At 28.8% G+C, this 230686-nt stretch carries 216 protein-coding genes, 1 other RNA gene, 2 riboswitches and 1 other annotated feature (1 of these 220 running past the window's edge); of the genes, 109 read left to right on the forward strand and 108 right to left on the reverse strand.

Features of this window, described 5'->3' with window-relative positions:
- Positions 1-47 precede the first annotated feature (47 nt).
- The gene (locus BUA48_RS02755) at positions 48-1826 is read left to right on the forward strand and encodes an aminopeptidase P family protein (RefSeq protein WP_072829830.1); all 1779 of its coding nucleotides are present in this window, start codon (positions 48-50) and stop codon (positions 1824-1826) included.
- 220 nt (positions 1827-2046) lie between these two features.
- Here BUA48_RS02755 and BUA48_RS02760 read toward each other — a convergent pair whose 3' ends face one another.
- On the reverse strand, positions 2047-4428 hold the full coding sequence (locus BUA48_RS02760; RefSeq protein WP_178138935.1) for an ATP-binding protein: 2382 nt from the start codon (positions 4426-4428) through the stop codon (positions 2047-2049).
- A 385-nt stretch (positions 4429-4813) separates the two neighbouring features.
- Here BUA48_RS02760 and BUA48_RS02765 point away from each other — a divergent pair, with 385 nt between their 5' ends.
- From BUA48_RS02765 to BUA48_RS02805, 9 genes are all read left to right on the forward strand, one after another.
- Entirely contained in the window at positions 4814-5509 is a 696-nt protein-coding gene (locus tag BUA48_RS02765; protein WP_072829833.1) for a response regulator transcription factor, read from the forward strand.
- 16 nt (positions 5510-5525) lie between these two features.
- On the forward strand, positions 5526-6944 hold the full coding sequence (locus BUA48_RS02770; RefSeq protein ID WP_072829835.1) for a sensor histidine kinase: 1419 nt from the start codon (positions 5526-5528) through the stop codon (positions 6942-6944).
- Positions 6945-6946: 2 nt separating this feature from the next.
- On the forward strand, positions 6947-8515 hold the full coding sequence (locus BUA48_RS02775) for a hypothetical protein (protein ID WP_072829836.1): 1569 nt from the start codon (positions 6947-6949) through the stop codon (positions 8513-8515).
- A gap of 659 nt (positions 8516-9174) precedes the next feature.
- On the forward strand, positions 9175-10101 hold the full coding sequence (pyrB, locus tag BUA48_RS02780; protein ID WP_072829838.1) for an aspartate carbamoyltransferase: 927 nt from the start codon (positions 9175-9177) through the stop codon (positions 10099-10101).
- The gene (locus BUA48_RS02785) at positions 10101-10529 is read left to right on the forward strand and encodes an aspartate carbamoyltransferase regulatory subunit (protein ID WP_072829840.1); all 429 of its coding nucleotides are present in this window, start codon (positions 10101-10103) and stop codon (positions 10527-10529) included. Before pyrB ends, BUA48_RS02785 begins: the two co-directional genes overlap by 1 nt.
- Positions 10530-10604: 75 nt before the next feature.
- A complete protein-coding gene (locus tag BUA48_RS02790) occupies positions 10605-11792 on the forward strand; it encodes a dihydroorotase (RefSeq protein WP_072829842.1) in 1188 nt (395 codons plus the stop codon).
- 80 nt (positions 11793-11872) lie between these two features.
- Entirely contained in the window at positions 11873-12739 is an 867-nt protein-coding gene (gene pyrF, locus BUA48_RS02795; protein WP_072829844.1) for an orotidine-5'-phosphate decarboxylase, read from the forward strand.
- Positions 12740-12819: 80 nt separating this feature from the next.
- A complete protein-coding gene (locus BUA48_RS02800; RefSeq protein WP_072829846.1) occupies positions 12820-13548 on the forward strand; it encodes a dihydroorotate dehydrogenase electron transfer subunit in 729 nt (242 codons plus the stop codon).
- Positions 13548-14444 (forward strand): dihydroorotate dehydrogenase, encoded by an 897-nt coding sequence (locus BUA48_RS02805; RefSeq protein ID WP_072829848.1) that lies wholly within the window; start codon positions 13548-13550, stop codon positions 14442-14444. Before BUA48_RS02800 ends, BUA48_RS02805 begins: the two co-directional genes overlap by 1 nt.
- A 187-nt stretch (positions 14445-14631) precedes the next feature.
- Here BUA48_RS02805 and pflA read toward each other — a convergent pair whose 3' ends face one another.
- Together pflA and pflB are read right to left on the reverse strand one after the other, a co-directional pair.
- Positions 14632-15357, reverse strand: coding sequence for a pyruvate formate-lyase-activating protein (gene pflA, locus BUA48_RS02810; protein ID WP_072829850.1), 726 nt, complete (start codon positions 15355-15357; stop codon positions 14632-14634).
- Positions 15358-15461: 104 nt separating this feature from the next.
- Positions 15462-17708 (reverse strand): formate C-acetyltransferase, encoded by a 2247-nt coding sequence (gene pflB, locus BUA48_RS02815; protein WP_072829852.1) that lies wholly within the window; start codon positions 17706-17708, stop codon positions 15462-15464.
- 635 nt (positions 17709-18343) lie between these two features.
- Here pflB and BUA48_RS02820 point away from each other — a divergent pair.
- The 10 genes from BUA48_RS02820 to BUA48_RS02865 all read left to right on the forward strand — a co-directional run bounded on the left by BUA48_RS02820 (position 18344) and on the right by BUA48_RS02865 (position 29045).
- Complete coding sequence (locus tag BUA48_RS02820) at positions 18344-19171, forward strand: hypothetical protein (RefSeq protein ID WP_072829854.1); 828 nt, start codon at positions 18344-18346, stop codon at positions 19169-19171.
- A gap of 231 nt (positions 19172-19402) precedes the next feature.
- Complete coding sequence (tig, locus tag BUA48_RS02825) at positions 19403-20695, forward strand: trigger factor (RefSeq protein WP_072829856.1); 1293 nt, start codon at positions 19403-19405, stop codon at positions 20693-20695.
- Between the two features lie 131 nt (positions 20696-20826).
- Positions 20827-21411 (forward strand): ATP-dependent Clp endopeptidase proteolytic subunit ClpP, encoded by a 585-nt coding sequence (gene clpP, locus BUA48_RS02830; RefSeq protein WP_072829858.1) that lies wholly within the window; start codon positions 20827-20829, stop codon positions 21409-21411.
- 18 nt (positions 21412-21429) lie between these two features.
- A complete protein-coding gene (gene clpX / locus BUA48_RS02835) occupies positions 21430-22719 on the forward strand; it encodes an ATP-dependent Clp protease ATP-binding subunit ClpX (protein WP_072829860.1) in 1290 nt (429 codons plus the stop codon).
- A gap of 173 nt (positions 22720-22892) precedes the next feature.
- Complete coding sequence (lon, locus tag BUA48_RS02840) at positions 22893-25229, forward strand: endopeptidase La (RefSeq protein ID WP_072829862.1); 2337 nt, start codon at positions 22893-22895, stop codon at positions 25227-25229.
- Positions 25219-25812, forward strand: coding sequence for a ribosome biogenesis GTP-binding protein YihA/YsxC (gene yihA / locus BUA48_RS02845; protein WP_072829864.1), 594 nt, complete (start codon positions 25219-25221; stop codon positions 25810-25812). Before lon ends, yihA begins: the two co-directional genes overlap by 11 nt.
- Positions 25813-26192: 380 nt before the next feature.
- A complete protein-coding gene (locus BUA48_RS15480; protein WP_072829866.1) occupies positions 26193-26795 on the forward strand; it encodes a hypothetical protein in 603 nt (200 codons plus the stop codon).
- A gap of 86 nt (positions 26796-26881) precedes the next feature.
- A complete protein-coding gene (locus BUA48_RS15485) occupies positions 26882-27280 on the forward strand; it encodes a hypothetical protein (protein ID WP_178138936.1) in 399 nt (132 codons plus the stop codon).
- A 51-nt stretch (positions 27281-27331) separates the two neighbouring features.
- Positions 27332-27637 carry a hypothetical protein gene (locus BUA48_RS02860; RefSeq protein ID WP_072829870.1) on the forward strand — a complete coding sequence of 102 codons (306 nt, stop codon included), beginning with the start codon at positions 27332-27334 and terminating at the stop codon, positions 27635-27637.
- A 64-nt stretch (positions 27638-27701) separates the two neighbouring features.
- Positions 27702-29045, forward strand: coding sequence for a hypothetical protein (locus BUA48_RS02865; RefSeq protein ID WP_072829872.1), 1344 nt, complete (start codon positions 27702-27704; stop codon positions 29043-29045).
- Positions 29046-29085: 40 nt separating this feature from the next.
- On the opposite strand, the gene BUA48_RS02870 is transcribed toward BUA48_RS02865, so the two are convergent.
- The gene (locus tag BUA48_RS02870; protein ID WP_072829874.1) at positions 29086-30024 is read right to left on the reverse strand and encodes a hypothetical protein; all 939 of its coding nucleotides are present in this window, start codon (positions 30022-30024) and stop codon (positions 29086-29088) included.
- A 383-nt stretch (positions 30025-30407) separates the two neighbouring features.
- Positions 30408-30833: a transcriptional regulator PerR gene (gene perR, locus BUA48_RS02875; protein ID WP_072829876.1), complete on the reverse strand. Its 426-nt coding sequence runs from the start codon at positions 30831-30833 to the stop codon at positions 30408-30410.
- A gap of 400 nt (positions 30834-31233) precedes the next feature.
- On the opposite strand from perR, the gene BUA48_RS02880 reads away from it, so the two are divergent.
- From BUA48_RS02880 to BUA48_RS02905, 6 genes are all read left to right on the forward strand, one after another.
- Positions 31234-31893: a site-2 protease family protein gene (locus tag BUA48_RS02880; RefSeq protein ID WP_072829878.1), complete on the forward strand. Its 660-nt coding sequence runs from the start codon at positions 31234-31236 to the stop codon at positions 31891-31893.
- Between the two features lie 319 nt (positions 31894-32212).
- On the forward strand, positions 32213-33280 hold the full coding sequence (gene cobT, locus BUA48_RS02885) for a nicotinate-nucleotide--dimethylbenzimidazole phosphoribosyltransferase (RefSeq protein ID WP_072829880.1): 1068 nt from the start codon (positions 32213-32215) through the stop codon (positions 33278-33280).
- Between the two features lie 142 nt (positions 33281-33422).
- A complete protein-coding gene (cobC, locus tag BUA48_RS02890; RefSeq protein WP_072829882.1) occupies positions 33423-34013 on the forward strand; it encodes an alpha-ribazole phosphatase in 591 nt (196 codons plus the stop codon).
- A 41-nt stretch (positions 34014-34054) separates the two neighbouring features.
- Positions 34055-34603: a bifunctional adenosylcobinamide kinase/adenosylcobinamide-phosphate guanylyltransferase gene (gene cobU, locus BUA48_RS02895; protein WP_072829884.1), complete on the forward strand. Its 549-nt coding sequence runs from the start codon at positions 34055-34057 to the stop codon at positions 34601-34603.
- A gap of 9 nt (positions 34604-34612) precedes the next feature.
- Positions 34613-35365 (forward strand): adenosylcobinamide-GDP ribazoletransferase, encoded by a 753-nt coding sequence (gene cobS, locus BUA48_RS02900; protein WP_072829886.1) that lies wholly within the window; start codon positions 34613-34615, stop codon positions 35363-35365.
- Positions 35366-35396: 31 nt separating this feature from the next.
- Positions 35397-35615 carry a DUF1450 domain-containing protein gene (locus tag BUA48_RS02905; protein WP_072829888.1) on the forward strand — a complete coding sequence of 73 codons (219 nt, stop codon included), beginning with the start codon at positions 35397-35399 and terminating at the stop codon, positions 35613-35615.
- Positions 35616-35670: 55 nt separating this feature from the next.
- Here BUA48_RS02905 and BUA48_RS02910 read toward each other — a convergent pair whose 3' ends face one another.
- Both BUA48_RS02910 and BUA48_RS02915 read right to left on the reverse strand, forming a co-directional pair.
- The gene (locus BUA48_RS02910; RefSeq protein ID WP_072829890.1) at positions 35671-35841 is read right to left on the reverse strand and encodes a DUF362 domain-containing protein; all 171 of its coding nucleotides are present in this window, start codon (positions 35839-35841) and stop codon (positions 35671-35673) included.
- A 116-nt stretch (positions 35842-35957) separates the two neighbouring features.
- Entirely contained in the window at positions 35958-36131 is a 174-nt protein-coding gene (locus tag BUA48_RS02915) for a DUF362 domain-containing protein (RefSeq protein ID WP_072829892.1), read from the reverse strand.
- Positions 36132-36617: 486 nt separating this feature from the next.
- Here BUA48_RS02915 and ymfI point away from each other — a divergent pair, with 486 nt between their 5' ends.
- On the forward strand, positions 36618-37358 hold the full coding sequence (ymfI, locus tag BUA48_RS02920) for an elongation factor P 5-aminopentanone reductase (protein ID WP_072829894.1): 741 nt from the start codon (positions 36618-36620) through the stop codon (positions 37356-37358).
- Between the two features lie 103 nt (positions 37359-37461).
- Positions 37462-37779, forward strand: a complete 318-nt coding sequence (locus tag BUA48_RS02925; protein WP_072829896.1) for a hypothetical protein — start codon at positions 37462-37464, stop codon at positions 37777-37779.
- A 24-nt stretch (positions 37780-37803) separates the two neighbouring features.
- Here BUA48_RS02925 and BUA48_RS02930 read toward each other — a convergent pair whose 3' ends face one another.
- A complete protein-coding gene (locus tag BUA48_RS02930; protein WP_072829898.1) occupies positions 37804-39168 on the reverse strand; it encodes an aminotransferase class V-fold PLP-dependent enzyme in 1365 nt (454 codons plus the stop codon).
- A gap of 490 nt (positions 39169-39658) precedes the next feature.
- Here BUA48_RS02930 and BUA48_RS15880 point away from each other — a divergent pair, with 490 nt between their 5' ends.
- The 17 genes from BUA48_RS15880 (at position 39659) to BUA48_RS03010 (ending at position 55009) form a co-directional block, all read left to right on the forward strand.
- Positions 39659-39790 (forward strand): hypothetical protein, encoded by a 132-nt coding sequence (locus BUA48_RS15880; RefSeq protein WP_278336832.1) that lies wholly within the window; start codon positions 39659-39661, stop codon positions 39788-39790.
- A 323-nt stretch (positions 39791-40113) separates the two neighbouring features.
- Positions 40114-40599, forward strand: coding sequence for a TspO/MBR family protein (locus BUA48_RS02935; RefSeq protein WP_072829900.1), 486 nt, complete (start codon positions 40114-40116; stop codon positions 40597-40599).
- A 341-nt stretch (positions 40600-40940) separates the two neighbouring features.
- The gene (locus tag BUA48_RS02940) at positions 40941-41165 is read left to right on the forward strand and encodes a hypothetical protein (RefSeq protein WP_072829902.1); all 225 of its coding nucleotides are present in this window, start codon (positions 40941-40943) and stop codon (positions 41163-41165) included.
- Between the two features lie 180 nt (positions 41166-41345).
- Entirely contained in the window at positions 41346-41753 is a 408-nt protein-coding gene (locus BUA48_RS02945; RefSeq protein ID WP_072829904.1) for a DUF6762 family protein, read from the forward strand.
- Between the two features lie 98 nt (positions 41754-41851).
- Positions 41852-42157, forward strand: coding sequence for a DUF1292 domain-containing protein (locus BUA48_RS02950; protein ID WP_072829906.1), 306 nt, complete (start codon positions 41852-41854; stop codon positions 42155-42157).
- 198 nt (positions 42158-42355) lie between these two features.
- A complete protein-coding gene (locus BUA48_RS02955) occupies positions 42356-43516 on the forward strand; it encodes an amidohydrolase (protein WP_479723197.1) in 1161 nt (386 codons plus the stop codon).
- A 90-nt stretch (positions 43517-43606) separates the two neighbouring features.
- A complete protein-coding gene (locus BUA48_RS02960; protein WP_072829910.1) occupies positions 43607-43846 on the forward strand; it encodes a DUF1292 domain-containing protein in 240 nt (79 codons plus the stop codon).
- Positions 43847-44309: 463 nt separating this feature from the next.
- Positions 44310-45629: an electron transport complex subunit RsxC gene (gene rsxC / locus BUA48_RS02965; protein WP_072829912.1), complete on the forward strand. Its 1320-nt coding sequence runs from the start codon at positions 44310-44312 to the stop codon at positions 45627-45629.
- A gap of 18 nt (positions 45630-45647) precedes the next feature.
- A complete protein-coding gene (locus BUA48_RS02970; protein ID WP_072829914.1) occupies positions 45648-46580 on the forward strand; it encodes an RnfABCDGE type electron transport complex subunit D in 933 nt (310 codons plus the stop codon).
- The gene (locus BUA48_RS02975) at positions 46581-47150 is read left to right on the forward strand and encodes an RnfABCDGE type electron transport complex subunit G (RefSeq protein WP_072829915.1); all 570 of its coding nucleotides are present in this window, start codon (positions 46581-46583) and stop codon (positions 47148-47150) included. It abuts the gene before it with no gap.
- Position 47151: 1 nt separating this feature from the next.
- Positions 47152-47763, forward strand: coding sequence for an RnfABCDGE type electron transport complex subunit E (locus BUA48_RS02980; RefSeq protein WP_072829917.1), 612 nt, complete (start codon positions 47152-47154; stop codon positions 47761-47763).
- A gap of 17 nt (positions 47764-47780) precedes the next feature.
- Entirely contained in the window at positions 47781-48362 is a 582-nt protein-coding gene (gene rsxA / locus BUA48_RS02985) for an electron transport complex subunit RsxA (protein ID WP_072829919.1), read from the forward strand.
- A gap of 16 nt (positions 48363-48378) precedes the next feature.
- Positions 48379-49248: an RnfABCDGE type electron transport complex subunit B gene (gene rnfB, locus BUA48_RS02990; RefSeq protein ID WP_072829921.1), complete on the forward strand. Its 870-nt coding sequence runs from the start codon at positions 48379-48381 to the stop codon at positions 49246-49248.
- Between the two features lie 162 nt (positions 49249-49410).
- Complete coding sequence (locus BUA48_RS02995; protein WP_072829923.1) at positions 49411-49809, forward strand: SoxR reducing system RseC family protein; 399 nt, start codon at positions 49411-49413, stop codon at positions 49807-49809.
- 214 nt (positions 49810-50023) lie between these two features.
- Positions 50024-51880: a hypothetical protein gene (locus BUA48_RS03000; protein WP_072829925.1), complete on the forward strand. Its 1857-nt coding sequence runs from the start codon at positions 50024-50026 to the stop codon at positions 51878-51880.
- 100 nt (positions 51881-51980) lie between these two features.
- Positions 51981-52215 (forward strand) — a binding site (T-box leader).
- A gap of 99 nt (positions 52216-52314) precedes the next feature.
- Entirely contained in the window at positions 52315-54006 is a 1692-nt protein-coding gene (gene argS, locus BUA48_RS03005) for an arginine--tRNA ligase (protein ID WP_072829927.1), read from the forward strand.
- A 205-nt stretch (positions 54007-54211) separates the two neighbouring features.
- The gene (locus BUA48_RS03010; RefSeq protein WP_072829929.1) at positions 54212-55009 is read left to right on the forward strand and encodes a ribonuclease H-like domain-containing protein; all 798 of its coding nucleotides are present in this window, start codon (positions 54212-54214) and stop codon (positions 55007-55009) included.
- Positions 55010-55261: 252 nt separating this feature from the next.
- Here BUA48_RS03010 and BUA48_RS03015 read toward each other — a convergent pair whose 3' ends face one another.
- From BUA48_RS03015 to BUA48_RS03025, 3 genes are read right to left on the reverse strand one after another with little or no spacing between them, the layout of a single operon-like run.
- Complete coding sequence (locus tag BUA48_RS03015; RefSeq protein ID WP_072829931.1) at positions 55262-55453, reverse strand: FeoB-associated Cys-rich membrane protein; 192 nt, start codon at positions 55451-55453, stop codon at positions 55262-55264.
- A gap of 29 nt (positions 55454-55482) precedes the next feature.
- A complete protein-coding gene (feoB, locus tag BUA48_RS03020) occupies positions 55483-57243 on the reverse strand; it encodes a ferrous iron transport protein B (RefSeq protein ID WP_072829933.1) in 1761 nt (586 codons plus the stop codon).
- The gene (locus tag BUA48_RS03025; protein WP_072829935.1) at positions 57218-57478 is read right to left on the reverse strand and encodes a FeoA family protein; all 261 of its coding nucleotides are present in this window, start codon (positions 57476-57478) and stop codon (positions 57218-57220) included. Before BUA48_RS03025 ends, feoB begins: the two co-directional genes overlap by 26 nt.
- A 180-nt stretch (positions 57479-57658) precedes the next feature.
- Here BUA48_RS03025 and BUA48_RS03030 point away from each other — a divergent pair, with 180 nt between their 5' ends.
- From BUA48_RS03030 to BUA48_RS03140, 23 genes are all read left to right on the forward strand, one after another.
- Entirely contained in the window at positions 57659-58432 is a 774-nt protein-coding gene (locus tag BUA48_RS03030) for a ribonuclease H-like domain-containing protein (protein ID WP_072829937.1), read from the forward strand.
- A gap of 464 nt (positions 58433-58896) precedes the next feature.
- Positions 58897-60591, forward strand: a complete 1695-nt coding sequence (locus BUA48_RS03035) for a GspE/PulE family protein (RefSeq protein ID WP_072829939.1) — start codon at positions 58897-58899, stop codon at positions 60589-60591.
- Between the two features lie 2 nt (positions 60592-60593).
- On the forward strand, positions 60594-61658 hold the full coding sequence (locus BUA48_RS03040) for a type IV pilus twitching motility protein PilT (RefSeq protein ID WP_072829941.1): 1065 nt from the start codon (positions 60594-60596) through the stop codon (positions 61656-61658).
- A gap of 5 nt (positions 61659-61663) precedes the next feature.
- The gene (locus BUA48_RS03045) at positions 61664-62863 is read left to right on the forward strand and encodes a type II secretion system F family protein (protein WP_072829943.1); all 1200 of its coding nucleotides are present in this window, start codon (positions 61664-61666) and stop codon (positions 62861-62863) included.
- 66 nt (positions 62864-62929) lie between these two features.
- Entirely contained in the window at positions 62930-63391 is a 462-nt protein-coding gene (locus BUA48_RS03050) for a type II secretion system protein (protein ID WP_072829944.1), read from the forward strand.
- Between the two features lie 41 nt (positions 63392-63432).
- Positions 63433-63846 carry a type II secretion system protein gene (locus BUA48_RS03055; protein ID WP_072829946.1) on the forward strand — a complete coding sequence of 138 codons (414 nt, stop codon included), beginning with the start codon at positions 63433-63435 and terminating at the stop codon, positions 63844-63846.
- Positions 63847-63888: 42 nt separating this feature from the next.
- Positions 63889-64296: a type IV pilin protein gene (locus tag BUA48_RS15885; RefSeq protein ID WP_072829948.1), complete on the forward strand. Its 408-nt coding sequence runs from the start codon at positions 63889-63891 to the stop codon at positions 64294-64296.
- A gap of 187 nt (positions 64297-64483) precedes the next feature.
- Positions 64484-64915, forward strand: a complete 432-nt coding sequence (locus BUA48_RS03065; RefSeq protein WP_072829950.1) for a type II secretion system protein — start codon at positions 64484-64486, stop codon at positions 64913-64915.
- A gap of 20 nt (positions 64916-64935) precedes the next feature.
- Positions 64936-65352, forward strand: coding sequence for a type II secretion system protein (locus BUA48_RS15890; protein ID WP_072829952.1), 417 nt, complete (start codon positions 64936-64938; stop codon positions 65350-65352).
- 121 nt (positions 65353-65473) lie between these two features.
- Entirely contained in the window at positions 65474-65815 is a 342-nt protein-coding gene (locus tag BUA48_RS03075) for a type II secretion system protein (protein WP_072829954.1), read from the forward strand.
- 34 nt (positions 65816-65849) lie between these two features.
- Positions 65850-66410 (forward strand): PulJ/GspJ family protein, encoded by a 561-nt coding sequence (locus tag BUA48_RS03080; protein ID WP_072829955.1) that lies wholly within the window; start codon positions 65850-65852, stop codon positions 66408-66410.
- 17 nt (positions 66411-66427) lie between these two features.
- Positions 66428-67438, forward strand: a complete 1011-nt coding sequence (gene pilM, locus BUA48_RS03085) for a pilus assembly protein PilM (protein ID WP_072829957.1) — start codon at positions 66428-66430, stop codon at positions 67436-67438.
- A gap of 2 nt (positions 67439-67440) precedes the next feature.
- The gene (locus BUA48_RS03090) at positions 67441-68004 is read left to right on the forward strand and encodes a PilN domain-containing protein (RefSeq protein ID WP_072829959.1); all 564 of its coding nucleotides are present in this window, start codon (positions 67441-67443) and stop codon (positions 68002-68004) included.
- 12 nt (positions 68005-68016) lie between these two features.
- Positions 68017-69207 (forward strand): hypothetical protein, encoded by a 1191-nt coding sequence (locus BUA48_RS03095; RefSeq protein WP_072829961.1) that lies wholly within the window; start codon positions 68017-68019, stop codon positions 69205-69207.
- 102 nt (positions 69208-69309) lie between these two features.
- Complete coding sequence (locus BUA48_RS03100; RefSeq protein WP_072829963.1) at positions 69310-70500, forward strand: type II secretion system protein; 1191 nt, start codon at positions 69310-69312, stop codon at positions 70498-70500.
- An 11-nt stretch (positions 70501-70511) separates the two neighbouring features.
- On the forward strand, positions 70512-72404 hold the full coding sequence (locus BUA48_RS03105) for a hypothetical protein (RefSeq protein ID WP_072829965.1): 1893 nt from the start codon (positions 70512-70514) through the stop codon (positions 72402-72404).
- A 9-nt stretch (positions 72405-72413) separates the two neighbouring features.
- Positions 72414-73160 (forward strand): prepilin peptidase, encoded by a 747-nt coding sequence (locus BUA48_RS03110; RefSeq protein ID WP_072829968.1) that lies wholly within the window; start codon positions 72414-72416, stop codon positions 73158-73160.
- A 150-nt stretch (positions 73161-73310) separates the two neighbouring features.
- Positions 73311-73664, forward strand: a complete 354-nt coding sequence (locus BUA48_RS03115) for a hypothetical protein (RefSeq protein ID WP_072829970.1) — start codon at positions 73311-73313, stop codon at positions 73662-73664.
- A 154-nt stretch (positions 73665-73818) separates the two neighbouring features.
- Positions 73819-75618: a glycerophosphodiester phosphodiesterase gene (locus tag BUA48_RS03120; RefSeq protein WP_072829972.1), complete on the forward strand. Its 1800-nt coding sequence runs from the start codon at positions 73819-73821 to the stop codon at positions 75616-75618.
- A 97-nt stretch (positions 75619-75715) separates the two neighbouring features.
- Positions 75716-76603, forward strand: coding sequence for an MBL fold metallo-hydrolase (locus tag BUA48_RS03125; RefSeq protein WP_072829974.1), 888 nt, complete (start codon positions 75716-75718; stop codon positions 76601-76603).
- Positions 76604-76748: 145 nt separating this feature from the next.
- Positions 76749-77921 carry a VIT domain-containing protein gene (locus BUA48_RS03130; RefSeq protein WP_072829976.1) on the forward strand — a complete coding sequence of 391 codons (1173 nt, stop codon included), beginning with the start codon at positions 76749-76751 and terminating at the stop codon, positions 77919-77921.
- A gap of 346 nt (positions 77922-78267) precedes the next feature.
- Positions 78268-78810, forward strand: a complete 543-nt coding sequence (locus BUA48_RS03135) for a SprT-like domain-containing protein (RefSeq protein ID WP_072829978.1) — start codon at positions 78268-78270, stop codon at positions 78808-78810.
- Between the two features lie 177 nt (positions 78811-78987).
- Positions 78988-79179, forward strand: a complete 192-nt coding sequence (locus BUA48_RS03140; protein ID WP_072829980.1) for a hypothetical protein — start codon at positions 78988-78990, stop codon at positions 79177-79179.
- A 39-nt stretch (positions 79180-79218) separates the two neighbouring features.
- Here BUA48_RS03140 and BUA48_RS03145 read toward each other — a convergent pair whose 3' ends face one another.
- Positions 79219-80490: a D-alanyl-D-alanine carboxypeptidase family protein gene (locus tag BUA48_RS03145; RefSeq protein WP_072829982.1), complete on the reverse strand. Its 1272-nt coding sequence runs from the start codon at positions 80488-80490 to the stop codon at positions 79219-79221.
- 220 nt (positions 80491-80710) lie between these two features.
- Between BUA48_RS03145 and BUA48_RS03150 the strand changes: the two genes are divergently transcribed.
- On the forward strand, positions 80711-80923 hold the full coding sequence (locus BUA48_RS03150) for a hypothetical protein (RefSeq protein ID WP_072829984.1): 213 nt from the start codon (positions 80711-80713) through the stop codon (positions 80921-80923).
- A 44-nt stretch (positions 80924-80967) separates the two neighbouring features.
- On the opposite strand, the gene BUA48_RS03155 is transcribed toward BUA48_RS03150, so the two are convergent.
- Positions 80968-81288, reverse strand: a complete 321-nt coding sequence (locus BUA48_RS03155) for a hypothetical protein (protein ID WP_072829986.1) — start codon at positions 81286-81288, stop codon at positions 80968-80970.
- 4 nt (positions 81289-81292) lie between these two features.
- Positions 81293-82765, reverse strand: a complete 1473-nt coding sequence (locus BUA48_RS03160) for a nicotinate phosphoribosyltransferase (RefSeq protein ID WP_072829988.1) — start codon at positions 82763-82765, stop codon at positions 81293-81295.
- Between the two features lie 189 nt (positions 82766-82954).
- On the opposite strand from BUA48_RS03160, the gene BUA48_RS03165 reads away from it, so the two are divergent.
- From BUA48_RS03165 to BUA48_RS15895, 4 genes are all read left to right on the forward strand, one after another.
- Positions 82955-84967, forward strand: a complete 2013-nt coding sequence (locus BUA48_RS03165) for an ATP-dependent helicase (RefSeq protein ID WP_072829990.1) — start codon at positions 82955-82957, stop codon at positions 84965-84967.
- A 326-nt stretch (positions 84968-85293) separates the two neighbouring features.
- On the forward strand, positions 85294-85599 hold the full coding sequence (locus tag BUA48_RS03170; RefSeq protein WP_072829992.1) for a hypothetical protein: 306 nt from the start codon (positions 85294-85296) through the stop codon (positions 85597-85599).
- Positions 85600-85706: 107 nt separating this feature from the next.
- Entirely contained in the window at positions 85707-86162 is a 456-nt protein-coding gene (locus BUA48_RS03175) for a hypothetical protein (RefSeq protein ID WP_072829994.1), read from the forward strand.
- A gap of 144 nt (positions 86163-86306) precedes the next feature.
- Complete coding sequence (locus BUA48_RS15895; protein ID WP_072829996.1) at positions 86307-87206, forward strand: glycoside hydrolase family 73 protein; 900 nt, start codon at positions 86307-86309, stop codon at positions 87204-87206.
- 197 nt (positions 87207-87403) lie between these two features.
- On the opposite strand, the gene BUA48_RS03185 is transcribed toward BUA48_RS15895, so the two are convergent.
- Positions 87404-88444, reverse strand: a complete 1041-nt coding sequence (locus BUA48_RS03185) for an FAD:protein FMN transferase (RefSeq protein ID WP_072829998.1) — start codon at positions 88442-88444, stop codon at positions 87404-87406.
- 141 nt (positions 88445-88585) lie between these two features.
- On the opposite strand from BUA48_RS03185, the gene BUA48_RS03190 reads away from it, so the two are divergent.
- The 9 genes from BUA48_RS03190 (at position 88586) to BUA48_RS03230 (ending at position 97850) form a co-directional block, all read left to right on the forward strand.
- Complete coding sequence (locus BUA48_RS03190; RefSeq protein ID WP_072830000.1) at positions 88586-88966, forward strand: NusG domain II-containing protein; 381 nt, start codon at positions 88586-88588, stop codon at positions 88964-88966.
- Positions 88967-88987: 21 nt separating this feature from the next.
- Positions 88988-89518: a Gx transporter family protein gene (locus tag BUA48_RS03195; protein WP_072830002.1), complete on the forward strand. Its 531-nt coding sequence runs from the start codon at positions 88988-88990 to the stop codon at positions 89516-89518.
- 2 nt (positions 89519-89520) lie between these two features.
- Positions 89521-89859, forward strand: coding sequence for an FMN-binding protein (locus tag BUA48_RS03200; RefSeq protein WP_072830004.1), 339 nt, complete (start codon positions 89521-89523; stop codon positions 89857-89859).
- Positions 89860-90033: 174 nt separating this feature from the next.
- Positions 90034-90852: a hypothetical protein gene (locus BUA48_RS03205; RefSeq protein WP_072830006.1), complete on the forward strand. Its 819-nt coding sequence runs from the start codon at positions 90034-90036 to the stop codon at positions 90850-90852.
- 87 nt (positions 90853-90939) lie between these two features.
- On the forward strand, positions 90940-91911 hold the full coding sequence (locus BUA48_RS03210) for a TIM barrel protein (RefSeq protein ID WP_072830007.1): 972 nt from the start codon (positions 90940-90942) through the stop codon (positions 91909-91911).
- Between the two features lie 134 nt (positions 91912-92045).
- On the forward strand, positions 92046-93239 hold the full coding sequence (locus tag BUA48_RS03215) for a pyridoxal phosphate-dependent aminotransferase (protein ID WP_072830008.1): 1194 nt from the start codon (positions 92046-92048) through the stop codon (positions 93237-93239).
- A gap of 426 nt (positions 93240-93665) precedes the next feature.
- Complete coding sequence (locus BUA48_RS03220) at positions 93666-94655, forward strand: tyrosine-type recombinase/integrase (RefSeq protein ID WP_072830009.1); 990 nt, start codon at positions 93666-93668, stop codon at positions 94653-94655.
- Between the two features lie 1290 nt (positions 94656-95945).
- The gene (locus BUA48_RS03225) at positions 95946-96806 is read left to right on the forward strand and encodes a hypothetical protein (RefSeq protein WP_072830010.1); all 861 of its coding nucleotides are present in this window, start codon (positions 95946-95948) and stop codon (positions 96804-96806) included.
- A 24-nt stretch (positions 96807-96830) separates the two neighbouring features.
- Positions 96831-97850: an NADH:flavin oxidoreductase gene (locus BUA48_RS03230; RefSeq protein WP_072830012.1), complete on the forward strand. Its 1020-nt coding sequence runs from the start codon at positions 96831-96833 to the stop codon at positions 97848-97850.
- A gap of 118 nt (positions 97851-97968) precedes the next feature.
- Here BUA48_RS03230 and gltS read toward each other — a convergent pair whose 3' ends face one another.
- The gene (gene gltS, locus BUA48_RS03235; RefSeq protein WP_072830013.1) at positions 97969-99162 is read right to left on the reverse strand and encodes a sodium/glutamate symporter; all 1194 of its coding nucleotides are present in this window, start codon (positions 99160-99162) and stop codon (positions 97969-97971) included.
- A 347-nt stretch (positions 99163-99509) separates the two neighbouring features.
- On the opposite strand from gltS, the gene BUA48_RS03240 reads away from it, so the two are divergent.
- The 4 genes from BUA48_RS03240 to BUA48_RS03255 all read left to right on the forward strand — a co-directional run bounded on the left by BUA48_RS03240 (position 99510) and on the right by BUA48_RS03255 (position 104583).
- The gene (locus tag BUA48_RS03240) at positions 99510-100742 is read left to right on the forward strand and encodes a BaiN/RdsA family NAD(P)/FAD-dependent oxidoreductase (RefSeq protein WP_072830015.1); all 1233 of its coding nucleotides are present in this window, start codon (positions 99510-99512) and stop codon (positions 100740-100742) included.
- 240 nt (positions 100743-100982) lie between these two features.
- Positions 100983-101636 (forward strand): (d)CMP kinase, encoded by a 654-nt coding sequence (gene cmk / locus BUA48_RS03245; protein ID WP_072830017.1) that lies wholly within the window; start codon positions 100983-100985, stop codon positions 101634-101636.
- A 14-nt stretch (positions 101637-101650) separates the two neighbouring features.
- The gene (locus BUA48_RS03250; protein ID WP_072830019.1) at positions 101651-103585 is read left to right on the forward strand and encodes a bifunctional 4-hydroxy-3-methylbut-2-enyl diphosphate reductase/30S ribosomal protein S1; all 1935 of its coding nucleotides are present in this window, start codon (positions 101651-101653) and stop codon (positions 103583-103585) included.
- Positions 103586-103713: 128 nt separating this feature from the next.
- Positions 103714-104583 (forward strand): GNAT family N-acetyltransferase, encoded by an 870-nt coding sequence (locus BUA48_RS03255; RefSeq protein WP_072830021.1) that lies wholly within the window; start codon positions 103714-103716, stop codon positions 104581-104583.
- A gap of 31 nt (positions 104584-104614) precedes the next feature.
- Here BUA48_RS03255 and BUA48_RS03260 read toward each other — a convergent pair whose 3' ends face one another.
- The 3 genes from BUA48_RS03260 to BUA48_RS03265 form a co-directional block, all read right to left on the reverse strand.
- Positions 104615-105805 (reverse strand): pyridoxal phosphate-dependent aminotransferase, encoded by a 1191-nt coding sequence (locus BUA48_RS03260; RefSeq protein ID WP_072830022.1) that lies wholly within the window; start codon positions 105803-105805, stop codon positions 104615-104617.
- Between the two features lie 41 nt (positions 105806-105846).
- Positions 105847-106005, reverse strand: coding sequence for a hypothetical protein (locus tag BUA48_RS15490; RefSeq protein ID WP_178138937.1), 159 nt, complete (start codon positions 106003-106005; stop codon positions 105847-105849).
- Positions 106006-106119: 114 nt separating this feature from the next.
- A complete protein-coding gene (locus BUA48_RS03265; RefSeq protein WP_072830024.1) occupies positions 106120-107301 on the reverse strand; it encodes an aminotransferase-like domain-containing protein in 1182 nt (393 codons plus the stop codon).
- A 619-nt stretch (positions 107302-107920) separates the two neighbouring features.
- Between BUA48_RS03265 and miaB the strand changes: the two genes are divergently transcribed.
- The 6 genes from miaB to BUA48_RS03295 all read left to right on the forward strand — a co-directional run bounded on the left by miaB (position 107921) and on the right by BUA48_RS03295 (position 116625).
- Complete coding sequence (gene miaB / locus BUA48_RS03270; protein ID WP_072830026.1) at positions 107921-109264, forward strand: tRNA (N6-isopentenyl adenosine(37)-C2)-methylthiotransferase MiaB; 1344 nt, start codon at positions 107921-107923, stop codon at positions 109262-109264.
- A gap of 20 nt (positions 109265-109284) precedes the next feature.
- On the forward strand, positions 109285-112035 hold the full coding sequence (gene mutS, locus BUA48_RS03275) for a DNA mismatch repair protein MutS (protein ID WP_072830027.1): 2751 nt from the start codon (positions 109285-109287) through the stop codon (positions 112033-112035).
- A gap of 16 nt (positions 112036-112051) precedes the next feature.
- Positions 112052-113998 (forward strand): DNA mismatch repair endonuclease MutL, encoded by a 1947-nt coding sequence (gene mutL / locus BUA48_RS03280; RefSeq protein ID WP_072830029.1) that lies wholly within the window; start codon positions 112052-112054, stop codon positions 113996-113998.
- Between the two features lie 24 nt (positions 113999-114022).
- Complete coding sequence (miaA, locus tag BUA48_RS03285; protein ID WP_072830030.1) at positions 114023-114958, forward strand: tRNA (adenosine(37)-N6)-dimethylallyltransferase MiaA; 936 nt, start codon at positions 114023-114025, stop codon at positions 114956-114958.
- A gap of 84 nt (positions 114959-115042) precedes the next feature.
- On the forward strand, positions 115043-115282 hold the full coding sequence (gene hfq, locus BUA48_RS03290) for an RNA chaperone Hfq (RefSeq protein WP_072830032.1): 240 nt from the start codon (positions 115043-115045) through the stop codon (positions 115280-115282).
- A gap of 62 nt (positions 115283-115344) precedes the next feature.
- The gene (locus BUA48_RS03295) at positions 115345-116625 is read left to right on the forward strand and encodes a methionine gamma-lyase family protein (RefSeq protein WP_072830034.1); all 1281 of its coding nucleotides are present in this window, start codon (positions 115345-115347) and stop codon (positions 116623-116625) included.
- Between the two features lie 69 nt (positions 116626-116694).
- On the opposite strand, the gene lexA is transcribed toward BUA48_RS03295, so the two are convergent.
- Positions 116695-117312 (reverse strand): transcriptional repressor LexA, encoded by a 618-nt coding sequence (lexA, locus tag BUA48_RS03300; protein ID WP_072830036.1) that lies wholly within the window; start codon positions 117310-117312, stop codon positions 116695-116697.
- Between the two features lie 358 nt (positions 117313-117670).
- Here lexA and BUA48_RS03305 point away from each other — a divergent pair, with 358 nt between their 5' ends.
- A complete protein-coding gene (locus tag BUA48_RS03305; RefSeq protein ID WP_084666027.1) occupies positions 117671-118198 on the forward strand; it encodes a hypothetical protein in 528 nt (175 codons plus the stop codon).
- Between the two features lie 67 nt (positions 118199-118265).
- Here the strand turns inward: BUA48_RS03305 and BUA48_RS03310 are convergent, their stop codons facing one another.
- The 5 genes from BUA48_RS03310 to purB all read right to left on the reverse strand — a co-directional run bounded on the left by BUA48_RS03310 (position 118266) and on the right by purB (position 126337).
- Positions 118266-119252 (reverse strand): tyrosine recombinase XerC, encoded by a 987-nt coding sequence (locus tag BUA48_RS03310; RefSeq protein WP_072830038.1) that lies wholly within the window; start codon positions 119250-119252, stop codon positions 118266-118268.
- A gap of 470 nt (positions 119253-119722) precedes the next feature.
- On the reverse strand, positions 119723-121693 hold the full coding sequence (locus tag BUA48_RS03315; protein WP_072830040.1) for an elongation factor G: 1971 nt from the start codon (positions 121691-121693) through the stop codon (positions 119723-119725).
- A 31-nt stretch (positions 121694-121724) separates the two neighbouring features.
- Positions 121725-122666, reverse strand: a complete 942-nt coding sequence (locus BUA48_RS03320; protein WP_072830042.1) for an aldo/keto reductase — start codon at positions 122664-122666, stop codon at positions 121725-121727.
- 217 nt (positions 122667-122883) lie between these two features.
- Positions 122884-124236, reverse strand: coding sequence for a sodium-dependent transporter (locus BUA48_RS03325; protein ID WP_072830044.1), 1353 nt, complete (start codon positions 124234-124236; stop codon positions 122884-122886).
- 670 nt (positions 124237-124906) lie between these two features.
- The gene (gene purB, locus BUA48_RS03330; RefSeq protein WP_072830046.1) at positions 124907-126337 is read right to left on the reverse strand and encodes an adenylosuccinate lyase; all 1431 of its coding nucleotides are present in this window, start codon (positions 126335-126337) and stop codon (positions 124907-124909) included.
- A gap of 207 nt (positions 126338-126544) precedes the next feature.
- On the opposite strand from purB, the gene BUA48_RS03335 reads away from it, so the two are divergent.
- Entirely contained in the window at positions 126545-126757 is a 213-nt protein-coding gene (locus BUA48_RS03335) for a DUF378 domain-containing protein (protein WP_072830048.1), read from the forward strand.
- Between the two features lie 58 nt (positions 126758-126815).
- Here BUA48_RS03335 and BUA48_RS15900 read toward each other — a convergent pair whose 3' ends face one another.
- Positions 126816-126941 (reverse strand): RCKP-type rubredoxin-like domain-containing protein, encoded by a 126-nt coding sequence (locus BUA48_RS15900; protein WP_072830050.1) that lies wholly within the window; start codon positions 126939-126941, stop codon positions 126816-126818.
- A gap of 146 nt (positions 126942-127087) precedes the next feature.
- Between BUA48_RS15900 and BUA48_RS03345 the strand changes: the two genes are divergently transcribed.
- Both BUA48_RS03345 and BUA48_RS03350 read left to right on the forward strand, forming a co-directional pair.
- Entirely contained in the window at positions 127088-127681 is a 594-nt protein-coding gene (locus tag BUA48_RS03345) for a 5-formyltetrahydrofolate cyclo-ligase (protein WP_072830052.1), read from the forward strand.
- A 117-nt stretch (positions 127682-127798) separates the two neighbouring features.
- Positions 127799-128236, forward strand: a complete 438-nt coding sequence (locus tag BUA48_RS03350; protein ID WP_072830054.1) for a CBS domain-containing protein — start codon at positions 127799-127801, stop codon at positions 128234-128236.
- A gap of 162 nt (positions 128237-128398) precedes the next feature.
- Here BUA48_RS03350 and pepF read toward each other — a convergent pair whose 3' ends face one another.
- The 5 genes from pepF to potA all read right to left on the reverse strand — a co-directional run bounded on the left by pepF (position 128399) and on the right by potA (position 134015).
- Entirely contained in the window at positions 128399-130213 is a 1815-nt protein-coding gene (pepF, locus tag BUA48_RS03355; protein ID WP_072830056.1) for an oligoendopeptidase F, read from the reverse strand.
- 122 nt (positions 130214-130335) lie between these two features.
- Positions 130336-131379: an ABC transporter substrate-binding protein gene (locus tag BUA48_RS03360; protein ID WP_072830058.1), complete on the reverse strand. Its 1044-nt coding sequence runs from the start codon at positions 131377-131379 to the stop codon at positions 130336-130338.
- Between the two features lies 1 nt (position 131380).
- Positions 131381-132160: an ABC transporter permease gene (locus BUA48_RS03365; protein WP_072830060.1), complete on the reverse strand. Its 780-nt coding sequence runs from the start codon at positions 132158-132160 to the stop codon at positions 131381-131383.
- Positions 132154-132969: an ABC transporter permease gene (locus BUA48_RS03370; RefSeq protein WP_072830062.1), complete on the reverse strand. Its 816-nt coding sequence runs from the start codon at positions 132967-132969 to the stop codon at positions 132154-132156. The genes BUA48_RS03365 and BUA48_RS03370 overlap by 7 nt, the downstream gene beginning before the upstream one ends.
- A 2-nt stretch (positions 132970-132971) precedes the next feature.
- A complete protein-coding gene (gene potA, locus BUA48_RS03375) occupies positions 132972-134015 on the reverse strand; it encodes a spermidine/putrescine ABC transporter ATP-binding protein (protein WP_072830064.1) in 1044 nt (347 codons plus the stop codon).
- A 391-nt stretch (positions 134016-134406) separates the two neighbouring features.
- Here potA and BUA48_RS03380 point away from each other — a divergent pair, with 391 nt between their 5' ends.
- Positions 134407-134898: a YajQ family cyclic di-GMP-binding protein gene (locus BUA48_RS03380; RefSeq protein ID WP_072830066.1), complete on the forward strand. Its 492-nt coding sequence runs from the start codon at positions 134407-134409 to the stop codon at positions 134896-134898.
- A 95-nt stretch (positions 134899-134993) separates the two neighbouring features.
- Here the strand turns inward: BUA48_RS03380 and BUA48_RS15495 are convergent, their stop codons facing one another.
- The 4 genes from BUA48_RS15495 to recJ form a co-directional block, all read right to left on the reverse strand.
- Positions 134994-135161 (reverse strand): hypothetical protein, encoded by a 168-nt coding sequence (locus BUA48_RS15495; protein WP_178138938.1) that lies wholly within the window; start codon positions 135159-135161, stop codon positions 134994-134996.
- A 270-nt stretch (positions 135162-135431) separates the two neighbouring features.
- Entirely contained in the window at positions 135432-136817 is a 1386-nt protein-coding gene (locus tag BUA48_RS03385) for an ADP-ribosylglycohydrolase family protein (protein ID WP_072830068.1), read from the reverse strand.
- Between the two features lie 74 nt (positions 136818-136891).
- Positions 136892-137548: a cysteine hydrolase family protein gene (locus BUA48_RS03390; protein ID WP_072830070.1), complete on the reverse strand. Its 657-nt coding sequence runs from the start codon at positions 137546-137548 to the stop codon at positions 136892-136894.
- A 79-nt stretch (positions 137549-137627) separates the two neighbouring features.
- Positions 137628-139394, reverse strand: a complete 1767-nt coding sequence (recJ, locus tag BUA48_RS03395) for a single-stranded-DNA-specific exonuclease RecJ (RefSeq protein WP_072830072.1) — start codon at positions 139392-139394, stop codon at positions 137628-137630.
- A 342-nt stretch (positions 139395-139736) separates the two neighbouring features.
- Here recJ and BUA48_RS03400 point away from each other — a divergent pair, with 342 nt between their 5' ends.
- Together BUA48_RS03400 and BUA48_RS03405 are read left to right on the forward strand one after the other, a co-directional pair.
- Positions 139737-140555, forward strand: coding sequence for a TIM barrel protein (locus tag BUA48_RS03400; RefSeq protein ID WP_072830074.1), 819 nt, complete (start codon positions 139737-139739; stop codon positions 140553-140555).
- A 382-nt stretch (positions 140556-140937) separates the two neighbouring features.
- Positions 140938-142911 (forward strand): GTP-binding protein, encoded by a 1974-nt coding sequence (locus BUA48_RS03405; protein ID WP_072830076.1) that lies wholly within the window; start codon positions 140938-140940, stop codon positions 142909-142911.
- A gap of 103 nt (positions 142912-143014) precedes the next feature.
- Here BUA48_RS03405 and BUA48_RS03410 read toward each other — a convergent pair whose 3' ends face one another.
- The 7 genes from BUA48_RS03410 to BUA48_RS03440 all read right to left on the reverse strand — a co-directional run bounded on the left by BUA48_RS03410 (position 143015) and on the right by BUA48_RS03440 (position 154170).
- Positions 143015-144298 (reverse strand): M16 family metallopeptidase, encoded by a 1284-nt coding sequence (locus BUA48_RS03410; RefSeq protein ID WP_072830078.1) that lies wholly within the window; start codon positions 144296-144298, stop codon positions 143015-143017.
- 78 nt (positions 144299-144376) lie between these two features.
- Positions 144377-147247, reverse strand: coding sequence for a DNA topoisomerase IV subunit A (locus BUA48_RS03415; protein WP_072830080.1), 2871 nt, complete (start codon positions 147245-147247; stop codon positions 144377-144379).
- Positions 147248-147263: 16 nt separating this feature from the next.
- Positions 147264-149216 (reverse strand): DNA gyrase/topoisomerase IV subunit B, encoded by a 1953-nt coding sequence (locus BUA48_RS03420; protein WP_072830082.1) that lies wholly within the window; start codon positions 149214-149216, stop codon positions 147264-147266.
- 67 nt (positions 149217-149283) lie between these two features.
- On the reverse strand, positions 149284-150303 hold the full coding sequence (gene mnmH / locus BUA48_RS03425; RefSeq protein WP_072830083.1) for a tRNA 2-selenouridine(34) synthase MnmH: 1020 nt from the start codon (positions 150301-150303) through the stop codon (positions 149284-149286).
- A gap of 168 nt (positions 150304-150471) precedes the next feature.
- Positions 150472-150846, reverse strand: coding sequence for a hypothetical protein (locus BUA48_RS03430; RefSeq protein ID WP_072830085.1), 375 nt, complete (start codon positions 150844-150846; stop codon positions 150472-150474).
- Between the two features lie 309 nt (positions 150847-151155).
- Complete coding sequence (glpK, locus tag BUA48_RS03435; protein WP_072830087.1) at positions 151156-152652, reverse strand: glycerol kinase GlpK; 1497 nt, start codon at positions 152650-152652, stop codon at positions 151156-151158.
- Between the two features lie 72 nt (positions 152653-152724).
- Positions 152725-154170, reverse strand: a complete 1446-nt coding sequence (locus BUA48_RS03440) for a UDP-N-acetylmuramoyl-L-alanyl-D-glutamate--2,6-diaminopimelate ligase (protein ID WP_072830089.1) — start codon at positions 154168-154170, stop codon at positions 152725-152727.
- A 209-nt stretch (positions 154171-154379) separates the two neighbouring features.
- On the opposite strand from BUA48_RS03440, the gene BUA48_RS15500 reads away from it, so the two are divergent.
- The 6 genes from BUA48_RS15500 (at position 154380) to BUA48_RS03465 (ending at position 158266) form a co-directional block, all read left to right on the forward strand.
- Complete coding sequence (locus tag BUA48_RS15500; protein ID WP_178138939.1) at positions 154380-154523, forward strand: hypothetical protein; 144 nt, start codon at positions 154380-154382, stop codon at positions 154521-154523.
- Positions 154524-154752: 229 nt separating this feature from the next.
- On the forward strand, positions 154753-155421 hold the full coding sequence (locus BUA48_RS03445; RefSeq protein ID WP_207647613.1) for a DUF969 domain-containing protein: 669 nt from the start codon (positions 154753-154755) through the stop codon (positions 155419-155421).
- Positions 155422-155438: 17 nt separating this feature from the next.
- On the forward strand, positions 155439-156368 hold the full coding sequence (locus BUA48_RS03450; protein WP_072830093.1) for a DUF979 domain-containing protein: 930 nt from the start codon (positions 155439-155441) through the stop codon (positions 156366-156368).
- Positions 156369-156434: 66 nt separating this feature from the next.
- Positions 156435-157076 carry a pyroglutamyl-peptidase I gene (pcp, locus tag BUA48_RS03455; protein ID WP_072830095.1) on the forward strand — a complete coding sequence of 214 codons (642 nt, stop codon included), beginning with the start codon at positions 156435-156437 and terminating at the stop codon, positions 157074-157076.
- Complete coding sequence (locus BUA48_RS03460) at positions 157070-157510, forward strand: gamma-glutamylcyclotransferase family protein (protein ID WP_072830097.1); 441 nt, start codon at positions 157070-157072, stop codon at positions 157508-157510. Before pcp ends, BUA48_RS03460 begins: the two co-directional genes overlap by 7 nt.
- 81 nt (positions 157511-157591) lie before the next feature.
- Positions 157592-158266, forward strand: a complete 675-nt coding sequence (locus BUA48_RS03465; protein WP_072830099.1) for a Crp/Fnr family transcriptional regulator — start codon at positions 157592-157594, stop codon at positions 158264-158266.
- Positions 158267-158355: 89 nt separating this feature from the next.
- Here BUA48_RS03465 and BUA48_RS03470 read toward each other — a convergent pair whose 3' ends face one another.
- From BUA48_RS03470 to BUA48_RS03520, 11 genes are all read right to left on the reverse strand, one after another.
- Complete coding sequence (locus BUA48_RS03470) at positions 158356-158850, reverse strand: flavin reductase family protein (protein WP_072830101.1); 495 nt, start codon at positions 158848-158850, stop codon at positions 158356-158358.
- A 31-nt stretch (positions 158851-158881) separates the two neighbouring features.
- Entirely contained in the window at positions 158882-159652 is a 771-nt protein-coding gene (locus BUA48_RS03475; protein ID WP_072830103.1) for a histidinol phosphate phosphatase, read from the reverse strand.
- Between the two features lie 159 nt (positions 159653-159811).
- Positions 159812-160879: an ornithine racemase Orr gene (gene orr, locus BUA48_RS03480; protein ID WP_072830105.1), complete on the reverse strand. Its 1068-nt coding sequence runs from the start codon at positions 160877-160879 to the stop codon at positions 159812-159814.
- Positions 160880-160929: 50 nt separating this feature from the next.
- Positions 160930-162258: a GlmL-related ornithine degradation protein gene (locus BUA48_RS03485; protein ID WP_072830107.1), complete on the reverse strand. Its 1329-nt coding sequence runs from the start codon at positions 162256-162258 to the stop codon at positions 160930-160932.
- A gap of 90 nt (positions 162259-162348) precedes the next feature.
- On the reverse strand, positions 162349-164526 hold the full coding sequence (oraE, locus tag BUA48_RS03490) for a D-ornithine 4,5-aminomutase subunit OraE (protein WP_072830109.1): 2178 nt from the start codon (positions 164524-164526) through the stop codon (positions 162349-162351).
- Positions 164520-164888, reverse strand: coding sequence for an ornithine aminomutase subunit alpha (locus tag BUA48_RS03495; RefSeq protein WP_072830112.1), 369 nt, complete (start codon positions 164886-164888; stop codon positions 164520-164522). The genes oraE and BUA48_RS03495 overlap by 7 nt, the downstream gene beginning before the upstream one ends.
- A gap of 25 nt (positions 164889-164913) precedes the next feature.
- The gene (gene ortB, locus BUA48_RS03500; RefSeq protein WP_072830114.1) at positions 164914-166320 is read right to left on the reverse strand and encodes a 2-amino-4-oxopentanoate thiolase subunit OrtB; all 1407 of its coding nucleotides are present in this window, start codon (positions 166318-166320) and stop codon (positions 164914-164916) included.
- Between the two features lie 27 nt (positions 166321-166347).
- On the reverse strand, positions 166348-166644 hold the full coding sequence (gene ortA / locus BUA48_RS03505; protein ID WP_072830116.1) for a 2-amino-4-oxopentanoate thiolase subunit OrtA: 297 nt from the start codon (positions 166642-166644) through the stop codon (positions 166348-166350).
- 50 nt (positions 166645-166694) lie between these two features.
- A complete protein-coding gene (gene ord / locus BUA48_RS03510; protein ID WP_072830119.1) occupies positions 166695-167741 on the reverse strand; it encodes a 2,4-diaminopentanoate dehydrogenase in 1047 nt (348 codons plus the stop codon).
- Positions 167742-167823: 82 nt separating this feature from the next.
- Complete coding sequence (locus tag BUA48_RS03515; RefSeq protein ID WP_072830121.1) at positions 167824-168798, reverse strand: hypothetical protein; 975 nt, start codon at positions 168796-168798, stop codon at positions 167824-167826.
- Between the two features lie 924 nt (positions 168799-169722).
- The gene (locus BUA48_RS03520; protein ID WP_072830123.1) at positions 169723-169923 is read right to left on the reverse strand and encodes a cold-shock protein; all 201 of its coding nucleotides are present in this window, start codon (positions 169921-169923) and stop codon (positions 169723-169725) included.
- A 393-nt stretch (positions 169924-170316) separates the two neighbouring features.
- Here BUA48_RS03520 and BUA48_RS03525 point away from each other — a divergent pair, with 393 nt between their 5' ends.
- Positions 170317-171219 (forward strand): FUSC family protein, encoded by a 903-nt coding sequence (locus BUA48_RS03525; protein WP_072830125.1) that lies wholly within the window; start codon positions 170317-170319, stop codon positions 171217-171219.
- Between the two features lie 60 nt (positions 171220-171279).
- On the opposite strand, the gene hemL is transcribed toward BUA48_RS03525, so the two are convergent.
- From hemL to BUA48_RS03645, 24 genes are all read right to left on the reverse strand, one after another.
- Positions 171280-172584, reverse strand: coding sequence for a glutamate-1-semialdehyde 2,1-aminomutase (hemL, locus tag BUA48_RS03530; protein ID WP_072830127.1), 1305 nt, complete (start codon positions 172582-172584; stop codon positions 171280-171282).
- 30 nt (positions 172585-172614) lie between these two features.
- Positions 172615-173589 (reverse strand): porphobilinogen synthase, encoded by a 975-nt coding sequence (gene hemB, locus BUA48_RS03535; RefSeq protein ID WP_072830130.1) that lies wholly within the window; start codon positions 173587-173589, stop codon positions 172615-172617.
- A 23-nt stretch (positions 173590-173612) separates the two neighbouring features.
- Complete coding sequence (gene cobA, locus BUA48_RS03540; protein WP_072830132.1) at positions 173613-175109, reverse strand: uroporphyrinogen-III C-methyltransferase; 1497 nt, start codon at positions 175107-175109, stop codon at positions 173613-173615.
- Positions 175109-176014: a hydroxymethylbilane synthase gene (hemC, locus tag BUA48_RS03545; protein WP_072830134.1), complete on the reverse strand. Its 906-nt coding sequence runs from the start codon at positions 176012-176014 to the stop codon at positions 175109-175111. Before hemC ends, cobA begins: the two co-directional genes overlap by 1 nt.
- A 15-nt stretch (positions 176015-176029) precedes the next feature.
- Positions 176030-176635: a precorrin-2 dehydrogenase/sirohydrochlorin ferrochelatase family protein gene (locus tag BUA48_RS03550; protein WP_072830136.1), complete on the reverse strand. Its 606-nt coding sequence runs from the start codon at positions 176633-176635 to the stop codon at positions 176030-176032.
- A gap of 12 nt (positions 176636-176647) precedes the next feature.
- Positions 176648-177883 (reverse strand): glutamyl-tRNA reductase, encoded by a 1236-nt coding sequence (gene hemA, locus BUA48_RS03555; protein ID WP_072830138.1) that lies wholly within the window; start codon positions 177881-177883, stop codon positions 176648-176650.
- Positions 177858-178682 carry an energy-coupling factor ABC transporter ATP-binding protein gene (locus tag BUA48_RS03560; protein ID WP_072830140.1) on the reverse strand — a complete coding sequence of 275 codons (825 nt, stop codon included), beginning with the start codon at positions 178680-178682 and terminating at the stop codon, positions 177858-177860. The genes hemA and BUA48_RS03560 overlap by 26 nt, the downstream gene beginning before the upstream one ends.
- Before the next feature lie 157 nt (positions 178683-178839).
- Positions 178840-179547 (reverse strand): cobalt ECF transporter T component CbiQ, encoded by a 708-nt coding sequence (cbiQ, locus tag BUA48_RS03565; protein ID WP_178138940.1) that lies wholly within the window; start codon positions 179545-179547, stop codon positions 178840-178842.
- Complete coding sequence (locus BUA48_RS03570) at positions 179504-179797, reverse strand: energy-coupling factor ABC transporter substrate-binding protein (protein WP_072830142.1); 294 nt, start codon at positions 179795-179797, stop codon at positions 179504-179506. The genes cbiQ and BUA48_RS03570 overlap by 44 nt, the downstream gene beginning before the upstream one ends.
- Positions 179781-180518, reverse strand: coding sequence for an energy-coupling factor ABC transporter permease (locus tag BUA48_RS03575; RefSeq protein WP_072830144.1), 738 nt, complete (start codon positions 180516-180518; stop codon positions 179781-179783). Before BUA48_RS03575 ends, BUA48_RS03570 begins: the two co-directional genes overlap by 17 nt.
- Before the next feature lie 247 nt (positions 180519-180765).
- Positions 180766-180938, reverse strand: a riboswitch (cobalamin riboswitch).
- 175 nt (positions 180939-181113) lie between these two features.
- On the reverse strand, positions 181114-181881 hold the full coding sequence (locus BUA48_RS03580; RefSeq protein WP_072830146.1) for a cobalt-precorrin-6A reductase: 768 nt from the start codon (positions 181879-181881) through the stop codon (positions 181114-181116).
- A gap of 9 nt (positions 181882-181890) precedes the next feature.
- Entirely contained in the window at positions 181891-182613 is a 723-nt protein-coding gene (gene cobJ, locus BUA48_RS03585) for a precorrin-3B C(17)-methyltransferase (RefSeq protein ID WP_072830148.1), read from the reverse strand.
- A gap of 2 nt (positions 182614-182615) precedes the next feature.
- A complete protein-coding gene (cbiG, locus tag BUA48_RS03590) occupies positions 182616-183620 on the reverse strand; it encodes a cobalt-precorrin 5A hydrolase (RefSeq protein WP_072830151.1) in 1005 nt (334 codons plus the stop codon).
- A gap of 2 nt (positions 183621-183622) precedes the next feature.
- Positions 183623-184372, reverse strand: coding sequence for a precorrin-4 C(11)-methyltransferase (gene cobM, locus BUA48_RS03595; protein WP_072830152.1), 750 nt, complete (start codon positions 184370-184372; stop codon positions 183623-183625).
- Positions 184373-184418: 46 nt separating this feature from the next.
- Entirely contained in the window at positions 184419-185084 is a 666-nt protein-coding gene (locus BUA48_RS03600) for a cobalt-factor II C(20)-methyltransferase (protein WP_072830154.1), read from the reverse strand.
- 1 nt (position 185085) lies between these two features.
- Positions 185086-185661: a precorrin-6Y C5,15-methyltransferase (decarboxylating) subunit CbiT gene (gene cbiT, locus BUA48_RS03605; RefSeq protein ID WP_072830156.1), complete on the reverse strand. Its 576-nt coding sequence runs from the start codon at positions 185659-185661 to the stop codon at positions 185086-185088.
- A gap of 54 nt (positions 185662-185715) precedes the next feature.
- Positions 185716-186327, reverse strand: a complete 612-nt coding sequence (cbiE, locus tag BUA48_RS03610; RefSeq protein ID WP_072830158.1) for a precorrin-6y C5,15-methyltransferase (decarboxylating) subunit CbiE — start codon at positions 186325-186327, stop codon at positions 185716-185718.
- An 8-nt stretch (positions 186328-186335) separates the two neighbouring features.
- The gene (gene cbiD / locus BUA48_RS03615; protein ID WP_072830160.1) at positions 186336-187436 is read right to left on the reverse strand and encodes a cobalt-precorrin-5B (C(1))-methyltransferase CbiD; all 1101 of its coding nucleotides are present in this window, start codon (positions 187434-187436) and stop codon (positions 186336-186338) included.
- Positions 187437-187466: 30 nt separating this feature from the next.
- Positions 187467-188093, reverse strand: a complete 627-nt coding sequence (locus tag BUA48_RS03620) for a precorrin-8X methylmutase (protein WP_072830162.1) — start codon at positions 188091-188093, stop codon at positions 187467-187469.
- A 186-nt stretch (positions 188094-188279) separates the two neighbouring features.
- Entirely contained in the window at positions 188280-189608 is a 1329-nt protein-coding gene (locus BUA48_RS03625) for a cobyrinic acid a,c-diamide synthase CobB (protein WP_072830164.1), read from the reverse strand.
- A 3-nt stretch (positions 189609-189611) separates the two neighbouring features.
- Positions 189612-190691 (reverse strand): pyridoxal phosphate-dependent aminotransferase, encoded by a 1080-nt coding sequence (locus BUA48_RS03630; protein ID WP_072830166.1) that lies wholly within the window; start codon positions 190689-190691, stop codon positions 189612-189614.
- Between the two features lie 155 nt (positions 190692-190846).
- A complete protein-coding gene (gene cbiB / locus BUA48_RS03635) occupies positions 190847-191809 on the reverse strand; it encodes an adenosylcobinamide-phosphate synthase CbiB (protein ID WP_143147656.1) in 963 nt (320 codons plus the stop codon).
- Between the two features lie 18 nt (positions 191810-191827).
- The gene (locus tag BUA48_RS03640) at positions 191828-193351 is read right to left on the reverse strand and encodes a cobyric acid synthase (protein WP_072830170.1); all 1524 of its coding nucleotides are present in this window, start codon (positions 193349-193351) and stop codon (positions 191828-191830) included.
- 27 nt (positions 193352-193378) lie between these two features.
- Complete coding sequence (locus BUA48_RS03645) at positions 193379-194221, reverse strand: sirohydrochlorin cobaltochelatase (protein ID WP_072830172.1); 843 nt, start codon at positions 194219-194221, stop codon at positions 193379-193381.
- A 190-nt stretch (positions 194222-194411) separates the two neighbouring features.
- A riboswitch (cobalamin riboswitch) is annotated at positions 194412-194592 on the reverse strand.
- Positions 194593-194944: 352 nt separating this feature from the next.
- Here BUA48_RS03645 and BUA48_RS03650 point away from each other — a divergent pair.
- Positions 194945-195526, forward strand: coding sequence for a flavin reductase family protein (locus BUA48_RS03650; protein WP_072830174.1), 582 nt, complete (start codon positions 194945-194947; stop codon positions 195524-195526).
- Positions 195527-195650: 124 nt separating this feature from the next.
- On the opposite strand, the gene BUA48_RS03655 is transcribed toward BUA48_RS03650, so the two are convergent.
- The 4 genes from BUA48_RS03655 to glsA all read right to left on the reverse strand — a co-directional run bounded on the left by BUA48_RS03655 (position 195651) and on the right by glsA (position 200697).
- Positions 195651-196205 carry a lytic transglycosylase domain-containing protein gene (locus BUA48_RS03655; RefSeq protein ID WP_072830176.1) on the reverse strand — a complete coding sequence of 185 codons (555 nt, stop codon included), beginning with the start codon at positions 196203-196205 and terminating at the stop codon, positions 195651-195653.
- Between the two features lie 51 nt (positions 196206-196256).
- On the reverse strand, positions 196257-196874 hold the full coding sequence (gene coaE / locus BUA48_RS03660; RefSeq protein WP_242944287.1) for a dephospho-CoA kinase: 618 nt from the start codon (positions 196872-196874) through the stop codon (positions 196257-196259).
- The gene (gene polA, locus BUA48_RS03665) at positions 196861-199497 is read right to left on the reverse strand and encodes a DNA polymerase I (RefSeq protein WP_072830178.1); all 2637 of its coding nucleotides are present in this window, start codon (positions 199495-199497) and stop codon (positions 196861-196863) included. The genes coaE and polA overlap by 14 nt, the downstream gene beginning before the upstream one ends.
- Positions 199498-199779: 282 nt before the next feature.
- On the reverse strand, positions 199780-200697 hold the full coding sequence (gene glsA / locus BUA48_RS03670; protein ID WP_072830180.1) for a glutaminase A: 918 nt from the start codon (positions 200695-200697) through the stop codon (positions 199780-199782).
- A gap of 220 nt (positions 200698-200917) precedes the next feature.
- Between glsA and BUA48_RS03675 the strand changes: the two genes are divergently transcribed.
- Complete coding sequence (locus BUA48_RS03675; RefSeq protein WP_072830182.1) at positions 200918-201376, forward strand: DUF4883 family protein; 459 nt, start codon at positions 200918-200920, stop codon at positions 201374-201376.
- 138 nt (positions 201377-201514) lie between these two features.
- Here BUA48_RS03675 and BUA48_RS03680 read toward each other — a convergent pair whose 3' ends face one another.
- From BUA48_RS03680 to BUA48_RS03725, 10 genes are all read right to left on the reverse strand, one after another.
- Positions 201515-202720 (reverse strand): MFS transporter, encoded by a 1206-nt coding sequence (locus tag BUA48_RS03680; protein ID WP_072830184.1) that lies wholly within the window; start codon positions 202718-202720, stop codon positions 201515-201517.
- Between the two features lie 372 nt (positions 202721-203092).
- The gene (locus BUA48_RS03685; protein ID WP_341465232.1) at positions 203093-204157 is read right to left on the reverse strand and encodes a uroporphyrinogen decarboxylase family protein; all 1065 of its coding nucleotides are present in this window, start codon (positions 204155-204157) and stop codon (positions 203093-203095) included.
- A 27-nt stretch (positions 204158-204184) separates the two neighbouring features.
- Positions 204185-205477 carry a Na+/H+ antiporter NhaC family protein gene (locus tag BUA48_RS03690; RefSeq protein ID WP_072830186.1) on the reverse strand — a complete coding sequence of 431 codons (1293 nt, stop codon included), beginning with the start codon at positions 205475-205477 and terminating at the stop codon, positions 204185-204187.
- A 254-nt stretch (positions 205478-205731) separates the two neighbouring features.
- Positions 205732-206544, reverse strand: coding sequence for a 2-amino-4-hydroxy-6-hydroxymethyldihydropteridine diphosphokinase (gene folK / locus BUA48_RS03695; RefSeq protein WP_072830188.1), 813 nt, complete (start codon positions 206542-206544; stop codon positions 205732-205734).
- Between the two features lie 10 nt (positions 206545-206554).
- Positions 206555-207361, reverse strand: coding sequence for a dihydropteroate synthase (gene folP, locus BUA48_RS03700; protein WP_072830190.1), 807 nt, complete (start codon positions 207359-207361; stop codon positions 206555-206557).
- Between the two features lie 20 nt (positions 207362-207381).
- The gene (locus BUA48_RS03705) at positions 207382-207861 is read right to left on the reverse strand and encodes an HD domain-containing protein (protein WP_072830192.1); all 480 of its coding nucleotides are present in this window, start codon (positions 207859-207861) and stop codon (positions 207382-207384) included.
- A gap of 13 nt (positions 207862-207874) precedes the next feature.
- The gene (gene folE, locus BUA48_RS03710) at positions 207875-208429 is read right to left on the reverse strand and encodes a GTP cyclohydrolase I FolE (RefSeq protein ID WP_207647615.1); all 555 of its coding nucleotides are present in this window, start codon (positions 208427-208429) and stop codon (positions 207875-207877) included.
- Between the two features lie 49 nt (positions 208430-208478).
- Positions 208479-209258 carry an aminotransferase class IV gene (locus BUA48_RS03715; protein WP_084666032.1) on the reverse strand — a complete coding sequence of 260 codons (780 nt, stop codon included), beginning with the start codon at positions 209256-209258 and terminating at the stop codon, positions 208479-208481.
- A gap of 11 nt (positions 209259-209269) precedes the next feature.
- Positions 209270-210658 carry an aminodeoxychorismate synthase component I gene (gene pabB / locus BUA48_RS03720; protein ID WP_072830196.1) on the reverse strand — a complete coding sequence of 463 codons (1389 nt, stop codon included), beginning with the start codon at positions 210656-210658 and terminating at the stop codon, positions 209270-209272.
- A gap of 27 nt (positions 210659-210685) precedes the next feature.
- The gene (locus tag BUA48_RS03725; protein WP_072830199.1) at positions 210686-211285 is read right to left on the reverse strand and encodes an anthranilate synthase component II; all 600 of its coding nucleotides are present in this window, start codon (positions 211283-211285) and stop codon (positions 210686-210688) included.
- 243 nt (positions 211286-211528) lie between these two features.
- Between BUA48_RS03725 and BUA48_RS03730 the strand changes: the two genes are divergently transcribed.
- Positions 211529-212371, forward strand: a complete 843-nt coding sequence (locus BUA48_RS03730) for a PHP domain-containing protein (protein WP_072830201.1) — start codon at positions 211529-211531, stop codon at positions 212369-212371.
- A gap of 276 nt (positions 212372-212647) precedes the next feature.
- Here the strand turns inward: BUA48_RS03730 and BUA48_RS03735 are convergent, their stop codons facing one another.
- The 17 genes from BUA48_RS03735 to BUA48_RS03815 all read right to left on the reverse strand — a co-directional run.
- Positions 212648-214048, reverse strand: a complete 1401-nt coding sequence (locus BUA48_RS03735; protein WP_072830203.1) for an aminopeptidase — start codon at positions 214046-214048, stop codon at positions 212648-212650.
- 126 nt (positions 214049-214174) lie between these two features.
- A complete protein-coding gene (locus BUA48_RS03740; protein ID WP_072830205.1) occupies positions 214175-215113 on the reverse strand; it encodes a magnesium transporter CorA family protein in 939 nt (312 codons plus the stop codon).
- 799 nt (positions 215114-215912) lie between these two features.
- A non-coding RNA gene (ssrS, locus tag BUA48_RS03745) (6S RNA) lies at positions 215913-216123 on the reverse strand.
- A 70-nt stretch (positions 216124-216193) separates the two neighbouring features.
- Positions 216194-216592, reverse strand: coding sequence for a hypothetical protein (locus tag BUA48_RS03750; protein ID WP_084666034.1), 399 nt, complete (start codon positions 216590-216592; stop codon positions 216194-216196).
- A 621-nt stretch (positions 216593-217213) separates the two neighbouring features.
- A complete protein-coding gene (def, locus tag BUA48_RS03755; protein ID WP_072830207.1) occupies positions 217214-217699 on the reverse strand; it encodes a peptide deformylase in 486 nt (161 codons plus the stop codon).
- A gap of 184 nt (positions 217700-217883) precedes the next feature.
- Entirely contained in the window at positions 217884-218528 is a 645-nt protein-coding gene (locus tag BUA48_RS03760) for a V-type ATP synthase subunit D (protein WP_072830209.1), read from the reverse strand.
- 2 nt (positions 218529-218530) lie between these two features.
- Positions 218531-219916 (reverse strand): V-type ATP synthase subunit B, encoded by a 1386-nt coding sequence (locus tag BUA48_RS03765; protein ID WP_072830211.1) that lies wholly within the window; start codon positions 219914-219916, stop codon positions 218531-218533.
- The gene (locus BUA48_RS03770; RefSeq protein WP_072830213.1) at positions 219909-221681 is read right to left on the reverse strand and encodes a V-type ATP synthase subunit A; all 1773 of its coding nucleotides are present in this window, start codon (positions 221679-221681) and stop codon (positions 219909-219911) included. Before BUA48_RS03770 ends, BUA48_RS03765 begins: the two co-directional genes overlap by 8 nt.
- Positions 221682-221698: 17 nt before the next feature.
- Entirely contained in the window at positions 221699-222007 is a 309-nt protein-coding gene (locus BUA48_RS03775) for a V-type ATP synthase subunit F (RefSeq protein ID WP_072830566.1), read from the reverse strand.
- On the reverse strand, positions 222000-223001 hold the full coding sequence (locus tag BUA48_RS03780) for a V-type ATP synthase subunit C (protein WP_072830215.1): 1002 nt from the start codon (positions 222999-223001) through the stop codon (positions 222000-222002). The genes BUA48_RS03775 and BUA48_RS03780 overlap by 8 nt, the downstream gene beginning before the upstream one ends.
- A gap of 20 nt (positions 223002-223021) precedes the next feature.
- Positions 223022-223621, reverse strand: coding sequence for a V-type ATP synthase subunit E (locus tag BUA48_RS03785; RefSeq protein ID WP_072830217.1), 600 nt, complete (start codon positions 223619-223621; stop codon positions 223022-223024).
- Positions 223622-223658: 37 nt separating this feature from the next.
- Complete coding sequence (locus tag BUA48_RS03790) at positions 223659-224135, reverse strand: V-type ATP synthase subunit K (protein WP_072830219.1); 477 nt, start codon at positions 224133-224135, stop codon at positions 223659-223661.
- Between the two features lie 12 nt (positions 224136-224147).
- Complete coding sequence (locus BUA48_RS03795; RefSeq protein ID WP_072830221.1) at positions 224148-226121, reverse strand: V-type ATP synthase subunit I; 1974 nt, start codon at positions 226119-226121, stop codon at positions 224148-224150.
- Positions 226108-226434: an ATPase gene (locus BUA48_RS03800; protein WP_072830223.1), complete on the reverse strand. Its 327-nt coding sequence runs from the start codon at positions 226432-226434 to the stop codon at positions 226108-226110. Before BUA48_RS03800 ends, BUA48_RS03795 begins: the two co-directional genes overlap by 14 nt.
- A 362-nt stretch (positions 226435-226796) precedes the next feature.
- On the reverse strand, positions 226797-228473 hold the full coding sequence (locus BUA48_RS03805; protein WP_072830225.1) for a B12-binding domain-containing radical SAM protein: 1677 nt from the start codon (positions 228471-228473) through the stop codon (positions 226797-226799).
- Between the two features lie 190 nt (positions 228474-228663).
- Positions 228664-229377 (reverse strand): zinc dependent phospholipase C family protein, encoded by a 714-nt coding sequence (locus BUA48_RS03810; RefSeq protein WP_072830227.1) that lies wholly within the window; start codon positions 229375-229377, stop codon positions 228664-228666.
- Between the two features lie 138 nt (positions 229378-229515).
- A protein-coding gene (locus tag BUA48_RS03815) for a PQQ-dependent sugar dehydrogenase family protein (RefSeq protein ID WP_072830229.1) crosses the window boundary here: on the reverse strand, positions 229516-230686 show its 3' portion. Its footprint extends 20 nt past the window's final position; the window shows 1171 of its 1191 coding nt (coding positions 21-1191); its start codon lies off the right edge, out of view — the gene reads right to left on this strand; the stop codon is at positions 229516-229518.

The raw sequence follows: 230686 nt of genomic DNA on the forward strand, positions 1-230686 counted from the left end.
TAATTATTTAAAATAATAATTAAATTCTTTCGATTGGGGGAGTATTAATGAATATTAAAGAAAGAGTTCAAGCTCTTAGAAATGGCATGAAGAATAAAGGAATTTCTGCCTACATAATTCCAAGTGCAGATGCTCATCAAAGTGAGTATGTTGCAGGTTATTGGAAATGTAGAATGTGGATATCAGGATTTACTGGTTCAGCTGGCACAGTGGTAGTTACTGAAGAAAAAGCTGGTTTATGGACAGATGGAAGATATTTCATTCAAGCTGAAAAGCAATTAGAAGGTTCAGGTATAGAATTATTTAAAATGGGTCAACCAGGAGTTCCAACTATTAATGAATGGTTAAAAAAAGAATTAAAAGATGGTGAAGTAGTTGGTTTTGATGGAAGAGTTTATTCTGTAGATGGAGCTAGAGCTATAGAAAATTCTTTATCATCAAAGAATATAAAATTAGAAACTAAATTTGATTTAATAAATGATATTTGGACTGATAGACCAGGTACACCTACAGATCCAATATTTGTTCTTGATGTAAAATATGCAGGAAAATCAAGAGTTGAAAAAATAGAATTAGTAAGAGATGAAATGAAATCAAAAGGTGCAAATCATCACTTATTAACATCTTTAGATGACATTGCATGGTTATTAAATGTAAGAGGTAATGATGTTACTAGCACACCAGTTGTTATATCTTATGTTGTAGTATCAATGGATAAAACTTATTTCTTTGTTGATGAAAATAAGGTTTCAGCTGAAATAAGAGCAGAACTTCAAAAAGATGGCGTTGAAGTTAAAGCATATGAGGATATATATGAATTCTTAGGAAAATTAGCTAAGGGTGATAAGATATTATATGATGCTAATAAGACAAATGTAGGCTTAATTAATAGCTTAGATTCATCAGTAGGAACTGTTGAAGGTAACAATGTAACAACTATATTAAAAGCTGTTAAGAATGATGTTGAAATTGCTAACTTAAGAAACTGTCAAATTAAAGATGGTGTAGCAATGGTTAATTTCTTACATTGGTTAGATACTCATGTAGGAGAAGAAGAAATAACTGAAATTACAGCTGACGATAAATTAAGAGAATTTAGAGAGGCTCAAGCAGATTTTATATATCCAAGTTTCGGAAGTATAGCTGCATATAAGGAGCATGCTGCAATGATGCACTATTCAGCTACTCCAGAAGTTGCATATAAACTTGAAAAAGAAGGCTTGTTCTTATTAGATTCAGGCGGACAGTACTTAGATGGTACTACTGATATAACTAGAACTATGGTTTTAGGTCCAATTTCTGAAGAAATGAAAAGAGACTTTACTTTAGTTGCTAGAGCTCATATTGGTTTAGCTATGGGTAAATTCCTTTACGGAACAACAGGTACAGGAGTTGACATATTAGCTAGAAAGCCACTTTGGGAACAAGGTTTAGATTATAAATGTGGAACAGGTCATGGAGTAGGCTTCTTATTAGGAGTTCATGAAGGGCCACAAAGAATAAGTCAGGCTTTAAATGAATTTAAATTAGAAAATGGAATGGTTACAACTAATGAGCCAGGTATATATAAAGAGGGTAGACATGGAATAAGACTTGAAAACACTCTTTTAACAACTGACTACATGGAAACAGAATGTGGTAAGTTTATGCAATTTGAAACAATTTCTTACTGTCCAATTGACTTAGAAGGTATAGAGCCATCTATGTTAACTGAAGAGGAAAGAGCTTGGTTAAACAACTATCATGAAGATGTTTACAACAAGTTATCTCCATTCTTAAGTGAAGAAGTTAAAACTTGGTTAAAAGCTGAGACAAGAGCTATATAGTAACCACATAAAAGGGGACTGTTGCAATTAAGAATAAATAATATATCATATTGTATTTGTGAGAAATTTATAAGTACAATATAGGTTATATAATTTATTATTGCAGCAGTCCTTTATTTTAGTTTTTATAATAGCTTATCTTTGTGCTCTTATATTAATATAGTTCAATAACTATTATTTATTATAAAAAGCATTACTTCTAAATTTTAAAGGTATATTTTTAATTAATAAGGCTTCTATCAGCTGAATCATTTAAAATTTCATTATAATATTGAAGCTTAAAGGTTATTTTTTCCTTTAAATCATCTAATATAGGTATGCGAAGATTTGAAACATAGCTATCATCTAATAACAAAGTTAAAGCTTCCTCTAAGTTATTTACAGCATATATGCTAAATTTACCTTCCTCCACTGCTTGAAGTATTTTATCATTTAAGATTAAATTATCTACATTAGACTTTGGAATTACAACTCCTTGTTTTCCAGTAAGACCTAAGAGGTTACATATATCGAAATATCCTTCTATTTTGTCATTAACGCCACCTATAGGTTGAATTTCACCCTTTTGATTAATTGAACCAGTTATAGCAAACCCTTGATTAATAGGAATATTACTCAAGCTAGAAATTAAGCATATAAGCTCAGCACAAGAAGCACTATCTCCATCTATATGAGAGTAAAGTTGCTCAAAGGCTAATGAAGCATTAAAAGAAAGTGGTTGAGTTTGTCCTAACCAACTTCCAAGGTAGGAGCTTAAAATAAATACTCCTTTACTATGAATACTTCCACTTAAATTACTTTCTCTTTCTATATTCATAACTCCATTTTTACCTACATAGGTATTGGCTGTTATTCTATGCTGCTTTCCTATTACACAGTCGCCAAAGTCAGAAACGGAAAGTCCGTTGATTTCTCCGACTTTAAAACCCTCTATATTAGCTATATATTGTTTAGAACTATACATTTCAAGCACTTTTTTCTTGTATAATGAGTGCATATCACTGATTTCATTAAGAGCCATTAGAATATGCTCTTTACCTATAATTTCAGAACTGGAGTTTTGTGCAAAGTTATTTCCTAAATCTATTAAATCTAGAAGATGGCTAACAGATGCTGAAATATACTTTTTATTTTCAGCTAACCTAGAACCGTATTTTAAAAGTTCTATTATTGCATCCCTATTTAAATCTAGAAAGTTATTTTTTTTAATATAATTCGATAAATATCCTATTATTTCAGAGTTGGTTTCTAAATTATTAGGAACTTCGGAGTCGAATTCAGCTTTTATTTTAAATAACTTCATAAAATCTGAGTCATAATCTAAAAGTAAATTATAGAACATATCACTTCCTATAATAATTACCTTTAGCTTTAAGGGGATAGATTCAGGATTAAGTGAAATTAGTGGTAAAAAATCAAAGTTATTTTTTGAACTCTCTAAGGATATAGATTCAGACTTTAGACATCTTTTTAGTGCTTGCCAAGCCCCAGGTGAATTTAAAATTTGCTCAGCTTCTAAAATTAAATATCCTCCATTAGCCTTATGAATACTACCTGGCTTTATAAGTGAAAAATCCGTAATTAAATGAGTACCTGTATTTTCATATTCTATTCTACCTAATAAATTATATATATCCGGTGCATCTTCAAAGACTACTGGTGCCCCGTTACTAACTTTATTAGTTGATATTACACTTACTTCATACCTTTTTAAAAAGTTCTTTTCAAGTTTTTCAGCTAATTCTAAACTATCTTCTAAAAATAGGTCAATATTTTTAGTTAAATCCTTTTTAAGCATTTCTAGATAACTCAGTACTTCCTTGTCTTCTTCATATTTTAATAATAATATATTTAAGGATTTCTCTATTATCTTTTCTGTTATTAGACTATCTAGTTTATTTAACTCTTCTTCAATATTTTTTTCAATTACTCTAGTATCCTTAAGTACATCTAAAGAAATTAGTCTTAATTCACTTAAACCATCATTAATTATTTTTTTTTCAGATTTAGATAGTTTGTTATAATATTCAGCTGTCATTTCTTCTCCGTTTAATAATGGGGTAAAGACAAAAGCCTCATTTTCGGATTCGTGTATTGAAAAGTTCATTTTGTCGGCAGCTACGTAAAGTTTATCTGTACTTTCTATTAACAGTTCCTCATATTTTTTTAGTAGTTTATTCTTTTCTACTTCATAGCTGTCAGCGGAAAAATAGATTGGAACATTTTTTATTAAGGATTTAACTAATTTACTCATATCTCTCTTGAAGCTATGAGCTTTCCCAGTTGGTAAGCACAGCGCTATAGGATTAGTTTCATCTTCAAAGTTATAAACATAACACCAATCTAAAGGAGCTTCTTGAGTTTTGGCAAAGTCTTTTATTTTATTTATTATATAGCTGGTTTTACCAGTACCACTTTCACCAGAAATAAAAATATTATATTCTTTTTTATTTAATTTTAATCCTAAGTCTATTGAATTTTGAGCTGTTTTTTGGTTTATGATACGTGTGTAAGCTGTTATATCTTTAGTAGTTTCAAATGATGGAATATTGCTAGTATCAATTGTTAAATTTTTTAAGGGTAACTTTTTAATATTAATCAAGTTAGACCTCCTATTATCAATTATTGAAAATAACATCACATAAATATACTATGAAAGTTAATTGTAAAGTGATAAAGGAATATTTATTTCAAAGATTGTAAATATAAAAAATATGAATTTATTTTTATAATTTAATATATTAAAAACAATTAGAAAATATACAATGTTAATATTAAATTATAAAGTAGAAGATAAAGAGTTTATACTTATTCCATGTAATAAAATATATCTATTAGAATAGAAGAAAATATGAAGATGTATGTTTAATATTGTAAAGATATATACTAAACTAACATAAAGGGGATTAAATTTAAATTAATTGTAACTCTAGAAAGTAATTAATTTGTAGTATAATATACATAATAAGATAGGTTAGGTGATAATTATGTGCAAAATATTAATAGTTGAAGATGAAAGTAGTATAAGAAGTTTTTTAAAAGTAAGTTTAAAAAGTAATAAATTTGACGTAATAGAGGCAGAGGATGGTCTTAAGGGCTTAGAACTTGCAAGAATTGAAAAACCTCAGATTGCAGTTTTAGATGTAATGATGCCTAATATGGATGGGTTTCAGTTATGTAAAAAACTAAGAGAAGAGTTTCCGGATATAGGAATAATAATGCTTACAGCAAGAGGACAAGATATAGATAAAATTTCTGGATTAGAATCTGGGGCAGATGATTATGTGGTGAAACCTTTTAATCCAGCTGAATTGATTTTAAGAGTTAAAGCTATATTAAGGAGAATGGAAAGTAATGCTAAAGAAGTTGATGCTAATATAATAGAAAGCTATCCATTTAAAATAGATAATTACTCACAAAAGGCTTATAAGAATGATGAGATATTAGATCTTACACCAAAAGAATATTTATTAATAAAACTTTTAATGGAGAACCCAGGAAAAGCTTTTAGTAGAGAGGAGCTTTTAAACTTAGTATGGGGATGGAACTTTTTTGGTGAATCTAAGATAGTTGATGTAAATATTAGAAGACTCAGAACAAAAATTGAAGAAACAGCCTCAAGACCTGAATTTATAGAGACAGTTTGGGGCACAGGATATAGATGGAATGAAAGAGAAGTGTAGTGTTGGTGAATAAAATATGAAAAGCATAAAAAAGCGACTTTTTAAAAATTTTCTATTTATAATAATATCAACGGTGTTGATTTTAGAAGTTATTTTAATAACCTTTGTAAGATCCTATTATTGTAGTAATATGGAGGAGTTCTTAAAAGGACAAATAAAAACTTCAGCGGATTTTTATAACAAGTATTTTTCAAATTCATCCTTAGAGGAGAATGTACTTAATAATGTGGATGCATTTTGGAAACAAAGCAAAACACAAGTTCAGATTATAGATTTAGATGGAAAAGTAATTATGGACTCTATAGGATATATACATACAACACCTTTGAATAGTCCAGATTATATGAAAGCTAAAAAGGGCGATTTTGGAAGTTGGACTGGAAAAGTTACCTATGATAACAAATCGGTTATGGCTGTTTCATATCCATTAAAAAGTAATGATGAGATTGTTGGAGTCATAAGGTTTATTAGCTCTCTTAATAAAGTTAATAAGCAGTTGTTATTGGTTTTTATTAGTTTTTCTTTAGTGGGATTAGTAGTTAGTTGTATTTCTGTTATAGTTAGCTTGTTTTTATCAAGAAGTATAATATCCCCTATAGAAGAGTTAACTAATGATGCAGAAAAGATAGCTAAAGGTGATTTTAATATTAAAAGTCGTAAGTATTCTGAAGATGAGATAGGAGAATTGGCAGAGACTTTTAATTATATGTGCGAAGAAATTCTTAATAGAGATAGATTGAAAAATGATTTTATATCTTCGGTTTCTCATGAGTTACGAACACCTTTAACTGCTATTAAGGGATGGGCAAATATTTTAAACACAACTGAGGGGATAGATAAAGAAACAACAAAAGAGGGCTTAGGTGTAATAGAAAAGGAAAGTGATAGACTTACCTATATGGTTGAGGAACTTTTAGATTTTTCTAAGTTTGTATCTGGAAGAATAACATTGAGAATCGAAAGTCTTTCTTTAGAGGAATTTGCTTATTATATTGATAGCTTTATGAGTCCACGTGCTATAAGAGATAAAATTAACTTTAAGGTTAATTGTGAAAAGGATTTACCTTTGATCAATGTGGATAAAGATAGAATGAAACAAGTAGTTATGAATTTATTAGATAATGCTTTTAAATTTACAGAAAAAAATGGAGAAGTACAATTAAATATCTTTATGCAAAATAAGGAAATAGTACTTTCTGTTAAGGATACAGGTATGGGGATATCAAAAGAAGAGATTCCTAGAGTTAAGGAGAAATTTTACAAAGGAAAAAGCAGTAAATCACAAAATGGTATAGGATTGTCAATATGTGATGAAATTATTAAGTTACATGGTGGTACCTTAGAAATAGAAAGTGTTTTAAATGAAGGAACCACAATATATGTTCGTTTGCCAGTAATGAAAAGTAGTTATAAAAATAAAGAATTAGGAGAGTAGTTATGAAAAAAAGATTTTTTTTACTTATAAGTTTAATTATATTTACTTCATTACTACTACAAGGTTGTTTAGGTAATTATAATGAAATAGATGGAGATGGTAAAGGAAAAACATCTATTTTATCTACGGAAAGTGTAGTGTCACCTGAAAATAAAATACTTCCAATACAAGGAACGTGGGAATTTAAGGATTACTTAACTCTTACAGAGCCAACTGTTTCTAGTAATACAAAGGGTGAAAGTGTATATGATGTAATTGGGAAAAAAGCTGTTTTTTCAAAGGAATACGTATATATAGATAAAGAAGTATGTAATTCTCCTCAGTATAAGATTAAAAGTGTGGATACTAATAAGTATTTATACTACAACATGAAAAAGACAAAACAAGAGGTGAATATAACTTCCCAATATGTAGATGTAATATCTATTTCTTCTAAAGAAAACTATTTTTACGATGTCATAAGAGTAGATGATACAAATATTTTAATTAAAGTAAATGGTACCTTGTATTATTTACAAAAAATTTCTGATGAATTTGAAGAATACAGCTATGGAAGTCTTGAAGATACGAAAAGAAACTCTATAAGTTCAAATCCTATATATCTTACATCGGGAGTTATACTTGGATTTAAATTTAAAGAGGATAACTCTTCAAGAGAGGGATACTCCTATGGAAGTATGTGGCTTCCCTTTTTCAATGGGGAATTCCAGCAAGGAATTTTAATTCCCAAGCTAATAGTACCACGAATGTATGGATTTCAGGTTATTGATTTTGTAGACAATGTAAATGATAATGAACCCAATCAACATCTATATGTAAAAAATATGGATGGAATTAATTACGGTAATTATGCAAATTTAAAAGAGGAAGATTACAGTAAATATATTGGGAAAGAAGATGAAGTTACGGAAATAAACTTTATTGGAAATGATTATATAGCCTTACAAAATGTTGATAGAACTACCAATGAAATAATTAATTATGAGGTTAAAAGTTTAGATGATTTAAGTATGCCAATAGATATAGCTAATATCTTTGGAGTCAAAGGAAAAAGTCAATTTGCTGCTATGGCAAAGGATGAAGTCATGAGGAGTAAAAATAATATAGAAGGATTATTTTTTGATCCTAATAATTATACAATGAAAAGAAGCAATGGACATTGGCAACTTGAAGGTAGAGTTGATATTATGAATGCTGAGGAAGGGATGAGTTCTCAAGTTTTCAATTTGAATTTAGATCCAGAGGATACATTAGTTAATTATGATGAACTTTATATTCCCTGGAGTAAAATTAAAGATACTGTACCTAATGCTGTTGATGCATTTATTACTCCAAGTAAGAATGTTGCGCTTATTTTAACTAAGGATAGTATACAGGTTCATAAAATAAATAATAGAATTTTAAATAGCGAAGAAGTAGATATTATCGAAACACCATCAAGTATTATAAAAATACCAGAAGGTACTTCAGTTATAATGGCAGAATGGGCACAAGGAGAAGAGTATGTGAAAAGATGGCATAGCGTTTTGGAGCAATTTAAGAAGCGAGAAATACTACCAGAAAACAAATAAAATTTAATTAATAATGAAGAGAGTATTATTTTCACAAAATTAAATTCATATAGGAATTTGTTAAAAAGCTAACATAAATAAAACTGAGTAAAAGTCAAAAAATAAAAAAGATTGGTGGAGAAACCAATCTTTTTTAATAAACTTTAATTTAATTCAAAATAAAGCTTATATGCACCTATATTATTTCACTAAAATAATAATAAGGGAAAAATATAGCACATAATAAATAATGTGTGGTGACTATATTATAACAAATAAAAATGATTTTTACAATGATTTATAAGGAATAAGTGATAATAATTAATCTAAAATATGGTTAATTAATCTAGATTACTGAAAGGTTACAAAAGTATTTTAAAATATTTAATGAAAAAATATATTGACTTAATATCTGTCATATAGTAATATGTATACAAATAAATATTGAAGTTACCTTTAAATTAGATACGAGAGATCTAAAAGGGAGATGGTAATAAGATGATTTTAAGTAGCATCTTATTAAATGTGAAATTTAAAATCTATATAGTATAAAATCTATAGGTTTTAACTATCATGATTAGACTAGAAATTTAAGTCTTCCTTTTTAGAAAGGAAGACTTTTTTATTTATAAAATCACCTTTAAATATAGTACAGAGAGACTAATAAGGAGGAATTCATTATGCTAAAAGGTAGACACTTAATTGACCCAATGGATTTTACAACAGAGGAATTAAATGAGATTTTGGAATGTGCAGAGGATATAATCGATGATCCTAAGTCTTATTCAGAGGTTTGCAAAGGAAAAATACTAGCAACTTTATTTTATGAGCCAAGTACAAGAACAAGACTTAGTTTTGAAGCAGCTATGTTAAGACTAGGGGGAACAGTTCTAGGATTTTCAGAAGCTAAATCTAGTTCAGCTGCAAAAGGAGAAAGTGTAGCAGATACAATTAGAACAGTTGAATGCTACGCAGATATTGCAGCTATGAGACATCCAAAAGAAGGAGCACCTAAGGTAGCATCAATGTACTCAACAATGCCTGTAATTAATGCAGGAGATGGTGGACATCAACATCCAACTCAAACATTAACAGACTTATTAACAATAAGTAAATTGAAAGGAAAACTTTCAGGATTAACAATAGGAGTATGTGGAGACTTAAAATTCGGTAGAACAGTACATTCTTTAATAAAAGCAATGTCAAGATATGAAGGCAATAAATTTGTATTAATATCACCTAATGAGTTAAAAGTTCCAGAATATATAAAGGAAGAAATTTTAAAGAAAAATAACATTGAATTTAAAGAAGTTGAAAGATTAGAAGATGTTATAGGAGAATTAGACATTCTTTATATGACTAGAGTACAAAGAGAAAGATTTTTCAATGAAGATGACTATATAAGATTAAAAGATAGCTATATATTAGATGCTAAGAAAATGGAAGATGCTAAAGCGGATGCTATAGTATTACATCCATTACCAAGAGTAAATGAGATATCTACGGAGATTGATAATGATCCAAGAGCAGCTTACTTCAGACAAGCGAAATTTGGAATGTTTGTTAGAATGGCTCTTATGGTTAAACTTTTGGGGGTGGAAAAATAATGATGGAAATAAAAAGCATAAAAAAAGGTATAGTTATAGACCACATAAAAGCAGGTTTAGGTATAAAAATATTTAATTATTTAGGACTTGATAAAGCTAAGTATTCAGTAGCACTAATTATGAATGCTTGCAGTGATAAAAACGAAAGAAAAGATATTATTAAAATTGAGAATGAAATAGATCTAGATTTTACAGTTTTAGGATTTATTGACCCAAGTATTACTATAAACATAATTGAGGATGAAAAGGTTAAAGAAAAGATTTCTTTAAACTTACCTAAAAAAATAGAAAATGTTATACATTGTAATAATCCTAGATGCATTACATCTATAGAACAGGAAATAGTTCATAGATTTTACTTAGTGGATGGAGATAGCAGTACTTATAGATGTGAGTATTGTGACGAATCTTACAAACCTACAGTGTAGTTTGAAAATCGACCATCAGTTTATACTGGTGGTCGTGTTATAGAATAGGATAGGTATGAATACGAGGTGGAATTTATGGAACTTTTAATAAAACAAGTTAGAATAGTTGACTCATCTCAAGATTTCTTTGGTGATGTTTACATTAAGGATGGAATAATAGAAGAATTAGGGCAAAACCTAACTAAGGACTGTGAAATATTAAATGGAAAGAGTAAAGTTCTAATGCCTTCATTTATAGATTTACATTGTCATTTCAGAGAGCCAGGATTTACTCATAAAGAAGATTTAGAAACAGGTAGTAAGGCAGCAGTTAAGGGTGGTTATACAGTAGTTAACCTTATGGGAAACACTAAGCCAGTTGCTAGCAATATGGACGTTATAAATTACGTGAATAATAAAGCTAAGGCAATAGGATTAATAGAAGTTAATCAAGTAGCAACTATTACAGATGGATTAAAGGGTGACAATATAGAACATTTAAAAAATATAGATTCTTCGGTTAAATTTATATCTGATGATGGTCTTGGGGTAAATAATAGCAGAGTAATGATGGAAGCTATGTTTTATGCTAAAAAACAAAACTTAACTGTTATGTCTCATGCGGAATCAAAGGAATTTTCTAATGTAGATATGAGACTTGCTGAGAATATGATGACTTGGAGAGATGTTCATTTATGTGAATATACAGGATGCTCTCTACATATGGCACATGTAAGTACTAAAGAAGCAATGCAGTACATAATCGAGGGCAAGAAGAAGGGGTTAAAATTAACCTGTGAAGTAATGCCACATCACTTAGCTTTAACTGAAGAGGAATCTCAATATAGAGTTAATCCTCCTATAAGAAAACGAGATGATGTAGAGTTTTTAATTAAAGCTATACAAGATGGATACGTTGATGCAATTGCAACAGATCATGCACCTCACACAGAAGAGGATAAAAAGAATGGGGCACCAGGTATATCAGGAATAGAGACAAGCTTTTCTGTAAGTTATACAAAGTTAGTTAAAGATGGACACATAAGTCTTAATAAACTTTCACAACTTATGTCAGAAAAACCAGCGAAAATTATGGGTTTAAATAAGGGACAATTAAAAATCGGGTATTATGCGGATATGGTTTTAGTTGATTTAGAGAAAGAATTTATTGTAGATAGTAGTAAATTTGAATCCAAGGGTAAGAATACACCTTTTCAAGGTAAATTAGTATTTGGGGAAATACTAAGAACCTTTAAAGAAGGAAAGGAAGTTTATTGTAAATAATATAGGCACAATTTATTTGCAATTATTAATTAGAAAGTAATAAGAATGTAGTAAGAAAGTAAATTTGGAGGTATAGCATAATGATAATTGATAAGCTTTACAGCACTATTGAGGCAAAAGGACATGTATGTTTAGGATTGGATACGGATATAACTTATATACCAAAGTGGTTTTTAGAAAAATATCCAGAAATAGATGAAGCTTTATTCCAATTCAACAAGGCTATTATAGATGAAACCTTAGATGCGGTTGCTTGTTATAAGGTTCAAATAGCATATTACGAAGCTTATGGATTAAAAGGATTAAATGCTTACCATAAAACTTTAAGATATATTAAAGAAGTAGGAGCCTTATCAATAGCGGATATTAAAAGGGGTGACATTTCTAAAACAGCAGAAATGTATGCAAAGGGTCATTTTGAAGGGGACTTTGAATGTGATTTTGTAACTTTAAATCCTTATATGGGCTTAGATAGTATAGAACCATACTTAGATTATGTTAAAAATAAAGAAAAGGGAATGTTTGTATTAGTTAGAACTTCAAATCCAGGAGCACAGGATCTTGAATATGTAGAGTTAAAAGATGATAGAAGAGTATATGATTTAATTGGAGAAAAAATTCAAAATCTTGGATTAAACTACATGGGAGAGTGTGGTTATAGCTCAATTGGAGGAGTTGTAGGGTGCACTAATGTTAATGAAGGTGCTCTTATGAGAGAAGAGTTAAATAAAATGTTCTTCTTAATTCCTGGATATGGTGCTCAAGGAGGAGCAGCCAAGGATGTAGCTGTTTATCTTAAAAACGGAAATGGAGGAGTTGTAAACTCTTCAAGAGGTATTTTGCTTGCATATAAGAAAGTTGAAGGTGGAGAATTAAACTTTGCTAAATATGCTAGAGAAGCAGCTATTATTATGAGGGATGACATATTAAAGGCAATAGAAAAGTAAAATTGCATTATGTGATTTCAAACAGCTATACAATGGGGTATAGCTGTTTAATTAAGAAAACCTTGAGGAGGAATTAAGCTATGATTTGTTCAGTAGAAAGAGTTATAGAAAATATAGAAGTTAGTGAATCCATATATAAACTTTCTATAGAGGGAGAGTTTGAGGGTAAACCGGGACAGTTTTATATGTTAAAGTTACTAAGTGGAGAGACATTACTACCGAGACCTATAAGTATTCACGATAATGATAAGGAGAAAATAACTTTCTTATATCATGTGGCAGGAAAAGGCACAAAGGAAATTAGTAAGTTGAAGCTTGGAGATGAGATTCAAGTAATGGGTCCTCTTGGTAATGGATTTAACCTTAAAGATATAAAAGGACGAGTGGCGCTAATAGCTGGAGGAATAGGAATTGCTCCTATGCAATACTTAGCTAAAGAAATTAAGGATTCACAAATAGATTTTTATGCTGGATTTAGAGATGTTCCATATTCTTTAGATGAGATTGAAAAGCATTGTAATGCTTTATATATTGCAACAGAAAGTGGAAATGTAGGATATAAGGGATATGTTATAGATATTTTAGAACCAGAAAAATATGATGTTGTGGTTTGTTGTGGACCTAAGATCATGATGGATAAGGTTGTGGAAATGTGTAGAGAGAAAAATACTAAATTATATGTTTCTATGGAAAATAGAATGGCTTGTGGAATAGGTGCATGTCTTGGTTGTACCTGTAAAACAGTTGATGGAAATAAAACAACTTGTAAGACAGGGCCAGTATTTTTAGGTGAGGAGTTGGTATTATAATGATGAAGGTTAATATTTGTGGAGTAGAATTAAAAAATCCAGTAATAACAGCTTCAGGAACTTTTGGTTTTGGAGAAGAGTACTCTCAACTTTTTGATGTATCTAAATTAGGTGGAATAAGCACTAAAGGTCTTACTATAAATAAAAAAGAAGGTAATGATGGAATTAGAGTTTATGAAACTAAAGGTGGTATGTTAAATAGTGTAGGTCTTCAAAATCCTGGAGTGGATAACTTCATTGAATCTTATTTGCCTAAAATGAGAAAAATGGATACCGCAATTATAGCTAATCTTGGTGGAGCCACTTTAGAAGATTATTTAAGAGGTATAGAGAAGTTAAATAATACAGATGTTGACATAATAGAATTAAATATATCTTGTCCTAATGTAAAATGTGGTGGAATGGCTTTTGGAATCAAATCAGATGTAGCTCATAGCATAGTATCTGAGGTGAAAAGCATATGTAAAAAGCCCCTTATGGTGAAATTATCTCCTAATGCAGAGGATATAGTAGATATGGCAGTTAGTTGTGTGGATGCAGGAGCGGATTCTATATCTTTAGTTAATACATTTAAGGGAATGGCTGTAGATATAAGATCAAGAAAGCCTGTATTTAATAATGTATCTGCAGGATATTCAGGACCAGCTATTAAGCCTATAGCTTTAAGAATGGTGTATGAAGTTTGTAAGAATGTTAATGTACCAGTTGTAGGAATGGGTGGTATTACAACTTGGGAAGATACTATAGAGTTCATTATGGCAGGTTCTACTGCTATACAAGTTGGAACGGCAAATTTCATTAAACCTGATATATCACTTGATATAATAAATGGAATTGAAAGGTTTATGATAAAAGAAGGAATAAAGGATTTAAGTGAAATAAGAGGAATTCTATAATTAATAAGATTAAGCAATAAGGTTTTCATGTTTTAGATAAAGGTTTATGAAACATAAATATATAAGTAAATAGTGACTTAGAACTGTTCAAGATAGAATTATTAATCTGAATGTAAGTGTTGATATAAAAAAATAAGAAGCTATAATAAATACTTTATTATAGCTTCTTATTTTTTTATCTTTATTTTTATAAAATACCTGTTTCTTTACGAATTAAATCTTGTAATTCAAAACAACGATTTTTATCCATAGGTTTTATATTCGATAATCTATAAGGAATACCTAAACTTTCATATTTGTGAGCACCTATATTGTGATAAGGAAGTAATTCTATTTTATCTACATTAGGTATTTCTTTTTTAATTATTTTAGCTAATTTAAGTATGTGTTCTTCAGAGTCGGTGATTCCAGGAACTACTACATGTCTTACCCATACTCTTGAGTTTGATCTTCTAAGGGCATCTAAAAATAAATTTATACCCTTCGTATCCTTACCGGTTAATTCTTTGTAGCTTTTACTATCTTCTTGCTTTATATCTAATAAAACAAGGTCTGTATACTTTAATATCTCATCATAATTACCTTCTCCATAGCCAGCAGTATCTATTGTCGTATGTATTCCAGCTTCTTTACAAAGCTTTAAGCATTCTAATAGAAATTCTGGTTGTATAAGAGGATCTCCACCAGAGAATGTAACGCCGCCACCTGATTTGTCAAAATAAGATTTAAAACGTTTAATTTTATTTACAACTTCTTCCGGGGTAACTTCTTTACCACCACATGTACTCCAAGTATCAGGGTTATGGCAATAAGAACATCTTAAATGACAACCTTGTATAAAAACAATACTTCTTATACCTGGTCCATCAACTAATCCCATACTTTCAATTGAATGTATTCTACCTTTAGTCACTAATATCACTCCATATCAAGTACAAGTATAATAGCTTATAATGCACTGTGCACCATAAGCTATTAATACCTATATCTTAGTCTTAATTAAATCAATAACTTGAATTACATACTTTCATGGAAAGTTCTGCTTAAGACTTCAAGTTGTTGTTCTCTAGTTAATCTATTAAAGTTAACAGCGTAACCAGAAATTCTTATAGTTAAAGTAGGATATTTTTCTGGATTTTCCATAGCATCTAATAAAGTTTCTCTATTAAATACATTTACATTAAGATGGAATGCACTTTGAGCAAAATAACCATCTAATATAGAAACTAAGTTGTTAATTCTAGTTTCTTCATCCTTACCTAAAGCATCAGGAACGATGGAGAATGTATTTGATACACCGTCTTGACAGTAGTTTCTGTAAGGTATTTTAGCAACTGAGTTTAGAGAAGCTAAAGCACCATTTTCATCTCTACCATGCATTGGGTTAGCTCCTGGAGAAAGCGGCTCACCAACTTTTCTTCCATCAGGAGTAGAACCAGTTTTCTTACCATATACAACGTTAGATGTAATAGTTAAAGCTGATAAAGTATGCTCAGCATCTCTGTAAGTTGGGTATTTCTTAAGCTCATCAGAGAATTGTTTTACTATTTCAACTGCTATATCATCAACTCTGTCATCGTCGTTTCCGTATTTAGGGAACTCACCCTCTATTTTAAAGTCTACTGTTATACCATCTTCATTTCTTACAGGCATAACCTTTGCAAATTTAATAGCACTTAATGAGTCAGCAACAACTGATAAACCAGCTATTCCAAAGGCCATAAATCTCTTTATGTTTGTATCATGTAAAGACATTTGACCAGCTTCATAAGCATATTTGTCATGCATGTAATGGATAGTATTCATAGTATCTACATATAATTCTGCAATATACTCTAATACTTTATTATAGTTTTCTTTAACTTTATTATAATCTAAAACTTCATCTTTAATTGGAGCGATTCCAGGAACGACTTCAATTAAATTACCTTTCTTATCTTTTTTCTTCTCGTCAACTCCGCCGTTAATAGCATATAACAATGCTTTAGCAAGGTTAGCTCTTGCACCAAAGAATTGCATTCTCTTACCAATTTCCATAGCAGATACACAACAAGCGATTCCATAATCGTCCCCATATATAGGTCTCATTATATCGTCGTTCTCATATTGGATAGAGTCAGTTAAAATAGACATTTTAGCACAGTACTTTTTGAAGTTTTCAGGTAACTTTTCAGACCATAAAACTGTCATGTTTGGTTCTGGTGCTGGGTTTAAGTTAGTTAAAGTGTGTAAGAATCTGAAAGAAGTCTTAGTAACTAATGATTTACCGTTAGTTCCAACACCACCTATAGATTCAGTTACCCAAGTTGGATCTCCAGCAAACAATTCATTGTAGTCAGGAGTTCTTAGGTGTCTTGATAATCTTAACTTAATTACAAATTGATCTATAATTTCTTGAGCTTCAGCCTCAGTAATTACACCAGCTTTTAAATCTCTTTCAATGTAACAGTCAATGAATGTAGTAGTTCTACCAAGTGACATTGCTGCTCCGTTATTTTCCTTTATAGCTGCTAAATATCCAAAGTATAAGAATTGAACTGCTTCTTGAGCATTTTTAGCAGGCATAGAAATATCGAAACCATAAGAAGCTGCCATATTTTTGATTTGTTGCATAGCTCTTATTTGTTCGCTTACTTCTTCTTTTAATCTAATAGTTTCCTCTAAAGAACTTGTTTTTATATGTTTTAAATCATTTTTCTTTTCTTTTATTAAGAAATCCATTCCGTATAAAGCTATTCTTCTGTAGTCGCCTATTATTCTTCCTCTACCATAAGCATCTGGAAGACCAGTTAATAAACCAACTGTTCTAGCTTTTCTTGTAGCATCACTATAAGCATCAAAAACACCTTGGTTGTGCGTTTTTCTATATTTATTAAAATATTTAGTAATATCTTCATTTAATTTAAAGCCATAAGCTTCTAAAGATTGTTCGACCATTCTGAAACCACCAAATGGATTAACAATTCTTTTTAATGGAGCATCAGTTTGTAAACCCACAATAGTTTCATTTTCTTTATCAATATATCCAGGAGCGAAGTTATCTATACCAGAAACTTCGTTAACTTCTACATCTATGATTCCTTTTTTTATTTCCTCAATAATTAATTCATGCGCCTTTTCCCAAACCATAGTAGTTTTAGCAGTTTTACCAACTAAGAAACTATCATCACCTTCATATGAAGAATAGTTTTTTTGAATAAAGTCTCTTACGTCGATATGGTTTTGCCAATATTCGCCTTTGAATCCTTCCCATTGTTTAAACATGTAAATCATCCTCCTAAATTTATAGAGATACTAAAAAATTAAATCGAAACCACAATTTAACTAAGTTAGTAAGACTACTTAAATCTTTAATTAAATGTATTGAAAGTTTATATAAATGTAAAATGAAATATTAGGTCAATATTTCTTACAAACAGATTATACACCATTATGGTATGTTTGTTAATATGTTTTTGATTAAAAAAAAAGTGAGTCGAAACAAATGAAATATATAACTATAAAAAAATCATTTTTCTGAAAAATGAAAAGAAAAAATCCTTTCTGTGAAATTTAATAACTCATTTAAAACTGTAGAATTAAGAAACTTTTTGTAGGAATTAATGGTCCATTTTGGAAAAGGTTAAGAATAACTTATAATGAATTTGTTCAAAAAAAGTGAAAAAATTTTTTTCTTAGGGAGGTAAATTAACATATTTTTAAAAGAATTTATAAATTTGATAAATATGAATGAATAAGTTTTTAAAGGAAAACAAAAAATAACTACTAAAAAAAATAATATGATATATAATAGTAATGAATTGTTATAAACATCGTATAATATTATGTAATATTTATATCTATAATATTATAATTTTTAAGTAGTAAAATTGTTAATAGAAGAACATAGGAGGCCTAATATGGGTAAACCAAGTATATTTAGCAAAAACTATAACAAACAAGTTAAAAGACGTAGAAAAGTAAGATTTGTTTCTATAGGGGTTATCGCTGTGTGTATAGGAACTGGGGCTTTATACTTATCTGATAATATGTTTATATTTGAAGTTGCGAAGGAAAAGGTAATAAGTGTTTTAAAGCTAAATAAAGATAGCAACAAGGAAATTGATGATATAGAAGCTCAAGAAGAAGTACAAAAGGTAGATAATACCGAGGAAGAAACTTTGGCAAAAGAGGAAAAACCAGAATCAAAGGTTCAAAGGAGTCAGGGGGTTGATTTAGGAAGTAATATTACAGCTAATATTATTTTATCTGATGAGAGTTCAAAAACAACCATAATTGATGTTGAGAAAAATCCTAATCTTGAATTTAATATCTCAGATAAGAAGGATGCAGTTGTGATTTTAAATAAAGAAACACAAGATATGTTTCTTTGGACTTTAGATGGTAAACTTGAGGATATAACTAAAAAAGAGTTTATTGATACTGAAAATAATAAATATCCAAAGGCTAAGCAATTAAGTTTAAATCCTAATTTAGTTTGGGCTGCTAAACCAACATTTATAAGTGAAAATAAGATTTTATACTTAAGTAAATTACCATGGTTTGATGCTAATCATAAGTTGTTTGTTTGGACTTATGATATAAGCAAAAAAACTCATGCTTTAGCATTAGATAAGAGGCTTCAAGGGGATAACATAAAGGTTATAGAAAGTAATGGGGAAAAGGTTAAATTAGAGATAGATGGGCAAGCAATTTCTATTACCTTAGATGGTAGAGTAATACCTTAATAAATAAATTATGTAAAAAATAATATTTTTATATATGAAAACCCTGAATTATATGATACAATTTTACTGAATAATTTATAAAAAACAGTAGTGCAGTTATTTTACGTAATAGATACACTAAATATTTGTTTATACCAAAAGATAAATTGTATATTATTGTATATATAAAACCATTATGGTATAATGGGCTAGTTAAAATATGCATTTACTTTTAATTAGGAGGACTGGACAATGAACGTTAAAGTTGAAAAAAAAGAAAATAATATGATAAAGTTAGAAGTAACAGTACCAGCTGAACAGTTTACTGAAGCTATAAAAAAGGCTTATTCTAAAGAGGCTAAGAAATTTAATATACCTGGATTTAGAAAAGGAAAAGCACCTATGCATTTAATAGAAAAAATGTATGGAGAAGGGGTATTCTTTGAAGATGCTATAAATATTTGTTGTGATGCAACATATCCACAAGCTATTAAAGAAAATGATATCAAAGTAATTGATTACCCACAAATAGATATTGTTGAAATTGGAAAAGGAAAAGACTTAGTTTACACAGCTGAAGTTGCTGTTGAACCAGAAGTTGAGTTAGGTGAGTACAAAGGTGTAGAAGTAACTAAACCTGTATACACTGTAACAGATGAAGAAGTTGAAGAAAGAGTTAAAGCTGTTGTAGCTAACAATGCTAAAGTTGAAGAAAAAACTGAAGGCACTGTAGAAAATGGTGATATAGCAGTTATAGATTTTAAAGGATATGTAGATGAGGTAGCTTTCGAAGGTGGCGAAGCAACTAATTTTGATTTAGAAATTGGTTCAGGATCATTCATAGATACTTTTGAAGAGCAATTAGTTGGTGCAAAAGTTGGAGAAGAAAGAGAAGTTAATGTAGTATTCCCAGCAGAGTATGGAAGAGAAGAATTAAATGGTAAAAAGGCCAAGTTTGATGTTAAAATCAATGCTATAAAAGTTAAAGAAATGCCAGAAGTAAACGATGAGTTTGTTAAAACAGTTTCAGAATTTGAAACAGTAGCAGATTACAAAAACAACATTAAAGCTGAGTTAGAAGAAACTAACACTAAAAAAGCAGAAAGAGAATTAGAAGAAGCTGTAATCGATAAGACTTGTGAAAATGCTAAGGTTGAAATACCAGAAGTAATGATTACAAGAGAAACAGATTCAATGATCAAAGATTTAGAAATGAAATTAAAGTATCAAGGATTAGACCTAGATACATACTATAAATATACAAACAATACTGAAGAAAAAGTAAGAGAGTACATGAAAGAAACTGCTTCTAAGAGAGTATTAACTGATTTAGTTTTAAATAAAATAGCTACAGTTGAGAACATAGAAGTTTCTTCAGAAGAAGTTTTAGAAAAAGCTAAAGAATATGCTAAGCAATATGGTGGAGAAGATTTAGAAAAAACAGCTCAAGCTCTTGTTCAAATGCAAGGCGCTATGATTTCTGCAGATTTAAGAATTCAAAAAGTTGTTAACTTCTTAGTTGAAAATAGCAAAGTTTTAGCATAATATGTGATATATAAATTGCCAGAGTTACTCTGGCAATTTTTCAAATTATAAATTTTAAGTTAATATGTATATAATTTCATGAATATGTTCATAAATTTAAATACATGTTGATTATAAAAGGAGGTAGTGTTATGAGTTTAGTACCTATGGTCATTGAACAAACAGGTAGAGGGGAAAGATCTTATGACATATATTCTAGATTATTAAAGGATAGAATTATATTCTTAGGAGAACAAGTTACAGATGTAAGTGCAAATCTTATTGTGGCACAATTATTATTTTTAGAAGCAGAGGATCCAGATAAAGACATTTATTTATATATAAATAGTCCTGGAGGATCAATAACAGCTGGTATGGCTATTTATGATACTATGCAATATATCAAGCCTGATGTAAGCACAATCTGTATAGGAATGGCTGCATCTATGGGATCATTTTTATTAACAGCAGGAGCTAAGGGTAAGAGATTTGCTTTACCAAATAGTGAAATAATGATACATCAACCACTTGGAGGATTCCAAGGGCAAGCAACGGATATAGATATTCATGCTAAAAGAATTCTTAAAATTAAAGATGAGTTAAATCAGATTTTAAGTGAGAGAACAGGCCAAACTTTAGAAAAAATAAAAAATGATGTAGAAAGAGACTATTTCATGAGTGCCAAAGAAGCACAAGAGTATGGATTAATTGATGAAGTAATCACTAAAAAGAAGTAATCTTTAGCGAGGTATAATATGTCTAAATACGATGACAAGAAACAATTAAAATGTTCTTTCTGTGGAAAGAGCCAAGAGCAGGTAAAAAGACTTATTGCAGGTCCAGGAGTTTATATCTGTGATGAGTGTATAGAACTTTGCTCTGAGATAATTACGGATGAATTTGAAGAAGCTTCAGAAATGACTTTTGATTCATTACCAAAGCCATCAGAAATAAAAATGTATTTAGACCAATATGTAGTTGGTCAAGATGAGGCTAAAAAGTCATTAGCTGTAGCTGTATACAATCATTACAAAAGAATAAACTCAAAAGTTAAAGTTGATGATATAGAACTTCAAAAAAGTAATATATTATTACTTGGACCAACTGGTTCAGGTAAAACATTATTAGCTCAAACTTTAGCAAAACTACTAAATGTACCTTTTGCAATTGCTGATGCTACAACTTTAACAGAAGCAGGATATGTAGGTGAAGATGTAGAAAATATCTTATTAAAACTTATACAAAATGCTGATTATGATGTAGAAAGAGCTGAAAAAGGTATAATTTATATTGATGAAATTGATAAAATATCAAGAAAATCTGAAAACCCATCAATTACTAGGGATGTATCTGGAGAAGGAGTACAACAAGCGCTTCTTAAAATTCTTGAAGGGACTGTGGCTTCAGTGCCTCCACAAGGCGGAAGAAAACATCCTCATCAAGAGTTCATTCAATTAAATACTGCTAATATATTATTTATTTGTGGTGGAGCCTTCGATGGTATTGATAAGATAATTGAAAAAAGAACAAGACTTAGTTCTATGGGATTTGGAGCAGAAGTTCAATCAAAAACTAAGAAAGATATAGGGGAAACACTAAAGGGAATAATGCCTGGTGATTTATTGAAATTTGGATTAATTCCAGAATTTGTTGGTAGATTACCTATGGTTGTTACATTAGAGTCTTTAGATGAAGAAGCTTTAATTAGCATATTAACTGAACCTAAGAATTCTTTAGTTAAGCAATATAAAAAGCTTTTTGAAATGGATAATGTAGAATTAGAATTTTCAGAAGGAGCTCTTAAATCAATAGCTAAAGAAGCTATAAAGAGAAATACTGGTGCTAGAGGATTAAGAGCAATCATAGAGGATTCTATGAAAGAAATCATGTTTGAAGTTCCTTCAAGTAGTGATTCTATAGAAAAAGTAATAGTTAATGAAGATATAATTAAAACTAAAAAGCCAGAGTTGATTTTGACTAATGGAGATAAGGTATTTGAATTACCAGAAGAAACTAAAAAGTTAGATGACTCTGAAAGTGCTTAAACATAAAGCCATCGATTAAAAATCGATGGCTTTATCTTTTTTCATTTCACGTTGAAAAGTATTGAGTTTATAGGTATAATATATTGAGTTAAGCTTTTTAATTATTTAACTATATAAATTGAAATAAGAAATATATTTTTTATATAAATTTTACAGGAACGGGGGGAAGTTAAGTGGAAAAAGAAATAATGCAAGTAGCAATGATTCCACTAAGAGGTATAACTATATTTCCTAATATGGTAATGCATTTTGATGTCGGAAGAGAAAAGTCAATAGCAGCTTTAGAAAAAGCGATGATTAATAACCAAGAAATCTTTCTAGCATCTCAAAAAAAAGCTAGTGAGGATGAACCAAGTGAAGAAGGAATCTTAAGAATTGGGACTGTATCTAAAATCAAACAAATTCTAAAGTTACCTGGTGATAGTGTAAGAGTACTAGTTGAAGGTATTTACAGGGCTGAGATAGTTAATTACATTTCTATAGATCCTCATTTTGAAGTTGAAATAGCAGAGTTAGTTGAAGACTTTGAAGAAAAATCAGAAGAAGAGTTAATAGAGATAGAAGCTCTAGCAAGGACTGCAAGAGAATGCTTTGAAGATTATATTAAGTTATCAGCAATTGGCAATACAGAGGCTTTATTTGATATAGATGATATAGAAGATATACATCAATTAGTAGACACTATAAGCTCTTATTTAATATTAAAACAAAGCGTTTTACAAGAAATAATACAAACTAAAGACAGCAAAGACAGATTAGAGACTTTAATAAATGTTGTTTTAAAAGAAAATGAGATTTTAAAAGTAGAAAAAAGAATTGGTACAAAAGTAAAAAGTAAAATAGATAAATCTCAAAAAGAGTATTTCTTAAGAGAGCAAATGAAAGTAATAAAAGAAGAGCTTGGTGAGGATGATAAGGAAGAGAGAGAGTATGAAGAAAAGATTCATAAAGCTAAACTTCCAACTGAGGTAAAGGAAAAAGCACTATATGAGCTTAGTAGACTTGTTGATGCGGGTAATTATTCTTCAGAAAGTTCTATAATAAAAACTTACTTAGATTGGATTTTATCTTTACCTTGGAATAAAATAACCAAGGATAATTTGGATATAAAGAATGTAAGAACTATATTAGATGAAGAGCATTACGGTTTAAAGGATGTAAAGCAAAGAATAATTGAATATCTAGCTGTAAAACAAATGAGTAGAGGACTAAAGGGACCTATATTATGTCTTGTTGGCCCTCCAGGAGTGGGTAAAACTTCTATAGCTAAATCCATAGCTAAGGCATTAAATAAAAACTTTGTAAGAATGTCTTTGGGTGGAGTTAGAGATGAGTCAGAAATAAGGGGTCATAGAAAAACATACTTAGGGGCTATACCTGGTAGAATTATATACGGTATGAAGCAGGCTAAATCTAAAAATCCATTATTCTTATTAGATGAAATAGATAAGTTAAGTGCTGATTTTAGAGGTAATCCAGCTGATGCCTTGCTTGAAGTTTTAGATCCAGAGCAAAATACAACTTTTAGAGATCACTATTTAGAGTTAGATTTTGATCTTTCTAAGGTTATGTTTATTACTACAGCTAACTCATTAGACACTATACCTAGACCTTTATTAGATAGAATGGAAATAATAGAAGTTTCAGGATATACAACAGAAGAGAAGTTAAATATAGCTAAGATGTATTTAATTCCTAAGAAAATGAAAGAATATAATATAAAAGAAGGGCAAATAAATATATCTGACAAGGTTATAACTACTCTAATTGAAGGATATACAAGAGAGTCAGGAGTAAGAAACCTAGAAAGAAAAATAGCTTCATTATTTAGTAAAGCTATAACTGAAATGTTAGAAAAGGATAAAAAAAGCCTTAATATAAATGTTAATATGGTTAAAAAATACATGGGAGATGAGATATTTACTTATGACCATGTTGATAAAACTGATAAGTTAGGAGTTGTAACTGGTCTTGCATGGACTGCATATGGTGGAGATACTTTACCAGTAGAGGCATCTGTAATGGATGGAACAGGTAAACTTGTACTTACTGGACAATTAGGTGATGTTATGCAAGAATCAGCGAAAACAGCTTATAGTTTAGTAAGAAGCAATATGAAGAAATTTGGTATTAAAGAGGAGTTTTATAAAACTAAGGACATTCATATCCATGTACCTGAAGGTGCAGTACCTAAGGATGGACCTTCAGCAGGTATAACTATGACTACAGCAATGGTTTCCGCTTTATCTAATAGAGTTGTGAAACATAATGTAGCTATGACAGGAGAAATAACTTTAACTGGAAGAGTGCTTCCTATAGGTGGTTTGAAAGAAAAATCCTTAGCTGCATATAGAGCAGGAGTAGATACTATAATTATTTCTAAAGCTAACGAAAAGGATTTAAAGAAAATACCTAACTCAGTAAAAAGTAAAATAAATTACATAATTACTAATACAATAGATGAAGTATTAGATAATGCGTTAATTGGAGAGATGAAAAATGATAATTAAACAATCTGAATTTATATGTTCAGCAGTAACGCCAAAGCAATATCCAGAGGAGGAGAGATTTGAAGTTGCCTTCGTTGGTAGGTCTAATGTAGGAAAATCTTCTTTAATAAATACAGTAACTAATAGAAGAAAGTTAGTTAAGGTTAGTGGTACTCCGGGAAAAACAAGACTTATAAACTTCTTTTTAATTAATAATGAATATAATTTTGTTGATTTACCTGGTTATGGCTATGCAAAGGTTTCTAAAAGTGAGCAATTAAAGTGGGGTAAGATGATTGAAGATTATCTTGTAAATAGACCTCAATTAAGAAAGGTTATATTATTAGTTGACTCTAGACATAAACCAACGGCTGATGATGTAATGATGAATGATTGGATAAAGCATTATGGTAAAGAAGTTATAGTAGTAGCTACTAAAATTGATAAATTAAAAAGAAATGAAATAAATAAAAACTTAAAATTAATTTCAGAAACTTTAAAATTAGATAAAGAAACTAAGATATATCAGTTTTCTTCTTTAAAGAAGCAAGGAGTAGAACAGCTTTTAGAAGAAATTTTTAAAGACTATGATTTAGTAGAGTAAGGCTCTAAAGCACTGAAAATACTAAGATTTAAAGAGAATTTAAAATAAAATATATAATTATTAAAAGACATTTTCAAAAAAAGGAAATGTCTTTTTTTATTTTTAGTGTCAAATTTATACAGTAGGAATAGTATATAGTATAAGCTTAATAAAAAAGCTTTAAAACAAAAGATAGTTTCAATAACACTAGAAAAATTCTTGCCTAACTTTAATCAATTAGGTTCATTAGTAACTTCAAGAATTAACTTTATTATAAGTTATTCAAAGAGTAAAAAAAATAGAACAAGTTTTTAAGAAAAATTTACGAAAGATATAAAATGAAGCCTGAAAGAATGGAAGTTACAAAAGAATATTAAAATTTTAAAAAGGAGGCAAGCTTGATGGATATAAATAGTCTTTTAAGCAGCTTCATGGGCTCCAATGGAGGTTCAGCTGGAGGACTTAACGTTACTGATATTATTAGCAAATGCTGTAATAGTGGTGGCGGCGGCGGAAATGGCTTTGGAGGTTTTGGAGGCATAGGATTTTTATTTCTTATACTAATATTATTCTTGTTTGGATTTGGTGCAACAGGATTTAATAATATGGGAAATAACGCTAACAATAACAACAATAATAATAACAATAGTTGTAATAATGCATGCTGTAATCCTTGCTGCAATCCATGTGCCACTCAATGCTGTAACCCATGTTGTAACCCATGTGAAGGATGCTGCTCAAGCAAAAAACGTAAACAATGTAGAAAGGCTTACGAAAGATACTGTAAGGCTCTATGTGAAACCCAATGTTGTTGCACACCATATATGAACCAATGTGCATGTCCTACTTCCTCAGGAAGTAGCAATAACAATCCAATGAGTAATGGATTTGGAAATAATGGATTCATATGGATCTTAATTATCTTCTTCTTATTCTTCTTTATGGGAAGAGGCGGAAATGGCAACCAATGTTGTACTCAAACAACTGAAGAGGTAGCTAACTAAAGAGCTAACTAATGTTTAATAACTAAATCTAAAGATAAAATTTACTAGATTAATAGTAACAATTTTCCAATTAAAGGGAGGGATTTATGATGTCAAGATGTTGTGGTTGTAATTTTATGCCAGCTTATGCTGTTAACAGTTGTGGTTCAAAGAAAAAGGATAAGCATGCTCAAGAACCTATGTATTTAATTCCTTGTAATTCTCAATGTGGTGGAAATACTAAGGGAACAGGGTTCTGTGGATTAAATAACGGATTTACTTGGTTAATAATTCTTATATTAGTAATTCTTCAATTCGGAAGAAAAGATGAATGTTGTTCAAATGAATATGAAGACTTATGTAACTGCCAACCAACAAGCTGTAAGAAGAATTGTAATAAAGGATTCGGGTTTCAAAATGGATTATTATTTATAATCGTATTATTCTTCTTATGCGGTGGAGGTAACTTCTTCGGCGGAAACAATAATGGATGTGGATGTTGTTAATAACGATTAAAGATGTAAAGTTGTGTATCTAAGTTAAGGGAGGAATTTAATATGTTAGGATGTTGTATGAATCAATGTAACCCATGTGGTATTCAATGTGTAGAGGCTACACCAGCTTGTATAATGCCAATGCAAGAATGTTGTTGTAATAATGGTTGCAATAATAATAGAGGATTATTAAGTTCTGGTGGCGGATTAGCTGCATTAATTATATTAATATTAGTAATATTACAATTTAGCGGAAAAAAAACTGAATGTTGCCCAGAAAAAGAAACTAAATGTTGTTCTGATGGAATAAATCAAAGCATATTATTTATAATAGTACTATTCTTTTTATCTTGTGGGTACTTCTGTTAATAGAAATTAGGGGGCCTTTGGCCTCCTTTTCTATAATTAGAAATTAATAATTAGGGGGAATACCATGTCAAAGCATAAACATAGAAAAAGAGAAGAAAGGCGACAAAATGAAGAAAATTTAAATCAATACAATCAAGGACAAAATAATCCAAACCAATACATGCAGAACGGTATGAATTATAATCAAGCTAATAATAATCCCATAAATCCATTAATAGCTGCTATTGGACAAAGCTTATTTGGAAATTCTATGGGTGGAAATGCTTCTAATAATATAAATGGTAATGGAATGCAAGGTAATAACCAAGTAAATACTAATGGAATGCAAAATAATGCAATGCCTAATGGTAATCAATCTGGAAATAATAACTTTGCTAATAATAACTCAATGAATAATAATCCTTTATCAACATTATTTCAAGGAGCAATGAACAATCCTATATTTCAACTTTTATCAAACATAGATTTAAATCTATTGTACAAGTTGTTTTTAGGAGGAAATGCAAATAATTTAACCAACAACAATAATAATACTAATGCTAATAATACTAGTAGTAGCAATATGAATCCTTTTAGCACAGAGACTTCAAGTACTCAAAATGATGGCTTTTCAGAAACACAAGAGGAACCAGTAGAAGTATTTGATTCTAGTGATTCATCTAATCAAGCTTCTAATACAGGATTTAGTAGTAATATGTTAGGTCAAACCTTATCAGAATTATTAAAAAACCTTGATGAAAGAGGTGTGGACGAATTAGTAAAGAGCGTAGATGAAGATAAAGTGAATATAATAATGAAAGGATTAGGATTTGATCAAAACTCTCCTAATACAAGAGTAGAGCAGCATACTTATACGGATGAGAATAACGGAGTATTTATAAAAACTGCTACCATAAGTGGTATGGCTACTTATAGTGATAATAGTAGAGTTAGTATAAATAATAATAATTATTTTGCTACTGATATAATTGAATTAATTCAAGATATTATGGATCCTAAAAACATGCTTTTATTAGATGAGGTAATGAAAGTGAGAAATAGGATATTAGGAAAAAATCAAGAAACCATAATAAATGAAGAATTAATAAATGAAGTTGAATTTAGTGAAAAAAATGAAGATGTTAAAGAAGAAAAGGATACTTTAGAAAGCACAATAATTCCTGAAGAAACCTTAGGCCAAGAGGAAAGTGGGTCCATGGAAATATTAGAGCCATTAAAGGAAGTTCATGAAGAGACTATAGAAGATTCCATAATAAAAGAGAGTCTTGAAAGAGAGTTAGAGGATATCACAGAAAATCATATTGAAGAGGATATTTTAGATCCTTTTGCAATTGAGGAAGTTGCACAATGTGAAAAGGAAGAAGAGAATAAAGAGGTTTTAAGTGAAAACCCAGTTATAATAGAATAGTACAAAATGGCTGACTTCTATATGAAGAACAGCCATTTTTTTATTTTGAATATAATGAAGAGATATTTTCAATTCCTAAAGAAGTAATCCTATATTCATAAGGAGAATCTTTCTTATCTTCTGTATTTTTATCAATATTACTAACAACAACTGTTACTGTAAAGTTTTTATTTTCTCCTTCAGGATTTACTCCTTTAAAATTCAACTTCCATTTTACCTCTTGAATGGCTCTCTTATCATCAGAACTTATATCAAATAATGCTGCATCTTGAAATTTGTATATAAAGTTATTCCAACGCAAAGAGTCCAAAAGTTTTAATGTATCTTCACTTATACTAGATGTAAAAAGATTATTACATATAGTATAGTCAGAGTAAGGTAGTGTTTCAATATAAGATATTAAATTACTCACCGTAAATTTACCCATAAAATCTTCTTTATGATTAAGATTAAACTCCCTAAGGGTATTAGAGTTAACAATGTAGTTTTTAAAGTATATTTCTCCATTGTAGAAATTACCTATTAATAACTTAGGTGATTGATTATTAGTTGTATCTATAAAGCCTAAAATATTATCCTTAGAAGAAGATAAGTTAACTAACTCATTTTTACTGTATTTAAATATACTTTGAATAGGGGCATCTTTATAAGTGCCTTGAATGAAGATTTCAGGTATATTATCTCTAGTTACGTCTTTTAAGGTCACTCTTAAAGGCCAATAGTTTTTATATTCTCCAATAGGACCATCTTTGCATAATAAACTTAGTTCTTTTTCTTTAATTTTAGCTCTTACATCATAGGTACCATCCTCTTTAACCTGGATAATGAGAGTATCTTTAATTCCATCTCTATTTAAATCTACAGAAATTTCCTCCGCTGTTTTAGAAGATGAATCCTGTGCGAATGTTAAATAACCTAATGTAGTAAAGCTCAATATAAAAATAAATAAAAAAACAAAGAAATTTTTCTTAAAATTCATCACTACACCTCCTTCTATAAGTATTCCAAAAACATAAAAAAAAATGTACTAAGTATATGTGATAAAGTATTTTTTTAATAAATTTTATAAAAAAGAATGAAAGGCGGTGTTGACCTTAAGCTCATAGAAAACAAAGAACAAGGAGAAAAGGGAGATACATAAAATTCAAGTAAGATACAAAGACTATAATTTAAATAAAATTATTTAGGTGATAAGCATGATAAAAAAAATAAGGATAATAAAAAAACTAAATAAAGTAAGCAATATTTTAATAAATATATTATTTTTTATGCAAATATGGGTTTTTGTAAAAAGTTTCATTACCATAATCAATAATATTAGAAAAAGCAAATAAAAAAAAGTAAGATTTTACTCTTACTTTTTTATATATCCTTTTCCTTTGAGTAGCAGTCTTCACATATACCATAAAAGTATACTTGACTTGAAAGGATTTTATATTTAGTTTGTTCTTCTGCTTTAGCATGAAGATCTCCTAAAACATTACCTTCTACATCATCAACTCTATTACATACAGAGCATTTTATATGAGAATGTGCATGTGTACTTCCATCGTACCTAAAATTTCCTTCGCCTACATTTAGCTCTTGTATTAGCCCAACTTCAGAAAGAGTTTTTAAAGCTTTATATACAGTAGCTAAACTCATAGTAGGATAGTCTTCTTGTAATGCATTATAAATAGCCTCAGCTGAAGGATGCTCTTTAGTAGACCTTAAATATTTATAAACTGCTATACGTTGCGGGGTTAATTTTAAGTGTTTCTCTTTAAAAATAGAAGTTATATTATTCACTTTTTCACCACCTAATATGTTAAAATTTTATATGTTGTTATTTTAAAATTAATTTTATTATATAATAAAAGTTATTGATTGTCAAAATAAAAAATTTCTTTTAAAAGGATAATTTCTGGAAAATCATATAATTAAATTTTAAAAACATGAATAAATTTCCTAGTTTTTTAAAAATATAGTATATAAGTAAGCTTAAATAAGGATATGAATGAAAAAACATTTAGTAGAGGTTCAATTTACATAATATTTATAATGAAAATTTTATATATCATGTTATAATATTTAAAATAGCACTTATGTGTAAATATATTTCTTTTCTTAATTAAAATTAAGAGCCACATTAATGTTACATATATTATTGAAACAGAATATAAATTTATTTAAGAGGGGTTTTTAAATTATGAAACTATATTTAGTCAATTTTTTAATTAAAATTCCAGCCTTGATGATAGCTATGACATGTCATGGATATGCTCAGGCTTATATGGCTGATAAACTAGGTGATAAGACACCAAAATTTGAAGGAAGATTAAGTTTAAATCCTTTTGCACATATAGATATATTAGGATTTATAATGTTTTTGGCTGTAGGTTTTGGATGGTCAAAGTCAGTTAATATATCAGGTAGAAATTTCAAGAATTTCAGAAAGGATGACTTGAAGGTAAGTATCATTGGACCGTTATCTAATTTAATTTTAGCTTTTTTATGTTCAATAATTTTAGCGATTTTATTTGTTTTAGTAAAAGGCGATGTTATGATACTCAACATATTACAAGCTATAATAACTCAAACATTAATATTTAACGTTTTGTTTGGGGTTTTAAACTTACTACCATTACCTGGTTTTGATGGATTTCGTATATTAACAGATTTATTTCCAAGAAAAACATATAAGTTACAGAATATAGCTTCAAAGTATTCAATATATATACTTATAGCTGTTATTGTACCTTTTTTACCTGGTGGATACTCTGTAATATCATTTTTAATATCCAAACCTACTAATGCTATTATAGCTTTACTAAATAAGTTTATATTTTTTATTGTAGGTATATTTTAAATAATTCTTTTAAAGTTAATTAAAGAGCTGTTGTACTAAGAAATTAATATATAATATTACAAAATTAAACCTTTTAATTATTGTAATATTGTATATGTTATTTCTGATGCAACAGCTCCTTGTTATTTTAAGGAAGTAAATAAAAGTAATATTAGAAGTCAATGTTCGGAAATATCAATATAAAACCTTGAAAATATATATAAAATTAAAAGTAAGTTCGTAAAAATATGGATTTTATAGTGAAAATATTATATTATATAATAAGAAAATATAATTACAATAAAATAGCTACTAAAAAGAAATTGAAAGAAGGTATAATATGAGAATATTAAAAGAAGCTTTAGAATCTATAAAACCAGCTTATGAAGATAAAGTGGTAGATTCATGGAAAAGACTTGATAGCCTTACAAAACCAATAGCCAGTCTTGGAGAATTAGAGTGCATTGCAGCTAAAATGGCTGGAATTACTGGGAATATATTAAATGAAACGGAAAAGAAAAATATAATTATAATGTGTGCAGATAATGGAGTTGTAGAAGAAGGGGTTAGTAGCTGTCCACAGAAATTAACGCACATAGTTAGTAATAACTTTACAAGAGGAATAACAGCGGTTAATGCTTTATCAAGGGTAGCTAAAGCAGATTTAACAGTTGTAGATATAGGTATAGTTACTGATATAGATAATCCTAAAATTATAAATAAAAAGTTTAGATATAGTACTGATAATATGGTTAAAGGTCCAGCTATGAGTAGAGAAGATGTTATTAAGGCTATTGAAATTGGTATAGAAATAGTAGACAAGCTAGTTGAAGAAGGTGTAGATATTTTAGGTACTGGAGAAATGGGAATAGGGAATACCACTACTAGTGCTGCTATAATAAGTGTTCTTTCAGGAATAGATGTTGAACTTGTTACAGGTAAAGGTGCAGCTTTAACTGATAATCAATTTGAAAACAAAAAAAGAGTAATAAAAAAAGCTATTGAAGTAAATAATCCTGACAAAAATGATGTTATTGATGTTATGGCTAAACTTGGTGGACTTGATATTGCTGGATTATGCGGATGCTTTATAGGCGCTGCTAAAAATAGAGTACCTATATTAATAGACGGTATAATTTCATCAACTGCTGCCTTATGTGCATATAAACTTCATAAAGATGTTAAAGACTTTATGTTTCCATCACATTTATCAGCAGAACCAGGTGCTGTATATGTAATGAAAGAGTTAGGATTAAATCCTATGTTAAATTTGAGATTTAGATGTGGTGAAGGCACAGGATGTGCTGTTGGATTCCAAATAGTTGATACAGCCTTATATATGATGAGAACCATGGGAACCTTTGACGATGCAGGGATAGTTACTGATTATTTGATTGAAATGAGATAATATGCACAATACATGGTGGGAATGATAATTTATTTAAATTACATTCCTATTTCTTTTTCAAAATAGAAATTACATATATAAAATTAAATAAGCTTGAAATGTGTTATAATATTATAGAACTGTTTAAGGTATGAGGTGTAGAATGAGGATATATATAGTAAGACATGGGCAAACTTTACATAATAAAAAATCTTGCTATTATGGAGATTTAGATTTTGGGTTAACAGATTTAGGAAAAAGGCAAGCTATATCTATAGGAAGTATGCTTAAAGAAGTTAACTTTGATAAAGTTTATGTAAGTGAAAGAAAACGAGCTTATAATACGGCTGAATTAATAACTAATAATAATTATTTCATTATAGATCCAAGGTTAAATGAACGTAGCTTTGGAGAATTTGAAGGTCTTACATATAAAGAAATAGAAGAGAGATATCCAAAGGAACACAAACTTTGGATAGAAGATTGGCTTAACTTTGCTCCGAAAAATGGAGAGAGTTACATAACCATGAGTAACAGGGTGTTTAGATTTATGGATGAATTATTAAATGAGAGTGAAGTAGAAAATATTTTATTGGTTACTCACTCAGGAGTTATGAGAGCTTTATATTGTTATGTAATGAATAAAAACATAGATTTATTTTGGAAATTTAGCTGTGAAAATGGTGATTTATCTATATTAAAATATGAGCATGGAAACTTATTTATTGAGTCTATTGAGCATTGTAGACTTTGATATAGATTTATTTAAAATATATTTTTAGCAGGAGAAAAGATATGAACAAAATAGTGTTAGTTACAGGTGGAAGCAGAAGTGGAAAAAGTGAGTATGCAGAGAGCTTGTTAGAAAGTTATGATGATGTGTTATATATAGCAACCTCTATTATAACTGATGAGGAAATGAAGGAAAGAGTTGCTAGACATAGAGAAAGTAGAAATCAAAGATGGGATACCTTTGAGGGATATAAGAACTTAGATTTAGCTATTGAGAAGAGTTCATGTAGATGTGTTATGTTAGATTGTATTACGGTCATGACAACTAATTTAATGTTTGATAGGGAAATAGATTACGATAATTTACAAAGAGAAGAATTTGATATAATACTAAATAATATAAAAAATGAGATAAGTAAGTTAATAACTGCTTGTAAAAATTCTAATAAGTTTCTTGTAATGGTTACTAATGAGGTTGGGTATGGATTAGTACCAGAGTATAAGCTAGGAAGAATTTTTAGAGATATGGCAGGTTATATAAATCAATATATAGCAAGTTTATGTACTGATGTATACTTAGTTTCTTGTGGTATACCATTAAAATTAAAGTAGGAGTTTAACATGAAAGATTTTTTTAATAATTTATTACTATTTTTTCAATTTTTTACTAGAATACCTATAAAAATCAATTTAAAGTGTGACAAAGAAAACTTTAGAAGAGGATCAATATTCTTCCCTATAATAGGATTATTTATAGGGGGTATACAATATGGTGTATATAAATTAAGTATACATCCCTTCGGTGGAATGATAACTGCAGCACTTATGATGCTTGTACCTATTATTATTACTGGAGGATTACATGTAGATGGACTTGGAGATACCTGTGATGGATTTTTCTCCTTTAAAGGGGATAAGGACAAAATAATAGAAATAATGAAGGATAGCAGAGTGGGAACATATTCTTCAATAGCTACTGTAGCTGATATGTTATTAAAGTTTTCAGCTATTTTTACACTTATAACTTTAGGAGTTCCACAGGCTGTAATTATAGCTCCTATAATATCTAGATTAGGAGTGGTTTTTATTGCTTTTATAGGTAAAAATGCTAAGGAAACAGGTTCAGGTAACATATTTATAGGGAATATAAGTGCTATAGCAATGTTTCTTGTTTTAGTAATTGCCTCTGCACTTACTATAGCAATAGTTGGAGTTACAGATGTAATAATAATTATACCAAGTATACTTATTGCAACATTTTTATTTAATTTATTTTGTAACTCTAAAATCGGTGGACAGACAGGGGATACCCTTGGAGCTAATAATGAAATAATGGAGATTTTAACATTGTTAATTCTTATTGCAGTGAGTTAAAACTTTTATAGAAAGTAGAGAGGATTTTTGTATGAAGATAAGTTTTTGTAATTATAATGAAGCGGTAGAAAAATTATACGATAGATTAAAAGAAAACTATCCAGAATTAGAACTAACTAAAAATAAATGCATAGGTGCATGTGATAAATGTGGATGCGAACCTATGGTAAGAGTTGATGGAACATTAGTTACTGATAAAGATTGCGAAGTGCTTTACAATAAGATAATTAATATGGTTATTAATAAATAAAAATACAAATAAAAAATGCCAGCTAAATGCTGGCACTTTTTTTGTTATGTTAAAATTACTCTTCTACTGGAGCACCAACTGGACAAACGTTTGCACAGTTTCCGCAAGAAATGCAAGCATCTGCATCTATAACGTATAGTGAATCTCCTTCGCTTATACAGCTAACTGGACATTCAGTAGCACAAGCTCCGCAACTAACACATGTATCAAGAATTTTGTAAGCCATTCAAAAACACCTCCTCCAAAAACATCAAATATATAGTATCATAATTGTGTAAATAAATAAAGGTTTATTATAATTATTTCTAAAAAATATAAATTATAATTTATGAATGACTATAATTAAAGATCCTTTTTAGGGGCATCTACTGGACAAATTTTTGAACATGCAGCACAGTCTATACAAAGTATAGGATCGATTCTATAAAGAGAATCTGTTGGCGTAATAGCGCTTGTAGGACATCCACTTTCGCAGTTTCCACAGCCTATACAAAAATCAGTTATAATATATGACATAATTAATCCTCATTTTCTAATTAATTAAATTTTTTTGTAGGTCATAAATATTTAGGGAAGAGATAACCCTAAAAAGAAAATAATAAATACACTTTAAAGAGTTATCTCATATTGGTAGTTATTAACTATATATTTAAAAAGACGGGCCCATCTTATTTAGCTATTAACCATCCATATGATTATTATAGGTAGATTTTTAATTTATATTCATATTTTTCAATATATTTTATGATATAATTTTATTTGCTTAAGATTTGCTTTATAAGCTTATGTAAAAGTAGTAAAAGTCTATATTTATGATTATTTATTAAAGAATTAAAGTTATAGAGTGAATATTGTAAATCTTCTATGTTAAAATAAATTATGTGAAACAAAATATATAATTTATAAAACTTGATTTTATAAGTAAAATAAAACTATTTTCAGTTGTGAAAATTTTTAAGAACATATTAATTATAAATTTTAAATAGAAAGAGTGGTAAAATTATGATTTTGAGTGGTAAAGTAGCTTTGGTAACTGGAGCTTCTAGGGGAATAGGTAAGGGTATTGCTTTAGAACTTGCTAAAGAAGGAGCCTTTGTAATAATAAATTATAAAAACAATGATGAAGCCGCCAAAGAAGTAATGAAAGAAATAAATAAATATGGTGCTATGGGGGCAATGATGAAATGGGATGTCTCAAGTTTTGAGGAGACAAACAATAATATAAATCATATAATCGAGAAGTATGGGAAAATTGATATATTAATAAATAATGCAGGAATAAGTAAGATAGGCTTATTTATAGATTCTACTGAAGGTCAGTGGGATGAACTAATGAATACTAATTTGAAGTCTGTGTTTAATACAAGTAATATAGTGGTAAAGGAAATGCTTTCTAAAGGAAAAGGAACTATAGTTAATATTTCTTCCATTTGGGGTAATGTAGGTGCTTCCTGTGAAGTTATATATTCTGCATCAAAGGGAGCAATTAACTCCTTTACAAAGGCTTTAGCTAAGGAATTAGCACCAAATGGTATAAGAGTTAATGCTATAGCCCCAGGAGTTATAAATACAGAAATGAATGCGCAATTTAGTGAGGAGGAAAAAACTCAATTGGAAGAAGAAATTCCTTTGATGAGATTTGGAGAAGCTCATGAAATTGGAAAAACTGTTGTATTTTTATGCAGTGATTCAGCTAGCTATATAACAGGGCAAGTTATTACTGTAGATGGTGCATATTTATAAATTAACTGTTACAAAGTTAATATAATTGTAATAACAGTTCTTTTAGCTTTATGATATAATTATGTTCTAAATAATAATTTATTTCTAACGAGGATGTGGAAAGATGAATTTTTTTACTGGTTTATTTAAAGAAAAGGGAATACTAAATAGTATATTGACAGTTGCAGTTATACTAGTATTAATGTATCTAGGCATATTCGTATTTAAATTTTTAATTATAGCTGCAATTGCCGGAGTAGCAATTTATTATTTACATAAAGGATATAAATACTTAAAAAATAAATTTACACAACATAAATTTGATACTAATGATTTCTCTAGAGAAGAAATGAAAATAGAAGAAAGCAATATAATTGAAAATTTCTTTGAGGATAATACCAAGGTTATTGATGTAGAATATGAAGAAATAAAGAAAAAGTAGTAATGTTACTACTTTTTCTTTATTCTAAATAGGGAAAAAAGAGAAATCATCATTTTTATATAGACGCAAATAATAATCCTTGTGTCTTACAATAGTATTTAGTGCAATAACTAAGGCGTCTATTTCTTCTAAGCTATTGTATAAACCAAAGCTCAATCTAACCATTCCTGGTTTTTCTCCGCCATTATGCTCTATTTCATAAAGAACTTCCTCTGGAGATAAATCAAGGATTTTTGTTACATATGGATGTGCACAGAAACAGCCATCTCTAGTTGAAATTCCAAATTCATAGGATAAAATTTTTGAGGTCATACTATGAGACATTCCTTTTATATTAAAAGGAATAATAGATATATGATTTTTAGTGTCATTAGGATCTATATAAATCTCTATATCAGGGATGTTTTTTATCCTTGTTAGAGTGTAATTTGTTAATATCTCTTCCCATTGAGAAATTTTATCCATTCCCAATCGCTCTAAGGTTTTTATTGAAGTGGATAAAGCTACAACACCCATTATATTAGGGGAGCCTGCTTCGTCTCTTTCAGGAGCTTCTGCCCATTTTACATATTTGTGACTAACAAAGTCTATAGTACCACCACCCTTGTAATCAGGAGCAACAGAATTAAAGAAGTCCTTAGGACCTACTAAAACACCTGTGCCAAAAGGTGCGTACATCTTATGAGCTGAAAAAACTACAAAATCAATATCCTCCATAGGGCTTGAGCCTTGCATTGAAAAGCTGCAATGAGGAACTAATTGAGCTCCATCAACAAGAATTTTAGTATTATATTCATGTGCAAGTGAAGCTATATAATGAATAGGATTGGTATAACCAGTTACATTAGATGCACCAGTTACAGCTACCAAGGCGACCCTATCATTATATTCTATAAGCTTTTCTTTTAAGTCCTCCAAAGAAAGTCTGTAGTTATCATCGACTTTAACATATTTTACCTCGAATTTATCTCTCCAAGGTAGATCATCAGAGTGATGTTCCATAAAAGTGCTAAGAATTATATTTCTCTTAGGATTATATTTAGAGTTGTAGGCATAAAGATTATTGCAAAGTTTATTTATCGCGTCTGTAGTGTTGTTGCCGTAAATAACTGTACTTCCTTCTTTTGCATTTAAGAACTCTAAGACAACCTTCCTACCATCTTCATAAAGATAAGTGGAAAATTGTGATTTGTATCCCATTCCCCTATGAGATGAGGAATATAATGATGCAAACTTATTGATAGAATTTAACACAGACACAAAAGGAGGAGTTGTAGCAGCGTTATCAAAATTAATAGCGGTAACTTCTTTACCGTTTTTTAAGGGAATCTTAGTGTCTATCCCTACAATTAATTTTTTATAATTTTTGCCCATACTACTAGTATTCATAAAATACCTCCTGTTTTGTAATTTGCATATAGGAGTAATACTTTAATATTCTTAATAATTAATATATGATTTTATATATTATAGGTGATATTAATTGACAAAATATATATAAATAATTTATAATTCAGTATTAATGTAAAAATAGTAATTAAATACAAGTATATTATTAAAAAATAAAATTGATAAAATTTAAAACTAACCCACCATAAGAAGTTTTAAAATTATGATAACTTTCTTAATACAATAGTATTAACTATGAATTATGCATTGGATGTAAGTATAAAAATATAAGTATAAATATAGGGAAAACATGATGAATACTTAGGTTTAATAAGTAATTATCATATATTGACAAAAAATATTATAAAGTTTTAACACAATAAGGCATTTTCTAATATACTGATATTATCAAGATATAATTTATATTTTGATATTAGACTTATCTTTATGTTATGTTTTTAAATCGTTTGATTTAAAAGGAGGTTATTTTATGGCTACTAATTGTGGAAACAACTGTTGTGGAAGTAATGGAAACAACGGATCTTATAATGATGAATATATGTGGTTCTTCCTTATAATTATAATAATATTCTTCTGGGGCTTCGGTGGCTGGGGCTGGTAGAATAATTTATAGGAATAACATTTTTGCTAGTAGAGATTTCTACTAGCTCTTTTTTATAGAAAAAATAAATATAAATTGCATTAACTAAACGTCATTCATATTTTATAGGATAAAAAATTTAATATGCAACAAATTACCATGATGTCGCTTTAATATTGCAAAGTATATATAAATTTATACTTAAATATATTTTTATTCAAAGGTTATAGTAAGGAAAATATTTAATATAGAAAACCAATAAAATCAAAAGAATAAAATATAAAACAAGAATTAATTGTGAAATTTAAACATAAATTTTAAATATATAGAAGGAGGTGAAAAATATGGAGTCAAAAAATAAAAATAACATATTTTATTTTTTACTAATGATGATTATTACATTAGGTGGAGCTTATTTATCATATAAGTTTACAGGAGATATGTCCATATACTCTAATACAATAACTCAGCCTAAATTTGTACCACCTGCCATAGTTTTTAAGATAGTATGGCCTATTTTATATGTACTTATGGCAGTAGCTTCATATAGGATACTAGTAGCGTATAAAAATGGAGATGCATCAAAATATCCTTTAATATTATATTTTATCCAGCTTGCATTAAATCTTATATGGCCACTAATATTCTTTAAGTTAAGATTGGTTGCTATAGCTGCAATAGAATTATTATTGCTGTTAGTTATTGTAATTTTAATGACTATAGAGTTTTTTAAAGTGGATAAAGTATCAGGATTCTTAGTTATACCATATGTATTATGGCTGATCTTTGCCTTGGTTTTAAACTTTGCATTGTTTTGGGTAAATTCATAAAATAATTAACCACAGTGTTTATAAAAAATATAGCCACTGTGGTTTTTGTTTATAAAGTTTGATTTTAAACATTGAAGTATATTAAAATAATTTTTATTTTCTTATAATTCGTAGAGTTCAAAAATAATACATAAAACACATATCTACAAAATAAAATGTCTTAATACATAGTTTTTTATAAAAAGCTATTCTTTAAAATACTAAGATGTAAAAAAATAGAGAATTAATTAAATTGGTAAAAATATACAAATAATATATAATATAAATTAGTTGAACTTATTAATGCATTAATAAGTTAGCTTTAATATACATAAATTCAAAGATAATATGGGGCGAATATTATGAAGAAAATGTGGGAAGATTTTAAAGAGGAAAAAGTCAATTTTATAACAAAGATAATAATTATTTTTGCTTTAATTTTTACGTGTATTCTTTTTTTAGAAAGTAGATTAAGTGTAATTAATATTTTTCTTGCTATTTTAGGAATTATGGCACTGGTTTTAAGGGGATATAAGTATATAAATACTATAATGATTATCATGATATTTATAACTTTCCTAAGATAGCTTTTCATAATAAGTTTATATTAATAGGTCCATGAGAGTAGACAAAGATAAGTGTTAAAGATATAATCATCTATATAATAGAGGATTGAGTTTTAAAGGAATTATAATAAGATAAAATTAATAGAAGTTAATTTCTAAATATTTATTTAAAACAAATCAAGAAAAGAAGAGGAGTATTATATGGAAAACGAATTAATCGTTCTTATAGAAAAAGAAGATAAAACAAATAATTTTTTAAGGGAAGTTACAAGCTTTGCTTTGGATAAAGGTAACTTAGTACATTCTCTTTATATGGTAAAAGAAAATGATAAATATATTGTGCACATGCTTTTAACTACAGATAGAGATGTTGAAGAATGGGAATTTGAAGCAATATATGACTATTATGAAGATGAGAATTTAAAGGATACTGTTAGTACTATAGAGGATGCAGATGATTATTTTAATCCTACATGGCATATAACATTACCTTATAATGATGATAGAGTTGAAATGGAAATTTTATTAGATAATATTTTAAATACTCACTTTGAGACTTTAGAAAATACTTATGAGCTAATAAAAGAAAATAAAGAAGATTATATTTAAAGTTACCTTACTTTAAAATAAAAAAATATTATATTCCTTCATAAAAGTGTAATATAAAGTATATAATGTATTATGTAATATTACACATGGAGGATTTGATGGAAAATTCTAATTTAATGCAATTCAAAGATGATAAGGGAAACTTAATAGAAATGGAATTAGTTTATATAGTTCCTTGGAAGAACAAAGAATATGCCTTATTATCTCCAAAGGATGACAAAGAAGAAGCATTTGTGTATAGAGTTGAATACAAAGATAATAACAGAATGTACTATCCAGTATATGATGACAAAGAGGTGCAGGGAGTAATTAAACAATATGAGAGGTTTTTAGAAATTCAAAACAACCCTCAATTTAACGCCTTTGCACAAGAGATGTTAAAGGTTCTTGGTAATAAGAATTAATGTTACTTATTCATAATTAAAAGTTTAAAAGGCTCACTTATTAAGAATTATCTTATAATGTTATCATTCCCTCTTTATAAGGGAGGTAAGCACATTGTATAAAGTTCATAATAAGAGGGCCTTTTTCTTATTGACTAATAATTTTTTTGGTAATAATATGTATTTAAGCTTAATTTTAAGTGGGGGAGGTAAAGTATGATTTTAATAAAGAATGCTAAGATTAATACAATTAGCAATGGAATCATTGATGATGGATATATACTTATTGATAATGGCAAAATCAAAGAAGTAGGAGAAAAAATAAACTTACTATATAATTCAGAGATAGATGTTATTGACTGTAATGGAAAATTAGTTACTCCAGGCTTAATAGAAGCTCATTGTCACTTAGGTTTATATGGGGATACATCTTCTTTAGAGAATAATGATTATAATGAATCAAGTGAAGTTATAACACCAGAAGTTAGTGCAATAGACTCAATTAACCCATTTTCAAGTTCAATAGAAGAAGCTAGAAAATCAGGTGTAACTACAGTTGCAGCAGGACCAGGAAGTGCTAATGTAATAGGCGGACAGTTTGTTGCTTTTAAAACCTATGGTAAGAGAATAGATAATATGATAATAAAGGCACCCGTAGCTATGAAAGCTGCCTTAGGAGAAAATCCTAAACGTTCCCATGGGGGTAAAGGAAGATCACCATTGACTAGAATGGGATCCGCAGCTTTAATGAGAGAAGCATTATTTAAAGCAAAAGAATACTTAAGCAAAAAAGAGTTGGCAGGTGATGATATATCAAAAAAACCTGCTTTTAATATGAAACATGAAGCTTTAATACCTGTATTAAAGGGTGAAATTCCTATGAAAATACATGCACATAGAGCAGATGATATCTTTACAGCCATAAGAATAGCTAAGGAGTTTAACTTAAGTATAACCTTAGATCATTGTACTGATGGAGCATTAATAGCAGAAGAAATTAAAGAAGAGGGTTTAAATGCTATTGTAGGACCTAGTTTTACACATAAAACAAAGTTAGAATTAGCTAATAAAAGTTTTGAAACAGCAAAAATCTTAAGTGAAGCAGGGATAAAAATAGCTATAACTACAGATAGCCCCGTTGTCCCAATAGAATACTTACAACTTATGGCTATTTTAGCAGTTAAAGAAGGTCTTAGTAAAGAAGAAGCCTTGAGAAGTATAACTCTAAATGCTGCGGAAATTCTTAATATTAATAATAGAGTAGGAAGTATTGAAGTTGGAAAAGATGCTGATATTGTAATTTGGAGTGGAGATATCTTTGATGCTTTATCTAAGGTTAAATATACAATCATAAATGGAGAAGTGGTATATAAATCATAAAAAATTTAATAAATTTTAGAAAAATAAGAATATTTTCTTGAAATTTGCACAATATAGATTTATAAAATTTATGATTGTGAGGTATTTGTTATGAGTGAAGCATTTATGGTTGTTGAAAATGGAAAAGGTGAACAAGTAGAACTAGAACTTGTGGATAGACTAAATATAGATAGCAAAGAATATGTTATCTTATCACAAATGAACTCTGATGACGCTTTTGCCTATAGAATTGATGAAAAAAACGGCAAAAGAAAATATTCTTCTATAGGTGCAGGAGCAGAATTCAAAAAAGTCTTTGATGCATATGTTCAAAAACATGAAAATGATTAAAAAAAGTTTATAGGATTTATAAAGCCATCATATAGTATTTATGATGGCTTTATACATTTTAAAATACTTTGTATAATAATTAACTAAATGGAAATAAAAATGTTAAAATATTATGAACAATTGTTAGAATACTGCAATTTTGCAATTCGAAAAATTTATAATTTCATTTTATTCCTAGCAATAATCACTTGAAATATAGGTGAAGTAAATCTTTGTACCTATAGAAATACTTTAGATAGTGGGTAATCACACTATAAGTTAATATTATATTAAAAATAATGAAGGCAATTCTGTAAAATTCAAATTGTTTATATTTTGACAATATTCGATGAACATTGAACTATTGGGCTTAGTAAGTTATAATGATATATATAAATTCATTAATAATTATCTTAGAAGTTTATAGAAATTTTAAAAAAGTTTATATTTACTTTAAAGTGATTTAATAGAATGGAGGATTAATATGGAATTGTTAACTTTTAAAAGGGGAATTCATCCACCTCACGGCAAACACTTTACTGAAAATAAAGAAGTAGAAGTATATATGCCCAAGGGGGATCTAGTATTTCCAATGTCACAACATATTGGTGCACCATGTGAGCCGATTGTAAAGAAGGGAGATAGAGTACTTGTAGGTCAAAAGATTGGACAAACTACTTCTTTTGTATGCAGTCCTATACATTCGAGTGTATCGGGTACGGTTAAAAATGTGGTAGCAATGCCTCATTCAAATGGTACTAATGTTTTGAGTGTTATTATTGAAAATGATGGTTTATATGAAAGCGTAGACAATCAACCGGTTAAAGACTACACAAAATTAACTAAGGCTGAGTTAGTTGAAATCATTAAGGAATGCGGTATTGTAGGTTTAGGGGGAGCATGTTTCCCGACTCATATAAAACTTACTCCTCCAGAGGATAAGAAAATTGATTATATAATAATTAATGCAGCTGAATGTGAACCATACTTAACTTGCGATTATAGACTTATGTTAGAAAGTACAGATGAGATAGTTGAAGGACTTAAAATATTAAGCAGTATGTTTAAAGGTGTTAAAATTGTAGTTGGAATAGAAAATAACAAGCCACAAGCAATTAAAACATTAAAAGATGCACTTAAGGGTGTAAATGGAGTAGAGGTTGCACCATTAAAAACTAAGTATCCTCAAGGTGCTGAAAAACAATTAATTTATGCAGTAACTAAAAGAGAAGTTGAAACAGGAAAGTTACCAGCAGATGCAGGGTGTATTGTTCAGAACATAGGAACTGTATACGCTATAAAACGTGCTGTTGTTGATGGAGAGGTTTTAACTGAAAGAATAGTAACTGTTACAGGTGAAGGAATAAATAATCCTAAAAACTTAAAGGTTAAGTTCGGTACTTCAGTTATGGAGTTAATTGAAGAATGTGGTGGCATAAAGGGTGAAGCAGAAAAGGTTATCTCTGGTGGACCTATGATGGGAACTACACTATTTGATTTAAGTGTACCAGTTATAAAGGGTACTTCAGGAATATTAATCTTAGGAAAAAATGAAGGAAAGTCTTACTCAGAATCTAATTGTATTAGATGTGGAAGATGTTTAGATGCATGTCCAATGTATTTAAATCCTACAAAATTAAACTCTCAAGTAATAAGAGGAGATTATGAAGGCTTTGAAGAAAACAATGGATTAAGCTGTATTGAATGTGGATGTTGTTCTTTTGTATGTCCAGCAAGAAGAAAGTTAACACAAACTTGTCGACAGGGTAAGAGAACAGTTATGAATAATAAAAGAAAAAAGTAGTAGGGGTGAAATGCAGAAATGAATAGATTTTTAAAAGTTTCATCATCTCCTCATATAAATTCTAAAGAATCAACGAATACAATTATGAGAGATGTTTTAATTGCACTTGTACCAGCAGCTGGTGTAGCACTTTATATATTTGGAATCAGAGCTTTTTGGCTACTGCTTACATGTATAGGCTCATCAGTATTAGCAGAATTTTTATTTACTAAGATAACTAAAAGACAAACTTCTATTATGGATTTAAGTGCGGCAGTAACAGGAATATTATTAGCATTTAACCTTCCAGTTACAACTCCAGTTTGGGTTGCAGCAGTAGGAAGTGCTTTTGCTATAATTATAGTTAAATGTATATTTGGTGGAGTTGGACAAAACATAGTAAACCCAGCTTTAGCAGCTAGAGCATTTCTTCTTGCAGCATATCCAGAGCATATGACTGGATGGGTTTTAGATGGAATGAGTACAGCAACTCCACTTGGAATGTTAAAGTCAGGTGTATCAGCTGATTTACCGTCATTAATGGATGTATTCTTAGGTAATGTAGGTGGATGTATTGGTGAGGTTTCAGTTTTAGCATTATTAATTGGTGCAGCTTATTTATTATATAGAAGAATAATTTCATGGCATATTCCAGTTACGTATATAGCTACAGTAGCTGTTATTACTTTCTTATTTGGAAGATCAGCTTTTAATGTGGAACAAGTTGTTTATGAATTATGTGCAGGAGGATTAATGCTAGGTGCATTCTTCATGGCGACGGATTATACTACTTCTCCAATGACTAAAAAGGGACAAGTGATATTTGGAATCGGATGTGGTGTTATAACTGCTGTTATTCGTCTATTTGGTGGATATGCAGAGGGTGTTTCTTACTCAATCTTAATAATGAACTTATTAGTTCCTATGATTGATAAATATACAAAAAATCGTGTATTTGGGGAGGCGAAGTAGGTGAAAGAGAATTTTAAGTTAGGCGGAATATTACTTATTATAGCTACAGTTGCATCATTGCTTTTATCTTGTACCTATGAGCTTACAAAGGACACAATAGCAGCTCAAAGTAATGCAGCTAAAACTGAAGCTATGAAGGCTATACTACCAGAGGCGGATAAATTTGAAACTCTTGCTTTAGATGTATCTAATTATGCTGGAGTAGGTGCTGTAGATAAGGGATTAAGTGATGGCAATGAAGTTGGCTATGTTATTGAAAGTTCAGCAAAGGGATACGGTGGAGAATTAAAGCTTGTAGTTGCTGTATCTTTAGAAGGAAAAATTTCAGGAATAAAAGTATTAGAGCACTCAGAAACACCAGGATTAGGTGCAAAGTGTGAAGAACCTGAATTTACTGATAGATATAAAGAAAAATTAGCTACAGCTCCATTAACTTTAGTTAGTGGATCACCATCAAGTGATAGTGAAATACAATCAATTTCAGGTGTTACTATAACATCTACAGCAGTTATAGATGCTGTAAATAAAGCAATTGATATTTACAATAATGAATTGAAAGGAGGACAATAAAGTGAGTAATTTAGGTGAAAGATTAAAGGTTGGTATTATTTTAGAAAACCCAGTCTTTGTTCAAGTACTTGCTATGTGTCCAGTCCTAGGAGTAACTAGCAGTGTTAATAATGCCATTGGTATGGGACTTGCAACAACAGCTGTTTTAATAGGATCTAATGCTGTAATATCTTTACTTAGAAAAGTTATTCCAGATAAAATCAGAATACCAGCATATATAGTTGTAATAGCAAGTTTTGTTACTTTAATTAAGTTCTTATTACAAGGATATTTACCAGAACTATATAAATCTCTTGGATTATTTATTCCACTTATAGTTGTTAACTGTATAATTCTAGGAAGAGCTGAAGCTTATGCTTCTAAAAATAATGTTATTAACTCTATATTTGATGCGATTGGTATGGGATTAGGATTTACTTTTGCATTAAGTGTATTAGCTTCTTTTAGAGAATTATTAGGTGCAGGAACAATCTTAGGGTTCCAAATTATGCCTAGCTTCTATGAGCCAGCTATAATTATGACAATGGCACCAGGCGGATTTATAACTCTTGGATTAATACTTGCAGGTATTAACCAATACAAAATTTCTAAAAGCAAAAAAGCTAATAAATAATAGAGGGGTGAAATGAAGTGGAGCAATTATTTACTATATTTATAAGTGCCTTACTTGTTAATAACTTTGTATTATCAAAGTTTTTAGGTATTTGTTCTTTTTTAGGAGTTTCTAAAAAAACAGAAACTGCAAAGGGTATGGGTATGGCGGTTACCTTCGTTATGCTTTTAGCTTCTGTAATTACTTTTGTTCTTAACAAATATATATTAATAAATTTACACATGGAGTATTTATCAATTTTAGCATTTGTACTTGTAATTGCAGCATTAGTTCAATTTGTTGAAATTGTAATAAAGAAAACTAACCCTGGTTTATATAGATCACTAGGAATTTTCTTACCACTTATAACTACAAACTGTGCTGTTTTAGGTATGGTTAATATAAATGCTGATATGGGATATACATTTATCCAAGCAATAGTTAATGCTTTAGGTGCAGCTTTAGGATATACTTTAGCAATAGTTATCTTAGCAGGACTTAGAGAAAGAATGGAAGAAAACACTGGAATGCCAGAAGCTTTTAAAGGTCTTCCAATATCACTTGTTACAGCAGGAATAATGTCAATAGCATTCCTTGGCTTTACTGGACTTGTTGGTTAAATTAGGAGGTAATTAAATGGAATTTACTAGTATACTTTATCCAGTGTTAGTCTTTGCAGGCTTAGGTTTGCTTTTAGGTTTAATACTAGGATATGCTAACGATAAATTTAAGGTAGAAGTAGATGAAAGAATACCACAGGTTAGAGAAGCACTTCCAGGTGCTAACTGTGGTGGATGTGGATATGCTGGATGTGATGCATATGCAGAGGCTGTTGTTCAAGGTTTAGCAAAACCTAATTTATGTACCCCAGGTGGAGACGCTTCTTCATCTAAGATAGGTGAGATTATGGGTCTTAAAGTAGAAGCTGGTGAAGCTAAAGTCGCTTATGTTAGATGTAAAGGTACTTGTGAAGTTGCTAAGGAAAAGTACGATTATGAAGGTATAAAAGATTGTAACCAGGCTATGGTTGTACCAGGTACTGGAGCAAAATCTTGTACTTATGGATGTTTAGGATTAGGTTCATGTATAAAAGTTTGCAACTTTGGTGCTTTAGAAATAAAGGATGGAGTTGCAGTTGTAAATAAAGAGAAATGTGTTGCTTGTGGTGCTTGTGTTGGTGCATGTCCAAAAGGACTAATTGATATAGTACCTAAAAAAGCTTTAGTATTAGTTCAATGTAATTCTAAGGCTAAGGGAAAAGAAGTAATGGATGCATGTTCTGTAGGATGTGTTTCATGTTCTCTTTGTGTTAAATCTTGTCCTAAAGATGCTATAGAGATGGTTAATAACTTACCAGTAATAGATTATAGTAAGTGTGTTAACTGTGGAATATGTGCTAATAAATGTCCTAAACATTCTATTCAAAATAATAGAGTGGTTGTTAAGAAAAATTTAGAAGCTAAGAAAATTGATAATGAAGAAAATACACAAAGTAGTAATAAATAAACCTTTGTAATAAATTTAAAAGGAATTCTTGTTTATTATTTTTAAAAAGTGTAAAATTATAATAAAAGGTCTAGAGTTTCTAGATCTTTTATTAATTATAAGAGTAATTACTTAATTTTAAAGTAATCAATGGTTACTTTGGAGTGTTAAGGAGGCTATTCTATGAAGGAAAGTGGCAGAGTAAAAGCTATAAAAGGTAATCAAGCCATGGTAGCTTTTATTAAAAAAAGTGGCTGTGGAGGCAATTGTGGAAGTTGTGGAGGAGGGTGTCCTAAGGATACACTTATATTAGAAATTGAAAATACACAGGATGCTAAAGTAGGTGACGAGGTAACAGTTGAATTAAGTAACAAACATTTCTCGAAAATGCTTGTTTGGGCTTATGTTATACCTGGTCTTATGCTGTTTTTAGGTTTAATAGGAACTTATATTATAAGTAAAAATGAACTTATAGCTCTTATAGTTGGAGTAACGCTAATGGTTCTTAGTTATGTTATAATAGGAAAGTTTAATAATAAAGATGAAAAAGAGTACGATTTTAAAATGATCAATAAAAAGTAGAATATTTTTTTACTATAAAGATAAAAGGAGTGTCTTCCATCATTCCTTTTATCTTTTTTTAAATTAATTGAAAGTTTATTAAAAATACATAAAAGTTTACTTATACTTAAATTTTTATAGTATATAGTGTGGTAAAATCTTAGTATGAAATAAGATTATAATTAATATTAGTACATAAATTTAATCCCTTTATAATTTATGCGGAGGTGAGTCTATGACGTTAAAATTTACCATTTTTAATGAGTCTATAGAAATAGATGAAAAAAAAGATAGGTATAATTCCTTAAGAAAAGATTTTGATGAATTTTCTTATATGCAAAGTGAGAAATTTACTGATATCTTTAGAGAATCATACTATAATATAGATGTTTTAAGTAAGAATGGGTTAAATGATGGGTTTAAATTAATTATTGAAGGAATAGACAAGGCATTATCAATTCTGGTAGATAATAATATATTAGATATAGATAGAAAAAGATTTTTTTCAAACTACTATGGGAAATATTACTCATATGATGAGGACTTTCACAAAATAAACAATAGATATCTTTCCATAATAATTCCTGAAAAAAACTTATTAGACTATAATGAAAGATGTAAAAATGTAAGGTTACAATGGAAGGAAAAAGGTTTTCCTATAGATGGATCAGTAATTGATGTAACTAAGGAAAATAATATGACTATGGCATCTAGTCTCACTCATATTAGTTACAAGTTCAAAGGTAAAACCTTTAGCGGTATAGGTAACTTTATAGAAAAGAGTAAACTATTAAATGATAATGAAACTTTAGAGGTTTTAAAAACATCAGTATATAATAATTGTTATAACATACATAAGGCTTTGATTGACTGCTTTGAAGATAATGGATTAAACATATACGATAAATACATAGGCGAAGATATTATAAACTCCGTAGAAGCATTATTTAATAATTTAACTATAGGAGTAATTCCACAAGAGAAGGTACAAGAAAATATAATTAAGATTATAAAAGGTAACCCTTATGAATTAAGATATTATAAGTTTATTATATATAATTTGGGTGATGAGTATAATGAGTTAGATAAATTAGCTGATTATTATGGGGTATTTGGCTTAGGTGATTTTAAGCTATCTCTTTTAAAAGATAAGTTCAATAAATTAGATTTAAGTACAGAGGAAAGCACTATACAGGGCAAAGAGCTTTTGACTACGTATATGCAAAAGTTAGGTATTGGAACACAAAACCCTTATTATTTTAAAATTGAAGAAAGATTAAAGGAACTAGACTTAATTAAAAGAACAGTTGAGGATATAGAGTTTCCTACAAGAGAAATGGCCTCTCTTGCAAGAGAGGATAAATCTAAAATAGAAGAAGTGCTAAAGAATATAAATAGCGACAGTGAAGAGGAGATTTTACAGGCCCTTGATAATATAAAAAGATTGGATTTAAAAACTATATTAAAAATTAAGTATATAGACCTATTAAATCAAAAATTAAAAACAATAATAGAAAAAGCTGATTTCTTATATCTTAATACTAAATTTGATTGCAAAAGCTTATATAGTGAGGAAGAAGTTGTTAAGGCATTAGAGGAACTAAGGAATACTGACTTAAGAACTAAGGAGGCTTTAGCTTTAAAGGAAAGAGATCTTATTACTAGATTAACTCAAATAATAGAAGGCAATGATATTTTAAAAATGGAAAATATAATAAATTCATATTTGTTTTTTAATATGAGCGATATACAAAATGCTGTAGATGAATTATCAGCAATGAATATAAGAAGTTATCATTTGAAAAGAGAAAAAATAGAATATCTTTTAGATAACGCCAGATTCATTATAAATAATCATTTGAATTTATTAGACAAGGCAAAAAAATATGATATAAAGCTGAAAGAAAAGAAAAATGGAAAGTCTTTGCCAAAGGATAATGGATTTATGGGCTCTATTAGAAAGGTCTTTGGAGATACCATAAATAAGGTTAATGAAATTTTATCAGAAGAGGACAAAAGGGCATGGGAGTTTATAACTAACAACGGAGAAAAAACAATTGAAGAAGTTTATGCTAGAATTCTGGAAAGGTAAATATCTTTCACGGAAAAGTACAGAATCTTAAGCGAGAGAAGTTCTTCTTGACAAAAAATATGATTTTAAATATAATATATAAGATAATAATATAAGGTCTTAAAATTCTATGATTAGGAAAAGTATTCTTAAAAATTAATTTTAGCGAGTAAAAGAGGGTGGGAGTTTTACATTAATTTAAGAAGAAAATAGAGCCTATGAGAAGCTATGTGAAAAGAGGTAAAACTCGTAGTAACATATGCCGCAATAAATGCGTTAAAATATTTGAGAGGATAGGTAAAATCGAAATTTTACTTATCAATTAGAGTGGTACCGCGGATATATCCGTCTCTATATGTAACAGTATAGAGACGGATTTTTTATTTTAGTCAAAAATTAAGTTTCTTAAATAAATTTTTATAAAACTATTCACTAAATGAAAGGAATGAAGAAGAATGAATTATAAATCTTTAATTGCACAAAATATACAAAAGCATATAGATATGGATGCATCACAAATTGAAAAGTTAATAGAAATACCACCTCAACCAGAGATGGGAGACTTTGCATTTCCATGTTTTCAACTTTCTAAGGTTTTAAGAAAAGCTCCTCAAATGATAGCTTCTGAGTTAGTAGAAAAGTTAGATAAAGAGGGATTTGAAAGCATTACAGTATCAGGACCATATGTTAACTTCTTTGTAGATAAATCAGTTCTTTGTAAAAATGTAATTGAGAAGGTTTTAGAAGAAGGAGATAACTATGGTAGTTCATCAGTTGGGCAAGGTGAAGTAATAACTATGGATTATTCATCTCCTAATATAGCTAAACCTTTTCATGTTGGACATCTTTTTACAACTGTTTTAGGAAATTCATTATATAAAACTTATATATCTCAAGGATATAAGCCAGTTGCCATAAATCACTTAGGGGATTGGGGAACACAATTTGGAAAACTTATATCAGCATTTAAAAGATGGGGAGATGAAGAAGCACTTGAAAAGGAACCTATAAAGGAAATGCTTAGAATTTATGTTAAGTTCCATGACGAAGCAGAAAAAAATCCTGAATTAGAAGATGAAGGTAGAGAATACTTTAAAAATCTTGAAGAGGGAAGAGAAGAAGAAGTTATGTTCTGGAATAAGTTCAAAGATTGTGGACTTAGTGACTTCCAAAAGGTATATGACATGTTAGATGTTAAGTTTGACTCATATGCTGGTGAAAGCTTCTATAATGATAAAACGGATGCAATAATAGCAGAAGTAGATGAAAAAGGAATATTAGTAGATAGTAACGGTGCTAAGGTAGTAATGTTAGATGAATATAACATGCCACCATGCATAGTTGAAAAAGCTGATGGAGCTACTATATATGCTACACGTGATTTAGCAGCAGCTAAGTACAGAAAAGACACTTATGACTTTAAAAAGAGTTTATATATAGTAGGAAAGGATCAAGCATTACACTTTAAACAAGTATTTACTACTTTAAAGTTAATGGGTTATGATTGGGCTGATAACTGCATACACGTACCATTTGGTATAGTTAAATTTGCTGATAAGAAGTTATCAACAAGAAAAGGAGATGTTGTATTCTTAGAAGACGTTTTAAATGAATCTGTATCTAAAACCCTAGATATAATAAACGAAAAGAATCCAACACTTGAAAATAAAGAAGATGTAGCTAAGAAAATAGGTATAGGAGCTATAGTGTTCACTTATCTTAAGAACCATAGAGAAAGAGACATTGTCTTTGATTGGAAAGAGATGTTAAGCTTTGAAGGAGAAACAGCTCCATATGTTCAATACACTTATGCACGTGGTAAGAGTATACTAAGAAAGTTTGGAGCAATTGAAGGAGAAGTAGATTACAGTAAATTAAATTCTAAAGAAGAATTTGAGCTTATAAAACTTCTTTCAAACTTCAATGATGCTGCTTTAGCTGCTTTAGATAAATCAGAGCCATGCATGATTTCAAGATATGTATTAGATGTAGCAAAAGCCTTTAATAAATTTTATAACAATCACAGTATTGCTGCAACAGAGGATTCTGCACAAAAGAATGCAAGACTTAAGATGGTTGAGGCAACTTGCCAAGTAATAAAAAATGCATTATACCTACTAGGATTAGAAGTAGTAGAAAAAATGTAGTTAAAAAAGTTATAATCTCTTATCCTTATAATAAGGGATTATAACTTTTATACCTAAATTAGTTACTTAAGCCACAATATATTCGATTATACATAATAATTATTATAGCTTCATGTCTTTATAAAGAAATATAAAAAAGTTATATTAAAATTTCATAAATTATTGTATAATTAAAGTTAGTGACCTATTAGTTTGGAGGAAAGTTATGTATAGTAGAGAGTATAAAAATGAATTGTTACTACCAAAGGAAGTCTTTGATAGATACAATATGAAAGAAATAGCTTTCTTTGATATAGAAACAACAGGCTTTAATAAGACAAGTGATATAATAATGTTAATATCTTTAGGTTATTATATTGATGAAAAAACCTTTGTTACTAAGCAGTATTATGCTGAGTATATCGAAGATGAGGAAGAGATAGTAAAAGAATTCTTAGAGGACTTAAAAGAATTCAATACTTGGTGTACATATAATGGAATAGCTTTTGATGAGCCTTATGTAATTAAGAAACAACAAAAGTATTGCATAGAAGGTAAAATACCAGAGCAGCATATTGACTTATACAGATTAATAAAACCTTATTATACTCAATTTGGTATGGAAAGATGTAATTTAAAAACTGTAGAAAAGTATTTAGGAATAGAAAGAAAGGATCAAATTGATGGTGGTTTAAGTGCTCAATTATATAAACAATATTTATATAATAATAATGAAGATATAAGAGACGTTATAATGCTTCATAATTATGAAGATGTTTTAAACTTACCAATACTATTTAAATTATTATATACTATTGAAACTGATCCTAAAATAAAAAAAGAGCCAAAAATAACACCTAATCAACTTAAATACATTCAAGTTTTAAGTGAGAAAAATAATCTTAATTTAAAATCAGATCTTAAGAATATAACAAAGAAAGCTGCGGCTAAAGCCATTGACAGTATTCTTAAAGGTAATACAGATTCTGCTAATATAGATTTTATAATTAAAGATACATACTAAAACGTAAATTCAGCTTTAAAGATTTCTTGAACATCCAAGAATTTTTTAAAGCTGAATTTATTTTATATAATTTGTAATTAAATCTACATCATCGTGATTTATCACATGGAAAATTTTTCATCCTATAAAATATGAGTGAAGTTTATTTAATGCAAAATATATATAGTTATAAAATTATTAAGCTTCTAAGATAATAAAGGACTGTATAATAATGAATTTACACTTCCTTATTATACAGTCCTAATTACTTATCTATTTATTTTGTTTATTTGGAGTTTCATCTTTATCTTTAATAGACTTGCTATTAATAAAATCACATCCATGACAGCTAGTAGAACAGTTTCCACCACAACTACATCCGCCACTCTTTGTTCTTTTAATACTCTTGTATATTATTAAAGCAACCAAAATTAATATTAAGCCTAAAACTATAAATTCAAACATATTATCACTTCCTTAAATGTTATATCAAATTAGAATATTAAAGATCCTATTTGATATATAGCAAAGGATATAATCCATGCTAAAGTAAATTGATATACTACAGAAAAAGTAGCCATCTTATTTCCAAATTCCTTTTTCATAGTACTTATTACGGATACACATGGAGTATACAATAAAGTAAACACTAAGAAACTTATAGCACTAAGGGTAGTAAAGTGTTGTAAAAGAGCTTGTTCAAGATTAGCTCCATATATAACCCCCATAGTTCCTATAACAACCTCCTTAGCCATTAATCCAGAAAGTATAGAAACTGAGTTCTGCCATGTTCCAAATCCAAGTGGAACAAAAATAGGATTAATAAACTTACCAATGTAAGATAGAAAACTGTCATTCATATCAACCATTCCAGTAAAGTTAAAGTTAGAAAGGAACCACATAATAACTGAAAGAGCAAATATTACAGTACCAGCTTTCTTTATGAATCCTTTTCCTTTTTCCCAAGTATGAAGAGCTAAATTTTTCAGAGAAGGTAACTTATACTCTGGAAGCTCTATTAAAAATGGTTCTTCATCCTTTTTGAATATGGTTTTCTTAAATAATATCCCCATAATAAATGCAAGGATAATTCCTAATAGATATAAAGAGAAAACTACAGTTGTTTCTTTGCCAGGGAAGAATGCAGAAGCAAATAAGGCGTAAACTGGTAATCTAGCATTACAAGACATTAAAGGAACTAATAATGCAGTAAGTTTTCTATCCTTTTCGCTTTCTAGAGTTCTAGCTGACATAATAGCAGGAACAGAACATCCGAAACCAACTATTAAAGGAATAAAGGCTTTACCTGAAAGACCCATTTTTCTCATTATTCTATCTGTAATTAAAGCGGTTCTTGCCATATATCCACTATCTTCTAAGAAAGATATACCTAAGAACAACGCCATAATAATAGGAACGAATACAATAACAGCACCTACACCAGCAACAATACCATCAACAAGAAGAGAAGAGAACCAAGGACTGGTACTACTTAAATCCTCATGTAAAAATGGTACAAGTTTTTCATCTACTAAAGAACCAAGTAAATCAGATAAAGGTTGTCCTACCCATGAAAAAGTAAATTTAAAAATTAAAAATAATATCAATAAAAATAAGGGTATAGAAATAAACTTATTTAGTACAATTTTATCTAATTTATCACTAATAGATTCTTTCTTTATAGGTTTTACTCTAGAAATTGATTTTTCTAATACACCTTCAATATAAGAGTAGGTATCTTTCTCATCTGTAAAAAATTTTATTTTCGGTTTAGGGTAATTGTAATCTCTCTTTAGTAAAGATTTTAGTTCTTCTAATCCATCTTTCTTAGAGGCAGTAATTGGAACTACGGTTACCCCAAGTTCATAAGCTAAATTATCGTAATCTATTTCTATTCCTTTTTCCTTAGCAACATCAATCATATTTAAAATTAAAACTATTGGTTTATTAAATTCCTTAAGTTGAGTTGTAAGGTAGAGGTTTCTTTCCAAATTAGATGCATCCACAATATTTAAAATAACAGAAACCTCTTCATTAGCTAGGAATTCCTTAGAGACCTTTTCCTCATTAGAATAAGTATCCATGGCATAAATTCCAGGCAAGTCCACAATTTTAATATCCTTTGTAAAGTAACCTTCTTTTTTATCTACAGTAACCCCAGCCCAGTTTCCAACATGTTGCTTAGATCCAGTAAGTGAATTAAAAAGTGTAGTTTTACCAACATTAGGATTACCTATTAACGCAGCAATCTTCATGATTTTTCTCCTTAACTTTTGTTATATTTATATTTTTAGCATCTTTTTTCCTAAGAGCTAAATTAAAACCTCTAATATTTAATATTAAAGGATCTCCAAAGGGAGCACAGCCTTTAACTTCTACTTCAGTGCCTTCTATACATCCTAAAGCTAAAAGTCTTTTGGCTAAATTTTTATTTCCTATAATAGTATCTATATAAGCAAAATCGCCTATTTTTAAATCGCAAATGGTCACCAATATCACCTCGTAATGAAAATTATTATCAATTATAATATTATAATATCAATTTCATAGGATTTTGTCAATAAAATAAAGAAATTTTACATTTAGTATGTTAAAATAATTAAGAAGAAGTTACTAAGAAATTATTAAAGTTAATATGATATAAATTAAATATTAGGGAAGAGTGATATTTTGATAATAGTTGAAAAAGAAATTAAGATAGAAGAAATTTGTGAAGAATTTGTATTAGAGATAAAAGAAAATAAAGACATATATAAGGAAGCTATATTTTTTGATTTAGAACATTATGTTTTTAAAAAGCCTATTTGCGTAGGAGTTTTTGGTGCGGCAATTTATGATGAAGGAAAGAATAGTGTTTTATTAACTCAGTATATGATTGAAAATTCTAAAGATGCAAAGGAAATCTTAAAACTGAGTAGAGAGTACTTTAGAACAATGAAAAATGAGAAAAATAAGAAGTATCTAGTTAGCTTTTCAGGAAACAATGATTATATAGTTATAAATCATTTATATCAAAAGTATAAAATCAATTATGATATAAGAAAAGAATTTATTGATGTAGATCTTCAGAAGATCTTTGAAGAAGCAACCACAAAATGTATTGGACTTAAAAATTTAGAAAAAATTTTTAAAATAGATAGGTGTGGAAAATTAATTAGTGGTTCGAATTTAGCTAAAATTTTTTCGAAAATCAACAAAGATTCTGATTATATAAATAGAATGCCTGAGGATAAGAAAAATAACATACTTATCTACAATGAAGGGGATGTCATTAATCTATTTTTCATATATGTAACTTGGAATAAATATGTTACTAAAGAAGTTATAAAAGAAATGGAAGAAGAAAGAAAAAAAGAAATTGCTCAAAGAGAACAGTTCCTAAAGGAAGAAAAACAAAAGAAAATAGAAAGACTTAAAGAAGAGACTACTAAATTAAAACTTTAGTAGTTTACTAAGGTTTGGCATGAATATGTTAGAGCTAAAATTATTATTCAGAGGTGATTACACACCAATAAAAATTGAATATGCAGTATTTTTCATAATATTTAGTATTAAGTTAATCATAAATAGTTACTAGTTAATTTAGATTAAATGTAGAAAAATGTAGAACTATTCCAAGATTATTTTTAGGATTATAAAAAATATTCAAAAATGTCAAAAAACGATAAATCTTTATATTAGGAAAAGAGTTATAAATGTTAATTTTTTTTATAGTATAATATTGCAATAAAAATAAAAATAAGTTAGTATAATAAGTGATTGAAGGTTGAAGGTTAAACTATATAAACAAGGAAAAGATTGATAATATGTCATAATATTACTCTTGACGAAATGAGTAATATTATGACATATTATCAAAAATAAACAAAAACCTTGAATCTGATGTCAAACTACAAAGAGGTGACAGAATGTTAGGATGGGGAAACAACCAAAAGAAAAGATTGGGAGATATGCTTTTAGCTGCTAAGGTTATAAGTGAAGAACAATTAAAGGACGTTTTAAATTTACAAAAATCTCAAGGGAAAAAGATAGGGGAGTTATTAATTTCTCAAAATTACATAACAGAAGAGGAGTTAGCTACTTTTTTATCAAAACAACTTAACATTGAATTGGTATCCTTGAGAGATATAAAAATTGATGATGAATGCTTACAAATTGTTTCAAAGGAAATTGCAGAAAAGTATAAGATAATGCCCTTTGAGATATCACAAAATAAATTAAGTGTAGCAATGAGTGACCCGCTTAATATTATGGCTATTGATGATTTGAGAATTATAACTAGAAAAAGAATAATTCCATTTATTGATACCTTAAGTGAAATTGATAAGTCAATTAAAAAGTACTATAGTAAGCAAGACAATGTTCAAACTTTACATGAGATAGAAGAAGAATTAAAAATAGATTATACTAAAAGCAAAGAAGAAGATTTAGTTTTAGATGATATTGAAAATGCACCAACGGTAAAGCTTGCTAATTCTATATTAGTACAAGCTATAGATAATAAGGCAAGTGACATACACGTAGAACCATTTGAGGATTATGTTGCAATAAGGTATAGAGTTGATGGTGTTCTTTATGAAAATATGAAAATACCTAAGAGTGTTTACCAGGCCTTAAGCACAAGGTTTAAAATCACAGCAGGAATAGATATTGCAGAAAAGAGAATACCTCAGGATGGAAGAATAGAAATGCAACTTAACGGCATTGATTATGATTTCCGTGTAAATACTCTTCCTACAATATACGGAGAAAAGATAGTAATAAGAATTCTAGACAAAAGAGGTTCTTTATTAAGTATTGATAGCTTAGGGTTTAACGATAAAGATTTAGAAGAAATAAGAAATATATTAGCTGTTCCTAATGGTGTTATTCTTGTTACAGGACCTACAGGAAGCGGTAAAACTACAACCTTATATTCTTTCTTAAAAGAAGTAAACACAGAAGATAAAAATATAGTTACTATTGAAGATCCAGTAGAATATACACTTGACAGAATTAATCAGGTTCAAGTAAATTCAAAAGCTGGATTATCTTTTGCAGCTGGACTTAGAAGTATCTTAAGACAAGACCCTGATATTATAATGATTGGGGAGATAAGAGATGAGGAAACAGCTCAAATTGCAATAAGAGCTTCAATAACGGGACACATAGTATTTTCTACTATCCATACTAATGATGCACCAAGTACTATTACTAGACTTTTAGATATGGGGATAAAATCTTATTTAGCAGCAGATGCACTTTCGGGGATCATAGCTCAAAGACTTATAAAAAAGTTATGTCCGCATTGCAAAGAGGCTTATTTGTCTAGTGAAAAGGAAAATAAAATCTTAAATCTTGAAGAATCGCAAACCATTTATAAAAGCAATGGTTGTAACAAGTGTAATGGATTAGGTTATAGTGGTAGACGAGCTGTACATGAGATAGTAAGAATAAATGGACCTTTAAAAAAGGTTATTGAGAAAAATGGAACTATGGATGATATAAGAGAAGCAGCTATTGAGTCAGGAATGACTTCTTTATATGAAAACTGTAGAAATCTTGTATTAAAGGGTGAGATTTCAGTTCATGAATTATTAAGAACGGTAGAGGTTGAGGGGTAATAATGGAAAGATTAAAAAGAATAATGGAGCAGGCTAAAAAAGTGACGGCTACAGATATTCACTTAATAGTTAATTCTAAACCTATAATTAGAATTACTAAAAAACTTGTTCCAATAGAAGAAGAGGAAATACTTCAAGAAAAAGATATTGAGGATATATTACATGCTTACATGGATGAAAAGCATAAAATGACACTTAATAAAAAGGGTGAAGTGGATTTCTCATTTACTGTGGAGGGACTTGGAAGATTTAGAGCAAATGCTTTTAAGCAACAGGGTAATTTATCCTTAGCTTTAAGAAGAATAGAAGAAAATATACCAGACTTTGATGATTTAAAACTTCCAGAAATCATAAGGAGTTTTTCAAAGTTAAATAAAGGACTAGTACTTGTTACTGGAGTTACAGGAAGTGGTAAATCAACTACTTTAGCTAGTTTAATAAATATAATAAATAAGGAAAGATATGAACACATTATAACAATTGAGGACCCTATTGAGTATGTTCATAAGCACAAAAACTGTAGAATAAACCAAAGGGAAATAGGAAATGACACTGAAGACTTTGGAACAGCTTTAAGAGCTGCTTTAAGACAAGACCCTGATATTATTCTACTAGGAGAAATGAGAGATAGGGAGACAATTCAAACAGCATTGATGGCAGCTGAAACAGGACATCTAGTATTTTCAACACTTCATACCATGGGGTCAGCTGAAACAATAGATAGAATAATTGACGCATTCCCATTAGAACATAAAGACCAGGTAAGAAGTCAATTGGCAGCTACTTTAAAAGGAGTAGTTTCTCAAGAACTTATTGCAGGTAAGGATGGTAAATCCTTAAAGGTTGCTACAGAGGTAATGGTTACCAATGGAGCAGTACAAAACTTAATAAGAGAAGGAAAAACTCATCAAATAACAAGTGTAATACAAACAAGTGCTAACTTAGGTATGCATAGTATGGATAGTTCCTTAGCTAGACTTACAAGAGAAGGTCATATTTCTGTAAACGAAGCTTATTTAAGAGCACAGGATAAGAAGATATTAGAGAGAATGCTGTTAGAGAGGTGATGTTAATGGCTATATATAAGTATGTAGCAAAAAATATATCCGGAGAAGAAATAAGTGGTATAGAAACGGTTGGTAGTTTAGAAGAATTAAAAGGTACCTTAGGAAACAAGGGATACTTCTTAGTATCTGCTAAAGAAGAAGGTAAAAGTGTAACTATAAGTATAGGTAAAAAAATGAAGTTAAGAGATTTTACATTGTTTTGCAGACAATACGCAGTAATCTTAACTTCAGGCTTAACTGTTTTAGATGGACTTAACTTAATCGTACAACAGACAACAAATAAATATTTTAAGCAAGTATTATCAGAGGTTTATGAAAAAATATTAAAGGGAAATGCGTTGGCAGTTAGTTTCGCAGAACATCCAGATGTTTTTCCAGAATTCTTTGTAGATATGATACAAGTGGGAGAAGCAACAGGACGCCTAGATTCTGTACTAATGGAACTTGCTGAATATTATGAAAGAGAATTTAAAATGACAAGTAAAGTAAAGAAAGCTGTTACTTACCCAATTATAGTTGTGGTAGTAGCTTTATTAGTAATAACTCTACTTATGGTAGTTGTATTACCAAGCTTTAATAAGATATTAGTGGATATGGGTGCAACATTACCACCTTTAACTGTAGGAGTTATGGCAATAAGTACCTTTATGCAAAAGAATATTTTAATAATACTAGTTGTCGCAATTGCGATAATCTTTGGAATTAGATACTATATTAACACAGAAGGTGGAAGAGTAAAGTTTGATAACTTAAAATTAAAAGCACCGATATTCGGAAGCTTCTTCCTAAAGGTTGTAACTGCTAGATTTTCTAGAAGTATGTCTATATTACTTAGCAGTGGTATTCCCATAACAAGAGCAATGGAAATTATAACTGAAGTAATGGGGAACAAAATTGTAGAAGAAAAATTTAGAAAGTGTTCATCAGAAATTCAAGAAGGAAAGAGCATAGCTACCTCCATAGAAAAGATGGCTGTTTTCCCTCCAATGCTTAATCAAATGATATATGTAGGAGAAAACACTGGAGAAATGGACTCCATGCTAGGTAAAACAGCAGATTTCTTTGATGATGATGTTGAGATAGCCTTAGAGCAAATGATAGCTTTAATAGAACCAGCACTTATAATTTCATTAGCTGTAATAGTTGGAACAATAATACTTGCAGTAATGCTTCCAATGTTAAGCATAATGGAGAGCATAGCTTAGGTTATAAACATTTAATAGAGTATTAAATGTTTCATAATAAATAAATATAATAAGGGGGAACTTACAATGAAAAAGGTTTCAAGAACTAGTAAGAAAGGTTTTACATTAGTTGAGTTACTAGTAGTAATAGGTATCATTGGACTTTTAGCAGCAATAATATTACCAAAATTCACTGGTTATACAGGAAAAGCAATAATGAAAGATGCCGTATCACAAGCTAGAACAACTTATACGGAGATTTCAGCATTTTATGCAGAAAACGGTGCATATCCTACAGCATATACAGCTAATGATGCAACAAAAAAAGCGATAAATAGTGTTATTAGTACTGTAAAAGATAATGCAAATAACTACAAAATAGCAACTAGCGCTTCTAGTGATGATAATTATTTAGTGTATTATCATCAGGATACTGCTTCAGCAAATGCTAAAGCTGGAGATTTTGATTTTTATCTTGTAAAAGGTAAAAAGGTTTATAAAGTTGAGTATCGTGAGGGTAAACTAACAGAAGGATCAATACCTTCTTAATAAGTTGCATATATAGTTTGTTAATTTTAAGGAGGTTTAATATGAAAAAGGTTTCAAAAAGTAGTAAAAAAGGTTTTACACTAGTTGAGCTACTAGTAGTAATAGGTATCATTGGACTTTTAGCAGCAATAATATTACCAAAGTTTACAGGTTACACTGAAAAAGCAATAATGAAAGATGCAGTATCTCAAGCTAGAACTGTTTATACTCAAGCTTCAGCATACTATGCAGAAAAGGGTGCGTATCCTGCTAGTAGTACTGACTTAGAGACAGAGGCAAAAAAGGCTTTAACTGATGTTACTTTTAATGCAAATCCAGCAACAGATGGTTCATTTATAACAGTATATCCTAATAATAGTACTACTGGAGACTTTACTTTTGTATTAAGAAAAGGTGGAAAAAACTATACAGTAGAATATAAAAATGGTGCTCCTCAAGAAAAAGGGGTATCATAATCTTAAAGATAATAAAAATGAATTTCAAGGGGGAACTTAACAATGAAAAAAGTTTCAAGAACTAGCAAAAAAGGTTTTACGCTAGTAGAATTACTAGTGGTAATTGGTATAATTGGGCTTTTAGCAGCAATAATTTTACCTAAATTCACTGGCTACACTCAAAAGGCAATACAAAAAGAAGCAACAACACAAGCAAGAACAATATACACATACCTATCATCACACTATGCAGAAAAGGGTTCTTATCCATCAGCTGCAGCTTCAGGTGGTAGTAATGACGGTTTAATAGCTGCTGCTGGGGTAACTGCAAAAACTGATGATACTCTTCATGTAACAGCTTATAATGATGCTACAGGTGAATTTACATTTACATTGGGGAGAGGTGGCAAGACTTATCAAGTAGCTTACGATGCTAATGGTAAATTAACTGAAACTCCACCAGCATCATAAAAGATATTAATTAAATAACACATTTAACAATCCCCTAGGGTTAATTCTTTAGGGGATTTATTTAAAATAGTAGCTATAAAATGAAAATAATAATAGAAGATAGTTTTATGTATAGTTAAAAATAATAGATTTTCTTAGTTAATTATTACGATAAAGTTTAAATGACGATAAAGTAGGAGTGGACATAATGAGAAGAAATCATAAGAAGGGTTTTACCTTAGTTGAATTACTAGTTGTAATAGGCATAATAGGAATATTAGCAGCTATGGTACTACCTAAATTTACAGGGTATGTTGATAAGGCAAAGGAAAAACAAGCATTATCTGTTTTAAGATCGATACATACAGAAATGGTAGCATACTATGCAGAAAATGGAGACTATATACCTTCAAAAGACTTTAATGGAGTTAATGATGCAAGCAAGGTACTAAAAAAACTAGGTATTAAAGGAGAATTAACTTACCAAGAATTTACTGGTGATGACTCTAACTCACCACATGATTCACAATATTATTTAGATAAGTTTTGGTATTATGATGAAGACAATAGGGCTTTTGGATTTTGGAACAATAAGTATCATAAGCAAAATCTAGAAACAAATGGATGGGAAGAGATCTAAATACTATAGGAGAAGCTTAAATGAATAAAAAGAAAAAAGGGTTTACTTTGATAGAATTACTATCAGTAATAGGTATAATAGGAATACTAGCAGCAATGATATTACCTAGAATTACAGGATATACAGATAAAGCAATGGAAAAGCAAGCACTTTCTAATGCTAAAATAATATATACAGAAATGATGTCTTATTATGCAGAGAATGGGGCTTATATGACTTGTGAGTATTTTACTGGTGAAGGTGTTGGAGAGGAAGAAAATAAAAGTCAATTTTTACATGACATAGGATTAGAAGGATTTGTATGTTACCAAGGACATATTGGAGATGAATATCCTTGTGATGGTAACTGTGATCCTGGTAAGTTTAAATATGATAATAAGAACTCAATAGATGTATTGTTTGATGGAACAACTTTTAAGGTAATAAATAAAAAGTAATAGGATACTTACTAAATAAGTTAATATTAAAAAGACTAGAGATACTTTAATAATAAATAATATTCTTAACTTCAATATGCACAAAGTTATTTTAGTAATATGATTTTGGGAAGGATAGAAAATGAAGCATAAAGGTTTTACTTTAGTAGAAATGGTAGTTGTACTAGGAATACTAGGAATACTTTTAAGTATTGGTGTTCCAGGTTTTGTACAAAGTGTTGATCGTTCTAGAGAAATGGAAAGAGCTAAACATGAAGAGATGATTAATATGGGCATAAGACAGTATTATGCTATAGAATTAAAATATCCTATATATGGGAGTGAATCTCCAGAGGAATTGAAAGATAAATTAACTAAATTAAGAACTTTACATTATATAGACTTGGAAGATAATATTTATACCTATAGATTAGACACTGAAGCAGGAAAAAGTCCTCCTATAATAAAAGTTAATTTCAAATAAATCACAGCATTTAACGAAAAGGGGGGACTATAATATGAAAAAAGTATATAAAAGTAAAAAAGGAATAACCTTAGTAGAGCTATTAGTTGCTATAGGGATATTTGGTATAGTTATGGTTATAACTGGATCAATAATTAATTATAGCAGTAAATTTTATGTTAAGTCTAATCAAAATCTTAAGGGAGCAAGTGAAGCTCGTATTGGAATGTCATATGTAATTAATAGATTAAGAGAATATGAAACTTTAGATGCTGTTGAAATAAGTAATGGTAATGGAAATGAATATGGGACTATAACATTTTCTAAGAAGGATGCAACTACATCTAATATGATGCCTTTATCAATAATAGAGTTTGAAGATGGTAAGCTTATTGAAAAGCAATATAATAATGGTGTTCTTTCAAGTGAATCATCAACTATAGCATATTTATCACACTTTTCAATAGCAAAGGTCTTAAGGGATGAGAGTGATCTTAATAGTTGGGATAAAAGGACTGTTAAAATAACAATAAAATATAAGGATAGTTCATCAACTGATCAAGTTATAAGTACTGTTTTAAATAGAAAATGTAAAATAAACGTTAAAACATCATAGTGAAGGGGAGATAAAATGTGGCTAATACAATTTTAGGAATAGATATTGGATCAAGGAACCTACATTTTTGTCTTGTAAAACAAGGTAAGGAATTTGAGGTTATAGGAAGTGTAAGTGTAGATTCGCCTAATGGTGGAATAGAGCTTGGAGAGTTATTAGATATTCGTAGTATAGGGGAAAAAATAAATGAAGTTATAAGTAAGGAGAAAATAAAAGCTAAGGAAATGGCTATTTGTATTAATTCACCTGAAGTTGTAATTAGAGAATTTAGCTTACCTTCTAATGTAAAAGATAGTGAATTGCTCAATGCTTTAGAATTTGAAGTTAGTAAGTCCTTTAAGGGAATTACTAATACCCATGACTTAAGTTTTAAAATATATGAAAGAAATCAGAATTTTGTTGAGGGCGTTGTTTGCTTATGTCCTAAAGAGTTAGTTAAGGGATATATTGAAATGGCAAGTAATCTTAAAATACCACTTAAGTATTTAGATGTTTCTCCAAACTGTATTGCTAAGGCATACAAAGAAATAGTATTGCCTGTTAATTATAGTAAAACTTTAGCTATAGTTGATATTGGAAGTAATTCTACAACAGTAAATATTATTTCTAAGGGAAGATTAAAAATGAGTAGAACCCTTGCACAAGGAGGAGCGTATTTAGACAAGCTTATGTCCATGTCCTTTAATATGTCCTTAGAAGAGGCGGAAAAGATAAAGGAAAATAGTTTGAGTTCCTTTATAGAAGGTCATGATGAATGTGCTTTGCATTTAAAGATGGCCTATGATTCTATCGAAGAAGAAATTATTAATACCTTGAACTATTATATGAAATCATCACCTAAGAATACAGAGGTAGAGAAAATTTATTTAATAGGTGGTGGAAGTTTAGTTTTAGGACTAGAGGCAAGGTTTACAGAGGCATTTAACAAAGAAACCACTATTTTAGAGGTTACAGATACTACAAGTAAGTACATCTCTAACTTAAATAGCATAATACCAGCTTTAGGTGCAGCTATAAGGGAGGAGTAAACATGAGAGATATAAACTTTATTAAAAATTATACCAGCGTAGTAGAAAAATCACAGAAAAAATCTGGAGCACCTAGGTATAATACAATTTGTACAGCAATCATTTGTATATTTATAATTTCTATAATTGCTCTTACATTGCTTTTAGAGTTTAAAGCTAAAAACTTAAATGAAAATTTAGCTCAATTAGAAAATGATATAGCTGGTTTAAATGAAGTTGTTGTTGTAAAGAAAACTATTGTGGATTTAGAAAAGGACGTAGCTATAAAGACATCTGTCTTAGATTCTGCATCATTAAATGGTATGATTAATACTGAAATTTTAACTTCCATAACTGCTTCTATGCCTAAGGATGTTAAAATTAAATCCTATACAGGCAATGCTTCAGGAGAGTTAACTTTAGTTGGTACAAGCAAAAAAAGAGAAGATATAGCATATTTTGTTTATAATCTCGAGGAAATAGGAATTTTTGAAAATACAAATTTAAGTAATATCACAGCAGAAAATGAAGATAAGCCAGCAGATTTAAAATATAATTTTAATATAACTTTAAAGGTGAAAAAATAGGAGGGTAATAAGGTGGCAGTAAAGGGTGAAAAAAGTAAAGAAAAAATAAAAAAACAAAGTCGTTCCTTAACTAGAAGTGAAATAACCTTAATTACCGCATTTATAGTTTTAGGTGGACTATATTTAAGTGATAGGTATGTCTTTGCTCCTAAAAAAGAGGAGATAAGCAAAGTTCAAGAAACACTTGAAATAAGAACTCAGCACTATAATGCTCTTTTAGCTGATTACAATAAAATGGATGAGTTAAAAAGAAGAATTGAAGACTTGAAAAATAGATTACTTAATATGAAAATGCAATTAAAATCCTATATTTCTCAAGAGGATATAGTTTTGAATTTGGATAAGTTATCAAAGGATTGTAAAATTACCTTAAGTAATATAAGCTTAAGCACGATACAGTCACTGTCATTAAATGAATTTAATGCAAAGGATAATAAACCAATAGAATCTGAAGAAAATAAAAGTGAGGCTCCAATACCAGAAACAACAACTAAACAAAGTGATATTTCTAAAGAAGATATGGTACTTACTAAGGCAGTTCAACTAAATTTTGAAGGTTCAGTTAAGAATGTCTATGATTTTCTATCACAACTTGAAAAGAAGATGGATAAGATTCATATAACTGATATTAGTTTAACAGAAACAATTAAGAAAAATGAAAAGAGATTATCAGGAAGTATAACAGTTGCATACTTAGCTTATGCTGGAAAAGATGATAAAGAAAAATACACTTTAGAGGTTCCTCATTCTGAAGCAAAACCAAACTTATTCTATGAAGAGGGATGGGGTAATGATAATATAAATACGGATACTTATTACTCTAACTTTGTATTAAACTTACCATCAGATAAAAATGACATTGTTACCTTTGGTAAAACTTATAGTGAAGCTTCAAAAATATTTACTGAAAGTAATGGATTAGCAATAGATGCTAATTTTAAAATAGAAAATGTAAATGGTAAATATAAATGCTATTATAGCTTAGATAAAATTAACACTACTTTAACTGAATCCTTAGTATTAAAGGATGATAAGATAATTTTATTAGTTAAATCTCATAAGGCTAATGAAAATACAACTAAGATAAACTTAAATATTCAAAATTCAACTGATAAAAAAGTAGAAGTTAAAATAGTTGATGATGATCCGAAAAATCCTTTAATTACTGTAAAAGATAGAAAAGGTGAAATTACTGTAAAGTAAAATTAAACATTACACTTGCTAAGGTAGGGTGTTAATTAGTAAGTGTAATATCTGTTTTTTATAATAATATTTGTTAAAACACTTATTAAGGATGTGGATATTATGAAAACAAAAAAGAAAGGATTTACTTTGTTAGAAGTTATATTTGCGGTGGCTATTTTAGGCATGGTAATAGTAATGATATATCCATCGATGGCTTCTAGCTTTGACTTATTTCGTAGAGCTAAAGATATTGATGCAGTAAATAACTTTGCTACAAACAGTTTGGAAACATTTAAAAAGGACCCTGTAGAGTTTTGGAAAAAAGTAGGGTATACAGAAGTAGCACAGGGAGCTTATGATAAAAATAATGTTGATGTAACACAATCTAAACAAGAGATTTATTATTATAAATATGGTTATGGAGATAAAGCAGATAATAAGTTCTTATACTTTGATAATGCTTTTAAGCCTTTAAGTGAAGCTGAAAAGGATAAGGCTATTTATAAGATGAAGGTATGGGGAACTAAGAAGAGTTTTTCTAAAATTACTAGCAATTTGTTACCAGAAAAAAATGCAGTTATTTCTACTCTTAACTTAAGTGAACAGTATAATTATTTTGAGGCATATAAATTACTTAATCCAGGACAGTATAATAAACCTTATGATTTAGGTATAGTACGTGGAAAAGATGCAAAGTGGGTTGAAAGTTTTTTATTTCAGACCGATACTGTTGATTCTCAGAGTAATATGAAAGAACCTAGTAATACTGGAATTGTACCGTCAGATAAAACTTATAAAAAGTTGACTGATAACTATTCAAAAAATAATAGTGGTTTCGATCATCAATATTATAATACAATGAGAAATGAAGGATATGAATGGTTTATGCATAGATTTTTCAGAGCCAGTTATCTTAATAATGTAGTTGGATTTCCTAAAATACAAGCAAATAATTTTGATTATAAACTTGATAGTAAGGATGAGCCAATTAATATTATAATGAATGTTAATAATATTAACTTAAATAAGCAAGTTCAACTAGATTTTAGAAATAAGTTAGATAATCCAATAGAGTTATTTATGATATATGATGCTAAAAGTTTTAATGTTTCAGGTGGTCAATCAATTATTGATTTAATGATGGAGAATATAAAGTTAAATGTTTTGGATAATGATGTTAATCTAACTTTTTTAAGTAATGAAGCTACTTTAAAAAATGAGCATGAATTATTTCTAGAGTTATACAGAATAGATAAAAAGACAAATAAAGAAAAAAAATATGATACGTTTAAAGTTAAGGCTTTAGTTTAGGAGGTGAAATTATGAAAAGTACATATAGAAAGAATAAAAATGGTTCTGCTATTTTAAGTACCTTATTAATTTCACTAATAGTAACCTCTTTAGTTGTTACTATCATAACTCTTTCTTTGAAAAATCTACAGATGTCTTCTAAAAATATGAAGAGTAATCAAAAGTTTTATGATGTGGATGAACGTACGCAAGAAGTGCTAACTACTCTTGAAAATACCTTAGCCGATTGTGATAAAAAGGTTATAAATTATATATCTGCTGGAAAGTATAAAAGTGAAACACTAGATCCAAATGATGAGATGAATACGCTTTTAGTTAATAAAGATAATCATAAAATGGTATATAAAAAATGGAAAAATGAAATAAGTAACCTTAATACTACAGATCTAGACTATGATGAAAAGTTAGCAGCTTATATAGACGGAGTTCATGAAAGATTATGGGGAAGCGCTATTGAAAACTCCTTGAATAAGTTAAAAGATGAGTTAAATACTAACTATAATTATCAAGTTCATTTAGATACAACTATTAAGAAAAGTTATAAAGATGCAGTTGATTTTAACAACTGGGAACTATCTTCATTATCAAATGCTCAAATAGTTACTTCTCTAAAGGTATATAATGTATCAGGATATAAAACACATGAAAGTATGCCGGAAGGCACTAGGTATTTTAGCTGTGAATTGATACCTGAAAAAGCAGAATATGATAGCGCAAAAAGAAAGTATGTGAAAAATAATGGAGTAAAGGCAAATCCTATATGGACTAATGCTATTACTACTAATAAAAGCATAGAGATTGAAAATTCTAAAGTACAAATAGAAGGAGATGTTGTTGTTAATAATTCTAGTAATAATTCCATGGAGATATCAAAAAGTACTATGAATATTACAGGTAACTTAATGGTAGGTTCAAATATTAGTTTGGAAGAGTCTAATATAAATATCTTTAGAAATACAAGTACTTTGAAATTTAAACCTCATTTATTTGAAACAAGAACTTATAGTGATTTAAATGGCATAGTTGTTTCCAATATACCTATTTATCAGTGTATTGAAGGAAATCAATTCAGTGCGGCTATAGATAATGGATCTAAACCCTCACCAGAGACAGCTATACTTTTTGATGATTCTAAAGGTGGAAATTTATATTTTCAAAATTTAATTGGTGATTATAAAAGCGATATAAATGTTTATGGAAACTCAACTTCTTGGGGCTCTGTGAATTCAAATTACCTTAGTTACAGGGGCTCAAATGGGGGAAACTACGTTAGTTTAAATAATAATATAACTAATAATATTATTTATTTTAAAAATAATATTTATCCTAATATGACTACTCAAGGATTAAGTTTAACTAAAAAAAGACTAACTGAACAGTTGGAGTATTATAAAAATATCATTAAGAGAAAAACCACCACATTAGGTTTTGATACTGGTGGAAAAGATATATTTGAATACTATATGGATCAATCAAAAATAAACTCAGTTTCTTCGCATGAGCTATCATCAAATTTAAATATAAATAACCCTGGAATAGTTAAATATTCCGGTACATTAGATTTATCAGGTAAAAATTTACATGGAATAATTTACAGTCCTACAGACCTGAAAATAATAGGTAATGGTGGTAGCTTTTCTGGAGCTATAATTTGTAATGGTAGTATTGAAATTGAAGATACAAAAGATGTTACTATAAATTATGATGAATCAGTTATCGAAAAAATAATTATAAATAATCGAGAATACTTCGATTCTATCTTCAAACAAGGACAAAAAGGTAAAATACTACCTATTGAGGGTATACCTAATGAAATAATAAAAAATGTTATAAATCCAGAGGCAAGGGTTTGTATTAAAAGAGAAGGATTTAAGATTAACTCTTGGTCACAAAAGGTTAAGTAGGTGAGATAATTGAGTATATTTGTGTTTGTTTTTGGTTTATTAATTGGTAGCTTTTTAAATGTGTGTATTTACAGAATACCTAAGGAGGAGTCTATTGCTTACCCTCCTTCTCATTGTACTTCTTGTAATAATAGAATAAAGAGTTATGATTTAATACCAGTTATAAGTTGGATTTTATTAAAGGGAAAGTGCAGACATTGTAAAGAAAAAATATCTGTACGTTATACTTTAGTAGAGTTATTTACGGGAGTAATTTACTTGTCTCTTTTTCTTAAATATGGTTTAACTTTAGAGTTTTTAAAGTTTATAATATTGAGTAGCTTTTTAATAGTTATCGGTTTAATTGATTACGATACTACAGATGTTTATACTGTAACTACTTGGGTTCCAATAATAATAGGTGCTTTATTTATAGGATATAAAGCTTATGTAGGACAAGATTACCTGACTTATATATATGGATTTTTAGCTTGTGGTGGTATAATTGCTTTAATTATACTTCTTACAAAAGGTATGGGATGGGGAGATGCTGAAATTTGTGCTCTTGGAGGCATATTTCTAGGTCTTTCTAATGGTTTGCTTATGATGCTATTATCCTTTGTAATAGGGGGAACTGTTGGTGCATATCTTTTAGCTACTAAGAAAAAGAGTAGAAAAGATTATATTCCCTTTGGACCATATATAGCGATGGCTGCTATTATTGTGTCACTATTTGGTAGTTATATTTTAGAGTGGTATATGAAAACTTTTTTATAGCATTATAATTAACTCCAGTATTATTTGCATATATGCATTTAATGCCGGAGTTATTATTTGTGAAATCTCTTTTCATAATATGTATTTTTATAGTCTAACTGGTTAAACTAAGCTTATATTTAAGTAAGATTTTAAGTTGGAGGAGTACATATGAATATAAAAGAAACTTTACTTAGTAAGTTTATGGAGAGATGGCATTTAGCTCACTGTAAGGGAAGAAACGACTTTATTTTAAAGAATGGTATAATTAAGCCGATTATAATATTTACCTTAACATTTTTATTATATATTTGTATTAGATATGACAATATATTCAATACTGTAATTTATGATGATTCTATTTATGCACAATACGCATTAATTACCTTAGGTATAGCAGTTTTAGGATATATTTTTAGCTATAATTTTTGGAGCATAAATAATAGACTATATTTAAAGTTAAATCTTAAAAAGATTATGGAACGTAGAATGGAGTTTCAAAGCTTAAAGCATGGAGATGAATAACAAATAAAGCTATCTTTTTCTTTATAGAAAGAAGGTAGCTTTATTTGTTATTAGAAAATATTATGTAAAAGTTAAGATTTTTTTCAAAGAAAATGTTGTATACTAATAAGTAAATATAATACGTAAAGTAAAGTTTTAAGGTGGATGATTAATTTTGAGAAATTTAAAAGAAACTTCAGTTTTTAAATTGGTACTAGAATCTTACAAGGTTTTAAAGGAAACTTTTGTAGCTAATTTACATTTTGAGTTAATATATAAGGCTATAACTTTAGCATTATTTATTCCTATAATATCTATAATATTTAATAAGATAGTTTCTTTAGCAGGTATTGAGAATATAACTAATTATGCTTTGATAAGATTTATTTTTAGTAAATATGGGTTTTTAAGCTTTATTATATTAGTTCCTATGGCAATAATTTTGATTTACATAGAGTTCTCAGTTTTGATTATTATTGCTTATTATGGCTCTAATCATGAGAAGATAAGGGTAAGGGATGCTTTTTTGAAATCAATTACAAATATGCCTTCTTTAACGATATATGGGATACTGACTATGGGAATGTATTTACTTATATTATTTCCTATATTTAGTTCAGGATTTGGTTCTTCACTACTACCAAGTTTAGAAATACCTAATTTTATTTCTGCAGAACTATTTAAAACTTTAGGTGGGGGAGCATTATATATATGTATTTTATGTTTTGTAGTTTATCTTAATATAAAGTGGATATTTGCATTGCCTATATTAGTTTTAGAAGAAAAGAAAAATTTTTTAGAAGCTATTAAGAAAAGCTCAAAAATTGCAAAGCACAATTATTTTTATATTTTAGGAACATTTTTAGTGGGCTTTATATTTTTTATAGTAGTTATAGTAGCTTCTGTAGTGTTGATTTCTATAATTGGAGTTATAGCTGTGAAGTTATTACCTAATAGTTCAGAATTTTGGGCGCAGTTTGAAAATTTCTTTAGCGTAGTTATAGCCTTTTTCATATATTTAGCTACTTTTATTATGGCTCCTATTTATATAACTATTGTTGTTAAGATATATCTAAAAAGAGAAAGTGATAGTGTGACAATATATTTAGATAATATAAATACTAAAACTTTAAAAAGTGAGGAAAATATTAAATTTATTAAAAAGAATAAATTAAGTCTAATCAACTTTTTTTTAATTGTCATATGTTTGCTTTATTTAGTTGGAAAGGTTGCAATACTATCACCTAGCTTTGGGTATATGACCACAATAGCTCATAGAGGAGATACTAATTTTGGTGTTGAAAATACTATTGATTCAATTTATGGAGCAATTAAAAGTAAAGCTGATTATGCAGAAATTGATTTAGTAGAAACTAAGGATAATAAGATAGTTGTACTTCATGATAGTAATTTAAAACGATTAGCTGGACTTAATAAAAATGTTTGGGATCTAACTTTAGAAGAGCTTAAGGAACTTACTTTAAGTCAAAATGGGTTTGAAGGGAAAATTTCTACCTTGGATGAGGTGCTTAAGTATTCCTATGATAAAATTAATTTATTAATAGAAATTAAGCTTACAGGAAAAGAGAGTACTAATTTTATTGATAATGTTATTGATACTATTAAAAAGAATAATTTTACGGAGAAATGTTTAATTCAATCCTTAGATTACGATGTTATTCAAGAGGTTAAAGAAAAAGCAAAGGATATAAAGGTTGGATATGTAATCTTTGCTAAAGTAACTGATATAACTTCACTAAAGGCTGATTTTTTAGTTATGGAAGAGTCCATTGTAAATGAAAAAACAGTAGCTTTATGTAGGATTTTAAATAAGCCACTGTATGTATGGACCGTAAATAAAGAATCTTCAATGAAAAATTTTTATATGATGGGTGTAGATGGACTTATAACTGATTATCCAAGTCAAGTTATAAATGTAGTAGAAGAACTTAAAAATAACCAGGATAACTTCTAAGTTTAGTAATAATTTAAAGAACCTTTACAAGTTAATAGTTTAAATTTTAGTTAAATAGAGGTAAAATTATATTATACAGAGATTTAGGAGTGGTTTAATGGAGTATCAAAAGATTAATGGAAATACAAATGTTATTCTTGGGCCTACCAATATAGGTGTCTATACATTTAAAAATAAAAATTGTATACTAATAGATACAGGTACTGGTAAAAGTTTTGCCAAAAGAATTGATTTATTATTAGAAGAAAGGGATTTAAAACCTAAATATATTATAAATACCCATCATCATGAAGATCATACTGGGGGAAATGGGTATTTTTTAGAAAAGTATCCTGGGGTAATTATAAACACATCAAGTGCTTGTAAGGTTTTTGTGGAGAATCCTATGTTAGCACCTATACTTCTTTATGGCGCTAATCCTGTGAGAGCATTGGTACATAAGGGCTTAAGTACAGAGATTCATAGAGTATTAGAAGAGGAAATCGAAAAGTTCAATGATGAGAAGTTTAAAATAATAAAATTAAATGGTCATTGTCCAGGGCAAATAGCTATAGTTACTCCTGACAAGGTATGTTTCTTAGGTGATAGTATTTTTAGTAAAGAAACTATAGAAAAGTATAAAATACCCTATTTGTTTGACATTGCAGAAAGTATAGAAAGCTTAAAGTTAATAAAAACTATAGATGCTGATTATTTTGTAATTAGCCATTGTAACTATATTATAAGTAAAGAAGAAATTAAGGAACTAGTAGATTTAAACCTTAATAATATAGAAACATTTAGAAATCAAATTTTAGAAATTTTAGATTCACCTACTACTAGGGAAGAAATTTTAGAGAATTTATCTTTGTTTAATGGCTTTGATATGGGATTTAAACAGTATCATTTAAATAATAGCACCATAGGTTCATTTTTGACTTATTTACATAATGACAAGCTTATAGATTATTATGTGGAGAATGGAAAACTGTATTATTATAGATAGCTTTTATATAAGGCTTTAGAGTATTTTTTCATAGGAAAGGGTAAATTATATGTAGAATTAAAAGGCAACAACAAGTAAATTATGTATAGAATATAAAAAAAATTAATTAATATAAATATATATATATTAAAGTTGGAGGGATTCTATGAATGGTTATGGTTTACACGGAAAAGAAGGAAGTAGAAATGGAATAGTTTTAAATGAAGTTAAGATTACGGGGAATGTATGTGGTGAATATGCTGAATTTAGTATTCATCAGAGTTACAGTAATGATGGAGAAGAAAATATAAATGGATTTTTCGCTTTTCCAGTTCCTGAGGATTCTGTACTTTCTGGAATTGAAATTGATTTAGGTGGAAGACATATTGTAGGAAAGGTTGAGGATAAGGCTGAGGCTCTAAAATTATGTGAGCATGGTGAAAAAAATAATGAAGAAGTTTTTGTAATAGAAGACATCTTGAATAAAGGATATAGAATTGGCTTAGGTGAAATTCTTCCAGGTGAAAATTTAAGTATCTCTGTATCATATATCGAAGAATTAGCTTATAGCAAAGGAAATCTAAGACTTGTAGTGCCAGCTTTAACTAAAATTGAGCAAGAAGAGTTATGTGATGCTTCTATGAATATATTAATAGAAACTTTAAATTACTCAGATTTTATCTCAAAAACTCATAAAATAAATATTGAAAGAGAAGATAATCTTGCAAAAATAACTTTATCCGAGGATAAAATTAATATAAATGATGAATTTGTTTTAAATATAATAGAAGAAGAAGACTCTGAAATATCTGGAGTTATCTTTGAGAATTCAAAGGATGACACTTCTCTTATTTATTTAAGACTAATACCTGAAACAGAAGTACCTAAAGCTTTAATAGAAGATTTAAATATTGACTGGGGTAAAATGCAATTAGAAAAGACTTATCCTAGAACAATTGAATATATGTATGGTAACGAACCTTTTACGGTTTTTGCAAAAATAAAAGGTGAAGTTGAACCTACCATTAGAGTAAGTGGTTTTATTGAAGAGAAGAGATTCCAAAGAATGGTTACCTTAGGGAACTTCTCTTTAGCTGAAAATGAACTTTTATTACAAAAGGTTTGGTATAAAAAGAGAATTGATTCTTTAGAAAAAAGGTTTATGAATCAAGAAGAATCTATAAGGGAATCTATGAGGAAGAAGATTAAATCTATATCTAAAGAGACAGGAATTCTTAGCACAGAAACTTCATTGGTATTATATGAAGAATTTGAAGAACCAGTTCTTGGCGGCGTTATAAAAAGAATTTTACCTATAAAGTATATAAACAAAGATTAATTAATTTAAGACATCTGCTATAATAGTAGATGTCTTTTGAATTAATAATTATAAATTCTAGCTAATGTTCTACATTTCTAATAATCTTTGTATTGATTCCACAATGAGTGTTATATCTAAGCATAATGAAGATTATTTATTAGAACATATAGAGCGGCTAGCATTACATAGAGAAAAAGATTTAGTATATAGCTTTAAGCTTAATATAGTTTTTTTAGAAAGTAATTTCATGATGACTAAATCAGATACAAAATAAATTAATGTAAAAAACTATAGAAATATATTATATGTAAGAGGGTATTGGTATATAAAAACATTAAAATTACCATAGAAGAAGGGGTTAAGGATGGATAAGAATTTTTTAGAAGTGATAAATTATAGTGAAGAAGAGATTCTAATGTATAGAAATATTTTGAAAGATAAGTTTAAGGAAAAATCCTTAAATATTAATGATAATTATTTTAATAATATTGTTCCTTTAGATCTTAAGATACTTTTTAAATTATATGATGAAGTTTTCTTCAAAAGCTTTTGTGTGAATAATAATATTTCTCCTAATTTTTCAGTATCAAAAAAGTTAAGCAAAGTAGCAGGTAAAACAATATATATGAAGACTAAAGAGGGCCCTCTCATAAAAGAAGAATATGAAATCCGAATTGGGCTTAGGTTTTTCTTGAATTTCAAAGAGAAAAATGCCGAAAGTAGAGTATGTGGGGTTATAGTTCAGGATTCACTAGAGGCACTATTATATGTTTTTGAACATGAGCTATGTCATTTATTAGAGTTTTATATCTATAAGTCTTCTAATTGTAAGAGGAAAAGATTCCAAGAGATATCAAGAAAGCTTTTCAATCATAAAGGAATATATCATGAGTTAAAGGTCAGCTAGTTAAAAAACTTTAAGTTTAAAAGTATCTATAGGAGTCTATAATATTAATAAAGGAAGTTGCTTCTAATCTTTCTTTAAAATAAATTTTATAAGATAAAACTTATAAATTCACTATATTTTTATAGCAAGTTATTATATAGCAGAGTTAATTTTATTATATTATAAAGAGGTGTCATTATGAGTAAAAGTGTTAAATCTAATTTGCATTGTGCCTGTAATAGTCTCATACAAACAAAAGGTTATCTGCAAAGTGCTTTAAAGTCTATGGATAATGGCAAAAACAAAATTAGGGTAGAAGAATCCTTAAAAGCCTTAGACTCTATTATTAAGCAATGTGAAATAACGGAAGATATAATGCAGATAAAATAAAAATAGTGTCTTGAAATATATATTTCAAGACACTATTTTTTAATAACGATATTTTCTATTTCTTCTACTTCTATTTTTTATTTTTACAATAATAATAAATAGAATGAAAGCTACTAGTGCAACTCCTAGTATTAATGCAATAAATACAATTATGTTATCTTTGATTATATCCATTTTAGATAAACTACTATATAAATCATATTCTTTTACATAATCACCTTGAGTAACTTTTAATTTTCCTATAGGAGAATTTTCTTTAATGCTCCAAGGATTTAAGTTTTCAAGATTAACTTCTTGATTGTATTCAATATCTGTATTAAATAGCTTTACATCTTCTTTTAAAGATACAGGCACTTGCATAACTTTAGTAGGTCCTATAAAAGGTATTACTTTATAAGAAACCTCTTCAGTTTTTATAACAGAATCCTTATTTAACACATTTTTTTCTTGAGCAGAGTAACTATAATTCATAAGTTTTGTCATATCTTCAAAGTACTCTAAGTCCTCATCAGTACTTCCCTTAGAATTCATTACAACTCCTACTAACTTTCTGTTATCTTTTTCATATGCCGCTGCTAAACATTTACCAGCTTTAGCAGTGTAACCTGTTTTACCGCCTATGCATCCATCAGTGCCAATTAGCTTGTTTCTATTTTTAAGTAATGCAGAATTACCATTTAAGAAACTAATTTCACTTTCTTTTTTGCTCATAGATTCTTTTACCCAAGGATTTGAATAAGCAGCTTTTACTAATTTAGCAATGTCTGCAGCAGTAGAATAATGTTCATCTGTGTTATCATCTAAACCATTAGGTGTAACAAAGTTAGAACTATTCATGTTCAATTCTTTTGCTTTTTTATTCATTAATTTAGCAAACTCCTCTGGGGATCCACCAACGTTATCAGCTATCATGTAAGCTATATCGTTACCTGAATATAATAAAAGAGCATCCATAGCGTCCTCTGCAGTGATTTCGTCACCTACATTAACAGGATGTACGTTTAAACCATAAGAAAATGGAGGTTGGCTCTTAGCATTTTGAGTATACTTAAGAAGATCTCCTTTTTGCTTGTTTTCTGCAAGTAATAAAGCTGTTAAAAGCTTTGTTATTGATGCAGGATATGCTTTTGAATCCATGTTTTTACTGTAGATAATCTCATTAGTTTCTAAGTCAATACTAAGTGCTGATTTAGCATATAAATCAGGAGGAGTAATACTTGTATTATCCTCTGCTAAGACTCTGAAAGGTATCAAAGAAACAGTAAAAATCAAAATTAAAGTAGCCAAAATAGACTTTTTAAATTTTTTCACTTTTATACCACTCCCAATTATTTAATGAACAGTTTCTAGTATATCATTATACATATTTTATAACAAGTAATATCTGATTATTATACAAAAAGTAAAAAGAAAATTTAGTTGTTTCTATACTAATATGTAAAAAATATAAAAAATAAGTAAAAAAATCTTTAAAAATTGCTAAAAATAGGGTATAATGTTTTTAGAATACAGAAAAGGTGGGTGTCATATCATGTCCAAATGTCCATTTTTATCTACCGCTGAAGAATACGTTCAATGTTTTGTGGATTGTGAATTCTATAATTATTCTGATAATGAAGGAGTATGCCCCTTTACTCAAATAAAAAGTTCTGCAAAATGTAATGATCCTGACTTAGAGAAATATGATCTATTAGCAACAGATAAGGATTCGTTTTTTAACTTGAAATACAATAATGTGAAATAATTTAAGGGGGGTAATTTATACCTCCCTTAAATAGTACTTATATACTAATGTTTGCAACACTTACCTGAACATTTTTTCTTTGATTCATTCCATGGAGTAGCTTTAATCATAAAGTTAAAATCTTTAAATAATATAATTACTTCTTTTATTTCTTCTGAAAATGAATGGTTATATAGTATCTTTAGATTTTCAACTGTATCTTCTATTAAACCTTCATTATCAACATCAAAAACCAATTCAATTTTTGTGCCACAGCATTTATTTAAATGTTTTAATTTAAGATGAGTATACTCTGGATTCTTTTTTAAAATATCTAAAAGTTCTTTATAAGCGCTTTCTGAAATCTTAATTTTAGGTTTATTCATTGTATTACTCCTCGTTATCAAGAGTATCTGCAAATTCAGTAAGCATTGATTCTTTTAAGTTCCAAAGCTTTTTAGATAAATCAACATAATATGTATGTGGGTTTTCTAACCTACGTACTTCAGGCCATAAAGTTGCTAATTGCTCCTTGCAGTAATCTCGTATTTCTAAAGTCGATGGATTTTCGTAAACTAACTCTCCCTTTACAAATATAGGAGATAATAGAGGCTTTACATAAAATCTATGAAGCTTTTTACGTTTCCATGTATAAACAGGGTTAAATATTGTTAAGCTTTTATTTTCATCCACTATTTCGTCACCTAAGGCAATTAAATCTGCAATAGCTTTATGTGAATTCTTATCAAAAATTCTATATACTTGTTTAAAGCCTGGGTTAGTTATTTTTTCTGCATTTTCACTTATCTTAATTTTAGGAATTATTTTACCTTCATTTTCTACAGCAACTAATTTATATACTCCTCCAAATACAGGCTCAGATCTTGCAGTTATAAGTCTTTCACCAACTCCAAAACTATCTATTTTAGCACCATTATCAAGAACGCTTTTTATTATATATTCATCTAAAGAGTTAGAAATAGTTATTTTAACATCCTCATATCCAGCATCATCTAGCATCTTTCTAACTTTTTTACTTAAATAAGTTATATCTCCACTATCTATTCTTACACCTTTAGGTCTTATATTAAGTGGTTTTAATACTTCATTAAATACCTTAATGGCATTTGGTATACCTGATTTTAATACGTTATACGTATCAACTAAAAGTATGCAATTTTCAGGATAGGTTTTAGCCCATGCCTTAAAAGCATCATATTCAGTATCATATAGTTGTACCCAGCTATGAGCCATTGTACCAACTGCAGGTATATTAAAAACTTCAGCTGATAAAGTACAAGCTGTTGCAGTACATCCACCTATGATAGCTGCTCTTGCTCCATAGATGGCTCCATCATATCCTTGGGCACGTCTAGAGCCTAATTCGATTACAGGTTTATCTTTAGCTGCTGTGCAAATTCTACTAGCTTTTGTAGCAATAAGAGTTTGATGATTTATTGTAAGTAAAATCATAGTTTCGATAAATTGTGCTTGAATTGCTGGCCCTTTAACAATAACTAATGGTTCTCCTGGAAAAACAGGTGTGCCTTCAGGAACAGCCCAAATATCACAACTGAATTTGAAATTTTTCAAATAATCTAAGAATTCCTCTGAAAACATATTTTGTGCTCTTAAATACTCTATGTCTTCTTCGAAAAACTTTAGATTAGTTATATATTCTATCATTTGTTCTACACCAGACATTATACAATAGCCACCGCCATCAGGAATTCGTCTAAAGAACATGTCGAAATAAACAGTTTTATTTCCAACCTCATTATCTAAATAACCATTTGCCATAGTCAGTTCGTAGAAGTCAACTAACATGGTCAAATTTCTATCGTTTTTTATATTAAAAGTCATAAATATCTCCTCTGAATTTTATTTATAAATATACTCTTACTCAGATTAATTTTAATACTATGTGTCAAAGATTACAATACGTTTTAATTATATAATAAAATTTATAAGATGAATTGCTTAAAATTTGTTATAATAGTACAGTATTTGCAAGAACTTAATTTTTAAACCTAAGGAAAGAGGGATGTAAATTTGTTAAATTTTAATAGTTTAGATAAATATCAAGTAGAAGCTGTAAAAACTAATTTAAGAAATGTATTAGTTGTAGCAGCACCTGGTTCAGGTAAAACAACTACCATAATAAATAGAATAATTTTTCTTATAAAAGAAAAAAATGTATGTGCAAGTAATATAATAGTAATAACCTTTACCAAGGCTGCTGCTGAGAATATGAAAAGAAGGTTTACTAGAGCTACTAATGGAGAAATTCGCCCTCCTTTTTTTGGAACTTTTCATGGACTATTTTATAAAATTTTAAAGCGATATATAAATTTTCAAATAGTAGAATCCATGATTTCATATAGAATAATAAAGAATCAATTAGCTTCATATTTTGATGAGGTTTCAGATGAAAAGATAAAGGAGATACTTAATTGTATTTCTATTTTTAAAACAAGTGATATAGAGTTAGAAGCCTTTAACCCTGAAATAGATAAGGAGATATTTATATCTTGTTACAATACTTACGAGGAATTTAAAAAAGAACATAATCTCTTTGATTTTGATGATTTACAGATAAAATGTAAGGAGCTTTTCATTAAACATCCAGAAATTTTAAATGGCTATAGAAGTATGTTCAAGTACATCTTAGTTGATGAGTTTCAAGATTCTGATATGATGCAAATAAATATACTTAAGCTTTTAAATAAAAATAACAGTATATTTGCAGTTGGTGATGAGGATCAATGTATCTATGGATTTAGAGGCTCTAGACCTGATTGTATGGTTGATTTTGAAAAGCACTTTGTGGATGGTAAAAAGATATATTTATCTAATAATTACAGATGCCCATTAAATATTGTAAATGCCTCTATTAATTTAATTAAATACAATTCAATGAGGAATAGTAAAGAAATAAATGCAGTTAAAAATGTGGTTAATCCAATAAAGGTTGTAAATTCTATAAATGAGGGTATACAAGCAAGAGAGATAATAAAAGTAATAAATGATAATAGAAACAATTATGGCTTTAAGTTTTCTGACTTTGCTATTTTATATAGAACTAATTTAGAAAGTAGAAGTTTAATTGATCAATTTATAAAAAATAAAATACCTTTTAGGCTTATGGATAAAGAGTATAACTTTTTTGAACACTTTATATGTAAAGATATTATATCTTATTTAAAGTTAAGTATCGATGAAAGTGATAAAGAATCTTTTCTTAGAATTATAAATAGACCCTTTAGATACTTTGGAAAGACCATGCTTAATAAGCTTAAAAATGATGTTGTTAAAAGAAGCTGCTTTGAAGCACTTAAAGAAAATGAGGATCTTCATCCTTATCAGCTTATAAATATAGATAAAATAAGAAAGGATATTATAAATTTAAATAAGATGTCTTTATCTTCTGCCATAGAACATATTTTAAGTGATTTAGGATATTATGACTATGTAAGGGAATATGCAATAAAGTACAAATTAAATTTACAGGATTTAATTGATATTATAGATGAATTTAAAAGCTCAGCTCAAGATTATAAAACCATAATAACCTTTTTAGCTCATATAGAGGAGTATTCTAATGAAATAGAAAACAGTAAAAAAAGTACTATTTTCATGGATGCAGTTATCTTAAGTACAATTCATGGGGTAAAGGGTATGGAATATAAGAATGTATTCATAATTAATTGCAACGAGGATTATTTGCCTCATAGTAGTAGTGTTGATACAAACTTAGAAGAAGAAAGAAGATTGTTTTATGTTGGAATAACAAGAGCAGAGGTGAATTTATGCTTATGCATCTCTCAAAATATAAAGGGAACTAAGAGAGAAACTTCAAGATTTATTAAGGAGTTAGGGTTAAACTTAAAGGCTATGGATAAGCAATTTTTAAAGTTAAATGATAAGCTTAGTCATAAAAGTTTTGGTGAAGGCAATGTAACTTCATTAGATGATGATATTGTAGAAGTTCAATTTCCTGATGGATTAAAAAGAAAATTTGATATTTCAGTAAGCTTCAATAATGATTTACTAAGGAAGTTGTAGGATATATTCTGCATACTAGTGATATATTATTATTTATAGATTAAATGTCTTTTATGATTTTATAATTAGAATAAAAGGATATAACTCCTAATTATCTAAATAAACTTTTATTTTAATCTAGATATTATGAATTGCAATCATTGAAATATACATTAAATATATTATGTTTTTCAGTGTAAAATGGTCATTATATGATATATATGTTTATTAAAACATGGTATATCATATACAAAATAGAGTTATATATAAGTATATTTATAGTTATATTTGACATATTAAGCTAATATGTTATACTAATTTTGGGTTGATTTTTGGAGGTGATGATTATGATATCTTTTAAAACAGTTTGGGATGATGTTCAGAATATAGTAAATAATAATGAAGAGTTAGATATAGATATAATTGAGAAATATGATGGTGGCTTTGTTATAAAACATCATGATGACACTACCTTTATAAATAAACAAGATTTTGTTGGAGTGTGGTGCAGAATTCAATGTGATGATGAAGTTTGCGTTGGATTACATGAACTTGGATCTAAGGACGAAGTAAAAGAACATTATGTTTGTAAAATTTTAAAACATTTACCTTACATTGAAGAATCTCTAGGCATATTAAGAATATCTCAATAGATTATTAAACTATAGATTAAAGTAAGTCTATAGTTTTTTTATTTTTTTAATAAATAAACACGAATTTACTACTTTATTAATAATATAATAATAAGGTGGTGAATTAGGTGAATAGTGACTATTATGAAAGCTGCTTTCAAAATGAATTCATAGAGGAATGTAAAAAGCAGATAGATGAAACCGACTTAAAACTTGCTGATATTGAAATCTTAGGATCTGTTGTAATAATTATGGGTTATTTGCTACTTATCATTGCTTCCAAGTTGGATAAAATGAAAATTAAAAATAAAAACTTTAAGTGCAACTTTAACATGGGCCCCGCTAAAGTAACATATATGGCATTTGTTATAGCTTTTTTAGGAATAGTTATTCTTTCTTATGTTGCCTCAAAACGAAGATCTCAAATGGTTTTAAAAAGAAATGTTGGTTTAACACAGGAGAACTTAAAACCATATGATGAAATAAGTGGTGCTTATTTTATAAGTATATTAGCATACTTTATTAGAGTTATAGGTGCAAATGGCTTATTTAAAACTGAGTCTAATGAAGAAGTATTAGTATAATGTATACAGAATTACGAAAAACTTTAAAGTGAGTAGAAGGTATTTTATTGCTACTTACTTTAAAGTTAATAATATTTTAAGAGATTTATATATATAATTATATAATATATATGGTATATTATATTAAAATGGGGAGGTGAATATATGTGGAAAAAAATTATTGCTTTGTTTAGTGCTATTATCATAATAGGAGTTGGGGTATATTTTACATCATATTATTATAATAAGTATGAGGAAGTTAATCTACAAGGATTAGATTATAGAAATTATTTAAATCTTTGTGATAAGGTTTCCGATGATAAAGTTCAACTAAATTGGATTTATGTAGCAGCTATAAACGTTGCAGAAAATGATAATAGTTTCTTAGGAATAAGTAACGAAAAGATTCAGGAAACTGCTGAGAAGTTTATCGATAAGTCTAGTGATAAATGGAAGGTTTTAAGTTTTAATGAAGTAGTCGAAAATCTTAACCTAAGCAACAAAATCAAAAAAAGAGTATTTAGATATCTATCTGGAATAGAAAATCATGCTTCTTTAGAAAATAATTCTATTTTAAATGATGAGCAAAAGAGCTTTATTAAAAAAATTGAACAAGGTGCGTGTGAAAATTACGAAAAGTATGGAATACTTCCATCTATCACCATGGCTCAAGCTATATTAGAGTCTGACTGGGGCAAATCTAATTTAGCTACAAAAGCTAATAATCTCTTTGGAATCAAAGCAGAGAAAAATTATACTGGTGAAACTGTAACTTTTGAAACTACTGAGTTTTATAATGAAGCTATTCAAGATAAATTTAGAAAATATGATAATGTTAATTTATCTATAGAAGATCATGCTAAGTTTTTAAGAGAAAATGAAAGATATACATATCATGGAGTTTTTGATGCTAATACATATATTAGTCAAGCTAAAGCTTTAGAGAATGCGGGCTATAGTACTGCACAGGATGCATCAGGGCAAAAAATATATGCTAAGACTTTAATAGATGTAATTAGATCTTATAATTTACAATTAGTTGATAGCGAGATATTGAATAAATAATAATAAAGACTACCTATTCTTGGTAGTCTTTATTATTGTAAATTAATGATTTCATAAGTATAAGTTTTAATATATAGCTTTTACACTGATATTATTTATACATAATTTAATATATAGTAGACTTTAAATATAGAAGGGTTATAAAAGTTTTATTAAATATATCTTTAAAGTATATAAAATAAATATTAATAAACCTTTTAATTCTCTATAGTAAAACTATTATCTAGTAATTTGAAGTTTTCTTTTATGCCATTTGATAAATATATCTTATTATCCTTAGTTATAAATATAGCCTCGGCGTCTTTGCGCTTATTTATAAAATCTAAGCCTTCATGCAATCCTAAAGAGAAAACTGTAGTTGATAAAGCATCGCCTAAAATTGATTCATCTGTTATTATTGTTACCCCTGCAATTTCATTATCATAAGGATAACCTGTTTTAGGATTTAGTATATGATGATATTTTTTTCCGTTTTCTTCTACATATCTTTCATAAATTCCAGAAGTTACAATGGACTTATTTTCTACCTTAACAGATCCTACAGCATCACCTCTACCTTCAAAGGGATTTTGTATACCTATATTCCACTCTGTATTATTAGTGTTTTTCCCAAGAGTAAAAACATTTCCGCCTAAATTTATTATTGCATTTTTTACTCCATTTTCTTTAAGAACCTTTGCTACTTCATCTGCAGCATAGCCCTTTGCTATACCTCCTAAATCAACCATCATTCCCTCATTTTCAAGTTTTGCAGTTTTGTTTTTTTCATCTAAGGTTAATTTAGAATAGTCTATTAAAGGTAAAGTTTCTTTTAGTTCATCTTCTGAAGGAACCTTTGCTTCTGGAGTGCCTATATTCCATAACTTTGACAAAGGACCTATTGTTATATCAAAATGCCCATTTGAAATATCACCAAACTCTTTACCCATTTTTAGAACTTTAAAGGTATCATCTGATACTTTTAATGGTTCTTTACCTGAAAGTTCATATAGTTTATATATATCACTTTCTTTAATATTTAAGCTCATCTTATTCTCAATATCTTTAATTTTATCAAAACCTTTATCTAATATAGATTCATCTGACTTATTATATATTTTAATAGAACAAATTGTACCTAACATAAAATCAGTTCGTTCTATAGGTTTCTTAGTTTTTTTAGTACAACCTACAAGATTAAAAAGTAAAACTAAAAGTAAAACACAACTTGTAAATTTTATAAAAAATTTATTTTTCATTAGCTATCCTCCTAGAATATAATGTTGATTTTATAGAAAAATATAATTATACTTAATTAAGTGTATCATTTTAATATTTTTACTACAAGAATAAATAAAAATATAATAAATTATAAAACATAAAAAAGTTGGTGCTCAAAGATGAAAAAATGGGATTACATTATCATAACATTAGTACTTATAGTTTCTGGTATTGGATTTATGATTACCAATAGTATTCAAAATAAAACTTATAAGGAGAAATATATCGAAATAACTTTAAATGGAAAACTTATAAAGACAATAGATATAACTGATCCTAATTATAAATTGGACTTTGAGGTTAAGGATGAAAGTCATTTAAATACCTTTAAAGTTGAAAATGGAGGAGTATCTATAGTACATGCAAATTGCTCTGATGAAGTTTGTGTAAAATCAGGGTTTATAGATAAAGTTGGACAAACCCTAGTTTGTCTCCCTCATAAATTAATCGTTGAAATTAAAGGTATAGAAGAAAGTCCCTTAGATGATATATCTAAATAAGATTTAAAAGTAGGTGTAATAATGAGTTCAGTTAAAAAAAATACTTTTATAGCTTTATTAGTAGCTCAAGCCTTGGTATTATATATGGTAGAGATGCTCATTCCCGTGCCTTTCATAGCACCAGGAGCTAAGTTAGGTCTTTCCAATATCATTACTGTTGTTGCAATATGTATTTTAGGGTTTAAAGATACATTAAAAGTTGTGCTTTTAAGAGTATTACTATCTACTTTTTTTGGTGGAACCTTATCAAGTTTATTATATAGTTTAAGCGGAGGACTTCTCAGTTTAATTGCTATGACTTTAATGTATAAACTAGGAGAGGATAAGATAAGCTTAATTGGAGTGAGTATAATTGGTGCTATTTTTCATAATATAGGCCAAATTATTGTATCAATTTTAGTTATAAGTAACGTTAAAATTGCTTTATATTTACCTATATTATTAGTTCTTAGTTTAGGAACAGGAATCTTCAATGGAATAACATCTAGTTTTTTACTTAAACATCTAAGAAAGATAAACTTTCAAAGCAAATTTAAGAAGTGGGGGGGATAATTATGAAGAAAAAATTAGCATATTGCTTAGGTTTTTTATTAATATCAATTTCATTGACAGCCTGTAGATCTTCCAAATATAAGGATGGAAGTTATGTAGGAACAGGAAAAGGTTATAATGGAGATATAAAAGTTAATGTAACTGTAAGCGCTGGCAAGATATCTTCTATAGAAATTAAGGAAAATAAAGAAAGCAAATCGATTCTACAAGATGTAATCAATGAACTTATCCCTAATGTAATAAGTGAGGGGTCTACAGATGTAGATGTTATCTCTGGTGCTACAGGATCTAGTAATGGAGTGATTGAAGCTGTAAATAATGCTTTAAATGATGCAAAATAGTATGAAAATTTATAATTAGTAAAGCATTTTTAGCTATTATGTCCATATCTTGAAGTAAATTTATAAAAAGTTAATCACAATTTAGTTGAAATATATATTATTTTGTTTTAAAATTATATTGTATAACGAAAAAAATGTTAACTTATGATGAATTAAGAAAGTGATGTGATGTTTATGGATAAGAATAAGTTTTCAAAATTGGATAAAGCAAAAGATGTTCGAAATGATGAAGAGGCACAAAAATACATAAAAGAAATGAGAAAAATGGATCAAATCAATGAGAAAAAAGGTAATAAAGCATTGCTTGTTTCCTTAGTTTCTGTTTTGGTTTTTGCAGTTGGTATTGGTATATATGTTTATACTGAATCTCCAAATGAAGCAAGTGCTGATAAGGGTACAGCAACTGTAATAGACAAATCTTCAGGAGATAAAAAAGATGAGTCTACTGCTAAAAAAGATAATAGTTCCGAAGAACAAAAAGAAAACACAGAGGAAAAAGTAGAAAAAGAAAATTCTACACCAGAAAAACCACAAGATAATAAAAATGAACTTTATAAGCTTTATGAGTATGCAGAGTCTGAGGAAAACAGACAAGCATCTTTAGATAAGGCAATTGAATTAAACCAAGGATCATCAGCTGGGGTATCAGCTATAATGATATCACAAATATTAAGAAATAATGGCTATAGTGTACCAGAAGATACTTATAGTACAAAGGACTTACGTGATTATTTAAGAAATAATGGATTTACTGAAGAAAGTGATTTAAGTAAGTTAAAACCAGGGGATATATGTTTTACTAAGGATATGGATCAAATAGATGATACACCTTCTCATGTATATATATTTATGGGCTGGAAAGAAGAAGGTAAAACAGCATATGCTCAAGTTGTAGATTCACATGTAGCTGACTATGGCGCTACATTACATGAAAGAAATATTGATGAAACTGTAGATGGTAAAGATAAAATCCATTACTTCTTTACTAAGTAAAACGAAAACCTATTTTCTTTAAGAGAAAATAGGTTTTATTTTTACATTTTGACTTAAGAGAAATATATAATAAAGGAATGATTGAAGATGCTTAAACTAATTAACTTAACAAATCATGAGTATGATACATCACGTTTTAATAAGAATGGTAATATACTTAAGGATTATTTAAAAAACTTAAATTTAGATGGTATAGAATTACTGCATTGTAGTCCTTGGATAGAAGGGGAAATTCATGAGTCTCAGGTTATAGGAGTTCATCTTAGTTTTTACCCATTTTGGGTTGATTTTTGGAAAGAAGATAAAGACGCTTTAATAAAGGACTTTGATAATGAAGATAACATAAGAAAATTTTATGGTTCTTTAGATAAAAATATTATAATAGAGCAATATAAACGAGAATTAGAGTTTACAAGAGAAGTAAAAGCTGAATATATGGTTTTTCATGTTAGTCATGTAAATATCGATGAAAGTTATTATTATAAATTTAAATATAGTAATGAAGAAATTATTGATGCTGCTATAAGTCTTATTAACGAGGTTTTTGTAGATGATCCTAATAAGCATAATCCCAAATTACTTTTTGAAAATTTATGGTGGCCAGGACTAAATTTTTTAGAGAAAAATCAACTAAAAAGACTTTATGAAGCAGTAAATTATTCTAATAGAGGATTTATTTTTGATACCTCTCACTTAATAAATACTAATGCTAATTTAAAAAGCGAAGAAGAGGCTATAGATTACTGTATTGAAAAAATAGATGCTTTGGGAGAATATAAAAAGTATATTTATGGTATACATTTTAACTTTTATCTTTCAGGAGAATATGTAAAAAATGTACTTAAAAATGGGTATGATATTGAATCTACTTTTGAAGAAAGGTATTATAATGTATACTCTCATATATCTAAGATTGATAATCATAAAAACTTTACATTAAAAAAAGCAAAAAAAATTGTAGATATAATAAATCCTCAGTATATAGTTTATGAATTATCTGGAAAAAATTTAGAGTGCTTAACAGAAATGATAAAAAAGCATAATTATATTCTTGAGTAAGTTAATAAATTGTTTTTATAATTGGCTATAAATGTTTACTTTAAAATTAATAAATGATATTATGATTTTAAACGTTAAATTACTATAGTGCTTTGTAGAATGCAAAACTATATAAAAAATTCGGGGGTCAAAAGATGATATATTCTAAAAAAGCTGAAAAAATTTCTGCATCATTAACTTTAGCTATAACAGCAAAGGCTAAAAAAATGAAAGCGGAGGGAATTGATGTAATAGGTTTTGGTGCCGGAGAACCAGACTTTGACACGCCTTGCAACATTCAAGATGCTGCCATTGAAGCAATTAAATCTGGTAAAACTAGATATACTGCCGCTTCTGGTATAGCAGAGTTAAAAGAGGCTATAATTAAAAAATTACAAGAAGACAATAAATTAAATTACAAGCCATCACAAATTATTATTTCAACAGGTGCTAAGCAATGTTTAGCAAATGCTTTTCAAGCTATTTTAAATCCAGGAGATGAAGTGATTATAGCTAGTCCATATTGGGTTAGTTATCCTGAGTTAGTACAACTTGCTGATGGTGTACCAGTATTTGTTGAAACTAAAGAAGAAAATGAATTTAAGTATGATTTAAATGAATTAAAATCAACTATAAGTGAAAAAACTAAGGCTATACTTATAAATAGCCCTAATAACCCAACAGGAACTGTTTATAATGAGGAAGAATTAAGAGCTATTGCAGAAATTGCTAAGGAACATGACTTAGTAATAATTTCTGATGAAATATATGAAAAATTATTATATGGGGAAGTTGAACATACAAGTATCGCATCACTTTCAGAGGATGCTTATAATAGAACTATAGTTATCAATGGTATGTCTAAATCCTATGCTATGACTGGGTGGAGAATAGGCTATGCAGCTGCAAATGAAGAAATTACTAAGCTTATGTCTAATATTCAAAGTCATACTACATCAAATCCAAACTCTATTGCTCAATATGCTTCAGTAGAAGCTTTAGAGGGAAGTCAAGATGAAATTAAGGCTATGATAAAGGAATTTAAAAATAGAAGAGATTTTATGGTTGATAAAATTAATACTATTGAGTACTTATCTTGTGTTAAACCAAAGGGTGCTTTTTATGTTATGATTAATATTTCTAAACTTTTAGGTAAAGAATTAAAGGGTGAAAAAATTTCTGGTTCTTTAGATTTATCAAGAATCTTACTAGAAGAAGAAAAGGTAGCTGTTATCCCAGGAATAGCATTTGGAGTAGATGAATTTATAAGATTATCTTATGCTACATCTATGGAAAACATAAAAAATGGTCTTGATAGAATAGAAAGCTTTGTAAAAAAACTTAGCTAATATTATTAAACTAAATTTTATTTAATAAGAATTATATGAGGTTGATGCCTTTATAAGAATCCTATTGCATATTATATTAACTTTAGTATTATATGCAGTATTACTCTTATAGCGTCAACCTCTTTTTATATTGAAAAATCCTATTAAATAAGTTTATAAATACCTATTTTAATAAATTAAGAAGCTTCTTTAAAGCTTCTTTACTGTGGTACTGTAAAAATTAAAATTAATATACGGTTTTAAAATAAACTGAAGTAAAATAAAGAAACTATAGTTCTTTCATATATGATATACTTTTATATAAGTAAACTTAGTAAAATTAAACATTTAAATCATAAGATTAAGTTAGGTTAATTTCCTATTGCAATCTTAGAAATATAAAAAGATTCATTTGAAAGTGTTTATATACAGAAAGGACAAGATACCATGGATAATAAAGAAGTTGTTTTAGGAAGTAAATTTTATATAGATTCTATAAAACAACAAGGGCAAACTCATTTTATAAGACATTTTTTAAATTCTAAGAGAACTAAAAGTGAAAATACATCTAAGAGCTATGAAAAGGATATATTAGACTTTTTTAATGTAGAGAATGTTGAAGAAATATCCTTAGAAGATATAAGGAAGGTTAATATTTTTCATGCTGAATCATATATAATGTATTTAAAAGAACAGGGGTATTCCTCTGCAACAATAAATAGAAAGCTATCATCTTTGAGTTCTCTTTATGGGTGGTTACTTAAGTTTTCAAAAAACTATGAGGGTAGGGGAATTATATCTTTTAATCCTTTCAGTAGTTTAAAAGAAGAACGTCCTACCATAGTAAATAAAGAAACAGAGTTTTTAACTAAAGATGAAGTTATTAAGCTTTTAAATAGCATAGATACTGATTCTTTAATAGGACTTAGAAATAAAGCTATACTCTCCTTAGCCCTTACAACAGCATTAAGAAAATCGGAAATAATAAATATAAAAATAAAAGATATTAAAACTTATGGAGAATTTGATGTTGTTAATGTAATACGTAAAGGTGGGAAACAAGATATTGTAAAACTTCAGTCTAAAGTTAAGGAACTTATAGTGGAGTATATACATAGAAGTAATCGTGATTTATATGAAGATGAAGACTCATATTTGTTTTTAGGTCATTCTACAAATGGTTTAAATAATAAAAAGTTAAATCCTAATAGTTTGAACTTGATCATAGATAAGGTAACAAAGGAAGCTGGGATTAAGAAAAAGTTAAGGGTTCACTCAACAAGACATACAGCCATAACCATGGCAATTATGGAAGGTGCCTCTGCGGAAAAAATAAGAGATTTCGCAGCTCATAAAAACTTATCTACTACTAATAGATATATACACTCTGTAGACAAGCTTAAAAACAATGCTGGAGATTTAATTGATATTTTATAAGTATTGCTCCCTCTTTTTGTAGAAGTCTTTTAGTAACTTTATATAGGCCTATATATTAATAGAGTTCATTATCTTAACAAATCCTATGTAATTTGAAGAGTCAAATACTATTTAAAAGTTGTGGGTTAGTAATATACCTATATAATATATAATGTGAAGTAAGTATTATATATGTATGATGTTAATTAAGTAATATATAATATAATGATAAAAGACATAAGTTAGAGATATGTTACTCTTTTACTTATGTCTTTTTATATAAACAATCTTAGACTACTTTATTTAATATTTTAATAATTATTTTAACTACAATAAATACAAATACAGCTAAAATTGCTAAAGATAACAGTTTTCCTATAAGATACATTAAATACTTCAAGAAAATTAAGAAGAAGCAACTTACCGATAACAATAATAGTATATTTCCAAACTTTGAAGAAATATCATAGATGCTTTTACTATTATTAAAGAAATACTTATTAACTAGGTTTATTAAGCATTTACTCTTTCTTACTCCAATTAAATAATACAGAATCAAAAATATTACACCTAAAATTAGAAATGTCTTTAAAATTTTTCTCACCCCCTAATAAAGTTATGCTTTTAACCCTTATATACAATCTTATGTGCACTTTTATATCTTGTCTACATCTTAATTTTTGAAATATAAAGTTTAAATATCATATTATAATTATATTATATATTAATATAAGGTATTCTTTCAATTCTATGAACATTTCATATATACTATACACTCATACAAGTATATTGCTCCCTCTTTTTGATAGCCCTATATCTATGTTTTCTATTTAATTATTTTTCTTTATATATATCACTAGATATAATATGAGTTATATCTAGTGAATACATTTTATGTAAAAATATTTTATTACGCCGAGGAATATGTATACAAATAAATACATGATAAATACACTTGTATACATATAAGTTTACATATGTATACAAGGTATACGTATGTAAACTGAGCTTTTTATGGTGCATAAAGGTAGTTTTATACTTACTTAAAAATCACCTTAAATATACTATTTAGAGAGTATATTATTTAATCGAAGCTTTTATGTTAAGTTTTAAGAATTTTAGAGATGCCATTAATATAAATACAATAAAATAGCTTTCAAAATTCATGAGGATTTAGTTAATGATAGGATAGAAGAAATTTATATACAAAAAGAGTGAGAGCTACACATATTTGACGTTGGAAGTAGTTATCCTTGTAGTGTATAATTATCTTAAATGAGTTTATACAAATGTTAAGAGAGGATGATATAAATGGCGGATACTATTTTCAGTGTAAGGATAGACGAGGATACAAAAATAAAATTTGCAGAAACAGCTAAGGAATTAGGAATAAATAATAAAGATTTTATGGAGATATTGATAAGTAATTATGAGTTACATAAATCCACTAATGAGTCCAAGCTAGATATTCAAAGCGATGTTGGAGAACTACAGCATATAACAAAAAGAATGATGGATATATATGTAAATTTAGTTGAGAGAATGACTCTATCTGATAAAGAAAAGAATCAAATAGTTCAAAAGGCTTTAGCAGATAAAGATTCAGAAATAGAAAATTTAGTTAAAGCTTTAGAGTTGGAAAAAGCTACGAATAAAGAGCTTTCTAGCTTTATACTAGATCTTCAAAAGAATATAGAGGAGTTAAAAAAGAGAAATGAAAGTGTAGAGGAGCTGCAAGGGAACTTTAATTCATTTAAAACTATGCTTGAAGATAAGGTAGCTAACTTAAAAGAAGAGTTGAAAAATAAAACTGATGAACTACAAAATATAACTGAAATCAATAAAGAGCTTAGTAAGACTCTTGAAAACAAAGCACAATTAGAGGAGATATCAAATAACTACAAAGAAGAAAATTTATCTCTGAAGGATAAATTAAATAATATAAAGGCCACTTTCGAAAAGGAAATGTTTGATTTAAAACATAGCCATGAAAAAAATATGAGTTTTATGAAAGATAAATTGGAATTAGAAAAAACCAAAGAAATTTTAAGTTTAAAAGAAGAAAATTATGAAAAATTACAAAAGCAGCAAAGTGAATTTTCTAATAAGAATTTAGAGTTATTAAAGGAATTGCAAGAGCTTAAAGAGATTTTAAGCAAAGTAAAAGAGTAAAAAATAAGAGGGGGATTCTTTGACATGAAAAAATTATTCGATGTTACAAAAATAGGGGAAGCAACTATTAAAAATAGATTTATAAGATCTGCTACTTGGGAAGGAATGGCTGATGAAGAAGGTCATTTAACAAGTGAGTTAATAGATTTATATGAGAAACTTGCTAAAGGAGGAGTAGGTTTAATAATTTCTAGTTATGCAACTATATTTAAATACGATAAACCAAGTAAAAGAATGCTAGGCTTGTATGATGATAGTTTTATAAATGAGTATAAAGAATTAACGCATAAGGTTCATGAAAATAATTCTAAAATAATTGCACAACTTGTTTTAGGTAATGAATTTATAAGTAGTGAAAGCGATAAAAGCTATTACGGATTAGATGATTCTATAACTGAAAATGATATAAAGGAAATAAAAAATGCCTTTGTCCAAGCTGCTTTACGTTGCGAAAAAGCTGGGTTTGATGGTGTGCAAATTCATGGTGCACATGGATATTTTTTAAGCAGAACATTGAGCCCTATATATAACAAAATGAACAATGGTTACGGCGGTTCTTTAGATAATAGAGTTAAATTAATTGAAGAGGTATATAGCGACATGAGAAGTGCCTTAAAAGATGAATTTATAATATCTATTAAAATTAACTCTAATGATTTTGAAGAAGGAGGCGCTACATTCGAGGAATGTAAAAAGCTTTGCTTGAATTTAGATAAATTAGGCATAGATTTTATAGAGATTAGCGGAAATTCTAATAATGAATTAAAAGGTGAAGGAATTTATCTTGATTACGCAAAGGAAGTTGCTCAATCTATAACCACTCCAGTAGCCTTAGTTGGAGTTAATCGATCATTGGATTTTATGGAAGAAGTTATTAATTTAACTGATATACAATATATATCTATGTGCAGACCATTTATATGTGAATACGATATTGTAAATAAATTTGAAAATGGGATTAAAAGAAAAAGCAGATGTGTATCCTGTGGCAAGTGTGTTAACAATGGTAAGATTAATTGTATTTTAAATTTAAAAGATAATTAAGAAGATTAATGCAAGTGTGTAAATTTTAATAATTTGCTTAATTATCAGACAATAAGAGGTATAGAAATAATACTTGCTACTATTATCTATACCTCTTATAATTATATGTTTATAAATGTTACCTTATAAAGTTAACAAATATAGTTATCAAAATAGAGTTAGTAAAATCTATGAAGAATGCTCCGACTATAGGAAGAACAAAGAATGCCCTTGGTGCTGGACCATATTTCATTGTCATAGCTGACATATTTGCCATTCCATTTGGTGTAGCCCCCATTCCGAATCCACAAAACCCTGAAGCCATAACTGCCGCATCATAATCTTTACCACAGAATCTAAATGCAAGGAAGTATGCTATGGTTGCCATGATGATACATTGAACTACCAATATTATCAATATAGGTCCAGCAACTTCTTTTAACTCCCAAAGTCTTAAATCAATAAGTGCCATTGAAAGAAATACATTTAAACCTACATCACCTAACACACTAGTTGCTTCTTTGTTTATAGTTAAGGTTTTAGTTCCTTCTCCAACATTTAAAATTATAGCTGCGATTATCATAGCAGTAACATATGAAGGTAAAGTTAAACCTAAGCTAATAAAGAACTTTTCAAGTACAGAACCTAGTGCTATAGATATCATTATAATGGTGAACATCTTAAATATTTCTTCGAAATTAACTTTCTCTTTTGGTGTATCATCTACTACAACTTCTTTAAATTTAAGATCTTTTTTAGTCACCAAATTATTCTTATCAACTAGTCTTTTTCCTAAAGGACCACCCATTAAACTTCCTGAAACCAATCCAAAAGTAGCTGATGCCATAGCTATAGTTGTTGCACCAGCAAATCCATAGGATTTTTCAAATAATTCTCCAAAAGCCAAGCCTGTTGCATGCCCTCCTACCATGGTGATAGATCCACCAAGTAGCCCTAAAAGAGGGTCTTGACCGATTAACTTAGCAATAGCCATTCCAAAGATATCTTGGCATAACACTAATACCACTGATACTAAGAAGAATTTAAGAACTATGAGTCCTCCTTCTTTTATCAATTTTAGATTAGCAGATAAACCTATTGTAGTAAAGAATACTAACATAAATGGAGTTTTTAACGTTGCGTCTAAAGTTATTGTCATAATGTTGAATTGTCTTAGAAGTAAATTTAATACTGCAAAAACAATACCTCCAACTACTGGAGAAGGTATACAGAATTCATCTAGAACCTTTACTTTAGACTTAATAAATACCCCTAAATAATATACTACTACAGCTAATGCTACTGTTTGTAACATGTCTAATTTTAGTTCCATATTATCGCCCCTTTTCAAAATAGATTAAATAAATACTCAAAAAAATTATACAAATTCCCAAGCCAATTGTCAATATTTTGAGAATTGATAAATAAATTCTGATAATTCTTAAAATTGAATTATATTATTTTCAAAACGCCTTAGATGTTAAAGGTATATATACATACTTTAGCTATTAAGAATAGTTAAGATAATATTTCAAGTCTTGAATTATTTTAACCATATTTAGAATAAATATGCTTAAGTTAACATAAGTCTTATTTAAGAAAAGAGAAATATTTATATTGATTTAAAATTAATCTTATATTAAATTATATATTAGTAATTTAATATTAGGTGGTGTTTAAATGGGTAAAGTTATAGTCATTGGTGCAGGACCCGCAGGTATAATGAGCGCAATTGCAGCCAGTGAAAAAAATGAAGTTATATTAATTGAGAAAAACCCTAAATTAGGCAAAAAGTTATTTATTACAGGAAAAGGTAGATGTAATATAACTAATGCTAAAGACATAAGTGAATTTTTTGATTATATACCAACTAATCCGTATTTTTTATATAGTTCTTTATATACATATACAAATATTGATACAATTAATTTTTTTGAAGGCCAAGGTATAAAACTTAAAACAGAAAGAGGGGATAGAGTTTTTCCTCAATCTGATAAGTCTTCTGATATATTAAAAGGATTTGAAAAAGCAATTATTGAAAAAAACATAAAAGTTGTTTTAAACACTGAGTTTTTAGGTTTCGTAATGGATGAAAGTAATACAGCTATAAAAGCTATAAATACTTCAAATGGCAAGATGATTGCAGACCATTACATAATATGTACTGGTGGGGTTTCTTATCCACAAACAGGGTCTACAGGGGAAGCATTAAGATATTGCGAACACATAGGACATTCTATTAAGGAGTTAAAACCTTCTCTTATACCTTTAGTTTGTAAAGAGTCTTGGGCACCTGAATTACAAGGCTTATCTTTGAAAAATGTTGAACTTAAGATTATTAATGAAAAAAACAAAGTTTTCTATAAAAATTTTGGAGAGATGCTGTTTACACACTATGGAATTACAGGACCTTTAGTTTTAAGCGGAAGTAGTTTTGTTACTAAAAATCTAGAAAAAAACAAATTGTTTGCAGTAATAGATTTAAAACCTGCTTTGACAATTGAAGAATTAGATAAAAGAATTCAAAAGGATTTCTCAAAATTCATAAATAAAGCTTTTAAAAATTCTTTAAATGAACTATTACCTAACAAATTAATTGATGTAATTGTGAAACTATCACAAATAGATCCTGATAAAAAGGTTAATTTAATTACTAGGGACGAAAGAAAGAATTTAGTTAAACTACTTAAAGAATTAAAATTAAGCATAACTGGAGTTAGGCCTATAAGTGAAGCTATAGTAACTTCTGGAGGAATAGATACTAAGGAAATTGATCCATCCACAATGAATTCAAAGATGATAAGCAATTTATCCTTCGCAGGTGAAGTTATTGATGTGGATGCATTTACTGGAGGATTTAATATTCAAATAGCACTATCAACAGGATATTTAGCTGGAAAATCCATAAAATAATTAAAGTACATAGTAAGGTTTTAAAAAAATTAGGCATTAATTAAAAATTTGTATATAAAAATTGCTTAAAATACTATATAATCAAATATGTTCGTATAATATATTTGATATTTAACTCAATAATATCATATTATTTTACAAATTTGCATAATATGATTTAGTTATTAAGCATTAATTGTAGTATAATATATATATGCTTATAATTAATTATATAAAAGATATGGAAGGGCGGAATAGGTAGTGAAATTTAATGTAGCTATTGATGGACCAGCAGGAGCGGGTAAAAGTACAATCGCTAAGCAATTAGGTGAGATTTTTGACCTTATGTATGTTAATACAGGGGCAATGTATAGAGTTGTAACATTTAAAGCTTTAGAAAAAAACATATCTGAAACAGATATAGAGGGGCTAGTTACATTAATAGATTCTTTAGAAATGTATTTTGATGGAGAAAAGATATTTGTTAACGGTGAATTTTTCAACGATAAGATTAACACTCCATATATAAGTAACAATGTTTCTAAGTATGCAGCTGTTCAGATAGTACGAGAAAAATTGGTTAAACTTCAAAGGGATATAGCTAAAAAATATAATGTAATTATGGACGGAAGAGACATAGGTACAGTAGTATTGAAGGATGCTAAATACAAATTTTATTTAACAGCTAAAGCCGAAGCTAGAGCTAAAAGAAGATTTGATGAACTTATTAATAAGAACATAGATGTGGAGTATGACAATATTCTAAAAGATATAAAAGAAAGAGACTATAAGGATATGAATAGGGAACTAAATCCCTTGAAAAAAGCTGAAGATAGTATAGAAATTGATTCTACTGAATTAAACATTGAAGAAGTAATAGAATTGATGAGCAAATATATTAACAGCAATAAATAAAACAGGTGTAAAATATGAGTAAAATAATTTTATCTGAAAATGCAGGTTTTTGCTTTGGAGTACAACGTGCAGTTAATACTGCAGTAGATTCTCAAAAAAAAGTAAGACATAGTATATATACTTTAGGTCCTCTTATTCATAATACAGATGTTGTGAATTTTTTAAAGGATAATTCAATTTATCCTATAGAATTATCTGAAATTGATTCTTTAAATGAAAATGATTCAATTATAATTCGTTCACATGGAGTTGCACCTTTTGTAATAGATACATTAAGAGCTAAAAAATTAAATATAATTGATGCTACTTGTCCTTATGTAAGTAATATTCATAAAAAAGTACTAAAATATTATAATTTAGGTTATAGTATTGTTATAGTAGGCGATAAAAACCATCCTGAAGTTATAGGAATCAATGGTTGGTGTGATAATAAGGCTATAATAGCTGCTAATGGAAATGAAATTAACTTGGATGAAATTAAGGGCAAAAATTTATGTATAGTATCGCAAACCACAGAAAAGCAAATTAATTGGAATAGTGTTTTAACAATGGTGCAAAATAAGTGTAAGGAATTAGTTTCATTTAATACTATATGTAATGCAACAGAAGTAAGACAAAAATCAGCTAATGAATTATCTAAAGAGGTTGATTTTATGGTAGTATTAGGTGGTAAGAATAGTTCTAATACTACAAAGTTATTTGAAATATGTAAACAAAATTGTGAAAATACAATTCACGTAGAAAACGCAGGAGAAATACCTGATGATATAATAAAATTAAAAAAAGTATCTAATATTGGTGTAACAGCAGGTGCTTCAACACCAGATTGGATCATTGAGGAGGCAATTACTAAAATGAACTCAATAGAGAATAAGGGGATTAGTGAATTTGAACAATTAATGAATGAATATGATATGAATATTCATCCAGGAAAGATTGTAAAGGCAACTGTAGAGGTTGTAAATGATGAAGAAGCTTTAGTTAGTATAGTTGGATATAAAGGAAATGGTGTTTTACCATTAAAAGAATTAACTTCTGACCAAAATGCTAATATAAATGACTTAGTAAAAGTTGGCGATGAAGTTGAAGCTAAAGTAAAAAGAATAAATCATAATGATGATATGGTTTATTTATCAAAATTAGATATTCAAAAAGAATCAACTCTTAAAGAATTAAAAGATATTTTTGATGCTAAAACAAATATTGTTGTAAAGGTATCAAAGGCTATTAAAGGTGGAGTACTTTCAAATTATAAAGGAGTATCAATCTTTATACCAGCATCTCAATTAGATAATAAAAGAGTTGAGGATTTAGAAGTTTTCGTTGGAAAAGAATTCGAAGTTACATTAATTGAATTCAAAAAAGATAAGAGAGGCGCTAAAATAGTTGCTTCTAGAAGAGCTTTATTACCAGGTTCAGTACATAAAAGATCTGACGCTCCAAAAGCAGAAGCTCATTGGGATAGTATAGAGAAAAACACAATCTTAGAAGGTACTGTAAAAAGAATAACTGACTTTGGTGCTTTTGTAGAAGTGTGTGGCGTTGATGGATTATTACATTTATCTGAAATTTCATGGGATAAAATTTCTAAGGTTTCAGACGTTTTAGATGTGGATCAAAAAATCAAAGTATATGTTTTAGACGTAAATGAAGAAAGCAAAAAATTATCATTAAGTTTAAAAAGAGTAGAGGGAAATCCTTGGGATAGCATTGAGACAAAATATAATGTTGGAGATGTTGTAAAAGGAAAAGTTGTAAGATTCTCTGACTTTGGTGCTTTTGTAAAGCTTGAGCCAGGTGTTGACTCATTATTACACATTTCTAAAATAAGTAAAGATAGAATTGAAAAACCAAGTGATGTTCTTGAATTAGGTCAAGAAATCGAAGCTAAGGTTCTTGAAGTAAATAAAGATAATAAGAGAATTTCATTATCAATGAAAGATATGTAAAAAATAAAGTGTTGGTTATCCAACACTTTATTTTATATAAATAATAGAAATCATTGGTGTTTCAGTAATTTTATATTACCTTTAAGCATATTATTAAATACTATAAAATTTTTTAAGGGTAGGGTAAAATGTATAGTTTTAAAAAGAGTGCTATATTTGATTATAAATATATTAAATTCAATTTGCAAAAATCTATTTTAAGTAAGTATTTTGATGAGAAGTATTGCAACTTTACATTCATGCATATGTACTTATATAAGGATAATATAACCATAATACAAGATGATTCAGAAAATTACCTTGGTTTTATATGGACAAGTAGGTTTAATTTAGGCATTAATATAGAGGCTTTATATATGGAGGAAAGTGTAGATTTAAGCACATTACAATTTTGTATAACATCCTCTGTATTTAAAAATAAAAATGTATTTTTTTGTACAGAAGATAACTTAAGTATATTTAATAAGTTAGAGTTACTTGGATTTGTAGAAACTAAAAATATTATAGATATGAAAATTGATGACTTTGGTAACTTCCATATACCTGAAATTAAAATTCCTAAAGAAGTTACGATTAAACCTTTTAAGTTTAGGGAAGATGATGCTATAAGATGCACTTTGCAGAATGATATTTTTCAAGATATTAATAGAATACCTTTAACTATACAAGACATAATAAGTGAACAAAAATCCATATATTATTTAAGTAATGGGGGATTCTTTATTTTGTTTGAAGATACCTATATTGGTTATGGACAAATTATTAATGAGAACTATGATTATAGTATTGTGAACTTAGGAATAATTGATGAATTCAAAGGTAAGGGGTATGGTAAAATATTGACTACTTATCTTATGAGACATTGTCAAATGAATTATGATGATATAAATACCTTAAAATTAAAAGTTGACAAAAACAATTCTGTAGCTCGAAAATTATATAGTTCTTTAGGTTTTGAGGAGTTTGATAGTCAAATCATTTGGAAATTAAGAAATTAAAAGGGGATGCATAAAGCACCCCCTTTTAATTTTATAAATTTCTGTATTTTTCTAAAGCTATAGCTAAGATGTTCATTGCATCTTCAAGATCTTTAGTGTTTAAGCAGTAAGAAATTCTAATTTCATTCTTACCAAGACCTTCAGTTGCATAGAAACCTTCTGCTGGAGCTACCATTACTGTTTTATTATCTAATGAAAAATCAGTTAATAACCATTTAGCAAAATCTTCTCCAGATTCGATAGGAAGTTTAGCTACTACGTAGAAAGCTCCCTTAGGTTTTTCACATATTACTCCTGGCATTTCAGAAAGTTTTTTGTGTAAAATATTTCTTCTTTCTTCATACTCATTTAATACTTCATCAAAGTATGATTTTGGAGTATTAATTAAGTTAGCACAACCAACTTGCTCTATAGTTGGAACACATAATCTAGATTGAGCTAATTTCATTATTTCGTTCATTAGTACTTTATTTTTTGATGCAACTAAACCGATTCTAGCACCACAAGCGCTGTAACGTTTTGATACGCTATCAATTAAGATAACTCTATCTCTTATATCTTCAAGGAATAATGCTGAAGTATACTCTTCACCATCATATACAAACTCTCTATATACTTCGTCAGCAATTAGATATAAATCATGCTCTTTACAGATATCAGCAAGTAATCTAAGCTCTTCCTTAGTATATACAACACCTGTTGGATTACCAGGGTTTGATACCATAATAGCACGAGTTTTGTTAGTGATTTTGCTTGTTATTTCTTCTTTAGCAGGTAAGTGGAATCCATTTTCAGCTTTAGTTAAGAATGGAACAACATTTGTTCCAGCTACAGCTGAGAAACCATTATAGTTTGTATAGAATGGTTCTGGAATTATAACTTCATCTCCTGCATCGCATATAGCAAGCAAAGCAAACATTATAGCTTCTGATCCGCCGTTAGTGATGATAATTTCATCTTTATCAAAATCTATGTTCCACTCTTTGTAGTAAGTAATGAAACTGTCTATTAATGAATCTAATCCTGGTGATGTAGCATATTTTAATACCTTATCATCGTATTTTTTTACTGCTTCCATAAATGTCTCAGGAGTTTTAATATCTGGTTGTCCTATATTTAGGTGATAGATTTTTACCCCTCTTTTTTTAGCTTCTTCACCAAATGGTACTAATTTACGAATTGGTGAAAATTGCATTTCTTGAATTCTTTTTGATAATTGCATTTTTGTTCCCCCATTAGATTTATAATTCTTTGATTAACTAGTTAAATAAACACATTTTCAATCGGTACATATGTTGATTTAGCTTTTTTTTGGGGTTGAAAAGTATTGGCAGAACTAAAATATTGTCTGTCGCAAATACAATCATACCTTAATTTTTGCTTTTCATCATTTTGTTGAGATAGTTCTTTCGCATCATACATACACAACACCTCCTATTTGATGTATACCTTAAGTATTACCAAATAGAAAGTTTTTATGTTTTTTCCTTAGTTAATTTCAAATTCTTTAGTAATATTTATATTATAAAATTAGAATTAGTAATATTTTTTTAGAACCTTTCCTAATCTTTTAATACCTTCTCTTATTTTTTCTTCACTCATATTAGAGTAGTTTAATCTAAAATGTCTTGTGTCATTTCCATTTGGATAGAATGAGTTACCAGGTACAAAAGCTACATTTTCTTTTAAAGCTTCCATTCCAATCTCAACAGCATTTAAACCTTCTTTTAATTCTACCCAAGTAAATAGTCCACCTTCTGGGTAAGTATAAGTAACTTCCTCAGGAAAGTGTTTCTTCATTTCTTCAAGCATTATATCTCTACGATTTCTGTAAATATCTATAATTTTATTTACGTGCTCATCTAAACTATATTCAGCTAAGAATCTTGCAGTAGCAATTTGGTTTATACTTCCACATTGCAAGTCTTGTCCTTGTTTTAATTGAATATATCTTTGAAGTACATCTGTATCAGCACATACCCAACCAATTCTTAAACCTGGACAGAAAGTTTTTGAAAAAGTTCCTAAGTTAATAACATAACCTGATTTATCGAAACTTTTTATTGGAGGTAAACTTTCACCCTCAAATCTTAATTGGCCGTAAGGACTATCCTCAATAACAGGAATTTTATATTCCTCTGCTAATTCAGCAATTCTTTTTCTTCTCTCTAGATTCATCGTTATACCACTTGGATTTTGGAAATCCGGAATAGTATAAATCATCTTTATTTTTTGATTTTTCAAAGCTTTTTCAAGCTCTTCTACAATCATTCCATCTTTATCAGTTGGAATTTCAATAAATTTAGGAGAGAATAATTTAAATGCATTAATAGCTCCTAAATAACTAGGACTTTCACAAGCAATTACATCTCCTTCGTTTATAAAAATAGCTCCGGAAAACGCTAAACCTTGCTGAGATCCACTCGTAATCATGATGTTGTTTGGCTCACATTCAACACCACAAGATTTCATTATTTGCTTTGCTATTATTTCTCTTAAAGGAAGATATCCTTCAGTAGAGCTATACTGTAAAGCTGCTTGCCCTTGCTCCCTCAAAACTTCAACCATAACCTTTTCAAGTTTATCAGTTGGAAATAACTCAGGTGCAGGTAATCCTCCCGCAAAAGAAATGATTTCAGGCTGCTCAGTTAACTTAAGAAGTTCTCTGATTTCAGAAGCCTTAACATTTGACATCCTATTAGCATAATGTTGTTCCATTATACATTACCCCCATTTATGTATTTTCATAATATTATACATGCTGTTATCTGAAAATTTCTACAATAATACAATATAATATCTTTTCAAATTATATTATACATAAGTGCATACTTTATTTCAACAAAATTAAATAATGACTAATAGTATTCAATGACCCTAAACTTAAAAACTTTAAGTTTATAATCACAAGAATAAAATATTAACACAAAATTTTACTTTTTAATACTAAATTTTAATACTTAAAATATATTTTTCATCTAAAAATATAATACTATAAAATCATTGTATTATATTTTTGTTTATATATACCTAATTTGATTAAAAGAAGTATTAAATCCAAAAGATTTATTTGATTCAAAATAATAAACATTGGATATTTTTTTTGAAAAAAACTTTGCAAAAATATAAATAATATATATTAAATTCATTTAAAATTAATCACTATCAATTTAAAAAATTCAGATAAAAGAATTTAAAATAAAAGCTTTGTTTTATTTGCAATAATTTACTACGCAATAATGAGATGTTGTTATAAAAACTTAGTCCTTTTATTTGGTGTACAATATTTATATATGATATAATACTCTAGAAAATCAACTTAATGGAGGATTATTAAATGGAAATTAACTTAAAAGATAAAGATAAAAAAACTTTTTATATTTTAACTTATGGCTGTCAAATGAATGAAGAGGATTCAGAAAAACTTTCTGGAATGCTTAAGCTTAAAAATTATAAAAGAGTTTACGATAAAAATGAAGCAGATATAATTATATTTAATACTTGTTGTGTAAGAGAAAATGCAGAACAAAAGGTCTTTGGTAACCTTGGGGCTCTTAAAAAGCTTAAAAGTGAAAGACCAGAATTAGTAATTGCTGTTTGTGGATGTATGATGCAACAAGAAGGTATGAAGGAAGAAGTACATAAAAAGTTTCCTTTTGTAGATATAATTATAGGTACACATAACTCATATAAATTCCCAGAGTATCTTAATAGAGCTTTAGGGGGAGAGCGACCTATATTAGAAGTTTGGGACAAAGAGGGAGACATAGTTGAAAATTTACCAATTGATAGATTGAGTGATTTCAAAGCTTTTGTAACTATAATGTATGGTTGTAATAACTTCTGTACTTATTGTATAGTACCACATGTTAGAGGACGTGAAAGAAGTAGAAATCCTCAAGATATAGAAAATGAAATCAAAGAATTAGTTTCAAAGGGATATAAAGAGTTCACTCTTCTTGGTCAAAATGTAAACTCATATGGTAAAGGCTTAGAACCTGAGCTTAACTTTGCAGATTTACTTAGAAGAATTAATAAAATAGATGGTGTTGAAAGAATTAGATTCATGACTTCTCACCCTAAGGATTTATCAGATGACCTTATTAAAGCTATGACTGAATGTGATAAGGTTTGTGAACAATTTCATTTACCTGTGCAGTCAGGTTCATCAGAAATATTAAAGAAAATGAATAGACATTATGATAGAGAACAATACTTAAATGTAGTTAAAAAATTAAAAGCTGCTATTCCTAATATAGGATTAACTACAGATATAATAGTAGGTTTCCCAGGAGAAAGTGATGAAGATTTTGAAGAAACTTTATCTTTAGTAAAAGAAGTAGAGTTTGACTCAGCATTTACCTTCTTATACTCTAAGAGAAATGGAACTCCAGCAGCTAAACTTTTAATTCAAGTTCCTGAAGAGAAAAAACATGAGAGATTTGACAAATTAGTAGAAGAAATTAATAATATTTCTGCTAAAAAGAATAAGGAATATGATGGTAAAGTTGTTGAAGTTTTAGTTGAAGGCTTAAGTAAAAATGATGAAACTAAACTTACTGGTAGAACTAGAACTGGAAAATTAGTTAACTTCACTGGAAACAAAGAAAGTATAGGAAAGTTAGTTAATGTTAAAATAATAGAAGCTAAATCTTTCTCTTTACTTGGTGAAGAAGTTTAGGCTTTAAGGAGGTAGTTAATTTGGCTTTGACTCCTATGATGAAACAATATTTAGAAGTAAAAGAAACCTGTAAAGATGCAATTTTATTCTTTAGATTAGGTGACTTTTATGAGATGTTTTTTGAGGATGCTGAAGTAGCATCTAAAGAACTTGAGTTAGTGCTTACAGGCAGAGACTGTGGACTTGAAAATAGAGCTCCAATGTGTGGAATTCCCTTTCATTCAGCAGAAAACTATATAAGTAGGTTAGTAACTAAGGGTTTTAAAGTTGCTATATGTGAACAAGTTGAGGACCCGGCTTTTGCAAAGGGAATTGTTAAAAGAGATATAGTAAAAATATTAACTCCTGGAACATATATGGATGCCTCATTTTTAGATGAGTCTAAAAATAACTTCATAATGTGCATTTTCAAGGAGGATTCTAGTAATGTTGGTGGATTAAGTTTTGCTGATATATCTACAGGTGAATTTTATTCAACTAGCGGAATTCTTAAATGTGGAAATATCTTAGATGAGATAGCAAAATTTTCACCTAGTGAAATAATATACAATGAAACTTTAGAAGACAATTTATTAAATGAAATAAAAGAACGATATAATATTAGTTTAACTAAGTATTCTAATGAGTATTATAATGAAGAAGCTTTAGAGTCTGTTAAAATCCAATTTAAAAATTATGATAGCAACAGATATGATATGGAGCAATTACGTTCCATATCCTCACTTATAGCTTATTTAAAATATACTCAAAAGAACTCCTTATCTCACATAGATACTTTAGAAACTTATAATATTGTTGATTATTTAGTTATAGATACAAACTCGAGAATGAATTTGGAACTTACAGAAACCTTAAGAGATAAAAGTAAAAAAGGTTCGCTTCTAAGTGTATTAGATAAAACTAGCACTGCAATGGGTGCTAGACGCTTAAGAAAGTGGATAGAAGAGCCTTTAGTGGATAAAATACTTATAGAAGAAAGACAAAACTCTATTGAAGATTTAGTAAACAATTTATTTGTCCATGAAGAGTTAAAAGAAACTCTAAAGGATATTTATGATATAGAACGGTTAGTAGGAAAAATTAGCAGCAAAAGTGTTAATGCTAAAGAGTTAATGTCTTTAAAAAATTCCATTGGAAAAATTCCAAGTGTCAAGGAAGTAATTAAACCATTAACTTCTAGTTTTTATTCTAATATTTATAATAACTTAGATGACTTAAATGATATATATGAATTATTAAACAAAGCTTTAGATGATAATCCTTCTATTTCAGTTAAGGAAGGTAATATAATAAAAACTGGCTATAATGAAGAGGTTGATTCTCTAAGAGAAGCAAAGTCTAGTGGTAAACAATGGATTGCATCCTTAGAGCAAGAAGAAAAAGAACTTACAGGCATAAGATCACTTAAGATAGGATTTAACAAGGTATTTGGTTATTACTTAGAAGTTACTAAAAGCAATTTAAGCTTAGTACCTACAGAGAGATATATTAGAAAGCAAACCCTATCCAATGGCGAAAGATATATTACGCCTGAATTAAAGGAAGTTGAAGAAAAGGTTCTTGGTGCAGAAGAGAAGTTAATTACTTTAGAATATGAATTGTTTGCTAAATTAAGAGATACTATAGAAACTCATATTGAAAGAATGAAGAGTGTAGCTAAGGTAATCTCTGAAATAGATTCTTTAAGCTCTTTAGCAACGGTTGCTGTAGAAAACAATTATGTAAAACCTACTATTAATGAAGAGGGTATAATTGATATTAAAGATGGTAGACATCCCGTAGTTGAGAAGTTATTAAGTAAGAATACCTTTGTAGAAAATGATACTTATCTAAATACAGAGGAAGATCAATTACTTTTAATAACTGGTCCCAATATGGCTGGTAAATCAACATATATGCGTCAAGTTGCATTATTAACTTTAATGGCTCAAATGGGAAGTTTTATACCAGTAAGTAGTGCAAATATTGCTATATGTGATAGAATATTTACAAGAATAGGTGCTTCTGATGATCTAGCTTCTGGTAAAAGTACCTTTATGGTTGAAATGTGGGAAGTATCTAATATATTAAAAAATGCTACAAGTAAGAGTCTCATCTTATTAGATGAGGTTGGAAGAGGTACTAGTACTTATGATGGTTTAAGTATAGCATGGGCAGTAATAGAGTTTTTATGTTCTGATAATGGGATAAAAGCTAAAACTCTTTTTGCAACTCACTATCATGAGTTAATAAAGCTTGAGCAACAAATTAAAGGTATAAAAAACTACTCTGTAGCAGTTAAGGAAATAAATAACGAAATAGTGTTCTTAAGAAAGATTATTTGTGGTGGTACTGATGAATCTTATGGAATAGAGGTTGCTAAACTTGCAGGTATTCCAACTGAAGTTACTGATAGAGCAAAAGAAATACTTTCTATGCTTGAATCTGAAAATTCTAGTTCTGCTTCTGATAATAAGATTACTTCTGTACAATCAGTTAATAAAGTAGTTGTAGATAATTCAAAGGAAGTTGAACTTCTACAAGCTACTATAAAAGAATTAAAAGAAAAAATAAACAACTTAGAGTCTTTAAATAAAGAAGTTGCTATGGATATGTCTACGTCTAAAAAGACTAAATGTAAAAAGCAAGAAAATCCTATGCAAATGACTTTTGAGGATGTAGAAGGCAAGAATTTATTAAAAGATATTAAGGAGTTAGATATACTTTCAATGAATCCAATGGAGGGTTTTAATAAACTTTATGAGTTGGTAAATAAGGCTAAAAACCTATAATTGTAGGAGGTGGCTTTTGAAAAGAATTCAAAGATTAGATTTAAATACTACAAATAAAATTGCAGCAGGAGAGGTAGTAGAAAGACCTTATTCTGTAGTAAAAGAACTTGTAGAAAATAGTATAGACTCTGGGGCTACAAGTATAACTATTGAAATTGAAGAGGGTGGAGAAAAGTTAATTAGAATCACTGATAATGGATCAGGTATACACCCTGAGGATGTTACAATAGCTTTTGAAGCTCATGCAACAAGTAAAATTACTACTATAGAGGATATATATAAGATTTCCACTTTAGGATTTAGGGGGGAGGCATTACCTAGTATTGCTTCCGTATCTAAACTTAAAGTTTTAAGTAAAACAAAGGATTTTGATTATGGTATTGAAGCAGTAATAGAGTTTGGAAAGCTTTGTAGTTCAGTTGAAAAGGGTTGCAGTAACGGAACTGTTATAGAAGTACGGGATTTATTTTTTAATGTTCCTGCAAGAAAAAAATTTTTAAAAAGCTCCCAAAGAGAGGCTTCTATAATTTCAGATATAATAACTAGACTGGCATTGTCTTATCCTAATATATCTTTTACCTTTATAAATAATGGTAAAACTAACTTTACTACTTACGGAAATGATAATTTAAAAGATGCTATTAGAGTATTGTATGGTAAAGAGGTATTTAATAACATAATCGAATTTGAGGGATGTAATGATATAGTAACTATCTATGGCTTTGTAGGGAATGCTGAAATAAGCAGAGGTAGTAGAAACAGACAAAGTATATTTGTCAATAAAAGATATATTAAAAACAAACTCATTACAACAGCTGTGGAAAATGCCTTTAAGTCATTCTTAACAGTTAACAAGTTCCCATTCTTTGTAATATTCATTGACATTTATTCAGAATTAATAGATGTCAATGTACATCCTACAAAGTCGGAAATAAAGTTTCAAGATGAACGAAGCTTATTTAAAGTTATTTTTGATGCTGTTCATAAAGGAATAAGTGAGGACATAAAAAGTAAATATGCTGTAGAAGAGTCTTTACCTAATAGTGAACCTCAGTATTTCACAGAAAAATTTGAACAAAACTCATATTTTAATGCGTCATTAAATGAATCATTGCCTTTAGTTAAGGAGCAAATTGAAAATAAAAGCTTCACTCTTAAAGCTGATAATATATTAAATAAATCTACAATAGATAATATACATTCTGAAGATAAAATTTATGATGTGCCTATAGATTTGAAACCTAGCAATGAAAATAACAAGAATTTTGAAAGTTATTCAGCTATCAACTATGATTTGAGTAATGATTTTAAACCAAAAGAACGTGCTGTAGAATCTATAAAAGATGTAATGGAAACAAATGAATTAGTTAATCAAAGCCCTAAGTTTCCATCATTGAGAGTAATTGGTCAATTTAATAATACCTATATAATTGCTGAAGCTTTTAAAGAACTCTATTTAATTGATCAACATGCAGCTCATGAGAAAATTTTATTTGAAAAGTACAGAAAAGATTTCAAAAATAGTAAAGTTGTTTCGCAAATTCTTCTAACTCCTGTTATAATAGAATTAATAACTGATGATTATATATATTTTATAGAGAATTCAGATATTTTTAAAGAAGCAGGTTTTAAAATAGAAACCTTTGGATCTAATACAATTAGTATAAGAGAGGTTCCTTATATTTTAGGTAAACCAGATTGTAAGAACTTATTTATTGAAATATTGGATAATCTAAAGTCCTTAGGTTCTGGTAAAACAGAAGATGTTAAATTTAATAAAATAGCTAGTATATCCTGTAAGGCTGCAGTAAAAGCACATGATAAATTATCAGAAATTGAAATGAATCATATTTTAAATGAACTTAGGTTTATAGATGAACCTTTTACTTGCCCTCATGGAAGACCAACTATACTTAAATTTACTTTATATGATATTGAGAAAAAATTTAAAAGAATACAATAAATATTATTTAAAGAAAGGTATAATATGAAAAAGAATTTATTTATACTTGCAGGTCCGACAGCAGTTGGAAAAACTAAGATATCTATTGAATTAGCTAAAAGATTAAATGGCGAAATAATTTCTGCTGATTCAATGCAAATATATAAACATATGGATATAGGATCAGCTAAAATTAAAGAAAGTGAAAAAGAAGGAATTGAACATTTTCTTATAGATGAGGTAGACCCTAAAAATGAATTTAGTGTTTCTGAATTTCATGATAAAGCGGTAAAATATATAGATGATATCTACTCAAAAGGTAAGTTACCTATGATTGTTGGAGGTACAGGGTTATATATTAACTCTCTTATATTCAATTATAACTTTGCAGAAACTAATAAAGATGAAGAATATAGAAATTTTTTAGTAGAAGAAGCAGAGAATAAAGGAAAAGAATATGTACATGAACTTTTAAAAGAAGTTGATAAAACTTCCTATGAAAAACTTTTCCCTAATGATTTAAAAAGAGTAATTCGTGCTTTAGAAGTTTATAAAGTAACTGGTAAGACTATTCATGAGGTAAATGAAGAAATAGATGTCTTTGATATACCTTATAATATACACTATTATGTTTTAAATATGGATAGAGAAAAGCTTTATGAAAGAATTAACTTGCGTGTGGATCTTATGTTTAAGGAAGGGTTAATAGAAGAAGTAAAGACTTTGAAGAGTATGGGGTTGCATAAAGAAATGCAATCAATGAAGGGTATAGGATATAAAGAAATACTTCAATATTTAGATAATGAAATTACCCTAGAGGAAGCTGAATATTTAATTAAGAAGGGTAGTAGAAACTATGCTAAGAGGCAACTTACATGGTTTAGAAAAGATAAAAGGTCTACCTGGATAGATAAAGATAATTATATTTCTGATGAAGATATAGTTGATGTAATAGTAAAGGATTATACTTCTAAAATTTAAAGGTATTTTCATTATTTTAGAGGATTTATAAATTATATATAGAATAAATATAGTACTAACATATAGTACATGGAGGGCAAGATTATGAACAAATCAGCAAATAACTTACAAGACATTTTTTTAAACAATGCAAGAAAGAATAAAATCCCTGTAACTATTCACTTAGTAAATGGATTTCAAATTAAAGGTAATGTTACTGGTTTTGATAGTTTTACAGTTGTTCTAGACTCAGAAGGAAAGCAAATGATGTTGTATAAACATGCTATATCATCTATAACTCCTCAAAAGGCTATTTTATTTGTAGATAATAAATATAACAAGTAAAGAATAGGGATACCTATTCTTTACTCTTGTTTAATAGAGAATTATTTTAAAGGAGAAATAAGATGTTAGATATTACTAAAGAAATGTTAAATAAAAAGTATGGTATAACAGAGGACGCTATTGATTTATATAATAAAGCTATTGCAGATGTTCAACCTCAGTTTGATAAGCTTGATGAAATAAGAGAGTTTAATCAATTAAAGGTATTAAATGCTTTACAAGAAGAAAGAATAAGTGACATGCACTTTACTAACTCATCTGGATATGGGTATGGTGATGTAGGAAGAGATGCCTTAGATAAAGTATATGCAAGGGTTTTCAACTGTGAAAGTGCTTTAGTAAGACCTCACTTTGTAAATGGAACACATGCTATAGGTGCAGCACTATTTGGTAACTTAAGACCTGGAGATACTATGTTAAGTATTTGTGGTACACCTTATGACACTTTACATAATATAATAGGAATTAGCGGCAATGAGAACATAGGTTCTTTAGCTGAGTATGGCGTTAAATATAAACAAATAGATTTAGATGAAAATAATAAAGTTAATATTACTAAGGTTAAAGAAGAATTAGAGTGCGATAAGTCAATTAAACTAGTACATATACAACGTTCTACTGGATATGGTTGGAGAAAATCTTTATATGTTTCAGAAATAGGTGAAATTATTAAAGAGGTTAAAAAAGTTAGTCCAGAGGTTATCTGTTTTGTAGATAACTGCTATGGTGAACTTATAGAAACTATGGAGCCTACGGATGTTGGTGCTGACTTAATAGCAGGATCTTTAATTAAAAACATTGGTGGTGGAATAGCTCCAACAGGTGGTTATATAGCAGGTAAAGAAAAGTTTGTTGAACAAGCCTCTTATAGATTAACTATACCTGGAATAGGTGGAGAATGTGGGTCAACCTTTGGTGTTATGAGATCAATGTATCAAGGATTATTCTTAGCTCCTCATATTTCAATGGAGGCAGTAAAGGGTGCTATATTATGTGCTAGATTAATGGAGTTATGTGGATTTGAAGTTCTTCCAAAGTCTACGGATATGAGAAGTGACATAATTCAAGCTATTAAGTTTAATGATAAAGATAAACTTATTAACTTCTGTAAAGGGATTCAATATGGTTCACCAATTGATTCTTTTGTAGAGTGTGAGCCATGGGATATGCCAGGGTATAATGATCAAGTAATTATGGCTGCTGGTGCCTTTATTCAAGGTTCTTCAATTGAATTATCAGCAGATGCACCTATAAGAGAACCTTATATTGCATATCTTCAAGGTGGATTAACTTTTGATCATGCAAAAATAGGAATATTAATAGCTTTATCTAAAGTTTTATAATATACTTTGAGAATTTACCTATAAAAATAAGCTGTTACTAAAAGTATTAACTTTGTAACAGCCTATTTTTTAATATTTTCTATATATACCAGCTAATTTACCAAGAATACTACAATCTTCAACTATAATTGGATCCATTGATGAATTCTCAGGTTGTAATCTAATATGATCATTCTCTTTGAAAAATCTCTTTAAAGTAGCCTCGTTATCAACTAAAGCAACTACGATATCTCCATTAGAAGCTGCATTAACCTTTTCTATTATGGCTAAATCTCCATCTAATATACCGGCTTCAATCATACTTTCTCCAGATACCTTTAGCATAAATAACTCATTGTTACTTTTTACAAAATTAAGAGGAATAGAAAAGTATTCTTCTATATTTTCAACAGCTAAAATAGGTAATCCAGCAGTCACCTTACCGACTATAGGAATATCAACCATCTCTTTTTTTATAACAGAGTCCTTTAATAATTCAATTGCTCTAGGCTTCGCAGGATCTCTTCTTATATATCCAATTTTTTCTAATTTAGAAAGAATAGAGTGAACCGTTGAAGTAGAGGTTATATTTAAAGCCTTTCCAATTTCTCTAACTGAAGGCGGATACCCTTTAGCTTGTATTTGTTCTTTAATGAAGTTATAGACTTCTAAGTTTCTATTTACTTGTTTGCTATCTTCATTTTTCATTATGCTTCACCTCTCAATATAGGAATAATGTCATTATAGCATAACTTGAAATAAATAGCAAACTAATGTTCAATGTGATAATGCTCGCACTATCTAGAGTTAAGAGGGTTAAAATTTATAAATAAAGGCAATTATTATATAGTAACTCTAAAAAGTACTTATTTAAGATAATTTCATATATAAATTAAAAAACTTAAAATAATGAGTAGTTATAGAGCTAATAAATCTTATTTTTAAAGAGATATGATTTAATGATAGTATATCCTTATGTACTATTAAATTTATATTGAAAATCAAATAAAATTTTGTTATAATATAAAAGTTATACTACTATTAAATTTAAGAGGTGGTAATTAATATGAAAATGTGTGTATATAATAGTAAAAAACAATGTATTTCATGTGGTGAATGTGATATATGCGATTTGAATCGTGAAAAAAAATGCGATAATTGTGGAATATGTCTACAATTAGAAGGTATAGATATTAAAGCCGTAAAAATAGATGAATTGAATCAAAAACTGAACACAACTGATAATGTAAAAACACTTAAAGTAAAAGCTAAAAAAGATGCAATAAATAAAGCAAAAATTGAAAATCTTAATGCTAGTGAAGTTGAAGAAATAAAACCTCTTACAGATTCTGATCAATTAATTTCAGAGTTATTAGACTTGGAAAGCTATGACAATTATGAAGAAAGTTGTAGTTATGAAGAGGGGATAGATGATGATGTTTCCCTAGATGTTATGGATAATAATGATATGTGGGAATACATCGATGATGTAGATAACCTGTCAGAAATATTAGAGGATGACTTGTTAAGCAAAAACTATACAACAGAGGTTGCTCCAGGATTAATAGTATATAATTCTAGAAGTAGAGAGTAACATATAAAAAACCGCTAAAATAGTTAACTAACTAATTTTTAGCGGTTTTTTATATTGCATATTTAAATTACATATCTGCAAGAGGATTAGATAAAGAGGCTTCTCTTAAAGTCTCATCATCTACATGTGTATATATTTGAGTTGTTGATACGTTTTCATGACCTAAGATTTTCTGTAAGCTTCTTATGTCAACACCTCCATGTTTATACATTAAAGTTGCGGCAGTATGACGCAATTTATGTGGTGTGTACTTTGTAGTATCTAGACCGGCTTCATATATATGTTTTTTCACTAATCTTTCAACAGATCTTTGAGAAATACGCATATGTTTATTACTAATGAATAATGCATTTTTATCTTGAGAAAGAACCTTATCTTGTTCCTTTTCACGAATTATAAGATATTCATTAATTGCCCTAATGCAAGCACCATTTAAATATACGGTTCGTTCTTTATTACCTTTTCCTATAATAGATATAGTATCATCTTTAATCATATTAACATCTATACTGCATAACTCTGAAAGCCTTAATCCACAATTTAAGAAAAGGGTAATTATACATTTATCTCTTTCTTTATTTTTGCCATCTATAGATTTTAATAATTGCACACTTTCATCTAGATTTAAGTAGGTTGGATTTCTTTTGGCAATTTTAGGAGATTCCAATTCTTCAGCAGGATTTTTATCAATCTCTTTACTAACTTTAAACAGATATTTAAAGAAGGACTTTATGCATGCAATTTTTCGTGCACGGGCATAGACACTATTATCTCTATATAATTCTGTGTATCCAACAAAAGCAATAAGATCTTGTAACTTTAAGCTTCTTATTACATCTATATTAATATCCTTTACTGAAATTTCATCCCAGTTACTTAAGTATGCATCCGTCATTTTATATATTTTAATAAACTTTAAAAACATAGTTAAGTCATAAGTATATGCTTTTACTGTATTAATTGATTTACCTTTTATAGATAAAAGATAATTATTAAACTCATTTACAAATGAGGGAAGTAGGGGATCAAACATATTTTTATAATCATAATTCATATCCGTAATTAACTCCTATAAATTTACTATTAAATTAATTATACAACTAAATAGTAATAAATAAAGGCTAAAACTAATTGTAAATTTTAAAAACTCAAAAAAACTTGGGAAATAATTATATAAATTAAAATTTATAATTTTACATAAACCTTATAAAATATGCTATATATTATATAGAAATATAATATATTAGCTCTAAAAATCATATAAAAGCATAAACTATATGATTTTATATATAAGGAAAAGAAATAACAAATATAGATAATATTTAGATATGAAAGCAAAGTTATATATAGCTATATAATATGAGAAAATACAACTATTTTCTTTGAAAAAGAGAGAATATTAACGTCGTGAAATGTAAATTTCACGACGTTATATGCATTTTAAATCTATTTATTGGTATTAATATGACTTTTATCTTTTTAAGTTATCATATATAACTATATCACTTTCTTAAGTTCCATTAATTAATAAACCTTTTTCATTTTTCTATTTTCTCTTAGCAATGATATTGAATTATATAAGGCTTCATCCTTATATAATTTATTTTCTGGATTTTGTAAAATTTCCTCTTCGTTATGACAAACTTCGTATCTTGAAAAACTCAAAGCAATACTGGCTTTACTTGAAGTACTAGACATTAACTCTATTGGATAATTCATAGAAGTTTGAATAGGTACCTCTCCAGTTAGTTCAAATTTATGTTCATCCATTAATGGTTCATTAAAAGATCCCTTCATTCTAGTTATATCGGATATTATTTTGCCCATATAATCTATAGGTGCAATAATATTAAACTTATATAGCGGTTCTAATAAAATACATTTATTTTTTTCTAATCCCTGCTGTAATGCTCTTATAGTTGCTATTCTAAAATCTCCACCATGAGTATGTTCTAAATTATGAGAACCACCTATTAATTTAATATCCATATCTGTAATCATAGAGTTAATTAAAATACCATGCTTTACAGCATCCTCAATGTTCTTTTCAATAATATTTTGAAATTGAGAAGGTAAAATATCTAAACTTAAAGCAGAACTGTATTTTATTCCTGCTCCTCTTTCCAATGGAGAAATTTCAAGTTCAACTTCTCCATAGTGATTTTTAGGTTCATAATGACAAAAACCAGTGCTTTTTTCACTAATAGTTTCTAAAAAAGTTACTGTAGGAGATGCAAAATCTATATTAAGGTTAAATCTATTTTCTAAAACTTCTTTTAAAACATCCATATGAATTATTCCTCTAATATCAACTATTGCCTCTTTCATATTATTTACATACTGAGGGTTTAATGTTGGATCCTCTAGAGCTAGGATATTTAGAGACTCTAATAACTTATTATAACTATCTTCATCCTTACATATAATTTTCGAACTTAAAAATCCTCTATCATTGGGTAAAATATTATCAATTGAATTTTCTTTTAATAAATCTCCTATATGTGAATTTTTCAAGCCTGAAACTACACCTATGTCACCCTCTTCTAAAGATTCAAGAGTTATAAACTTTTGACCTATGTATTTTCTAATTGAATTTATTTTATTTTCTATATTGTTTTCTCCAAAATAAAAACTTTGTCTTGGTTTTAAAGATCCTTTTATAACTTTTACATAAGAAAGTAATCCCTCTGTTTTATCCTGACGAAGCTTATAAACTAAACTTACATTTTTCAAACTAGAGTTATTATGATCTATAGATTCTAATAGCTTTTTATTTTTCAAACTTTCCTTTGGATTAGGAAGAAAATCTGTAATACAATCTAATAAATTCTCAATTCCCTTCCCCTCTATAGCAGAACCTAAAACAACAGGATATATATAGCCAGCTTTACATTGAGCTTTAATTTCACTTTCTAATTCTTCTTTTAAGATATCCTCTCCATTTAAATACCTTTCTAAAAAAACTTCATTTTTCTGGCTAATTAACTCTATTAAATTTTCTAAATTTTCAGTACTAAAAGTGTTATCATTAATAAGAAGTATATCACTGCTTAAATTAGACTTAATATTTTCAAGGCTATATTCTATCTCTACTCCAGTTCTATCAATTTTATTTAATAAAATTACAGTAGGTATATTATTAAGTTTTAGTTCTCTCCACAAAGTTTCTGTATTGCCTTTTACACCCTCTAAAGCTGATATTATTAAAATAGCACCATCTATAGCAAGTAAACTTCTTTGAACCTCAGGATAAAAATCTATATGTCCTGGAGTATCTATTAAATTTATATGTGTATCTTTCCAAGTAAAATTTACTTCATCTGCATATATTGTAATTCCCCTTTTTCGTTCTAACTCGTTATAATCTGTTACAGCGTTTCCATTATCAACACTACCGAGACTTCTAATTTTACCTGATAAATATAACATCTGTTCTGTAGTAGTAGTCTTCCCTGCATCTACATGAGCGAAAATTCCTATATTTCGTAAATTCATTGATATACGTCCCTTCTTTTATAATAAAAATTTAAGGTAAATCTTTTCCTCTAGCTGCTATATAAAGATCATACCATTCTTCTCTTGTTAAATTAACCTCATTGGCGTATGAAGTATTCTTTATGTGATCCTCATTACCACTGCCTATTACAGGTCTTATATTAGAATAAGGTTTCATAAGCCATGATAACATAATTGATTCCACAGTAGTATTCTTTACATATGCCAGTTCTCTCAATAGCTTTTTAGTATTTAGTACCTCTTTGCTATCTTTTATAGTATTCATCTCTTTAATATATAATCCTTGTGCTAATGGACCATAAGCCTGTAGCTCTATATTATTCAATATACAATATTCAATTGTTCCATGTGGAAAGTTAACTTTTGAGGAATCATTAGTGTTTATTAAAATAGAACTTTCTAAAAAATCATTTTTATATAAACTCATTTCTAATTGATTAACCTTGATCTTTCTACCTATAAACTTTTCTAAAAACATTATTTGACTATAACTCATATTAGATACACCTATATCTTTAATCAATCCCTCATTAAACAAATAATCAATTGCACTTTTTAATTCTTCGGGATTAATAAGCAAATCCATTCGGTGAAGTAATAAAATATCCAAATAATTAGTTTTTAAATTTTCAACACTTTTTTTCACTTGCTTTATTATGTAATCATAAGAAAAATTATATTGACAGTTAGTTTTATTGCTCCATAAATCTATACCTACTTTAGATTGAATACATAAATTTTTTCTATCTAACTCTCTCTCCAACAAGTATTCACCAAAGACCTTTTCAGATTTTCCTAAATTATATATATCAGCAAAATCTAAAGTCTTTATTCCTATGCTTAAGGCAGCATCTAAGGCCTTAAAAGCTATTTTTCTATCATCTTTAGATATAGGTGTATTATCCCATTCCCCACCAATACCCATAGTACCGTATATAAACTTATTTTTCATAAATATCCCCTTTACTATTTTATATTTAGATAATTATACCATGCATAGTAATGTTAAATCATTAATAAATTATGTATATATCTATATAAATGTAATAGAGTAAAACAAATTAAGATTGTTTTACTCTATTACATTTATATTACTTACCCTTATTAAGTTTTAACTCATGTTCTATTCTTGTACCATAATCTATATCAAAATCCTCTTGAATCTTATTCTAAAATATACCTAGTGAATTTAATAATACGACTCCGATTAATACTGGTGCAACATATTTAATAATAAAAGAATATAAGAAACCTAATTTAAATTTGCGTAATTCACCATTAGTTATTTCATCAATAACATATCTTGTCTTCCAAATCCATCCTGCAAATATACATACTAGGATTCCCCCTATAGGTAATAATACATTGTTAGTTAAAGCATCTAAGAAATCAAATATACTTTTGTTCAGTATAGTTATATTACTAAGTGCACCAAAGGATAATGCACATGGTATAGATAATAAAAATACTACTACTGCTGAAGTAATGGTTGCTTTTTTTCTACTTATTTTAAATTTTTCACTTGCATAGGAAACAAATACCTCCATTAATGAAACCGTTGAAGTTATAGCCGCTATTAAAACAAGTGAAAAGAATAAAATTGCAAAGATATTACCAAAAGGCATTTCGTTAAATACTATAGGCAAGGTTTGAAATAGTAATGTTGTTCCACTTTGTGGATCTAGTCCATACGCAAAAACTGCTGGAAAAATAACTAAACCTGCCATTAAAGCAATTAATGTATCCGCTATTGTAACCTGAACTGCTAGTCCTGGTATGCTTTCTTTTTTTCCTATATAACTACCATAGGTAATTATTATACCCATACCTAAGCTTAAAGAATAAAAGGAGTGACCTAAGGCATCTAAAATAGCTTCACCGGTTAATAAAGAAAAATCAGGTTTAAATAAAAATTTTACTCCTTCAAAGGCACCTGGTAGACTTAAACTTCTTATCATTAATCCAAACAATAGTATTAATAAAATCGGCATTAAGATCTTACTAAACTTCTCTATTCCATTCTTTACTCCTAGAAATACTATTATGGATGTTATTATGATTATTATAAGTGAACCTAAAATAGGTTCTGTAGTACTTGATATAATTGAGGTAAAATATTCTCCTATGTTAGAGGATGTAATTGTAGATAAAGACCCACTTATTCCTCTAACTATATATGAAATTAGCCATCCAGCTATTACACTGTAAAATGACATTATTAAAAATGCCGTTGCTATACCAATTGTTCCTATAAATCCCCATTTCTTATTGCCTATTATATTATCAAAGCTACTTGAGGCATTAGCTTGTCCTTTTCGTCCTATTGCAAATTCTGTTACCATAACAGGTAAGCCAAGTATTAATACACATAGTAAATATACAATTAAGAAGGCAGCTCCTCCATGTTTTCCTGTAATGTATGGAAATCTCCATATGTTACCTAGTCCAATAGCTGATCCAGCTGCTACAGCTATAATCCCTAATTTGGACCCAAATCCTTCACGTTCTTTTAACTCTTTCATAGTAAATATCCTCCCTATTAAATATTTTTATAACTTCTATTTTACGAAGAATTCCATTCATTAGTTTAAATTGTTAAAGTGATATGTTTAAAAAAATTACAAATGAAATTTTATTCAACTAAACACATGTAAAATTCTTATTTAATGAATATTTATTCTTAAATTATTAATATAATACCCTTGTTTTTTATAATTGTAAAGAAAAAGTTTAAAAAATTTATAAAATTATATTTAATTTATTCAAAATAAATTTGTTATATACTACCGAAATATTAAGTCTATATTTAAAAATTATAGAAGGAAAAGCTATAATTAATGATTATTTAATTATAAATCTACACTTTATATAAGAATTTACTTTAAATTTTTTTAATATATCTTAATAAATCAACTCTATATTACATGATATTAAAAAATCTTTTTCAAAAACAAATATGAAGGCAATACTTCATATTTATACTATAATTCATATAAAAATTCATATTGGGATTTAACCTTGGTGGGAAAATAGCTAAATTTTCAATTAGATAAGAGAAGTAATTTCGTAAAACATATAATACTATTTATAATAGTAGCTCTTGCTATATTAAATAATCTATAAGATAGATATTAGATAATTTTCAATATAAAAAGCTGTGTAACAATAAAGTCACACAGCCTTCTTATATTTTTATACGTTTATATCAGCTTTTTCACCTAATAATTCTCTATTTTCTTCTAATACAGGTTTAACATACTCATTTACAAACTCTACAACTTGACCTGGAGCTCTTCCAGTGAATTTTTTAGGATCAATAATAGCTACTATCTCTTCTTTTGACATTTTGAATGAAGGATCTGCTATTATTCTATCTATTAAATCATTAGAAAGACCTTCTTCTTTAACACGTCTTGCAGCATCCATAGAGTGAACACGAACTCTTTCATGTAAATCTTGTCTATCTCCACCTCTTAATACAGCTTCCATTAATATATTTTCAGTTGCCATAAATGGTAGTTCATTATTTACATGTGCTTCAATTACTTTAGGATATACAACTAAGTTCTCTGCAACATTCATATATAAGTTTAGAACACCGTCTAATGCAAGGAATGCTTCAGCTACAGATATTCTTTTGTTTGCTGAGTCATCAAGTGTTCTTTCAAACCATTGAGTGGCAGCTGTTATTGCAGGGTTTAATGAGTTAACAATTATATATCTTGAAAGAGCACCTATTCTTTCAGATCTCATAGGATTTCTCTTATATGCCATAGCTGAAGATCCTATTTGATTTTTTTCAAAAGGTTCTTCTAATTCTTTCATGCTTTGTAATAATCTTAAATCATTACTAAACTTATAAGCACTTTGTGCTATTTCTGATAAAGTATTTAACACTATAGAATCAACTTTTCTTGAATAAGTTTGCCCTGTTACAGGATATGTATCCTTAAAGCCCATTTTTTCAGCAACAAGTTTATCCAATGTTTTAACCTTAACTTCATCGTCATTAAATAATTTCATAAAACTTGCTTGAGTTCCAGTAGTACCTTTTACTCCTCTAAGTTTTAAATTGTGAATTACAAAATCTAAATTTTCTATATCTAACATTAACTCTTCAATCCAAAGAGAAGCTCTTTTACCAACAGTAGTAAGTTGAGCTGGTTGATAGTGAGTAAATCCTAAACAAGGCATATCTTTATATTTTAAAGCAAAATTAGTTAAATAGTTTATTACATTTATAAGCTTTTTCTTTATAATAATTAATGCTTCTCTCATAACAATTAGGTCTGTATTATCCCCTACATAGCATGAAGTAGCTCCTAAATGTATTATTCCTTTTGCCTTAGGGCATTGTAATCCATATGCATGAACGTGACTCATTACATCATGTCTAATTTCTTTTTCTTTTTTTTCTGCTTCCTCAAAATTAACATCATCTTGATATAATTTTAATTCATTAATTTGCTCTTCTGTTATATGTAATCCAAGCTCTTTTTCGCTTTCAGCTAAAGCTATCCATAATTTTCTCCATGTTCTAAACTTCATATTGTCTGAAAAAATAAATGACATTTCCTTTGAAGCGTATCTAGTATTAAGTGGTGTATTATATATATCTCTCATATTGAACCTCCATACGTATATATTTAAATTTTCACTCGTTATAATTCATATTATAACATATAAAATAGCTAAATGTAACATTTTCGTTCGTAAATATTGTAATTTTCAAAAATTTAATCTTTTAAAGTTATAATTTATAATACTAAAAATATATTTTAATATAATTGTATTATTTTCACAAGAAAAATTCAAATAAGGAGGGATATTATGTATAAAATCAGTCTAATTGATAAAGTATCTTTTATATTAGTAATTTTAGGTGCATTAGTATGGTTAATCTTTGGAATTGCAAATGTGAACATAATTGAATCACTTTTAGGTTTTGCTCCTATACTACAAAGAGCAGTGTATATACTTGTGGGCTTATCTGGACTTAACATGATTTACTTTTTACTTAAAACTGGAGCTAGTAGTAAATAATATAAAAATAAGAGACTATCTATATATTTAGCATAGTCTCTTATTTTTATTTAAAATTTTATTTGCTTTCTTTAACTTCTTCTTTAATGAACTTATCCTTTGGAGCTTCACATTTAGGACATTTTGCTGGTCTGCATCTTCCTTCTTTAGTCTCTCCACAAACTGAACATTTCCATATTGCCATAATATCGACCTCCGTTTAAAATTTAAATATATAATATCATAAAGAATAAATATAATCAACTAATAATTAATATCTTCAATATAATTATTTGATTTTTTTTATAGATAGTATAAAATATAAGTGAATTATCTTTTAAGGAGTGTACAATGAAAGACTTTTTAAGAAAAGAATTAAGAGAAAAACGCCATAAATTATCTGTAAAAGAAGTAGCTAATAAGAGCTCTTACATAGAGATTCAACTAGATAAGATTATTAGTAAGCTAAATGTTAAAAATATTATGCTTTACTATAGTTTTAAAAATGAGGTCTCTACAGAGAAATACATAACTAAGTTACTTAATAGTGATTTTAATGTTATTTTACCTTATTCTCAAATATCTACAAAGGCCATAATTCCATATTTAATTAAAAACCTAAAAGAGGATCTTTCTAAAAGTTCCTTTGGTATACTAGAGCCTAATATTAATATCAATTCAGTATTTCCTATAGATAAAATAGAGGTAGTTGTTATTCCTGGTATAGCTTTCGATATCCAAGGAAATCGTATGGGTTTTGGAGCTGGGTTTTATGATAGGTTCTTAATTAAAAATGAAAATATGATAAAAATAGCAATTTGTTATGACTTTCAACTGTTAAATTCAATACCTAATGAACCACATGATGTTAAAATGGATATAATAATAACAGAGGAAAGAGTATTAATTTTAAACAATAATATAAAAACTTTACTAATTGATTAAGCTTTTGTAAAATAAATTTTCTTTATGTTTTTAGGTTAATATTAATGATATAATTATATCAAAGAGAAATATAGTTTTTAAATTTATATAATACATTAAATTAAAGGATGGGGAAATATGAATATTGCATTCTTTTTAACACCTAAGAAAGATGTTATACATCTAAAAAACAATACTACTATGCAGGAAGCTGTTAATACTATGTATAAATACAGATATACTGCTGTTCCAATTATAAACGAAAAAGGAAAATATGTTGGAACTTTAACTGAAGGGGATTTACTTTATAAACTAAAAAAAGATGAATCAGTATCCTTGAAGGATATGAGTAATATATTAGTAGAAGACATACCAAGATATCAAATAAACAGGCCAGTATCAATAAATTCTAATATTAAAAACCTTATTAATATAGCAAAATACCAAAACTTCGTGCCTGTAGTTGATGATAATAATACCTTTATAGGTATTATTAAAAGAAGTGATATAATTAAGTATTGTTATGATATAATAACTGTAAATGATAATGAACTAAAAGAAGCTATGACTATATAGACTTTTAAATTTTAGTTTTATTTTAAATAATATACCTATAAAACTTAACTTATTATAACTTTAAAGCCACTTTATTCAAATGAAATAAAGTGGCTTTAATTTATTTTATAAAGTTACAAACTACAGGATATTTAAAACATCCTGTAGTAGTATTTCTTATGATTATAATAATTCTTTTTCTAATAGATCTAATAAAGTATTAAATTTCTCTATTGTATCTTCGAGTGGTTTTGGTGAAGTCATATCAACCCCTGCTTTTCTTAAAAGTTCTATAGGCTTTTCAGTACAACCAGCTTTTAAAAAATCTAAGTATCTATCAACTGCATCTTGTCCTTCTTCAAGTATTAACTTAGCAAATGAGTTTCCAGCTGCAAATCCTGTAGTATATTGATATACATAGAAGTTAAGTCCATAGAAATGTAGAATTCTTGTCCATTCTAAGCCTATTCCTTCATCAACAATCATATCAGGACCAAAGTATTTAACGTTTAATCCATGATATATTTTACATATTTCTTCTGCAGATAAAGATTCACCTTTTTCTAATTTACTATGAGTTATTAACTCAAATTCAGCAAACATAGCTTGTCTAAATACAGTAGTTCTTATTCCTTCAAGTTCTTGATTTATTAATCTTAATCTTTTTTGCTTATCTGTTTCATTTTCGATTAAATCATGTATTAATAAGCATTCATTAGTAATTGATGCAACTTCTGCACAGAATAATGAGTAATCACTATATATATATGGTTGATTTTTTCTTGAATAATATGAGTGTACTGAGTGTCCCATTTCATGTGCAAACATAGATACATCATTTAAACCAAATCCATAGTTTAAAAGAACGTAAGGCATACTAGTATACGAACCCCATGAATAGTTTCCACCCTTTTTACCCTTAGTTTCTAAAACATCTACCCATCCACTTTCGATTCCCTTAGAGAATATGTCTAGGTATTCTTCACCTAATGGTCTTAACCCATGCTTAACCATTTTAACTGCATCTTCAAATTCTACACGTTCTGTAGAGTTATCTGAATTTTTAATCAATGGAACATATAAATCATATATATGCATTTCTTCTAAGCCTAATAATTTCTTCTTAAGAGAAACGTATCTATGTAGTGATTTTATGTTGTTATTTATAGTATCTATAACATTGTGGTACACTTGAACAGGTATATGATTTGGTTTAAGAGCATATTCTAATGCTGAATCATATTTACGTACCTTAGAATTAAATATAAAGTTCTTATTTCCAGCTATTAATGTTGCAGCAAAAGTATTTTTAAATTTACCATAAGTTCCAAATAAAGTTTCAAAAGCTGCTTTTCTAACAGAGGCATCTGATGATTTTAAAAATTGATTGTAGTTACCTTCTGTAAGTTCAACCATATTTCCCTTCTCATCTTTGATACATGGAAAGCTCATATCAGCATTAGCTAGCATACCAAAAATATTAGTTGGTGCATTTAAACAGTCACCTACAGCTGCTAAAATTGACTCCTCTTCCTTACTTAAAGTATGAGGTTTAGCTTCTAAAATTGTTTCAATATGTTTTTTATATAAAGCTAGTCCATCTTCTTCTTTTATTAATTCATCCAAATTAAAGTTCTCTATAGATAATAATTCTGGTACTAAGAAAGCTATATTGCTATAATATTCTGCAATATATGATTCCACTTTGCTTTTTATTATTTGTGCTTCAGCTTTAGTAGTATCCTCATCAGATTTCATGTTAGCATAAACAGATAACTTATCTAATAGAATTCCAACTTCACAATATCTATCAAAGAAATTTTTTAATTCCTTTGCACTATGAAGTTTCCCCTGAAAATCTTTCATTGTAGATGCCATATTTTTTAAATCTTCAAAATCTTTTTCCCAAGCCTCAAAGCTATTGTACATAACATCAAGTTTCCACTTATATTTTGAATCAACTTGGTCTCTAGTCTTTAATACATTTGTATCAGACATAATTAATCCCCCTTGTATATTAAATGTTTTTACATAATTTTATCATATATTGATTTATTTATCTATACATATTTCCTTTTATTATTGAATTAATAATAGCCATGAAATTCATGGCTATTATATTATTCTCCCATTATATCAGTCCAAATTTTGTCGTATTCTTTAACCCTCTCACCTAAATCTAAAAATATTTCACATCTATCAAGAACTGATTCCTCTGGATAAGCTGCTTTGTTGTTTTTCATGTCCTCATCTAATAATTCAAAGGCTTTTTTATTTGGAGTGGAATATCCTATATAGTCTACATTTCTTTTAGCTATATCAGGTCTATTCATAAAGTTTATAAATAGTTCAGCTTCTTTTTTATGTTTAGTCCCCTTAGGTATTACCATATTGTCAAACCAAACATTACTACCTTCCATTGGTACTACATAATCTAAATCTTCATTGTTTCCCATCATTATTATGGCATCACCAGACCATACAACTGCAATAGCAGCTTCTTCTTCTATTATCATATCCTTAACTTCATCCCCTACATAAGCTCTTACTAAGGGCTTTTGAATTACAAGTTGCTCCTTAGCTTCTTGTAATTTAGCAGAATCCTTTTCATTTAAAGAATATCCTAATTTTTTCAAGGCTACTCCTATAGAATCACGTTGGCTATTTAACATTAAGATTTGATCTTCATACTTACTATCCCATAAGTCACTCCAGTTAACAATTTCATCATCTATTAAGCTTTTATTGTAAACAACACCTACAGTTCCCCACATATATGGAATTGAATATTTGTTATGAGGATCAAAGTCTAAATCTTTAAATTTATCATCTATATATTCAAAGTTAGGAACGTTACTCATATCTATTTCTTCTAATAAGTCTTCATTTATCATTTTTACTATCATATATTCAGAGGGAATTGCTACATCATAAGCCCCTGGTGAATTTTTTAGCTTTACGTACATTTCCTCATTAGTAGCAAATTGTTCATATATAACTTTAATATCATATTCCTTTTCGAATTCGCTTATTACACTTTCATCTATATAGTCGCCCCAATTATACACAGTTATAGCAACTCTATCATCTTTACATGCTACTAAATTAAAGCTTATTAAGATAAGTACTATCAATGATAATATTTTACATAAAGTTTTCTTCAATTTATTTTTTTCCTCCTTCATTAGATGCTTTTCTATTTACAATTAATAAAATTATTATTACGGCTAAGAACATTAATGTTGAAAGTGCATTAATCTTTGGATTAATTCCTCGTCTCGCCATAGAAAAGATTGATATTGATAAATTAGTTACTCCTTGTCCTGTAGTAAAGAAGCTAATTACAAAATCATCTATAGAAAGTGAAAAAGCCATTAAAGCTCCAGCTATAATACCTGGTTTGATTTGAGGTATTATAACTCTTGTTAGAGCATAAAATGGTGTAGCACCTAAATCTAAAGCTGCCTCCATAGTGTTTTTAGGAAGCTGTTTTAATCTTGGTAACACCGATAAAACCACATATGGTGTACAAAAAGTTACATGTGCTAGTAACATAGATAAAAAACCTAATTGTAGTCCGATAAAATTAAATAAAATCATTAATCCTACTGCTGTAACTATATCAGCATTTAAAACAGGCAAGTAATTTAAGTTAATTAAAAGCTTTCTTTTAAATCCTTTCATGGAATGTATTCCAAAGGCTGCTAATGTACCTAAAACTGTAGATATAAAAGCAGAAAGAACTCCAACTAGTAAAGTATAATATAATGATTTCATTATGCTTGTATCTTTGAACAACTCTATATACCACTTCAGCGTAAAACCATTCCAATTGGCTCTAGATTTACTATCATTAAAAGAAAATACTATCAATACAATAATAGGAGCATATAAAAATAAAAATACTAAGAAAGCATATAATCTTTTTCCATATTTTTTTACCATAATCCCCTACCATCCTCTTTATCAGTCTTAGACATAAACGCCATGGAAATTAATATTACAACTATCATAATAATAGAAATAGCAGATCCAAAGTTCCAATCATCAGTTACTAAGAATTGTTGTTCAATTAAATTACCAACCAGCATGTATTGTCCTCCACCTAGTAATCTTGAAATAATGAAAGTTGTTACTGAAGGCATAAAAACCATAGTAATTCCAGACATTACTCCCGGCATACTCAATGGTAAAATTATTTTTGTAAATACCTTTTTACTACTTGCGCCTAAATCTTTTGCAGCTTCCATAATACTTTTATCCATTTTAATTAACACAGTGTATATTGGAAGAACCATAAAGGGTAAAAAGTTATATACCATACCAAGTAGTACTGCTCCATCTGTATATAGCATTGATAGCTTTTGTATGCCTATGGCAGCTAATAATTTATTTATAAATCCATTTTTACCTAATATCGCAAGCCAAGCATATGTTCTCAATAAAAAATTCATCCACATAGGTAATATAAATAGCGGAACAAGCAAATTTCTTTTTCTTTCACTTAATTCACTTAAAATCATAGCTAAAGGATAGCCAATCAATAAACATAATACTGTAGCTTGGAAGGCTAATTTTATAGATCTCATTAAAATTTTAAAATATACAGGTTCAAAAAATCTTTTATAATTTGAAAATGTAAAAACCATTTCCCCGCTTTCGGTAAAACTCAAAAATAATACTAAAAACATGGGAACTACTACAAAAATAGAACTCCAGATTATATAAGGAAGTGCAGCGGATCTTTTCTTCATTATTACTCACTTCCTTTTTTCATAATATGTATGTCATCAGGATATATATCTAATCCTATATTGGTTCCAATAGACACATTAGCAGTATTATGTAATAACCATATGTTTTCATTTTCTTGAACTATTATTTCATAATGAACACCCTTAAATGTTATATCTGTAACTTTTCCTGTTAACATGCCCTTATCTTCAGGTACTATTTTTATATCTTCAGGTCTAATAACAACTTCTATTTCTTCATTTATGTTAAAGCCTTTATCAACACATTCAAAATTTCTGCCACAAAAATTCACTAAATAATCCTTTATCATTATTCCATTAAGTATATTAGATTCTCCAATAAAATTTGCTACGAAAGAATTTATTGGTTCATTATATATATCTTCTGGTGCACCCATTTGTTGAATTTCTCCCTTGTCCATAACTACAACTGTATCGGACATAGAAAGTGCTTCTTCTTGATCATGGGTTACATAAATAAATGTAATACCTAATTTTTGTTGCATATGCTTTAGTTCAGTTTGCATTTCTTTTCTTAATTTTAAATCTAAAGCTCCTAAAGGTTCATCAAGAAGCAACACCTTAGGTTCATTTACTAAAGCTCTTGCAATTGCAACTCTTTGTTGCTGCCCACCACTTAAAGATGAGATCTGTCTTTTTTCAAATCCTTCAAGTGCAACAAGCTTAAGCATGTACTCTACTTTTTCCTTGATTATATCTTTAGGTAATTTCTTGATTTTCAATCCAAAGGCTATATTATCAAATACATTCATATGAGGAAATAAAGCATACTTCTGAAAGACAGTATTAATTTGTCTTTTATGTGGTGGAATATCTGATATATTTGTATTCTCAAATATTACTTCACCAGTATCAGCAGTTTCAAAGCCTGCAATTATTCTTAAAGTCGTGGTTTTCCCACATCCACTTGGACCTAATAGAGTTAAGAATTCATTTTTCTTAATCTCTAGATTAATATTTTTAAGAACATTGTTTCCCTCAAAGTTCTTTGAAATGTTTTTAATGCATATTATGTTTTCATGCAATTACATCACCCCTTAAATTTTTTGATATAAATTGTTTAAATATCTTGAAATTAATAGCAATTATTTAAACAAACTAATCATATTTTATAAAAAAATCACCCCTAATTCAATATTATTTCATATATTTAAGATGTAGAATTTAATAAAATTTTATTCTTTTATTTCTAAATATTATTTTTTATTAATAGTTATGCGTATATTTTACATTATTTACATTTTTCATATCTCTATTTTAATTAAAGTTTTTTATAAAAATTTAATTTCATTATGATAGTTTACTTTTTTATATATTTATCATAATAATTATTATGTAAACTAATTAGTTGATTATTCTTTACTCTTTTGATAATATATCTTTATAATTGAAATATTTAATTAATGAGGTGATTTTATGGCAAGTACATATTCATTTGATGTAGTTTCTCAAGTTGATATGCAAGAGGTTGACAATGCAATAAATCAATCTATGAAAGAGATTGGGAATAGATATGACTTTAAGGGCTGCAAAGCTGAAATAGAATTAAATGGCAGCGAAATAAAACTTCTAGCAGAGGATGATTATAAGTTAACTGCAATGAAGGAAGTTTTAAGCTCAAAACTATTTAAGAGAGGAATATCCCCTAAGGCTATTAGCTATGCTAAAAAGGAGGATGCTTCTTTAGGTACAGTTAGACAAAATGCTACTTTAGTAAATGGTCTTTCTAAGGATCAATGTAAAGTTGTAACTCAACTAATTAAGAATAGTAAATTAAAAGTTCAAGCTCAAATAAATGATGATAAAGTAAAAGTAACAAGTAAAGATAAAGATATTTTACAAGAATGCATTCAATTATTAAAAGCTGAGGATTTTGAATTCCCTATTCAATTTAACAATTACAGATAAAACAATTTAATGAATTCAAAACCTAAGAACTTTTAAATAAATAAAAACACTGATTTACATAAATCAGTGTTTTTATTTTAAATGGTTCATTTAGATTATTTATCAAATAATCCTCCGCCATTATTACTTCTTTTAGCTCCTCTAACTTCTCCTATAGATTTTATAGGTCTAGAGTTATCCTTTGTGCTTGCACTTTTAGCCTTTTTTTCTGCTATTATTTTTTTCATTAATTCTAAATTCTTTTCTACTGCTTTATCCTTCATTTAAAAACCTCTCTTTTTCTCATTGCTACCTTAACAATTTTAGAGTAATATTTTTATATTGTAAACTATTTTTATTTATATACATAAAATTATTTTTAACATATCTATATTACTAAAAAAATCTTCATTAACAAAGAGCCTTAAATATAACAACTTCATAATAAATCTTATTTTAATTTATGTATTAACTATAATAACATAATAAAAGGAGTATTGCTAATTAGCTCACATAAATATGTTAGCCTAACAATACTCCTAAAGCTTTATAGATTAAACTTCTCTAGTACACTTAACAGTCCAATCGCTAAGCTCTTTAATACTTAATCTTTCCATAGTTCTCATATAAGTAATTAAATCATCTCCTATTGGATCTATCCACTTCTCTTTATTTATACATTCTACACCCTTAGCTACAGCTACAATTGTTCCTATTTGTGCAGCATTACAGTCAACATCTTGTCCTTCCATAGATATGATAGTCATAGTCTTCTCAAAATCACCATTTCCATACCATAAAGCAATTACTTGAGCAGCTGCATTAGGATAAGCATGAATCCAATTGTATTCCTTTAATTTGTCTTCACAAATACTCCAAGGCTTTTCCCATGAATCGTGTTCTTTACATAAATCTAAAGCTAATTTAACTATGCTATAGTACTCACTATCCTTAGGCATTAAATCCACAGATTTTTCTACTATAGTTCTTAAATTCTCTTCTACATAAGCATAAGATGCCATTATAGCATTAAATACTTCACCTAATACTCCATTGTTATGATGAGATACAACTGCATCCTTCCAAGCAAGTTCTGCTGCTTTCTTTATGTTTCCTGGAGCTACCATACCGCAAATAACTCCTCTCATTTGCGCACCAATCCATTCTCTATATGGATTATTTAAATATCCACTCATTGGAGGATATATTCCAAGTTTTAAGTTTTTAAGTGCTATATCTTCTGCTGACCATCCACCTGGAATAAGTGCAACCCATTCCTCAGAAATATCAATAGATGTAACATCGTATCCTTTTTTCTCAAAAGCTTTTAAAAATGCTAGTTCATATGTAATATCATCATTATATGTATTAGGTTCCCTTACATAGCCTGTAATTGTACCGAATTTTTTAGTTATTTGTTCAGTAGTATATCCTTCAATAGCAGTACCTAAAGCTCCTGCAACAATTTGTCCTATCCAAGCTGCATAAGTTTTTTCTTCAAAATCTTTTGAATTAATATCGTATTTGTAATCATCATTAAAAGATACAGATTGTAAATATTCTGCAAATTCATTGTATTGCTTATACTTCCAATAAGGATGATCTTCTATTTTTTTAGCATTATTAATGGATGATAATAATTTAGTTGTTATTTTATATAAGTCATAAATTCTATCCTCATCAACTGCATTTATACCATCTTTAACAATAGCATCTGCTTCTGATGTATCATAACCCATATTATATACTGATTGTACTGCGCCTATTATAACTCTTTCTGGTGCAAAAGATCCTGGAACATTACTATTCCAAAGTAATCTTAATTTAGCATCCTCATCAGCACAAGTTTTTTTGTAACTGTCCCAAGTTTGCTCCTCCGCAGTTAAGATAACCGGTTCAGCATTTCTTCTAATGTCTAACTCAATCTCCCAAGCTTTCATATGTTTCTACCTCTCCACTGTTTTATTTTATAATAAATACCTTATATAAACATGTTACATAAGGCATTTAAATCTTAGTAAAGTATTTCTTTAACTACCTCAATGCCATTACTTATCATGCTACTTAAGAACATAACATTATGCAATTCCGCATTATGATGAGGCAATTCAAAAGTATCTACCATATTCATTGGTACAATAATTCTTGAATCAATGTTTTTTTCATTCATGTATGTTTTTAATGTTAAAACGTACTGATGTACACAAATATCTGTACATCCTCCAACAACTATGAAGTTTTTTATATTATTATTTTTTAGTATATCCATTGTATTCTGTGCTATAAATCCATTAGTAGACATTTTAGGAATTTCTTTTATTCCATAACCTTTAAGTTCTTCCACTAGATCGGACTCTGATGTATTTTCAATGCAGTGAGCAGGATATACTTTAAACTCAATATTATCACAACTATGACAATCTTTATATGCTATCATAGGAATATTTTTTTCATATCCAAACTGAACTAATTCCTTAATCTGTGGTATTACAGATTTTAGTCTTTCACTAGATAATGGACCTTCCTTAGTAAACCCATTTATAAGATCTATAATACAAATAGCTGTATTTTCCAAGTCTAAATTATTGATATTTAAGGACTCAGATTCTTTTAAATTATAATAATAATCCTTTAATTGATTTTTCCAATCCTCAAATAATTTGTCATCCATTTATCTACACCTCATAAAATTTTATTTAATTAAGATTATATACACTGTATTTTATACTGTCAAACTAAATTAGTTAATTTTATTGAGATATCCTATAATTACTTATAACTAACTGTATTTTCTTATTCCCCATATATTCATTAATTTCAGGAAAATATGTCAAATCTAAAAATACACTATTAGGTCTTCCATTAAGTAATTTATTATATTCATCTTCTCCATAATGACCTATAATTTCCTCTTCAAAGCTTTTAATATCGCCAAAGTAAACACCTTCAATAACAAGTCTTCCATCTGTTAACTTAAGCTTTAATACATTACTATTCTTACCTAAAATTCTTCCTTCTAAAACCTTTAATTTTTTAACTCCAAATAGTGGTTTAGAATTTCCTTTTCCATAGGGTTCTAATAAATAAATTCTATCTATTAACTCATAGTTTATACCTTTAATAGGTAATGCTAAATCAATTCTTATCTTTGGAGTTATATCTTCTGCAGTTAGTGAACATTCTGAATTCAATCTTTTTCTAAATTCATCTATATTCTCTACTGGTATAGACATACCTGCTGCCATGGGATGTCCACCAAATTTGCCAAGTAAATCTTTACATTTTAATAATTCCTCAAACATATTATATTCTTCTATAGATCGTCCAGAACCCTTAGCTCCTTCATGAGTTTTAGTTAAAACGATTGTTGGTAAATTATATTTTTCTCTTATCCTTCCCGCAACAATTCCTGCTATACTTTCATGAACACTTTCTAAGTACACAACTAATACCTTATCACTGCTCATATTTTCATTTTCAATTATAGATATAGCCTTTTCAAAACCTTCTTTAGTTAACTCTTGTCTTTCCTTATTTAGCTCATTTAACTTTTTAGCTAACTCCTTCGCCTTATTTTCATCCTCTGTTAATAATAGTTCTAAGGCCCAAAAGGCTTGTTCAAGTCTTCCTGAGGCATTAATGCTTGGACCCAAAACAAATCCTAAGGTATAAACAGTTATCTTTTTATCCTTAACTTCTGTTTCCTCAAATAATGCCTTTAACCCAATATTTTTAGTGTTATTAAGCAGTTCAAGCCCTGTTTTTACAATAATTCTATTTTCATCAATAAGGTCTACTACATCACATACCGTAGCTATAGCAACATATTGTAAAAGCTCTATAGTTTCTTCATTGCTTATATTGTATTGTTTATATAACTCTTCAATGAACTTATATACAACCCCTGCACCACACAAACTTTTAAAGCTATAATCACAATCACTCTGTTTAGGATTTATAACAGCCTTAGCCTTAGGAACTATAAACTTTCTCTCTCCATTCTCCTCTACGAAAGGAATATCGTGATGATCAGTTATGATAACAGATATCCCTAGTTCATTTGCTAAATCTACTTGATCAATTGCTGCAATTCCATTATCACAGGTAATTATTAAATCTACTTTATCTTCATGCGCTTTTCTTATTATGCTTTCATTAATTCCATATCCTTCTTTTATTCTATCTGGAATATGATAATTTACATTAGCTCCACATCTAGTTAAAGCCTTATATAATAAATATGAACTAATAACTCCATCTACATCATAATCACCAACAATTAATATACTTTTATTGCTATCAATATGATTTTTAATTAATAGTACACCCTTATTTAAATCTTTCATATGTAAAGCATTATTGAAATCACTCAAAGTAGCATTTATGAATTCATTTACCCTTTTATAGTCAACAATTCCCCTATTAACAAGAAGTCTCGCTGTAACAGGATCTACATGACAGCTTTTAACCATTTCATCATAATCAAATTTTATATTTTTTATAAGCCACTTTTCCATGCAACTCCTCCTCTTTCCCATTGTTTAATAATAACATAATTTATCTTTTATTTAATTGTTTTTTTATTATATAAGTTTTAATTAATATTCTAAATATGTATTAATCCTTGTATGTAGTCTATAATAAGTGCCATATATAAATAACTTAAAAATTATTTAAAAAGATAACTACTTAAAATAAGTCTTTATATCTAATATTAAAGGCATAATAACTTTAGTCAAGATTTAATTTAAAAATATAAATACTTAATAAAAAATATCAATTAATACTTTTTATTATTAAGCTTTTATAGTAAAATATATACTAAGGCTCAGAAATAAATGTAACAAGGAGTTGATTATATGGATACTTTATTATTTGGTATTTCAGGTCTTCCTATAGGCGATACCAATACAAAATATAATTATGCAACGGAAATTAAATACTTAAAATCTATAGGCTTAGATGCAATGGAATTTCCCTTTGTTCGTTCAGTAAATATTACAGATAAAAATAAAGATAATGTTTTAAAAGAAAAAATAGACAATGATTTTTACGTTTCAGCTCATGGCTCTTATTTTATTAACTTAAATGCTGATGAAGTTGAAAAACAAAAACAATCTTTAGAAAGAATATTAAAGGGAGCTGAGGCTCTTCAAAAGGTTGAGGGTAGAAGCCTTATATTTCACCCAGGTTTTTATCTAAAAGATTCTAAAGAAGAAACTTTAGAGACTATAAAGGAAAATTTACTGAGTTTACCTTACTTCGGTGTGGATTATAGATTAGAGACAACAGGAAAAGGCACTCAATTTGGTAGTTTAGAAGAACTAGTTTATTTATGTAAAGAGATACCTAGCTGTAAATTATGTATAGATTTTTCTCATATCCACGCACGTTATGGTGGATGTCTTAAAACCTATGAAGACTTTGCTAAAGTACTTAAGTATATAAAAGATAATTTAGGCATGGAGGCTCTTGAAGATTTACATATGCATGCTTCTGGTATTAATTATGGACCTAAGGGCGAAAAAAATCATTTACCTTTTGAAGAAAGTGATTTTAACTACAAAGCTTTTATGGAAGCTTTAAAGGATTATGGTGTTAAAGGATGTCTAATTTGCGAAAGTCCTTTACTTGAAAAAGACGCCTTATTACTTAAAAACTATTACAATACTCTTTAGTTTTGAAAATAGCTTTTCTACTAATACATTGAACTAAATAAACTCTTAGTTTTATTTACTAAGAGTTTATTTTATAACTATATGTTTTAGTATTAAAGCTATTTTTTATTTCCTGGAAAATATTTACTTATATTTTATTTTTTAATTTTCTATGCTTTTATAAGATAGATTTTATCTATAATTTTTCATAGAATTTAGTGTTAAATTTTGTGAATTTAGTTTAGCTCTAAGTTGAAATTTATATTATTAAATTGAAAATGCTATATAGTAAATATACTTATATTTTTATCATATTAATTATATTTTCCTTATTGTACTTATTTTTTACTTGAATCCATTGTATACTATAACTAATTTAATTACATTTTACGGGGTATTATCTATGGAAAACAAATTCAAAAGAAATATAGGTGTAGTAGCACATGTTGATGCTGGTAAAACTACCTTAACTGAACAATTAATTTATTTAAGTGGAATAAGTAGAGTTTTAGGAAGTGTAGATAAGGGCACAACTTACTCTGATACCTTAGATATAGAAAAACAACGTGGTATATCAGTAAAGTCCAGTGAAATTAACTTTACCTATGAGGATTACAATATTAATATAATTGATACTCCTGGGCATATAGATTTCATTGGGGAAGTTGAAAGATCTCTAAGCATATTAGATGGTTCTATTGTGGTACTTTCCTCCGTTGAAGGGGTTCAAGCTCAAAGTGAACTTTACTTTAAATCCTTAAGGAATTTAAACGTTCCTACAATATTCTTTATAAATAAGCTGGATAGACTAGGCGCTAATCCTAATAAGGTACTTAAGGATATTTCTAAAAATCTATCAAGTAAAGTAATTCCTTTACAAATTCTCATTGAAAATGAGAATAACTTTGAAGTTAAGAATATATTTTCTATAATAGATACTTTATATGATACTACTTATTACTCCTTTATCGAAGAAATACTAACGGTATTAAGTGAAAATAATGAATATATTATAGATGAATTTTTAAATGAAACTCTTACTAAAGAAGATTTACTTAAAGAACTAAAGCTTCAATGTAGTAAAGCTTTAGTTTACCCACTATATTATGGTGTAGCTTCTACTGGATACGGTGTTAGCTCACTACTTAAAGGAATTATTGATTTTCTTCCATGTCCTAGAGAATATGACACTAATGATTTATGTGCCTTAGTTTATAAGGTTACACATCATAAAACCTTAGGGCAGGAATCTCATATTAAATTATATAATGGAAATATAAGTGCCAAGGATGAGATTTTTAATACAACTAGGAATTGTACTGAGAAGATATCTTTTATTAAAAAAGCTGAAAACTTAAAAATAGTTGACGTTAAAAGTGCTAATTACGGAGATATTATAATAGCTTATGGACTTAATTCTAATGTCGGTGATGTTTTTGGTAATAAGGACCTTCTTACGAAGCAACTTACTATAGCTAATCCTATACTTAAGGTACAAGTTATACCTAAGGATTCTAAAGATTCCTCTAATTTAGTTAAAGCTCTAGGCATACTTCAAAAAGAGGATCCTCTTTTAAATATGGAATGGATAAAAGAAAAAGAAGAAATAAACATAAATATAATGGGGGAAATACAACTTGAAATTCTAAGCAGTATACTGAGTAAGAGATTTAATATAGATGTTACCTTCAGTGAAGCCTCTATAATATATAAAGAAACTTTAATTCAATCAGGTTTTGCCTTTGAGAGTTATACTATGCCTAAACCTTGTTGGGCAGTAGTTAAATTTTTAATTGAGCCATTACCAAAGGAAACTGGCATTATATTTGAAAGTAAAGTTAAAACTGAAAAAATAATGCTAAAATATCAAAGAGAAATTGAAGATAATATACCTAAGATCTTAAATCAAGGACTATATGGCTGGAATGTAACTGATATTAAAATAACCTTAATAGATGGAGAGCATCATATAATGCATTCTAGACCTGGAGATTTTGCAGCAGCTACTGCTATGGCATTAATGAAAGCTTTTTCAGAACTTGGTATGACTTTACTTGAACCTATTATAAAGCTTAAAATTTCAGCACCTGAATTCATTAGTGGTAAAATTATAAATGAAATAATACAAATGAGAGGTAGCTTTGATGAACCTATTATAGCTAATGATATAATAACTTTAAATGCTACGGTTCCTGCTTCAACCTCCTTAGACTTTCCACTAAAGCTTGGTATTTTATCCTCTGGTAAAGCAACTATAAGCTCTGAATTTTATGGCTATGAGAAGTGTGATATATCTCTTGGTAAATCCAGAGAATATATAGGAGTAAATCCAATAGATAGAGCTAAATATATACTATTTGTAAGAAATGCTTTATAAAGCTGTACTTCAATTTTTAAAAATAAAATACACTTTTTCTTAAATAAAGGTACCCAATAATAAATTCTTTATTGGGTACCTTACCTTATAAGTTTTAATTAATTTATACTTCTTTTCCACTTAAAATTTCTACAGTTGGATTTTGTAAAACCTTATGTATAACATCGTAAATATCCTTTGTGGTCAAGGAATTTAAATTCTCTTCCTCCATTAGTGGTGATATATAATTTTTTTCTATATATCCTTTTTCTTCTCTGATTCCGTACATAACTTCATAGTTTGCTGTATATACGCTTTCATAAATTGACTTTTCTAAACTTAAACTTCTTTTTAATTTAAAAGACTTTATTAATTTACATATTTTATCTTCAGTAAATATATCATCTCTATTTTTTACTTCTTCTATTTTTGAATTTATTAAATTTATTGCTTTTTCACATTTATCTTTAGATGTTCCCAAGGAAATTTTAAATATTTTTATTCCCTTTTCATTTTTTATACAACTACTTATATCATAAGCTAAACCATTTTTAGTTCGTATTTCATCATATAATAAACTACTTGTACCTTCTCCAAAAGCTAAATTAAATATTCTAAGTGCTTTAACTTCTTCCTTAGTAAGAGTATGTATTGGAAATGCATATTGTATTTTACATCCCTTTATACTACTATCCTCTTTTCTGAAAACTCCACAGTTATTGCCTTCATATATAAACTCTTCTTTATTTATAAGCTCCTTTTTCTTTAATACTTCATTATTCTTCGGCTTCCATAAAGAAAAATATTTTTTTATAAGCCCTAAAATTTCTTCAAACTCTAAAGAACTTACAACTGAAATAACAGCATTTTCAGGAGTATAATATTTTTTATAAAATTCATTTATATCTTCTATATTTATATTAGTTATACTTTCTTTATTTCCAATGATAAGATCTTTAAGTCTTCTACTATTAAAGGCACTTCTTAAAAGTTCATCCTCACAGTACTGATAAGGATCCTCTTTCCATTCTTGAAGTTCCTCCAAAATAACATCTATCTCTTCTTTAAAACCGTCCTTTGGAAATATAGGATTAATCAATAAATCGCTATATAATTCTATAGTTCTTTCAAAATCATCACTTAAGGTTGTACCATAGTAAACTGCATAGGGATAATTAGTCATAGCATTGTTAAATCCAAGTATTTCATCACATAAGATATTTATCTCTGCCTCTGTTCTATTCTTAGTTCCTTTATAAATCATATGTTCTACAACATGAGCTAATCCTATTTTAAAGTTTACTTCGGAATTAGCTCCAGCTTCTAAAGAAATAGCAATAGAGCTTAAACTTCCTTCTATTTTTTTATAAATAACTGTTAATCCATTATCTATAACCTGTTTTATCATAATCTCACCTCTTTAAAAATAAAGCTTCTCTCTTAATTATACTTAAGGAGAAGCTTTATTTATACTAATTTATTTTTATTATCTTATCTTTACCTCTTTAACATAGTCCTTAGAATCAAGACTCATTAAGTTTTTACCTTTTCCAGCTCTATTCTGTATTACAAGCTCCTTTAAGCACAATGTAGTTTCTTCATTGTTCTTACTATTTAATATAACTGACTTATTATCATCTTCTGCGCATATTATATTAGTAAATACTACTTCATCCTCTTCTTTTAAGCTTATTCCTATGATACCTTGAGCATTTTTACGCAATAGATTTAAAGAATCAATTTCAAATCTAATTACCATAGCTTTTTTAGTAATCATAATTAGTTCATTGTTTTCTAACTTATAAGTATGTATGCCTTGTAGCTTATCTCCATCCTTTAATTTTATTTCCCCAATTGAACCATATTTAATCTTACATTCATCTAAATTTATTCTTTTTATAATACCTTTTTCTGTGCATACAATTAAGTTTTCACTTTCATCTTCATGAGTGGTTTTGTGATAACTTAAAAGTTTTATAGCTTTGCCATTAAAGTTATCAATTACTTTACTTATATCCACACCATTTTCATCTATATTTTGTAATATAACTGCAGGTATAACATAAAACTTTCCTGTATCAGTAAAGAAAACCAAGTTAGAGTCTGTACTAGTAAAGGTTCCTAAGTTAGAGTTTCTACCCATGGTGTTTTTTAGTAGCCCCTTTGCACTTATACATACAGAGAATACTTTATATTCGTATTCTTCAACTATGTTCATTGAAAGTATTTCATCATTTTTACAAAGAGTAACAGCATCATATCCATGTAATCCCTTATCCTTATAAAGTTCTCTTGGCTGATCTATTGTAAAGTTTAATCCTTCTTTACTTTTCACTTCTATGAATGTAGAGCTTTTCTCTGTAGATTCAGTGGTTACACATATAACCTTCTCATTTTCACGCATTTTGAAAACATTAAATTTAGAACCCTTAACAAACTTATTAAAATCCACTCTTTTCATAGCACCCATATTGGTAAATAAGACAAATTCTTTTTTATCAATGAAATTATCTATACTTATAAAATGAACTATTGATTCTTTAGATAAATCTATACCCTTTACAATTGAATCAATTCTTTCACCCTTTTCTTTCCATTTAGTTTCAGGAATATCAATTCCTCTGCATAGAACAATATTTCCATCATCAGTAAAGAACATTAAATTAGCTCTAGTGTTACTTTGTATTAAGAACTTATTAAAATCTCCTTCTCTATACTCTATATCTTCAATATTAGTTGTAGATCTATTATAAGATTTAAGAGAAAGCCTCTTTATAAATCCTTCCTTAGACATAGTTAGCATAATATCCTCTTCTGGTATTAATTCTTCCACATCTATTTTAGCTTCCTTATCATCATATACTATGCGAGTCTTTCTTTCATTATTGTATTTTTCCTTTACTTCTAATAGCTCTTTGGTAATTACTTTTAATAACTCTTTTTCACTACCTAAGATCTTTTTTAGTTTTGCTATTAATTTTTCAAGTTCTTTATATTCCTTTTGAAAAACTTCTATTTCTAAACCTGTTAATCTATATAGCATTAACTCTAATATTGCTTCTGCTTGAATACCACTAAAATCAAATTCTTTAATTAAATTTTCAGCTGCATGTTTTTTAGATTTAGAAGCTCTTATTACCTTAATAACCTCATCCATTATTCCTATAGCTTTTATAAAACCTTCTACTACATGAAATCTTTTTTCTGCAATTTCTAATTCTCTTTTAGTTCTTCTTGTTACAACTTCCTTTTGATGTTCTAAATAATTATATAAAATAGCTTTTAATCCTAAGGTCTCTGGTTTACCATTAACTAAAGCTACCATATTGAAACTTAAATTGCATTGAAGCTCTGTTTTTTGGAATAAGTACTTTTCAACTTTTTCAACCATTTCTTTATTACAAGATTTTTTAAATTCAATTACAGCCCTTGTTCCATTTCTATCTGACTCATCTCTTATATCGGTTATGCACTCTAAAACCTTAGAATGTTTTTTATCACCTGTCATATTAGAAATGTTTTGAAGTATTTTAGCTTTATTTTTTCTATAAGGAAACTCATGAATTATAATTCCATATCTATCATTTTCTAATTTTTCTATAGATGTTTTTGATCTTAAGGTTACTTTTCCTTCACCAGTTTCATAAGCAGACTCAATTGCATTTTCACCTATAAGTATTCCACCTGTAGGCAAATCTGGTCCCTTAATATGCTGCATAAGTTCCTTAGTTGTTATATCTTTATTCTCAGATAAAGCCAAAACTCCATCTATGGTTTCTCCTAAATTATGAGGTGGTATATTAGTTGCTAATCCAACAGCTATACCAAAGGTTCCATTTACTAAAAGATTAGGATACCTAGCTGGTAAAACAGAGGGCTCTTTTTCTGAATCAGAATAGTTATCTACCATATCAACTACATTCTTATCAATATCTTTAAGCATTTCTAAAGCTATTGGAGATAATCTTGCTTCAGTATAACGCATGGCTGCCGCACTGTCTCCATCTACGCTTCCCCAGTTTCCGTGACCATCTATAAGTGGCATTCTTGTTGAGAAATTCTGAGCTAGTATTACCATAGCATCATATACGGAAGAATCCCCGTGAGGATGATACTTACCAAGTATATCTCCTACAATTCTTGCTGATTTATAGTAAGGCTTATCCGGAAAAGCTTTTAGCATATAGGATCCATATAAAATCCTTCTATGAACTGGTTTTAAACCATCCCTTACATCAGGTAATGCCCTGTCCTTAGCAACTTCAACTGCATAGGGTAAATAATTATCAGGCATCGCCTCTTCTAAGGATACTTTAATTATATTATTATCACTTGGAATATTAAATTTCTTAGCCATAACTCTTCACCCCTTTTTAAAATTCTGCGTATTTATATAAGTAATTTTTTCTTGGTTGTACTACATCACCCATTAAAAGTGAAACCATTTTTTCCGCTTTAGCTCCATCTTCTATGGTAACTTGATATAGCACTCTAGTCTCTGGATTTAAAGTTGTATCCCATAACTGCTCTGGATTCATCTCTCCTAATCCTTTAAATCTTTGAACTAAAGCTCCCTTGCCCACTTCTTTCTTAGCTTTTTCTAGTTCTGAGTCACTATAAGCATAAACTGTTTTAGGATTTTTTCCGCCTTCTCTATATACTTTATATAAAGGAGGTTGTGCTAAAAATAAATGTCCATTATTTATTAATTGTCTCATATATCTGTATATATATGTCATCCAAAGAGTTCTAATATGGTATCCATCTACGTCGGCATCACTCATTATTATTATTTTATGGTATTTGAGTTCATTTTCTTTATAATTGTCTAATATTCCTGTTCCAATGGCTGCATTAAATAGCTTTAATTCTTCGTTTGCAAGTACATTTTCTAAGTTTTGCTTTTCAGTATTTAAAATTTTACCCTTTGAAGGCATTATAGTTTGAAATCTTCTATCTCTTGCTTGCTTTGCACTACCACCAGCAGAATCTCCCTCAACTATAAATAGTTCAGCAAGTTCAGGTTCTTTTAAGGTACATACTGCAACCTTTCCTGCTAAAGGTGCTGTTCCTTTTCCTATTTTTTTCTTTTCTGCATCATTAATTTTCTTAACTCTTTCTCTTCTAGCTACGGCTAAAAGGGCATTATTTATTATCAATGTTGCTATTTCTTTATTATCTTCTATCCATTCATAAAATTTATTATAAGCTAATTCATTCATAACTGTATAAGCTTCGTTATTTCCAAGCTTTGTTTTAGTTTGTCCTTCAAAAATAGGATTGCTTATTTTCACTTTTAATATGGCTGTCATTCCTTCTCTAAGGTCATCACCCTCAAACTCTTTATCCTTATCTTTTATAAGATTAAGCTTTCTAGCCCATTCCTTAAAAGCCCTAGTCATACCCGTTTTAAAACCTGTTTCATGGGTACCAGCTTCAGTAGTAGGTATATTATTTACATAACTCGCTATATTTTCCGTGCTTGAATCCGTAAATTGTATACAGGCTTCTCCTGAAATCATAAGCCCGTTTAATTCTTTTTCACCTTCAAAACTAATAGGCTCCTTATGAAGAACTACTTTACTTTCATTTAGGTATTCAATAAAGTCTAAAAGACCTCTTTCAGAATGGTAGTATTTTTCTACTAGCTCAGTTCCTCTTTCATCCTTTAAAACTAAGGTAACTCCTTTATTTTGGAATGCTAGCTCTTGTAATCTTTCATCTATCAAATCATATTTAAATTCAGTTACACTGAAAATCCTACTGTCTGGTTTAAAGGTAACCTTAGTACCTGTGATTTTAGTCTTACCTATTACTTCAAGTTCCGTAACTGGAGTTCCTGGCATATCTCTATTCATTTCTTTATCAAAGGCATATTCAAATCTTTGTCTGTATATTTTACCACTTTGATAAACCTCTACTTCAACCCATTCTGATAAAGCATTAACTACAGCCGCTCCAACTCCATGTAAACCCCCTGAAGTTTTATAATTAGTGTTATTAAACTTTCCACCAGTATGTAATTCAGTGTATACCATTTGAACCCCTGATGTTTTTTTTATGGGGTGTATTCCAGTGGGTATACCTCTTCCATTATCTATTATAGTTACACTGTTATCTTTATTTAAAATTATCTCTGCCTTAGTTCCATATCCATTGGTAATTTCATCTATAGAGTTATCAAGAATCTCCCAAATACAATGGTGCAGACCCTTTGATGATGTTGACCCAATATACATTCCCGGTCTTATTCTTACGGGCTCTAACTTCTCTAGAGATGTCAGGTCCGTTACAGTATAGGATGTATTAATATCTGTTTCCTTCATATTTTCCTCCAATTCGCACTACATTATAAACAAAATGAACAGAAACAAATGTTCTGTCCATCTTATTTTATCTTGTTTCAAACCAATTTTCAATTTCTTTTGCAGTATTTTCTATGTTATCAACTTCAACTTTCAATCCATACTTATATTTATCAGAGGTATGAGTATACATTGGATCATAATATTTGATCATTAATTCCTTTGTAACTGTAAAGTAATCCTCTTCTTCTACAAGTTTTTTATATTCTTCTATTGTATCCTTGGAAATATACTTGTTAAGCTTATCAAGAGCAAAAATAATATCCTCTTTCGACGATTTATTTTTTGTATATTCATTTACTATTAAATCACATCTAAAATCTATAGATGCTCCTACAAATATATGTAATCCTTCTTTCATTTTTTTATGTATGTACTCTGGTATGAAAACATTTCCTATTCTTCTACTTTCAGCTTCCACAAAAACATAATTACTTTTAATTTTGCTTAATTTATTATACACATTAGAATCAAAGGCCTTTTGAGTTAAACAACTACCTAACCCAACACTTCCCAGAAGTGATCCTCTATGATTTGCACATCCTTCTAAATCTAAAACTGGATATCCATCTGCTTCTAGCTTTTTTAAAATCTCCGTTTTACCCACACCAGTATTTCCATGAAGTACAATATAAGTGAGATCTTCATTCAATTTTGGAAGTTCATCCATTATGTATTTTCTATAGCTTTTATATCCTCCTAAGAGTTTTCTACATCTTATTCCCATGGAAGATAGTGTACTGTTTAAAACTCCACTTCTCATTCCACCTCTTGCACAAAAGAAAATTATTCTATCATACTTTGCTTCTAATTCTAAAGCTTTATCATACAACTCTGGAAGCTTTTTAGATCCTATTTGTATTGCTAACTTTTTAGATTTTTCTACATCTTCTTTATATAAAGTTCCTACTACTTTTCTTTCTTCATTATCAAGTATAGGTATATTGATTGCACCTTCTATAGTAGATGCCTCAAATTCCTCTGGCGTCCTTACATCTACTAAAACATAGTTTCCATCTAAGTCCTTGTACTCAAGTGGTAAATACATTATTTTTCCTCCGTAAACTTTTTGCTGTAATGTATATATTGATTTCTTATATTAAAGTGAATTATTGTAACCATATTATACTTACAATAATTCACTTTAAAAACTCAAATTCTATTATATTACTACTCAATTAATTATTCAAGTTACCATATATTTATATACATTATATTATTTATAAAATTCTTTTAAATAAAACATACTTAATCTTGCCATATATCTTAAGCTATTTTCATCTATATTACTGTTAAATCCATTTTCTAAGATTTTAATTCTACTTAAGTTAATAATCTTATTTTCTAGCTCACCTTCATCTATAGTTTTGTTTTCGTCCATTACTTCCTTAGCACTTAACCATATTATACTTAATATTTTTTCCAAATTATCTTTGTTACATTCATCACTTGTAAGTGTACTAAAGCTACTTTGATTAAGTCCATAATAATCAGCTTCCTTAGACCCTCTAGATTCCATAACAACAAATAAATATCCCAAGCATACTATTGTTAATATAAGTATTGAATATTGAAGTATAGTTTCTCCCATGATTTCCTCCTAAAAAATAATACTATACTTATGATATATGCTAGTATTATCTTTTAGGTACAAATCTCTTTTTCTATAAATTATATTTATACTAGCTTATAATACTTCTTAAAATAAAAAATTCTCGGCTGAACGCCGAGATAAAATTTTATAAAGTATTAATAATCTAAGAGATTTAAAAGAGAAAATAAGATTATTACATTTATAAGTAAATTATAAATTTAATAAACCATTTCACAAGATTATTATACTATAGAGATATAAAACTGTAAATCAAAAGTTACAAATTATTTACTCATTAGATTTTATTTATTCTTCTTCCCAGGCCTTAGATCTGCTTACAGCCTTTAGCCATCCATTATATAACTTTTCTCTCTCTTCTTTACTCATCTTACTATTAAAATGTCTATCTATAGAATATATACTGCATATCTCATTTTTATCTTGCCAAAATCCCACAGCTAAACCTGCTAAAAAAGCAGCTCCTAAGGCAGTTGTTTCTATAATACCTGGTCTTTGCACATCTACATTTAAAATATCAGATTGAAATTGCATCAAGAAATTATTTGATACAGCTCCACCATCTACCTTTAATATCTTAACATCAATATCAGAGTCTTCTACCATAGCTTCTATTACATCTCTAGTTTGATATGCAATAGCCTCTAAAGTAGCTCTTACAATATGATTCCTATTTACTCCTCTTGTAAGTCCTACTATGGTTCCTCTTGCATACATATCCCAATATGGAGCCCCTAATCCTACAAATGCTGGCACTAAATATACTCCATTTGAATCTTTAACTTTAGTTGCAAAATATTCACTATCACTTGCATCATTGATTAATCTCATTTCATCTCTAAGCCATTGTACACAGGCTCCACCCATAAATATACTTCCTTCAAGTGCATATTGAATCTTTCCATTTATACCCCATGCAATTGTAGTAAGTAGACCATGTTTAGATTTTATAATATTCTCACCTGTATTCATTAACATGAAACATCCTGTACCATATGTATTTTTAATCATACCCTTATCAAAACAGCCTTGCCCGAACAAAGCAGCTTGTTGATCTCCCGCTATGCCAGCAATAGGAATTTGAGCACCTCCAAAGGTCTTTTCATCAGTATATCCATAAACTTCACTTGATTGTTTTACTTCTGGCAACATTGATAAAGGTATATCTAAGATTTTAAGTATTTTTTTGTCCCATTTTAACTCTCTTATATTAAATAACATAGTTCTAGAAGCATTACTATAATCTGTTACATGAACTTTACCACGAGTTAAATTCCATATAAGCCAAGTGTCAATGTTTCCACATAACAGCTCACCCTTATGAGCCTTTTCTCTTGCTCCCTCTACATTATCTAATATCCATTTTATTTTTGTAGCTGAAAAATAAGCATCAATTACAAGGCCTGTACTTTCTTGTATATACTCTGATAATCCTTGTTTTATAAGTTCCTCACAAATGTGTGAAGTTCTTCTGCATTGCCATACAATTGCATTATATATTGGCTTACCACTAGATTTCTCCCATACTACAACAGTTTCTCTTTGATTTGTAATTCCTATTGCAGCTACTTCCTCGGGACTTACTCCAGCTGTTTCAAGTACTTCCCTTGCTACTCCACTTTGAGTTCCCCATATTTCCATAGGATCATGTTCCACCCATCCAGCTTTAGGATATATTTGAGTAAATTCTTTTTGTGCTTTTCCTACAATTTCTCCCTTTTTATTAAAGATTATAGCTCTTGAACTAGTGGTTCCTTGATCAAAAGATAAAATATACTTCTTCATTGAAAAATCTCCCTAATTTATATAAACATTAATGGGGTATTCTAAGATAGAACACCCCCATTTTAATAACAATTAATATTCTTGTATAACTTCTACATCATCAAAGTGATGAGTTTCACCCATTATAATTTGATAGTTTTCATGTCCTTTTCCAGCTACAATTATAATGTCCTTTTCATCTGCCATATCCATTGCATAAAATATCGCTTTTTTTCTATCTACTATTTTAACATAATTATTTTTCTCTTTATGAATTCCAGCTTCAACATCCTTTAAAATTTCTTCTGGATCTTCATTCCTAGGATTATCAGAGGTTAAAACACAAAAATCTGAGTAATGAGAAACTATTTCAGCCATAATTGGTCTTTTAGTTTTATCCCTATTTCCACCGCAACCAAATACAGTTATAACCTTTCCTTCTGCAAACTCCTTAGCTGCTTTAATAACATTCTCTAAAGCATCTGGGGTATGTGCGTAGTCAACTATAGTGGTACATCCTTTTCTATTAGACACTAATTGAAATCTTCCCTTTACACCTTCAATTTTGCTTATACCTTCTATAATTTTATCTAAATCATATCCCAAGATATAACATGTAGAAATCGTAGCTAAGGCATTATATATGCTGAACTTACCTGGTATTTTTAAATATACGTCCTTTTTAATGTTATCTATTGTAATTTTAAAGTTAACACCCTTTGATGTTATTTTAATATCAGTAGCTCTACAATCTGCTTCTCTATCAATAGCGTAAGTAAAGTATGGATTTTCCATCTTAGAAGCTATTTCTCTACCAAATTCATCATCTATATTTAAAACTGCTTTTTTACACATAAAAAATAATTTCAACTTGGCATTTTTATAATTTTCCATAGTTTTATGATCATCTAAATGGTCCTGTGTTAAGTTTGTGAAAATAGCCACATCAAAATCACAACTATCTACTCTATGCATTTCTATTCCCATAGAAGAACATTCCATTATAACATCATCTGCATTATTATCCTTCATTATTTTAAACATGTGTTGAAGATCATTAGATTGAGGAGTAGTTAACTTAGTAAGACCAACTTCTATATCTTCATTACCTAATCTATTTCCTATAGTCCCAATTACCCCAACCTTATGATTTAAATTAGTTAATACCTCACTAATAAAATTAGATACAGATGTTTTACCATTAGTTCCTGTAATTCCAATTAAATTAAACTTTGATGAAGGGTTTTCATAAAAATTATTAGAAATAATAGGTAATGCAACCTTTGAGTCCTTAACCTTAATTACTGTTACATCCTTAAAGTTTTCCTCTATATCCTTTTCTACGATTATAACTTTAGCTCCATTTTCTATAGCTGAATTTATATAGTTATGCCCATCAGATTTTACACCTGATATACAAATAAAAATCGAATCTTCTGTTACAAGCTTTGAATTGTATTGAATATCTTTTATATTAGTCTCTAAACTTCCTTGTACTAGTGAGTACTCTAAGTTTTTTAAAATATCACTTAAAACCATATTAATTTCCTCCAAAATCACTAAGTATAAACTTACTATATATTACTATATCATAATAAGTAATGTGTTTAAATAGCATTACATTAATATATATACTCTTCTTATTAATATGTGAATTAATTTATAGAATTTCATTAATATTTTCCATGTATTAATTTATTTTAATGTAAGAAACTAATTCTATTAATATATTAAGGAGAGTGAGTATATTGTCAAAGAAAAAAAACAAAGTGAATGCTACTTTAAGTGGTGAATTAAAATCTGAAGTTATGGAATCTAAACAAAGCAAAAATGATATCAATGGTTATAAAGCAAAAGAACTTCAAGGATCAAGAATAAATATTCAACAATAATTTAGATGCGTACTATATTTTCATATATAGTACGTATACTTTCATCGCTATTATTTTTATAGATTTTTAAATATATGTATAAACATTCTTTTAAACCGCATTTTTTTCGACTATTTTTTTAAAAAATTCTATTTTTGTAGCCTAGGCTACAGAAAATTTTTAGAATAATCAATATAATTAAATAAAAATTACATGAAAATTACATGAAAGGACAAGGTGAAAATACATGATTAAATTAATTGGTATTTTAATTGTTATTTTAGGCTTCGCTTTTAAAATTGACACTATAGCTGTTGTGCTTGTATCAGGTATTGCAACGGGCTTAGTATCTGGGATTGGTTTTTCTGAATTATTAGATATTCTAGGAAAATCCTTTGTAGATACTAGATATATGACTATATTCTTATTAACTCTTCCTATAATAGGGATATGTGAAAGATATGGTTTAAAGGAAAGAGCTATAGAACTTATACGTTCTGCTGGTAAAATTACAGCTGGTAAAGTATGTGCTTTATACTTATTAATAAGAGAGGTTGCGGCAGCTTTCTCAGTAAAACTTGGTGGACACCCTCAGTTTATAAGACCACTTATTAATCCAATGGCACAAGGTGCTGCTGTTTCAGCTTATGGAGAAATTGATGAAGAGGATGAAGAACTTATTAAAGGTTATTCTGCTACCTCTGATAACTATGGTAACTTCTTTGGTCAAAACTTATTTATGGCAAGTTCAGGAGTACTATTAATAGTAGGTACTTTAGCTGAACAAGGTTATGATGTAACTCAAGTATCTGTTGCTAAAGCATCTATTCCTATAGCAATAGTAGCATTTATTTTAGCTTTTCTACAATATAAATTATTTGATATTAAGCTTGCTAAAAAATACAACAAAAAGAGTTAGATAAGGAGGAATAACACATGGATCTTAAACAAATTTCAGCCTTTTTATTACAGGCTTTTTATATACTAACAGGACTTTTAATGTTTTTAACAGCATTTATGATTTTAAAAGATAAAAAACATCCTACTAGACTAGGTTCTGCAGCATTTTGGTTAATCCTTGGCTTTATATTTGTAGCTGGTAATTATGTACCTTATAAGGTATCAGGAATATTATTACTTGCAATAGGTGCCTTAACCTTAACTAAACAAGTTAGAATCGGAAATTTAGTTGCTCCTGCTGAAAAATTCAGAAAAGAGCAAAGCGAAAAACTTGGAAATAAAATTTTTATTCCCTCAATACTTTTAGCAATTATAGCTTTAGCAATAGCTCAATTTACAAAATTAGATGGTAAAGTAGCAATAGGTATTTCTGCAGCAGGTGCTTTACTTGTGACTTTCATAATAACAAAGTCTCCATCTAAAAATCTAATTGATGATAGTAATAGAATGATGCAACAAATAGGACCTTCAAGTATATTACCTCAATTATTAGCAGCCTTAGGAACTGTATTTACTACAGCTGGTGTTGGTGAAGTTATATCTGGCGGTATCTCTACTATAATTCCTAGTGGTAACTTATTAGCTGGTGCTGCTGCTTATTGTATAGGAATGGCTATCTTTACAATGATTATGGGTAATGCTTTTGCTGCCTTTGCTGTAATTACTGCAGGTATCGGTGTTCCTTTTGTATTTGCACAAGGTGCTAATCCTGCCATAGCTGGTGCTTTAGCATTAACAGCTGGATTCTGTGGTACTTTATTAACTCCTATGGCTGCAAACTTTAACGTTGTTCCTGCAGCATTATTAGAAACTAAGAGTAAAAATAGAGTTATCATTGCTCAAGTACCATTTGCAATTATTTTATTAGTTATACATATTGCATTAATGTACTTCTGGGCATTTTAATATAAAAGTTAATTAAATATAAAATCTAACTTTTAAATTTCATGAATTATTGGGAGGTATTTTAAAATGAAAGTTTTAATAACTGGTTTTGATCCATTTGGAGGAGAGAAAATTAACCCAGCTTTAGAGGCTGTAAAAGCAATGAAAGACAATATCGCTGGTGCGGAAATTATAAAATTAGAAATACCAACTGTTTTTAGAAAATCAGTTGAAAAGATAAGTGCTGCTATTGAAGCACATAATCCTGATATAGTTATTTCTATTGGGCAAGCTGGTGGTAGATTTGATATTACCCCTGAAAGAGTTGCTATAAACATGGATGATGCACGCATAAAAGATAATGATGGTAAACAACCTATTGATGAAGTAATTGAAAATGATGGAGCTTCTGCTTATTTTTCTAACTTACCTATCAAAGCAATGGTTAAGCATATGAAGGAAAACGGAATACCTTCTTCAGTATCTAATACTGCTGGTACCTTTGTATGTAACCATGTAATGTATGGAATTTTATATATGGTAGATAAAAAGTATCCTAATATTAGAGGTGGATTTATTCATGTTCCATTTATACCATCTCAAGTTTTAGATAAGAAAAATACTCCTTCTATGTCTGTAAATGATATTACTAAAGGCTTAGAATTAGCTGTTGAAGCAGCTGTTTTAAATTCAAATGATATTAAAGAGGTAGGCGGTGCAGTTTGTTAAATAAAGATTTAAACAAAGAACGAAAGATTTTTGTTTATGGTAGTTTAATGGAAGGCTTCTTCAATTATAAAAAATATCTTGAAGGTAATATACTCTCTAAAGAAAAAGGAATCATAAAAGGTAAACTTTATGATATGCCTCTTAAGGGATATCCAGCAGTAATCAAGGGAACTGATGTTGTGCATGGAGAATTGTATGCTTTAAAAGACTTTAACAAAAACTTAGAGGCCTTAGACAAAATGGAAAATTATTTTAGTGAAGGTAATCATAATAATGAATATAATAGAATAGTTGTTTCTGTAACCTTAGAATCTGGAGAAAAGGAAGATGCTTATATGTATTTTTATAACCTAAAGGATTCTAATGACTTTGAAAACAATGCTATTTATGTTTCAAATGGAGACTGGAGAGAACATAAAAATAATTTATCTTAAAATAAAACTCTGATATAATTGAAATAAAGTAAGCAAAAACTTTGCTTACTTTATTTTAATTTTAAAATAGGAGATTTTAATATGTATAAAGATTTATTTGATGAAAAAAAGCAAATGGAAATGAGAGACTTCTTTTTAAATATTGCAGCACCTTTAGGAAAGACCAAAACTTATTTTAAGAACTGTGAAATAACTCTTCCCTCTTGCCCTTCCGTATGCATAGTTACAGAAGGAAAAGTACGTGTTTCTTTATATGGTGAAAAAGGATTAGATAAGTTATTACACTTCTTAATACCTGGAGAGATTTTTGGTGAATTAAATTATTTTGAAAATGTTGAACATAATATAATAGTTTTTGCTAAAGAAGATACAACTATATCTATAGTAAGTGAGGATATCTTAAATTCTTTATTAAAGGAGCATCCAGATTACTATAAATATTTTATTCATAGTATATCTAGAAAATACTTTTTATCTCTTTGCCATATATCAGACATTTTATTTCATAGCTCAATATCAAAGGTAGCTAATACTTTATATAGATTAACTTGTTTAAATTCCTCTTGTGATGAAGATAAACTTACTATACCTATTTCTCTTACTCATCAAGAGTTAGGCACCTTAGTAGGATGTTCTCGCATAACAGTTACTAGGATTTTAAACACTTTTAAAAAAGAGGGAATTATTTCTTCTCAAAATAAAACATTGATAATTCATGACTTAGAAAAACTAAAAGCTTATATTGAAAATGACTAATTTAAAATAGCTTATGTATATATATTAAAAATTAAAATAAAGAAATTAGCAAAATTAAAGTTTTGCTAATTTCTTTATTTTTTACATATCTATTTTAAGTAACAATCTACTATTTCACCAAAATATAATACATGGTAGTCATTATCACTATATTTACTTTCTTTTATCTCTTCATTTAAGAACTCACTACTCATTTCTTGCTTGTAAACTATTTTACATTCGTAATGTACTCCTTTAGCATCTATTATTGGAGTATCTACTTTATTAGAAGCTTTTAAACTTAAATTACACTCTTTAAACTTATCAATATCTCTTCCTGATTTAGTGCCACAAAAACCTAAGCTAGTTTTCATATCAGATTCTACTGGTATAGACACTGTAAAGTCCTTTGCTTTTTCAATTAAATCAAAGGTATATCTTGACTTTCTAACCATAACAGTAAAAGTAGGTCTATTCCATTGATAACCTATTTGTCCCCAACTTATTGTCATAGTATTTACTATATCACCACTCTTTACAGTTAAAAAGGCTCCTTGTGTATGAAGATTTTTCATAGCTAATTCTAAGTTTTCTATAAAATTCATTTTTTATCCTCTCCTAATTATATATTAAAATTTATTTCATATATTCCATATTACCATTTTTAAAGTACACTGGTTTTAAATCACAGAATTCTGCCATTTCAAAAGCTATATTAAAGTTTTTCCCTATACTTGCACTATTATGAGAATCAGAACCGATTGTAACGTATTTTCCACCTTGTTCCTTAAATGCCTTATATATTTTGGTTAAATTTTGTACTGCATTTTCATCTCCAAGTCTTCTTGTATTTATTTCCATAGCCTTTTCTTTTTTACTTATTATACTAAGTATTTCATCTATAGATTCTTTAAAATCTTCATAATAAATCTCTTTATCTTCACAGCTAGAATATCTGCTAATGTAATCTATATGTCCTAAACTATGAAAAAAGTCTCCTTCTTTTACACATTCCTTAATTGTATTTAAATACTCTAAGTAAGCCTCTTCCTTAGTCCTTCCTTCATAAAAAGATTTTTGTGACATATCTAGTCCATTAACAAAATGAACTGAACCTAAGATATAATCGAAATCAGCTTCTTTAGATATCTCTATATTCTTTTCTAGTGCATCACTTCTTAAACCTAATTCTATACCTAATAATAAGTTATCTCTACGTAATGAACCGTATTTATTAAAAAAGTCCTTAGTATCAAATATAAATTCACCTTTTATGGGAAAATTCACATCCATATGTTCAGTTATTATAAGTCCTAAGCTTAGCTTATTAGCTTGCTCTATAGCATCTTTTATATTCATTTTAGAGTCACTTGAAACCTCTGTATGTATATGCGAATCAAATATCATAGTACCCTCCTAGTAAACTTGAACTTTATTACTCAATATCAATTCTAACATTTTCCCATGAATTATTAAACCATTTGAATCTTTTATTGTACATACAAAGAAAAGCTAAGTTAAAATAATTACATCTAAAACAATTTTAACTTAGCTTTATTTTAAATTTTATTCTACTACGTACTTAATATCTATATATTCAGAGGTCATACTTTGCAGTAAAGCTCCATAATCCATATTAAATTCTATTGTATCACCTAATTTATAATTTTTATTACTTTTGCTTAAATTTAAAATAAGATGATCACTACTAGCACCTAACACTTCTATATCTTTATCCTTAGGAGAGATCCCTTCTACCCTTACGTCCTGTTTTCCTAAATTAACTATAGCTCTATTCATGATACCCTTATCTTCAAAACAAGGAATATTACCAAAGGCATCTCTTCCTATCTTACCCTTAGGCATAGAACTTTTGCTTTTTAATTCTATGACCTCTGCATTTAAAGTAAATACATCAGTAAAGCATCCCTTAATATCCTCACCAAAAGCAGTTTCCTTTCCAAGTAATAGAGATTCTCCTAACCTAAGATTATTTATACCTTTTATCATTGAATTATCAAAGACTTTATAAAGAGAACTTGAATTTCCACCTGAGACGATACTTAATGTAATTTTAAATTTTTCTTCTAGTTCACTTTTTATTTCTGTAAGTTTAGATAAATTCTCATTATCAGGTATAATTCCTCCATAACATGTTAGGTTAGTTCCTATTCCCTTTAGATTTATATTTTTCAGCTTTAAAACTTCTTCTACAACTGTTAAAATATCCTCTGGTAAAATTCCTTCCCTTAAATCACCTAAATCAATCATTAATATTATATTATGAACTATATTTTCTTTCTTAGCTTCATTATCTAATGCTTTAATTGTCTCAATTTCAGAATTTAAACTTATATCACAATTTAATACTACTTCCTTAGCTTCACTTAAACAAGGTATTCTTAAAAGAACTCTTTTACAATTCAAATCCCTTATTTTCTCCAAGTTTTTTATTCTAGAATCTGCTAAGGTATTTATTCCATTTTCAATCATTACGCTACAAATTTCTTTTCTAGCACAAAATACCTTTGTTACCCCAAATATCTCTATCCCCATTTTATTACAAAGCTCATTTACCACTTTAATATTATGTCCTAACTTTTTTAGATTAACTTTAACAAATGGATTCCCCATTGTTAATTCCCCCTTAATTTATGTTGTTGCTAATCTTATAAAAGCATCCCCTATTTTATACTTTTCATTAATAACTTAAGCGCAAATTCTTTATTTTCTTTAGAAAGTACGCCTGCACATGCCATTATATAATCTGTATCTATTAAAACTTCACTTTCCAAACTAGGCATCATCGATACTTCTTTTCCCTCATACCTTAAAGAACTTAATATTTCTCTTCCCTTTGGTAATCTTGATAAAGCACCTCCAGTTCCTATTATATATTTAACTTGAGATAAGTCTTTGCCATAAGCCACAAGTGAATTTTTACCTACAAATACCCTCTTTATATACCCACAATGCCTTGCCATTGCTATTTCCGCAGCCTTTTTACACAAGACTTCACTGCAATCTTTCTCTATATGCTTTTGTGGAATAGGAACTATGTTATTTCTTATAGTTCCAATATCATATTGCTTTAAATCCTTTAGGTTAAGAAGTTCAATTACATTTTTACTATTTATATATACTCCTAAGTCACCCTCTACAGTTCTCTTTGCTTTTGGCTCAGGATTAACTAAAATATTTAATATTTCAGCACTTCCTTCCGTTACAGAATGTATATCCGTTGTGGCTCCTCCTACATCTATAACTGCTAAATCTCCCAAAACTTCATATAGAACCTTAGTACTTTCCATAACTGCTCCAGGTGTTGGCATAATACTACCATTTACCATTTCTCTTATTTTATCCATTCCTGGTGCCTTCACTATATTCTTTTCAAATACTCTTTGAATTACTTCTCTAGCAGGTTCCACATTTAATTCATCCACCTTAGGGTAAACATTAGGAACAACATATAGTTCTTTATCCTTAAACATATTCTTAATTTCATTTACATTGGCTGTATTTCCACAATAAATGATTGGAATATCTATATCTGCATCTAATATAGCCTTTGCATTATATAAGGATGTTTCTCTTTCACCATAATCTATACCACCAGCTAGCATTATTAAGTTAGGTTTAATTTTTTTTATTTCTTCAAGGTCACTTTCTCTCATTTTTCCTGAAGTGATCATTTTTATTATTGCTCCTGCTCCTAAGGCAGCTTCCTTGCTTGCTTTTACAGTCATATCATGCACTAATCCATGTACAGTCATTTTTAATCCACCGGCTGCACTACTAGTAGCTAACATCCTATTCCATGTTAGTTTCTCTTCTATTTGAGACTCTATATCAGAAATAGCATTTTTAAGCCCTATTGTTACGTCTCCATCTAAGACAGTTGTAAAGCTTTTTCCTTGAGCTATTATATTTATACTTTCTGATACTACACTGAATGCAGTACACAAGGTGGTTGTACTTCCTATTTCTGCAACAATATAATCAACTCTCATATTTTACCTCCATATAGGATAAAAGGATATCTCACAATAACTTATTTTTTATAGGTTATTGCAAGAAATCCTTATTTATTTTTTATATACCTATTCTTTTTTCATCAACTCTTCAATAATAAAGGAAGCTACATTATTACCATGAGATCCTCTTCCAAACCCAGCATCCATTCCATGGTCTTTAGCAATTTCCTGTGATACTTGAGTTCCTCCACAAATAAGAATAATTTTATCTCTTATACCTTTTTCTATACAAAGATTATTTAACTTATCCATGTTTTTTGTATGAATATCATTATGTGTAATTATTGTACTTGCTAAAATAGCATCCGCTTCACTTTCAATTGCAGCATCTACTAACTTTTCAATAGGACATGATGTACCTAAATAAATATATTTTATTCCATACTTCTCAATACCACCATGCTTAATATCTATTATCTCTCTTAAACCAACTGAATGTTCATCTTCTCCTACAGTTGCGCAAACAACTTTTACTGGTCTCTTTTTCACATACTCTTTCATAAAGCTATCATCTAATAATTTTTGCTTTTCAGGTATTTTTAGTTCATCTTTATTTATAGAGAAATCTACCTTTCCCTTTATTTCAACTAAAGTACCCTCTGCAGCTTGAAGTATTTGTTTGTGTATAACTTCCACATCAGTTAAATTCATTTTTCTTCCTATTTCAATTGCTGCGGCTTCACTTACACCCTCTTCTTCAGGGATCATTAAAGTAACCGTTACATAGCCATCTTTTTTCCATTCTACCTCTGGCTTTATTGTATTATCTTCTTCAACTCTCTCCATTCTTCTATATACATTATCTTCTTCATCTAATTCATCTATATACTGTATTTTAGAATGGTCACATAAAGTACATTCATTTATAGCATCACATGGTTTACTGTAAAACTCTGGCACATTGTTATATCCAAAATGCGCACAAACTGGTGCAAAGTAATCCTCATCTCTTGATACCACACTACCAGCTGCTACACCCTTAGCACTTTCTCTTACTATTCCATCAGAATTTCTTGAAGGATATTCTCCTGAATCTACAAAGAACCCTTGTTCAACTGCATTAAAATACCCTCCTACCTCTATTATTTCCTCCATGAAAAGTACAGCCTTTTCTTTCAATTCTCTAATCTTATCTCTTAAATATCCCTCATCCTTAAGTTCAATCATATCCATTAATCCATCCATACCAATTAATGATTGTTTAGCTGTATTAATAGCATGAATATTATTGTAATGCCACGGAACATTTCTTCCTTCATCAGGAGTTATGGTACTTTGAATATCTGCTGAAGTAAGCTTAGATATTAATAAGTTAAGTACATGAGTAACTGTAGCTTCTCTTGTACAAGAGGTCATGTACTTCGTATTCATTTGCGCTCTCATTTTATAATCTTTGAAGATCTCTCTAAGCGCTACTGCATAAGGTAAATCTAACTTCATACAAGGAGCAGGTGTTGCAGAGGGTGGAACAGTACTTAATGCTATATTCTCTTTTTTCATTCCAACTAATTCAGAATATTTGCAATTTATAGCATGCTGAACCATTAATTCAGGCATTACAGCATATCCCTTCATAGCCGTTGCATTAGCATTATGTGCTCCATCTATTTGAAGAATATCAGCATGTGCCATTATTCTTTTAGCAACTGCAGCATCTACAAAACTTCTAACCATATTTATGTTTCTATAAAGAACATTGTATTGAGGATCTTGGTGAGCTCCATTAATTCCTTCTTCTGCAAACATAACTGCTACATCTGGTCCTGCAACCCCTGATACATAAGAGTGAAAGTTAATAGGTCTTCCAACTTCTTCTTCTATTAAATCCAAGGCTTTTCTTGTAGCTCTAACTTGTTTTCTTGTAATAGGTACTCCTCCAACTCCTTCTGGAGATCCCTCTATTAATCCATCAAAATGACTTTGTCCAGCTGTTCTAATAACCATTATGTGATCAGCTCCATGCCAAGCAGCCATTCTCATTCTTCTTATATCATCTTCAAATCTACCAGAAGCTATTTCTGACGTAATTACTGGTATTGGTTGAGGATCTATATTCCCAAAGCTAGGTGCAGCTGGTATTCCTTCACTTTGCCTTAAAGATTCAGAAATATCACAATAATCAAACTCACCTAATTTACCATTTTCTCTTTTTACTCTAAAAGTCCAACCTCTTCTTTTAGGCTCATAGTTTTCAAGATTTTCAAGTAACTCTTTTATATCTATTTTTTTATTTTTCTCTAGCATATAGACACCCCTTCGAAGCTCTTACTAACCTCTGGCCATCCTATGCCATTTGCTAATTCTCTACCAGCTTCCATATAATCTATAGATTTCATTTTTGCATAGGTAAGAACTACATTACCAAGTCCTTTACCTAAAAGATTCCATGTTTCCCCTTCCTTTGCTATATTGCTTGCTTCTATACTTGAAAAACCCATTCTTAATAAAACAGATCTTTCTATAGATAAAGAGGTATTGTTATAAGCTAATTCCACTAAGGGCTTTACTATTTCCTCTGTTAAACTCCAAAATCTCTCATAAAGCTCATCATCACTAAGACTTTTTAAATGCTCTCTTCTTTTTGCAAAATCTTCTTCCCTTTTCATAAAAATCTCCCCTTTTCCTATAGTTTTAAAGCTCTAAATCCCTTAAAATATTGTTTACTTCTTCTTTACTATATCTAGTTTCTTTACATAAAAAATCTATATCTATTTCCTCTAATTCTTGTACCTTAGAATTTCTCAATAAATTTTTTATTAAAGATTTTCTATATTTATTCAAATCCATTTCTTTATACCTTAAGGCCCATGGTCCTCTTGGTAGTATTATATTTTTTCCTGGAATCTCATCTAAAACATTTTCATTAATAAGTATTTCTATATTATTATTCTTAGCAAAACTCAACTGTGGCATTATATGTTTACCCGCACCTGTGTATTCAGTTTCTTGAACTACAATAACTTGATCATTTTCCATTTCCTGCGCCAAAGAAAATGCTGCAGCTAAGGATGTATTACCAGCCGGTCCTCTTTCTAAGCCCTCAATTTGAGCTAAAAGTTCTGTCATATAAAAAACTGAGCCTTGATTTACAGTTACGTACCTATCTAAATATCTTAAAGGTCTTGCAGCACTTCTAGGTACATCAGACCTATCTGGATTAGTCATAAAAGGTATTCCAAATCCTGTATGTCCTGTAGTAAAAGACTTTTTATTAAAATCACTATCTGAGGCCATATGTAGCCCACTTAAATCTACAGAGGCACCTATTATTTTACTATCTATTGCTCCAGCTTTTATAAGACCTCTTGCTGTACCTGTTACGTTACCACCACCTGCATGAGTCACAACCACTGCATCAGGATATCTTTCTAAGCTTTCTAAACATTGTTTCGCTATTTCATATCCTAAACTTTCAGTACCTGCTATGCCTAAGGGTGAATACAATGAAGCATTAAAATATCCTGTATCCTTTATAATTTTCAGAAAGACATAAAACAACTCTGGACCTACTGTTAATTGCACAACTTCCGCACCAAATGCTTCACACTTTCTAGCTTTTTCAATAATTTCAGGTTGTCCTACTTTTTGAGAATCATAACATTCTTGTACAATTATGCAGTCGAGTCCTCTCATAGCACTTTGAGAGGCTACAGCTGCCCCATAATTACCTGATGTTGCAGATACAACACCCTTATACCCTCTTTTTTTAGCTTCATATATTGAAATAGCTGCTCTTCTATCCTTAAAACTTCCTGAAGGATTACACTGCTCGTCCTTTATAAAAATTCTAGCCGCCTTTCCACTCTTTGAAACCTGTCTAGCAAGAGCAGTTAAGTTTTTTAGCTCTATTAATGGAGTATTCCCGACCCCTGTTTCCCTTTGGATATCTATTATATCTTTTATAGAGTAGCCAATATCACTCATCATAGTTTCATAATCAAAAGCTATATTTCCCTTTTCATATTTATTATAGTCAATACCAACTGATTGCAACATTAACTTACTTTTCTCTTGCATTAATTCATCATATTTGCTCAACTATTAATCTCCTCCTTAATGAACTCCTTACCTTTTATTATTCAAGCAGCACTTAGCTTGTTTTCCTATATAAGCAAGTTCCTCTACATAATCACCGAAACTATGAGTATAATTAGGCTTTTCCTTAACTACTTTACCTTTTTCTTTTCTTCCTATTATGGTCTCGATTTCCACTATGTCACCTAACTCACAATTTTCCAAAGTAAAACCTTTTACCCACATTTTAAGAGGAGTATTCTTAGTATCTTCTGGTATATTAGAAGCTCTATCTTCACATTTTAAAACTAAACTTTCTATCTCAACCCATGTACCTGCTTTAATCATTTAAGTCACATCCTTAAATTATTTTTACTATATTTTCAATTTGTAACTTATTATTTTATAAGTTCCCTTACATCACCTAATATAGCAACTGGTATAGGTAAATCTAACATTGTCTTCAATCCTGGTGTACTATTTATTACATGAGGTATCATATTTACACATATAGCATAAGTTCCAACGCCACCAGCTATTTCAGGAGTATTTTTCAAGTTTATTTCAGGAGTTCCCTTAATTGTTATATAATCTCCTGTACTTAAGTTTTCCATCTCAGGTCTAACCTGTTGAGGATGTTCCATTTCAACAAATAACTCTCCATTAACATAGCCATATCCCATTTGTTTACATCCTGCGACATATCCAGGTTTTACTGATACTAAAGGAGTAACTCTTTCCACATTAGCCATAATAGGTTCTTTAGTTTGAGCTATTTTATCAAACTTTAAATTGAAAGCCTCTTCAAACATTCCAAAGGATTGTATAAATCCTACATGTCCAGCTATACTATCATTTTCTACACCTTCAACAAACTCCTCCTTTGTAAGTCCAATTCCTTGTTCTTCCATAACGGCTTTTCCAAAACATGCTAAATCATTTACTCTTGAAACTCTTATATTCTCTACATCTTCACATACACCTGTTAATGCTAAAACTAAATAATCCATTACAAATCCTGGATTTATGCCAGTTCCTAATATTGAAACCCCATTTTTCTTAGCAATTATATCCATATCCTCACTTAATTCAGGATCCAATGCTTTTGGATAAGACATTTCTTCTGCAGTTGTGATTACATTTATACCTTTTTCTGCTGCAAATTTTATTTGAGGATAAACAGCCTTTGTAAAAGAAGCTGTTGCAATTAAAACTACATCTGCAGCCTTCTCCTTAATAACCTCCTCTGGATTATCTAAAATTACTACATCATTATTCTCTGTTCTTTCAACTTCTAATAATTCATATAACTTTTTACCTACTTTACTTGGGTCTAAATCAATAGCACCAACTATAGAAAAACCTCTTTTCTTACAAATCATCTTAGCCATTCCTTGTCCCATAAGTCCAAGTCCCCATAAAATAACCTTAACATTTTCCTTCATAACCTAATTCCCCCTATTCTTTACATTTATATTTAATAACTATTTAGAACTAATTTTTATAACTAGTTTTCTATAGTCTAAATCACAACATTAATACCCCTTTGCCTACCAAATCCTTATTTTTTATAATTATTCCTAATAAATCTAAATATATAATTCCTTCTAAATCTAACTTTATAGATAATACAGGCTCCTGACCTTCTTCTTTTCCCAAAATCATTCCCTGTGCTTTACTTTCTTTTTCAGTAATAAATTCATATACTCCTATATATCTAAATATCTTTTCATTTCCTTCAAAGAAGCTTATTTCATATAAAAAACCTGCACAATTACCCTCATTTATAGACATTAACTTCCCATCTCTAAAGGTATTAGATATTATAGGTGATAACTCTTCTCTTATGCTAAACTCCTTAGTTTTTTTATATAATTCACCATAAATTCTAAGTATCCTTCTTTTCATAATTGAATTTTCTATGAAGAATTTATCTATGTTATTTTCATAAAATTCCTCTTCAGTTATATTCAAAGCAAAAAAATTGGATAAATTACAACTTAAATGTTTAAGATCACAAATTACCTTTATATAATTCAATTGCTCTTCTTTTAAAACATATTTTATTAAATTTTCTATATTAAATAATGAGTTCTTTTTATGTATTGAAGTGCATAAAATAAATCTTTTTTCCCTTAAAGCTTCTACGTTCAACTTCTCATACAACTTCTTATGTGTTTCATATATATATTCATTGTCATTACTGATTAGCACTATATCTTTAGATTTGAAAAATTCTAACTTATCCTCTAAGTTTTCTCCATAGACATCTATATCTACCAAAATTAAGTCTATATCCTTTGTATTCTCAATTTCTTGAAACTCTCTATAGATAATACAATTAATATCATCTATTTCCTCCATACCCCTTTTAATTCTTTTTAAGTTGTAATCCACTATTGCTTCAACACTGTACTGTGTTTTACCCCTATTTTCTTTAAATAAATACTTTAATAATTCCTTTGTTGCCTCTCCTATGCCAACTATGAGAATTTTAACCATATTCAATTCTCCCCTATACCCTTTTTTATATAATATTTTTTTAAATCCTATTTATGATAAAAAAGAAGTTCTATAAATACTATGAATTTGTTAGCTTTTGTATATATATTCTTGCTAACAAATATTATTTTTTAATTTTATGCCTTTGTCTTAAGCTTTCGAAATAATAATAATTCCTTTTTATATCACACCAAGGAAAAAATATTCATTTATTAACATTTTTTGAATATATTTTTTCAGGAAATTTTCTATCAATTGAATTTTTTTAAATATATAATTTCAATTATAACTCATTTTTCATTTTTAGGAATATGCTTACAAAAATTTAACAATTTCTTTATAATTCTATAATGGCTTGTACTAAGGATATGAGGATTAAACCTATGAATAATTTTTTTTTATTTGATTATCTTAATTTGGAATATGAATAGAATTAAAATTATAAATTCATTTTAATTAAATATATATTTGATTAAAAGAAGAAAGTGTAATTATAATTTTTTCAAACTATATTAAATTTTTCTATTAAGTACTTTATGTAAGATATTTTATTTAGATGATTCTTGAAACATGAAATGTTTTTTATAAATAATTACTTGAAAATATAATTAAATTAATTGAAAAATAAAGCTTAACTAAATTGAAATTTATAGAAGGGTAATTATATATATTCTAATAAACTCTCTTACTTCCAATTATTAGATATAAGGGTCATTATAGAATAAATATAAATATAGAATGTTAATTAGAACTTATATATTACGGATTATAAAAGTATTTGTAATTGAAACTTTAAATGCAGTATAAAGAATTAATAGAGATGTATAGGTATAAAATATGCATAAAAAAGGAAAGACTGCTGATAAAATCAGCAGTCTAATCCTAAAGTTCGTAACTCTTATTGCTCATCTATATTAATAGTGATTATAATTTTACAACTTTAGCTGCTTGAGGTCCTCTTTCTCCAGTAACAACCTCAAATTCAACTTTTTGTCCTTCTTCTAAAGTTTTGAAACCTTCTGAAGTTATAGCTGAAAAATGTACGAATACGTCATCTTCACCTTCAACTGAAATAAATCCAAAACCTTTTTCAGCGTTAAACCATTTTACTATTCCTGTTTTCATATGAAAATCCTCCAAAATAAAAATTAAATAATGTTACAGATCTTGACCCTTTACTATAACTTATGTAAAGTATAATAAAACTTTTTATGTTTAGAAACTTACTTCTATATAACACTGAAAAATCTTTAGCTCTCTACATTTCTTATTATAATAAAGATAAACTACCTGTTCTTTACATACTATCATAGTACTTCATAAAAAGCAATATTATTTATGATAAAGTACTAATTAATTATCTACATTAGATATATTTCCACTATATCTGTAAATTATTCATCATTGCAATAAAAAATTTGTAATATTTTTTATTATATATTGCAATTACTAATAGTATATGATAAATATTTATTTATGATACAATAATTTTTACATAATTTAACGAAAGGATTATATATGAAAAAAATGATTTTTAAAAAAGTTGGTATGAGGAATGTTAAAACAGCTTTATCTGTTTCCCTTTGCGTACTTATAACAAATTTAATTGGGTTAGATTCTTCATCCATTTCAATAGCTTGTATTGCTGCGGTTATAACCATGGAAAGTACAATCTATAACTCCTATGTAGTAGGTAAAAACAGGCTCATAGGAACTATAATAGGATCTATAATAGGCCTTATAGTTTCATTAGTAGCTCCAAATAACATTATATTTATAGGCCTAGGCATTGTATGCATAATATACTTATGTGATCTATTAAATTATCAACGTTCTATTAGCATTGCTTGTGTGGTTTTTATAGTTATAACTGTGAGTCTGACTAATAAAAACCCTTTAATTTATAGTGTATCAAGAGTTATGGAGACATCTATAGGTATCATAGTTGCTGTTGGTGTAAATTTTTTCTTTTTTCCACCTAAAATATCTAAAAAAGTACATGACTCTTATTTAGAAATATTTACTTCTACAAAGGATTTGGTTTATGATAGGTTTACCTTAGATAATAAAGATGAGTTAATACAACTTTATTCTAAAATAATTGAACTAAATTTACTTTTAAGTAATTATGTAATAGAATATGGTAAAATCCAAGAAGATGCTTTAAAATCTTATCATGTTGCAGCTGATAGCTTTATGAAGATTTATAAGCATTTATACATAATTGAAGATTTAAAAAACGTTTGTAAAATGACTCCTGAGAATTATGAAGCCTTAAAGTTAGAGCTTATTGTACCTGTTGGTGAAGTAAGTTCTGATATTGAAATAGTGTATAATTTTCATATTGAAAAACTTATATTTCTTCTCTCAAATATAAATTTAACAGAGGAAACAATAAAAGAGCAACATGATAAAGAATAATCTTTCATATAAATAGTAAAAAATCACCTTATAAAAATAAGGTGATTTTTTAACGTCTTTTTATTTATTAAATGCAACTTTTAAAGCATTTTTAAATATCTCAACTGTTTTATCTATATCTTCATTAGTATGTGCAGCTGACAAGAATAATCCCTCAAATTGTGCTGGTGGGAATAATACTCCGTTTTTCAACATCTCTCTAAAGAATATTGCATACTTCTCAGTATCACATTTCATTACTTCACTAAAGTTTCTGAAGGTACCCTTTGCAAAGAATGTACATAACATAGCTTTAAATCTTATAACTGTTACCTCTACATCTAATTCTTCTATAACAGCATTCATAGCTTTTTCAAATTTAATAGCTTTTTCTTCTAAGTTGCTATATATTTCAGGATTATTTTTCAATATATTTAAGTTTCTTAATCCCATGTACATAGCTAGTGGATTTCCTGACAATGTACCTGCTTGATATACTGGTCCTAAAGGTGATACCATTTCCATAATTGCCTTCTTACCACCATATGCACCAACAGGTAATCCAGCTCCTATTATCTTACCAAAACATGTCATATCTGGTTCTATACCATATACTTCTTGTGCTCCGCCATAAGCAACTCTAAACCCTGTTATTACTTCATCAAATATTAATACTGCTCCAAACTCTTTAGTTATTTCTCTTAACCCTTGAAGGAAGTCCTTTTCCGCAGGAACAACTCCCATATTTCCTCCTACAGGTTCAACTATTACAGCTGCAATATCCTCTGGGTTTTCTTCAAATACTTTTCTAACTGAATCCATATCATTGTATGTGCATACTAATGTATCTTTTACTGTTCCCTCAGGTACTCCTGGGCTTGTCGGAACACCAAAAGTAATAGTTCCTGAACCTGATTTAACCAAAAGACTGTCAGCATGACCATGGTAACATCCTTCAAATTTTATTATTTTATTTCTTCCTGTATACCCTCTTGCAACTCTTAATGCACTCATAGTTGCCTCTGTACCAGAGTTAACCATTCTAACCATATCTATTGAAGGATATGATTCAACTATTAATTTAGCCATTTCAACTTCTATAGCTGTTGGAACACCATAACTTGTTCCTCTTGCAAGCACTTCTTCTATACCCTTAGAAACTTCTTCATTGCTATGTCCTAAAATAAGAGGTCCCCATGAGCAAATAAAATCTATATATTCATTTCCATCTACATCAAAAAGTCTTGATCCCTTAGCTCTTTCTACAAAAATAGGATTTAGCCCTACTGATTTAAAAGCTCTAACTGGACTATTAACCCCACCTGGAATATATTTTTGAGCTTCTACAAAAATTTCTTCCGATTTTTTGTTATTAAAGTTATCCATAATTCATCCTCCAAGTTTATACTCTTTTATTTATTTATTTTCTTTAAGCATTCTAGCAAGATCCTTAGCAAAGTAAGTTATTATTATATCTGCACCAGCTCTTTTAATTGAAATTAAACTTTCCATTATTGCAGATTCATTTAATAAACCTTGCTCTACAGCTAATTTAATCATAGAGTATTCCCCACTTACGTTGTAAGCTGCAATAGGAATATTATAAGTATCCTTTACTTTTCTTATAACATCTAAATATGCAAGGGCAGGTTTAACCATAACTATATCTGCACCTTCCTCGATATCTAACTCAACTTCTCTTACCCCTTCTAAGATATTTGCAGGGTCCATTTGATAAGTTTTTCTATCACCAAAGGCTGGAGCTGAGTCTGCTGCTTCTCTAAATGGTCCATAAAATGCTGATGCATACTTAGCACTGTATGCCATAATTGGAACTGTTACGAAACCAGACTTGTCTAAGGCTTCTCTCATTGCACCAATTCTTCCATCCATCATATCAGAAGGAGCTACCATATCAGCTCCAGCCTCAGCATGACTTACTGCTATTTTTGAAAGATACTCTAAAGTCTTATCATTATCAACATATCCTTCTTCTGTTAAAATACCACAATGTCCATGAGATGTATATTCACACATACATACATCAGTAACAACATATATCTCCTTAGAAACCTCTTTTATTTTTCTAATAGCCTTTTGAACTATTCCGTTTTCTGCATAGGCTTCTGAACCGCAACAATCCTTTTCATTAGGTATTCCAAATAATATTACTGATTTAACTCCTAATTCTACAAGTTCTTTTATTTCCTCTTCCAATCTATCTATAGAAAAGTGATAATTGCCCTTCATAGAACCTATTTCTCTTTTTATATTTTCACCTTCAACTATAAATAATGGATAAATAATATCATCCATAGAAATGTGTGTTTCTCTAATCATATCCCTTATAATTGAATTTGCTCTAAGTCTTCTTGGTCTTTTAGTTAACATTTTAATTCCTCCTAAAGAGTTTATTAGTTATTGCATAGCACATCTATTATACCATTAATTGTATACTCTTTTGCCTCTTTGTAAAGATTTAATCCATATTCTTCAATTGTTTTTGAAGTAATTGGCCCTATAGATATAAGTTTTATATCTTTTAATTTATCTAAATTTTCTTTTCCTAATATTTTAACTAAGTTCTTTACTGTTGATGAACTAGTAAAGGTTATATAATTAACTCTTTCCTCTTCTATAAGTTCAAGAAGCTCTTCTTTATTTCCTTCACCCATTACTGTTTCGTATAATTTAACTTCAGTAACTGCACAGTATTTATCAAGCTCAGTGACGATATAATCTCTAGCTTCTTTTGCTCTAGGGATTAGTATTTTATCTTCTTTCTTTAACATAGGAGCTAATTCTTCAACTAAAGCCTCTCCAACATACTTAGAAGGAATTATATCTGCAATTAATCCTCTTTCCTTTAGTTTTGCAGCTGTAGCAGAGCCAATTGCAACTATTTTAGCCTTAGCTAATTTTCTTAAGTCATAATTCATCTCATATAATTTATCTACAAATATGTTTACACCATTCTCACTTGTAAATGCAACATAATTGAAGTTCTCTAAATTATTTATAGCTTCTTCTAACTCATTATTAGGACTTATTTCCTCTATCTTTATAGTTGGAAATTCTATAGCATTTCCCCCTAAATCAAATATCTTTTCACTTAATTTGCTACTTTGACTTCTAGACCTTGTAACAACTATATTTTTACCGAACAAAGGCTTTTCTTCAAAGAAATTCAAACTTTCTCTTAAATTAACTACCCCCCCTATAACTATTAAGCTAGGTGATTGTATTTTTTCTGCCATAGCCTTTTCATATAAATTTTCTAGAGTACCTGTTACTACTCTTTGATAAGACCTTGCAGCCCAATTAATAATTGCTGCCGGTGTTTCCTTATCTTTGCCATTTATCATAAGATTGTTACATATCTTTTCAAGATTAGATACTCCCATTAAGAATACAAGAGTACCAGAAATTTTAGAAAGTACTTCCCAATCTAATTCTTTTTCTTCTTCCTTTAGATGTCCAGTTATTACATGAAAAGATGATGCGTAATCTCTATGAGTTATAGGAATCCCTGCATAACATAATCCACCTATAGCAGAAGTTATACCAGGAACCACTTCAAAGTCAATTCCTCTTTCTCTTAAATATTCTCCTTCTTCTCCACCTCTACCAAAAACGTAAGGATCTCCACCTTTTAATCTAGTAACTATCTTACCATTTTTAGCCTCTTCCGCAATAATTTCATTTATCTCATCTTGAGTTTTTGTATGGTATCTAGATTTTTTACCTACATAAATAAATTCACAACCTTCTTTAGCATCTTCTAATATTCTATCTGTTGCTAATCTATCATATACAATAATATCTGCTTCTTTTACGCATTGTAAGGCTTTTAAAGTTAATAATTTATAATCTCCTGGACCTGCTCCAACTAAATAAACTTTTCCCTTCATTACTTTTCCATCTCCTTTGCTATTATCTCTGCTAATTTATATCCTAATTCAGCTGCTTTTTCCTTAGTTCCTTCTATAGATTTTTTAATAAGAATTTCTCCGTCCTCAGTTCCATATAAACCTTCTAAGACTATCTTATCTTCTAATATTTCACAGTTAGCCCCAACTGGAATATGGCAACTTCCCTCTATTCCATCTAAGAAAGCTCTTTCAGCTTCTCTTTCTATTTCAGTTCTCTCATCTCTAATTGAACTTATTATTTCATTTATATCTTTTCTATCTTCTCTTATTTCTAAAGCTAAAATACCTTGAGCTGGAGCAGGTAATATTATATCTCTTGAAATATATTCAATTTTATTATTTATTTTAGACTTAAAATCAAGTCTTTGAATTCCCGCTGCCGCCAATATTACTCCATCTAAATTCTCATCTTTTATTTTTCTTATTCTAGTATCTATATTACCTCTTATAGGTACTATATTAAGATCTGGTCTATGTTTTAAAAGCTGATATTTTCTTCTTTTGCTTCCTGACCCAATAGTAGCTCCCTTAGGTAAGTCTTCTAAGCTATTATATCCTTCTTTAAGTACAATTACATCTCTATTGTCTTCTCTCATTGGAGAGTAGGAAAACATTAATCCCTCTGGTAGTTTAGAAGGCATATCTTTCATACTATGTACTGCTAAATCAATTTCTCCATTTAAAAGTTGCTCTTCAATCTCTTTAACAAAAAGTCCCTTATCTCCTATTTTGTCTAAGGCTACATTCTGAATTAAATCTCCCTTTGTCTTTATAATTTTAAGTTCAAATTCTAAATTTGGATTTTTCTCTTTTAGTTTATCAATTACCCAATTACTTTGGTATAAAGCTAATTTACTTCCCCTTGAACCTACAACTATTTTCATATAATACTCCTTTTATTATCTACTTAATAATTTTATTTTTAACTTTTTCAATTCTTCACTATTTAAGTCAACTAAAGAATTTAAAATTGATTTTTTTTCTACTTCATCACTATAATTTTCAAGTACTAAATCTCTACATTCTCCTAATAATTCAACATACTCTTCATAGGTCTTATCATAGGTCTTTTCTAAATCCTTTCTTATTTTTGCACATAAAGAAGGACTATTACCTAATGTAGAGATAGCAATATTTAAATCCCCTCTTTTTATGGTAGAAGGAACAATAAAACTAGACTTATTTATATTATCTACAATATTACAAAGTATATTTTTATCATGACATATTAATGATATACTTTCATTTAGTCTATAGTTGCTTGTGGCTGCTATTACTAAAAAAGCCTTATCTATATACTCACTTTTAAATTCATCCTTAATTATAGTTAACTTGCCTTCATGTAAATTTTCAATCTCATAAAAGCTCTCTAAAACCTCTAGTGATACAACCTTAACTACTGCCTCATATTCTAAAAACTTTTTAGCTTTTCTAAGCGATACTTTTCCACCGCCAATGATTACAACCTCTTTATTTTTCAAATCAACCATTAAAGGATAAAACATAAGTATTCCTCCTTAAAAGTTAAATAAATCTGTTATGGTTTCTATATATTTTTCAATTTCCCCTTCTTCCTTTGTCTCCTTAAGAGTAAATATTGGTTCTCTTATAAGACGCTTTAAAGAAGACTTAAGCATTTTTTCTATTATTTTTTGTTCCCTGCCATCTAACTCTAATTTTCTATTTATATAAGCCATTGTATCTTCTTCTATTTCTCTACATCTATCATTTAATGACTTAATTATAGGATCTATCTTTATTCCTTGTAGCCATTGTAAAAAAGTTTCTATATTATCTTCTATAATGTCCATGGCTCCATTACAAAGATCTATCCTTTTTTGATAGTTTTCATCAGATACCTTTTTCAAATCATCTATATCATAAATAGTTACTCCCTTAACCTCTGCAACTCTTCTGTCAATATCTCTAGGTAAAGCTAGATCCAATATAAATAACTCACTTTCCAATTGTGGCATCTTTTCATAAGCTATAACCGTATGTGGAGCTGCAGTTGCTGAAATTAATATATCAACTTTATTTAGGTACTCATATCTATTTTCATATTCAATTATCTTAGCATGTGGGTATTGATTAACCACACTTTTAAGCTTTCCATGTGTTCTATTTGTTATATAAACTTCACCTAACTCCTCTTCTTCTAGATAAGTAAGAGCTAAAGAGCTTATTTTTCCTGTTCCTATTATTAAAGCTTTTTTTCCTTTAAAGCTCCCTATATTTTCTTTTAAATATTTTATGCCTATATAACTAGTTGATAAGGGTATTTCTGATATTTTAAAATCGCTTTTTATACCCTTAGCTACTGTAACGGCCTCTCTAAATAATTTATTAAGAACCTTTCCACTACATCCTATCTCCATAGAAAATAATAAAGAGTCCTTTACCTGACCTAAAATTTGATCTTCTCCTAAAACTATGGAGTCTAACCCTGATGTAACAAAATATAAATGCCTAATGGCATCAATGTTCTCTTTTTCAAATAAATATTCTTCTATATCAGAGATATTAAAGAACTCACTATAAAACTCTCTAACTATAGGTATATATTTTCTTACATTCTTTGCAGCTATATAAATCTCACTTCTATTGCATGTAGATAATATTATAACTTCTTTTATTCCTCTATCTAATAAATAGTTACTTCCTTCTATTTTTCTAGCTTCTGTGAAAGAAACCTTTTCTCTAATATTTATAGGTGTTTTATTATGGTTAACCCCTATTACAGCTATCTCCATTTATATCCCTCCAATACTTATAAAGGTCTTCCTCCTTTGTAAACAAGGGAAAGTTCATATTTTTATGTATTTTTACAAGCCAAGGTTCTCTAAGACCAGCCTCTTCAAGTATATTTCCTTTTAAAAATACCTCTTTACTTTCACCTTCAGCAATTATCTCCCCTTTATTAATAACATATATATACTCACAAAGTTCATATATTGTATCCATATTATGGCTCGAAATTACTACTCTAACCCCTCTATTACTTAGCTCTTTTATTATATCCGTTACAGCCTCTGTCATATTGGGATCTAATCCTGCAGTAGGTTCATCAAAACAAATTAGTTCATAGCCCATAGCTAATATTCCAGCAATAGCAACTCTCTTTTTTTGACCATAACTTAAATTGTGAACTGGTTTTTTCTCAAACTCCTTTGCTCCTGCATCTATTAATGCCTTATCTACCCTAATCTTAACCTCAGATTCAGGTATATCTAAATTTCTTAGTCCAAAGGCAACATCATCATATACATTTGAATAAAATATTTGCTTATCTGGGTCCTGAAAAAGAATTCCTACTCTTCTTCTTAAATCATATAAAGTTTTTTTATCATATCTAATTTTTTTATCATCAACAAGAATATTACCTGTAGTTGGCTTTAAAATCCCAACTAAGGACTGAAAAAGCGTTGATTTTCCAGCACCATTAGCACCTACAACTCCTATTCTCATATATTTTTCGAAATCCATGTTAATATTTTTTAAGGCCATTGTTTCATCTTCATATACGTAAGTTAAATCTTTTACCTTTATCACTGTATCACCTTAATTCCATACATATTATTTTAAATATGGGCGCTGTTATATATAACATAATTAAATTATATAAAAACAACGCCCCCAATAAATTATTATATCATTTTAAAATTTAAATAACAGAATATCTACTATTAATTTACTATTAGTGTCCTTATTAAACATGAAATTTCCCCTGATATAATCTCGTATCTAATATAACAACTAAATCACTATATCTTTCCATGACTCTTACAAATAAACATTTAACTAAAATAGAAGTTGAATTGTAAGATTTCTTTATATCCTTATAACCAAACCTTAAATATTGCGCCATGTGAATCTCTCTATATTCTTCAATGAATATAAAGATAAATCTATATACAAGTACCACAACCTCAATAAAAATTTCTGGAAGCCTCATTAGCTTAAGTACTTCTACTATTTGATTCATAGGCATTGTTAGCACTATAAAATACATAGCACTTATAGAATTCATAGTTCTTAAGAATAACTTTAGTGAAGTTTCTACTCCTGTGTAGGTTATACCTATATTTACACTTCCTAAAGTAAAATAAGTAATGTACCCCTGTGTATCTGCCGAAAATGATATTATTAAGCTAACAATACTTATTAACAAAAATATCAAAGGTACACAAAGACTTTTAAAATATCTTTTTATAGTATTTTTTGAAACATAAATATTTATTACACTTATAATTAAAAACAATCCTATATTAAAAGCATAATTTGTAATACTTAAACTTAAAACAAATAAGAAAATTGCAAAACAAAATTTATATTGTGCTTTTATTTCTACTAATCTATTACTATAAGATAAATTATGATTTAGATACACTCTTCTTCTTTCCTTTTCTATATCCAAAATAATAAGCAAGTGCTCCTGTACCTATGGAAGCTTGAAGAGCAAATAATAAGCTTTCAACTTCTCCACTTGGTGGTTCCCATAAACTTTGAACCCATGGCTCATAATCTGGATTTATTTCAGTAATCAACTCTTCTGCTTGTCCATCTGCTCCTTCATAAGGCGCATTAGCATTAATAATAAATGGTAATACCGTTATTGCTATTGCAAGTACTATTAAAATTAAATTTGTTTTAGTTTTCTTGCTCATCACTTACTACCTCCTCTGGACCATTGTCTTTTAATAAATTAAATACAACAGTTGTTAATAGCCCTTCTGCAATTGCTAAAGGTACTTGAGTTACTGCAAATATAGTTAAAAACTTAAGTAGTGATGCAGTAATTCCCCCAACTGGATCTGGGTAAGCAAGTGCTAATTGAAAAGCTGTAACAGTGTAAGTAAGTAAATCACCTAAAGCTGCTGCAGTAAATACTGCTATTTTTTGAGTTCCTTTTTTCTTCATTAATAATTTATAAACAAAGTAAGAAACAAATGGTCCTACAACTGCCATAGAAAATACATTGGCACCTAAAGTAGTAAGCCCACCATGAGCTAATAATAATGCTTGAAATAACAATACTACAGTCCCTAAAACAGTCATAACTGTTGGTCCAAATAATATAGCTCCTAAACCAACACCTGTAGGATGTGATGAACTACCAGTAACTGAAGGTAGCTTAAGAGCTGATAAAACAAATACAAATGCTCCTGCCAATCCTACTAAAACTTTCTGTTTTGGGTCCTTTTTAAAGATTTTTCTTAATCTTACAAGTCCCACTATAAAAAATGGGGCAGATGCGCAAAACCATAAAATTACCCATTTAGGACTTAAAAATCCTTCCATAATATGCATAGCAAATACTGTGCTTGGTGCAATTAAAACTATTAATGCTAGGCTCATTATGATGCCTATTTTTTTAGAGTTTTTCATAACTCTCACTCCTTTAAAATTTTTTAGATAGTGATTTCTAAATTACTAGATATACTACTAAAAATTAAATACAAGGATTTTAGCTAGAGTGATACAAGCTTTCTAATTTGTGAGTAAGCATGAGTCTATAAAAATAAAACCCAACCTTTTAAGGTTGGGTTTATAATATCTAACTAATACTGCTTAAATTATACTTTAAAACTTATAAGCTATAGTATTAAATATAGAACTCTTCCCTCCGAAGGCTTACTACTCTTAGACTTAGGTAGGTCTCCTGACTCGAACTTCATCCTACTTCCCAACCTTCCCGAGTTATCAGTGGCTATCTGGGGTTCGTATTTTCTTACAGTAGCGGGGGCTGTAGAGGACTTACACCTCTTTCCCTTTTAATCATCATGAACCTAAATCCTTAATTATTTAATTTTAAGCATTTATATAATACCATATAAATCACGTAGTAGCAATATTAATTGCATAATATTGCTACTATAACTTTAAATATCCTAAATTTTATTGCTATACATATGATTTAATTTAAATCCATTAAAATATCTTAGTATCTTTAGCATTCATTCTAATCATAGTATATTCATGATTAATAAAATTTATTCCTAATAAACCTTATTAATTCCTCTGCATTTCCAAATTGATTAGGTTTTATTGAATTAACTCTATCTACTACAAATATTTTTATGTTACTATCTATAGCAGCTAAAATTTTCTCCTCTGTTCCCCCTTGAATCCCACTATCCTTAGTAAGAATAGCCTCTGCACTATGTTCCCTTATGAAGGCCTTATTAAGCTCATAGCTTATAGGTCCTTTCATAGCAACTATAGATTCTGGTTTAAGTCCTAGTTCATCTAATTCCTCCATAACCTTTAAAGTAGGAAGAACTCTATGAATTATAGGGTTGGGTAAATTCAAATCTAATATTCTTTTTATATTTCTACTTCCTGTTGTATTTAATATAGTTCCTCTTATTTTAGATAAATGTTTTCCTAATTCTTCATAACTTTCTACAGTTATTACATTAGGGTTATCTTTATACTTTTCTACTATAGAAGGTCTTTCATATCTAAAATACTCTATATTACATTCCTCACAGGCAGCAATTGCATTCTTAGTTACTTCTAAAGCATAAGGGTGAGAAGCATCTATTAAAATTTTTATTTCATTTTCTTTTATTTTTTCTTTTATTTTTTCTAAATCTAAGGGTGTAGTATTAAGTATTTTATACTTATATTCCTTTAATAGTTCTCCACCATAAGATGTAGCTGTTGTAATAAAGATATCCTCTGTAAACTCATTTAAAAGAGATAATAAGGTCTTTCCTTCTGAGGTTCCTAATATTAATCCTATCATAATCTAGCCCTATCTTACTTTATATCCTCTAGGAGTAATTATTCTATTATTCTCAGCGTAACTTTGACTATTTCCTATGATTACAATAGAAAACATATCAACTACATTTTCATCAAAATTATCTAAAGTAAAAATTCTAACCTCTTGACCATCTCTTAATGCATTTTTAACTACTCCTATTGGAGTTTTACCATCTCTATGCTTTTTAACTAATTCTAAGCATTCTCTTAAGTAATGAGGTCTTCCCATACTCTTAGGGTTATATAAAGATATAACAAAATCTCCTTCTGCTGCTAATTCAACTCTTTTTTTAATTAACTCATATGGAGTCATTAAATCACTTAAGCTTATATTACAGTTGTCATGCATTAAAGGAGCACCTAAAACTGATGCTGCTGCTGAAGATGCTGTTACACCTGGTATTATTTCTACATCTGCAGTATTTTCTAATTGTAGAATCAGCCCTGCCATTCCATATATACCTGCATCACCTGTACTAATTACTGAAACTGTTTTATTATCCTTAGTAAGCTCTATAGCCTTTCTACATCTTTCTTCTTCACCCTTCATTCCTGTTTTGAAGATTTCTTTTCCTTCTAATAAAGGTTCTACCATAGTTATATACTTTGTGTATCCAACTATAATATCACTTTCCTCAATTGCTTTCTTTGCCTTTATTGTTAAATGGTCTAATCCACCTGGTCCTATTCCTATTACATATAATTTACCCAAAATTATTTCTCCTCTCTTATACTAACTTCACCAATACTTAAGGTCATTCCCTCATGAGTTAGTTTTTCAATAAATAGTTTTGCTCCACTTAATTCAACTACAGGTTCACTTACAGCTCTTACACCTATAGTTTTTTCCACAAAGTCACTACCCTTATATTTATGATGAATAGTTCTTATTTCTTCAATTGTATATATCTTCATGGGCCAATTTAACTCTCTTGATAAATTCACAATGGCCTCTTCATTTTTCTTTATTTCTACTGTACATATTTGAGCTATAGATAATTTATTAATGTTATTTTCTTTCAAAACCTTCAATATAAAGTTTTTCATCTTTAAAGAGTCATAGTTTTTCTTGCATCCAACTCCAAGAATAATATCCCTTCGCATCAACTTAAGAACAGGAATATTATTATCTTCAAAATAACTTTCTTTATTTCCCACAATAACCATAGCTTCATAGCTTTCATTTTTTTTATATGCCACATAACCCTTAGGAACTTGAATTATATTTTTTTCATCTTTAAATGCAACTTTACCACCATTAACTAAAACTGCTGCTACATCCTTGCAAGTCTTCATATTTTCAATAACTAAGTCATTTTCTTTAGCTATCATATCTGGCGCTACAATTCCTAAATTGTCAGTTGCAGTAGTTATAATAGGCATAGCATTTAATTCTTTGCTTATTTGCATAGTTAATTCGTTTGCTCCACCTATATGACCACTTAATAAACTAATTACAAATTTCATACTATTATCAATTACTATAATAGCCGGATCTGTGGTTTTGCTTTTAACAAAGGAGGAAATAGCCCTTACAGCTATTCCTGTAGAACTAATAAATATTATAGCTTTATATTTATTAAAACATTTTTCAGTTACGCTCTTTATTCCAAATTGCTTTACCTCATCTTTGCTATAAAAATCAAAGTCTAAGATAGTTTTAAGTAATTGTGAAATTTTTTCTCCTTCATTAGTTACAGCAATTACTGCTATATCCATTTTTACTTTCCTTCTCTGAACATGTGAGTAAAAGTTTTATCATATAGTTTACTCTTTTCATAATCACAATCAATAAAGTCACCAACTAAAATTTGAGCACATTTAACTATTCCAGCTTCCTTTATTTTGTCAGCTATATCATCTAAAGTTCCATATATAACTCTTTGATCTTCCCATGTTGCTCTTTCAACTACAGCTATAGGTACATTTCTTCCATAACCTTTTCTTAATTTTGCTACTACCTTATCAATCATACTAATTGATAAGAATATAGCCATAGAAGCACCTATTTTAGCTAAGTTCTCTAAGTCTTCTGTTTCTGGAACTGGAGTTCTTCCTTCTACTCTAGTTAAAATTAAAGTTTGAGTAACACTTGGTAATGTAAATTCTTTTTTTATTGCAGCAGCTGCAGCTGTACATGAACTTACCCCTGGAATAACTTCATAGCCTATTTCCATTTTATCAAGTTCATCCATTTGCTCTTTAATAGCTCCATATATAGAAGGATCTCCTGTGTGAAGTCTTACTATATTCTTATTTTCTTTATGAGCCTTTTCCATAACTTCTAAAACGTCATCTAAAGACATTGATGCTGAGTTATGAATTTCTACTCCCTCTTTACAAAACTTCATGTGTTCACTACTTACTAAAGAACCCGCATATATAACAACATCTGCCTTGGCAAGTGTATCTCTACCTTTAACTGTTATTAAATCAACATCTCCTGGACCTGCACCTATAAAATAAACCATTTTTTATTCTCCTTTTACCTTTAGATTTTAATACTATAATCTTCTTCTAGTTTTTTCTAGCAATTATTAAACTCATATATTCTCTACTATTAATTATATCTTCTTTATTTCTAAGAACCTCTTGCCCTTCTCTTCCAGCTCTCTTAACATAAGTATAAGTATAACCTCTTTCTTCTAAGAAGTTAATTACTTCTTCTTCTACTTTATATACTTTCATTATAACTAAGAATTTTTCATCCTTTATTGAATCTAATCTAGTAGCTGGAGTTATTAATAAAGGCTCATCACCTATAACTAAGTGTTCTCCTGCAATTGATGCACAAGCACAAAATGAAGTTATTCCAGGTACTGTTTCTACCTCATAACCATGATCTTTTAAGTGATTTAAAAGATAAATATATGTACTATATACAAAAGGATCTCCAATAGTTAAGAAAGCTACATCTTTTCCACTACTTAAAAGTTCTTCAACTTCTTTATAAGCTTCATATATTTTAGCTTCTTGCTCTTCTCCACCCATTGGGAAGTGTTTAAATAAAACCTCTGTTTCATCTTTTATATATTCTTTTGCTGTATCATAAGCAATACTTTTACCATTAGCCATTGCTGTAGGTACCACAACGATATCTGCCTTTTCTAATACCTTAACAGCCTTTATAGTTAGTAATTCTGAATCTCCTGGGCCTACACCTATACCATATAATTTTCCCATTTTAGTCCTCCTCAATAGTTTTTTTACCACAAACGATAAAAATCGGATTTAATGCTATTAACATATAGCTCTGTCCTCTAGTTTTGCTAATTGAAACTTGAGTACATTGTATTTTATATCCTAAACTTTTTAATGTCTCCATAGCGGTATGAACATTGTTTAAAGTTATAAAATTTAAAACCATGGTTCCATTATTATTTAACTTATCATGACATAATTTTATAATTTCTTCTAATTCCCCACTACTTCCACCAATAAATATAGAATCAAAAGTGTCCTCTAAGGTAGCCAAAACAGCACCCCCAGAGCCTTCAATTACTTCAAGATTATTCGCATTAAATTTCTCTTTATTTAAATAAATTGTTTTTAATGCCTCCTCATCTTTTTCTATAGCTATAACTTTACCCTCTGTACAAATTTTAGCAGCTTGAATGCTTACTGATCCAGTTCCTGCACCAACGTCAAGCACCTTATGATTTTCTTCTAATTCCATTTTAGAAATACTAAGAATTCTTATTTCTTCCTTTGTCATAGGACAATCGCCTCTTAAAAATTCTTCGTCTTTTATATATTTCATGATATTCTCCTATTCAATAAATATTATTTCCTCTAAAAATACATAATTTAATATTTATTTTTTTATTATTACAACGGATAATTCATTAAATTCTTTATACTGCACATCTTCTAATTTACCACAGGTTATAATTTCATCTTCATAAGATAAATTTTCACCTACATAAATTGTAGCATCAATGCCCTCTTCAATTAACATCTTACAAAGAACATTAGCTTTGTATTTTTTATCCGTAAGCCAAAGTGTCATATCATTTTCTTTAACCTTAGATATAAATTCTCCTTCTCTCCCATGCATACTTCCTAAATATGCTCCTTGCCAAGGCAATGAAAGTTTTGAAGTCAAATATTGAAAAGAACTTATACCTGGAATAACTTCAATTTCAGACTCTGTATTATTTTTCACATAATTAGTTATTCCATAGTAACAAGGATCTCCTGATGCTAAAATTCCTATATTTAATTCTTTATTTTTATTTAATATATCAATGGTATCCTTAAGTGTATTTATTACAAGTTTTTGCCCCTCTATAAAGTCTATACTTTCAACTGCTCTTTTAAATCCTATAATTAAATCCACAGATTTTAAAATTTCAGTAGCCTTAGGTAAAATATAATCTTTATGTCCAGGTCCTAAACCCACAATAAAAATCTTTCCTTTATTCATAACTATACTTATTCACCTTTGCTTTCTTTTTTATTAAGGCTATTATATAATATACCCTCTTTCATAGAGTATAAAATCACTTCTGCATGCATTTCTTCTCTACTATAAAGATATATTCTATTTTTTATTTTTTCTCCTATACTGCCATAGATGTAACTATACTCCTTTGGAATAACCTTAATGGCACCCTCTGTTGTCTTTTCACTATATACCTTTTTAATAAGTTCTATAGGAGCACCCTCTAAGGCTAACTCAAGAGCTATAACCTCAAGTCTAACATCACAAACTCTACTGTGAGTTTGAAAACATCCCGCTGATATTTTACTCATTTTTCCTATATGTCCTACCATTAATACAGTTTTTATTCCATATTCTAAACAACAGTCTAAAGCAAATCCAACAAAGTTTGACATAGTAACTATTTTATCAGGATTTATATTAAGTTCCTTACATTGATCTTCTCCCATATTTCCAAAAACCAAAACCAAATCCTTATATCCTTTAGCAACCTTTTGTCGTATTTCAAGCTTTATGGAATCCTTTAAGGATTCTTCCGACATAGGAGTAACTATACCTGTGGTTCCAAGAATAGAAATACCTCCAACTATATTTAGTCTAGGATTAAAGGTTTTTTTAGCAGTTTCTTCTCCCTTTGGTACAAAGATTGTTACTTCAACACCCTTATGATCTGGCAATACTTCTTTCACTGAGTACTCTATCATCTTTCTAGGTACAGGATTTATAGCCGCTTCTCCCTTTGGTATGTATAAGCCTTCTCCCATTACTGTTCCAACGCCTTTACCACCCTTTAAAGTATATCCACACGCTTTCTTTTCTGCTCTAGCCCATATTTCTAAACCATGGGTAGCATCAGGGTCATCTCCGCCATCTTTAATTATGCAAACCTCAACATAGTCCTTTTCTTTTATAATCTTTTCTAAGGGCATAGTTAGTTCTATACTATTAGGAGTTGTAATAGTAATTTCAGCTAATTCAGCATCATTGTATAAAATGTCTACAGCCGCCTTAGCCGCACCCGCTGCACAAGAACCTGTAGTATATCCACATCTTAATTTCTTACCATCAACAGTTACATACATATCAAGCATTATTATCAACTCACATTCTTTAGATTTAAACTATGATCTATCTACTATCATATACATTAAGGCATTCACAATAGATGCTGCTACAGTACTTCCACCTTTTCTTCCTCTTACAGTTATCATAGGAATATCTAACTTTTCAATTTCTTCCTTTGATTCTGCAGCACCTACAAATCCTATTGGAGCTCCTAATATAAATTTTGCATTTGCTTTTCCTTCTTGAATTAGTTCTTTTAATCTAAATAAAGCTGTTGGAGCATTTCCAAAAACAAAGAACTCAACACCGTCTTCTACAGCTTTTTCAAGTCCTGCCATTGAACGAGTTATTCCTCTTTCCTTAGCTATTTGTGCAACTTCTGGTTCACTTACATAACATACAACCTTACATCCTAAGCTTTCTAATGCCTTTTTATTAATACCTGATAAAGCCATCTTAGTATCTGTATATATTGTAGTTCCCTTTTTTAGCACTTCTAAGGCTGCATCTATAGAACCTTCTCTTATATAAACTATATCTTTATACTCAAAGTCTGCTGTGGTATGAATAGTTCTTTTTATTATTGATAGTTCTCTTTCAGAGAAGTTATGTTCTCCCATTTCCTCTCCAATTATTTCAAAACTTCTTACTTCTATATCCATAGGTTTTTTTATATATTCCATATTAATTCTCCTTAATTCTCTCTTTTAAATTATATATTTTTTAATATTAAAACTTTATTTTCAAATCTCTTACTTATAATTTTCATCGTATTTGTATTACAATAAGTATCCTTTAACATATAAATATTTTTATAGATTAAAGATATTCAAATATAAATTTGAGATATTATTTAAAACTTATATTAATTACTTTAATAATTCATTTATAAACTCTAAGTTACCGAAGAAGTGAACATGAGCATATGCACCTAAGGTATTATTTTTAACATAGCCACATTGCCATGTCTTTAACTTACCCGTAAAGCTTTCTTTTCTCACTTCATATATTTTTTCTTCTTTTAAGTCAACATAAGATTTATGAAATTCATGACAGTTGATTTTTAACCCCAAAGGTAACAAATCATTTTCTTTATTTATTACTATTTTGGCATATCCAAAGTTCTGTAATTTAGTACTCATATATGTTGATCCCTCATAGAAAGAAACCAAGTCTTTTCTATGACAAGCTTCTTCATCTAAAGAATAAATTGCTTGTGTAAGATACATAAGCCCTCCACACTCTGCATATGCCTTTACTCCATTTTCAAGAGCTGAGAGTATACTTTCTCTCATGCTTATATTTTCCTTAAGTTCTTTCATAAAGACCTCTGGATATCCACCACCAAAGTATATAAAATCTAAATTCTTAGGTAGTTCCTTATCCATCATAGGACTGAAGTATATAACTTCTCCTATTTCTTCTAAAAGTTCTAAGTTCTCCTTATAATAAAAGCTAAATGCTTTATCATAAGTTACTCCTATTCTTAAGTTCTCTCTTTTTAAATGAAAGGTATCTTTATATTTTTTTGTTTCAACAAAACTTTCATATAATCTATCTAAGTCAACCTTTTCTTCTAAGAGTTTAGCACAAATTTCTATTTTTTCTTCTATATCTTTTATTTCACTACTTTGAACTAATCCTAAATGTCTACTTTCTAAGCTTAATCTATTATCAGTAGGAAGATATCCAAAAACAGGCATATTACAGTTAGTTTCTATAGCCTTTTTTAATAACATATAATAAGAAGGAGATATATTATTTAAAATAACTCCAGCTATATTAGCATTTTTATAATCTCTTATTCCGTTTATTTGTGCACACAAAGTTGCAACCTGTGCTTTAGGAGATAATACTAACACAGTTGGTAAGTTTAAAAGCTCTGCAATCTCATAAGTAGAACTCTCTTCTCCTATTCCTTTTCCATCATAAAACCCCATTACCCCTTCTACAATAGCAAGATCTCCTTTTCCCCTGGAAAAGCTAGCTTTAACACCTTCTTCTCCCATAAGATGAAGATCTAAATTTCTAGAAGTAGTGCCTGTTATCTTAGAATGGAATGCAGGGTCTATATAATCAGGACCTACCTTATATCCTTGAATCTTATAACCTCTATTTTTAAAGGCTTTCATAAGTCCAAGAGTAATGGTAGTTTTACCTCCCCCACTTGCATTAGATGATATTAATATTCCTTTCACAGACTACACCTCTCCTTCAATGCTCTTAAATATCTGTAAAACTTTTAAGTTAAGTTCTCTGTCCTTAATGGCTAATCTTATATATCTATTATTTAATCCTTCATAACTTCCACATTTTCTAACCAAAAGTCCTCTTTGTAAAGTAAGTTCATAAAGTTTTTCATCACTTAAATTTTTTAATTTACACAAAACAAAGTTTCCACTTGTCTCATAGACTTTTTCGAAAAGTTCTATTTTTTTAAGTTCTGCAAGGAAAAACTTTCTTTCTTCCTTAATCCATTTTATGGATTTATTTATATAATCACTATCGCGTAAAACTTCACTTACAGCAAATTCTGCAAAGGTATTTATATTCCACGGAAGTTGTTTTTTTCGTATTTCTTCTAAATATTTTTTATCACTACAAATTCCATAGCCAAATCTAATTCCTGGCATAGCATAAAACTTAGTAAGTGCTCTTATGATTACAAGACAACTATATTTTTCAGTATAATTAATTAAACTTTTACTCATATCTCCTATAAACTCAATAAAAGCTTCATCTATAATAACTCTTTTTTTATTATCATTACAGTAACTTAAAATCTCAATAAATTTATCCTTCTTTATTATCTCTCCATTAGGATTATTAGGATTTCCTATTACTATAGCATCAACTTCTTTTGTTTTATTCATGATATCTTCGTAATCATAATCAAGAGTATATCCTATATTTTCAATATAGGTTTCTCTTAAATAAGAATATATTATTCTGCAATTATTTTTTCTAGCACTACATTCATATTCACCAAAGGATGGTGCTATAATTAAAATGCTTTGCTCTTGTGAAATAGTAAGATCTATTATTTCTGCTGCACCATTTCCTAAAATAAAATATTCTTTATTTATATTATTGTAATTAGCTAAGTCTTCTTTAAGACTTCTATATTTAATATCCGGATACCTTGTTAAAGCATCCAGAGCTTTTAAAATATTTTCTTTAAATCCTTGTGGTACTCCCAATGGGTTTATGTTAGAGCTATAATCGATTAACTCCTTACCCTTTAAAATACCATCTGTATATACATCTCCACCATGTATCATTTACTTCATTCCTCTTTACCTTTTTATTTATAAAGACCTTACTCTTTTCTATTTGTACCTTTTTAGTACTGTTATCTTTTAATTTTATAAATTATAAAACTAAAAGATAACAGCTTAACTTTATATACCATATAAATCTTTTTAAAAATCTCTTATTACATAAATTTAAATATCAAAATATTTATAATAAAATAAATTAAAAATAATAAGCTTTCTGATGAATACATAAGCTTTATACACTGATTTATATGATGCATACTTAGTTCCTTTATGCTATCACCAATAGTAGGCTTATATATTACTTCACCAAAATACACATTAGTACCTCCTAATTGAACTCTCATTGCTCCAGCAGCTGCTCCCTCTGGATAAGCACAATTAGGACTTTTATGATTTCTTCTATCTCTAATCATAATTTTTATAGATTCAAAAATATTCCCTTTAACAATTGGTGCAGATAATGCAATAAGAATACCTGTTATCCTTGCAGGTATGTAATTAAAAACATCATCTACCTTAGCAGGAAAAAATCCTATATACTTATATTTTTCAGTTAAATATCCTAACATAGAATCCATAGTGTTAATACCTTTATACATCATAGCAAAAGGTGCTCCAAAAATCATAGCATAAAACAAAGGTGCAATTACTCCATCAGCTGCATTTTCAGCTATTGTTTCCACATCTGCTCTTATTATTTCATGTTCCGAAAGTTGAGTTGTATCTCTACCAACAATATAAGACAACTTTACTCTAGCATCTTCTATATCATTTTTTTCTAAAGAATAGTAAACTTTCTTACCTTCTTTAGCAAGACACTTACAAGCAAGCACCATCCATAGCATAAAAATATTTAAACAGTGGTGTACTATAGGTACCTTTCTAGTTAAGTACAAGATAATAAAGGGTATTATGTAAGATACAAAAGCAACTATTATAACGATTAGTCCACCAAAAGCCTTTAAGTTTTTCTCCTCTTTACATAATTTCCTGCCCTTTTTCTCTAAATAAGATATTAACTTTCCAATATATATAACTGGATGTGGAAACCCATAAGGGTCTCCAATAATCCAATCTATTATTACTGCTAAGAATATATCCAAGACATAAAAACTCATATTTATCATTCCCATATTTTATTTTTCTTTTTTACCCTTAATTCCTAAGGTCTTATATATTAACTCCATATCAATAGAGTTCCTAACTAAATCTGCTAACTTATCTAGTTCCTTTTCTCTTATATTTTCATAAGTACTAGATACTTTTTTGTCTATACCTTTTCTTTCTCTTAAAAGGTTAGCTACATACTCTCTAAACTCAACCCCATCAAAAACTCCATGTATATATGTACCAAATACATTTCCTTTTTTATTTATTGCTCCATCATTATAAAGAGTTGCTTCTTTGTTCTTTTCATAAATTTCAAACATAGGCTTAGCTTTTTCTCCATAAGTACAAGTACCCATATGAATTTCATAACCATAAACTTCCCCTTTGAAGCCTATGAAATTATTTAAGTCATTTACACTTGCAACTTTTCTTAAAGCCTTAGCTCTTGTTGTAATTTTTTTCTCTTCAAATACTGTTTCTATATCTAATAAATTCATTCCCTCTACTTCTTCAATAGAAGATTCTGTGAAGTAAGGATCTTTTAAAGATTTACCTAGCATTTGATATCCACCACATATACCCATTAACAATCCATTCTCTGCATATTCCTTAATAGCCTTTTCAATACCACTATTTCTTAAATACATAAGATCCTCAATTGTATTCTTACTACCTGGAATAATTAACATATCTGGTGTACCTAACTCCTCTAACTTAGTTACAAATCTTAAGGAAATATCCTCTTCTAAAGCTAAAGCATCAACATCTGTAAAGTTAGACATTCTAGGAAGTTTTATTACTACAACATCAATTTTATCTGTTATCTTAGTATTTAATTCAACAGCTCCATCCTCATCTTCTAAATCTAAAGTAAAGTGTGGCACTACTCCAGCACAAGGTATATGTATAATATCCTCTAGCATGTCAAGTCCTGGTTTTAATATCTCCACATCGCCTCTAAATTTATTGATTACAGTTCCTTTAACTCTTTGTTTTTCATCCTCTGATAAAAGCATCATTGTACCAGCTAAAGAAGCAAAAACTCCACCCTTATCAATATCTCCTATTAAAAATACAGGTGCATCAACTAACTCTGCCATTCCCATATTAACTATGTCTCTATCTCTTAAGTTAATTTCTGCGGGACTTCCTGCCCCCTCCATAACCACAATATCAAATTCTTCTTCAAGCTTTTCAAATTGCTCCTTAAGCATATCTCTAAACTGTAATTTCATATTATGATATTCCATAGCCGTAGAGTTTCCGTAAACCTCACCATTAACTATGATTTGACACTTTTTATCTCCTGTTGGTTTTAATAAAATAGGATTCATATAAGCTTCTGGCTCCCTGTTACATGCATAAGCCTGTAAAACCTGAGCTCTTCCCATCTCTTTACCATCCAAGGTGATATAAGAATTTAAAGACATATTCTGAGATTTAAATGGAACAACGGAATATCCATCCTGTGTTAGTATTCTACAAAGCGCAGTTACTAATATGCTCTTTCCAACTGATGATCCAGTGCCCTGAAACATTATTTTAGCCATATCTTCCACTCCTTAAAACATAAAAAATTACTTTCTTTTTTTCATTCCTTTTTTTGTTTTGCCTACATGGCAATACTTTCCTTCTATTATATCATGTAAATGTTCTATATATATGTCTTGAACCTCTGGGAATTCACCAATTCCTTTTAAAATAATATCTACATCAAATCCTAATTCACTTAATATTACTTTCCAAGAATCTTCTTCATCCCCTGCCATATCATGTTTAGCATGATCTCCAGCCACAAACATAAATGGCATTAAAGTTACTTTCTTATGATTGTTTTTATTTAAAAATTTAATTGCTCTATCTAAGGTTGGATAGCCTTCAACTGTAGCCATATAAACCTTATCATATCCCTCATCAACTAATACGCTTTCAAAGCAACTATATACTGAATTAGATGGATGCGCTGATCCATGTCCCATTAATACCACAGCTCTATCCTTAGGTATGTAATTATTCATAGCCTCTAATAGTATTGTGTAGTCATCTGGTATATCCTCTTCTTCACTTTTAAAGTATAATAAAGGTCTACCAATCTTAATAACCTTAAACTTATTTAAAAACTGATGGAAAGTTACTTTTTTTATGTAATCAAACTCCTCTCCAGGTATTAAGTGTAGCGGTTGAAGATATACTTCTTCGTATCCCTCATCTGCTAATTTATTTAAAGCTTCTTCTGGCGTATCAACGTATATACCGTAGTTTTCTTTTAATCTTTTAAGGATGATATGAGATGTATAGCACATTTTCACTTCATAACCTTCAAATTCCTTTTTTATTCTCGACTCTATGACATCAATAGTAGCTTTTCTAGTATCTTCATGAGTTGTTCCAAAACTTACAATCAATATTGCTTTTTTCATATTAAACTCCTCCTTATAGTAAAAAAAGACTTCCAAATATACATTTTGGAAGTCCTTCTATTAATAATACATCTATTTATATAATTCTTAATTTGATAATTTACCATAATTCCCTTGAGATTATTTTCCATATCAAATAATTATACATCTCAGATCTTATACTAATAGATTATCCTTCCCTCCGAGTGATAAATCTATTATACTTTAGGCAGGTCTCCTGACTTATGAATCTATCTCCCCTTACCCTTCCCATAAGCATGAACTTAAAGTGGATATGTAAGGTTTGTCCTCAATTACAGTAGCGGGGGCTGTTGTGGGTTTTCACCACATTCCCTTTTCACCAAATAGGAACCTAAAGTACAACGATATTAACTTTTCATTTTTTCTTATATTAATAGTCTATATTAGGTAAAAAAATTAGTCAATAAAAATTATTACTATTTTTATTTTCGGAATTTTAATTATATTCGTAAATAAACCTATAATAATAAATTTATTCTTTTCATAACAAGTATATATACTTAATATATACTAAATCTTACATATTATTCGCCTTAATACTTTTTTTATTCTTCTTATATAAATAATCTTTTATTTATATAAGTCATTGTAAAGTTTTCCTTTATATTTTATAATAAACCTTTATAAGGATGAAGTAAATAATATTTATTTATATTGCTTATATTTTTATTAATAATTGTAATAAAAGAAAGAGAGATATATATGGAAAAGCAAAATTTTAAAGGAAGTGTAATGTTAAATCCTGCTCCAGCAGTTTTAATTACTTCAAAAAATAAAGAAGATAAAGTCAATGTATTTACAGTTGCTTGGATAAGTACGGTGTGTACTAAACCTCCTGTAATTGCAGTAGGTATACGTCCTGAAAGACTTTCCTATGAGTACATAAAAGAAAGTAAAGAATGTGTTATTAATTTACCTTCTAAGGACATGGTTAAAGTTGTTGACTTCTGTGGAGTTCGCTCTGGTAGAAAACTAGATAAAATCAAACACTTTAACTTAGAACTTAACGAAGGAGTAAGCATTAAAACTCCATCTATTGAGAAATGTCCTATTGCAATGGAATGTAAGTTAAAATCAATAACTCCACTAGGAACTCATGATATGTTTTTATTTGAAGTTACAAACATTAAAGTTAATAATGATCTTATTGATGAAAAGGGTAAAATTCATTTTAATAAAGCAAACTTAATATGCTATTCTCATGGAGAGTACTTTGGAATTAATTCTAAAGCCTTAGGTTCTTTTGGATATTCTGTTCAAAAAAAATCTAAAGTAAAAAAATAAGATTTTACTTTATAAATAATTAATTAAAAGACCAACTTAAGTAGTTAACATAGTTTTATATTCTATATAAACTCTGCTTAACTACAAGTTGGTCTTTTAATATTTTAAACTTAATTTTAGTTATTTAGTACTCATAAAGCCTATTATAAATCTTATAATAAAATTTAACCTTCTTTACATAATCATCAGTTTCTTTAAATGGTATACTATGCAAATCTGTTCCGTTTCTTGAGTAATTAATATCCTTAAGCCATTTATTAACATTTCCTCTTCCACCATTGTATGATGCTAAAACCAGATCTAAATTCTCTCCGAATTCTCCTTCTAAGTTTTTAAGGTACCATGTTCCTAACTTTATATTTATCTCTGGATCATATAAGCTCTCATCATTGAATTCAGTAATACCCATTTGATCCACTATCCACTTAGCTGTTGGTGGAGTAACTTGCATTAAGCCCTTTGCATTTTGTCTTGATGTAGCATTGCTATCAAAATTACTTTCAGCTTTTATTACTGAAAGAATTAAGTATGGATCAACATCATACTCTTTTGCATATTTGCTTACTATTTCTCCGTAATTATCAGAAAACATTCTTCTTCCAATACTTTTATAACTTAAAGCAGCTATTATCACAATGATGATTAAAAATAATGCAAATCTTTTTAAAAATTTTTTCATTCTTCCCCCTTAATAACTTTTAAAGGGTAAGTTTAAATAATGTCACCCTTATTATGATTCAAAATAATTTAATTCCTTTAAAATAAGATTTATCTTATTTTTAGTTATTTGGAAGTTTTTATTATTATTTATTATAAAGTCAACTTTTTTTCTTTTCTCATTTAAAGACATTTGAGCTTCTATTCTCTTTAGTATTTCACCCTTTGTTAATTTATCTCTTTTTTTCACTCTTTTTATCTGCACTCTTTCCGGTATCCATACAAGAATGTTATAATCCATCTCTAAATGCAATCCTTGCTCAATTAAAGTTGGAGCATCTAATATACATAACTTACTATTATTCTTTTCATGTAATTGAAATTCAATATGTATCTCTTTCTTTATATAAGGAATCATTATATTTTCTAATCTAAGCTTTCTTTCCTCTGTTTTAAATACATAAGCTCCCAATTCTCGTCTTTTTAGTTCATTATGCTCATCAAAAAATTCTTTGCCAAAACACTCTTTTATTTCTTCCTTTATTTCTGGATATTTATCCATTATACCTCTTGAAATAGCATCTGCATCTATAATAGGAATTCCTAAAGACTTTAGATAATTAGAGATAGTACTCTTACCAGAGCCTATTCCTCCCGTTAATCCTATCTTTAACATTTTATTTTGCTTCATACCAGTTGTCTCCATAATTCAAGTCAACTTCTAAAGGAACACTAAGATTTATTGCATTTTCCATTTCTTCCTTTACAATTTTCTCAATTTCCTTAAGTTCTTCTTTATATACATTTAGTATAAGTTCGTCATGAACTTGAAGTATTAATGTAGATTTTAGATTATTGCTTTCAAGCTTTCTTGAAACATTAACCATAGCTACCTTAATAATATCTGCTGCACTTCCTTGAATTGGAGTGTTCATTGCAAGTCTTTCACCTAAAGCAACTACCATTTTTCTAGATGATGCAATCTCTGGTATAAATCTAATTCTATTAAGTATAGTTGTAACCTTTTGAGTTTCTCTAGCTTCATCTTTTACCTTATCTAGGTATTCCTTTATTTTAGGGTATCTTTCTAAATAAGTATCTATATATTCCTTAGCTTCCTTTTTAGTTATACCTAAATCTTTAGCTAAGCTAAAATCTCCTATACCATATACTATTCCAAAGTTAACAGCCTTAGCATTACTTCTCATGATAGATGTAACCTCTTCTACTGGTACTCTAAATACCTCTGAAGCAGTTTTTCTATGAATATCACTATGCTCTTTAAAAGCATTAATCATATTTTCATCTCCTGCAATATGTGCAAGAACTCTTAGTTCTATTTGAGAGTAATCCGCAGAAAGTAGTACACATTCTTCACTATCTGGTATAAATACTTTTCTAATTTCTCTTCCCATTTCATACTTTATAGGTATATTCTGAAGATTAGGTTCTGTACTTGAAAGTCTTCCAGTAGTAGTAACTGTTTGATTAAAACTAGAATGAATTTTTCCATCAATATCAATTACATTCTTAAGACCTTCTACATAAGTTGAATATATCTTAGTAAGTTGTCTATAGTATACTATCTTTTCTATGACAGGATGACTATCCATAAGTTGTTCTAATACCTCAGCATCAGTTGAGTAACCTGTTTTTGTTTTCTTTTTAGCTGGTAAATCTAATTTCTCAAACAAAATTTTTCCAAGTTGCTTTGGTGATTTTATATTAAATTTCTCTCCGCATAAATCGTAAATTTCATTTTCCATAGAAGCTATTTCAATACTGAATTTTTCACTAAGTTCCTGTAGCTTCTCCTTATTCACCTTTATACCTTGTTTCTCCATAATTGCAATTACTTTTATTAAAGGCATTTCTACTTCATACATAAGTTCATTCATATTCATTTCTGAAATTCTTTCCTTATAGTATGTGTAAAGCTCCTTTAAATAGAAGGCTTCTTTACTTCTATAATCTATGCTGCTTTCTTCTATATTATTATGTAATATACCCTCAATTAATGTTTTTAAAGAATATTCTTTTTTTCCTGGGTCTACTAAGTATGCAGCTATCTCAACATCAAATTTAATATCCTTAGGTCTAATTCCTAAGTTTATAAGCGAAGTATATATATGCTTTACATTATGAGAAATTAAACTTATATCTGTACTAGTAAAAAGTTCTCTAAGTAATACAATAACTTCTTCTTTGTTTTCATTTAAAAGTTCATTGATATTAATTACATAGTTATTTTCTTTATTGTTTATATATAGCTTATCTATAGAGGTTTTAGAGGTTATACTTCCATCTAATATATCACCTAAAAGATAAACTTCACCCTCTAAATCATTAACAACCTTTTTTAAGCTTATAACTGCTTTAACTTCTTCTATTCTAATCTCTAATTCATCATGTGCCTCAACTTGTTCAGTTGAGCTTACTTCATTTAGCTCTGGTATTTTATTCAATATATTTTTAAACTGTAATCTTAAAAATATCTCTCTTAAGCCATCAACATCTAGTTCACTTTTAGACTTTATCTCCTCTAAATTCAAATCAATTGGAGCATCTAAAATTATAGTGGCAAGTTTCTTGCTCATAATAGCTTGTTCTTTATATTCTGTAAGGTTCTCTTTTAATTTTTTTCCACTTACCTTATCTATATTATCTAAAAGATTTTCTATAGTTCCATATTCTTGTATTAATTTAAATGCTGTTTTTTCACCTATCCCCGGTACCCCTGGAATATTATCAGATGTATCTCCCATTAATCCTTTTACATCTATAAATTCATTAGGTGTAATATTAAATTCTTCTATGAATTTATTTTTATCATAAACTTGAACTTCAGTTAATCCTTTTTTAGTTAAAACTACTTTCACATTATCTGTAGCTAATTGTAATGCATCCCTATCTCCTGTAATTATGAAAGTTTCTATATCGTTTTTATCTGCAAATACAGAAAGTGTTCCTATTAAGTCATCACCTTCAAAACCTTCTTTTTCAAATATACTAATTGAAAATTTTCTTAAAATGTCCTTAGCTATTGGAAACTGTTCTGCTAACTCAGGTGGCATCTTTTTTCTACCAGCTTTATACTCTGTATATTCTGTATGCCTAAAAGTAGGACCTTTTTTATCAAAAGCTACCACTATATAATCAGGTTTATAATCCTCTTTTATTTTTATTAACATATTAGTAAATCCATAAAGAGCATTAGTATGTAACCCCTCTGAATTAGTAAGTAGTCTCATGGAAAAATACGCTCTATACAATAAACTATTCCCATCTAAAATAACTAATCTTTCTTTACTCAAATTTATCGCCTACCTTCTTCGCGTAACCTAAATACTTTATTAACTATTATTAACTTTTAATATGTACTTAAGATTACCTAACTTTAAACTTTAATTTAATAAAAGTCATAAATATAGTTTATCATTATTTTTATATGCTACACAATAGTATTATTCCGCTCTTGCTCATTAATACTCTCTATAATTTTCTAAAAGACTCTTTATTAATATATAATACCCAAAAAAGGTAATTCTGAATAACTCAAAATTACCTTTTTTAAAAATTTTCATTCAATTCTTTATTTAGAAAATACTTAAGTCAAACTCCTTAGATAAAGCTTCTAGAACTTTTAATCCCGCTATACTATTTCCATGGTCATCTAAAGAAGGTCCAAATACCCCAATTCCCATTCTTCTAGTAACAGCACCTAATATACCACCGCCAACTCCACTTTTAGATGGAATTCCAACATGAACTGCATATTTTCCTGAACCATCATACATACCACAAGTAACCATAATTGTTTTTATAATTCTTGATACTTCTCTTGATATTACTCTCTCATCATTCCACGGCATTACCCCTGCATTTGCAAGCACAGCACCTATTCTAGCTATATCTCTACATGTAACTTCTATAGAACAAACTCTAAAATATACATCTAGAACTTCTTCAACATCACCTTCTATTACTCCTGTGCTTTTCATAAAATATGCCAAGGCTCTATTTCTATCTCCTGTAGCTTTTTCTGATTTATATACCTCTTCATTGACACTGATAGTATCATTACCAGTTATCTTTTTCATGAATCTTAAAATTCTTTCAAACTTTTCTTCAGGACTATTTCCATTTATTAAAGAAACTATTGCAATAGCTCCTGAGTTTATCATTGGATTCAAAGGAATATTTCTATCATGGCCTTCTAAATTAGTTATAGAGTTAAAGGGTTGTTCCGTTGGTTCCATTCCAACCTTAGAAAAAACATAATCCTTACCATTATCACATATAGCTACCATCAAAGTTATAACCTTAGAAATACTTTGAATTGTAAACTTTGTTTTATAATCTCCTGCAAAAAACTCCTCACCATCTAAGGTTGTAACACAAATTCCTACTGCATCTCTATCACCCTTTGCAAGCTCTGGTATATATGATGCTACTTGTCCCTCTATTGTCCATTTTCTCGTATCTTTAATTATGTTATCTAATATTCTTTGCATATTAACTCACCCTTTTGTATTTAAAATTATACAATGTCTTTTATGTATATCCATACTTATTATATATACTTTTATGGTACTTTGTAAACAATCCAATTATTATTAATTTTTAAGCCTTATAAAAGTAATTATAACTCTTTTAAAGGATTTTTATAAAAGAAATCATAATAAATAGACTCCGCTCATATTTTAATATATACAATTATTTAGGAGTGATTTTATGAAAAAATTGATTTCACTTTTTATAATAATAGTTATGAGTATCTCTTTATTAGGTTGTAAGAGTACCTTTACTACAGAAAAACCCGGTAAAGACTATTATACTAAAAAGTTAATCTCTGATTTGTCTACATATGAAAACTGTCATAGCAATGCAGTATATATGAATTTTTACAAAGGAAAAAGGCTTGAAGTAGATGAACTATTGACAGCACGTAAATTTCTTAAGTATCTACAACCTGAAAACTTTATAGCTAAACCAGAGGATCTACCAGATATGCCTATGTATAAAATGTATTTTACCTTTGAAAATAGTAAATATGTTTTAAACATTTACAATCAAAAATATATATCAATTTATCCTTGGGACGGAGAATATGAAATGGATTTTATTGACATAAGTAATTGCTATACATCCTATAATTTATTTTCTTTATGTGAATATATTTTTGATAAATAACATCTTATATTAAAAAAGTAGTATATAAATATTTATTGATAAAATATTTATATACTACTTTAATACATTTTTAATACATCCTTCAAAGAATTAAACAAGAAAAATTTCTATTTAAAGTATTCCAAAATCTATTGTATCTTAACCTTCACAGGATGACTTCTTATTTGGCAAGCCTAAAGCTGCTATTACTGATGCAGTTAAATTTCCTACTATAGCAATAAAAAATACATATTTATAGGATGCTGACCACAATACCCCTATAGCTAATGGAATTATGAAACTTAAGGCATTAGCTACTGATGATAATAACCCTAAAATCAACACCCCATTACTATCTTCAAAACAATCAAAAAAGTATGCAAAGGAAATTGGTGCGAATATATCCTTTATCATGGTTAATACAATGCCAATAATAAAAAGTGTTACACTATTAGTAACCATAAAGATAGCTGCCGGAAGTATGTCAAAGGCTAAATCAAATACATATACCCACTTTCTTCCGAATTCATCAGATAAGCTTCCTATTATAAGCGCACAAATTGAATTAATTATAGTTATAGCCCCAAACATAGTCATTATATTAGATGTGGATATACCTAAGGATGTTCCTAAAAGCGGTACAAAGTTTAGGGTTGTAGCATAAGTAGTAGTAGCAATTTCTACAATTAAAAAAATCCAAAATCGTCTATCTTTCAAAATAGTATTTATTGAATTTCTATTTAACTTATCTTTGCAATGCTCCTCTTCATTTTCTTCTTTCATAAAACTTGTTTTTTTATAACTTCTAAAAATAAGTATACACGGTATAATAAACATAAAGCTAAATATTGTATAAAAAGAACCTATATTAAACTTACTAATATATACACTTCCTAAAAATAATCCTATAGATATAGCTCCAAATAAAAATAAATCTCTTAAAGCAAAAAATTTCCCTCTATTTTCTTCCGGTAAACTATAGTTAATAGAATTTCCAAAAGAAAAGTTGAAAATAGTTCTACCTAATACTATAATAATTAAAAACATAAATATAATAACTGAATTTTTCGAAGTTGCTCCTGTTAAAAAACCTCCTAAAAGACTTAAGACCATAGCAAACACCGCTATTTTATAAGGATTTATTTTTCTAGTTAAATATGCTACAAATGCAGGTAAAAATATATGAATTACATTTATAATAGATAAAAATATTCCATAGGATGATTCATTAAATCCCTTATATTCTAGTAATAAAGGAATTATTTTTTCAAAGGGTCCATTAACTATAAAAAAAGCAAAATAAATTAAATATACATTTAAGTATTTATAATTTATAACTTTTTTATAAGATTTTATAAAGTTCATGTTTCTCCTCCTTTTTAAAGCTATAAAATTCATTTTATTATATTGTATAAATTATATTTTGAAATTTTTTACCTTATATAGATTTTAGATATGTGTTTTATTTAATAATATTTTTTATTTACTATATTCTTAAATTCACTACATACTTACACACTTACTCTTTGAGTTATTAATAAAGTTTATATTTATTAACTTTAAAATAATTTTTTCTATGTCTTTTATCATATCATTTTTTATCATATAATGAAATATTTACATGTTTAATTTTGTATATAAAAAGCTTATACATGATATTTAATTCCTTAAATAATCATATATAAGCTTTATGCTTTATATTTACTTAATTAAATTGTACTAGCTGTACTTAAAATCTTAATATTGAATAGGATACTTACCATAAATTCTTGCAGCATCCATCATAGCCTTTATATTTTCTACTGGAGCACCTATTGGTATTTGGCACCCAGTACTTAATACAAATCCTTGTTTGCTATCATAAGCTTCCATTATACACTTTTTTGAAGCTTCCATTACATCCTGAGTAGTACCATTTCTCATAATATTCACAGGATCTACATTTCCAGCTATGCACACCTTTTCACCAAGTACTTTTTTAGCTTTTGATAAATCTTCCACATTATCTATACTAAAACTAGTTACCCCTGTTTCTAAAATACTTTCCCAAAGGTCTGCGCTTTTACCGCATATATGAATACTTGTACCCATTCCAGTTAACTCTCTCATTTTATCAACACATTTTTTCTGATATGGCATAGAAAATTCTTTATATTTTTTCAAACTAATCATACTTGTAGATGAGATTGGGTCAGACATTCCTAAGCCTACACCCATACTAGCAAATTGTTCAATTATCCTTAAATTAGTTTCAGTAACTACCTCTAAAAGAACATGTACCTTTTCTGGGTATTTTATCATACCCTTCATTAAATTCTCTGTACCTACAACCGCTGCTGCTGCACTTAATGGTCCAGCTATATCACTGCCTACTTCTACTAAATGTCCTATTCTCTTTATAACTTTTCCTAAGGCCTCAAAGGCTAAAGGCAATTTACCATCCTTAAGTGGATTAGCTGGAGATAAATTATCAGCCTCTCTAATGTCCTTTAATACCGGTTCTTCTAAATAGGAAATTCCATTTGTAGGATAAGCAATTTTACTTCCTAAAGCTTCAGCTACTCCTCTTAATGTAGTTCCAACTCCGACACTATCATGTCCTATTTTTTCAAATAAGAATACTTCAAGATCAGCAATTTTATCTGCTGAATGATAATATTCAGATGTTGTAACTCCCATAAGATTTGCCATAGTAACACCCATAGAAGGCATACATGGTATTCTGTCTATTTCTTCTCCCTTTGAAAATGCTTCCATTCTCTCTCTAGGAGTCATCTTATCCTTCATAATTTCGCAATTCACTGTAATCCCCTCCTAAATAATATGATTTTAGAATTTTTTAATAGCTATTGCTATTAATGTTATAGCCCCTAATAAATATGGATAAAATAAAAATTGCATTATTTGAAATGAACTTATACCTGCTAAACTAGAAGCCATTAAAAGTTGTGCACCATAAGGAATGATACCTTGGAAAACACATGAAAATATATCTAATATACTTGCAAGTTTTTTAGGTTCAATATTATACTCTTCTCCAACCTCTTTAGCTATAGGTCCGGTCATTACTATTGAAACTGTATTGTTAGCAGTACACATATCAACTATACTAACAAGTAAAGCTATACCTAATTTAGCACCACGCTCATCCTTAATTCTAGATTTTATTATACTTATTATGTATTCTATCCCTCCGTTGTCTTTAATGATTTCAACAGTACCTGCAACTAATATAGTTATTATAATAAGTTCTCCCATATTCAACATACCTGCAGATATGGAACCTACTAATCCCCATATATCAAAACTTCCTGTAAAAATTCCTATTAGACCTGAAACCAAAGTTCCACATGTTAAGACTATTAATACATTTAAACCTGATAAGGCCCCACCTAAAACTAAAATATAAGGAAGTATTTTTATTAAACTATAAGCATACTCGCCCTCTAAAGTAACTGTTCCTTTACCACCTAATATAAATAAAAGCATAATGCTTATTATAGCCGCTGGAAGTGCAAGTTTGAAGTTAACTTTAAATTTATCCTTCATTTCACTCCCTTGAGTTCTTGCCGCTGCAATAGTAGTATCAGAAATCATTGAAAGGTTGTCCCCGAACATAGAGCCTCCAACTACAGCTGCTACTATTAAAGCTACTGGAGCACCTAATTTTTCAGCAATAAGCACCGCTACTGGTGTTAAAGCTACCAAAGTTCCTATTGAAGTTCCTATTGAAGTTGATATGAAACATGCTATTATAAATATGCCAACTATCATTATATTGGGAGGAAGTACTGAAAGGCCTAGATTTACTGTAGATTCAACTGCGCCCATATCCTTTGCAACCTGTGCAAAGGAACCTGCTAAAATAAATATCATGCACATAAGTATTATGTCCATGTTACCAGCACCTTTACAAAATACTTGTAACTTTTCTTCTACATTTTTCTTTCTATTCATTGTTAAAGCAATTATAGTTGAGATTAAAAATGCCACACTTACAGGCATCTTATAAAAGTCCTTAGTAATTATAGAACTTGCCAAGTATACCACTAAAAAAGCTCCTAGAGGTATTAATGCCCAAGGATTTGCCTTAACCTTGCTTTTAATTTTTGTTTCTTCCATTTAATAAAATCTCCTTTAATAATAATTTCTTTTGTTTTAAAACAAAGTCTAGTAGATTAATCCATCTATATTGTAGTATTACTTTTATAGAAAATAAACACATATTTAAATACAGTATAAGAAAATATTTATCTATAGATTTTACATATAATATTTTATATTTTAAAATATGTTATTTAAAACCTTTTTACGCAAAAATAAAACCTATGACTAAATATCATAGGCTTACATATTTTTCAATATTTATTTTATTTCTAATGAACCTCTTTAAGAAGTTCAAATACCCTTTTTCTTAATATAGGATGAATTTCATAGGGTGCAATATCATTTAAAGGCTCTAAAACAAAAGCTCTCTCATGCATTCTTGGATGAGGTATAATTATTTCTTCATCACTACTTACTATATTATCATAAAGGATAACATCTAAATCTATAGTTCTAGGCCCCCATTTTATTATTCTTTCCCTTTTCAAGTTCTTTTCTACGCTTAGCAAAAACCTTACTAACTCAATTGGAGTGAGTAGAGTTTCAATCTCTATAGCACAGTTTAAAAAGTCATCTTGTTCAGTATATCCTACAGGTTCTGTTTCATAAAACTCTGATATCTTTTTAATTTTACAGTGGGAAGAAGAGTTAATAATTTCAAAAGCTTCTTCTATATTCTTTCTTTTATCACCCATATTAGCTCCAACAGCAACAAAAGCCTTATGTTTTTCTCTAAATATTTCTACTGCTACATAATCCACTGGTTTTAAAATTGGAGCCCATGGTTTTTTCAAAGTAACTTTTACTTTTTCTATAATTTCATAATTAACAAGTATATAATTTGCAACTTCCTCAGCAGCCTTTTCTATAAGATCAAAGCTTTTGCTTGTAAATAGCTCTTCAATTTCCTGTGCCAGTATTCCATAATGTACTGTTTTATTTAAATCATCGCTTAAGCCAGCTTCTCTTAAGTTCACATATAATTCAAGTGAAAGTATAAACTTTTGTCCTAATTTCTTTTCTTCTTCCATGACTCCATGAAAAGCAAAAATCTCCAAATCTTTAATAATAATTTTATCCATATTTTATCACCTATACTCTTACAATAATATCTGTCATTTGTGCCGCTCTTTTGTTTTCTAAGACATCATGCACTCTAACAAAGTCACAACCCTTCATAATACCTATAACCGTTGTAGCAATTGTACCTTCAACTCTTTCATCAACTGGAAGATCTAAAGACAATCCTATCATGGATTTTCTTGAGGTTGCTAAAAGTACTGGGTAACCTAATTCAATTATTTTCTCTAACTCATTAACAACTTGAATATTTTGTTCTAAGCTTTTCGCAAAACCAACTCCTGGATCTAAGATTATATTTTCCTTTTTCACTCCAGCCCTTATAGCAATTTCTACACACTCTTTTAAATCATATATGACATCTTCCATAAATGATTTGTATTCTTTATTTTCTCTATTATGCATTAAGCAACATGGCACATTGTACTTTGCAGCAACCTTTGCCATATTGCAATCTTTTTTAAATCCCCAGACATCATTAATTAAATCTGCTCCAGCTTTTATTGCTGCTTCTGCCACCTCTGATTTATAAGTGTCAATAGATATAGGTATATCTATTTCTTTTTTTAAAGCTTTAATTATAGGAACTACTCTATTAATTTCCTCCTCAACACTTATAATTGTGTGATTAGGCCTAGTTGACTCACCACCTACATCAATAATTGAGGCCCCTTCCTTTATCATTAATTTAGCCTGATGCACTGCCTTCTCTATAGAATTGAATTTCCCTCCGTCAGAAAAGGAATCTGGTGTAACATTTAAAATCCCCATTATGTAGGTTTCTTTTCCTAAATCAAACTTTTTATTTCCTATTATCATTCTACTCATCCTTCTCTCTTTTAATAAAGTAACTTAAGATTTTTTTTATCTTTACTCCATTTGCACTCTTTTTCAACCTTGCAAAGATAGCATTTTCTAGATGCTTTATCACTTTTATACAAAAGATAGCTTAGACTATATAATTCATTATCTTTTTTTCTATGATTTCTAATAGCTGTTGTAATTTCTATTACCTCACAATCATTAAAATCACACTCTTTTAGTATTCTCTCTGCTATCTCAGCTCCATAAATTTCATGAGGTGTTTTATCTAAATACTGTTTCCACTTTCCTATGTCATGTAATAATCCACAGGCATACAATATTTCTTTACTAAAATACAACTCTTCTTCTAAGGAAATTATGTGCATAAGTCTACAAGTATCTACTAGATGCTCCATACCATGTTTACAAAAAATCCTCTGTTTTTCACATTCTTTATTTAATTCAATACATCTTTCAAACTCTAAATTATTTATTATTTTATCTATTCTTTTCATGACTTATCCTTAATTATAGCTTTATAAGCTCTAGAACTTGCTTTTGAAGATCCATATTATTTTCAAAGTTTCCCTTGGCTACAATGGTTGCAGTACTAGATCCAGGCTTTTTTATACCCCTCATACTCATGCATAAGTGTTCTGCTTCTACAACAACCATTACTCCCTTAGCGTTTAAGTTTTTCATTATCGCCTCTGCTACTTGAAAAGTTAATCTTTCTTGAAGTTGAGGTCTTTTAGCAAATACTTCAACAGTTCTAGCAAGTTTACTTAATCCAGCTACCTTCCCATTTGGAATATATGCTATATGCACCTTTCCAAAGAAAGGTAAAAAGTGATGTTCACACATAGAATAAAATTGAATATCCTTTTCTAAAACTAAGTTATCATCCTCTACATGAAAGGTTCTTGAAAGATGTACACTAGCATCTTCGTCCATACCTGAAAATACTTCTTCATACATTCTTGCAATTCTATCTGGTGTGTCTTTTAAGCCTTCTCTATTTACATCTTCACCTATAGCCTCTATTATCATAGAAACTGCTGTCTTTATTTTTTCTTTATCTATATGTCTATTTTCCATGTCTCTCTCCCTCTCATATATTAATTCAAATGACTTATTTATATAAAATAGATTTTTTATATAGGAACTCTATATAATCTGTTATTGCACTTTCTTTAATTTCCACATCATTTATACGCTTTACTTTTATAACTCCTAGTAATGAATTAGTTAAGAATATACCATCTGCATCATAAAGTTCCTTTAATTCAAATTCCCCCTGCTCGATACAAAACTTACCATCATGTTCTATTTCACTTATAATATAATCTCTTACTATACCCTTTAAAAGCCCACACTGTACCTTAGGTGTATAAATAACATTATCTTTTATAAAAAAGATATTACTAATACTTCCTTCTGCTATTTTATCATGTACATTTAAAAATAAGACCTCATTATATCCTTCCTTTAAGGCTTCTTCTCTTTCTAATATGTTATCACAATAATTAAAGCTTTTTATATATGTCATATTAGAGTATGGATTTCTTTTTACATCACTTACCTTTAAAGAAAAACCATTTTTATAATCTTGTACAGTATAAGGAATATCTCTGCAAGAATAAATGGTATTTTCTTCAGAAACCATAATTTTCAATGCTTTATTTTTGCATTTCAATAAGCTTATATTGCTTAATACATCTTCCTTTAAAACCTCTTTATTTATACCTAGTACTTTCATACCATAATTTATTCTATTTAAATGTTCTTCTAAAAAAATAGGTTTCTCACATACATGAATAGTTTCAAAAACTCCTTTTCCAAAGAAAAATCCACTATCAAGTTTTATATTCTTATGGCTTTGTTTTTCACCATTAACTATTATGCAGTCCATAAACTTACCCCCTAATTTAAAGCTATCATAAGAGCCTTTGCCTTTTGCAGAGTTTCCTCATATTCATCCTTAGAATCCGATTCCCAAGTTATGCCTCCACCAACTCCAAAATAGGCAGTATCATCCTTCATTACAATAGTTCTAATTACTATACTTAGATCTACATTTTGATCAAATCCTAAATATCCAATAGCTCCAGTATATATATTTCTAGATACACACTCAAGTTCATCAATGATCTCTATGCTTCTTATTTTAGGAGCTCCAGTTATGGATCCTCCTGGGAAACATGCTTTTATACAATCTATAGAAGTAAACTCATCTTTTATTTCTCCTACTATACTCGATACTAAATGATATACGGTACTATACTCCTCTATTGAAAATAACTCCTTAACCTTTACACTATTAGCTTTGCAAACCTTACTTAAATCATTTCTTTCTAAATCCACGATCATAAGTAATTCTGATTTATCCTTTTCACTATTTTGTAAAGCTATTTTATTTTTATTATTTTCTGTTTCGCTACTTCCTCTAGGTTTTGTTCCTTTGATAGGTCTTGTTTCTACTTGTCCCTGTCTAATTTCTAAAAACCTTTCAGGTGAAGAACTTATGATTGTAAAATCCTCATATTTCAGAAAAGCTGCAAAAGGAGCTGGGTTAATAGCCCTTAATCTATAATATATTTCATAATCTTTTCTATTATTATTAGTCCTTTTATATCTTTGTGTCAAGTTCGTTATATAAATATCACCACTTCTTATGTAGTCTCTCACCTTTTCAACAGTGTTTATATACTCATCTTTTGTAAAATTAGAGTCAAATTCATTGTAATCAATAGTTTCTTTATTTATATCTCTATTATAATTTAAAATCTCATTTATTTCTTTTTTTTCAAAATTCAAAATAGAGTTTTTAATTTCTTTTACTTTTTCTTTATAGTTCTCATCTCTTTGAAGAGCAGATATGTATTGCTTTTTTTCTAAGTTATCAAAGATAATAATATTCTCATAGAAATTAAAATATGCAAGAGGAATATCAACATCATCCTTGCTATTTAAAATTAAATTTTCAACTTTGCTACATAAGTCATATGAAAAATATCCTATTCCACCTCCTATAAAAGGTAATTTAGAAGTATTTTCAACTTTATACTTACATAAAATATCTTGCAAGAGTTTAAAGCCGTCCTTTTCAATTTGAAGTTCATCATTAATATAACATCCTTCTTTTTTCCAAATAAAACTTAAAAATTTATTTAATCCAATAAAAGAATATCTTCCTAAGGATTTTTCATCTCTTCCACTATCTAAGAAGCTTGTATGGATTTTATCCTTAAAAATATAATAAACCTCATGAGGACTTAAGTTAGTATGTAATTCTTCTATATATATATTCATAAATTTGTCCTTTCCTTAAGCAGAAACTTAATTTTCAATTTTACTTCTATTAAAAGCTTTAGCTTCCTTTATAAAGTTATGTAACATTTCATGTCCGAATTCTGTTAATTCAGCCTCAGGATGAAATTGTACTCCCTCAATAAATAACTCCTTATGTCTTATACCCATAATTACATTATCTTCATTAGTTTTAGCCGTAACTTCTAATTCTTTTGGAAAGTCCTCTTCTTTTACTACTAAAGAATGATATCTAGTAACCTTAAAACTAGTAGGCAAATCTTTAAATACACCCTTATTATTATTTATAATTTTCGATATTTTACCATGAACAGGGCTTTCTCCCTTTTTAACCTTAGCTCCAAAATAATGTGCTATGGTCTGATGACCTAAGCAAATGCCAAGTATAGGTATTTCACCCTTAAAGCGCTCTAAAATTTCTAATGTTATACCGGTTTCTTTAGGCGTTCTAGGACCTGGGGAAATTATTATCCCTTCTGGCTTAAGCTTTTCTATATCTTCTATTGTTAATTTATCATTTCTAAATATAAAAACCTCTGCCTCTAATTCTTCAAAATATCTTACTAAATTATAAACAAAGGAATCATAATTATCTATCATTAAAAACATTGATACTCTCCTAAACATTATAATTATTAATAATAAATATTAATTACTCTTTAATTATATAATACAACTTCAAACTTTCATAGTAAAGCCATCTTAAATAAGCTATATACTTAATAAATTCAAATAATACATTGCTTTTATGATTATCTTTCAGCATATTTGTATAGAATAAATATAAAAGTTATTCTATTATATATTTTTATGTTATAATCCTAATAATACAAATATTAAGGGGTGATATATATGAGCAATACAAAAGGAGATTTTCATATTCATAGCACTATATCTGATGGGCGAAACACACCTTATGAAATTTTAAGCATAGCACAACATAATAATATAGATTTTTTAGCACTAACTGATCACGATAATACAGATGGTGTTAATGACTTCTTGAAATATGCAAAAGCCTTCAATATAACTGCTATTCCTGGAATTGAACTTTCCACAGTATATAATAAAGAAAATATTCACGTACTCGGATTCTTTAAGGATAGTAGCTTTAATTCTAAAGAGTTTCAAGACTTTTTAAAAAAAGTTCGATGTGAAAGAGAAGTTCGAGCCAAAAAAATCATAGAAAACCTAAAAACTTATTTTGACATAAGTATCGAATACGAACAACTATTAAAGCTATCTAAGGGTACCATAGCTAGACCTCATATAGCTCAAGCTATAATTGACAAAGGTTATTCCTATTCTTATCAATATATATTTGATAATATTATAAGTACTAAAAGTCCTGCTTATGTACCCTACAACCGAATAGATACTAAAGAAGGCATTAACTTATTAAAATCATTTAATGCATTAACAGTATTAGCGCATCCAGTTTTAATTAAAATTTCTTCCGTAAAGGAAATATTACAGTTTGGCTTTGATGGAATTGAGGCTATATATCCTCTGAATACTAAAGAAGATGAAGAAAATTTTAAGGCTTTAGCTAAAAAGTATAATCTCTTTATAACTGCCGGTTCTGATTTTCACGGTAATTTTAAAGATGATACAAAGCATAGTAACTTAGGTTCTGTATATCTAGAAAATACTGATCTTAAAATATTTTTAGAAAAACTAAAAAGTAATTCTTAGTTGTATGAAAACCTTATAAAGACATACATTTATATAGTAATAATAACTAAATTATTCTTTAAAATTTATGAGGCTGAGGCATTAAAGAATTTACATACAATATATTGTTTTTCACATTTAAAATTAAAACAATATATTGTATGGTTTATTCTCAGTGCTACAGCCCCATTTTTTATTTTAACTAAATTTTCAAGCATTAATAAAAAGCCATCCTTTAGCTTAGTCTCCACCTAAAAATTAGGTTGAAGCTACTAAAGAATGGCTTAGTTTTTAATTTTATGCTTCTATTAAGAATGCTTTGTATGCTCTATAAGTTTCATATATATCTGCTTTACTAGCAATTTCATATGGAGCATGCATGTTGTGTAATGCAACACCTGAGTCAATTACTTCCATTCCATATTCAGCCATGATGTATGCGATTGTACCACCGCCACCTTGGTCAACTTTTCCTAATTCAGCTGTTTGCCAAGAAACGTTATGTTTATCCATAATATTTCTTAAGTGTGCTAAGTATTCTGCATTAGCATCATTACAGCCACCTTTTCCTCTTGAACCAGTATATTTATTAAATACTATACCCTTACCAAAATAAGCTGTATTCTTTCTTTCTGAAACTGATGGATAGTTAGGATCAAAAGCAGCACTTACGTCAGAAGATAACATTTTAGAATTAGATAAAGCTCTTCTAACTTTTATGTCTGAATAATCACCTTGTAAATTCATAATCTCCATAAGAGCATTTTCAAAGAATCTTGATGACATTCCTGTAGCACCAATGCTTCCTACTTCTTCTTTATCAACTAATAAAGTTACACATGTTTTATCTGTTGATTTTAGTTCTAACATTGCCTCAAAAGAAGTGTAAGAACATACTCTATCGTCTTGACCATAAGCCATAACCATAGAATTATCTAAACCATAATGTCTAGCTCTTCCAGCTGGAACAACTTCTAATTCTGCTGAAACGAAATCCTCTTCAACTATGCCATACTTTTGATTTAAAAGTCTTAAAACATTTAATTTAACTCTGTCTTTAGCTTCTTTATCTTCTATTGGCATACTTCCTATACAAACATTTAAATCTTCGCCTTCAATTCCCTTATCTAAAGTCTTACGCATTTGATCTGCTGATAAGTGAACTAATAAGTCAGAAATACCAACTACTGGATCATTATCGTCTTCACCGATAACAACTTTTACTATTTCTCCATCTTTCTTAGCAATTACACCATGTATTGCAAGTGGAAGAGTAACCCATTGGTATTTTTTAATTCCACCATAGTAGTGAGTTTCAAACATAGCAAAGTCAGAATCTTCGTATAATGGATTTTGTTTTAAATCTATTCTTGGAGAGTCAATATGAGCTCCTAATAATCTTAAACCTTTTTCCATTGGTTCTGTACCAACTAAAAACATAGCTAAAGCTTTACCCATAAAGTTACAGTAAACTTTATCTCCTGCTTTTATTGCAATTCCTGCTTCAACTAAATCATTTAAATTTTTATAACCATGCTTTTCTGCAATGTTTACGAATTCATCCACACATTCTCTTTCAGTCTTACATAATGACATGAAATCTATGTATCTGTTTGATAATGCAAATACATCTTTTAAATCTTCTTGAGAATATTTATCCCAAGCAAGTTCATATTTTTTTTCTAAATTACTCATCATAACTTGTTACCCCCTAGTTATCTTATACTTATTATTCTACTAGATAAAATTTAGTTTTTCAATTAAATTAATTGTATTTTTTCACTTTAAAGTTAATTCTACCAAAGATATATATATTACTAACTATTATAGCCATTTCTTCTTCTTAAAAATATATATTAAAATCATAGAAATACAAACCATAATAATAGCCATATACCAAAATCCATTAGGGCAATTACTAAAAGGTATATTTTCATAATTCATTCCATGCATACCTGTGATTAAATTTAAGGGCAAGAAAACTGTAGCTATTAAAGTAAAAACCTTCATTAACTCATTTGTTTTATTAGCCATTTCCGCTTCAAAAGCTTCTCTTACTAAGGCTAAGTCTTGCACTAATACTTCTAAAGCCTGCATTAACTTCTCAATCTTTTTATTTAATATAGAAAAGTAACCCAAGCACTCTTTGGTAATGACCTCATTTTCATTGCTTATTAAGCCATCTCCAATATATCTTAAAGGACTTAGAAACTTTTTCAACTTATATACTTGTCTCCGTAGATTTATAAGCATATTTAAATGCTCATGCTGAGGATTTTTTAGTATATCTAATTCTATTTTATCAGCTTCTCTTTCCAATTGAGATATTATTTCATAATTTTTAATTATTATCTTATCTACAATGTGATACAAAATTGTACTACAATGAGGCTTTTCTTTTAGTATACATGAATTTCTATTTCTCAATATATCCTCTATAAGATTATATACTAAGTTTTCGCTTTCTTCCTCAATAGCTAATATATAATCATTGCTTAAAAATATCTTTATTTGTTCTGAGTCAATCAATCCTTCTTCATATTTTAAAACATTAACAGTCGTAAAAAGATACTTTTCAAAGAAGCTTATTTTACAATTAAAATCAGCTTCCTCACACTCATTTATATTTCTGCTATCTAAACTTAAAATGACCCCTAAGGTTTTTAGTTCTTTCATATTTCCTAAAAGTAAATAATCGCTATTTCCCAATTTCCATGTATTTTCTGCCTCATTGAAATTGTTTATAATATCATATACCTTCATAAAATCCACCATTCAAATAATTTTAATTTACTATTATATTATTATCCATGAGTTAAAATTTTATGTTATAATGTTTTTTTCTTTTTTTTTCGACTTTTACATTTTATGGTAAATAGTGATTTTTCAACATCTTTATGATTTTGTATATATTTTACATTTCATATTTGGTAATTATTTTTGTTTATTTTTACTGTTTTTTATCATTTTATGTAATTAATTGTTATATATATTCATTTAACATTTCATAGATTATCTAGTAAAATAAATGTATAGTTTCTGATAAAGTAAATTCCATATAAGTAAATTTAGATAGATATCATAAGATACACTAATTTACCTAAATAGGGGGATTTGAAAATTACTTTATCAATATATTCTATTTTTTATTTCAGAGAGGGATCAATATGAAAAAACATCCAAGTTTTTTAGAACTAAGGATTAAACTACACAAGTGGGTACTTAACTTATTTTTAAAGTTAATTAATCCACGTAGTAGACTAGTAATTTGGGAAAGCCAACGTTTGGACAGGCTTATAAGTTTCTCCCAATCAAAAAAATTATACTTATATTTTCTTAACACAAAAAATTAAATATACAATGTAAGAAATTAAATGAAATACAGGGGTTATATGGCATTAAAATATCTTATATGCTTTAACCCCTGTTTCATTTTTTTTGTAAATGTCAATATTTATTTTTATTTATGATTATTTATGCTCTTAAAATATTAATTTATGCTCTTTAGATAATTTAATGCAAAATAAAAAGAGGCCAGTATTGGTCTCTTTAATTAGCTAAAATTACACCCAAAATGCCGTTAACTTATATGTTCATACCCGCCACTAAGCAGGTGGGTTCTTCGCATTTCAAGTCTGTCTACTTCAGAATCCTAAAGGATTAATAAGGAGTTTCACCTTACCGGAAGCCTGACATAATTGAAAAAGTTTAAAAGATCCCGTATAACATCTGTCGGTTGAACATTATAAGCGTTACGCACACCTCAGGAAAATTTATTAATTATATTATATCACTTTTTTAAGTTCTTGCAAGTATATTCTTAACGCAAATTTCTTCAAATTCTTATATAATTTCTGAAATATATTCTTCAAGATATACTTCTTTGCCATTGCATAAAAATGCTCCTAAAAACTCTATTGAGTCATATTTTTCCTCTGATATATCCAACATAATTAATTCATAATCTAAGTCAAATTCTTCAGCACACTCTTGAATCATTTCTTCTACATCATCAATGGCCATATCACTTAAATAAGGTAAGAAATGCTCTTCATACCATTCTTCGCTCTTTTTAGGTTCTTCACATTCTTCATCAGCAAAGGCTTCTGCAGCTTCAATTTCTGAATCTTCAAGCTCTAGCTCAAATTTGAATATTATTAAATCCTTTTCAACTTTTATTTCCTTTATACATTCTAATTGGAAATCGCTTAAATATTCAATTATTTCTTTTTTATTTATCATTAATTTGCCTCCACTTTACATATTAATTTGCTTAAGTTTTAAGAAATACCAAAATTATCTTTGTTATTTTCTACTCATATGTAAATTACTACTTCTTAATTATACTATATATTTTACCATATTAAAAATACTTTATCTTCAAAAGTATAAGTTTTTAACATAGGTATAACTTTATATTATAATTATGTTCTTTTGAAGTAGTATATATACTATTGACATAAAATAAGCATAGTATTATTATATTGATATACCCCCATGTGGTATATAGGAGGACTGCAATATGAATATTGTTATAGAATCAAAACTAAGAAATACTCTTATAAATAAAAAAAATACCTCAATCATAATTAAATCCATAGTTCAATCTGGAGGATGATGCGGAAGTTCAAAGACTCTCAAGGTTGAGACAGTAAGTAACTTTAATAATGAAGATAATCTTTTTGATGAATTTGCAATAGAAAATTTCCATGTTTTTATAGGTAAAAATATAAAAACTAAGGATTCAATTGAAATATATCAAAGTATAAAACTACCTATTTTAGGGCCTATAATCGGTGTTAAAGGAATTTTATCCTATTAAAAAGTAAAGGAAGTTATTGAAATCAATAACTTCCTTTATATTTATTCTTCTTCAGATTGTATTAAATCTTTTTCTCTAAACATAGTTTTTGTTCTATCTGTATATACTACACCCTCTAAGTGATCTATTTCATGGCAAAAAATTCTTGCTAAAAATCCACTTGGTTTATATGTAACTTTTTTCCCATTTATATCTTTAGCTATTACAGTTATATTTTTAGGTCTAACTACCTCTCCTAAATATCCAGGATAGCTTAGACACCCTTCCATATCCTTAACCTTACCACTTTGAGCTACAATTTTAGGATTTATAAGTATAATTTCCTCACTGCCATCTCTAGGGTTTATTATTACCAATTTCTTTAATATGCCTATTTGTGGAGCTGCTAATCCCACTCCTGTTCCTGCATATAGTGTATCCTTCATATCTTGTATTATGTCTAAAATCTCGCCATTTATTTCATCAATTCTTTCAGCTTTTTTATGTAAAACTGCTTGATCAAAAGTTAATATTTCTTTAATAGCCATATATAACTTAACTCTTAGCCTTCGCTAAGAACTCCTTTCCTTTTAATTATAATTGTTACTTTGTTATTTTATCATGTTATACTTTACTATTCAATATCTCTTAAAAGGTTGTTTTATCTGTATTTTAAAGGAATTTCAAGACGCAAAAGTAACCCCACATAATTATATGTGGGGTTATATATCCTTAAGCTTGTTGTTGCTCTAACATACTCTTAACTTTCATAAGTCTAGTTAAAGCCCCTCTTTCGTTCTCATCAAGCTTCATTCTTATATATTTAATTGTTTCCTCTAATTGAGGTATAGTCATGTACTCTAATGCATTAACTCTTCTTCTTGTCTTCTCAATTTCATCTGCCATTAGTTGTGTAGATTTCTCAACCTCAGCAAGCTCAAGAAGCTTTGGAAGTATGCCATATAATTTTTCTAATGAACCATCTAATTCTGAAGATGTATTGGCAAATCCATATGGATAAATACTACCTTCATCACCTTCTAAGGCTCTTTTAAAGGTCATAACTGGCACGTTAACACTCATAATATTCTTAGTTTCTACCTCTAAAGAGATATTTTCCTTAGGATATATTATGGCCTCTTCCAGATATTCAGAAGACATTAATGCTCTTGCCATAACAAAATCTTTAAAAGCTCCTGATAATTCACCTTCAACACTTTTTCTAAGCTCATTATTGTACTTTACCAAGTCAATAAATCTTCTCATAAGCTCATCTTGCTTATCTTTTAGAAGTTTATGTCCTCTAGTTGCAGTAACAAGTCTTTTCTTTAGCTTTGAAAGCTCCATTCTGGTAGGGTTAACATTAAGTCTAGCCAATCCTATTCACCCTCTCTTTTACTAGGAAGGTATTTCTCTAAATATTCATCTCTAATTCTCTTAAGCTCTGTTCTAGGAAGAATATTTAATAAATCCCATCCAATACTTAACGTTTCTTCAATTGATCTATTTGCTTCAAATCCTTGAGAAACATAATTTTGCTCAAATGCTTCAGCAAATTTAGCAAAGGCCTTATCTGTATCAGATAATGCTGATTCACCTAAAATTACAGCAAGTTCTTTTGCTTCTTTACCTTGTGCATAAGCAGAGAATAATTGGTTCATAGTATCTGCATGATCTTCTCTAGTTTTACCCTTACCAATTCCCTTATCTTTAAGTCTTGATAATGAAGGAAGTACATCTATAGGAGGCATTATACCTTGTTTGTATAACTCTCTTGATAAAATGATTTGTCCTTCTGTTATATATCCTGTAAGGTCAGGAATTGGATGTGTTTTATCATCCTCTGGCATTGTTAAAATAGGAATTTGAGTTATTGATCCCTCAAGTCCTTTTACTCTACCAGCTCTTTCATATAATGTAGAAAGGTCAGTGTATAGATATCCTGGATATCCTCTTCTACCTGGAACCTCTTTTCTAGCTGCTGAAACTTCACGAAGAGCTTCACAGTAGTTTGTTATGTCTGTCATTATAACTAGAACGTGCATTCCTTTTTCAAATGCTAAATATTCTGCAGTTGTAAGAGCCATTCTTGGTGTAGCTATTCTTTCTATAGCAGGGTCATTAGCAAGATTCATGAATAATACTGTTCTATCTATTGCCCCTGTTTTAGTAAAGTCATCTACGAAGAATTGAGCTTCTTCGAAAGTTATACCTATAGCTGCAAATACAACAACGAATTTTGAATCTGAATCTTTAACCTTTGCCTGTCTTGCAATTTGTGCTGCAAGTTCAGCATGTGGAAGACCTGATCCAGAGAAAACTGGTAACTTTTGACCTCTTACTAGAGTATTAAGTCCATCAATTGCAGAAATACCTGTTTGAATAAACTCATCTGGGTAGTTTCTTGCAACTGGATTTAAAGCTTCCCCGTTTATATCTAGTTTTTTATCTGGAATTATATTAGGACCACCATCTTTTGGTCTTCCAAGACCATCAAATACTCTTCCTAACATATCCTCTGAAACAGCTATTTCTAGAGGTCTTCCTTCAAATTTAACTTTACTTCCCTTTATATTAATACCTGCAGAACCTTCGAATAACTGAATAACAGCTTTATCTCCATTTACTTCAAGTACTCTACCACGTCTCTTTTCGCCAGTTTGAATTTCAATTTCAACTAACTCATCAAACTTAACGCCCTCAACTTGGTCAACAATCATCAAAGGTCCTACAACTTCTCTTACTGTTCTATACTCCTTAAGCATTGTTGACACCTTCTTCTGCAATTATTTTTTCAATATCTTCAATTAAGTCTTCATGAACTTTATCAATCTTAGATAACTCATCTTCAGAGATATATTTAGCTCTTGCTATTCTATCTCTTATACTCATGCCTAAGATTTTATCTAAATATACACCAGCTTTAAGAGCTTTTGCACCCTCTTCATTAAAGCTAAGTACTAATTTAAGCATTTTGTATTGTTTATCTAATGATGCATAAGTATCTATTTCATGGAAAGCATTTTGTTGTAAGTAGTCTTCTCTAATAGACTTAGCTACTTCTAGCTTTAATCTATCAGATTCAGATAATGCATCAATACCTACAAGTCTAACTATTTCCTGTAATTTTGATTCTTCTTGTAATAAAGCCATAGCTGTACCTGTCATTGAAGTCCAGTCTGAAGCTACATTTTCATTCATCCATTTACCTATTTTATCCATGTATAATGAATAAGAACTTAACCAGTTTATAGCTGGGAAGTGTCTTTTGTATGCAAGTTGAGAATCTAGTCCCCAGAATACTTTAACTATTCTAAGTGTAGCTTGAGTAACTGGCTCAGAAAGGTCTCCACCTGGAGGAGATACTGCACCTATAAATGTTAATGCACCTTCTCTACCATCTCCACCATTACATACAACTTTACCAGCTCTTTCATATATATCAGCAGCTCTTGAACCAAGATAAGCTGGATATCCTTCATCTCCTGGCATCTCTTCAAGTCTTCCTGACATCTCTCTTAAAGCCTCTGCCCAACGTGAAGTTGAGTCAGCCATCATAGCAACTGAATAACCCATATCTCTATAGTATTCAGCTATTGTTAAACCAGTATAAATAGACGCCTCTCTGGCTGCAACTGGCATGTTAGAAGTGTTAGCTATTAACACAGTTCTCTTCATTAATGAATCCCCTGTTTGAGGGTCTTTTAACTCTGGGAACTCGTTAAGAACGTCTGTCATTTCGTTTCCACGCTCTCCACATCCAACGTAAACAACTATTTGAGCATCTCCCCATTTTGCAAGTTGGTGTTGAACTACTGTCTTACCACTTCCGAAAGGTCCTGGAACACAAGCTGTACCACCCTTAGCTACTGGGAAGAATGTATCTATTACTCTTTGTCCTGTAATCATAGGTTCAACAGGATTTATTTTATCCTGATATTTTCTACCTCTTCTTACTGGCCACTTTTGAAGCATTTTTATTTCTTTATTACCCTTAGCTGTTTCAATTACTGCCACAGTTTCATCTACTGTAAATTCTCCACCTTTAATAGAAGCTATTGTACCTTCTATTCCAAATGGAACCATTATTTTATGGTTTATTACTGATGTCTCTTGAACTGTACCTATTATAGTACCAGAAGTGACTTTATCACCCACTTGTAGTACAGGCACAAAGTCCCATTTCTTTTCTCTATTTATTGCAGGCACACTAACACCTTTAGATAAGAAGTTACCAGCCTTAGCCATATATGCATCTAGTGGTCTTTGTATACCATCAAACATAGCTTCTAATAATCCTGGACCTAGTTCAACACTTAAAGGTTCTCCAGTAGAAACTACTGGGTCCCCAGGACCAACACCTGAAGTCTCCTCATAAACCTGAATAGATGCTCTATCATCTCTCATTTCAATGATCTCACCTATTAGGCCCTTTTCTCCAACTTTTACAACGTCAAATATATTAGCTTCATCCATGTCCTTTGCTACAACCAATGGACCTGAAACTTTTACAATTCTACCGATCTTCAAGTTCTCTACCTACCTTTCTATAAAATATTAACGCCCACTGCTTTTTCTACGTTATCACTGATTCTTTGCATTCCTATGTTCAGCGAGCCTTGATTACTTGGAATCAATATAATGGCAGGAAGCATCTGTTTATTATATCTCTCTACAGTTTCTTCGATATTTTGTGCAATTTGCTCAGTAACAAATATTACACCATAATTATTCATTGCTAATCTATCAATTGTCTTTTTAGCTTCATCCGCCTCTACCACAGGATAAACATCTATTCCAATTGCTTTAAAAGCTAATATAGAGTCTTTGTCTCCAACAACACCAATCTTATACATATACATCACGCACCCTTTCTCTAATAACTTCAGGGGCAATATTATTAAGTTTACCAACCATGATAATCCTAATAATTTTTATTTCTGTTTCCTTAGCTAAAACATATGCTATTAATGGCTCTGCACCGAAAGTTATATATTTTGCTTTCTTAATGTAATCCATTATATAGTTATCACAAATTTTTTCTAAGGCTGTAAGTTTATTAGTGCTTATATATTCTTCTATACCAACCTTAATAATATCAAAATATTTTGTTGCACGTATCTTAGACATAAAGTTTTCTAGTGAATCATTTAATGATATAGTAAATTTATCTAAAGATATTGTTCCACCATCAATTAAGACTTCTCTTAAGAATTTAACATCCTTTTGTTGTTTTTTAACTCTTATTAAAGTTTTAATGTTAGTAAAATCTATAGTAATTTTTACATAATCAATTAAGAAATCCATTTTTGTTGTTTTAGCCATATCTAGCATATGAGCAAACATATATCTATCAACTATTATATCTATCTGCTGTGGGTCTTTTGTATCAGCAAATATTTTGTTAACTTCTTCTATAGCCATCTTAGCCATAGGATTTAAATCTCTTAAATCTCCACTTTGTATTGCAGACTTTAATTCATTAACATCCATATTTCCATCTGGCATTAATAAATAGTCTAAATCTTTATCCAAAGCTTTTCCTTTTAGTAAAACCTTAATATTATGATAGTCATTTCTAAGTGACATTATATCTATTATGGTTTTATCAGGAGAGATTTCATAAATAAGAGAGTAAACTCTCTTTAACTCCTTACTTAGTAACAATTCATAGTCCTCTGCTCTTTTTACATCAGACATTAAGTTAGCATACTCTGTTTCACTAAGTATTCTAAGAACCTCATCAGCAGATGCACTATCAATCATTCTTTCTATTTTCGATTTGTCAAGGAGCCTTTTTTCTAGAACTCTTAATCTAGATACAGCCTGCGTAAATTTTAAATCTTCCATTAGGCCACCCTCCTCAATTTTTAATTGAATAGAGCATTAGCTACCTCATATCCTAGCTCTTCTCTATAAGAATTCACTAGTGCTTCAAAAGTATAGTTTAATTCTATACCATTTTTAATCACAATGAACCCTGGTTTTATATTTCTCTCTTCACTAGCTAAAGTTAATTTTCCAACCTTATCTAGTTTGTTTAATTCATCATTAACTGATTTTAAGAACTTATCATCAACTGCTTTTTTAAAATTATCTGAAACAACTATAAGTTCATCTCCTGATAAGTTAGCACTTAATAAAGATGCCTTCATGAACTCTAAAAATTCTTTATCATCCATAGCATTTAATTTCTCTATGCTTTTTTCAAAAACATCACTGATCATTTCTTGCTTTGCAGTTAATTTATCATTTCTAACTTTTAAATGAGCACTAGATATAATTCTTTCTTTTTTTCTAAGTCCTTCTTCTTTGCTTTTTTCAATCATTTGAGCTTTGATTTTTTCAGCTTCAGAAACCTTCTTAGAGATTATATCTGTCTCTGCTTTTTTAGCTTCTTCAATTATGGATTTTGCTCTTAATTGAGCATCATCCATAATTTTATTAGTTAAATTATTTATATTTGACATGACTTCACATCCCTTAAATTAGAGTTATACCATCAAATTAGAAAGTTTTGTTAACTAATAAGAATGAAATAACGAATCCTAATAATGCATATGTTTCAACCATCGCTGATAACATGATTCCTTTTGTTACGTGAGATGGGTTTTTAGCTAGTATAGCAATACCTGCTGCAGCTGTTTTAGCCTGAGCAATAGCTGACTTCCAACCAGCAAAAGCAATTGGTAAACAAGCAAATAAAATATATGCACCTTGAACAATTGATAAGTCCATTGTTAATTTACCAAACACTAAGAAACCTATAACGAATCCATAAAGACCTTGTGTACCTGGTAGTAATTGAAGAACTAAAGCTTTACCAAACTTTTCTGGTTCCTCTGTAAGTAAGCCTGCTGCTGATTCACCAACTAATCCAACACCTTTAGCTGAACCTATACCTGGTAATATTACTGCTAAAGCCATACCTAATGTAGCTAATGCTAATCCTAAATTATTAGTTAAAAAATCACTAAATGTCATTTTAAATTCCTCCTAGTTATCCTTTATATTGATATATTCATTTTTAAATTTAAATGGTTTGAATGCTCTTCCTCCACCAACATAGAACTTACTAAAATATTCAACATATTCAAGTCTACATGTATGAACATAAGCACCTAATCCACCTAGTAACAAGTTAAATACGTGAGCACCTACAAATAATAATGCTCCTCCAACTATTTGAGCAATTCCACTTGGTAAGTATCCAATCATAACATTGAATGCACCTGCAATGGAACCCCCTGAAAGTCCTAAAGCCATAAGTCTTGAATAAGAAACTAAATCCCCTACATATCCTGTGATACCATATAGAGAATATAATCCGCCTCCTAATTTTCCACCTATGCTCTTACTTTCTCTTCCTTGAGTAAGAACTATGGCTACCATACCAATTATCATAAGCCATTTACCAAAAGTTACCAAACCACTTGGTAATCCACCCATTTGGAAGTTAGCAAATAGTATAATACCACCTATAATAGCTGCATACCAAGAACATGTATCATATATAGCGTCTAAATATTTTCCTTCTCTTATGAACATGTATCCTTTTATACCTAATCCAACAAATAGTTGAATTAAACCAAATAGCATTGCAGATATAAGTATAGTAATTACATCATTTCCTGGATCTATTAATCCTTTAACACCAAATCCGCTTAAAGCATCACCAAAATAACTTCCGTAAACCATACCTACTAAAGCTGTTGGTATACTTAAATATAAGAAAAACTTAACAAACTTCTTTTTACCTTCATCTAAGTTAAATAACTTAAGTGCAAGCATTGAGCCTACAAACATTACTAGAGCATAGCCCGCATCAGCTACCATCATACCAAAGAATAATAAATAAAATGGTGTTAATAATGGCGTAGGGTCAATTTCTGAGTAGTGTGGTAAACTATACATTTCTGTAATAGACTCAAAGTTTTCAGCCACAGGATTATTTTTTAATTTAATTGGAATTTCCTCTTCTTCAACATCTGCTGTTTCAGCTTCTTCCATTTCAAAATAAAAACTTTCTCCTAAGGTTTCTTTTAAAACTCCTTGTAATTTTTCAGTTTGTTCTCTTGGAACCCAACCTTCTATTACTGTTACATTAGAAGTTTTTAAGAAATTTTCACTAGCTTCATGTTTTATAATCTCATTAGTTATGTGTTCATGAACTAACTCTAACTCAAATAACAATTCAGCTTTTGAAGCAATGGCCTCTTCAATTTCTTGTTCTTCTAAATTTAATTGTTCGATTTCTTCTTTAAAGCTTTTTCTGATTTCTTTAGGATTTCCATCATACTCTATGTTAGCTTTTGCAAATGCAAAATCCTTTAGAATATCCATAGCCTTTTCACTTAAATCTTTGTGAACTAAAATTATAAGAGTAATCTCATCTTTTACTTCCTCAATAAATTCAACGTAAGACTCTGGAACTTCATTGTTGAACTTTTCTAAAAATTCACTCTGAAGATTTCTAGGAATAGATCCTATAAATGAACTACACCAATTAAACTTCTTCAAATCACTAAATTGAGCATCAAAGTTTAACCAAGGTCTTATAACTTCTATTTCTGAGCTAATCTTTGACTTTTTATTCTTAAGTGCTAAAATTCTAGCTTCCTTATCTTTTAAAAAGTCATAAGTATCAACCCATAAAATATCCTTAACTTTAGTTTCAAGCTCATTGCAAGATAAAGTTTTCTTACCTTCTTTTAATTGCTTAATAACAGAAACTTTTTCTTTATACTTATTTAAATAGTTTATAGAAAAGTTTACTTTAGCTAAGTCTCCTTGTAGCTCTGATACTTTTAAAGACTCAGAATCATTTAAAAGTCCTTTATAAACTTCTAATTCTTTGTCTCCTAAATTAATAAATTCTACTTCTTCAAACTTTTGAAGGTTTTTAAGTAAAGTTTCTTTTTGTGATTCAAAGGTTAACAATGTAAATTTATTCATTTTAACAATTGCCATTTAATCTCACTATCCTCTCAATCACTAAATTCACAGCTTTTTCAAATTTTTGTTTTTCTAAATTTTTGAATGCCTGTACCTCTTCATTTCCTTTAGAAATAATAGGTTCTGCATCTCTTTGCCCTTCTTCAAGAGCCTTTTCAAGTATTAAACTTGATTCTTGTTTTGCTTTTTTCAAAATTTCTTCATATTGATTCTTAGCTTTTGTTTGAGCTTCTTTGATCAAAGACTTGGATTCTTCTTGAGATTTCTCTAAAAGTTCTTTAGCCTTTTCTTCGCTTTCTTGTATTTGTTTAATAGCTTCGATTGCCAATATATCACCACCTTTATAACAAAACTAATTATTTATAATAATGAATACTTATTTTATAGCAATGATAATCTCTTAATACATAATTATCATTGTATTATATAGTATTAATTACAACTTAAATTATACATAATTTCATAAACTTTTTCAAGTTTTTTACTAGAATTTAATAATTTCTTAACTTTCTTTTTTGTCAATTTTTTAATAATTTCTAATTTACATTCAAAATTTTTGCAAAAATCGTATTTCACTACTCTTTTTTTAGCTTTTTTTACATTTATTTGAACTCGAATCTTTCTCTTTCATCTTTTATCTTTTTATTTTTCAAAGAAATTTAATAGTATACTATTTTAGTTGATATTTATTTAACATATAAAAACAATTTTTTCTTCATCTTTTACATCATAAGCAACGTACTCAGGTATATTATTTAGTGTAAAATTCTTTATGAATTCACTTATTTTTATATTGTATTTTTCAATATGTATATTATTCTTCTCAATACCTAGTTCTATACTACTAAGTTTTTCTTTAAGCTCTCTTTCTTCTTTTTTGTCCATATGAGGATTTAAAAATTCAGGTATCCACTTTTTCTTATTGTATTTCATATAGTCGAATTTTATAATTTCTTTAAGTATACATTGCTCTTCTTTTAATACTTCATTATTAAACTCTAAAAATACTTTATAATATTGTGATGAGGATATACTTCTATTGAAATATCCCTTATCATAGAAAAAGTTACCTAATTCATAATAAAAATCAAAGGGTGATTCAAACTTTCTTACAAAATAATTTATTATATTTTCAAATTTCCCTGTATTATAATATTTATCTACCATTTCTTCTACTCTTTTCAAAAGAATTAGTTCATAATAGCTTATACTGTTAGTCTTTAATATTTCATAAGGTGTAAATGGTGAATATATCATTCCCCACATTTCTACTTCATCCGCCATAGGAGAACCTTTTATTATTTTCAAAAATCCTAATTGTATTTCATCTGGTTTTATTTCATATACATCGTTAAAAGATTTTTTAAAGGATTCAAAATCTTCATCAGGTAAACCTGCTATTAAATCTAAATGTTGCATTATATTTTTACCCTGTGAAATAGCCTTTACATTTTCCTTAATTTTATTGAACTTAACTTGTCTATTAATATTTTTTAAAACTTCATCATTAGTTGTTTGTACTCCAACCTCAAATTGAAATCTTCCCTTAGGTGCTTTCTTAAGTAAAGTTATTTCTTCTTCATTTAATAAATCAGCAGAAATTTCAAAGTGAAACTTTGTATCAGTATGTGCATTTATTAAAAATTCCCATATACCCATAGAGAAGTCATGCTTACAATTAAAAGTTCTATCAACAAACTTAACTAATTTTACTTTCTTGTCTATGAAATATTGAAGCTCACTTTTTACTCTATCTAAATTTAAAAATCTAACCTTTCTATCCACTGATGATAAACAATACTTGCATCTAAATGGACACCCTCTAGAAGCTTCATAGTATACTATTTTATTATCCAAATCATCCTCTTCTTCATAAGGAAACTTAACAGAGTTAAAATCTAATATTTCTCTATAGCCATTAAAAATTATATTTTCATTTTCTTTGAAGTAAATTCCTTTAACTTCCCTTATATCTTTAATCTCACCTTTTAAATAAAGTATTAACTCTCTATAGCTTGCTTCTCCTTCCCCTACTATTATGTAATCAGCAGTATTATTTCTTAATAGGTTTTCATTATTGTAACTTACCTCTGGTCCGCCTATTACTATCTTTATATTTTTATTTAATAATCTAATCAACTTAACAAGTTCATTAATATATTCTATATTCCATATATAACAAGAAAAAGTTATTACATCTGGATTTCTAAATAAAATATCTTCGAGTACCCTCTCTTTTCTATCATTTATGGTGTACTCCACAAGTTCTAAATCGTAATCTATGTCCTTTGTATACGCTCGTAGATACTTAATAGCTAAATTACTATGAACATATTGAGAGTTTATAGCAGTTAATAAAACTTTCATTTATTTTCTTCCCTTCTAAGTATTTTCTTATAATTTTATCATAATTGAATAAATAATCAATGAATATGTATTTTTTTTCATTTAATACAATAAATAATCAAGATAATTAGTTATATTTTTTCGTCAATTAAATAAAGGGAAGACATAATTTCTTGTCTCCCCTTTATTTTAAAACTTTATATAACTTCTTTTATTTCACTAAGCTTTTTTTGTATATTTCATAAAAATCCATAAGTACCCCTGCTGTAGAACTTTGAGCTTTTAAAATAATATTATCTGATATTATTTTATATCTTAGATTTATATCATGGAGCCCTTCACATTTATAATATATTTCATATGCATTTTTAGCATTGCTTTTTATATACTCATATAAATCTCCATATCTAGTTATTGAACCTATGTCATTAAAACAATTTCCTGACACCAATTCATATTTAATCCATAATTCAAAGCTTCTATGCTGTTTTAAAAGCTTATTATGAACATGATGAGGTACTGTGGAGTCTTGAATCAAATGACATGCTGCACCTAAATAAAACATGGCAGCTTTTATATTTCCGTCTACACAAAATCTAATAGACTTTTCATAATAATCTTCGCATAATTTAAAGGCATTAGAAAAGCCATATAAACCCTTTTCTTTCTTATGATGAAAAAAGTGATTTATACTTTTAAAATCTTGATCAGCCCAAACTACTCCTTGATTTAATTCATCTATATATCTATAAAAAAACCTATATGCTTCAATTTCATTTTCTTTTCTTAAAATATCTAGAGCTTTTCTATTGATAAATTTATGAACTATACATGGAGTCTTCATAATTTTTTTCTTTATTGGATTAACTGCTTTAAAGGCATACTTTATAGTTGATCCATATATATATTCTATCTTTTCTTTCACTATCATCACTCGCTTACAATTAATTTCATCAAAGACTTATATAATATCTTATATTAAAGTCTTAGGTCCTTATATATTTTTATGTCATCCAACTATAAATGTTTAATATTTTATTTTCTAAAGTTTACTATATACTTTTTATTTTTTTCCAATTTTATATATTATACCAGATTTTTTATCCAGAATATATATATTATCCTTAAATATTTTTATTTTTGTAATTTCACCTTCTGAAACATTTAATTCCTCTGTAATTATATTTTCTTTATTACATTTCAGAAGAGTCTTACCTTTATAATCATAAAAATATATATCGTCCTTTTCTCCTACATATCCATTCTTATCTATAGCTAAACATGATAGAGAATCTATAGAGTCATGTTGATATATCGGAGAGGGTGGGTTATAGTTAGGATGCTTATCTAAGATAAACTCTTGTGTTTTAGAGTTATCATCTTGAAATCTAGGTGAATTCACTGGATCTCCCCCACTATAGTCTGGAAACCCATACCAAACATTCTTCTTTAAACTATATATATAATCAACGTCATTTTTTAATGGTCTTGCTCCTCTATCCTCTATGCCGCCAACAGAAGCTATAAGTTTTTCTTCACTATTAAAATCCATACCCTTAATATTTCTTATTCCCCAAGCATAAGTTTCCATTGCATTGGTTTCTAAATTGTAAATTAAAACACTTGAATTTCCTGGTGTAACTCCTTTTATTATTTCACCCTTTTCATTTTTTTTATCATAAGCTACAAAGGCTCCTGTATTATTAAAAACATCTCCTTTTAAACTTATATCATTAGGTGAAATATCACAGTTCTCCGGATAATCCTTCAACCATTTATTATCTTCTCCTACCACTCCTGAATTAGTAGCAGCACCTACAGATATATACATATAATTATCTTTTATTTTTAATAAGCTTTCATTATAATCACCTTTGTTAGGTAAATTTTTTACTATCTCTTTATTAATATTCTTAACCAAATCATACTCATAAATACTACAAAAGGATGAAAAATATAATTTTCCATTAGAGTACTCTAAACTCTTTATATCCATTTTTTTATTTTTAAATATATTCTTACTATATCCTTTTTTATTTATAAATTGAATTTTGTCCTTATATGCTATGTATAAATTTTCTTCCTCATCATAAACAAAATCAACTACCCCTTTTATTCCTTTGTGAACTACCCCAGATGATAAATGTTCTTTATCCACCAAATTATATTTTTCCTTATTATCCATAGGATTATATACATATATTAAGGCAGATAAACACACTATTATAACGCCT

The sequence above is a fragment of the Clostridium collagenovorans DSM 3089 genome (assembly GCF_900130005.1).
Lineage (GTDB): Bacteria > Bacillota > Clostridia > Clostridiales > Clostridiaceae > Clostridium_D > Clostridium_D collagenovorans.

Bases quoted from the DNA above. Each gene is read 5' to 3' on its own strand.
- BUA48_RS03100 (WP_072829963.1), top strand. From the start codon at position 69,310: ATGAAAACAAAAAAGAAAGGATTTACTTTGTTAGAAGTTATATTTGCG.
- BUA48_RS02945 (WP_072829904.1), top strand. From the start codon at position 41,346: ATGGAAAACGAATTAATCGTTCTTATAGAAAAAGAAGATAAAACAAAT.
- BUA48_RS03750 (WP_084666034.1), bottom strand. From the start codon at position 216,592: ATGATAAATAAAAAAGAAATAATTGAATATTTAAGCGATTTCCAATTA.
- BUA48_RS02940 (WP_072829902.1), top strand. From the start codon at position 40,941: ATGAAGAAAATGTGGGAAGATTTTAAAGAGGAAAAAGTCAATTTTATA.
- pyrB (WP_072829838.1), top strand. From the start codon at position 9,175: ATGCTAAAAGGTAGACACTTAATTGACCCAATGGATTTTACAACAGAG.
- BUA48_RS02870 (WP_072829874.1), bottom strand. From the start codon at position 30,024: ATGAATTTTAAGAAAAATTTCTTTGTTTTTTTATTTATTTTTATATTG.
- BUA48_RS03185 (WP_072829998.1), bottom strand. From the start codon at position 88,444: ATGAAAAATAAATTTTTTATAAAATTTACAAGTTGTGTTTTACTTTTA.
- gltS (WP_072830013.1), bottom strand. From the start codon at position 99,162: ATGGAACTAAAATTAGACATGTTACAAACAGTAGCATTAGCTGTAGTA.
- BUA48_RS02960 (WP_072829910.1), top strand. From the start codon at position 43,607: ATGAGTGAAGCATTTATGGTTGTTGAAAATGGAAAAGGTGAACAAGTA.
- BUA48_RS03200 (WP_072830004.1), top strand. From the start codon at position 89,521: ATGAAGAAAAAATTAGCATATTGCTTAGGTTTTTTATTAATATCAATT.
- BUA48_RS03730 (WP_072830201.1), top strand. From the start codon at position 211,529: ATGAGCAATACAAAAGGAGATTTTCATATTCATAGCACTATATCTGAT.
- BUA48_RS02925 (WP_072829896.1), top strand. From the start codon at position 37,462: ATGAATTTTTTTACTGGTTTATTTAAAGAAAAGGGAATACTAAATAGT.
- cbiG (WP_072830151.1), bottom strand. From the start codon at position 183,620: ATGGATATAGCAGTAATTGCTGTAACTAATGAAGGAGAAAAAATTTCA.
- BUA48_RS03785 (WP_072830217.1), bottom strand. From the start codon at position 223,621: ATGTCAAATATAAATAATTTAACTAATAAAATTATGGATGATGCTCAA.
- BUA48_RS03385 (WP_072830068.1), bottom strand. From the start codon at position 136,817: ATGAAAGCTTGGGAGATTGAGTTAGACATTAGAAGAAATGCTGAACCG.
- BUA48_RS02910 (WP_072829890.1), bottom strand. From the start codon at position 35,841: ATGGCTTACAAAATTCTTGATACATGTGTTAGTTGCGGAGCTTGTGCT.
- BUA48_RS03780 (WP_072830215.1), bottom strand. From the start codon at position 223,001: ATGGAAGATTTAAAATTTACGCAGGCTGTATCTAGATTAAGAGTTCTA.
- BUA48_RS03190 (WP_072830000.1), top strand. From the start codon at position 88,586: ATGAAAAAATGGGATTACATTATCATAACATTAGTACTTATAGTTTCT.
- glpK (WP_072830087.1), bottom strand. From the start codon at position 152,652: ATGAAGAAGTATATTTTATCTTTTGATCAAGGAACCACTAGTTCAAGA.
- BUA48_RS03350 (WP_072830054.1), top strand. From the start codon at position 127,799: ATGAATATTGCATTCTTTTTAACACCTAAGAAAGATGTTATACATCTA.
- cobC (WP_072829882.1), top strand. From the start codon at position 33,423: ATGAGGATATATATAGTAAGACATGGGCAAACTTTACATAATAAAAAA.
- BUA48_RS02790 (WP_072829842.1), top strand. From the start codon at position 10,605: ATGGAACTTTTAATAAAACAAGTTAGAATAGTTGACTCATCTCAAGAT.
- BUA48_RS03115 (WP_072829970.1), top strand. From the start codon at position 73,311: ATGAATATAAAAGAAACTTTACTTAGTAAGTTTATGGAGAGATGGCAT.
- BUA48_RS03675 (WP_072830182.1), top strand. From the start codon at position 200,918: ATGAAAAAATTGATTTCACTTTTTATAATAATAGTTATGAGTATCTCT.
- BUA48_RS03390 (WP_072830070.1), bottom strand. From the start codon at position 137,548: ATGGATGACAAATTATTTGAGGATTGGAAAAATCAATTAAAGGATTAT.
- rsxC (WP_072829912.1), top strand. From the start codon at position 44,310: ATGGAATTGTTAACTTTTAAAAGGGGAATTCATCCACCTCACGGCAAA.
- BUA48_RS03795 (WP_072830221.1), bottom strand. From the start codon at position 226,121: ATGGCAATTGTTAAAATGAATAAATTTACATTGTTAACCTTTGAATCA.
- BUA48_RS03320 (WP_072830042.1), bottom strand. From the start codon at position 122,666: ATGAAAAATAAGTTTATATACGGTACTATGGGTATTGGTGGGGAATGG.
- BUA48_RS03080 (WP_072829955.1), top strand. From the start codon at position 65,850: ATGAAAAAAGTATATAAAAGTAAAAAAGGAATAACCTTAGTAGAGCTA.
- cbiD (WP_072830160.1), bottom strand. From the start codon at position 187,436: ATGCTTGATATGTATGTAACTGTTGATGGTAAGAAATTAAGATGTGGA.
- BUA48_RS03580 (WP_072830146.1), bottom strand. From the start codon at position 181,881: ATGATAGGATTAATATTAGGAACCTCAGAAGGAAAGACCTTATTATCT.
- BUA48_RS15895 (WP_072829996.1), top strand. From the start codon at position 86,307: ATGTGGAAAAAAATTATTGCTTTGTTTAGTGCTATTATCATAATAGGA.
- BUA48_RS03570 (WP_072830142.1), bottom strand. From the start codon at position 179,797: ATGAGCAAGAAAACTAAAACAAATTTAATTTTAATAGTACTTGCAATA.
- hfq (WP_072830032.1), top strand. From the start codon at position 115,043: ATGAACAAATCAGCAAATAACTTACAAGACATTTTTTTAAACAATGCA.
- BUA48_RS03640 (WP_072830170.1), bottom strand. From the start codon at position 193,351: ATGGCTAAAATAATGTTTCAGGGCACTGGATCATCAGTTGGAAAGAGC.
- BUA48_RS03630 (WP_072830166.1), bottom strand. From the start codon at position 190,691: ATGATACATGGTGGAGATGTATATACAGATGGTATTTTAAAGGGTAAG.
- BUA48_RS03410 (WP_072830078.1), bottom strand. From the start codon at position 144,298: ATGATAAAACAGGTTATAGATAATGGATTAACAGTTATTTATAAAAAA.
- BUA48_RS02800 (WP_072829846.1), top strand. From the start codon at position 12,820: ATGATTTGTTCAGTAGAAAGAGTTATAGAAAATATAGAAGTTAGTGAA.
- BUA48_RS02770 (WP_072829835.1), top strand. From the start codon at position 5,526: ATGAAAAGCATAAAAAAGCGACTTTTTAAAAATTTTCTATTTATAATA.
- BUA48_RS03225 (WP_072830010.1), top strand. From the start codon at position 95,946: ATGGCGGATACTATTTTCAGTGTAAGGATAGACGAGGATACAAAAATA.
- BUA48_RS03600 (WP_072830154.1), bottom strand. From the start codon at position 185,084: ATGGGAAAATTATATGGTATAGGTGTAGGCCCAGGAGATTCAGAATTA.
- pcp (WP_072830095.1), top strand. From the start codon at position 156,435: ATGAAAGTTTTAATAACTGGTTTTGATCCATTTGGAGGAGAGAAAATT.
- BUA48_RS03465 (WP_072830099.1), top strand. From the start codon at position 157,592: ATGTATAAAGATTTATTTGATGAAAAAAAGCAAATGGAAATGAGAGAC.
- BUA48_RS03365 (WP_072830060.1), bottom strand. From the start codon at position 132,160: ATGGTAAAAAAATATGGAAAAAGATTATATGCTTTCTTAGTATTTTTA.
- BUA48_RS03775 (WP_072830566.1), bottom strand. From the start codon at position 222,007: ATGTATAAGATTGGTGTTGTTGGAGACAAAGACTCTATATTAGCTTTT.
- miaB (WP_072830026.1), top strand. From the start codon at position 107,921: ATGGAAATTAACTTAAAAGATAAAGATAAAAAAACTTTTTATATTTTA.
- lexA (WP_072830036.1), bottom strand. From the start codon at position 117,312: ATGAAAAATGAAGATAGCAAACAAGTAAATAGAAACTTAGAAGTCTAT.
- folP (WP_072830190.1), bottom strand. From the start codon at position 207,361: ATGATAATAGGAAATAAAAAGTTTGATTTAGGAAAAGAAACCTACATA.
- ord (WP_072830119.1), bottom strand. From the start codon at position 167,741: ATGAAGGAAAATGTTAAGGTTATTTTATGGGGACTTGGACTTATGGGA.
- BUA48_RS03220 (WP_072830009.1), top strand. From the start codon at position 93,666: ATGGATAATAAAGAAGTTGTTTTAGGAAGTAAATTTTATATAGATTCT.
- tig (WP_072829856.1), top strand. From the start codon at position 19,403: ATGAACGTTAAAGTTGAAAAAAAAGAAAATAATATGATAAAGTTAGAA.
- BUA48_RS03415 (WP_072830080.1), bottom strand. From the start codon at position 147,247: ATGGCTAAGAAATTTAATATTCCAAGTGATAATAATATAATTAAAGTA.
- BUA48_RS03400 (WP_072830074.1), top strand. From the start codon at position 139,737: ATGGATACTTTATTATTTGGTATTTCAGGTCTTCCTATAGGCGATACC.
- orr (WP_072830105.1), bottom strand. From the start codon at position 160,879: ATGGGGAATCCATTTGTTAAAGTTAATCTAAAAAAGTTAGGACATAAT.
- pyrF (WP_072829844.1), top strand. From the start codon at position 11,873: ATGATAATTGATAAGCTTTACAGCACTATTGAGGCAAAAGGACATGTA.
- BUA48_RS03335 (WP_072830048.1), top strand. From the start codon at position 126,545: ATGTATAAAATCAGTCTAATTGATAAAGTATCTTTTATATTAGTAATT.
- BUA48_RS03160 (WP_072829988.1), bottom strand. From the start codon at position 82,765: ATGACTTTTAATATAAAAAACGATAGAAATTTGACCATGTTAGTTGAC.
- BUA48_RS03575 (WP_072830144.1), bottom strand. From the start codon at position 180,518: ATGAAAAACTCTAAAAAAATAGGCATCATAATGAGCCTAGCATTAATA.
- BUA48_RS03150 (WP_072829984.1), top strand. From the start codon at position 80,711: ATGTCCAAATGTCCATTTTTATCTACCGCTGAAGAATACGTTCAATGT.
- rnfB (WP_072829921.1), top strand. From the start codon at position 48,379: ATGGAATTTACTAGTATACTTTATCCAGTGTTAGTCTTTGCAGGCTTA.
- BUA48_RS03215 (WP_072830008.1), top strand. From the start codon at position 92,046: ATGATATATTCTAAAAAAGCTGAAAAAATTTCTGCATCATTAACTTTA.
- BUA48_RS03620 (WP_072830162.1), bottom strand. From the start codon at position 188,093: ATGGAATATATAAAAAAACCTATGGATATAGAAGTAAGAAGTTTTGAA.
- BUA48_RS15900 (WP_072830050.1), bottom strand. From the start codon at position 126,941: ATGGCAATATGGAAATGTTCAGTTTGTGGAGAGACTAAAGAAGGAAGA.
- glsA (WP_072830180.1), bottom strand. From the start codon at position 200,697: ATGCAAAGAATATTAGATAACATAATTAAAGATACGAGAAAATGGACA.
- mnmH (WP_072830083.1), bottom strand. From the start codon at position 150,303: ATGTATTTACCACTTGAGTACAAGGACTTAGATGGAAACTATGTTTTA.
- BUA48_RS03740 (WP_072830205.1), bottom strand. From the start codon at position 215,113: ATGAAGGTATATGATATTATAAACAATTTCAATGAGGCAGAAAATACA.
- BUA48_RS03250 (WP_072830019.1), top strand. From the start codon at position 101,651: ATGAGTAAAATAATTTTATCTGAAAATGCAGGTTTTTGCTTTGGAGTA.
- BUA48_RS03310 (WP_072830038.1), bottom strand. From the start codon at position 119,252: ATGAATTATGATTATAAAAATATGTTTGATCCCCTACTTCCCTCATTT.
- BUA48_RS03010 (WP_072829929.1), top strand. From the start codon at position 54,212: ATGTATAGTAGAGAGTATAAAAATGAATTGTTACTACCAAAGGAAGTC.
- pepF (WP_072830056.1), bottom strand. From the start codon at position 130,213: ATGTCTGATACAAATGTATTAAAGACTAGAGACCAAGTTGATTCAAAA.
- BUA48_RS03650 (WP_072830174.1), top strand. From the start codon at position 194,945: ATGGAAAAGCAAAATTTTAAAGGAAGTGTAATGTTAAATCCTGCTCCA.
- BUA48_RS03045 (WP_072829943.1), top strand. From the start codon at position 61,664: ATGGCTATATATAAGTATGTAGCAAAAAATATATCCGGAGAAGAAATA.
- BUA48_RS02905 (WP_072829888.1), top strand. From the start codon at position 35,397: ATGAAGATAAGTTTTTGTAATTATAATGAAGCGGTAGAAAAATTATAC.
- clpP (WP_072829858.1), top strand. From the start codon at position 20,827: ATGAGTTTAGTACCTATGGTCATTGAACAAACAGGTAGAGGGGAAAGA.
- BUA48_RS02930 (WP_072829898.1), bottom strand. From the start codon at position 39,168: ATGAATACTAGTAGTATGGGCAAAAATTATAAAAAATTAATTGTAGGG.
- BUA48_RS03170 (WP_072829992.1), top strand. From the start codon at position 85,294: ATGATATCTTTTAAAACAGTTTGGGATGATGTTCAGAATATAGTAAAT.
- BUA48_RS03155 (WP_072829986.1), bottom strand. From the start codon at position 81,288: ATGAATAAACCTAAAATTAAGATTTCAGAAAGCGCTTATAAAGAACTT.
- BUA48_RS03765 (WP_072830211.1), bottom strand. From the start codon at position 219,916: ATGCTTAAGGAGTATAGAACAGTAAGAGAAGTTGTAGGACCTTTGATG.
- BUA48_RS15890 (WP_072829952.1), top strand. From the start codon at position 64,936: ATGAATAAAAAGAAAAAAGGGTTTACTTTGATAGAATTACTATCAGTA.
- BUA48_RS03255 (WP_072830021.1), top strand. From the start codon at position 103,714: ATGTATAGTTTTAAAAAGAGTGCTATATTTGATTATAAATATATTAAA.
- BUA48_RS03195 (WP_072830002.1), top strand. From the start codon at position 88,988: ATGAGTTCAGTTAAAAAAAATACTTTTATAGCTTTATTAGTAGCTCAA.
- BUA48_RS03125 (WP_072829974.1), top strand. From the start codon at position 75,716: ATGGAGTATCAAAAGATTAATGGAAATACAAATGTTATTCTTGGGCCT.
- BUA48_RS03450 (WP_072830093.1), top strand. From the start codon at position 155,439: ATGGATCTTAAACAAATTTCAGCCTTTTTATTACAGGCTTTTTATATA.
- BUA48_RS02935 (WP_072829900.1), top strand. From the start codon at position 40,114: ATGGAGTCAAAAAATAAAAATAACATATTTTATTTTTTACTAATGATG.
- hemL (WP_072830127.1), bottom strand. From the start codon at position 172,584: ATGGATAACTTTAATAACAAAAAATCGGAAGAAATTTTTGTAGAAGCT.
- BUA48_RS03515 (WP_072830121.1), bottom strand. From the start codon at position 168,798: ATGGTTAAAATTCTCATAGTTGGCATAGGAGAGGCAACAAAGGAATTA.
- BUA48_RS03470 (WP_072830101.1), bottom strand. From the start codon at position 158,850: ATGAATTTTATAGAAAACTTAGAATTAGCTATGAAAAATCTTCATACA.
- BUA48_RS03315 (WP_072830040.1), bottom strand. From the start codon at position 121,693: ATGAATTTACGAAATATAGGAATTTTCGCTCATGTAGATGCAGGGAAG.
- cobS (WP_072829886.1), top strand. From the start codon at position 34,613: ATGAAAGATTTTTTTAATAATTTATTACTATTTTTTCAATTTTTTACT.
- BUA48_RS03240 (WP_072830015.1), top strand. From the start codon at position 99,510: ATGGGTAAAGTTATAGTCATTGGTGCAGGACCCGCAGGTATAATGAGC.
- cobA (WP_072830132.1), bottom strand. From the start codon at position 175,109: ATGAAGGGAAAAGTTTATTTAGTTGGAGCAGGTCCAGGAGATTATAAA.
- cbiB (WP_143147656.1), bottom strand. From the start codon at position 191,809: ATGAGTTTTTATGTCTTGGATATATTCTTAGCAGTAATAATAGATTGG.
- BUA48_RS03550 (WP_072830136.1), bottom strand. From the start codon at position 176,635: ATGTTTTATCCTTTAATGGTTGATTTGAAAAATAAAGAGGTTGTAATC.
- BUA48_RS15880 (WP_278336832.1), top strand. From the start codon at position 39,659: ATGGCTACTAATTGTGGAAACAACTGTTGTGGAAGTAATGGAAACAAC.
- BUA48_RS03050 (WP_072829944.1), top strand. From the start codon at position 62,930: ATGAAAAAGGTTTCAAGAACTAGTAAGAAAGGTTTTACATTAGTTGAG.
- BUA48_RS03065 (WP_072829950.1), top strand. From the start codon at position 64,484: ATGAGAAGAAATCATAAGAAGGGTTTTACCTTAGTTGAATTACTAGTT.
- BUA48_RS02775 (WP_072829836.1), top strand. From the start codon at position 6,947: ATGAAAAAAAGATTTTTTTTACTTATAAGTTTAATTATATTTACTTCA.
- BUA48_RS02970 (WP_072829914.1), top strand. From the start codon at position 45,648: ATGAATAGATTTTTAAAAGTTTCATCATCTCCTCATATAAATTCTAAA.
- BUA48_RS03380 (WP_072830066.1), top strand. From the start codon at position 134,407: ATGGCAAGTACATATTCATTTGATGTAGTTTCTCAAGTTGATATGCAA.
- BUA48_RS03210 (WP_072830007.1), top strand. From the start codon at position 90,940: ATGCTTAAACTAATTAACTTAACAAATCATGAGTATGATACATCACGT.
- BUA48_RS02995 (WP_072829923.1), top strand. From the start codon at position 49,411: ATGAAGGAAAGTGGCAGAGTAAAAGCTATAAAAGGTAATCAAGCCATG.
- coaE (WP_242944287.1), bottom strand. From the start codon at position 196,874: ATGAAGCAAAATAAAATGTTAAAGATAGGATTAACGGGAGGAATAGGC.
- BUA48_RS02860 (WP_072829870.1), top strand. From the start codon at position 27,332: ATGTTAGGATGTTGTATGAATCAATGTAACCCATGTGGTATTCAATGT.
- BUA48_RS03305 (WP_084666027.1), top strand. From the start codon at position 117,671: ATGAAAATGTGTGTATATAATAGTAAAAAACAATGTATTTCATGTGGT.
- BUA48_RS03485 (WP_072830107.1), bottom strand. From the start codon at position 162,258: ATGAGAGTTGATTATATTGTTGCAGAAATAGGAAGTACAACCACCTTG.
- BUA48_RS03035 (WP_072829939.1), top strand. From the start codon at position 58,897: ATGTTAGGATGGGGAAACAACCAAAAGAAAAGATTGGGAGATATGCTT.
- BUA48_RS03680 (WP_072830184.1), bottom strand. From the start codon at position 202,720: ATGAACTTTATAAAATCTTATAAAAAAGTTATAAATTATAAATACTTA.
- BUA48_RS03430 (WP_072830085.1), bottom strand. From the start codon at position 150,846: ATGGGAGAAACTATACTTCAATATTCAATACTTATATTAACAATAGTA.
- purB (WP_072830046.1), bottom strand. From the start codon at position 126,337: ATGAGAGATATATATAATACACCACTTAATACTAGATACGCTTCAAAG.
- BUA48_RS03090 (WP_072829959.1), top strand. From the start codon at position 67,441: ATGAGAGATATAAACTTTATTAAAAATTATACCAGCGTAGTAGAAAAA.
- BUA48_RS03525 (WP_072830125.1), top strand. From the start codon at position 170,317: ATGAAAAAAATGATTTTTAAAAAAGTTGGTATGAGGAATGTTAAAACA.
- BUA48_RS03690 (WP_072830186.1), bottom strand. From the start codon at position 205,477: ATGGAAGAAACAAAAATTAAAAGCAAGGTTAAGGCAAATCCTTGGGCA.
- BUA48_RS03725 (WP_072830199.1), bottom strand. From the start codon at position 211,285: ATGTTTTTAATGATAGATAATTATGATTCCTTTGTTTATAATTTAGTA.
- BUA48_RS02785 (WP_072829840.1), top strand. From the start codon at position 10,101: ATGATGGAAATAAAAAGCATAAAAAAAGGTATAGTTATAGACCACATA.
- BUA48_RS03130 (WP_072829976.1), top strand. From the start codon at position 76,749: ATGAATGGTTATGGTTTACACGGAAAAGAAGGAAGTAGAAATGGAATA.
- recJ (WP_072830072.1), bottom strand. From the start codon at position 139,394: ATGGAAAAGTGGCTTATAAAAAATATAAAATTTGATTATGATGAAATG.
- cbiE (WP_072830158.1), bottom strand. From the start codon at position 186,327: ATGAATAAAGGAAAGATTTTTATTGTGGGTTTAGGACCTGGACATAAA.
- BUA48_RS03715 (WP_084666032.1), bottom strand. From the start codon at position 209,258: ATGGACTGCATAATAGTTAATGGTGAAAAACAAAGCCATAAGAATATA.
- BUA48_RS03265 (WP_072830024.1), bottom strand. From the start codon at position 107,301: ATGGAACAACATTATGCTAATAGGATGTCAAATGTTAAGGCTTCTGAA.
- BUA48_RS03495 (WP_072830112.1), bottom strand. From the start codon at position 164,888: ATGAAAAGGGAAGAAGATTTTGCAAAAAGAAGAGAGCATTTAAAAAGT.
- miaA (WP_072830030.1), top strand. From the start codon at position 114,023: ATGAAAAAGAATTTATTTATACTTGCAGGTCCGACAGCAGTTGGAAAA.
- hemB (WP_072830130.1), bottom strand. From the start codon at position 173,589: ATGTTAACTAAAAGACCAAGAAGACTTAGAGCAAATTCAATTATAAGG.
- folK (WP_072830188.1), bottom strand. From the start codon at position 206,544: ATGGATAAAATTATTATTAAAGATTTGGAGATTTTTGCTTTTCATGGA.
- BUA48_RS03370 (WP_072830062.1), bottom strand. From the start codon at position 132,969: ATGAAGAAAAGATCCGCTGCACTTCCTTATATAATCTGGAGTTCTATT.
- BUA48_RS03260 (WP_072830022.1), bottom strand. From the start codon at position 105,805: ATGCAATTATCAAAAAGAATTCAAGAAATGCAATTTTCACCAATTCGT.
- BUA48_RS03405 (WP_072830076.1), top strand. From the start codon at position 140,938: ATGGAAAACAAATTCAAAAGAAATATAGGTGTAGTAGCACATGTTGAT.
- BUA48_RS03440 (WP_072830089.1), bottom strand. From the start codon at position 154,170: ATGGTTTTAAGTGATATTTTAAAAAACTTAGAGTACTCACTAGTACAA.
- BUA48_RS03645 (WP_072830172.1), bottom strand. From the start codon at position 194,221: ATGAAAAAAGCAATATTGATTGTAAGTTTTGGAACAACTCATGAAGAT.
- BUA48_RS02765 (WP_072829833.1), top strand. From the start codon at position 4,814: ATGTGCAAAATATTAATAGTTGAAGATGAAAGTAGTATAAGAAGTTTT.
- ymfI (WP_072829894.1), top strand. From the start codon at position 36,618: ATGATTTTGAGTGGTAAAGTAGCTTTGGTAACTGGAGCTTCTAGGGGA.
- BUA48_RS03325 (WP_072830044.1), bottom strand. From the start codon at position 124,236: ATGAAAGAGTTAAAAGAACGTGAAGGATTTGGGTCCAAATTAGGGATT.
- BUA48_RS03790 (WP_072830219.1), bottom strand. From the start codon at position 224,135: ATGACATTTAGTGATTTTTTAACTAATAATTTAGGATTAGCATTAGCT.
- BUA48_RS03205 (WP_072830006.1), top strand. From the start codon at position 90,034: ATGGATAAGAATAAGTTTTCAAAATTGGATAAAGCAAAAGATGTTCGA.
- ortA (WP_072830116.1), bottom strand. From the start codon at position 166,644: ATGATTAAAGCAGGTACATGGGTTGAGATAGAAAGTTTAGTTTTAAAA.
- BUA48_RS03075 (WP_072829954.1), top strand. From the start codon at position 65,474: ATGAAGCATAAAGGTTTTACTTTAGTAGAAATGGTAGTTGTACTAGGA.
- cobT (WP_072829880.1), top strand. From the start codon at position 32,213: ATGAGAATATTAAAAGAAGCTTTAGAATCTATAAAACCAGCTTATGAA.
- BUA48_RS03295 (WP_072830034.1), top strand. From the start codon at position 115,345: ATGTTAGATATTACTAAAGAAATGTTAAATAAAAAGTATGGTATAACA.
- BUA48_RS03345 (WP_072830052.1), top strand. From the start codon at position 127,088: ATGAAAGACTTTTTAAGAAAAGAATTAAGAGAAAAACGCCATAAATTA.
- cobU (WP_072829884.1), top strand. From the start codon at position 34,055: ATGAACAAAATAGTGTTAGTTACAGGTGGAAGCAGAAGTGGAAAAAGT.
- BUA48_RS03135 (WP_072829978.1), top strand. From the start codon at position 78,268: ATGGATAAGAATTTTTTAGAAGTGATAAATTATAGTGAAGAAGAGATT.
- BUA48_RS15480 (WP_072829866.1), top strand. From the start codon at position 26,193: ATGGATATAAATAGTCTTTTAAGCAGCTTCATGGGCTCCAATGGAGGT.
- BUA48_RS15485 (WP_178138936.1), top strand. From the start codon at position 26,882: ATGATGTCAAGATGTTGTGGTTGTAATTTTATGCCAGCTTATGCTGTT.
- feoB (WP_072829933.1), bottom strand. From the start codon at position 57,243: ATGAAGATTGCTGCGTTAATAGGTAATCCTAATGTTGGTAAAACTACA.
- BUA48_RS03140 (WP_072829980.1), top strand. From the start codon at position 78,988: ATGAGTAAAAGTGTTAAATCTAATTTGCATTGTGCCTGTAATAGTCTC.
- oraE (WP_072830109.1), bottom strand. From the start codon at position 164,526: ATGCTAGAGAAAAATAAAAAAATAGATATAAAAGAGTTACTTGAAAAT.
- clpX (WP_072829860.1), top strand. From the start codon at position 21,430: ATGTCTAAATACGATGACAAGAAACAATTAAAATGTTCTTTCTGTGGA.
- BUA48_RS03055 (WP_072829946.1), top strand. From the start codon at position 63,433: ATGAAAAAGGTTTCAAAAAGTAGTAAAAAAGGTTTTACACTAGTTGAG.
- pabB (WP_072830196.1), bottom strand. From the start codon at position 210,658: ATGAATATATATATAGAAGAATTACATACTAACTTAAGTCCTCATGAG.
- def (WP_072830207.1), bottom strand. From the start codon at position 217,699: ATGGCTATTAAAGAAATATTAACTTTTGATCAAGCAGTTTTACATAAA.
- BUA48_RS02950 (WP_072829906.1), top strand. From the start codon at position 41,852: ATGGAAAATTCTAATTTAATGCAATTCAAAGATGATAAGGGAAACTTA.
- hemC (WP_072830134.1), bottom strand. From the start codon at position 176,014: ATGAAAATAGTTGTAGGTTCAAGGGGAAGTAAATTAGCTTTATACCAA.
- BUA48_RS03520 (WP_072830123.1), bottom strand. From the start codon at position 169,923: ATGAAAACAGGAATAGTAAAATGGTTTAACGCTGAAAAAGGTTTTGGA.
- BUA48_RS02865 (WP_072829872.1), top strand. From the start codon at position 27,702: ATGTCAAAGCATAAACATAGAAAAAGAGAAGAAAGGCGACAAAATGAA.
- BUA48_RS02820 (WP_072829854.1), top strand. From the start codon at position 18,344: ATGGGTAAACCAAGTATATTTAGCAAAAACTATAACAAACAAGTTAAA.
- cobM (WP_072830152.1), bottom strand. From the start codon at position 184,372: ATGGTTTATTTTATAGGTGCAGGTCCAGGAGATGTTGATTTAATAACA.
- BUA48_RS03805 (WP_072830225.1), bottom strand. From the start codon at position 228,473: ATGAAAGTTTTATTAACTGCTATAAACTCTCAATATGTTCATAGTAAT.
- BUA48_RS03735 (WP_072830203.1), bottom strand. From the start codon at position 214,048: ATGATGAGTAATTTAGAAAAAAAATATGAACTTGCTTGGGATAAATAT.
- BUA48_RS15885 (WP_072829948.1), top strand. From the start codon at position 63,889: ATGAAAAAAGTTTCAAGAACTAGCAAAAAAGGTTTTACGCTAGTAGAA.
- argS (WP_072829927.1), top strand. From the start codon at position 52,315: ATGAATTATAAATCTTTAATTGCACAAAATATACAAAAGCATATAGAT.
- BUA48_RS03705 (WP_072830192.1), bottom strand. From the start codon at position 207,861: ATGAAAAGAATAGATAAAATAATAAATAATTTAGAGTTTGAAAGATGT.
- pflB (WP_072829852.1), bottom strand. From the start codon at position 17,708: ATGTTTAAACAATGGGAAGGATTCAAAGGCGAATATTGGCAAAACCAT.
- BUA48_RS03040 (WP_072829941.1), top strand. From the start codon at position 60,594: ATGGAAAGATTAAAAAGAATAATGGAGCAGGCTAAAAAAGTGACGGCT.
- BUA48_RS03655 (WP_072830176.1), bottom strand. From the start codon at position 196,205: ATGAAAAAATTTTTAAAAAGATTTGCATTATTTTTAATCATCATTGTG.
- BUA48_RS02755 (WP_072829830.1), top strand. From the start codon at position 48: ATGAATATTAAAGAAAGAGTTCAAGCTCTTAGAAATGGCATGAAGAAT.
- BUA48_RS02880 (WP_072829878.1), top strand. From the start codon at position 31,234: ATGAAACTATATTTAGTCAATTTTTTAATTAAAATTCCAGCCTTGATG.
- BUA48_RS03475 (WP_072830103.1), bottom strand. From the start codon at position 159,652: ATGATATTTGATTCGCATATACATACAGAGGTTTCAAGTGACTCTAAA.
- BUA48_RS15490 (WP_178138937.1), bottom strand. From the start codon at position 106,005: ATGTATGATGCGAAAGAACTATCTCAACAAAATGATGAAAAGCAAAAA.
- hemA (WP_072830138.1), bottom strand. From the start codon at position 177,883: ATGGAGATAGCTGTAATAGGGGTTAACCATAATAAAACACCTATAAAT.
- cbiT (WP_072830156.1), bottom strand. From the start codon at position 185,661: ATGAAATATATAAAAGACGAAGAATTTTTAAGAGGCGATTGTCCTATG.
- BUA48_RS03000 (WP_072829925.1), top strand. From the start codon at position 50,024: ATGACGTTAAAATTTACCATTTTTAATGAGTCTATAGAAATAGATGAA.
- BUA48_RS02915 (WP_072829892.1), bottom strand. From the start codon at position 36,131: ATGTCATATATTATAACTGATTTTTGTATAGGCTGTGGAAACTGCGAA.
- BUA48_RS03230 (WP_072830012.1), top strand. From the start codon at position 96,831: ATGAAAAAATTATTCGATGTTACAAAAATAGGGGAAGCAACTATTAAA.
- BUA48_RS03420 (WP_072830082.1), bottom strand. From the start codon at position 149,216: ATGAAGGAAACAGATATTAATACATCCTATACTGTAACGGACCTGACA.
- yihA (WP_072829864.1), top strand. From the start codon at position 25,219: ATGATAATTAAACAATCTGAATTTATATGTTCAGCAGTAACGCCAAAG.
- BUA48_RS03105 (WP_072829965.1), top strand. From the start codon at position 70,512: ATGAAAAGTACATATAGAAAGAATAAAAATGGTTCTGCTATTTTAAGT.
- BUA48_RS02805 (WP_072829848.1), top strand. From the start codon at position 13,548: ATGATGAAGGTTAATATTTGTGGAGTAGAATTAAAAAATCCAGTAATA.
- BUA48_RS03015 (WP_072829931.1), bottom strand. From the start codon at position 55,453: ATGTTTGAATTTATAGTTTTAGGCTTAATATTAATTTTGGTTGCTTTA.
- BUA48_RS15495 (WP_178138938.1), bottom strand. From the start codon at position 135,161: ATGAAGGATAAAGCAGTAGAAAAGAATTTAGAATTAATGAAAAAAATA.